At 43.7% G+C, this 230,686-nt stretch carries 210 protein-coding genes, 12 tRNA genes and 2 pseudogenes; 93 read left to right on the forward strand and 131 right to left on the reverse strand.

Annotation, left to right across the window (positions count from 1 at the left end):
- Nucleotides 1-33: 33 nt before the first annotated feature.
- Nucleotides 34-753 (reverse strand): TetR/AcrR family transcriptional regulator, encoded by a 720-nt coding sequence (locus tag ACWM1W_RS13520; RefSeq protein WP_034580311.1) that lies wholly within the window; start codon nucleotides 751-753, stop codon nucleotides 34-36.
- A 115-nt stretch (nucleotides 754-868) separates the two neighbouring features.
- On the opposite strand from ACWM1W_RS13520, the gene ACWM1W_RS13525 reads away from it, so the two are divergent.
- From ACWM1W_RS13525 to ACWM1W_RS13540, 4 genes are all read left to right on the forward strand, one after another.
- Complete coding sequence (locus ACWM1W_RS13525) at nucleotides 869-2,317, forward strand: coniferyl aldehyde dehydrogenase (RefSeq protein ID WP_005232298.1); 1,449 nt, start codon at nucleotides 869-871, stop codon at nucleotides 2,315-2,317.
- A 165-nt stretch (nucleotides 2,318-2,482) separates the two neighbouring features.
- Nucleotides 2,483-2,719, forward strand: a complete 237-nt coding sequence (rpmB, locus tag ACWM1W_RS13530; protein WP_000048256.1) for a 50S ribosomal protein L28 — start codon at nucleotides 2,483-2,485, stop codon at nucleotides 2,717-2,719.
- A gap of 16 nt (nucleotides 2,720-2,735) precedes the next feature.
- A complete protein-coding gene (gene rpmG, locus ACWM1W_RS13535) occupies nucleotides 2,736-2,891 on the forward strand; it encodes a 50S ribosomal protein L33 (protein WP_001205031.1) in 156 nt (51 codons plus the stop codon).
- Nucleotides 2,892-3,044: 153 nt separating this feature from the next.
- A complete protein-coding gene (locus tag ACWM1W_RS13540; protein WP_005232299.1) occupies nucleotides 3,045-4,772 on the forward strand; it encodes a cation:proton antiporter in 1,728 nt (575 codons plus the stop codon).
- A gap of 201 nt (nucleotides 4,773-4,973) precedes the next feature.
- Here the strand turns inward: ACWM1W_RS13540 and ACWM1W_RS13545 are convergent, their stop codons facing one another.
- The 13 genes from ACWM1W_RS13545 to ACWM1W_RS13605 all read right to left on the reverse strand — a co-directional run bounded on the left by ACWM1W_RS13545 (nucleotide 4,974) and on the right by ACWM1W_RS13605 (nucleotide 17,438).
- The gene (locus ACWM1W_RS13545) at nucleotides 4,974-5,252 is read right to left on the reverse strand and encodes a hypothetical protein (RefSeq protein WP_004781893.1); all 279 of its coding nucleotides are present in this window, start codon (nucleotides 5,250-5,252) and stop codon (nucleotides 4,974-4,976) included.
- 104 nt (nucleotides 5,253-5,356) lie between these two features.
- The gene (locus ACWM1W_RS13550) at nucleotides 5,357-5,860 is read right to left on the reverse strand and encodes a DUF6586 family protein (protein WP_005232300.1); all 504 of its coding nucleotides are present in this window, start codon (nucleotides 5,858-5,860) and stop codon (nucleotides 5,357-5,359) included.
- A 250-nt stretch (nucleotides 5,861-6,110) separates the two neighbouring features.
- Nucleotides 6,111-6,320 carry an RNA recognition motif domain-containing protein gene (locus ACWM1W_RS13555; RefSeq protein WP_448765132.1) on the reverse strand — a complete coding sequence of 70 codons (210 nt, stop codon included), beginning with the start codon at nucleotides 6,318-6,320 and terminating at the stop codon, nucleotides 6,111-6,113.
- Nucleotides 6,321-6,403: 83 nt separating this feature from the next.
- The gene (locus tag ACWM1W_RS13560) at nucleotides 6,404-8,392 is read right to left on the reverse strand and encodes an ATP-dependent helicase (protein ID WP_208461841.1); all 1,989 of its coding nucleotides are present in this window, start codon (nucleotides 8,390-8,392) and stop codon (nucleotides 6,404-6,406) included.
- Between the two features lie 289 nt (nucleotides 8,393-8,681).
- Nucleotides 8,682-9,824, reverse strand: a complete 1,143-nt coding sequence (locus tag ACWM1W_RS13565; protein ID WP_005232304.1) for a glycerate kinase — start codon at nucleotides 9,822-9,824, stop codon at nucleotides 8,682-8,684.
- A 123-nt stretch (nucleotides 9,825-9,947) separates the two neighbouring features.
- The gene (locus tag ACWM1W_RS13570; RefSeq protein WP_005232306.1) at nucleotides 9,948-10,520 is read right to left on the reverse strand and encodes an HdeD family acid-resistance protein; all 573 of its coding nucleotides are present in this window, start codon (nucleotides 10,518-10,520) and stop codon (nucleotides 9,948-9,950) included.
- A 125-nt stretch (nucleotides 10,521-10,645) separates the two neighbouring features.
- Nucleotides 10,646-11,404, reverse strand: coding sequence for a hypothetical protein (locus tag ACWM1W_RS13575; RefSeq protein ID WP_005232308.1), 759 nt, complete (start codon nucleotides 11,402-11,404; stop codon nucleotides 10,646-10,648).
- Nucleotides 11,405-11,436: 32 nt separating this feature from the next.
- Nucleotides 11,437-11,634: a hypothetical protein gene (locus ACWM1W_RS13580; RefSeq protein ID WP_005232309.1), complete on the reverse strand. Its 198-nt coding sequence runs from the start codon at nucleotides 11,632-11,634 to the stop codon at nucleotides 11,437-11,439.
- 124 nt (nucleotides 11,635-11,758) lie between these two features.
- The gene (topA, locus tag ACWM1W_RS13585) at nucleotides 11,759-14,401 is read right to left on the reverse strand and encodes a type I DNA topoisomerase (RefSeq protein ID WP_005232311.1); all 2,643 of its coding nucleotides are present in this window, start codon (nucleotides 14,399-14,401) and stop codon (nucleotides 11,759-11,761) included.
- 31 nt (nucleotides 14,402-14,432) lie between these two features.
- A complete protein-coding gene (locus ACWM1W_RS13590; RefSeq protein ID WP_005232313.1) occupies nucleotides 14,433-14,882 on the reverse strand; it encodes an ammonium transporter in 450 nt (149 codons plus the stop codon).
- 71 nt (nucleotides 14,883-14,953) lie between these two features.
- Nucleotides 14,954-15,928, reverse strand: a complete 975-nt coding sequence (locus ACWM1W_RS13595; protein ID WP_461603268.1) for a PIN domain-containing protein — start codon at nucleotides 15,926-15,928, stop codon at nucleotides 14,954-14,956.
- Between the two features lie 37 nt (nucleotides 15,929-15,965).
- Complete coding sequence (locus ACWM1W_RS13600; RefSeq protein WP_208461839.1) at nucleotides 15,966-16,967, reverse strand: hypothetical protein; 1,002 nt, start codon at nucleotides 16,965-16,967, stop codon at nucleotides 15,966-15,968.
- A gap of 225 nt (nucleotides 16,968-17,192) precedes the next feature.
- Nucleotides 17,193-17,438, reverse strand: coding sequence for a SlyX family protein (locus ACWM1W_RS13605; RefSeq protein WP_005232320.1), 246 nt, complete (start codon nucleotides 17,436-17,438; stop codon nucleotides 17,193-17,195).
- A gap of 39 nt (nucleotides 17,439-17,477) precedes the next feature.
- Between ACWM1W_RS13605 and ACWM1W_RS13610 the strand changes: the two genes are divergently transcribed.
- Both ACWM1W_RS13610 and ACWM1W_RS13615 read left to right on the forward strand, forming a co-directional pair.
- Nucleotides 17,478-19,385 (forward strand): ATP-binding cassette domain-containing protein, encoded by a 1,908-nt coding sequence (locus tag ACWM1W_RS13610; protein WP_448765133.1) that lies wholly within the window; start codon nucleotides 17,478-17,480, stop codon nucleotides 19,383-19,385.
- Nucleotides 19,386-19,508: 123 nt separating this feature from the next.
- A complete protein-coding gene (locus ACWM1W_RS13615) occupies nucleotides 19,509-20,444 on the forward strand; it encodes an LpxL/LpxP family acyltransferase (protein ID WP_208461838.1) in 936 nt (311 codons plus the stop codon).
- Nucleotides 20,445-20,484: 40 nt separating this feature from the next.
- On the opposite strand, the gene ACWM1W_RS13620 is transcribed toward ACWM1W_RS13615, so the two are convergent.
- Together ACWM1W_RS13620 and ACWM1W_RS13625 are read right to left on the reverse strand one after the other, a co-directional pair.
- Nucleotides 20,485-20,892, reverse strand: coding sequence for a GNAT family N-acetyltransferase (locus ACWM1W_RS13620; RefSeq protein WP_208461837.1), 408 nt, complete (start codon nucleotides 20,890-20,892; stop codon nucleotides 20,485-20,487).
- Nucleotides 20,893-21,228: 336 nt separating this feature from the next.
- Nucleotides 21,229-22,359, reverse strand: coding sequence for an endonuclease/exonuclease/phosphatase family protein (locus ACWM1W_RS13625; RefSeq protein ID WP_208461836.1), 1,131 nt, complete (start codon nucleotides 22,357-22,359; stop codon nucleotides 21,229-21,231).
- Between the two features lie 188 nt (nucleotides 22,360-22,547).
- Between ACWM1W_RS13625 and asd the strand changes: the two genes are divergently transcribed.
- The 5 genes from asd to truA all read left to right on the forward strand — a co-directional run bounded on the left by asd (nucleotide 22,548) and on the right by truA (nucleotide 28,637).
- Nucleotides 22,548-23,666, forward strand: coding sequence for an aspartate-semialdehyde dehydrogenase (asd, locus tag ACWM1W_RS13630; protein WP_005232332.1), 1,119 nt, complete (start codon nucleotides 22,548-22,550; stop codon nucleotides 23,664-23,666).
- A gap of 138 nt (nucleotides 23,667-23,804) precedes the next feature.
- Nucleotides 23,805-25,409, forward strand: coding sequence for a type IV pilus assembly protein FimV (locus ACWM1W_RS13635; protein ID WP_005232334.1), 1,605 nt, complete (start codon nucleotides 23,805-23,807; stop codon nucleotides 25,407-25,409).
- A 65-nt stretch (nucleotides 25,410-25,474) separates the two neighbouring features.
- The gene (locus ACWM1W_RS13640) at nucleotides 25,475-26,803 is read left to right on the forward strand and encodes a fimbrial protein FimV (RefSeq protein ID WP_312308964.1); all 1,329 of its coding nucleotides are present in this window, start codon (nucleotides 25,475-25,477) and stop codon (nucleotides 26,801-26,803) included.
- Between the two features lie 46 nt (nucleotides 26,804-26,849).
- The gene (locus tag ACWM1W_RS13645) at nucleotides 26,850-27,821 is read left to right on the forward strand and encodes an asparaginase domain-containing protein (protein ID WP_005232338.1); all 972 of its coding nucleotides are present in this window, start codon (nucleotides 26,850-26,852) and stop codon (nucleotides 27,819-27,821) included.
- Between the two features lie 18 nt (nucleotides 27,822-27,839).
- On the forward strand, nucleotides 27,840-28,637 hold the full coding sequence (gene truA / locus ACWM1W_RS13650) for a tRNA pseudouridine(38-40) synthase TruA (protein WP_005232340.1): 798 nt from the start codon (nucleotides 27,840-27,842) through the stop codon (nucleotides 28,635-28,637).
- A gap of 126 nt (nucleotides 28,638-28,763) precedes the next feature.
- On the opposite strand, the gene ACWM1W_RS13655 is transcribed toward truA, so the two are convergent.
- On the reverse strand, nucleotides 28,764-29,771 hold the full coding sequence (locus ACWM1W_RS13655) for an AraC family transcriptional regulator (protein WP_004781856.1): 1,008 nt from the start codon (nucleotides 29,769-29,771) through the stop codon (nucleotides 28,764-28,766).
- Nucleotides 29,772-30,003: 232 nt separating this feature from the next.
- Between ACWM1W_RS13655 and infA the strand changes: the two genes are divergently transcribed.
- The 4 genes from infA to ACWM1W_RS13675 all read left to right on the forward strand — a co-directional run bounded on the left by infA (nucleotide 30,004) and on the right by ACWM1W_RS13675 (nucleotide 31,363).
- Nucleotides 30,004-30,225 carry a translation initiation factor IF-1 gene (gene infA / locus ACWM1W_RS13660; protein ID WP_001284370.1) on the forward strand — a complete coding sequence of 74 codons (222 nt, stop codon included), beginning with the start codon at nucleotides 30,004-30,006 and terminating at the stop codon, nucleotides 30,223-30,225.
- Between the two features lie 140 nt (nucleotides 30,226-30,365).
- Nucleotides 30,366-30,566, forward strand: a complete 201-nt coding sequence (locus tag ACWM1W_RS13665; RefSeq protein ID WP_005232343.1) for a hypothetical protein — start codon at nucleotides 30,366-30,368, stop codon at nucleotides 30,564-30,566.
- Nucleotides 30,567-30,598: 32 nt separating this feature from the next.
- Nucleotides 30,599-30,760 carry a hypothetical protein gene (locus ACWM1W_RS13670; RefSeq protein WP_158651681.1) on the forward strand — a complete coding sequence of 54 codons (162 nt, stop codon included), beginning with the start codon at nucleotides 30,599-30,601 and terminating at the stop codon, nucleotides 30,758-30,760.
- A gap of 189 nt (nucleotides 30,761-30,949) precedes the next feature.
- Complete coding sequence (locus ACWM1W_RS13675; RefSeq protein ID WP_005232345.1) at nucleotides 30,950-31,363, forward strand: hypothetical protein; 414 nt, start codon at nucleotides 30,950-30,952, stop codon at nucleotides 31,361-31,363.
- A gap of 64 nt (nucleotides 31,364-31,427) precedes the next feature.
- Here the strand turns inward: ACWM1W_RS13675 and leuB are convergent, their stop codons facing one another.
- The 4 genes from leuB to leuC all read right to left on the reverse strand — a co-directional run bounded on the left by leuB (nucleotide 31,428) and on the right by leuC (nucleotide 35,305).
- Nucleotides 31,428-32,507, reverse strand: coding sequence for a 3-isopropylmalate dehydrogenase (gene leuB, locus ACWM1W_RS13680; RefSeq protein WP_005232348.1), 1,080 nt, complete (start codon nucleotides 32,505-32,507; stop codon nucleotides 31,428-31,430).
- A 41-nt stretch (nucleotides 32,508-32,548) separates the two neighbouring features.
- Nucleotides 32,549-33,112 carry a hypothetical protein gene (locus tag ACWM1W_RS13685; protein ID WP_005232350.1) on the reverse strand — a complete coding sequence of 188 codons (564 nt, stop codon included), beginning with the start codon at nucleotides 33,110-33,112 and terminating at the stop codon, nucleotides 32,549-32,551.
- Nucleotides 33,113-33,199: 87 nt separating this feature from the next.
- The gene (leuD, locus tag ACWM1W_RS13690; RefSeq protein ID WP_005232352.1) at nucleotides 33,200-33,850 is read right to left on the reverse strand and encodes a 3-isopropylmalate dehydratase small subunit; all 651 of its coding nucleotides are present in this window, start codon (nucleotides 33,848-33,850) and stop codon (nucleotides 33,200-33,202) included.
- Between the two features lie 21 nt (nucleotides 33,851-33,871).
- Complete coding sequence (gene leuC, locus ACWM1W_RS13695) at nucleotides 33,872-35,305, reverse strand: 3-isopropylmalate dehydratase large subunit (protein WP_005232354.1); 1,434 nt, start codon at nucleotides 35,303-35,305, stop codon at nucleotides 33,872-33,874.
- Between the two features lie 262 nt (nucleotides 35,306-35,567).
- Here leuC and ACWM1W_RS13700 point away from each other — a divergent pair, with 262 nt between their 5' ends.
- From ACWM1W_RS13700 to ovoA, 3 genes are all read left to right on the forward strand, one after another.
- On the forward strand, nucleotides 35,568-35,804 hold the full coding sequence (locus tag ACWM1W_RS13700; protein ID WP_005232356.1) for a DUF2061 domain-containing protein: 237 nt from the start codon (nucleotides 35,568-35,570) through the stop codon (nucleotides 35,802-35,804).
- 185 nt (nucleotides 35,805-35,989) lie between these two features.
- Nucleotides 35,990-36,859 carry a LysR family transcriptional regulator gene (locus tag ACWM1W_RS13705; protein WP_005232358.1) on the forward strand — a complete coding sequence of 290 codons (870 nt, stop codon included), beginning with the start codon at nucleotides 35,990-35,992 and terminating at the stop codon, nucleotides 36,857-36,859.
- 217 nt (nucleotides 36,860-37,076) lie between these two features.
- Nucleotides 37,077-39,200: a 5-histidylcysteine sulfoxide synthase gene (gene ovoA, locus ACWM1W_RS13710; RefSeq protein WP_461603318.1), complete on the forward strand. Its 2,124-nt coding sequence runs from the start codon at nucleotides 37,077-37,079 to the stop codon at nucleotides 39,198-39,200.
- 43 nt (nucleotides 39,201-39,243) lie between these two features.
- On the opposite strand, the gene ACWM1W_RS13715 is transcribed toward ovoA, so the two are convergent.
- Both ACWM1W_RS13715 and ACWM1W_RS13720 read right to left on the reverse strand, forming a co-directional pair.
- Nucleotides 39,244-39,495: a DUF2789 domain-containing protein gene (locus ACWM1W_RS13715; protein WP_005232362.1), complete on the reverse strand. Its 252-nt coding sequence runs from the start codon at nucleotides 39,493-39,495 to the stop codon at nucleotides 39,244-39,246.
- A gap of 156 nt (nucleotides 39,496-39,651) precedes the next feature.
- Nucleotides 39,652-40,302, reverse strand: a complete 651-nt coding sequence (locus ACWM1W_RS13720; RefSeq protein ID WP_005232364.1) for an HAD family hydrolase — start codon at nucleotides 40,300-40,302, stop codon at nucleotides 39,652-39,654.
- A 182-nt stretch (nucleotides 40,303-40,484) separates the two neighbouring features.
- On the opposite strand from ACWM1W_RS13720, the gene ACWM1W_RS13725 reads away from it, so the two are divergent.
- The 3 genes from ACWM1W_RS13725 to ACWM1W_RS13735 all read left to right on the forward strand — a co-directional run bounded on the left by ACWM1W_RS13725 (nucleotide 40,485) and on the right by ACWM1W_RS13735 (nucleotide 43,836).
- The gene (locus ACWM1W_RS13725; protein ID WP_004781838.1) at nucleotides 40,485-40,967 is read left to right on the forward strand and encodes an RNA pyrophosphohydrolase; all 483 of its coding nucleotides are present in this window, start codon (nucleotides 40,485-40,487) and stop codon (nucleotides 40,965-40,967) included.
- A 91-nt stretch (nucleotides 40,968-41,058) separates the two neighbouring features.
- Nucleotides 41,059-43,356, forward strand: a complete 2,298-nt coding sequence (ptsP, locus tag ACWM1W_RS13730; protein WP_005232368.1) for a phosphoenolpyruvate--protein phosphotransferase — start codon at nucleotides 41,059-41,061, stop codon at nucleotides 43,354-43,356.
- A gap of 42 nt (nucleotides 43,357-43,398) precedes the next feature.
- Nucleotides 43,399-43,836, forward strand: coding sequence for a hypothetical protein (locus ACWM1W_RS13735; protein ID WP_005232370.1), 438 nt, complete (start codon nucleotides 43,399-43,401; stop codon nucleotides 43,834-43,836).
- Nucleotides 43,837-43,892: 56 nt separating this feature from the next.
- On the opposite strand, the gene ACWM1W_RS13740 is transcribed toward ACWM1W_RS13735, so the two are convergent.
- A complete protein-coding gene (locus ACWM1W_RS13740; protein WP_005232372.1) occupies nucleotides 43,893-44,072 on the reverse strand; it encodes a DUF7230 family protein in 180 nt (59 codons plus the stop codon).
- A 619-nt stretch (nucleotides 44,073-44,691) separates the two neighbouring features.
- On the opposite strand from ACWM1W_RS13740, the gene ACWM1W_RS13745 reads away from it, so the two are divergent.
- Nucleotides 44,692-46,212 carry a catalase gene (locus ACWM1W_RS13745; RefSeq protein WP_005232374.1) on the forward strand — a complete coding sequence of 507 codons (1,521 nt, stop codon included), beginning with the start codon at nucleotides 44,692-44,694 and terminating at the stop codon, nucleotides 46,210-46,212.
- Nucleotides 46,213-46,311: 99 nt separating this feature from the next.
- Here the strand turns inward: ACWM1W_RS13745 and katG are convergent.
- Nucleotides 46,312-48,492: pseudogene (gene katG, locus ACWM1W_RS13750) on the reverse strand (catalase/peroxidase HPI).
- Between the two features lie 298 nt (nucleotides 48,493-48,790).
- Here katG and ACWM1W_RS13755 point away from each other — a divergent pair.
- Nucleotides 48,791-49,234, forward strand: a complete 444-nt coding sequence (locus ACWM1W_RS13755; RefSeq protein WP_005232381.1) for a thiol-disulfide oxidoreductase DCC family protein — start codon at nucleotides 48,791-48,793, stop codon at nucleotides 49,232-49,234.
- A gap of 10 nt (nucleotides 49,235-49,244) precedes the next feature.
- Nucleotides 49,245-49,634 (forward strand): DoxX-like family protein, encoded by a 390-nt coding sequence (locus tag ACWM1W_RS13760; RefSeq protein WP_034580433.1) that lies wholly within the window; start codon nucleotides 49,245-49,247, stop codon nucleotides 49,632-49,634.
- On the opposite strand, the gene ACWM1W_RS13765 is transcribed toward ACWM1W_RS13760, so the two are convergent.
- Nucleotides 49,624-50,679 carry an MBL fold metallo-hydrolase gene (locus ACWM1W_RS13765; RefSeq protein ID WP_005232384.1) on the reverse strand — a complete coding sequence of 352 codons (1,056 nt, stop codon included), beginning with the start codon at nucleotides 50,677-50,679 and terminating at the stop codon, nucleotides 49,624-49,626. The genes ACWM1W_RS13760 and ACWM1W_RS13765 overlap by 11 nt on opposite strands.
- 411 nt (nucleotides 50,680-51,090) lie before the next feature.
- On the reverse strand, nucleotides 51,091-52,029 hold the full coding sequence (locus tag ACWM1W_RS13770) for a cation diffusion facilitator family transporter (RefSeq protein ID WP_034169853.1): 939 nt from the start codon (nucleotides 52,027-52,029) through the stop codon (nucleotides 51,091-51,093).
- Between the two features lie 131 nt (nucleotides 52,030-52,160).
- Here ACWM1W_RS13770 and ACWM1W_RS13775 point away from each other — a divergent pair, with 131 nt between their 5' ends.
- Nucleotides 52,161-52,400 (forward strand): GNAT family protein, encoded by a 240-nt coding sequence (locus ACWM1W_RS13775; protein WP_005232386.1) that lies wholly within the window; start codon nucleotides 52,161-52,163, stop codon nucleotides 52,398-52,400.
- A 149-nt stretch (nucleotides 52,401-52,549) separates the two neighbouring features.
- On the opposite strand, the gene ACWM1W_RS13780 is transcribed toward ACWM1W_RS13775, so the two are convergent.
- The 7 genes from ACWM1W_RS13780 to hcaE all read right to left on the reverse strand — a co-directional run bounded on the left by ACWM1W_RS13780 (nucleotide 52,550) and on the right by hcaE (nucleotide 59,049).
- Entirely contained in the window at nucleotides 52,550-53,458 is a 909-nt protein-coding gene (locus ACWM1W_RS13780) for a DMT family transporter (protein WP_208461833.1), read from the reverse strand.
- A 286-nt stretch (nucleotides 53,459-53,744) separates the two neighbouring features.
- The gene (gene hcaD / locus ACWM1W_RS13785) at nucleotides 53,745-54,986 is read right to left on the reverse strand and encodes a 3-phenylpropionate/cinnamic acid dioxygenase ferredoxin--NAD(+) reductase subunit (protein ID WP_461603269.1); all 1,242 of its coding nucleotides are present in this window, start codon (nucleotides 54,984-54,986) and stop codon (nucleotides 53,745-53,747) included.
- A 4-nt stretch (nucleotides 54,987-54,990) separates the two neighbouring features.
- A complete protein-coding gene (locus tag ACWM1W_RS13790; RefSeq protein ID WP_208461831.1) occupies nucleotides 54,991-55,956 on the reverse strand; it encodes a 3-carboxyethylcatechol 2,3-dioxygenase in 966 nt (321 codons plus the stop codon).
- 66 nt (nucleotides 55,957-56,022) lie between these two features.
- Nucleotides 56,023-56,838, reverse strand: a complete 816-nt coding sequence (gene hcaB, locus ACWM1W_RS13795) for a 3-phenylpropionate-dihydrodiol/cinnamic acid-dihydrodiol dehydrogenase (RefSeq protein ID WP_312307523.1) — start codon at nucleotides 56,836-56,838, stop codon at nucleotides 56,023-56,025.
- Nucleotides 56,839-56,840: 2 nt separating this feature from the next.
- Nucleotides 56,841-57,167 carry a 3-phenylpropionate/cinnamic acid dioxygenase ferredoxin subunit gene (hcaC, locus tag ACWM1W_RS13800; RefSeq protein WP_461603270.1) on the reverse strand — a complete coding sequence of 109 codons (327 nt, stop codon included), beginning with the start codon at nucleotides 57,165-57,167 and terminating at the stop codon, nucleotides 56,841-56,843.
- Nucleotides 57,167-57,685, reverse strand: coding sequence for a 3-phenylpropionate/cinnamic acid dioxygenase subunit beta (gene hcaF / locus ACWM1W_RS13805; RefSeq protein WP_004781816.1), 519 nt, complete (start codon nucleotides 57,683-57,685; stop codon nucleotides 57,167-57,169). Before hcaF ends, hcaC begins: the two co-directional genes overlap by 1 nt.
- Nucleotides 57,682-59,049: a 3-phenylpropionate/cinnamic acid dioxygenase subunit alpha gene (gene hcaE, locus ACWM1W_RS13810; RefSeq protein WP_208461828.1), complete on the reverse strand. Its 1,368-nt coding sequence runs from the start codon at nucleotides 59,047-59,049 to the stop codon at nucleotides 57,682-57,684. The genes hcaF and hcaE overlap by 4 nt, the downstream gene beginning before the upstream one ends.
- 279 nt (nucleotides 59,050-59,328) lie before the next feature.
- Between hcaE and hcaR the strand changes: the two genes are divergently transcribed.
- Complete coding sequence (hcaR, locus tag ACWM1W_RS13815) at nucleotides 59,329-60,237, forward strand: DNA-binding transcriptional regulator HcaR (protein ID WP_208461827.1); 909 nt, start codon at nucleotides 59,329-59,331, stop codon at nucleotides 60,235-60,237.
- A gap of 376 nt (nucleotides 60,238-60,613) precedes the next feature.
- Here hcaR and ACWM1W_RS13820 read toward each other — a convergent pair whose 3' ends face one another.
- From ACWM1W_RS13820 to ACWM1W_RS13850, 7 genes are all read right to left on the reverse strand, one after another.
- Nucleotides 60,614-61,474 carry an alpha/beta fold hydrolase gene (locus ACWM1W_RS13820; protein ID WP_208461826.1) on the reverse strand — a complete coding sequence of 287 codons (861 nt, stop codon included), beginning with the start codon at nucleotides 61,472-61,474 and terminating at the stop codon, nucleotides 60,614-60,616.
- A 283-nt stretch (nucleotides 61,475-61,757) separates the two neighbouring features.
- Nucleotides 61,758-63,017, reverse strand: coding sequence for an OprD family outer membrane porin (locus ACWM1W_RS13825; RefSeq protein ID WP_208461825.1), 1,260 nt, complete (start codon nucleotides 63,015-63,017; stop codon nucleotides 61,758-61,760).
- A 520-nt stretch (nucleotides 63,018-63,537) separates the two neighbouring features.
- Nucleotides 63,538-64,557, reverse strand: a complete 1,020-nt coding sequence (dmpG, locus tag ACWM1W_RS13830) for a 4-hydroxy-2-oxovalerate aldolase (RefSeq protein ID WP_104426644.1) — start codon at nucleotides 64,555-64,557, stop codon at nucleotides 63,538-63,540.
- An 11-nt stretch (nucleotides 64,558-64,568) separates the two neighbouring features.
- Nucleotides 64,569-65,465 carry an acetaldehyde dehydrogenase (acetylating) gene (locus ACWM1W_RS13835; RefSeq protein ID WP_104426645.1) on the reverse strand — a complete coding sequence of 299 codons (897 nt, stop codon included), beginning with the start codon at nucleotides 65,463-65,465 and terminating at the stop codon, nucleotides 64,569-64,571.
- A 22-nt stretch (nucleotides 65,466-65,487) separates the two neighbouring features.
- On the reverse strand, nucleotides 65,488-66,285 hold the full coding sequence (locus tag ACWM1W_RS13840) for a 2-keto-4-pentenoate hydratase (RefSeq protein ID WP_461603271.1): 798 nt from the start codon (nucleotides 66,283-66,285) through the stop codon (nucleotides 65,488-65,490).
- Nucleotides 66,286-66,693: 408 nt separating this feature from the next.
- Nucleotides 66,694-67,362, reverse strand: coding sequence for an HAD-IA family hydrolase (locus tag ACWM1W_RS13845; protein ID WP_208461824.1), 669 nt, complete (start codon nucleotides 67,360-67,362; stop codon nucleotides 66,694-66,696).
- A 507-nt stretch (nucleotides 67,363-67,869) separates the two neighbouring features.
- Nucleotides 67,870-68,838 carry an RluA family pseudouridine synthase gene (locus ACWM1W_RS13850; RefSeq protein ID WP_104426648.1) on the reverse strand — a complete coding sequence of 323 codons (969 nt, stop codon included), beginning with the start codon at nucleotides 68,836-68,838 and terminating at the stop codon, nucleotides 67,870-67,872.
- 768 nt (nucleotides 68,839-69,606) lie between these two features.
- Between ACWM1W_RS13850 and ACWM1W_RS13855 the strand changes: the two genes are divergently transcribed.
- The 5 genes from ACWM1W_RS13855 (at nucleotide 69,607) to ACWM1W_RS13875 (ending at nucleotide 75,551) form a co-directional block, all read left to right on the forward strand.
- The gene (locus ACWM1W_RS13855) at nucleotides 69,607-73,032 is read left to right on the forward strand and encodes an Rne/Rng family ribonuclease (protein ID WP_461603272.1); all 3,426 of its coding nucleotides are present in this window, start codon (nucleotides 69,607-69,609) and stop codon (nucleotides 73,030-73,032) included.
- 173 nt (nucleotides 73,033-73,205) lie between these two features.
- On the forward strand, nucleotides 73,206-75,047 hold the full coding sequence (locus ACWM1W_RS13860) for a long-chain-acyl-CoA synthetase (protein ID WP_104426650.1): 1,842 nt from the start codon (nucleotides 73,206-73,208) through the stop codon (nucleotides 75,045-75,047).
- 198 nt (nucleotides 75,048-75,245) lie between these two features.
- Nucleotides 75,246-75,321, forward strand: a tRNA-Lys gene (locus tag ACWM1W_RS13865).
- A 21-nt stretch (nucleotides 75,322-75,342) separates the two neighbouring features.
- A tRNA-Lys gene (locus ACWM1W_RS13870) sits at nucleotides 75,343-75,418 on the forward strand.
- Nucleotides 75,419-75,475: 57 nt separating this feature from the next.
- Nucleotides 75,476-75,551: transfer RNA gene (locus ACWM1W_RS13875), tRNA-Lys, on the forward strand.
- A gap of 157 nt (nucleotides 75,552-75,708) precedes the next feature.
- Here the strand turns inward: ACWM1W_RS13875 and ACWM1W_RS13880 are convergent.
- Nucleotides 75,709-76,395 (reverse strand): hypothetical protein, encoded by a 687-nt coding sequence (locus ACWM1W_RS13880; RefSeq protein ID WP_034169836.1) that lies wholly within the window; start codon nucleotides 76,393-76,395, stop codon nucleotides 75,709-75,711.
- A 250-nt stretch (nucleotides 76,396-76,645) separates the two neighbouring features.
- Here ACWM1W_RS13880 and ACWM1W_RS13885 point away from each other — a divergent pair, with 250 nt between their 5' ends.
- The 3 genes from ACWM1W_RS13885 to ACWM1W_RS13895 all read left to right on the forward strand — a co-directional run bounded on the left by ACWM1W_RS13885 (nucleotide 76,646) and on the right by ACWM1W_RS13895 (nucleotide 79,376).
- Nucleotides 76,646-76,918, forward strand: coding sequence for a PspC domain-containing protein (locus tag ACWM1W_RS13885; protein ID WP_104426651.1), 273 nt, complete (start codon nucleotides 76,646-76,648; stop codon nucleotides 76,916-76,918).
- A 181-nt stretch (nucleotides 76,919-77,099) separates the two neighbouring features.
- Complete coding sequence (locus tag ACWM1W_RS13890; protein ID WP_104426652.1) at nucleotides 77,100-77,882, forward strand: sulfite exporter TauE/SafE family protein; 783 nt, start codon at nucleotides 77,100-77,102, stop codon at nucleotides 77,880-77,882.
- Between the two features lie 84 nt (nucleotides 77,883-77,966).
- Nucleotides 77,967-79,376: an SLC13 family permease gene (locus tag ACWM1W_RS13895; RefSeq protein WP_005232417.1), complete on the forward strand. Its 1,410-nt coding sequence runs from the start codon at nucleotides 77,967-77,969 to the stop codon at nucleotides 79,374-79,376.
- 74 nt (nucleotides 79,377-79,450) lie between these two features.
- On the opposite strand, the gene ACWM1W_RS13900 is transcribed toward ACWM1W_RS13895, so the two are convergent.
- Complete coding sequence (locus ACWM1W_RS13900; protein ID WP_104426653.1) at nucleotides 79,451-80,560, reverse strand: HPP family protein; 1,110 nt, start codon at nucleotides 80,558-80,560, stop codon at nucleotides 79,451-79,453.
- Between the two features lie 198 nt (nucleotides 80,561-80,758).
- Nucleotides 80,759-81,586, reverse strand: coding sequence for a transglutaminase-like domain-containing protein (locus tag ACWM1W_RS13905; RefSeq protein ID WP_104426654.1), 828 nt, complete (start codon nucleotides 81,584-81,586; stop codon nucleotides 80,759-80,761).
- Nucleotides 81,587-81,900: 314 nt separating this feature from the next.
- On the opposite strand from ACWM1W_RS13905, the gene glyQ reads away from it, so the two are divergent.
- The 6 genes from glyQ to ACWM1W_RS13935 all read left to right on the forward strand — a co-directional run bounded on the left by glyQ (nucleotide 81,901) and on the right by ACWM1W_RS13935 (nucleotide 87,408).
- Complete coding sequence (gene glyQ / locus ACWM1W_RS13910) at nucleotides 81,901-82,890, forward strand: glycine--tRNA ligase subunit alpha (protein WP_005232423.1); 990 nt, start codon at nucleotides 81,901-81,903, stop codon at nucleotides 82,888-82,890.
- The gene (gene glyS / locus ACWM1W_RS13915; RefSeq protein ID WP_104426655.1) at nucleotides 82,890-84,959 is read left to right on the forward strand and encodes a glycine--tRNA ligase subunit beta; all 2,070 of its coding nucleotides are present in this window, start codon (nucleotides 82,890-82,892) and stop codon (nucleotides 84,957-84,959) included. The genes glyQ and glyS overlap by 1 nt, the downstream gene beginning before the upstream one ends.
- 68 nt (nucleotides 84,960-85,027) lie before the next feature.
- Nucleotides 85,028-85,897, forward strand: coding sequence for a hypothetical protein (locus ACWM1W_RS13920; protein WP_104426656.1), 870 nt, complete (start codon nucleotides 85,028-85,030; stop codon nucleotides 85,895-85,897).
- Between the two features lie 88 nt (nucleotides 85,898-85,985).
- The gene (locus ACWM1W_RS13925) at nucleotides 85,986-86,375 is read left to right on the forward strand and encodes a hypothetical protein (protein WP_104426657.1); all 390 of its coding nucleotides are present in this window, start codon (nucleotides 85,986-85,988) and stop codon (nucleotides 86,373-86,375) included.
- Nucleotides 86,376-86,607: 232 nt separating this feature from the next.
- Nucleotides 86,608-87,087 carry a hypothetical protein gene (locus ACWM1W_RS13930; protein ID WP_104426658.1) on the forward strand — a complete coding sequence of 160 codons (480 nt, stop codon included), beginning with the start codon at nucleotides 86,608-86,610 and terminating at the stop codon, nucleotides 87,085-87,087.
- 108 nt (nucleotides 87,088-87,195) lie between these two features.
- On the forward strand, nucleotides 87,196-87,408 hold the full coding sequence (locus tag ACWM1W_RS13935) for a hypothetical protein (protein ID WP_228203548.1): 213 nt from the start codon (nucleotides 87,196-87,198) through the stop codon (nucleotides 87,406-87,408).
- A gap of 344 nt (nucleotides 87,409-87,752) precedes the next feature.
- Here ACWM1W_RS13935 and ACWM1W_RS13940 read toward each other — a convergent pair whose 3' ends face one another.
- The 3 genes from ACWM1W_RS13940 to ACWM1W_RS13950 all read right to left on the reverse strand — a co-directional run bounded on the left by ACWM1W_RS13940 (nucleotide 87,753) and on the right by ACWM1W_RS13950 (nucleotide 90,386).
- Nucleotides 87,753-88,706 carry a 2-hydroxyacid dehydrogenase gene (locus ACWM1W_RS13940; RefSeq protein ID WP_104426659.1) on the reverse strand — a complete coding sequence of 318 codons (954 nt, stop codon included), beginning with the start codon at nucleotides 88,704-88,706 and terminating at the stop codon, nucleotides 87,753-87,755.
- 92 nt (nucleotides 88,707-88,798) lie between these two features.
- A complete protein-coding gene (locus ACWM1W_RS13945) occupies nucleotides 88,799-88,993 on the reverse strand; it encodes a hypothetical protein (RefSeq protein WP_034169824.1) in 195 nt (64 codons plus the stop codon).
- A gap of 121 nt (nucleotides 88,994-89,114) precedes the next feature.
- Nucleotides 89,115-90,386 (reverse strand): hypothetical protein, encoded by a 1,272-nt coding sequence (locus tag ACWM1W_RS13950; RefSeq protein WP_104426660.1) that lies wholly within the window; start codon nucleotides 90,384-90,386, stop codon nucleotides 89,115-89,117.
- Between the two features lie 113 nt (nucleotides 90,387-90,499).
- Here ACWM1W_RS13950 and ACWM1W_RS13955 point away from each other — a divergent pair, with 113 nt between their 5' ends.
- Nucleotides 90,500-91,276, forward strand: a complete 777-nt coding sequence (locus ACWM1W_RS13955; RefSeq protein WP_104426661.1) for a class I SAM-dependent methyltransferase — start codon at nucleotides 90,500-90,502, stop codon at nucleotides 91,274-91,276.
- A gap of 15 nt (nucleotides 91,277-91,291) precedes the next feature.
- Nucleotides 91,292-91,870, forward strand: a complete 579-nt coding sequence (locus ACWM1W_RS13960; protein ID WP_104426662.1) for a hypothetical protein — start codon at nucleotides 91,292-91,294, stop codon at nucleotides 91,868-91,870.
- A gap of 83 nt (nucleotides 91,871-91,953) precedes the next feature.
- Here the strand turns inward: ACWM1W_RS13960 and ACWM1W_RS13965 are convergent, their stop codons facing one another.
- Together ACWM1W_RS13965 and ACWM1W_RS13970 are read right to left on the reverse strand one after the other, a co-directional pair.
- Entirely contained in the window at nucleotides 91,954-93,156 is a 1,203-nt protein-coding gene (locus ACWM1W_RS13965) for a TIGR03862 family flavoprotein (protein ID WP_461603273.1), read from the reverse strand.
- Between the two features lie 3 nt (nucleotides 93,157-93,159).
- Complete coding sequence (locus ACWM1W_RS13970; protein ID WP_171284756.1) at nucleotides 93,160-93,804, reverse strand: class I SAM-dependent methyltransferase; 645 nt, start codon at nucleotides 93,802-93,804, stop codon at nucleotides 93,160-93,162.
- Nucleotides 93,805-93,888: 84 nt separating this feature from the next.
- Between ACWM1W_RS13970 and ACWM1W_RS13975 the strand changes: the two genes are divergently transcribed.
- Complete coding sequence (locus ACWM1W_RS13975; protein ID WP_104426665.1) at nucleotides 93,889-94,065, forward strand: DNA gyrase inhibitor YacG; 177 nt, start codon at nucleotides 93,889-93,891, stop codon at nucleotides 94,063-94,065.
- A gap of 154 nt (nucleotides 94,066-94,219) precedes the next feature.
- Nucleotides 94,220-94,402 carry a hypothetical protein gene (locus tag ACWM1W_RS13980; protein ID WP_104426666.1) on the forward strand — a complete coding sequence of 61 codons (183 nt, stop codon included), beginning with the start codon at nucleotides 94,220-94,222 and terminating at the stop codon, nucleotides 94,400-94,402.
- Nucleotides 94,403-94,434: 32 nt separating this feature from the next.
- Here the strand turns inward: ACWM1W_RS13980 and ACWM1W_RS13985 are convergent, their stop codons facing one another.
- The 5 genes from ACWM1W_RS13985 to ACWM1W_RS14005 form a co-directional block, all read right to left on the reverse strand.
- Nucleotides 94,435-95,079 (reverse strand): MBL fold metallo-hydrolase, encoded by a 645-nt coding sequence (locus ACWM1W_RS13985; RefSeq protein WP_208462492.1) that lies wholly within the window; start codon nucleotides 95,077-95,079, stop codon nucleotides 94,435-94,437.
- A 21-nt stretch (nucleotides 95,080-95,100) separates the two neighbouring features.
- Nucleotides 95,101-96,114, reverse strand: coding sequence for a ferrochelatase (gene hemH / locus ACWM1W_RS13990; protein ID WP_004781761.1), 1,014 nt, complete (start codon nucleotides 96,112-96,114; stop codon nucleotides 95,101-95,103).
- Nucleotides 96,115-96,179: 65 nt separating this feature from the next.
- Entirely contained in the window at nucleotides 96,180-97,208 is a 1,029-nt protein-coding gene (locus tag ACWM1W_RS13995; RefSeq protein WP_004781759.1) for a DUF4062 domain-containing protein, read from the reverse strand.
- Nucleotides 97,209-97,323: 115 nt separating this feature from the next.
- Nucleotides 97,324-98,202 carry a glutamate racemase gene (gene murI, locus ACWM1W_RS14000; protein WP_034169818.1) on the reverse strand — a complete coding sequence of 293 codons (879 nt, stop codon included), beginning with the start codon at nucleotides 98,200-98,202 and terminating at the stop codon, nucleotides 97,324-97,326.
- Between the two features lie 49 nt (nucleotides 98,203-98,251).
- A complete protein-coding gene (locus ACWM1W_RS14005) occupies nucleotides 98,252-98,863 on the reverse strand; it encodes a DUF1285 domain-containing protein (protein WP_004781755.1) in 612 nt (203 codons plus the stop codon).
- Nucleotides 98,864-99,050: 187 nt separating this feature from the next.
- Between ACWM1W_RS14005 and ACWM1W_RS14010 the strand changes: the two genes are divergently transcribed.
- A complete protein-coding gene (locus ACWM1W_RS14010; RefSeq protein WP_004781753.1) occupies nucleotides 99,051-100,763 on the forward strand; it encodes an electron transfer flavoprotein-ubiquinone oxidoreductase in 1,713 nt (570 codons plus the stop codon).
- 111 nt (nucleotides 100,764-100,874) lie between these two features.
- Here the strand turns inward: ACWM1W_RS14010 and ACWM1W_RS14015 are convergent, their stop codons facing one another.
- The 3 genes from ACWM1W_RS14015 to ACWM1W_RS14025 are packed head-to-tail and all read right to left on the reverse strand — an operon-like array spanning nucleotide 100,875 to nucleotide 105,226.
- Entirely contained in the window at nucleotides 100,875-101,303 is a 429-nt protein-coding gene (locus ACWM1W_RS14015; protein WP_004781752.1) for a hypothetical protein, read from the reverse strand.
- Between the two features lie 18 nt (nucleotides 101,304-101,321).
- Nucleotides 101,322-102,440 (reverse strand): thiamine pyrophosphate-dependent enzyme, encoded by a 1,119-nt coding sequence (locus ACWM1W_RS14020; RefSeq protein WP_104426669.1) that lies wholly within the window; start codon nucleotides 102,438-102,440, stop codon nucleotides 101,322-101,324.
- Nucleotides 102,437-105,226, reverse strand: coding sequence for a type VI secretion system Vgr family protein (locus ACWM1W_RS14025; protein WP_461603274.1), 2,790 nt, complete (start codon nucleotides 105,224-105,226; stop codon nucleotides 102,437-102,439). Before ACWM1W_RS14025 ends, ACWM1W_RS14020 begins: the two co-directional genes overlap by 4 nt.
- A gap of 269 nt (nucleotides 105,227-105,495) precedes the next feature.
- Between ACWM1W_RS14025 and ACWM1W_RS14030 the strand changes: the two genes are divergently transcribed.
- Nucleotides 105,496-106,242 carry an IS5 family transposase gene (locus ACWM1W_RS14030; protein WP_261634917.1) on the forward strand — a complete coding sequence of 249 codons (747 nt, stop codon included), beginning with the start codon at nucleotides 105,496-105,498 and terminating at the stop codon, nucleotides 106,240-106,242.
- Between the two features lie 86 nt (nucleotides 106,243-106,328).
- Here the strand turns inward: ACWM1W_RS14030 and tusA are convergent, their stop codons facing one another.
- The gene (tusA, locus tag ACWM1W_RS14035; protein WP_340810466.1) at nucleotides 106,329-106,589 is read right to left on the reverse strand and encodes a sulfurtransferase TusA; all 261 of its coding nucleotides are present in this window, start codon (nucleotides 106,587-106,589) and stop codon (nucleotides 106,329-106,331) included.
- Nucleotides 106,590-106,790: 201 nt separating this feature from the next.
- Here tusA and ACWM1W_RS14040 point away from each other — a divergent pair, with 201 nt between their 5' ends.
- Together ACWM1W_RS14040 and lnt are read left to right on the forward strand one after the other, a co-directional pair.
- Nucleotides 106,791-107,630, forward strand: coding sequence for an HlyC/CorC family transporter (locus tag ACWM1W_RS14040; protein ID WP_004781742.1), 840 nt, complete (start codon nucleotides 106,791-106,793; stop codon nucleotides 107,628-107,630).
- Nucleotides 107,627-109,186: an apolipoprotein N-acyltransferase gene (gene lnt, locus ACWM1W_RS14045; protein WP_461603275.1), complete on the forward strand. Its 1,560-nt coding sequence runs from the start codon at nucleotides 107,627-107,629 to the stop codon at nucleotides 109,184-109,186. Before ACWM1W_RS14040 ends, lnt begins: the two co-directional genes overlap by 4 nt.
- 78 nt (nucleotides 109,187-109,264) lie before the next feature.
- Here the strand turns inward: lnt and ACWM1W_RS14050 are convergent, their stop codons facing one another.
- The 4 genes from ACWM1W_RS14050 to gspF form a co-directional block, all read right to left on the reverse strand.
- A complete protein-coding gene (locus ACWM1W_RS14050) occupies nucleotides 109,265-110,416 on the reverse strand; it encodes an IS4-like element ISAbe18 family transposase (RefSeq protein ID WP_004646736.1) in 1,152 nt (383 codons plus the stop codon).
- Between the two features lie 129 nt (nucleotides 110,417-110,545).
- On the reverse strand, nucleotides 110,546-110,881 hold the full coding sequence (locus ACWM1W_RS14055) for a hypothetical protein (RefSeq protein WP_448765247.1): 336 nt from the start codon (nucleotides 110,879-110,881) through the stop codon (nucleotides 110,546-110,548).
- Between the two features lie 284 nt (nucleotides 110,882-111,165).
- The gene (gspG, locus tag ACWM1W_RS14060; RefSeq protein ID WP_004781738.1) at nucleotides 111,166-111,663 is read right to left on the reverse strand and encodes a type II secretion system major pseudopilin GspG; all 498 of its coding nucleotides are present in this window, start codon (nucleotides 111,661-111,663) and stop codon (nucleotides 111,166-111,168) included.
- 70 nt (nucleotides 111,664-111,733) lie between these two features.
- Nucleotides 111,734-112,939: a type II secretion system inner membrane protein GspF gene (gene gspF / locus ACWM1W_RS14065; RefSeq protein ID WP_004781737.1), complete on the reverse strand. Its 1,206-nt coding sequence runs from the start codon at nucleotides 112,937-112,939 to the stop codon at nucleotides 111,734-111,736.
- Between the two features lie 149 nt (nucleotides 112,940-113,088).
- Here gspF and ACWM1W_RS14070 point away from each other — a divergent pair, with 149 nt between their 5' ends.
- The 8 genes from ACWM1W_RS14070 to ACWM1W_RS14105 all read left to right on the forward strand — a co-directional run bounded on the left by ACWM1W_RS14070 (nucleotide 113,089) and on the right by ACWM1W_RS14105 (nucleotide 121,422).
- Nucleotides 113,089-115,311, forward strand: coding sequence for a primosomal protein N' (locus ACWM1W_RS14070; protein ID WP_448765246.1), 2,223 nt, complete (start codon nucleotides 113,089-113,091; stop codon nucleotides 115,309-115,311).
- Between the two features lie 74 nt (nucleotides 115,312-115,385).
- Complete coding sequence (locus tag ACWM1W_RS14075; protein ID WP_448765245.1) at nucleotides 115,386-117,242, forward strand: cation:proton antiporter domain-containing protein; 1,857 nt, start codon at nucleotides 115,386-115,388, stop codon at nucleotides 117,240-117,242.
- 50 nt (nucleotides 117,243-117,292) lie between these two features.
- Nucleotides 117,293-118,168 carry an Hsp33 family molecular chaperone HslO gene (gene hslO, locus ACWM1W_RS14080; RefSeq protein ID WP_004781734.1) on the forward strand — a complete coding sequence of 292 codons (876 nt, stop codon included), beginning with the start codon at nucleotides 117,293-117,295 and terminating at the stop codon, nucleotides 118,166-118,168.
- A gap of 214 nt (nucleotides 118,169-118,382) precedes the next feature.
- On the forward strand, nucleotides 118,383-118,832 hold the full coding sequence (locus tag ACWM1W_RS14085; protein ID WP_004781733.1) for a DUF2147 domain-containing protein: 450 nt from the start codon (nucleotides 118,383-118,385) through the stop codon (nucleotides 118,830-118,832).
- Between the two features lie 277 nt (nucleotides 118,833-119,109).
- Nucleotides 119,110-119,571: a DUF2147 domain-containing protein gene (locus ACWM1W_RS14090; RefSeq protein ID WP_448765244.1), complete on the forward strand. Its 462-nt coding sequence runs from the start codon at nucleotides 119,110-119,112 to the stop codon at nucleotides 119,569-119,571.
- Between the two features lie 191 nt (nucleotides 119,572-119,762).
- Complete coding sequence (locus ACWM1W_RS14095; RefSeq protein ID WP_004781731.1) at nucleotides 119,763-120,224, forward strand: DUF2147 domain-containing protein; 462 nt, start codon at nucleotides 119,763-119,765, stop codon at nucleotides 120,222-120,224.
- 511 nt (nucleotides 120,225-120,735) lie between these two features.
- Nucleotides 120,736-121,065 carry a chaperone modulator CbpM gene (locus tag ACWM1W_RS14100; RefSeq protein ID WP_004781729.1) on the forward strand — a complete coding sequence of 110 codons (330 nt, stop codon included), beginning with the start codon at nucleotides 120,736-120,738 and terminating at the stop codon, nucleotides 121,063-121,065.
- A gap of 93 nt (nucleotides 121,066-121,158) precedes the next feature.
- Nucleotides 121,159-121,422, forward strand: a complete 264-nt coding sequence (locus tag ACWM1W_RS14105) for a YdcH family protein (protein ID WP_004781728.1) — start codon at nucleotides 121,159-121,161, stop codon at nucleotides 121,420-121,422.
- Between the two features lie 162 nt (nucleotides 121,423-121,584).
- Here ACWM1W_RS14105 and pnp read toward each other — a convergent pair whose 3' ends face one another.
- The 5 genes from pnp to ACWM1W_RS14130 form a co-directional block, all read right to left on the reverse strand.
- The gene (pnp, locus tag ACWM1W_RS14110; RefSeq protein WP_171064785.1) at nucleotides 121,585-123,672 is read right to left on the reverse strand and encodes a polyribonucleotide nucleotidyltransferase; all 2,088 of its coding nucleotides are present in this window, start codon (nucleotides 123,670-123,672) and stop codon (nucleotides 121,585-121,587) included.
- Nucleotides 123,673-123,921: 249 nt separating this feature from the next.
- Nucleotides 123,922-124,191: a 30S ribosomal protein S15 gene (gene rpsO, locus ACWM1W_RS14115; protein WP_004637724.1), complete on the reverse strand. Its 270-nt coding sequence runs from the start codon at nucleotides 124,189-124,191 to the stop codon at nucleotides 123,922-123,924.
- An 894-nt stretch (nucleotides 124,192-125,085) separates the two neighbouring features.
- Nucleotides 125,086-126,858, reverse strand: coding sequence for an exodeoxyribonuclease V subunit alpha (recD, locus tag ACWM1W_RS14120; RefSeq protein ID WP_104426678.1), 1,773 nt, complete (start codon nucleotides 126,856-126,858; stop codon nucleotides 125,086-125,088).
- 71 nt (nucleotides 126,859-126,929) lie between these two features.
- Nucleotides 126,930-131,054, reverse strand: a complete 4,125-nt coding sequence (locus ACWM1W_RS14125) for a UvrD-helicase domain-containing protein (protein WP_448765243.1) — start codon at nucleotides 131,052-131,054, stop codon at nucleotides 126,930-126,932.
- Nucleotides 131,054-134,764, reverse strand: a complete 3,711-nt coding sequence (locus ACWM1W_RS14130) for an exodeoxyribonuclease V subunit gamma (protein WP_340833991.1) — start codon at nucleotides 134,762-134,764, stop codon at nucleotides 131,054-131,056. The genes ACWM1W_RS14125 and ACWM1W_RS14130 overlap by 1 nt, the downstream gene beginning before the upstream one ends.
- 177 nt (nucleotides 134,765-134,941) lie before the next feature.
- Here ACWM1W_RS14130 and ACWM1W_RS14135 point away from each other — a divergent pair, with 177 nt between their 5' ends.
- On the forward strand, nucleotides 134,942-135,445 hold the full coding sequence (locus ACWM1W_RS14135) for a hypothetical protein (protein ID WP_004781723.1): 504 nt from the start codon (nucleotides 134,942-134,944) through the stop codon (nucleotides 135,443-135,445).
- A 48-nt stretch (nucleotides 135,446-135,493) separates the two neighbouring features.
- On the opposite strand, the gene pap is transcribed toward ACWM1W_RS14135, so the two are convergent.
- On the reverse strand, nucleotides 135,494-136,915 hold the full coding sequence (pap, locus tag ACWM1W_RS14140) for a polyphosphate:AMP phosphotransferase (protein WP_125278809.1): 1,422 nt from the start codon (nucleotides 136,913-136,915) through the stop codon (nucleotides 135,494-135,496).
- Between the two features lie 206 nt (nucleotides 136,916-137,121).
- Here pap and ACWM1W_RS14145 point away from each other — a divergent pair, with 206 nt between their 5' ends.
- From ACWM1W_RS14145 to ACWM1W_RS14170, 6 genes are all read left to right on the forward strand, one after another.
- Entirely contained in the window at nucleotides 137,122-137,826 is a 705-nt protein-coding gene (locus ACWM1W_RS14145; protein WP_104426682.1) for an FFLEELY motif protein, read from the forward strand.
- 260 nt (nucleotides 137,827-138,086) lie between these two features.
- Nucleotides 138,087-139,031, forward strand: a complete 945-nt coding sequence (ubiE, locus tag ACWM1W_RS14150) for a bifunctional demethylmenaquinone methyltransferase/2-methoxy-6-polyprenyl-1,4-benzoquinol methylase UbiE (RefSeq protein WP_004781720.1) — start codon at nucleotides 138,087-138,089, stop codon at nucleotides 139,029-139,031.
- A gap of 14 nt (nucleotides 139,032-139,045) precedes the next feature.
- Nucleotides 139,046-139,759 (forward strand): ubiquinone biosynthesis accessory factor UbiJ, encoded by a 714-nt coding sequence (locus tag ACWM1W_RS14155; RefSeq protein WP_004781719.1) that lies wholly within the window; start codon nucleotides 139,046-139,048, stop codon nucleotides 139,757-139,759.
- A 12-nt stretch (nucleotides 139,760-139,771) separates the two neighbouring features.
- Complete coding sequence (locus tag ACWM1W_RS14160; RefSeq protein ID WP_004781718.1) at nucleotides 139,772-141,391, forward strand: ABC1 kinase family protein; 1,620 nt, start codon at nucleotides 139,772-139,774, stop codon at nucleotides 141,389-141,391.
- 158 nt (nucleotides 141,392-141,549) lie between these two features.
- Nucleotides 141,550-142,626 (forward strand): patatin-like phospholipase family protein, encoded by a 1,077-nt coding sequence (locus tag ACWM1W_RS14165; protein WP_125278807.1) that lies wholly within the window; start codon nucleotides 141,550-141,552, stop codon nucleotides 142,624-142,626.
- Between the two features lie 61 nt (nucleotides 142,627-142,687).
- Nucleotides 142,688-143,005, forward strand: coding sequence for a hypothetical protein (locus tag ACWM1W_RS14170; RefSeq protein WP_004781714.1), 318 nt, complete (start codon nucleotides 142,688-142,690; stop codon nucleotides 143,003-143,005).
- Nucleotides 143,006-143,044: 39 nt separating this feature from the next.
- Here ACWM1W_RS14170 and ACWM1W_RS14175 read toward each other — a convergent pair whose 3' ends face one another.
- From ACWM1W_RS14175 to ACWM1W_RS14185, 3 genes are all read right to left on the reverse strand, one after another.
- On the reverse strand, nucleotides 143,045-144,028 hold the full coding sequence (locus tag ACWM1W_RS14175) for a DUF2971 domain-containing protein (protein WP_125278806.1): 984 nt from the start codon (nucleotides 144,026-144,028) through the stop codon (nucleotides 143,045-143,047).
- A gap of 531 nt (nucleotides 144,029-144,559) precedes the next feature.
- The gene (locus ACWM1W_RS14180) at nucleotides 144,560-144,844 is read right to left on the reverse strand and encodes a hypothetical protein (protein ID WP_004781710.1); all 285 of its coding nucleotides are present in this window, start codon (nucleotides 144,842-144,844) and stop codon (nucleotides 144,560-144,562) included.
- 74 nt (nucleotides 144,845-144,918) lie between these two features.
- Nucleotides 144,919-147,270, reverse strand: a complete 2,352-nt coding sequence (locus ACWM1W_RS14185; protein ID WP_125278805.1) for a Tex family protein — start codon at nucleotides 147,268-147,270, stop codon at nucleotides 144,919-144,921.
- A 336-nt stretch (nucleotides 147,271-147,606) separates the two neighbouring features.
- Here ACWM1W_RS14185 and ompR point away from each other — a divergent pair, with 336 nt between their 5' ends.
- The 4 genes from ompR (at nucleotide 147,607) to ACWM1W_RS14205 (ending at nucleotide 152,767) form a co-directional block, all read left to right on the forward strand.
- Nucleotides 147,607-148,371: an osmolarity response regulator transcription factor OmpR gene (ompR, locus tag ACWM1W_RS14190; protein ID WP_004781707.1), complete on the forward strand. Its 765-nt coding sequence runs from the start codon at nucleotides 147,607-147,609 to the stop codon at nucleotides 148,369-148,371.
- Between the two features lie 310 nt (nucleotides 148,372-148,681).
- Nucleotides 148,682-150,142, forward strand: coding sequence for an ATP-binding protein (locus ACWM1W_RS14195; RefSeq protein ID WP_125278804.1), 1,461 nt, complete (start codon nucleotides 148,682-148,684; stop codon nucleotides 150,140-150,142).
- 206 nt (nucleotides 150,143-150,348) lie between these two features.
- Nucleotides 150,349-151,866 (forward strand): acetyl-CoA hydrolase/transferase family protein, encoded by a 1,518-nt coding sequence (locus tag ACWM1W_RS14200; protein WP_004781704.1) that lies wholly within the window; start codon nucleotides 150,349-150,351, stop codon nucleotides 151,864-151,866.
- Between the two features lie 205 nt (nucleotides 151,867-152,071).
- The gene (locus ACWM1W_RS14205; RefSeq protein ID WP_125278803.1) at nucleotides 152,072-152,767 is read left to right on the forward strand and encodes a DsbA family oxidoreductase; all 696 of its coding nucleotides are present in this window, start codon (nucleotides 152,072-152,074) and stop codon (nucleotides 152,765-152,767) included.
- A gap of 60 nt (nucleotides 152,768-152,827) precedes the next feature.
- Here the strand turns inward: ACWM1W_RS14205 and ACWM1W_RS14210 are convergent, their stop codons facing one another.
- On the reverse strand, nucleotides 152,828-153,028 hold the full coding sequence (locus ACWM1W_RS14210; protein WP_005232506.1) for a dodecin family protein: 201 nt from the start codon (nucleotides 153,026-153,028) through the stop codon (nucleotides 152,828-152,830).
- Between the two features lie 416 nt (nucleotides 153,029-153,444).
- On the opposite strand from ACWM1W_RS14210, the gene ACWM1W_RS14215 reads away from it, so the two are divergent.
- The 4 genes from ACWM1W_RS14215 (at nucleotide 153,445) to ACWM1W_RS14230 (ending at nucleotide 156,710) form a co-directional block, all read left to right on the forward strand.
- Nucleotides 153,445-153,612, forward strand: a complete 168-nt coding sequence (locus tag ACWM1W_RS14215) for a hypothetical protein (protein WP_162835334.1) — start codon at nucleotides 153,445-153,447, stop codon at nucleotides 153,610-153,612.
- A gap of 256 nt (nucleotides 153,613-153,868) precedes the next feature.
- Nucleotides 153,869-154,048: a hypothetical protein gene (locus ACWM1W_RS14220; protein ID WP_034170986.1), complete on the forward strand. Its 180-nt coding sequence runs from the start codon at nucleotides 153,869-153,871 to the stop codon at nucleotides 154,046-154,048.
- A gap of 9 nt (nucleotides 154,049-154,057) precedes the next feature.
- A complete protein-coding gene (locus ACWM1W_RS14225) occupies nucleotides 154,058-155,476 on the forward strand; it encodes a hypothetical protein (RefSeq protein WP_125278802.1) in 1,419 nt (472 codons plus the stop codon).
- A 94-nt stretch (nucleotides 155,477-155,570) separates the two neighbouring features.
- Nucleotides 155,571-156,710: a hypothetical protein gene (locus tag ACWM1W_RS14230; RefSeq protein WP_034170985.1), complete on the forward strand. Its 1,140-nt coding sequence runs from the start codon at nucleotides 155,571-155,573 to the stop codon at nucleotides 156,708-156,710.
- 70 nt (nucleotides 156,711-156,780) lie between these two features.
- On the opposite strand, the gene ACWM1W_RS14235 is transcribed toward ACWM1W_RS14230, so the two are convergent.
- From ACWM1W_RS14235 to ACWM1W_RS14260, 6 genes are all read right to left on the reverse strand, one after another.
- Nucleotides 156,781-157,053: a hypothetical protein gene (locus ACWM1W_RS14235; RefSeq protein ID WP_004781691.1), complete on the reverse strand. Its 273-nt coding sequence runs from the start codon at nucleotides 157,051-157,053 to the stop codon at nucleotides 156,781-156,783.
- A 199-nt stretch (nucleotides 157,054-157,252) separates the two neighbouring features.
- Nucleotides 157,253-159,172 (reverse strand): molecular chaperone HtpG, encoded by a 1,920-nt coding sequence (gene htpG / locus ACWM1W_RS14240; protein ID WP_125278800.1) that lies wholly within the window; start codon nucleotides 159,170-159,172, stop codon nucleotides 157,253-157,255.
- A gap of 154 nt (nucleotides 159,173-159,326) precedes the next feature.
- Nucleotides 159,327-159,671, reverse strand: coding sequence for a lysozyme inhibitor LprI family protein (locus ACWM1W_RS14245; RefSeq protein WP_005232518.1), 345 nt, complete (start codon nucleotides 159,669-159,671; stop codon nucleotides 159,327-159,329).
- 174 nt (nucleotides 159,672-159,845) lie between these two features.
- A complete protein-coding gene (locus tag ACWM1W_RS14250; RefSeq protein WP_125279597.1) occupies nucleotides 159,846-160,481 on the reverse strand; it encodes an OmpW/AlkL family protein in 636 nt (211 codons plus the stop codon).
- 332 nt (nucleotides 160,482-160,813) lie between these two features.
- Complete coding sequence (locus ACWM1W_RS14255; protein WP_005232521.1) at nucleotides 160,814-162,181, reverse strand: Na+/H+ antiporter family protein; 1,368 nt, start codon at nucleotides 162,179-162,181, stop codon at nucleotides 160,814-160,816.
- Between the two features lie 98 nt (nucleotides 162,182-162,279).
- Nucleotides 162,280-163,161 carry an alpha/beta fold hydrolase gene (locus ACWM1W_RS14260; RefSeq protein WP_448765242.1) on the reverse strand — a complete coding sequence of 294 codons (882 nt, stop codon included), beginning with the start codon at nucleotides 163,159-163,161 and terminating at the stop codon, nucleotides 162,280-162,282.
- Nucleotides 163,162-163,278: 117 nt separating this feature from the next.
- Between ACWM1W_RS14260 and ACWM1W_RS14265 the strand changes: the two genes are divergently transcribed.
- On the forward strand, nucleotides 163,279-163,773 hold the full coding sequence (locus tag ACWM1W_RS14265; protein WP_125279595.1) for a DUF4442 domain-containing protein: 495 nt from the start codon (nucleotides 163,279-163,281) through the stop codon (nucleotides 163,771-163,773).
- Nucleotides 163,774-163,841: 68 nt separating this feature from the next.
- Here ACWM1W_RS14265 and ACWM1W_RS14270 read toward each other — a convergent pair whose 3' ends face one another.
- The 3 genes from ACWM1W_RS14270 to rpoB all read right to left on the reverse strand — a co-directional run bounded on the left by ACWM1W_RS14270 (nucleotide 163,842) and on the right by rpoB (nucleotide 172,899).
- On the reverse strand, nucleotides 163,842-164,207 hold the full coding sequence (locus ACWM1W_RS14270; RefSeq protein ID WP_125279594.1) for a DNA transfer protein p32: 366 nt from the start codon (nucleotides 164,205-164,207) through the stop codon (nucleotides 163,842-163,844).
- Nucleotides 164,208-164,466: 259 nt separating this feature from the next.
- Nucleotides 164,467-168,666: a DNA-directed RNA polymerase subunit beta' gene (gene rpoC, locus ACWM1W_RS14275; protein ID WP_448765241.1), complete on the reverse strand. Its 4,200-nt coding sequence runs from the start codon at nucleotides 168,664-168,666 to the stop codon at nucleotides 164,467-164,469.
- Between the two features lie 144 nt (nucleotides 168,667-168,810).
- On the reverse strand, nucleotides 168,811-172,899 hold the full coding sequence (rpoB, locus tag ACWM1W_RS14280) for a DNA-directed RNA polymerase subunit beta (protein WP_004781674.1): 4,089 nt from the start codon (nucleotides 172,897-172,899) through the stop codon (nucleotides 168,811-168,813).
- Here rpoB and ACWM1W_RS14285 point away from each other — a divergent pair.
- The gene (locus ACWM1W_RS14285; RefSeq protein WP_034170979.1) at nucleotides 172,893-173,144 is read left to right on the forward strand and encodes a hypothetical protein; all 252 of its coding nucleotides are present in this window, start codon (nucleotides 172,893-172,895) and stop codon (nucleotides 173,142-173,144) included. The genes rpoB and ACWM1W_RS14285 overlap by 7 nt on opposite strands.
- 62 nt (nucleotides 173,145-173,206) lie before the next feature.
- Here the strand turns inward: ACWM1W_RS14285 and rplL are convergent, their stop codons facing one another.
- The 26 genes from rplL to ACWM1W_RS14415 all read right to left on the reverse strand — a co-directional run bounded on the left by rplL (nucleotide 173,207) and on the right by ACWM1W_RS14415 (nucleotide 192,593).
- Nucleotides 173,207-173,575 (reverse strand): 50S ribosomal protein L7/L12, encoded by a 369-nt coding sequence (rplL, locus tag ACWM1W_RS14290; protein WP_004781672.1) that lies wholly within the window; start codon nucleotides 173,573-173,575, stop codon nucleotides 173,207-173,209.
- A 48-nt stretch (nucleotides 173,576-173,623) separates the two neighbouring features.
- Complete coding sequence (rplJ, locus tag ACWM1W_RS14295) at nucleotides 173,624-174,130, reverse strand: 50S ribosomal protein L10 (protein WP_004781671.1); 507 nt, start codon at nucleotides 174,128-174,130, stop codon at nucleotides 173,624-173,626.
- A gap of 298 nt (nucleotides 174,131-174,428) precedes the next feature.
- Nucleotides 174,429-175,124: a 50S ribosomal protein L1 gene (gene rplA, locus ACWM1W_RS14300; protein ID WP_004781669.1), complete on the reverse strand. Its 696-nt coding sequence runs from the start codon at nucleotides 175,122-175,124 to the stop codon at nucleotides 174,429-174,431.
- Nucleotides 175,125-175,127: 3 nt separating this feature from the next.
- Nucleotides 175,128-175,556: a 50S ribosomal protein L11 gene (rplK, locus tag ACWM1W_RS14305; RefSeq protein WP_004781668.1), complete on the reverse strand. Its 429-nt coding sequence runs from the start codon at nucleotides 175,554-175,556 to the stop codon at nucleotides 175,128-175,130.
- Between the two features lie 117 nt (nucleotides 175,557-175,673).
- Entirely contained in the window at nucleotides 175,674-176,207 is a 534-nt protein-coding gene (nusG, locus tag ACWM1W_RS14310; protein WP_005232530.1) for a transcription termination/antitermination protein NusG, read from the reverse strand.
- A 7-nt stretch (nucleotides 176,208-176,214) separates the two neighbouring features.
- Nucleotides 176,215-176,655 carry a preprotein translocase subunit SecE gene (gene secE / locus ACWM1W_RS14315; protein ID WP_125279593.1) on the reverse strand — a complete coding sequence of 147 codons (441 nt, stop codon included), beginning with the start codon at nucleotides 176,653-176,655 and terminating at the stop codon, nucleotides 176,215-176,217.
- Between the two features lie 76 nt (nucleotides 176,656-176,731).
- A tRNA-Trp gene (locus ACWM1W_RS14320) sits at nucleotides 176,732-176,807 on the reverse strand.
- 46 nt (nucleotides 176,808-176,853) lie between these two features.
- Nucleotides 176,854-178,044 carry an elongation factor Tu gene (gene tuf, locus ACWM1W_RS14325; RefSeq protein ID WP_004781663.1) on the reverse strand — a complete coding sequence of 397 codons (1,191 nt, stop codon included), beginning with the start codon at nucleotides 178,042-178,044 and terminating at the stop codon, nucleotides 176,854-176,856.
- 151 nt (nucleotides 178,045-178,195) lie between these two features.
- A tRNA-Thr gene (locus ACWM1W_RS14330) sits at nucleotides 178,196-178,270 on the reverse strand.
- A 21-nt stretch (nucleotides 178,271-178,291) separates the two neighbouring features.
- Nucleotides 178,292-178,367: transfer RNA gene (locus ACWM1W_RS14335), tRNA-Gly, on the reverse strand.
- A gap of 36 nt (nucleotides 178,368-178,403) precedes the next feature.
- A tRNA-Tyr gene (locus ACWM1W_RS14340) sits at nucleotides 178,404-178,487 on the reverse strand.
- 56 nt (nucleotides 178,488-178,543) lie between these two features.
- A tRNA-Thr gene (locus ACWM1W_RS14345) sits at nucleotides 178,544-178,619 on the reverse strand.
- 98 nt (nucleotides 178,620-178,717) lie between these two features.
- Nucleotides 178,718-180,211 carry an anthranilate synthase component I gene (trpE, locus tag ACWM1W_RS14350; protein ID WP_005232532.1) on the reverse strand — a complete coding sequence of 498 codons (1,494 nt, stop codon included), beginning with the start codon at nucleotides 180,209-180,211 and terminating at the stop codon, nucleotides 178,718-178,720.
- A 108-nt stretch (nucleotides 180,212-180,319) separates the two neighbouring features.
- Nucleotides 180,320-180,988: a phosphoglycolate phosphatase gene (gene gph / locus ACWM1W_RS14355; protein WP_005232534.1), complete on the reverse strand. Its 669-nt coding sequence runs from the start codon at nucleotides 180,986-180,988 to the stop codon at nucleotides 180,320-180,322.
- A 78-nt stretch (nucleotides 180,989-181,066) separates the two neighbouring features.
- Nucleotides 181,067-181,726 (reverse strand): FHA domain-containing protein, encoded by a 660-nt coding sequence (locus tag ACWM1W_RS14360; RefSeq protein ID WP_005232536.1) that lies wholly within the window; start codon nucleotides 181,724-181,726, stop codon nucleotides 181,067-181,069.
- Between the two features lie 62 nt (nucleotides 181,727-181,788).
- Nucleotides 181,789-184,038, reverse strand: a complete 2,250-nt coding sequence (gspD, locus tag ACWM1W_RS14365; protein ID WP_005232538.1) for a type II secretion system secretin GspD — start codon at nucleotides 184,036-184,038, stop codon at nucleotides 181,789-181,791.
- Between the two features lie 38 nt (nucleotides 184,039-184,076).
- The gene (locus ACWM1W_RS14370; RefSeq protein ID WP_005232540.1) at nucleotides 184,077-184,934 is read right to left on the reverse strand and encodes a type II secretion system protein N; all 858 of its coding nucleotides are present in this window, start codon (nucleotides 184,932-184,934) and stop codon (nucleotides 184,077-184,079) included.
- A complete protein-coding gene (gene gspN / locus ACWM1W_RS14375) occupies nucleotides 184,934-185,677 on the reverse strand; it encodes a type II secretion system protein N (protein WP_005232542.1) in 744 nt (247 codons plus the stop codon). The genes ACWM1W_RS14370 and gspN overlap by 1 nt, the downstream gene beginning before the upstream one ends.
- 186 nt (nucleotides 185,678-185,863) lie before the next feature.
- On the reverse strand, nucleotides 185,864-186,190 hold the full coding sequence (locus ACWM1W_RS14380; RefSeq protein ID WP_104426706.1) for an H-NS histone family protein: 327 nt from the start codon (nucleotides 186,188-186,190) through the stop codon (nucleotides 185,864-185,866).
- 153 nt (nucleotides 186,191-186,343) lie between these two features.
- Nucleotides 186,344-186,769, reverse strand: a complete 426-nt coding sequence (locus tag ACWM1W_RS14385; protein ID WP_005232545.1) for an acyl-CoA thioesterase — start codon at nucleotides 186,767-186,769, stop codon at nucleotides 186,344-186,346.
- A gap of 7 nt (nucleotides 186,770-186,776) precedes the next feature.
- Complete coding sequence (locus tag ACWM1W_RS14390) at nucleotides 186,777-187,970, reverse strand: hypothetical protein (protein WP_005232547.1); 1,194 nt, start codon at nucleotides 187,968-187,970, stop codon at nucleotides 186,777-186,779.
- A gap of 6 nt (nucleotides 187,971-187,976) precedes the next feature.
- Nucleotides 187,977-188,816, reverse strand: a complete 840-nt coding sequence (locus tag ACWM1W_RS14395; protein ID WP_005232548.1) for a hypothetical protein — start codon at nucleotides 188,814-188,816, stop codon at nucleotides 187,977-187,979.
- Between the two features lie 7 nt (nucleotides 188,817-188,823).
- The gene (locus tag ACWM1W_RS14400; protein WP_005232549.1) at nucleotides 188,824-189,591 is read right to left on the reverse strand and encodes a uroporphyrinogen-III synthase; all 768 of its coding nucleotides are present in this window, start codon (nucleotides 189,589-189,591) and stop codon (nucleotides 188,824-188,826) included.
- The gene (hemC, locus tag ACWM1W_RS14405; protein WP_005232550.1) at nucleotides 189,591-190,514 is read right to left on the reverse strand and encodes a hydroxymethylbilane synthase; all 924 of its coding nucleotides are present in this window, start codon (nucleotides 190,512-190,514) and stop codon (nucleotides 189,591-189,593) included. Before hemC ends, ACWM1W_RS14400 begins: the two co-directional genes overlap by 1 nt.
- A gap of 114 nt (nucleotides 190,515-190,628) precedes the next feature.
- Nucleotides 190,629-191,369 (reverse strand): LytR/AlgR family response regulator transcription factor, encoded by a 741-nt coding sequence (locus tag ACWM1W_RS14410; RefSeq protein WP_005232557.1) that lies wholly within the window; start codon nucleotides 191,367-191,369, stop codon nucleotides 190,629-190,631.
- A gap of 69 nt (nucleotides 191,370-191,438) precedes the next feature.
- Nucleotides 191,439-192,593: a sensor histidine kinase gene (locus tag ACWM1W_RS14415; protein ID WP_175966616.1), complete on the reverse strand. Its 1,155-nt coding sequence runs from the start codon at nucleotides 192,591-192,593 to the stop codon at nucleotides 191,439-191,441.
- On the opposite strand from ACWM1W_RS14415, the gene argH reads away from it, so the two are divergent.
- Both argH and ACWM1W_RS14425 read left to right on the forward strand, forming a co-directional pair.
- Complete coding sequence (gene argH / locus ACWM1W_RS14420; RefSeq protein WP_051069682.1) at nucleotides 192,584-194,014, forward strand: argininosuccinate lyase; 1,431 nt, start codon at nucleotides 192,584-192,586, stop codon at nucleotides 194,012-194,014. The two genes, ACWM1W_RS14415 and argH, sit on opposite strands and share 10 nt — an antisense overlap.
- A gap of 29 nt (nucleotides 194,015-194,043) precedes the next feature.
- A complete protein-coding gene (locus ACWM1W_RS14425) occupies nucleotides 194,044-194,313 on the forward strand; it encodes an oxidative damage protection protein (RefSeq protein WP_005232563.1) in 270 nt (89 codons plus the stop codon).
- Nucleotides 194,314-195,089: 776 nt separating this feature from the next.
- On the opposite strand, the gene pgsA is transcribed toward ACWM1W_RS14425, so the two are convergent.
- The 3 genes from pgsA to uvrC form a co-directional block, all read right to left on the reverse strand.
- The gene (gene pgsA / locus ACWM1W_RS14430; protein ID WP_034580359.1) at nucleotides 195,090-195,677 is read right to left on the reverse strand and encodes a CDP-diacylglycerol--glycerol-3-phosphate 3-phosphatidyltransferase; all 588 of its coding nucleotides are present in this window, start codon (nucleotides 195,675-195,677) and stop codon (nucleotides 195,090-195,092) included.
- Between the two features lie 107 nt (nucleotides 195,678-195,784).
- Nucleotides 195,785-196,579, reverse strand: a complete 795-nt coding sequence (locus ACWM1W_RS14435) for a thioesterase family protein (protein WP_005232567.1) — start codon at nucleotides 196,577-196,579, stop codon at nucleotides 195,785-195,787.
- 118 nt (nucleotides 196,580-196,697) lie between these two features.
- Complete coding sequence (gene uvrC, locus ACWM1W_RS14440; RefSeq protein ID WP_005232569.1) at nucleotides 196,698-198,497, reverse strand: excinuclease ABC subunit UvrC; 1,800 nt, start codon at nucleotides 198,495-198,497, stop codon at nucleotides 196,698-196,700.
- A gap of 224 nt (nucleotides 198,498-198,721) precedes the next feature.
- Here uvrC and ACWM1W_RS14445 point away from each other — a divergent pair.
- Nucleotides 198,722-199,785, forward strand: a pseudogene (locus ACWM1W_RS14445) (AAA family ATPase).
- Here ACWM1W_RS14445 and ACWM1W_RS14450 read toward each other — a convergent pair.
- Complete coding sequence (locus tag ACWM1W_RS14450) at nucleotides 199,782-200,198, reverse strand: PH domain-containing protein (protein ID WP_005232573.1); 417 nt, start codon at nucleotides 200,196-200,198, stop codon at nucleotides 199,782-199,784. The pseudogene ACWM1W_RS14445 and the gene ACWM1W_RS14450 sit on opposite strands and share 4 nt — an antisense overlap.
- Nucleotides 200,199-200,306: 108 nt before the next feature.
- The gene (lpxO, locus tag ACWM1W_RS14455) at nucleotides 200,307-201,224 is read right to left on the reverse strand and encodes a lipid A hydroxylase LpxO (RefSeq protein ID WP_034580362.1); all 918 of its coding nucleotides are present in this window, start codon (nucleotides 201,222-201,224) and stop codon (nucleotides 200,307-200,309) included.
- Between the two features lie 473 nt (nucleotides 201,225-201,697).
- On the opposite strand from lpxO, the gene fadB reads away from it, so the two are divergent.
- Nucleotides 201,698-203,848, forward strand: coding sequence for a fatty acid oxidation complex subunit alpha FadB (gene fadB / locus ACWM1W_RS14460; protein WP_005232577.1), 2,151 nt, complete (start codon nucleotides 201,698-201,700; stop codon nucleotides 203,846-203,848).
- Nucleotides 203,849-203,860: 12 nt separating this feature from the next.
- Entirely contained in the window at nucleotides 203,861-205,033 is a 1,173-nt protein-coding gene (fadA, locus tag ACWM1W_RS14465; protein ID WP_005232579.1) for an acetyl-CoA C-acyltransferase FadA, read from the forward strand.
- 61 nt (nucleotides 205,034-205,094) lie between these two features.
- Here fadA and ACWM1W_RS14470 read toward each other — a convergent pair whose 3' ends face one another.
- Both ACWM1W_RS14470 and ACWM1W_RS14475 read right to left on the reverse strand, forming a co-directional pair.
- Entirely contained in the window at nucleotides 205,095-205,475 is a 381-nt protein-coding gene (locus tag ACWM1W_RS14470) for a hypothetical protein (RefSeq protein WP_158651683.1), read from the reverse strand.
- Nucleotides 205,476-205,481: 6 nt separating this feature from the next.
- Complete coding sequence (locus ACWM1W_RS14475; protein WP_005232581.1) at nucleotides 205,482-205,997, reverse strand: Panacea domain-containing protein; 516 nt, start codon at nucleotides 205,995-205,997, stop codon at nucleotides 205,482-205,484.
- Nucleotides 205,998-206,129: 132 nt separating this feature from the next.
- Here ACWM1W_RS14475 and ACWM1W_RS14480 point away from each other — a divergent pair, with 132 nt between their 5' ends.
- The 3 genes from ACWM1W_RS14480 to ACWM1W_RS14490 all read left to right on the forward strand — a co-directional run bounded on the left by ACWM1W_RS14480 (nucleotide 206,130) and on the right by ACWM1W_RS14490 (nucleotide 207,587).
- Nucleotides 206,130-206,525, forward strand: a complete 396-nt coding sequence (locus tag ACWM1W_RS14480) for a transposase family protein (protein WP_081400878.1) — start codon at nucleotides 206,130-206,132, stop codon at nucleotides 206,523-206,525.
- Nucleotides 206,473-206,949 carry an IS5/IS1182 family transposase gene (locus tag ACWM1W_RS14485; protein ID WP_005232582.1) on the forward strand — a complete coding sequence of 159 codons (477 nt, stop codon included), beginning with the start codon at nucleotides 206,473-206,475 and terminating at the stop codon, nucleotides 206,947-206,949. Before ACWM1W_RS14480 ends, ACWM1W_RS14485 begins: the two co-directional genes overlap by 53 nt.
- A gap of 257 nt (nucleotides 206,950-207,206) precedes the next feature.
- On the forward strand, nucleotides 207,207-207,587 hold the full coding sequence (locus tag ACWM1W_RS14490) for a hypothetical protein (protein ID WP_005232583.1): 381 nt from the start codon (nucleotides 207,207-207,209) through the stop codon (nucleotides 207,585-207,587).
- A 98-nt stretch (nucleotides 207,588-207,685) separates the two neighbouring features.
- Here the strand turns inward: ACWM1W_RS14490 and tehB are convergent, their stop codons facing one another.
- The 7 genes from tehB to ACWM1W_RS14525 form a co-directional block, all read right to left on the reverse strand.
- Complete coding sequence (tehB, locus tag ACWM1W_RS14495) at nucleotides 207,686-208,552, reverse strand: SAM-dependent methyltransferase TehB (RefSeq protein WP_005232584.1); 867 nt, start codon at nucleotides 208,550-208,552, stop codon at nucleotides 207,686-207,688.
- 194 nt (nucleotides 208,553-208,746) lie between these two features.
- On the reverse strand, nucleotides 208,747-209,496 hold the full coding sequence (locus ACWM1W_RS14500; protein ID WP_005232585.1) for a hypothetical protein: 750 nt from the start codon (nucleotides 209,494-209,496) through the stop codon (nucleotides 208,747-208,749).
- 241 nt (nucleotides 209,497-209,737) lie between these two features.
- Complete coding sequence (locus ACWM1W_RS14505; RefSeq protein ID WP_005232586.1) at nucleotides 209,738-210,238, reverse strand: hypothetical protein; 501 nt, start codon at nucleotides 210,236-210,238, stop codon at nucleotides 209,738-209,740.
- A 231-nt stretch (nucleotides 210,239-210,469) separates the two neighbouring features.
- A complete protein-coding gene (locus ACWM1W_RS14510) occupies nucleotides 210,470-210,883 on the reverse strand; it encodes a hypothetical protein (RefSeq protein WP_224213982.1) in 414 nt (137 codons plus the stop codon).
- 317 nt (nucleotides 210,884-211,200) lie between these two features.
- Nucleotides 211,201-211,276 (reverse strand) — tRNA-Phe (locus ACWM1W_RS14515).
- Between the two features lie 137 nt (nucleotides 211,277-211,413).
- Nucleotides 211,414-211,489 (reverse strand) — tRNA-Phe (locus ACWM1W_RS14520).
- A gap of 203 nt (nucleotides 211,490-211,692) precedes the next feature.
- Nucleotides 211,693-212,070: a GNAT family N-acetyltransferase gene (locus ACWM1W_RS14525; RefSeq protein WP_004781604.1), complete on the reverse strand. Its 378-nt coding sequence runs from the start codon at nucleotides 212,068-212,070 to the stop codon at nucleotides 211,693-211,695.
- Nucleotides 212,071-212,166: 96 nt separating this feature from the next.
- Here ACWM1W_RS14525 and hisB point away from each other — a divergent pair, with 96 nt between their 5' ends.
- The 5 genes from hisB (at nucleotide 212,167) to ACWM1W_RS14550 (ending at nucleotide 216,144) form a co-directional block, all read left to right on the forward strand.
- Entirely contained in the window at nucleotides 212,167-212,760 is a 594-nt protein-coding gene (hisB, locus tag ACWM1W_RS14530; protein WP_005232589.1) for an imidazoleglycerol-phosphate dehydratase HisB, read from the forward strand.
- Nucleotides 212,760-213,377 carry an imidazole glycerol phosphate synthase subunit HisH gene (gene hisH / locus ACWM1W_RS14535; protein WP_005232590.1) on the forward strand — a complete coding sequence of 206 codons (618 nt, stop codon included), beginning with the start codon at nucleotides 212,760-212,762 and terminating at the stop codon, nucleotides 213,375-213,377. The genes hisB and hisH overlap by 1 nt, the downstream gene beginning before the upstream one ends.
- 151 nt (nucleotides 213,378-213,528) lie before the next feature.
- Complete coding sequence (locus ACWM1W_RS14540) at nucleotides 213,529-214,191, forward strand: 3'-5' exonuclease (protein ID WP_034580436.1); 663 nt, start codon at nucleotides 213,529-213,531, stop codon at nucleotides 214,189-214,191.
- 221 nt (nucleotides 214,192-214,412) lie between these two features.
- Nucleotides 214,413-215,147 carry a 1-(5-phosphoribosyl)-5-[(5-phosphoribosylamino)methylideneamino]imidazole-4-carboxamide isomerase gene (hisA, locus tag ACWM1W_RS14545; RefSeq protein ID WP_005232592.1) on the forward strand — a complete coding sequence of 245 codons (735 nt, stop codon included), beginning with the start codon at nucleotides 214,413-214,415 and terminating at the stop codon, nucleotides 215,145-215,147.
- A gap of 67 nt (nucleotides 215,148-215,214) precedes the next feature.
- Nucleotides 215,215-216,144: a DMT family transporter gene (locus ACWM1W_RS14550; protein WP_005232594.1), complete on the forward strand. Its 930-nt coding sequence runs from the start codon at nucleotides 215,215-215,217 to the stop codon at nucleotides 216,142-216,144.
- A gap of 61 nt (nucleotides 216,145-216,205) precedes the next feature.
- Here the strand turns inward: ACWM1W_RS14550 and ACWM1W_RS14555 are convergent, their stop codons facing one another.
- Genes ACWM1W_RS14555 through ACWM1W_RS14565 form a run of 3 tightly spaced genes read right to left on the reverse strand, consistent with a single transcriptional unit; the run spans nucleotide 216,206 to nucleotide 218,222 of the window.
- Nucleotides 216,206-216,601 (reverse strand): DUF4870 family protein, encoded by a 396-nt coding sequence (locus tag ACWM1W_RS14555; RefSeq protein WP_005232596.1) that lies wholly within the window; start codon nucleotides 216,599-216,601, stop codon nucleotides 216,206-216,208.
- Between the two features lie 20 nt (nucleotides 216,602-216,621).
- Entirely contained in the window at nucleotides 216,622-217,248 is a 627-nt protein-coding gene (locus ACWM1W_RS14560; protein WP_005232597.1) for a DUF1294 domain-containing protein, read from the reverse strand.
- Nucleotides 217,249-217,274: 26 nt separating this feature from the next.
- On the reverse strand, nucleotides 217,275-218,222 hold the full coding sequence (locus ACWM1W_RS14565) for a homoserine kinase (RefSeq protein WP_005232598.1): 948 nt from the start codon (nucleotides 218,220-218,222) through the stop codon (nucleotides 217,275-217,277).
- Between the two features lie 113 nt (nucleotides 218,223-218,335).
- Here ACWM1W_RS14565 and hisF point away from each other — a divergent pair, with 113 nt between their 5' ends.
- A complete protein-coding gene (hisF, locus tag ACWM1W_RS14570; protein WP_004781588.1) occupies nucleotides 218,336-219,094 on the forward strand; it encodes an imidazole glycerol phosphate synthase subunit HisF in 759 nt (252 codons plus the stop codon).
- Between the two features lie 338 nt (nucleotides 219,095-219,432).
- On the opposite strand, the gene ACWM1W_RS14575 is transcribed toward hisF, so the two are convergent.
- Nucleotides 219,433-220,026 (reverse strand): hypothetical protein, encoded by a 594-nt coding sequence (locus ACWM1W_RS14575; protein ID WP_005232599.1) that lies wholly within the window; start codon nucleotides 220,024-220,026, stop codon nucleotides 219,433-219,435.
- A gap of 108 nt (nucleotides 220,027-220,134) precedes the next feature.
- Here ACWM1W_RS14575 and ACWM1W_RS14580 point away from each other — a divergent pair, with 108 nt between their 5' ends.
- On the forward strand, nucleotides 220,135-221,205 hold the full coding sequence (locus tag ACWM1W_RS14580) for an AraC family transcriptional regulator (RefSeq protein ID WP_005232601.1): 1,071 nt from the start codon (nucleotides 220,135-220,137) through the stop codon (nucleotides 221,203-221,205).
- A 72-nt stretch (nucleotides 221,206-221,277) separates the two neighbouring features.
- Here the strand turns inward: ACWM1W_RS14580 and ACWM1W_RS14585 are convergent, their stop codons facing one another.
- Together ACWM1W_RS14585 and ACWM1W_RS14590 are read right to left on the reverse strand one after the other, a co-directional pair.
- Nucleotides 221,278-221,523 (reverse strand): hypothetical protein, encoded by a 246-nt coding sequence (locus tag ACWM1W_RS14585; RefSeq protein WP_005232602.1) that lies wholly within the window; start codon nucleotides 221,521-221,523, stop codon nucleotides 221,278-221,280.
- Between the two features lie 85 nt (nucleotides 221,524-221,608).
- Nucleotides 221,609-222,706 (reverse strand): DNA/RNA non-specific endonuclease, encoded by a 1,098-nt coding sequence (locus ACWM1W_RS14590; protein WP_005232604.1) that lies wholly within the window; start codon nucleotides 222,704-222,706, stop codon nucleotides 221,609-221,611.
- A 266-nt stretch (nucleotides 222,707-222,972) separates the two neighbouring features.
- Between ACWM1W_RS14590 and ACWM1W_RS14595 the strand changes: the two genes are divergently transcribed.
- The gene (locus tag ACWM1W_RS14595; protein WP_005232605.1) at nucleotides 222,973-223,542 is read left to right on the forward strand and encodes a hypothetical protein; all 570 of its coding nucleotides are present in this window, start codon (nucleotides 222,973-222,975) and stop codon (nucleotides 223,540-223,542) included.
- Between the two features lie 68 nt (nucleotides 223,543-223,610).
- On the opposite strand, the gene ACWM1W_RS14600 is transcribed toward ACWM1W_RS14595, so the two are convergent.
- Entirely contained in the window at nucleotides 223,611-225,491 is a 1,881-nt protein-coding gene (locus ACWM1W_RS14600) for a potassium transporter Kup (protein ID WP_005232606.1), read from the reverse strand.
- 121 nt (nucleotides 225,492-225,612) lie between these two features.
- Here ACWM1W_RS14600 and ACWM1W_RS14605 point away from each other — a divergent pair.
- The 4 genes from ACWM1W_RS14605 to ACWM1W_RS14620 all read left to right on the forward strand — a co-directional run bounded on the left by ACWM1W_RS14605 (nucleotide 225,613) and on the right by ACWM1W_RS14620 (nucleotide 227,053).
- A tRNA-Ser gene (locus tag ACWM1W_RS14605) sits at nucleotides 225,613-225,703 on the forward strand.
- Nucleotides 225,704-225,908: 205 nt separating this feature from the next.
- The gene (locus ACWM1W_RS14610) at nucleotides 225,909-226,109 is read left to right on the forward strand and encodes a hypothetical protein (protein WP_004781578.1); all 201 of its coding nucleotides are present in this window, start codon (nucleotides 225,909-225,911) and stop codon (nucleotides 226,107-226,109) included.
- A gap of 435 nt (nucleotides 226,110-226,544) precedes the next feature.
- Entirely contained in the window at nucleotides 226,545-226,772 is a 228-nt protein-coding gene (locus ACWM1W_RS14615) for a hypothetical protein (RefSeq protein ID WP_004781576.1), read from the forward strand.
- Between the two features lie 205 nt (nucleotides 226,773-226,977).
- Nucleotides 226,978-227,053: transfer RNA gene (locus ACWM1W_RS14620), tRNA-Thr, on the forward strand.
- Between the two features lie 75 nt (nucleotides 227,054-227,128).
- Here the strand turns inward: ACWM1W_RS14620 and ACWM1W_RS14625 are convergent.
- From ACWM1W_RS14625 to ACWM1W_RS14635, 3 genes are all read right to left on the reverse strand, one after another.
- Entirely contained in the window at nucleotides 227,129-227,968 is an 840-nt protein-coding gene (locus ACWM1W_RS14625) for an SAM-dependent methyltransferase (RefSeq protein ID WP_005232607.1), read from the reverse strand.
- 3 nt (nucleotides 227,969-227,971) lie between these two features.
- A complete protein-coding gene (locus ACWM1W_RS14630) occupies nucleotides 227,972-229,279 on the reverse strand; it encodes an FAD-dependent oxidoreductase (RefSeq protein ID WP_004781572.1) in 1,308 nt (435 codons plus the stop codon).
- Nucleotides 229,280-229,692: 413 nt separating this feature from the next.
- The gene (locus tag ACWM1W_RS14635; RefSeq protein ID WP_005232608.1) at nucleotides 229,693-230,571 is read right to left on the reverse strand and encodes a pirin family protein; all 879 of its coding nucleotides are present in this window, start codon (nucleotides 230,569-230,571) and stop codon (nucleotides 229,693-229,695) included.
- Nucleotides 230,572-230,686: the final 115 nt, after the last annotated feature.

The raw sequence follows: 230,686 nt of genomic DNA on the forward strand, positions 1-230,686 counted from the left end.
TAAAAAAATAAGCCGAGTATTCTAACGCGTTTCTTAGATATTCTGAATAGTTTGTTCAGATTCAGGCGGTTTAGGCGACGATAGACTGGCAAATAGCTCTGAAGAACCAAACGAATTGAGCAGGCTCTCATACGTTTGACGGCTTTCACCACGCAGGTAAGCACCTTCCAGAAACACCATCTGACGCAGTGCTTGCCAGACCCATTTTTCTTCCAGAGTGTTGGAATCGGTAATATGCCCCGACATATACAGGAAGTTGGTCCAGTTGGTCAGTACAATCCATAGGTTAATGATCAGCGCTTCAATTTCTGAATCGGTCATTTCCATCAAGCCGGCATTTACGAAGGCTTTATAAATTTTTTGTCCCTGCTGCATGACCTGTCCAGCAAAACGCGGATAAAGCTTGCGGAAATCTTCGTTATTTTCGACCAGATGGTATACATCACGGTGCAGAAAACGATAAGCCCAAAGCTGACTGCTCAGTACCTGAAAATAATGAATCTTATCATTGGCATCCAGAGCACGATCTTCCGGAAGTGCTAGCATTTCCAGCGTCTGATGCTGATACTGCTCCATCAGTTCCTTGATAATTTCATTTTTATTACGGAAATGGTAATACAGATTACCTGGACTCATGCCGAGTTCAGCAGCAATATGATTGGTGGTTACAGATCGTTCGCCACGTTCATTAAACAACTGCAAGCTGAGCTGTAAGATACGCTCTTTGGTTTTTAACGTTTTGGTTTGGGACATCCTAAAATAACCATTCAGTTCATGCATTAGCAAGGCTAACACACAAAGTAACTTGACTAATTAGAGTATTTGCTCTAAAAATTAATTAATCGATTTTGAATAATGGTAGTGCGGCATGAACAGTCACACAAAAACAACTTCAATGACACCACATTTTCTTGATAGCCAGCACCTCAATGAAATTCTGGCTCAACAAAAACACGCCTACTTACGCTACCCACTGCCGACTGCAAAGGAACGTATCGATCGTTTAGCTCGGCTTAAGCGTATCTTAGTTAAGTATCAAGATCAATTTGCCGATGCAATTAATCAGGACTATGGTAACCGCTCTGTCGGGGAAACCAAAATTGGTGAGTTACTGACTTGTCTTGAACATATTAAATATTACAGCAAAAACCTGACCGGCTGGATGAAACCGTCCAAGCGTCATGTCGGTATTATTCACCAGCCGGCAAAAGCCTGGGTACAGTATCAGCCTCTAGGCGTGATCGGCATCATCGCGCCGTGGAACTACCCTTTATTATTATCCATCGGCCCTCTGATCTGTGCGTTGGCTGCGGGTAACCATGCCATGATCAAAATTTCTAGTTCATCGGCTGCTTTTGGCAAGGTATTGGAAAAAGCCTTAGCTGAAGCTTTTCCTAAAGAACTGGTTGCCGTGGTGAATGGTGGCGGTACGGTATCTGATGCCTTCTGCCGACTGGTTTTTGACAAGATGATCTTTACCGGTTCAACAGCTGTCGGTAAAACCGTGATGGCAGCGGCTGCTGAAAATCTGGTACCAGTAATTTTGGAACTGGGTGGCAAGTCCCCTGTACTGGTGCATCCATCGATTGACCTGCGTGATGTGGCTCAGCGTATTGCCGTGGGCAAGCTCTGGAATGCCGGACAGACCTGTGTAGCGCCGGATTATATGTTCCTGCCACGTGGCAAAACTGCCGAGTTTATCGATCATTTTAAAGCCTGTGTCGAAAGCATGTATCCGGACATCAGCCATAATCAGGATTACACCTCGATTATCAATGACAAACAGTACAACCGCTTGCAAGGTTATCTGGATGATGCCCGTGAGCAAGGTGCGCAGATTATTGAAATCAATCCGCGTAATGAATCGCCAGCAGACCTGCGTAAAATTGCACCGACTCTTGTAACCAATGTCATGCCAAGCATGCAGATCATGCAGCATGAAATCTTTGGGCCGCTCCTGCCGATCATGGAATATGATCAAATTGACGACGTCATCGACTTTATTAATAGCCGTCCGCGTCCACTTGCATTATACTATTTCGACTTTGATCAGGCGCGTGCTGATTATGTCGCACAGCGTACCCATTCAGGGCATTTCGGGCAAAATACTGTATTAACCCATGTCGCACAGGACGATCTGCCATTTGGTGGTGTCGGTGCTTCCGGTATGGGTAAATATCATGGGCCAGAAGGCTTCTTCAGTTTGTCGCATGAACGGTCAGTAATGTCGAATCCTAAGCTGTATAGCTTGAAATACATTCTGCCTCCGTTTAATAAGCCGATCCATAAGCTGATTTCGAAGACACTTCTTCGATAAATGATCAAGGCATGAGCTATCACACGGGCTCATGCTTCGTTTTAGATAAAATCGCTTGTCTTTTAAGCGCATTTTTGATATAAAACGCCCCTTGAATGAATTCAATCCGTTTATTTTTGACTGGCCATACAGATTTGCTGTTGGCTAAATCAATGGAGTTACACCATGTCTAAGGTTTGCCAAGTTACCGGCAAGCGTCCAGTCGTTGGTAACAACGTCTCACACGCCAACAACAAAACTAAGCGCCGGTTCGAGCCGAACCTGCACCACCACCGTTTCTGGTTAGAAAGCGAAAAACGTTTTGTACGTCTTCGTTTAACCACTAAAGGTATGCGTATTATCGACAAATTGGGCATTGAAAAGGTTGTTGCTGACCTTCGTGCTCAAGGTCAAAAGATCTAAGTAAGGAGTCAGGACAATGCGTGATAAGATTCGCTTAGTTTCTTCAGCTGGTACAGGTTATTTCTATACCACTACTAAGAACAAACGTACTATGCCGGAAAAAATGGAAATCAAAAAATTTGATCCAAAAATCCGTCAACACGTAATCTTCAAAGAAGCTAAAATCAAATAATTTTAGTTTTTTGAAAAAAGCGACCTTCCCGGTCGTTTTTTTTTGCATTTTTTTTATGCGGCTTGATAAACTTTCTGTTTCTTCTGGCATTTTCTGTGCTTATTTCCCATAAAAAATTGAAATTTCATAAAATTTATTTTAAAGGAGTGTTTAGTGCCACATGACGTAGAGCTCATTATTCTGTTAGCTGTCGGTTTTGGCTTGGCCTTGGTTTTTGGCTATATCGCTGCACGTCTACGCCTTCCCCCACTGATTGGTTATCTGGTTGCCGGGATTCTAATTAGCCCGAACACCCCAGGCGTGGTCGGAGATGTGCATCTGGCGAACCAGCTGGCCGAACTTGGCGTCATGTTCCTGATGTTTGGTGTCGGGATGCACTTTTCTCTCAATGACCTGATGCAGGTCAGGCGTATTGCCTTGCCGGGTGCAGTCTTACAGATTGCAGTCGCGACACTGCTCGGGGTCGGGGTCTCCATGCTCTGGGGCTGGAATTTTGGCTCTGCCCTGATCTTTGGTTTAAGTCTGTCCTGTGCCAGTACCGTCGTGCTTCTCAAAGCCCTGGGTGATCGTGGCCTGCTCGAATCCATTAACGGGAAAATTGCAGTCGGTTGGCTTCTGGTTGAAGATCTGGTCATGGTGCTGGCACTGGTATTATTACCCGCAACTGCAGTACTTCTCGGTGGTCAGGCACTGGAAGGTAGTAGTAGCGATCAGAATGTCTGGATCACCTTAGGTATTACCTTGCTCAAAGTAGCCGGTTTCATTGCCTTCATGCTCATTATTGGTAAACGTTTAGTTCCAATGATCATGCAAGTAGTCGCACGTTTAGGCTCACGTGAGCTATTTACCTTAACTGTCGTAGCTGCAGCCGTATCGATTGCCTTTGGGGCTTATAAGGTCTTTGGCGTATCCATGGCACTCGGTGCATTCTTTGCCGGGATGGTGGTCAAAGAGTCTGACTTCAGCCACCGTGCTGAGGAAGAAACCTTACCGTTGCGTGAAATCTTCTCGATTCTGTTCTTTGTTTCGGTCGGCATGCTGTTTGATCCGCGTATTCTGATGGATCAGCCGCTTCATGTGTTGGCGGTGCTCGGTATTATCATGATTGGTAAAACCATCGCGGCTATGGCACTGGTGCTGTTCTTCCGCTACCCAATCAATACGGCGCTTACCGTCGGTGCTTCTCTGGCACAGATTGGTGAATTCTCTTTTATTCTGGCCGCACTTGGTGTATCGCTAAATCTATTATCACTCGATGGGCAAAACCTGATTCTGGCGGGTGCCCTGATTTCAATTACCCTAAACTCGTTTATTTTCTCGGCAGTGGAACCGGTACAAAAATGGATTCGCGAACGTTCGTCTTTGGCGCGCTTATTGGAGCGTAGTGGTGACCCGCTTGCCATGCTACCCGATGAAGTCTCACAGGACTATCTGCGCGATCAGGTGGTGATTGTCGGGCATGGTGAAGTCGGTCGTCGGATTACCCTGTCACTGATGGAACAAAACATCAAGGTCGTGATTGCCGAAGAAAATCGTGAGATCGTAGAAAACTTGCGTAAAAAAGGCATTGCAGCAGTTTCTGGTGTCGCAACTGAACCTGGTGTGCTGATTCAGGCTCATATTCAGCATGCACGTCTACTGGTGATCTCACCAATGGATATTATTGATATCCACAAAATCGTGGATATTGCCAAGACCCTAAACCCTGCCATTCAGATCCTGCTGTGTGCGGAAAGCAAAGAAGAAGCTGAAGTCATTCGCCGTGATAATATTGGCGAGGTGTACTATGCCAAAGAGGAGATGGCGAGAAATATGAGCAATCATATTTTGAACCAGATCGAGATTGCGCATAACCATCCACCTACGCATTATTCAGGCTGATTTTTTAAAGAAGTTGTCAGAATTGGCAACTTCTTTTTTTATTGATTGGACTGAAATTTATCAGATCGCTAAACTATAAAATTTTAAATTGCTTCTCTAATTTAACCGACTTAATTTTTCTCTTATTCTCTATTTTTTTATTTCATAAAAACAGAAAAAGCACACTTCAAGTGTGCTTTCCTGCTCGCCAGGGTAGGCAATTTAGCTCATATATTTTGGCTCTTCATCCACAACTTCAGCTTGCCATTCATTGACCTGCTGTTCCAGCAAACCATATAAAGCGGCTTGAATCATGTGTTGTGCAATCACAGGCGTTTGATCACCCAACAGGGCTTTCACCTCGTCATTAAACTGAATCATGACTAATGGCTGTTTTTTTGAGCCCGCATTTCGTAATGCCAACGCGCCACCTTCAAGTTGAACGAGTTCCAAAATCGCGTCTTGATTACCAAATAAATCTTTCAACTGTTCTATAGACATATATCCTCCATGTTCAACATGGTGGCAAAGAGCGATTGCACTTTGCATCATTAGAGTAATTGATATAGGGTTAATAATCGCAATTTCAAGTACAGCTGATCAGATTAAAATTCAACCATCTCATTACGAAAACCATCAATAAGCTGCGTCAGGTCACGATGCCATTCTCGTAATATAGCAGTATCAGGTAACCAGGCTTGTGGTGTCTGTGTGACTTTAATGATGAGATTTGAAGAAGTTTCGTCTTCAGGTTGTGGCGAACTTGGCTCGGGCGCATATTGGCAGAGACGGTAAGCACGTTTCAGCTCAGCCAGAAAACCATCTTTGGATAAATGCTGTAATACGGTCACTTCAGGTGATACCTGACCCTTAGTCGCCATGAGCTCTTCAATTGATTTCAGCGTCGGGCTCAGGTCATTCAGACGGTAATAGCGTACCAGTTCCTGTAAAAAGGCCAACAGTGCCCCATGCAGATGAAATACGGCAGCTTCACGATGAGCTTGTGCCTGCTGCACATGATCAGTCTGTTCAGCCTGCTGACAGGCCAGACGGGTGAAATAAAGTTTTTGATTGGTACGGTCCGCATGATAGCGAGCAACTCGTGTCATCGAGATTTCCTAAGCATTAAAACAAATTTTGGCTCTTATAAAGTAAAACGTACGCTCGCATTACGCAATGCAAGATTGTCTACGCTGTCGATCTATTCTGCATGATCTTGATACTTCAGACTGCTGATATTGACTCTTCAGTAAAAATCCAAACCTTTTTAAGGGCAAAAAAAAGAGCATCACACATGCTCTTTTTTATAAGGTATTATTAAGCCTGTGGCTTTTCTTCAGCTTGCTTCACACGAATCCCCTAACCATGCAGGCGCAGTGTATTTAAACCTTTAATTGCTTTAACAGCTTCACGGCCATGTGGCATTTCTACGAAAGCAAAACCTTTAGACTTGCCTGTTTCTGCATCCATGACTAGCGCACAAGATTCAACAGTACCGTATTGCTGAAACAGGGTCAGCAATTCAGCTTCTGTTACAGTGCGTGCCAAGTTACGAACTAAAATTTTCATCGGATAACCTTAAGAAGATAGGCAAAAATAATCAAAAAGCACGTGCCTACTCTACTTTTTGCGTCAAACCCAGAAAGGATAGTTTAATCGAGATCAATCCCAAAATCTAAATTAATCGACTGGCGCTCGATTAAAGCACTTTTCACAGTCTGTTGACGGGTTTTGTAATGGGTTTCTGTGACACATAAATTGCGGTTCAGATCATTAAGAAAATAGCTTTCAATTTTACGTCCCTGCTCATCTACCGTTTCACGCGCCCAGTGATTGAGGTTTTGCTTGGTCAGAATGAGCTCATTCTGTGCACGAGTCAACGCTACATACAGCACACGACGCTCTTCCTCGACATCATCGAAATCCCCTTGCGCCCGTGCATGCGGATATTGTCCCGGCGTGACATTGGCCACATAACAGACTTTCTGTTCCGTACCCTTGGCCGAGTGAATGGTAATGAGGGTCACCACATCCGTATCCGACTGGCGTTCAATTTCAGAAATAGAGACCGGATCAAGCACATACTCTTCCAGAAAATCACTCACTTGAGCATGTTTAGAAGCTAGCTGTTTAACCAATTCAAAATCACCCTGACGGCGATTCCAGTCCTTTTTATAGTTCTCGCCCAGTTGTGCTTCAATCGCCTGGACTGCCAGACCAACACAGACCTGTACTTCGGTTTTGAGTACCGCCATTTGCTTCATAATCAGAATGGTTTCTAGCGGGATCTTGCCAAATTTTTCCAGCTTGTCGGCAATGATATCCATCTCTGGCTCAGCTAAAAGTTGCTGTGACAGCTTACTCGCTCCGACATCACCCACACCATTCCACAACGTTAAAAACCGCATCCAGGCAATATCGTCCAGCGGGTTCGCCACCACACGCAACAGACTGAGCAGATCTTTTACATGTGCAGTTTCTAAGAGTTTCATCCCGCCGATGAATCGATACGGAACATTGGCCGCGATACAAGCTGCTTCAATATGTCGCGCTGCATAACTGGAACGTACCAGCACCATATGATCGGACCATTTGCTGCCTTGCAGATAATGGCGCTCTTTTATATCAATCGCGATCCATTTGGCTTCATCAAATTCATTCGGGAAAATGTGCATCTTTGGCTTGATGCCTTCACCACGATGCGCATCCAGACGTTTGTCATATTTGATTTCGGACTGATCCAGTAACCAATTGGACAGGTCCAGAATTTCCTGGGTTGATCGGTAATTCTTTTCTAGTTTAAAAATTTTTGCATCCGGCACACGCTCTTTGAAATGGTGAATATTTTCAAAATCGGCACCGCGGAAACCATAAATCGACTGCGCATCATCCCCAACACAGAATAGGCTAATATGTTCTTTGAGAGGTTCCAGCAATGCCCATTGCAGTGGATTGGTATCTTGCATTTCATCCACCAGCATATGTCGACAGATCGAAGCCACATAGTCCACCAGACCTTCAGACTGTGCCAAAGCAGTCGCCACCACAGCGAGGATATCGTCATAATCCAGAAAGCTACGCGCACGCTTACGTGCTTCATATTCCTTCATAATGTCGGCAATCTGGTCTTTGAGTCCCAGATATTCCGGCATCTGCTTTTCCAAAGACAGACTCAGTTTTTGCCGGGTATTCCGCGCAAAAGAATATAAATCACAGAGTTCTTGTGGCTTTGGCAGGTAATTCGGATTTTTCTTGTCATCACGCCCGCGAATCAGACGGAATATCATCAGCTGATCATCACGGTCAATAATTGAAAACTGTTCCAGACCAAAAGCCTTTGGAATTCGGCGCAGCAGATACATACAGAAGGTATGAAACGTCGATGCACGTAAGCCTTTGGCCTGTTCACCGAGTGCCAGCTCCACCCGTGCCACGATTTCACTCGCCGCACGACGAGTAAAGGTCAGAATCTGAATCTGATTCGCTGGTACACCCTGATCAATCAGATAAGCTGCACGCGCCACGATAGTTTTGGTCTTACCACAGCCCGCCCCAGCCAAAACCAGACTGTGCTTGGCATCAGTCGTCGCAGCTTGTTTTTGTTGGGGATTTAATTCATCAATCAGGGTGGCTAAACTCATTTTCACTCATCATTCTGCGGATAGGTGTAGTTTAACAGATCACTCTTATTATAGCTTTGAGCTGCTCTGAAACAGACCGAACTTTTATTCTTAATTCGCTATAGGGTTGACGGCATGAATGCCGTCTTCTGGATTGGGGTATAGGGATATACCCTCAACCTAGCAAAGGATTTTTGTCACCTTGCGAACTCAAAATATATTTTGAGGATTCTCATCCTTGAAAAGTAAAATCTGCTTAGGCATTTATATTTGTCTTTTTATCAAGCTTTTGCGGCAATGACCATCTTACTCAAACACCCTGTTCCTGAATATTTTGAACAGTTTGAACAACTGCTTTTTCCAGATTAATTTCTGCATTCTTTAAGGCTTCTTCCAATAAACAATCTGGTGGATTAATTCCGATAATCTGGCTAAATCCAGTCTGATACAGTGACTCAATCCCTTCACCGACCAAACCTGCAAACGCAATTACCGGTTTATTCAATTGCTGGGCGACCTGAGCCACACCAAATGGGGTTTTTCCTAAAGCGGTCTGATGATCGATCTTGCCCTCGCCAGTAAGAACATAATCTGCATCTGCAATTTTTTCCGCTAGTCTATTTTGTTCCGTAATTAACGTTACGCCGGATTGCAGCTTTGCTCCTGCAAACGCCATCAACCCAAAACCTAACCCACCGGCTGCCCCTGCGCCGGGAAAGTTTTTAAAAGAAATATCTAAGCTTGTTTCAACCAGATCAGCAAAATGTCTTAGATTTCGATCCAGCTGCTGTACCATTTCCGATGTTGCACCTTTCTGCGGCCCAAAGATCACTGAAGCACCATTCGGTCCACACAATGGATTATTCACATCTGAAGCAATCAGGATTTCTGTATTGTTTAAACGAGTATCGAGTTGGGAAAAATCAATTTGATCAATCTGATCCAGATTACCACCACAGACCTGAATTGATTCTCCCGCAGTATTTAAGAATCGGGCTCCTAAAGCCTGAGCCATTCCAGCACCACCGTCATTGGTCACACTACCACCGAGCCCGATAATGATTTTCTTTACGCCAAGCTCCAGCGCCTGTTTGATCATTTCCCCTGTGCCATAAGTCGAGGTCAACATGGGATTACGTCGAGCAGCTTCGAGCAGATGAATGCCATTGGCTTTCGCCATTTCAATCACTGCGGTCTGACCAGCATCAACCAAGCCAAAGTAAGTTTCGATCGACTGACTGGCTAATGGTCCAGTGACTTGGCACGTTACTCGTTCACCCTTTAGGCTTAAAATTAATGCATCTACAGTTCCTTCACCACCATCTGCCATTGGTAAAGTAATACAATTTGCATCAGGAAAGACCTGCAAAATACCACGCTGCATCGCCTGACAGGCCTGTTCGGCAGTCATACTTTCCTTAAATGAATCGGGAGCTAGAACAAAGATTTTCATGAATATGATCGGCCGCGTTATAGGTTTTATACTAATTTGAAATGCATACCCATCTTACAGGCAAAGCTGAACATACCAATAAAAAAAGAGCGCTCATTGCACTCTTTTTTATACTGGTCTTACTTAAATATCTGCGGAGCTTTTTGGAACACGATGCTTGATATAGGAAGCTAAAGTCAGATAGTTAATCCCTTGGAACAAAATATCGATTGCCAGAAAAGCACCTAGAACCCAGAACGGTGCATTCGGTGACAATAGAATCAGGATACCTGTAGCTAAAGTTAAAATCCCGGAAAATAAAGTCCAACCCCAGCCGCGAAATGCTTTAAAGATAAAAGCATTCAAGACGCGAATTATTCCCGCCACAATCAAAGCAATCGCAAGCAGATTGGTCAGTACAATCGCAGTTTTCGCTGGCGTGCTAAAAGCATAATATCCCGCAATAAAATAGATGATACCGAATAGCAGCCAGAGCCAGCGAAATGTCCCATCGAAGATTTTAATCCCGGCAATCAGATGAACTACCCCACCTATCATCATCAGGACCCCAAACAGGAATACTACAGATAAGGTGGCAAAAGGCAGCGACGCTAACAGTACAATTCCAAATAACACTAATAAGGCACCCAGGCCTAAATACCATTTACGGTTTTCATGCAATTGATGCCGAACCAGATCATTTCCAACAGTCTTCATATTCTTCTCAAGTAATTGGCTATGACTTTGATTATGCTCTTAAATCATGGAGAAATTTGTTAGAAATTGACTGAGTTTATCTATAAAAATAGTAACTTATGCCGGTTTATTCAGCACTTCGTTAATTATTTTTTCCAGCCAAGTTCAATCGCCGTGATTTCATTAATCAGAGTCTGATTTAAAGATTCTGGCATTTTACTGGTGCTTTGCGATACTGGAATGTGCCCTGCCATTAGCTCAGCTTTGGTTTGGGGAAATAAAGGCTGCTGATTGGGATTAGCATAACCGACGGGGTATATCGGCTGGCCTGTAGTGAGATCATATTTATCTGAAGCGCCAAAGGTATGCAGTAATTCATGCACCAGCACAATCTTATTCTGGTCAGACTGTCTGCTTGAAGCAAATAGATTGACTGAACCAATCCGGCCTTTTTGCAGAGCCGTTGAATGTTTTAATTGCTGGGTGTGTGCAGGATCATAATAATTTAAAAAGAGAGTAACGTTCGAGGAAGGATCTGAACCTTGCTGCTGTTGCCAGGCATAGAAACGGAATTTCAGACTCCATAAAATGGTGCCAAGTAAGGAGGCCTGCTCCGGCACTTTAGGTGGCAATTCTTTGAGTTCATGTCCCAGATTAAAATAAAAATAAGTGGGCTGTCCACGGTACTGCTGGGCCGCTTTTTCCAGATATTCTTGTGTCCCTTTTAGATCCTGAGCAGACAATTGCTGGATATATTGCTGTGTAGTCGCCAATCCATCTGCATTGATCGGATGCAACAGAACAAAGATTGGTTTGTTCCAGTCCTGATTCTGATCTCGATAAGCATTTACTGCCACCACAAATAAAATCATCAATAAAATCAGGATTCGGATTTTTTTCCACATATGAACATGCCAATATATAGTTTATTTAAAAGTTATTTTTGTTTCGTTTTTTGATCTTCAGAGCGCAGATATAAAACACAGCTCAAAGTAACCAGCGACATAATAATCACCAGAATAATCATCATTCCCCGATCCATAGGAATACCCATTTCATTAATCTTTCCAAGCATGAAATACAGGATAGATCCTAATCCGATACTTAAGAACAGGAATTTATCTAGCCAAATCATGGATGATTCCTATTTTAATCTTTTATTATTTAACGCCTAGAATATCCTAGAACTGTGTTGATCAAAAATACTTAGTCATAAAAAAATGCCGACTTTCGTCAGCATTTTCTTGATGTCTTATAGCTTAGGCTTCAACCCATTTGCCATCCTGATAAACCAGCGACCATTTGGTTTGCTTGCCTTCCGGGGTTTCTGATCCAATATATTGAGACTGGTTCTTACGGCTAAATTTCACTAGAGTTGGATTCCCTTCAGGATCCACATCTGGCGCCTGCAGAATAAACTGATATTTTGGATCCAGCTGATCCGCCACAGTACGCAGTTCTGCCACTTTCGGTGCGCGAGTTTCACGGACTTTCGGAAACTTGCTCGCAGCCAGGAACAGACCTGCGGCACCATCCCGCAGAACAAAGAAATCGTCATGCTTGGTTGAACGCAGGTGTTCCATCTTGATCGGATCAACGCGCGGAGGTGCAGGCTGACCATTCTTTAAGACTTTACGGGTATTTTCACAGCTGGTGCAGGCAAAATATGGACCAAAACGGCCAGTTTTCAGCTGCATTTCACCATCACATTTGTCACATGGAATGGTTGGGCCATCATAACCCTTAATCTTGAATTCGCCTTCTTCCAGCTCATAACCTGTACAGTCCGGGTTATTACCACAAATATGCAGTTTACGGCCGCCATCAATCACATAGCTGTCCATTGCAGTGCCACAGACTGGACAACGTTTCTTCGACATCAGATCAGCGGTTTCAGCGGCATCATCATCAGACAGTGCTGCCAGAGATTCAACCGGAGTCAGGTTCAATGTACCTTTACAACGTTCTTTCGGTGGCAGGTTATAACCTGAACAGCCCAGGAAGACACCTGTTGTGCCGGTACGGATCTGCATCGGACGGTCACATTCTTTACAATGGACTGCTTCAACTTCTACAGGCTGATTGCGGCGCATGCCGTTTTCACCCTGAGCATTGGTTAGACGTTTCTTGAAATCACCATAGAAGCTGTCTAACAGATCTTTCCAGTTGCGCTCACCATCTGCCACTTTATCCAGCTGACCTTCAAGGTCTGCAGTAAAGTCGTAGTTCATCAGATTATTGAAACTTTCATCTAGACGGTCAGTAACGATCTCACCCATCTTCTCGGCAAAGAGACGACGGTTCTCCAGTTTTACGTAACCACGATCCTGAATGGTCGAGATAATGGCAGCATAAGTCGAAGGGCGACCAATACCTTTTTTCTCAAGCTCTTTGACTAAAGATGCTTCAGTAAAACGTGCCGGTGGCTTGGTAAAATGTTGAGATGGATCTAGTTTTTCCAGCTTCAGCACTTCACCGACTTTCACTGCCGGTAACAATACATCATCATCAGATTTGTTCTGACCACGAACTTTGGTGAAACCATCAAATACTAAGGTACGACCTTTGGCTTTCAGCTCGACACCATTGGCATCGACTAAAATCGTAGAAGATAAATATTCAGCAGGTGTCATCTGACAGGCCACAAACTGACGCCAGATCAGGTCATACAGACGCTGTGCATCACGTTCCACTCCAGCAAGACTATCGCCTTTCAGCGCGACATTAGATGGACGAATGGCTTCGTGAGCTTCCTGCGCACCGGCTTTATTACCATAACGGTTCGGCTTGGCTGGCAGATATTTCTCGCCGTATTCAGACTCGATATGACCGCGCACCATATTGACTGCATCATCACTCAGGAAGGTGGAGTCAGTACGCATATAGGTAATGAAACCAGCTTCATACAGGCGCTGCGCCAGCATCATGGTTTTCTTCACCGAGAAGCCTAAACGTGTGCTGGCTGCCTGCTGTAGCGTTGAAGTGATATACGGCGCGCTTGGATTGACCTTGGTCGGTTTATCTTCACGGCTAATAACTTTATATTCGGCGTCTTTAATCAGATTTAGTAAAGCGTCAGTTTCAGCTTTATTATGCAGCTTTAAAGTCTTGCCATTTTGCTTGACCGCTTCCAGACGAATATCATCTTTCTTGGATTTGGTATCTGCAAAAACCTGCCAGTATTCTTCAGGAATGAACTTACGAATTTCACGTTCGCGTTCCACGACCAGCTTTACAGCGACAGACTGTACACGTCCCGCAGACAGACCACGGGCAATTTTTTCCCAGAGCAGTGGTGAAATCATGAAGCCGACGACACGGTCTAAGAAACGGCGCGCCTGCTGGGCATTGACCTTATTGGTATCTAGACGAGATGGTTGCTTAAACGCTTCCTGAATGGCATTTTTGGTAATTTCGTTAAAGACTACACGCTGGTAGCGTGAATCATCGCCGCCGATCACTTCTTTTAAGTGCCAGGCAATCGCTTCCCCTTCACGGTCCAAATCCGTTGCGAGATACACTTCATCGACTTGCGATGCCAGTTTTTTTAGTTCAGCGACTACGCCTTCCTTGCCCGGAAGGACTTCATATTTGGCTTTCCAGTCATGTTCTGGATCGACACCCATCCGGTTAATCAACGCCTGCTGTGATTTTTCTGCTTTTTCTGCTTCAGTCAGCTTGGTTCGGGTCACCGGTTTTTTCTCTGCAGTTTTCGCAGAGCCGCCCGTCGGTAAGTCACGCACATGACCCACCGAAGATTTTACGATGTAGTTTGAACCGAGATACTTGTTGATTGTTTTCGCTTTTGCAGGCGACTCCACAATCACCAAGGCACGTTTACTTCCAGCGTCGGAAGACTTCGCCGTGCTGCTTTTTGATGTGGACCGAGGAGCGTTCGCCATATTAACCGTTTAATCCTGTTTATTTCTAAAATTAAAGTTCAGCCAAAGAATGTAATAGTGCCTTGATGTCATCAAGTTGTGTGGCTCTAAGATCAGATTCTTCATCCCAATAGAGTCCTACACAGTTTGCCTGCATATCAATAGCATAAATGCCCTTTAATGCAATGGGAAAATCTTTAAATTTGTCATCCCCATGCACCAGTTCAAGTTTGTTATCAACCACGCGGGCACGCATCAGCGGTAAACGGGCATCTGGAAGCAGCACACTATAATAGGCCACCATACTGGCACGACTTTCAGTCACCTTGGGAATATTAGTCCAGTCAGGTGCAACCACCAGACGTGGATGTAAGCCCATCTTGCGGGCTTTATCACGCATGAGTCCTAATGCCTTTTCTCTAGGACTCACACGCAGACCAAAAATAGACCCCAGTACGAAAACGATGATGACAACTGCCACCCAGATTCCGGTATTTTCCATAGTTCAACCTTTATGTTCTTATATTAGATTTGCATAAGCCCGCTATAAAAGGCAAGCACCGCTGGATAAATTTAATTTCCCAGCAGCTGCGGACTATAAATAATTTCCCGTTTATTTAACTGTATTAGCTGATGTTTGATGAGTAAATTGAATGATTCTCGGACCTCTTCCTTAGGCACGCATCGCTCTAGTAACACCTCGAAACTGGCAATAAATTTAGGCCGACGTTCTGCAACAACATTGAGATAAGGCATCAGGCGCAGACGTAAATGACTTAATTTTCTTTCAGTCACTTCATCTTGAGTTTCGACGGTTTCGACGGTTTCGACGGTTTCGACGGTTTCGACGGTTTCGACGGTTTCGACGGTTTCGACGGTTTCGACGGTTTCGACGGTTTCGACGGTTTCGACGGTTTCGACGGTAGCTAAATGCTGTTTATAAAATTTTTCAATTGCTGCAGTCTGATATTGAAGTTTACTAGACTGATTTTTAATAATTTTTATTCTGATTAACTCATCCACTAAAAGCTGAGCACATTTTTCTTCCACTTTTAAATTGGCTTTAAGCGAGTTAATTAAACTTTCTACTTTTGCAGGCTTAGAAAAGTTACTTCTTACTAAATTGGAGCAGTATTGAAAAATCAGTTTTTGAATGTCTATTTCTGCTTTTATTTGCTGAGCAATATTTGGATTGACTAATGGTTTAGCTGAAATAACTTTAGCCTGAAATTTGGCAATTTTAAGTAAGTCCGCCACATATTCCATAGAAAAGTCATTCGACATAATCTCGAAGCAAACTTCAGAGCTTTTATATTGGGTAGAAAGCTGTCCAGCAATAAAACATAGGCCAAAATCAGCAGCGTCTTTACCTATTTTAGACATCTTCAGGACTTTTAGTTTTCCTGCACTGATTGCAGGTGCAAGCCTGACGACACCGTCTAGACTAAACCCCATGGGCGTTTTGGCATAGACCAGATAAACATATTGATATTGGGCAAGATATTGAAGGAGCTCTGTTTCAGTTTTGGGTAAGTTTTCAATATCCAATAACAGTATTTTTTTCATATGCCCTCATGAGATTATTCTAATTTAGAAACATCTCATGACTATATAACACTTCGTGACCATTCCAATAAATATATCCTTTTTCAATCAACTCTTTAAGTAAAAGACGGACATCTGACTGTGGAAATAACTGCTCGAGTAAATCACGTAATTCATAAATATCTTTAGGCTTATTTCCCTGTAATTCGCACAGCTTGCGTGCGACTTCGAGCTGTACCGGATCAATTTTATTAAAGTTTTTGAACAGACCTTGCTGGGCAGACTGGATTGGAGATTGAGCAGGTTCAACCACAGGCTCTTCAGGATTAAGCTTCGAGACTACCTGATCCAAAGCTCGTTTTTCAGCAGGTTGGTTGTCATTGAGATCTAGTTGCACCCACTGTTTCAAAACTTTTTTACGGAAACTGATCTGCTCGTCATAGCGTTTGACTATTTTCAGATTAATCAGCATGCCAACTACATGCTGCGCTTTGCCTGGTAAAACTTGCAGAATATTGGTGACAGAATTTTTTAAGGTTTCGAGCGTGGTCGGTTTGCCACTCATCTTGCCGAGCGCATCACAGTACTTTTTCACTAGCTGTAAAGCCGGTTTTGCTTTAATGGCTTCAATACTTGGCAACTGGATTTTAGGTTTATCTTGAGTCTCTGTGGATGCATCCTCTGGCAGCACCTGAATCAGGCTGCAATCAATATCTGAAGCCTGTAGCATTTGCATCAGCATTTCACTGCTATCCATGGCTGAAATCAGCTCGACATGAGTATCTGCTTCCAGCAAAGCCATCAGCTGACCCACAATCACGGCATATTCATATTCTTTATGCTCTGCTTCCGGGACATCCAGAACAATAATTTGTCCGCTGCTGATCCAGCTGGCCAACTCAGTCAGTTCTTCTAGAGCAAACTCGAATTTTCCGGCACAGTTAAACACATACAAGGTCGGATAATGTTCAACGATGTCACGTAACAGTTTGGCTGTAGGAAAGTTATTTTCGAGATCAAGAAGGACAACTTTTTGGTGCATAAGGCAAGATTAAAAACTGAGCTAGAAAAATACTATTAGAGTAGGAAGTGTGTGAAAGGTCAAATAGTTTCCACCTTCCATGACGATATTTAGATTTTAAAGATCATCTTGGACGAAGTAAAAGTGGTGACTTGGTTTAGGTTTATCGAGCTTCACCTGCTTAAAAGAAAACCCTCACGACTGGAGGGCTTTCTTTTTGCTTTCTTTTTAAAAATTATTTGTAAATTAATAATGCGGTGGACGGTTGGTGACCGGATCAAAAGCATCAATCCCTTCGGACAAATCTGCAGACTCAACACGTTGATATAACAACTGCATTTGTTTTTTTAAATCGGCAATTTCCAGATTCTGGCGAGTGACCTGCTGATTCAGCTCTTCAACTAAATCATCTAAAAATGCAATTCGCACTTGCAAATCTTCAATGGGTGCGGAAAATGACGCCTGATCATTTAGATTTTGTTGTTTAGTCATTTTAAGTCCTCATTTGGGATTTCAGGAAACATTAACATTATGGCCTATATTACTTTAAGGGATGTCCAACTGGCATTTGGCGGACCTGCCTTGCTCGACGGCGCCAACTTTAATTTGGAACGCGGTGAACGAGTATGTTTGATTGGCCGTAATGGTGAGGGTAAGTCTACCTTACTTAAACTGATTGAAGGAAGTTTACTCCCGGATAGTGGTGAAGTTTCGTTACAAAATGGCATCACCATTTCCATGCTGGCCCAAGACGTGCCAATGGATTCCGGCAAGGTTGCAGATATTGTTGCTGATGGCGCCGGTGAAGCTTCAGAAGTGTTGCGTGCCTATCATGAAGCCAGTGAAGCTTGCGTGCTCGGTGATATGGAAGCCTGCGACCGTATGGGACATTTGCAGCATCAGATGGATCAGCTGGATGGCTGGGCTTTGGAAACTAAGGTTAATTCAATCCTGAGTAAAATGGGATTGGATCCGGAAGCGGATCTGGCTGATTTATCCGGTGGCCGTAAACGCCGTGTTCTGTTGGCACGTGCCCTGCTCACTCAACCTGATGTGCTGTTACTCGACGAACCAACGAACCATCTGGATGTCGAAAGTATTGAATGGCTGGAAAAATTCCTGCTAGAACAAAACAACCTGACCTTACTGTTTATTTCGCATGACCGTGCCTTTGTGGACAGTATTGCGACCCGTATTGTCGAGCTGGATCGTGGCATTTTGCGTAGCTATGAAGGCAATTATTCACGTTACCTCGACCTAAAAGCTCAGCAGTTGGAAGCAGAAGAAAAACAAAATGCCCTGTTCGAGAAAAAACTGGCTGAAGAAGAAGCCTGGATTCGTCAAGGTATTAAAGCGCGCCGTACCCGTAACGAAGGTCGTGTTCGTGCTCTGAAAGAATTACGTGAAGAGTCTAAAGCACGCCGCTTCCAGCAAGGCAAAGTCAACATGTCAACTCAGGAAGCACAGCGTTCAGGTAAAGTGGTGTTCGAGATTGAACATCTCAGCGTGAAGTTTGGTGACAATGCACCGATCATTAATGATTTCTCGGCGCTGGTAATGCGTGGTGACCGTATTGGTCTGGTAGGTGATAATGGTGTCGGCAAAACCACACTAATCAAAGCCATTCTGGGAGAAATCGAGCATGGCGGTACAGTCAAAACCGGAACCCAGCTGGAAATTGCTTATTTTGACCAGCTACGTAATGTGCTGGATCTGGAAAAATCAGTTAAAGATAATGTTTCCGAAGGTTCAGATCATGTCGATGTAAATGGTCAACGTCGTCATATCTACAGCTATCTGCAAGACTTCCTGTTCTCGCCAGAACGTGCCCGTACGCCAGTTAAAGCTCTATCTGGCGGTGAACGTAACCGTATTCTGCTCGCCAAACTATTACTGAAACCATCAAATCTGATCGTGATGGATGAACCGACCAACGATCTGGATATGGTAACGCTGGAACTGCTGGAAGAAATGCTGGCGGAATACAAAGGCACCCTGCTACTGATCTCGCATGACCGTGCCTTCATGGATAATGTCGTTACATCGACTTGGGTCTTTGATGGCAAAGGTAATATTGATGAATATGTCGGTGGCTATCAGGATTATCTGGAACAACGTCCGGATCAGACTGTGGTTGACCAGAAAATGGCTGTCAAAAAAGCTCAGGCCAAAGCCGAAGCAGTGGTTGCACCTGTAGCACCTGCGCCAAAGAAAAAACTTAGCTACAAAGATCAGCGTGAACTGGAACTGTTACCGGCTGAAATTGAAGCACTGGAAAAAGAACAAGCTGAACTTTCCGACAAACTGGCGGATGGCTCGTGGTTTGTCACAGATGCCGCAGCAGCGACCAAAGCCTCTGAACGTTTAGGCGAAATTGATGAGATTTTGCTGGAAAAAATGGAACGTTGGGACGAACTGGAAAATATGACCAAAGGTTAATCTTTAAATCGCCTAGTCACTAAGCATCTGTATTCATACAGGTGCTTTTTTATTTTGCAGTTTTTTATTTCAAAAAGCTCTTCTGCTACACTGCTGACATCTTTGATTTTAAATATTGAATTTATGAGTCGAACGCCAGAATACCAACCCGGTGAATTTCAATGGTCATTCCTGTTACCGCAATACTGGGGTATCTGGGTGGGTATTGTATTTCTGATGATTCTGGCCATCTTACCTTGGGCGATTCAGCATCGTCTGGCAGATCTACTCGGCCAGATGGCATTTAAATATTTGAAATCTCGCCGTGAAACCACGCTTCGCAATCTGGAAGTCTGTTTCCCGGAATGGTCAGCTCAAGAAGTTCAGGACAATGCTCGTATGGTCTTTATTGACCAGATGCTCGGTGTATTTGAAACCTTGAATGCCTGGTATTGCCCAAAATGGTTTAAAGGCCGGGTACAGATTGAAGGGCTGGAACATATCCAGCAGGCTCAGGCAGAAGGTAAAGGGGCTTTATTGCTTGGCACCCACTCGACTTTACTGGATGCCGGCGGTTATTTATGTGCACAGTATTTTGAGCCGGATGTGGTGTATCGACCACAAAATAATCCCTTGCTCGATATGCTGATTTACCGCTGCCGTGCCACCATTTATGCCAACCAGATTGACCATGATGATATGCGTGGTCTGGTGCGTAACCTGAAAAATGGCCATGCCATCTGGTACAGTCCGGATCAGGATTTTGGTTTAAAACAAGGCGTAATGGCGCCCTTTTTTGGGGTACCTGCAGCCACAGTCACTGCACATCGTCGCTTACTCAAAATAACCAAAGCTGCTGCCATTCCACTCTATTTTTACCGGACTGGGGATATTAAAAATCCACGCTACTGTGTATTGATCGAACCTGCGGTAGAGAATTTGCCAAGTGCGGATGAAGTCAATGATGCAACCCGGGTAAATCTGATTATTGAACGCCAGTTGCGCATTGCACCGACGCAATATATGTGGTTCCATCGTCGCTTTAAGACCCGTCCTGAAGGCTACGATAAAATCTATTAAGAACTAGAATTAATATGAACGGTATTATTGGCAAGAAAAATCAATGATCGGTTCCCTGATAAATCCACATTGCTTGTGTATGCCCTGCACGCTCAAAACCTAGAGTTTTATAAAATTCAGTGGCATGCTGATCAGCTACCAGAATTTTCTGATGAAATCCTGAATAACGTTGCAGCATTTCTTGCATGATCAGACGACCAATGCCCTGTCGCTGCACCTCTGGGTGAACCAATAAATGCGGGAAATACACCACCAGATAACCGTCTGAAATCGCATTTCCCAAGCCGAACAGCCGACCGTTGATACGTGCCGTCACCAGACTATGAGAATCTTGCAAAGCCTGTAAAAGTAATTGAGGTTTTTCTGCAGCTGACCATTGATTGACTAGATAGAGCTGTAGCACTTCGGATTCATTAACTGAATCATGATCGGGAATCATAACTTCCATTCAGGTAATATCCATTTTTTAATTTAAATTTTATTTTAATAATCAAATAATTATAATAAAAAAATGAACCAAAAATAATTTAACCCGAGTTCTACATCCTGTAAAACCCGGGTTAATGAGGTTGTGCTTTCATATATTATAATTGCTTCTTCGTTGTTGTGATTTCCCTTTCAGCATCATTTCCATGATGTTTTCATTCAGCTTCGTCTTCCTTATGAGAATATCCTTTCTCGACTCCCTGTGCTGATGAGCTTAGAATACGTGGATTCCTCTGTACTGCCCATTCGCAAGAAGCGGAAACTGCTGTAAGCAATATCGTACACTTTTCAGCTAAAACTATAAGAATTTCCCCTCATTCTTATAAGCCATCGCAATCTTATCAGTGACTTTTTTCTCTTCTTTCTCTGCCTTTTCAATTCCTTCCTGAATCGCTTCTTTGGCTTCCTGATCATCCTGATCCGTTTCTTCCAGCGCTTCCTGATGATGCTCAAATACCCGCCCAGTTTGTAAAACCAGATAAACCGGAAAATGATCTGACCCGACGTGTTTTAAACGCTCCATATGCACCAGAGCGAAATCGGTGCTGTGAAACACATGATCAAGCGACCAGCGTAATAAAGGATAATCGGCATGGAAGGTATTTACATAGCGTCGACCGACACGTGGATCCAGCAAACCGCTGATACGCTGGAATAAACGTGTCGTGCGTGACCAGGCCACATCATTCAGATCTCCCATCACAATGCAGCTTTCATCCAGATCCTTAATCTGATCCCCTACAATCAGCAGTTCCGCATCACGTAAGGTTGAATCTTTAGCTTCAGTTGGACTTGGCGGTTTCGGATGCAGACAATAAAGCTGTACCGGCTGTCCGGAACGTAACATGACCTTGGTATGAATCGAGGGAATTTCATCACTCAGAATAAATTTAACCTCGGTTTCACTCAGCTCAAGTTTGCTGTACAGATGCATGCCATACAGATTATCCAGAGGTACGGGCACCCGATAGGGATAATCTGGCTCAATGACGGCCAGTGCATCCTGCCATGCCTGATCGGTTTCCAGCGTTAAGACCAAGTCTGGCTGATGGGTCTGGATCTGTTCAATCAGTAAATGATATTTGGTATTGGTGGTGAGGACATTTGAGACAATCAGGGAAATCTGACGATCCGGATCCAGCTGATCCTGCTTGACCTGCTTGACCTGTTTTTTCCAGACAAAGGTATAAGGCAAGACCATTTTCAGCTGATACGCCAAAGCAGCGATCAGGCCGACAAAAAGCAGCTGATTGAAGGCCGTCCATGGGTGATCGACGAGGAGAAAAAGAATAAAGGCTATGAAGCCCAAAACCAGAATCTGTAAACGTGGAAAATCTGCACCACGAATCCACCATTCATCTCGGGGAATCAGCGACCAGAAACTTAACCAGATGACCACGATTGCCATGATCTGGATAAACCCTACCATAAGATACACTCTTTACTAAGTTATTATTTTTTCTAAAAGAAAAATTGCTTTATCAATTTTGTATGTATCATAAAGCAGATATTTCGCTCAAGAATATTGATGTTTTGATTGTGTAGCTCTTGCAGTCACGTCCCTTTTTGATACACTCGAATCCCTTTTGATTTTTTAACGCACCGAGGCAAAGTGACATGAAAGTAGGTCTGGTCGGTTGGCGCGGGATGGTGGGTTCCGTCCTTATGCAACGTATGGTTGAAGAGAATGATTTTGCTCATTTTGAGCCATTCTATTTTTCTACCAGTAATGCGGGTGGTGAAGCTCCGGCATTTGGTGGTAAGACTGCCCCAGCACTTATGGATGCAACAGACATTAACAGTCTGAAGCAAATGGATGTCATTATTACCTGTCAAGGTGGGGATTATACCACTGAAGTTTTCCCGAAAATGAAAGCTGAAGGCTGGGATGGCTACTGGATTGATGCAGCATCTACCCTGCGTATGGATGATGAAGCAATCATCGTACTTGATCCGGTGAACATGCATGTGATCAAAGACGGTCTGGTCAAAGGTACCAAAACTTTCGTGGGCGGTAACTGTACCGTTTCTCTGATGTTGATGGGCTTAGGCGGTCTGTTCCAGAACAATCTGGTGGAATGGGCAACTTCAATGACTTATCAGGCAGCTTCGGGTGCGGGCGCGCAAAACATGCGTGAGCTGATTACTGGTATGGGTTATTTATATAACAATACCAAAGACTTGTTAGATGATCCACGTTCTCCAATTCTGGACATTGATTCTAAAATTGCTGAATTGCAACGTGGTGAAGGCTTCCCGTCTGCAAACTTCGGTGTACCTTTAGCAGGCTCTCTGATTCCATACATCGACAAGCAGCTGGAAAGTGGCCAGTCTAAAGAAGAATGGAAAGGTCAGGCTGAAACCAACAAGATCCTGAGTAACCAGCAGATCGTACCGATTGATGGCCACTGTGTACGTATCGGCGCAATGCGTTGTCACTCTCAGGCATTAACGCTGAAACTTCGCAAAGACGTTCCACTGGATGAGATCGAAGATATCATTGCAAATGCAAATGACTGGTCTAAAGTTGTGCCAAACACTCGTGAAGCATCAATGACTGATCTGACTCCTGTCGCAGTCACTGGTACATTAACTGTACCTGTTGGTCGTCTGCGTAAACTGAACATGGGTAAAGAATACCTAGGTGCATTCACAGTAGGTGACCAGTTACTTTGGGGTGCTGCAGAACCTTTACGTCGTATGCTGCGCATCTTGATTGATTATAAAAATTCTTAAGTTTCCGTCAGGAAATAAAGCACAAAGCCGATCTTTATTGATCGGCTTTTTTGTGTAACTATTGCGTAAGTATTTTACAAAAAATAAACATCCCGTTAATCTATAATTTTCGCTATGCGATAATGACTGAGCTCACAGATGACTGTATATAACAAATTAAAGCTTGCCATTTTAGCCATTGTTGCTTCACAAAATATTTATGCGATTAATGTAGATCCGGTACAAATCCAGTCTGCACCTGGGGAATTGCTTTATGCGGAAATGAATTTCCGTCAATCAGATATTAACTTGCCCATTGAGGTAAGTTTAGCCTCGCCAGAAGACCTGATTTCTATGGGCGCCTCGCATCAGCCACCGGGTCATTTGAATTTTTTCACCCGTCGCAACAGTAATGGTACTGGGGTTATTACCATTACCTCGTCGCGCCCGGTCACTGATCGTGAATTAAATATCATTGTCAAAATCAAGGAAGGCAATGCAGCACGCCTACAGCATATCCGTACTGCATTAAGACCTAAAACTGATTTGTTACAGGCCAGCCTGAAACAGAATGAACAGCCACTCGCGCCTGTCGTAGTCGTGAGTGAAAAAGATATTGCCCTGAACTTACCGGTGAGTACACGCTATACCAATGCCCAATCAAGACCAGCCACTTCGTTTGTAGCAGAAAAACCGTTAGCCTTACAAAATACAGCACCTCCAGCATTATCAGCCAGCTCTATCCCTAAAACAGCGATAGCTGCTGTGACCCATGAGCCAACATCGAGTATTGCAGCTCAAGTCACAAGCCCAACAAAACTTAATACTGAAACTGCGGTAGCAGCGACAAGTCATAGTTCACAGCAAGCTGGTACTGTAAACACTGCGCCAGTGAATACTCCATCCAAAGCAATCAATACGGCTGTAACTCAAACAGATGTAACGCCAAACTTACAGGCTGCAGCGACAAAAGTTCAGGCTGAAACAAAACCAGCTGAAGTTGCAGTAGCCCCAACAAATAAAAATGCAACCTCAGCGCAAGTTTCTGCACCGACAAATACTGAAAACCAGATGGTGTCCAGTGATCCACTTGTCAAAAAATATGCAGAACAGCAGGCACGCAAGCAGGCGGCATCTACCACTGCACAGGACAAACCAAATTTAGTAGCTAAAACTCAGGCACAGCCAACAGCCATCAAACAAAGCACCTCAACCCAGGTTAAGCCGACCTATGTAGTACAGTCAAATGAGTCACTTTGGGGCATTGCTTCGAGGATTGCCAGTGAACAGCAACGTCCAGTGAGTGAGGTCATGCAGCAGATCAAGCGTGAGAATGAACATGCTTTTATTGGGGGTGATGCCAACCGCTTGCGTAAAGGTGCAGCACTTAATTTAGCGACCATTCATACTGCGAAAACTCCGATACAGACCGCAGCGGCTAAGTCTGTTCAAGTGCCCTCCAAACCTGCTGCAAAAACCAAATATCGTCTGAATGAGGCAGAAATGAGCCTGGTTGCCGAGAATCAGCGTGATTCCGGCCAGGTTTCTGCCAACTCAAACACAAAAGAAAATCGAACTTCGAAAGAGTTGTCATTAAAAGTTATGACAGCCCGTGAAAAAACCGTTAAATTACAGAGAAACGTAACTGAACTAGAATTGGCACTCAATCAGAAGGATCACAGAATTCAATTATTAAATGCTCGTCTTGCCCAGCTGCAACAGCAGCTTAAAGCACAACAGGCAGATAAAAAGCCAATTAATTAAAAAGTTACACATGACGATTTATTGGGATAGGCGAACTTAAGGACTCTATCCCCAAGGGGTAAAACATGCTGATTTATGTGATTCCATTAGTGATATTGATCATCGTATTAATTGTCGTAAAAAAACGACAAGATGCTCAAGAATCAGATAAAGCAAAAACTAAAACTGTAAAAGCGAAAAAACCTGGCGCTGCGTCAAAATCCACTTCACAAAGAACCAAAGTGGTCGAGCCAGCCGGAGTCGTTAAAAAATCAGCAACGCCTCTATCAGCAGAAACACGCAAGAAAATTGAAGGTCTGATTCAGGAACGTAATTTCTTTGCAGCTGAAGCGCAAATCAATCAGGCACTGAATCGCGATAATTCTCAACATGAGTTATATTTACTGCTACTCGACATTCATATCCTGCAAAAAGATGAATTTGCGATTTCACAGCTGATTAACCATGTTCGCTCTCTGGAACTGGAAGATATTCTGGCTCAGGCTGAGGTCAAAAAGCGTGAGTTTGAAAACTCTTCGGTCGCTGATCAGGATACTATTGATTTCCCAAGTGCTCAGCCACAAATCCCTCCTATACAGGAAAGTAAACCTTCGACAGATGCCTTTGCAGACCTGGTTGCCACTCCTGCTTCAAACGAACAGGCATTTGATGCATTACAACAGGAACTGCAACCAAGCAAACCAGCTGCTGTAGCGGAACCAGTACCTGATATCCAACCCTTGGAGTTCAACTTTGAACCGAAGATTCCAGCGGCTGAGCCAGTAAAAACGGAAGAAGCTTCGCCTGTATCAGATAATTCAGTTGAATTTGATCTTCAGATGAGTACTGCTGAAACCCAGACTGCTCCAACAGCAGCAACTGAGTCAGCACCGGTTATGAATTTTAAGCTTGAGCTTGAACCATCTGTATCTTTAGAAACAGAATCAGCGCCTGCAACAACAGAAGAAATCCAGCCTTTAGATTTTTCTTTCTCTCTAGACACTCCAGCACCTGCTGCGGAAAAAACAGCCGAACCTGCAACTGAGTTTGACCTGTCTAGCCTCGATATTGCAACGCCTGCAACTGAAACGCCTGCTGCGACTGAAACATCTGGACTAGATTTTAAACTTGATAATATCGAAGCTGTAAAAGAAGCTCCTGTTTCTACAGGGGTGAATTTTGAGATTCCGACAGCGCCAGTAAATACAGCAACCGATCAACATGATCCATTGGTGCAGTCTTTCCCGGAGCTGATGGAAGTTAATGAAGCGGACCTTAACCTGGAGCTGGCACAGCAATATATCCAGTTAGGCGCTTATGCAGCTGCCCGTGAAGTCATTGCTGAACGTGAAACTGAATATACAGCAGCACAACGTCAGCAAGCCGATCAGTTGCTGAATCAAATCGCATCTTAATCAATTTCCCTTTACACTAAAGCAGTCACATTTGGCTGCTTTTTTTATGATGAAAGATATTGCACTGATTTATATGGGCGGCACCTTTGGCTGTGTCGGTGACCCGCTCGCCCCTATGTCTGCCGATTTATTTATTCCAAAACTGGAACAGCTGCTTGCTACGGATCAACCGTTGATTCAGTATTACTGCGCTCCTGTGATTAAGGACAGTAGTGCCTGTACTGCTACAGACTGGTTAGAACTGGTGCAATTTATCCAAAATCTGCAATCTGAACAGCAGATACAACATTTTGTGATTATTCACGGGACAGATACCCTGAGCTATGCCAGTGCAGTATTGGCACATTTTATGGGGAATTCAGCTCATATTGTGCTGACTGGCAGCCAGTATCCCCTCCTGAATGCTGAAGGCGATGCGCAACGCGAATTTAGCGATGCCATGGACAATCTGAGCTTTGCGCTCGCTTCAGTAACTCAGTGTAATGCAGGTGTTTATCTGGCTTTTCATCAGCAACTGATTCATGCCCAGACTACCTTAAAGCAGCATACCACTGAGCTGAATGCCTTTACTGGTCTGGACGCGCATATATCTATTCAGGCCAACCAGCAAAGTTATCAGGTTACGGCAAACGATATTGCCAAAGCTCCAGATTTTAACTGCATGAGCTTGATGATGCAGCCGATTGATTTAGTCCAACAGTTCAATAATCTGAAAAATATTTTGGCCCATCCGCCCCACTTCCTATTCCTGCAAGGTTTTGGAACCGGCAATCTGGCCGTCAATCCAGAGATCGTAGATTGCATCAACCAGCTCTATGCTAAAGGCTGTATCTCGGTCTTAACTACTCAAGTGCCTTTCGGTGCCACTGATCAGCGTTATGCTATTGCTGAATGGGTTCATGATTGCAAAATTCTGCTCAATGAAAGTTATGGCCATGCTGATCTTTATGCAAAAGCCCTAAAAATGTATTTACAATATGACACGGTAGAACAATGGCATACCCATTGGTACGATTAGACAGGTTTTGAGGTCATTATGCAGCGTTTTGCGGTGGGAATTGAGTTTTGTGGAACGAATTATCGAGGTTGGCAGACTCAACAGCCGGGCGTAATCAGTGTTCAGGAAACAATCGAGAAGGTACTCAGTAAAATTGCCGATAAACCGATTATTCTGCATGGTGCAGGCCGAACCGATGCCGGCGTGCATGCGACGAATATGGTTGCACATTTTGATACCCATGCCTTGCGTTCTGAACGAGGCTGGTTAATGGGCTCAAATAGCCAGTTACCTAAGGATATCTCGATCCAATGGATCAAGGAGATGGATAATGGCTTCCATGCACGCTTTAAAGCACAGGCACGCCGTTATCGCTATATTGTCTATAACCATCCGGTACGCCCTGCCTTGCTGCATAAACAGGTCACGCATATTTACTATCCACTTGATGTCAAAAAGATGATTGAGGCAGCTGCAAAGTTTGAAGGCACGCATAACTTTGAAAGTTTCCGTGCAGCAGCCTGCCAGTCCAATCAGCCGGTACGTCATGTACGTCATTGCCGCCTGATCCAGCATGGGCCTTATCTGATTCTAGATATTCAGGCGGATGGCTTCCTGCATCATATGGTACGCAATATCATGGGCTGTTTACTGGAAATCGGTCAAGGCATGTATGAGGTTGACCATATTGACCATATTTTTGCAGCAGAAGATCGTAAAGCAGCCGGAGTTACCGCACCACCGGACGGTCTGTATTTTATTCAGGCTGAATATCCAGAGCATTTTGACTTACCCAAAATACCTTTGGGTCCATATTGGTTGAATATGCCGGAATAAGCTAATTATTTTTAATTTTTAAATCCCTCCTAACCTCCCTTTAAAAAGGGAGGAACTCTCCTCCTGAGCAAAGCTTAAGCACTGCTTTAAGCTGAAGCGCAAGAAAGGAGGGACTTAGGATGGTAATTAACGCTGCTTCCGCTTCCGATATTCCACTGGTGTTTCATTGGTCCAGCGTTTAAAGGCACGGTAGAAGGTACTCGGTTCCGAGAATCCAGTCAGATAAACAATACGCTCCACACTTTCATTGGTACTCGCTAATAAACGTTTAGCCAGACGACAGCGATAATCGGACAGAATCTGCTGGAAACTAGTATTAGCCTCACTGAGCTGGGTACGTAAACGACGTGGAGTAATATTCAGTTGAGCGGCTACAGTTTCCAAAGTCGTTTCACCGCTTTCTAAAGTAGAACCGATTGCACGACGCACTTCCCCGACTAAATCGTAACGAGCCAGTTCCTGTAATTTTTCAATCGCCAGCTGTTCATGTAGCTGCAACAGTTCCGGTTCTGCCTGCCAAAGTGGAAAATCCAGAATACTTGGATCAAAATACAAACGGGTTTCTTTCTGCCCCAAACTTACCGGACATTCATAAACCCGGAAATATTCTTCATCTGCCGCGCCTTTGGAAAAATTAAAATCGATATAGATCGGTTCAAAACGGCCTTCAGTAATAAATTTAAAGAAACGCAACACACCTGACATCGCACATTCGGTAAAGTGACGATTGACCAGACTTTCAGCAAAAGGCTGTTCACCATTGGTCAGATAGCAGCGATCATCTTCGACCACCAGCTTGGCATGAAAGGCATCACTGATCAGACGCTGATAAGCCAGTGCACGTTTCAAGCCTTCACCAAAATTCTCTGATGAAATAAACAGATGCTCAATCACCTGTCCGCGATAGAGTGGCAAATGTTCACCCAGATGCAATCCGATATCCGGGTCCTTACTGACCTCTTCTGCGGCAACCCAGAAGGCATACTGAGCACTAAGCGGAGTACGGTCATTGGTCTCCACCTGATTTAAAGCGACTCCTGCTTTCGTCAGAAGTTCTTCTGTTGGCAAACCTGCACGACGAATCGCCTGATAGCCTAAACGCAATACGACTGATGCATCCGTTAGCTGACTCACTCAAAAACCTTCCTTGTATGTACTTCATTTATACTTAAAAAGATTGAAATTAGATTAACTGTGATTGACCAAACTGACAACAGATACCATACGCTTTTTAGTTAAAAAAGTTTAAACTCATACTTCGCTTATTTTACTGACAGATGATCAGTCTAACGCCCATTACACCTTGTGTTTTGCGAAAAAATTGACTATAATTTGCGCCTTTCCAATTTATTCATTCAGGTAGGCTATGGCCAATAAAGAGGAACTCATCGAGTTCGAAGGCGTTGTCACCGAGACGCTTCCTAATACTATGTTCCGTGTACGTTTAGAAAACGGTCACGAAGTAATTGCCCATATTTCTGGTAAAATGCGTAAACACTATATTCGTATTTTGACTGGCGATAGCGTGAAGGTCGAAATGACTCCTTATGATTTGACTAAGGGTCGTATCACATACCGTGCGCGCTAAGTTTTAGCGGAAGCAAAAGCCACTCATCCAGTGGCTTTTTTATTGCCTTTTCTTTTATATCAATTCCCCTGCACATTCCCTATACTGCATTCGAAGATAATCATTTCTATTTTTCCTCTAATAAAAACAGTGAATCATTCATGCAAAAAATCTTGTTTTCTCTGATCCTAGGAATCAGCCTGAGTGCCTGCGCCACTACCAATTCGACAAAATCACGACAACTAGATCAGCAACTACAGCAATATATCGGCCAATCTGCAGAGTCAATTCGCAAGGATCTGGATTTAACTGCACTCGGTTTTAAGACCTCAAAAGCACCTGTACAAACGGAAAACGTCTGAGTTATACCGTACTTCGCACCATTTAACTTCCGTTGGGAACACCCGCCATTCAGCAAAGTGTCAGTATAGGTGCCCCTGTACGACTCGCAACTGCACCCGGCCCGGGTTATCAGGTTGAAATGCCTTGTCAGATTCATTTACAGCTAGAACAAGGGACTGCCCAATCCGTGCAATATAGCGGACGTGCCTGTTAATACTCATTTTTGCTTTTTATTCATTTTGAAGTGAATATAAGAACATTCTAAGTTGTCTTGGATTTGATGGCTACAGCTAACATCTAACTGCCTGATTATTGTTGTCTTACCTAATAATAAATTACAACAGTTCCTCTCACACTTTGCTACTACACTGTTTTTAAGCGTTCCTTGAGTAGGAGTGATGTGATGTTGTTAAGCAAAGGGACTCCTCTGGTATTGGGCTTGAGCATCCTGTTGCTCGGTCTGTCAGGGTGTGCACAGACACCCACGATCAGCCAGGCCGACCGTGAAGCTTATTTACAGCAATTTATTGGCCAGAGCAGCCAGTATATTGATCGCAATTTAGATTTGAAACGTTTGGGTTATCAGCAAATCAGTGAACCTGAGCTCAGCTCCCAACAGCTCAGCTATGTCGTAGAACGTCCTGTGACCGTGCCCTTACCGATTGCCCAATTTCCGGCAGCAGGTACAGGCACAGTTCCGGTTCCAGTCACTGTGAGTCCTGCATCAGGGTATGATGTGAATTTGCAATGCAAGATTACCTTTTTGCTTAAAGACAATATTGCAACTTCTGTCAGCCTTACGGGTCGAACCTGTTAATCAAAATCAGTCATAAAAAAACGCAGCTCAAGGCTGCGTTTTTTACGTAGAAATACTGAGTAACTTAATTCAATGCAGTCACAACTGCCTGACCCATTTCCACCGTACCCACTTTAGTCATGCCTTCAGACATGATGTCAGCCGTACGCAGACCTTGGTCTAAAACATTACCTACCGCATCTTCAATAGCTTTTGCAGCCGCTTCTTCACGGAAGGTATAACGCAGCATCATGGCTACAGACAGAATGGTTGCCAATGGGTTTGCCAGGTTTTGACCTGCGATATCTGGTGCAGAACCATGGCAAGGTTCGTACATCCCTTTACCATTTTCATCCAATGAAGCTGATGGCAACATACCGATTGAACCAGTCAGCATTGCAGCTTCATCAGACAGGATGTCACCGAACAGGTTTGAAGTCACAATCACATCAAACTGCTTAGGCGCACGTACTAATTGCATCGCAGCATTGTCTACATACATATGAGACAAGTTAATGTCTGGATATTGCTCTTCTTTCAGTGCAGTCACGGTTTGTTTCCAAAGCTCAGTCACTTCAAGCACGTTGGCTTTATCGACTGAACATACTTTACCGTCACGCAGGCCAGCAAGTTCGAACGCAACTTTGGCAATACGCTTGATTTCAGATTCTGCATAAACGTCAGTGTTAAAACCTTGTTTTTCGCCATTTTCCAGTTCACGGATCCCGCGTGGCTGACCGAAGTAAATACCGCCGGTCAATTCACGTACGATCAAGATATCCAGACCAGAGACAATTTCCGGTTTCAAGCTAGAGGCATCAGCCAATTGTGGATAAAGAATCGCTGGACGTAAGTTCGCAAACAGATTCAACTCACTACGTAGTTTTAACAGGCCACGTTCTGGACGGATTGAACGCTCAATCGTATCCCATTTTGGACCGCCTACAGCGCCGAGCAGAATTGCATCTGCTTTTTTCGCCTGTTCAGAGGTTACCTCTGGATAAGGTGAACCGTGTGCATCAATCGCAGCACCACCTAAAAGACCTTGTTCCCATGTTAAACCCAGATTGAATTTTTCATTAACTCGTGTAAGCACCTGTTCTGCGGCTTTTACAATCTCAGGGCCAATACCGTCACCAGCTAAAATCAAAATTTGTTTAGACATGAGCTTTTCCATTTATAAGGTCAGGCATCCACCTGACTAGGTTAAATTTTTTTTTCTACAAACTCTGCAATGCCATTGATGACATTATAGGGTTTGCAAAAACGACGAATCACTTTCTGCTCTTGCAACAGGTCCACACACAATGGATCAGGTGCAGAGGCATTTAATAAACTGGTGCTACGTGCATTTCGGTCACGGAACATTTTCAAGGTATAGCGTTTATTCGCCTTAAACTGCTGGAACAGATGCAAGGTCTCAGCCTTATCCTTGCTAATCGGATAGAAACGCACCACCAGTTCATGCTGCCCTTCCGGCACAGATAAATAAATCGGATTATCCTGTTTCAGGTTTTTGGCCTGCAAACGAACCAGACGCTGATCTAGCGCTTCTGGGCTGATTCGCTTGGTGGACTCATCCACAATCATGGTCCGATCTAAACGTTCAAACTGACAATCCGGTGTGCCTGCACAATAAATCAAAGCATTGGATTTGCTTTCTGCATCTTCTTTGGCATGTTTAAGTTTGAAGGTATCAATGCTCTGACACGCGGTCATCAGCACTGATACTGCACTTAGAGCAAGCCACTGTTTCCAATACGTTGCCATGATGTCTGTATTAACCTATCAAAAAAATTAATAATCTTCTGATATTAGCAAGGCCTTCGCAGTCATGCCATGACAATTTTTGCTGTTTTATGAATGAATTTCAGCAAATACCCATGGGCGTGATTGTTTGGTTTTTTCTTCGTAGGCACGAATATCATCTGCCGCCTGCAAAGTTAAGCCAATATCATCCAAACCATTTAACAAACAATGCTTACGGAATGGGTCCACTTCAAACTTGAAGCTTTCGCCATTTGGTGTACGAACTTCCTGCGCTTCCAGATCAATCGTTAACTGATAACCTTCAGCTGCTGCACATTCCTTGAATAACTGATCAACCGTTTCTTCCGGCAAGATCACCGGCAACATGCCATTTTTAAAACAGTTATTAAAGAAAATATCAGCAAAGCTTGGCGCAATCACAGTACGGAAACCGTATTCATTCAAGGCCCAGGGCGCATGCTCACGGCTTGAACCGCAACCGAAGTTAGCACGTGAAATTAAGATCGATGCACCTTGATAACGTGGCTGGTTTAATACGAAGTCCGGGTTAATCGGACGAACCGAGTTGTCCTGACCTGGATAACCTTCATCCAAATAACGCAATTCATCAAACAGGTTTTCACCGAAACCGGTACGTTTGATCGATTTCAAAAACTGTTTTGGAATAATTAAATCTGTATCGACATTGGCACGGTCTAAGGGTGCAACAATACCTTGTTCAACGGTATAAGCTTTCATATTTCTGCTCCTGCGTACCAATTAAAATGAACGGACATCAACAAAGTGACCGGCAATCGCTGCAGCAGCAGCCATGGCTGGGCTCACCAAATGGGTACGACCGCCATTACCCTGACGACCTTCAAAGTTACGGTTTGAAGTTGAGGCACAATGCTCGCCTGGCTGCAATTTGTCAGCATTCATTGCCAAGCACATAGAACAACCTGGTTCACGCCATTCAAAACCAGCTTCGATAAAGACTTTGTCCAAACCTTCAGATTCTGCCTGCTGTTTCACCAAACCCGAACCCGGAACGATCATGGCCTGTTTAATGCTAGAAGCCACTTTACGACCTTTGATCACTTCAGCCGCAGCACGAATATCTTCGATACGTGAATTGGTGCAGGAACCGATGAATACACGGTCTAACTGAATATCTGCTAAAGCCTGACCTGCAGTTAAGCCCATATATTGATAAGCACGGTTCCAGTCATTGCGCTGTACATCATCTTTGGCCTGTTCCAAAGTTGGGACCGCTTGAGACACCGGAATCACCATCTCAGGAGAAGTCCCCCAAGAGACTTGTGGTTCAATCTCTTCACCTTGCAACACCACAACTGTATCGAAGTGCGCGCCTTCATCAGAATGCAAGGTATTCCAGTACGCAACCGCCTGATCCCATTGCTCGCCTTTCGGTGCATATGGACGGTCTTTGACATACTCAATGGTTTTTTCATCGACTGCGACCATACCGACACGTGCACCCGCTTCAATTGCCATGTTACATACGGTCATACGGCCTTCGATCGACATGTCACGGAATACCTGGCCACCAAATTCAATTGCGTGACCTGTACCGCCAGCAGTTCCGATTTTACCGATAATGGCTAAAACCACATCTTTCGGTGTTACGCCCTGACCTAATTTACCGTCAACGCGTACCAACATGTTTTTCATTTTCTTTTGAACCAGGCATTGGGTTGCCAATACATGTTCAACTTCTGAAGTCCCGATCCCGTGTGCCAAGCAGCCGAATGCACCATGTGTCGCGGTATGTGAGTCACCACATACAACCGTCATACCTGGCAAGGTTAAGCCCTGCTCAGGACCAACAACGTGCGCGATCCCTTGACGAATATCGTTAATATCAAATTCAACAATATCGAACGTCTTACAGTTGTCATCCAAGGTTTGTACCTGGATACGTGAAGTATCATCTTCAATCCCAGCCACGCCCTGCTCACGCTCTTTTTTAGAGGTCGGTACGTTATGGTCAGGTGTTGCGATGTTGGCACTTAAACGCCATGGCTTACGGCCAGCAAGTTGCAAGCCTTCAAAGGCTTGTGGTGAAGTCACTTCATGCAATAAATGACGGTCGATATAAAGTAGAGCTGAACCATCATCTCGTTGTTTTACTAAATGATCATCCCATAACTTATCGTATAATGTTTTTGCTGTTTGGGTCTCGCCTGCCATGTCGATGTGCTCCACTGGACTGGGTAAATTCTTTCGCTAATTTTGATTATATCGCTGCATTCACATAAATCTAATTTATCATTTTTATTAGTTAAAAAACTTTTTGGAATCTTTTAAAACTTAAATTAAATCATAGTTTAGCTCTCTTTTTATAAATCTAATTTTCCGATCGTTTTATTAAAAATATTCGTTTTTACAAATTAAATGAGAATTATTATTATTTCCTCATCGGCACAAATTATCTGTTTTGAGGAAGATCCACATGGCACATATTCAACGTTTCGTAGAAAACAATCAGCGCATGTTCAAAAAGACATTTAGCTATTACATCATGCACATCACCGTTGCGATGTTAGTGGGCTATTTTGTCACAGGCAGTTTAACCATGGCGATTGCCTTGAGTTTATTAGAACCGACTGTACAGGCGGTTGCTTTCTTCTTCCACGAGAAAATCTGGGAAGCAAAACGCCAGCAACAGGATGAGGAAATCACCGCATAATTTTTTGTCGATCTTCCTCTTTTAGCCACCTACCCTCGGTGGCTTTTTTTATGACATAAAATAAAACATTTAAAAATGTGTATTAATTCAACATTAAACCAAGAGTTCTATATTTTTACTTTGATTTATTCTTAAATTATTACAATAATAAACTTAAGCATAAAAAAACTTTATAGGTGATCAAGATGAATCTCGCAGCTTTTGAAGCCTTTGTAAAAGTCATGGAAACAGGTTCGATTTCTCTGGCTGCAGATCAGCTTTTTATTACCCAACCGGCTGTGACCAAACGTATTCACAGTCTGGAAGAATATTTCGGGGTGAAATTATTTGAATCTGCGGGCCGTGGTGTACAGGCTACTCATGCGGCACATTCCCTGCTGCCTAAGGTAAAAAACTGGCTGAACGAGCTGGGTGATATTCACTATACCCTGAGTCATGAACAGGGTCAGGTACAAGGTAAACTGAAAATTGGCACCAGTCATCATATTGGCCTGCATCACTTACCGAGCCATCTGCGTGAATATGTACAGCAATATCCAAATGTGACGCTAGATGTACATTTTGTAGATTCAGAACAGGCACATGAACAGGTGATGGCGGGTGATCTGGAACTGGCTTTCCTGACCTTGCCACCGCATGGTGATGAACGTCTGAAATATGTCACCATCTGGAATGATCCTCTGGTTTTTGTGGTAGCGCCGTTCCATCCGCTGGCTCAGCAAAAAAACCTGTCTCTTGAAGATCTTGTGAATTACCCGAGCCTTCTACCTTCTGCGCAGACCTATACCACGCAGATTACTATGGCCGAGTTTGAAAAACAGGGTATCAAGCCGAAAACGACCATGAGCAATAACCCGCTTGAATCCATCCGGATGCTGGTTTCGATTGGTTTAGGCTGGTCAGTCTTACCCAAAACCCTGGTCAATCATGACCTGCAAGAACTGGATCTGAATCTGGAAATGAACCGTCAGCTCGGTATGGTCTGGCATCCGGGTCGTACTCAATCCAAGGCAGCTGAAGCATTGGTTCAACTGATGCAAGGCCCGTCAATTTAAAACTAATTTTCACATTTCTCTGCTGCATCAATATCGGTGCAGCATTTTGTTACCTAAATACATCGCATCTGTCACTTCCTTTCAAGTACTTTTAAAAGCATCAAATTCATTTTCCTGAAGATGAAAAATTAAAACGTACTCAAGGAAGCACAGAATGCAGATCAAATCTTCTGATTCCAAAACTTTATTATCTTCTTCTCATGACCTGCTCGAAGAAATGGGTTTATGGAAACCGCTTAAACCAACGCTACAGCCTACTCCCAACCTTGATTTTGAAGATGAACCGACGACGCGTGCCGTATTACGTAATTATTTTCTAAATACCTTTGACACCTATGAGCAACTGTTTGACTGTCTGAAGAATGAAGAAGCCTTTTATGTCAAACCGATTGCCTTACGTCATCCACTGATCTTTTATTTTGGTCATACTGCCACTTTTTTTATCAATAAGCTGTTGCTGGCTCAACTGATTCCGGAACGTTTAAATCCGCATATGGAAAGCATATTTGCGATTGGTGTAGATGAAATGAGCTGGGATGATCTGGATGAACAGAACTATCACTGGCCTAGCATTCAAGCGGTACGTGATTACCGGCATCAGGTACGTGCCCTGGTCTTGAAAGTGATAGAACATGCGCCGCTACAACTTCCACTAAACTGGCACAATCCCTGGTGGACCATCATCATGGGCATTGAGCATGAACGGATTCATCTGGAAACGTCTTCGGTTTTAATCCGCCAGCATCAGTTACGTTATGTACAAAATCATCCGCAGTGGCGTGCCAATGTCATTACCGGTATTGCACCTGAAAATAGTCTGGTAAAGGTACCGGCAGGTCAGGTCAATTTACATAAAAATTTCGAACATGCTTTTTATGGCTGGGACAATGAATACGGCCACCATCATGCCGAAATTGAAGAATTCGAAGCCTCTAAATATCTGGTATCCAATCAGGAGTTTTTAGCCTTTGTGGAAGCAGAGGGTTATCAGACAGCTAACTACTGGACTGAAGAAGGCCAGCAATGGTTGGCATTTTCTCAAGCCACACATCCTACCTTCTGGATCAAAACTGAACTGGGTTGGTCCTTAAGACTGATGCTGGAAGAAGTTCCGATGCCTTGGGACTGGCCAGTCGAAGTGAATTATCATGAAGCCAAGGCTTTCTGTAACTGGAAATCAGTACAGACCGGAGAGTCCATTCGCCTGCCAACTGAAGATGAATGGTATCGACTGTATGCAGTTTCAGGACTGGATCCCAAATTACCAAGTTCTGAGCAAGCCAATATTGAATTAAAATATGGCCCTAGCTCTTGTCCGGTGGATCATTTTCAGCATGGCGATTTTTATGATGTTCAGGGCAATGTCTGGCAATGGACCGAGACCCCGATTTATCCTTTCGAAGGCTTTCAAGTCCATCCCTTCTATGATGATTTTAGTACCCCTACCTTCGATGGCCAACATCATCTGATTAAAGGCGGTTCCTGGATTTCGGCCGGTAATGAAGCCCTGCACAGTTCACGCTATGCATTCCGGCGACATTTTTTCCAGCATGCCGGTTTTCGCTATGTTGCCGCGGAAGAGACATCACTGCAGTTTCACTCGCAATATGAAAGCGATCAGCTGATTTCCCAATATCTGGAATTCCAGTATGGGGCGGAATATTTCGGTGTTCCAAACTTTGCACAAAGCCTCATCAAACTAGCCCGTCCTTATTTTCAGAACATTCCATGCCATAAAGCACTGGATATCGGGTGTGCGACTGGACGTGCCAGCTTTGAACTGGCTCAAGATTTTGATCAGGTCACCGGTCTAGATTTTTCTGCCCGTTTTATTCAGCAAGGCGTAGTACTGGCCCAAGGAGAGACCCTGCGCTATAGCATTCCTGTTGAGGGCGAACTGGTGGAATATAAATCCTGCTCACTGGCAGAACTTGGACTTGAGCAGGCTGCCAATAAGGTCGAGTTTTATCAGGCCGATGCCTGCAACCTGAAACCTCAGTTTACAGATTATGATTTTATTCTGGCAGCTAACCTGATTGATCGTCTGCATCATCCTAAAGCTTTTCTGAGTGAGATTCATAAGCGCCTGAATATGGGCGGCATTTTGATGCTGGCCTCGCCTTATACCTGGCTGGAAGAACATACAGCACGCAGTGAATGGATCGGCGGATTTAAGCAGGCAGGAGAAAACCTGAGTACCTTAGAGGGCATCAAGGCTTTACTTAGTTCACATTTTGAAATGCTAGACGAACCTGTGGATGTGCCTTTTGTGATTCGGGAAACAGCGCGTAAATATCAACATACCCTGTCCCAAGTAACTTTATGGAAACGAACACAGTAATACCCAAATGAAAAAGCCAATCAACTGATTGGCTTTTTGTTCACTACTCAATTCCGCTAGTGGCATCCTCGTGCAGAGATTCATTGAGCTGATCTACCACAATGGCCCATTCTCCATCTGAAGCAATTTTTTCAGCCAGGAACTGGCGCTGCGCATCTGACCAGTACGGCGCCTCCATCAGGTTTACATCTTTGGGTAATTGATGCTCATGAATAAATTGGGCAATCCCTTCTGCACTTGAATCCAGACCTAACTGTGCAAATAGATGAGTCATACGCGGTCTAACTTGGGTCATTTTCATTACCTCGGCGCTTGCTATCGTTATTGTCGACTTGCTTTATTTGCTCTGAGCATAGCATGTTTATGCAGCAACAGGCATGTCAAAAAGTAGCCTCTTCTGCTTATAAAAAAGCACAACCAAAGTTGTGCCTGATTAAATCGAAAGAATTACTTAAATCGACCAGTTCTGAATTTCCCAGCCCTGTTCTTTAGCCAGTGCTTCCAGACGATCATCCGGATTCACAGCAATGGCATGATCTGCATGTTCCAGCAGAAAACGGTCATTGATTGAATCTGAATAGGCCCAAGACTCGGTCACCTCACGACCAGCCAGCCATTGTTCCAGACGGGTCAGTTTACCTTGCTGATAGCAGGCGATATTGGTCACCTTACCGGTATATTTACCGTCAATGACTTCAGCATTGGTGGCAATAATTTCAGTAATCCCAAACTCACGGAAAATCGGTGCAGTAATAAAGTCCGAAGTTGCAGTAATGCCGACAATTTCATGCCCTGCATCTTTATGGCGCTGAATCGCTTTAAAACCTTCCGGACGCATCTGTGGGCGAATGACTTTTTGCATGAACAGTTGATGTAATTCGGTCAGATAATCATGGTCATGTTGAGTCAAAAACTGGAATACAAATTCATTATAGGCATAAGGATCCAGTTGACCCTTTTTATAGTCCTCATAGAACTTGTCATTCATGGCGCGGTGATGAACGGGATCCACCAGGCCTTCATTGACCAGGAATTCCCCCCAGGAATGATCCGAATCGGTGTTTAACAGGGTGTGATCGAGATCAAATAGCGCCAATTTCATGAAAATACTCGTAAAAACTGAAATTTAAGAAAAAAATTGTAAATCTATCTCCGCTAGTCGATAGAAATTCGTTAAGATCATAGCAATTTTAACATTTTTAAACTTTGCTTTTTTTCGAGTTGGATAAAGAAATAATATTCCCCGAAAGCAAAGGCATAAATTAAACAATTTTAGGTAGCCAAATGATCGACTCAGAAGGTTTCCGACCGAATGTCGGGATCATTTTGGCAAACGATGCTGGACAGGTTTTATGGGCAAAACGCATTGGTCATAATGCATGGCAATTTCCACAAGGAGGTATCCAATATGGAGAAACCCCTGAGCAGGCACTTTATCGTGAGCTGAGAGAAGAAGTTGGCTTACTGCCTGAACACGTCCAGATTATCGCGCAGACCAAAGGATGGTTGCGTTATCGTTTGCCGTATCGATACATTCGCACGGATTCAGATCCGGTATGTATCGGTCAAAAACAGAAGTGGTTTTTACTCAAACTGACGGCACCCGTACAGAACATTCAGCTTGATCTGTCCGATCCGCCCGAATTTGATCAATGGCAATGGGTCAGTTACTGGTATCCATTAGGCCAAGTGGTGAATTTTAAACGCGATGTTTATCGCAAGGCCATGATTGAACTCTGTCAGCAATTACCACAACAAAAACCTTAAAAAAATCGCGTGCATGTGCAGATTTTTTGCTCGGCTATTGTTATAAATAAACTAAATTACCGGACTTCTAAAAAAATACGGAGCAGCACCCATGTCGAATATGCAACTGGATACCCTGAGACGCATTGTCCAAGAGATTAATGCGTCTACCAGTTTGCATGAATCACTCGATATTATGGTCAATCAGGTCGCTGAGGCCATGCATGTGGATGTTTGCTCCATTTATCTGCTCGATGAACGCAACCAGCGTTATCTATTAATGGCATCTAAAGGCCTGAAGCCCGAAGCTGTCGGTCATGTTTCTCTACATACCGGTGAAGGCCTGGTTGGTCTGGTCGGTCAGCGTGAGGAAATCGTTAACCTCGACAATGCCCCTAAGCATGATCGTTTTCTGTATTTACCGGAAACGGGCGAAGAAATTTATAATTCCTTTCTGGGCGTTCCGGTCATGTACCGCCGTAAAGTCATGGGCGTACTGGTTGTCCAAAATCAAGAATCCCAGGATTTTAGTGAAGCAGCCGAATCTTTCCTGGTTACGCTATGTGCTCAGCTTTCGGGCGTAATCGCTCATGCACATGCAGTCGGCAATATTGATGTATTCCGAAAACCAAATAATTTACCGGCATATAAAACCTTCCAGGGCGTATCCGGTTCTGGCGGGATCGCACTTGGTCGCGCCATTGTGCTTTATCCCCCTGCAGATCTAGGCGCTGTTCCGGATCGTGAAGCAGATAATATTAGCGAAGAACTGGCTTTGCTAGATAATGCTTTAAATTCGGTGCGTGAAGAAATTCAGTTCCTGGATGACAAAATGCAGGATGCGCTGATGGCCGAAGAACGTGCTTTGTTCAGTGTATTCCTGCGTATGCTGGATGAAAATGCCCTGCCATCAGAAATTAAAGCACTGATTCGTGATGGTCACTGGGCACAAGGTGCGGTTCGCATCGTGATTGATAACCATGTGGCGCAGTTTGTCCAGATGGAGGATGATTACCTGCGTGAACGTGTCGCTGATCTAAAAGATCTGGGACGTCGTATTCTGGCCAAGTTGCAGGAAGCCGATGAAAGCCATCGCGAACTGACCGATGAAAGCATCCTGATTGGTGAAGAAATTTCAACGGCTGCACTGGTGGAACTGCCTGTTGATAAGATTGCCGCGATTGTCACCACTGAAGGTGCCATGAATTCGCACATGGTGATTGTGGCACGCGCACTCGGTATTCCGACTGTCGTGGGTGTGACTGAACTGCCCATCAATACTCTGGATGACGTCGAGATGATTGTCGATGCGCATCAGGGCCGTATCTTTATCAATCCACCACGTCGTCTGCGTACCCGCTATAAAGAAATTCAGAAAGAAGAAGAACAGATTGCCAAAGATCTACGTCAATACGAGACCAAAGATGCAATTACGCCAGATGGTACCGCTGTACGTCTGTTTGTAAATACCGGCCTGATGATTGATGTGGTTCGTGGTGTACAGCGTGGTGCCAAAGGTGTTGGCCTATACCGTTCGGAAATCCCGTTCATGCTACGTGACCGCTTCCCGGGAGAAGAGGAACAACGTGCCATTTACCGGCAGCAACTGAGTCACTTTGCCAATAAACCGGTAGTCATGCGAACGCTGGATATTGGTGCAGATAAAGACCTGCCATATTTCTCGATTAAGGAAGAAAATTCAGCATTGGGCTGGCGCGGAATTCGTTTTACGCTGGATCATCCTGAAATCTTCTCTTCACAAATTCGCGCCATGCTGAAAGCCAGTATCGGTCTGAACAATCTGCATATCCTGTTGCCGATGGTGACCAGTGTCAGTGAAGTTGAAGAAGCACTGTATCTGTTAGAACGTGATCATCATGCCGTTCAGGAAGAAGAACAGGTCAAAATTACCAAGCCGCAAATCGGGATTATGGTGGAAGTGCCGAGCGTACTGCATCAGATTGATGAGTTTTCTGAACTGGTTGATTTCTTCTCGGTCGGTTCTAACGATTTGACCCAATATTTACTTGCTGTCGACCGTAATAACCCACGTGTGGCCAATGTCTATTCACATTTGCATCCAGCGATTCTGCGTGCTCTGACCCGTCTGGTAGAGGATTGTCACCGTAATAACAAACCGATCAGTATCTGTGGTGAAATGGCTGGTGATCCTCTATCGGCCGTACTATTAATGGCCATGGGATTTAATACCTTGTCCATGAGTTCTAGCAATATTTTGAGAGTCCGAAAAACGATCTGTCATGTACCGATGCCGGATGCACAGGAATTACTCAAACATGTACTAAAACTGGACAATCCACTCATGGTAAAAAGCTGGATGGAGCATTATTTTAGAACACATGGTTTAGGAGATATGGTGAAATCCACCACCCGTATGGTCAGCGCTTAAGGAGGAACTTTTCCAGGTTCCTCTGCATCAGTCGAGGTACTTATGGAATTTGTACTTATCCTGCTTATGCTGGCTGCAGCATTTTATTTTATTATTGCACCGGCCTTACGTTCGCAAAAATCCAGATATACATCTTCTGGTGGTCGTAATAATACAAGTACCAGTCACCAGTATATCCGTGAAACTGAACGTCCTAAAGCCTGTCCCTTATGGGGAATTGAAATTTCTCGTAGCCAGCAACGGCGTTTAGGCAAGAATGATCCATCGGTCATTGCGGCAAAACTGTATCGGCAACAGCTAGGAAAATTTGCCAGTTTTCAGCAGACTCGGCCTATGGCTGATGCTGATCGAAATAGATCTTCGAGTTCTGCGACCCTGCCTCGTTTTTTTCAAAATATGTTTCCCGAAGAAGCTTCTTCAACCACCCGGAGGACTTCACCGCATTCTTCGAAAAGAAATTCATCTTTTAACTATACCTGACAGAATCCCTTAAAATCAGCTTCTGCCCAAAACAGATCTACGTCTTCCTGGCCGCCCTAAGCCGCCCATAAAAAAGGGCGATCATCTTGTTGATATCGCCCTTGTTTGTGCTTGGTATAACCACGTTTTGCATTTTTCTTCCGGTCTACAAAAACCTGGCTTTTGTTAACTTCATGCATGTGTTTTGCCACAAAATTGTGGATCACCACCTGCTTGGCTGTTTTTTTCTTGGCCATTTTGCTCTCTATGTGACTTGGAGGAAGGAGTGAGATAATTATAGGGCTGACTGACTAATTTTCAAGCATATTTGCCAATGCTTTTTTAAAAATAAAGCCCATTTAGCTAGGATTTTCTGTATGCAACAATGCGAGCTATAACCAGAAAATACCCTTATTCCATTCATTATTGTTATGGGTTTCTTCAGCCAAACAAAACTCAATTAAAAAACCATTTAAAATAAAACAGTTATAAAATTCATTTTAAATACCACTTTTCACTTATTATTTTTATCCTTTGATAAAAACATATTATGGACTTAGATATTGTTATTTTCGTTTAATCCCATTCATTATTCGAGTTATTCAAAATATATAGAATTTGATATTGTCAGAGAGTGGAAAACCCATTACTTTTTAAGAGTAACCATTTAATTTTCAATATTTTAAACTTTATTAACTTTAAAAATATTTTTTGAGTGAGCTCACTCAATTATATCCTGAATTCTATTTTGTGCTGTCACACCCTTTATTTAAAGATATTGTAAATATAGTGAAACCTGATCTGATTAGCATATATTTCAATATTTTATGAATACTAGATAAACGACACAAGATATTCAAAACTTGGAGAGGAAAGATGAGCCAAGATTTTAAAAAATGCCCTGTCACCCACCTGACCACTGAAGCTGGTGCGCCTGTGGTCGACAACCAGAACAGTATGACGGCAGGTGCGCGTGGACCTTTACTTGCTCAGGATTTATGGCTGAATGAAAAACTGGCTAACTTTGTTCGTGAAGTGATTCCTGAGCGCCGTATGCACGCAAAAGGTTCAGGTGCATTTGGTACTTTTACTGTGACCAGTGACATTACTGAGTACACCCGTGCAAAAATTTTCTCGGAAGTTGGCAAAAAAACCGAAATATTTGCCCGTTTTTCGACCGTCGCTGGTGAACGCGGTGCAGCTGATGCAGAACGTGACATTCGTGGTTTTGCCCTGAAGTTCTATACTGAAGAAGGTAACTGGGACCTAGTCGGTAACAATACGCCGGTATTCTTCCTGCGTGATCCACGCAAATTCCCTGACTTAAACAAAGCAGTAAAACGCGATCCGAAAACCAATAAGCGTAGCGCCACCAATAACTGGGATTTCTGGACTTTATTGCCGGAAGCTCTACATCAGGTCACCATTGTAATGTCGGATCGTGGGATTCCGGCTGGTTACCGTCATATGCACGGTTTCGGCAGTCATACCTACAGTTTTATCAATGCCCAAAATGAACGCTTCTGGGTAAAATTCCATATGCGTACCCAGCAAGGCATCAAAAATCTGACTGATGCTGAGGCAGCAGAGCTAATTGCTAAAGACCGTGAAAGCAGCCAGACTGACCTGTTTGATGCGATTGAACGTGGTGATTATCCGAAATGGAAAATGTACGTTCAGATCATGCCTGAAACCGATGCCGAGAAAGTGCCTTATCATCCGTTTGACCTGACCAAAGTCTGGCCGAAAGGTGATTATCCGCTGATTGAAGTAGGTGAATTCGAACTCAACCGTAATCCGGAAAACTATTTCCAGGACGTAGAACAAGCAGCTTTTGCGCCAAGCAATCTGGTACCAGGCATTAGTTACTCACCGGATCGTATGCTACAGGCACGCTTAGTCAACTATGCTGATGCTGCACGTTACCGCGTGGGCGTGAATCATGCCCAGATTCCGGTCAATGCTGCACGTTGTCCGGTACATTCAAATCATCGTGATGGTTTGGGCCGTATGGACGGCAACTATGGTTCATTGCCGCATTATGAGCCGAACAGTTTCAGCCAGTGGCAGGAACAGCCAGAATTCAGAGAGCCACCACTCAAAATCACGGGTGATGCAGATTTCTGGGATTATCGCAAAGATGATAATGACTACTTCAGCCAGCCACGTGCCCTGTTCAACCTGATGAATGATGAGCAGAAACAGGCTCTATTTAACAATACCGCAGCCGCAATGGGTGATGCGCTTGATTTCATCAAGTACCGTCATATCCGTAACTGTTATGCTTGTGATCCAGCCTATGGTGAAGGTGTTGCCCAAGCTCTTGGGATGAGCGTAGCTGATGCCCAGATGGCTCGAGCAACTGATCCAGCCAAAGGCCTACCAAGCTTTCTCTAAGTTTTTCAGCTTGAACTGAGCGAATAAAAAAAACCACCCGAGGGTGGTTTTTTTATTGGTGTTAAATTAAAGCATCAGGAATATGAATTGCAGTTCAATTTAAGCGGCTTCACGTTGATGTTTAACATCATAACGGTCAGCGTTCATGACTTTGGTCCAGGCTTTGACAAAGTCACTTACAAATTTTTCCTTATTGTCATCCTGAGCATAGACTTCAGAATAGGCACGTAAAATTGAGTTAGAACCGAAGACCAGATCGACACGGGTTGCAGTCCATTTCAGGTCATGCGTTTGACGGTCACGGATTTCGTGAAGGTTTTCTTCTACCGGCACCCAGACATTATTCATATCCATCAGGTTCACAAAGAAATCATTGCTCAATACACCGACCCGATCAGTCAGTACGACATGCTTGCTTCCACCATGATTAGCACCTAGGACCCGCATTCCACCAATTAATACTGTCATTTCTGGTGCTGTAAGTCCCATCAATTGAGTACGATCGACCAGCATTTCTTCTGGCTGAGCGGAGTAGTTCTGTTTTAACCAGTTACGGTAGCCATCATGCAACGGTTCCAGATCTTTAAATGAATAGACATCGGTTTGTTCCTGAGTCGCATCTCCCCGGCCTGGAATAAATGGCACCTGAATATCTACCCTAGCTTCCTGTGCTGCTTTTTCTACTGCGGCCGATCCGCCCAGTACAATCAGGTCAGCGATACTGACTTTTTTCTCCAGACCTGCCTGAATTTCTTCAAGTTTGTTCAGCACTTTATTCAAGCGCTCCGGTTCATTGCCCACCCATTCACGTTGTGGCTGTAAACGAATACGGGCACCATTGGCCCCACCACGATAAGTCCGTGCACTGTCCCAAGCGGTATTGATCAGCTCAAAGCGACTCAAGCCGCTATCCAGCAGTTTTTCTTTCAGGTCCGCAATTTCGCTCTCATTTAAGGTGTAATCTACTGATGGAATTGGATCTTGCCAGATCAGGTCTTCTTCCGGTACATCCGGCCCCAGATAACGAGATTTCGGCCCTAAATCACGATGGGTCAATTTGTACTAGGCACGGGCAAAAGTTTCGGAAAAATACTCCGGATCACGATAGAATTTTTCGGAAATTTCCCGATACCCCGGGTCGATTTTCAGCGCCATATCGGCATCGGTCATGATCGGATTACGGCGCACATTGGTCATATGCGCATCCAATGGGCGATCTTCTTCTTTAATATTAATCGGCTCCCATTGCCATGCGCTGGCCGGGCTCTTTTTTAGCTCCCAGTCATAGTTCAGCAGCAGATAAAAGAATTCATTGTCCCAGCGGTTCGGGTTAGTCGTCCAAGCACCTTCCAGACCACTTACCATGGTATAGGCGGCATTACCGGTTTCTTCCAGGTTATTCCAGCCCAAACCCTGTAATTCGAGTGGTGCAGCTTCTGGCTCCGGTCCAAGTACATCAGCCTTACCATTTCCATGTGCTTTCCCGACGGTATGTCCACCTGCCGTCAGAGCGACGGTTTCTTCATCATTCATGGCCATACGGTCGAAGGTGGTACGCATATCCTGTGCGGTTTTTAACGGATCCGGTTTGCCGTCCACCCCTTCCGGATTGACATAAACCAGTCCCATTTGTACTGCAGCAAGAGGATTTTCCAGCGTATTCCGGTCTTCTTTATTGTCATAACGTTCGCGGGTCGCATCCAGCCATTTATGCTCTGCACCCCAATAAATATCTTTTTCTGGATGCCAGATATCTTCACGCCCACCGGCATAACTAAAGGTTTTTAACCCAGCCACCTCATATGCGACCGTACCAGCCAGAATAATCAAATCTCCCCAAGAAATTTTATTGCCATATTTCTTTTTCACTGGCCATAACAGACGGCGGCCTTTGTCGGTATTGACGTTATCTGGCCAGCTATTCAATGGCGCAAAACGTTGATTACCGGTATTCGCACCCCCACGTCCATCCTGCTTACGGTAGGTTCCGGCCAGATACCAGGCGGTACGCACCATCATGCCAATATAGCTGCCCCAGTCCGCGGGCCACCAGTCCTGACTGGAGGTTATCAGTTCCCTGTTTAACTGCTTCCAGATCTAGTTCGCTAAAGGCTTTAGCGTAGTCAAAATCAGGGTCCATGGGATTCGTTTTGCGGTCATGCTGATACAAAATATCCAAATTCAGTGCATTGGGCCACCAGTCTATATTCGAGCTACCAGCGGCAGTATGCGCTGATAGAAGGGACATTTACTTGTGCCAGGTTGTGTAGGCTTATTCATGAAGGCTTCTCCAGCTTTATAGTTAACCTGCTTGTTTTTCCAAGCTATTTCCATTATGAGCTATTTCACCTTACTGGCTTTTTTACAGAGCTTAAAGATAGACTCACCAAACACTACAATCCTGATGCCAAGCCATAATATTGTAGTAGCCATCCAATTAAGAAAAGTTGATCACTCCCATTTTTATTTTCAAATGAGCCAAAGAATTTAAAGTGACGAACATCCTTGTTAAGAAGTTTTATATTAATGTGTGTAGAACTACACTATCAAAGCCATATCGCAAAAAAGAAGTATAACGATGAGCAAAAATATTGAAGATATCATTCAAAGCCATGACATCATTTTATTTGATGCGGTTTGTGTGATTTGTAATGGCTGGGCAAAGTTTCTGATTAAATACGATAAAAAAATCCAGTTTAAACTGGTCTCTGCACAATCGGAGCTGGGCACTGCCCTGCTTAAGCACTACCAGATGTCGACAGAACATTACACCACCATGGTAGTCATTAAGGATGGCAAACTTTATACCGAATCTACTGCTTTACTGAAGGTGATGCAGCATCTCGGTTTTCCATTTTCTTTGATGAATGCTGGCTATTTCATTCCACGTTTTATTCGCGATTTTCTATATCGTCTGGTGGCTTTAAACCGCTATAAGCTATTTGGCAAAACTGATTCTTGTCTGATTCCTTCTCTCGAAAATAAACGCCACTTTCTGGAAGAGGCTGTCCATGAATTCTGATTCTGTATTAATGCAACCGCTGCGTACAATCCAGTTTGCCTTAGCTGCACTCTGGCTGTATCAGGGCTTGGTTCCAAAAATTCTGTTCCAATCTACTGCTGAACTGCAAATCTGGCAAAATATGGGGGTTAGCCTACTGCTCGCTAAAAGCTTGGTAGGCTTATCTGGGTTGTGTGAAATACTGTTTGGTTTGTGCTTTTTAAAATGGAACAGATCCCTTCTATTACATGGTTTGAATATTGCTGGACTGGGCGGATTATTACTGCTGATCGTACTCACCGACCCTTTACAGCTTATAGCCGCCTTTAATCCTGTAGTAATGAATATCGCGATGCTGATGCTTTTTGTTATCGTCATTCAAATAATTCAACAAGAACAAAGAGAAGCCCTTAGACAATAATCCGTTTACCTTCACGAATACAGTAAAACGGGTTAATCAGCTTGGATGAATGCTGGATAATATGCTGCAGTTCATTTTCAGGCTGGTCACGTGCTTCATCGGTGAGCTGGAAGGTCCGATAATGGATCGCCATTGAACAACGTGCCATTAAGTCCTGATGGGCATGAAAAGCATCTTCCGGATTCATGTGAATATTGCGCATCAATTCACGTGGTTCATAGGCACCGATCGGCAACAGCGCAATTCGTGGTGGCCCAAGGCGTTTTCGAATTTCCTTGAAATGCGGCGCATAACCGCTATCCCCAGCAAAATAGCAATGATCCTTGCCATTCAATAAGGAAAAACCGCCCCATAACGCACAGTTCTGATCGCGCATTCCACGTCCTGAAGCGTGCTGTGCTGGCGAATAGACAATCTGGATATCTTCAAAAAATGCATTTTCCCACCAGTCCATTTCAATGACATTATAGTCTTTAGGCAGGTACCAGCCATTGCCAAGGCCAGTATAGATCGGCATTTGATAGGTTTGATGCAGCCAGGCCAAGGTCGCCAGATCCATATGATCATAATGGTTATGGCTGAGCAATACGGCATCAATATGCGGCAGCTCATCCAGGGCAATGCCAGCAGGAATAACGCGCTGTGGCCCTCGGGATGCAAAAGGACTGGCATATTCACACCAGACCGGATCAGTCAGAAAATTATACGGCCCGATCTGGATCAGAGCGGTGGCATGCCCAATAAACCAGATTTGCCAGTCATCTAAAGTGGCTTCCGGCCGGTTTTGTGGCAAGGCACGCGGACGTGAAAAAAACTCGGCACGTTCCTGTTCCAGATTCACTTCCCAGGTGCTGGATTTTCTGGTGAATAACCATTTATACAAGTCAAAGCGACTTTGCTCGAGCGAATGATGCTCCAGATTCTTAAACCGCTCACCATCAAAATGATCGGAATGTAGATAATCAAATACCGGCTTGGACCAGAGATGTTTCCAACTGGACTCAGTCTCAAGCTGAAATTTTTTAGTCTTGAAAAGATCTTGCATAAATATCCACTATTTATTATTTGTTATATGCAAGACAGCATCCACTTGGAATTTTCAAACGGAGCATCTCTTTAAATCGCATACAAACTTATATACTTCGGTATTCCAGCATAGTATGAAATACGTGCCTAAGATTCATTTATGTTTTTGTTATTTTTAGCAAAACATCGAGCCAATGGAAAGACCAAAACCGATGAAAATCTTCTAAAAAAATAAATACTGGTGATCAAGTTTGTGCCCATTCTGCTTTCTAAAAAGACAGGAGAATGATCAATATTCATCCGATAATTCTCACTCCATACCTGACTGTACATGATTTCATGACCTAAATTTTTATCCCGTATTCACGTAATCACGCTTGATGCCCTTCTGACTATCCGACGAAAGTTATCTGCTGAAAACTTCATTTCCTTAAATACGACCTTGGGTCCGTTCCAGCCATACCGCTTTGGTTTGAGGTTTCACAAATAGAGTAATAATTTCTGGGTGTAGCTGTTTGATCTGCGCTTCAATCCGGTTAACGCAAGCTTCAATTTCATCAGAAGTCAGATCGTCTTTGAATTCCAGACTTAAGGAGGCAATTACCTGATGTGCACCCATTTGCTCGGTTAATACACCATTGGCGCTATAGACCGCAGCATCCTGCTGGGCAATGTTAAGTACATTTTCACGTAGTCTAGGATCTGCTGTTTCACCCAGCAATAAGCCTTTGGTTTCACGTGCCAGTAACCAGGCCGATACCGCCAACACGACACCAATCAGAATAGAGGCAGCACCATCCAGTTCAGGAATATTCAGTTGATGAGCCAGGAAAATCCCGATCAGGGCAATAAAAAGACCTACTAGCGCAGCAGTATCTTCAAATAATACGGTAAAGGTGGTCGGATCTTTACTACGTCTAAAGGCTTCGAAATAGCCCATCTTGCCTTTCATTTTACGGAAGGTTCTTAAAGCCACTGTCCAGGAGAATCCTTCACACAGAATCGCAATACCCAGGACAATATAGTTGATCATCGGATCCTGCATTTCTTCAGGATGAATGATGTGCAGGATGCCTTGATAGATGGATACAATCGCACCCAGTGCAAAGACCATCAAGGCCACAATAAAGGCCCAGAAATACAGTTCACGGCCATAGCCAAAAGGATGGTGGGCATCTGGGCGCTGCTCTGCCTTTTTCATGCCGTAAAGAAGCAGAATTTCATTCAGGGTATCGACCACCGAGTGAATCGCTTCACTGAGCATCGCAGAACTATTGGTAATATAGGCTGCGACGAATTTAACCAGTGCAATAGCGAGGTTGCCAAATAACGCTGCATAGACCACAATTTTATTAGATTCAGATGACATTCAAAGTTGTCCTAGTTTTTCCTCAAACAGATGGATCTATTTGATTTTTCATTTTATCTCTTTGCATCTTAATAAACTGCTGACATAAATTGTTTATTGTTTTGTTGTTCTCATTTTTAATCGGAAACTTCATGGCTGTGATTGTCCTTACTTCTGCCGATCGGCATCCTCAGCTCCTAGAACTGTGGGAGCAATCTGTCCGGGCTTCGCATCATTTTCTGAATGACGAGCAAATCCTGAAGATTCGCCAGCAGATTATCCAGCATGGTTATTTTGATCAGGTGCAACTGTTCCATGTGGAACATCAGCAGCAGATTCTGGGTTTGATGGGTATACTGAACAAAGCTAGCAATACTGTTTATTGTGTCTGATGCGACTATCCTTGACTTAAAGCCTGGATTTGAGCTTATCTGCCGTTCTCAAAGGGATAGAAAAGACATCCCTACCCGGTTCTGCATCAAAAACCAGAAAGGAAGCCCTAGCTTCCTTTCTAAATATTTTTTAATTTGAGTAATACAGCTTAGGATTTAGAAAAATACTGCTCGCGCCATTCTTTCCAGAAGTACATCACGATCCCGAACATCACTACCGCAATACCGGCAAAGGCATGACTGCTGATGATTTCATTATTCAAGGTTGCACCGAGAATCAGGGCAATGATTGGCGTCATCACATTACTGAGGGATACGGTGGATGCGGCTAAACGGCGAATCAGCCAGAAGTAACACAGCATCGCCACAATCGAAGACAGGATCATGGTAAAACCAAAGCCGAATAGCGCCTGCATACTTGGCATTTGTGTTGGGAAAGATTGCCAGATAAATGGAATGATTAGCAATGATCCCAATGAAGAAACAATCAAAGAACCGGTGGCTTGGGACATCAGTTTTAACGGCGCATTGATCTGTTTCACCCAGAAAATCGAGCTGATATAAGACACCATACTAATCAGCATCAGGACCACGCCCCACGGATTCACTTTACTATCTGCTGACTCCGCAAAGACAAAACTTAAACCACCGACGGCAACAGCTATACCGAGCCATTGCAACCAGATTAGGTGGTTAGTTTTCAGGATGACATGCCCAATCAGGCCAGCAACCAGTGGTGAGAAACCGAAAATTAAAGCCATTAATCCAGAGGTCAAATAATTCGCCGCCAGATAGATAAATAACTGTGCACCGATCAGGTTTAGACTGCCTGCTACATAACTCATCATTGAGGTTCGATCGAATGGCAATGGATTACGCATGGCAGCCAAGATCACCAAAGCCAGCACAGAAGCACCGAAATAACGAATGATCAGCACCCACATCGGATGAACTTCTGCAACGCTCCAGACGATCGCCAATGGCGTCGCTGCCCAGATCAGCACCAGCAAGGCATAAATACTTGCCGTCACCAGCATGGGAGATGAATTTGAATTCATAAAGGACTCAATTAAATTTTAATCAGAAAGAATTGAACTAACTTCTCGCTCAAATTCACAATCAACAATACTGATGGAGGCAGGGACGCCGCCGCTAAACTGGGATATAGGGATATATCCTCAGTTTAGCAAAAGATTTTTGTTACTTTTCATCTTTGAAAAGTAAGCCAAACCTACACAAAGCCATTTCAAATCACAATGGAATGTAAGGTCATGACAGCACAATCTGACAGACATAAAAAAGCAGACCCAGGTTGCCCGAGGTCTGCCCTTTTGTAAACTCAGATTACTTCACAAGTTTACGAAGATCCTGGCTGAGATCTAAATATTTATCTGCTTCAAACGCTGCATTCTTGCTGATCAGTTTTTTCAGGTAACGCATTTCTTTTGCCGCATTTACAGTGATACCGCCAACAATAACGCCATCAGTCACACCAAACATCACGAATGATGATTCAGCGCGAAGCTCTGGATTGATTTCACCACGAACTTGCCATTCAGCAGCCGCCATGTCACCCACGAACTGGTAGTTGATGTCCAACTGATCTGTCCAGAACCAAGCTGGATTAGGCGTCGGATGCTCAATGCCCATCACATGGCGCGCAAAGATCCCTGCTTGCAGGTTGGCATTTTCCCAAGTTTCTACACGACGGTGGTTACCACAGTCACGTAATTGAGTTGCCACATCACCTGCCGCATAAATGTCTGCATTTGAAGTCTGGCAGTTTTCATTCACTTTAATCGCGAAATCAACATCCAGGCCAGCTTCTACAGCCAATTGTGCATTTGGCACGATACCGATACCATAAACTACAGCATCAGCACGAAGCTCTTCACCACCCTCAAGGGTAATCACAACTTCTTCACCGTCTTGATTTTGTTCAAGTCGGCAGTCTGCAATCTTGGTTTCCAGACGAACATCGATACCTTCCAAACGTTGTTGTTCTAACAGGAACTCGCTCAGAATACGTGGCGAACAACGGCCCATGACCATAGGCCCCATTTCGATCACAGTTACTTGGCATTCTTTGAAACGTGCAGAAAAAGCCAGTTCCAGACCGATCACGCCACCCCCAATCAAGACAATACGACGGCCTGATTGCAACACAGGTACTAAAGCTTGTGAATCTTCAAGGTTACGCAAGGTATAAACGTGTTTACCCAGCGCATCGAAGTTTGGCAGACGACGTGCTGCGCCGCCAGTGGCAAGCAACAGTTTGTCATAAGCAACAACGTCCCCATTTTGAAGTTCAACCGTTTTCACTTCAGCGTTGATTTTTTTCACGCCATTGCCACGAATGGTTTCTACACCAAGTTCCGCCAGTTTTTCTTCTGACAGAATTTCAATCTTGGTCTCTTCAGGTTTTAGAATCACGTCTTTAGACAGTGGTGGACGCTCATAAGGAAGATGCGTTTCATCACCGATCAGAATGATTTTACCTTCGTATTTGTTGCCACGAAGTTCTAAAATCGCGCTTGCACCTGCCTGGCCAGCACCTACAATTACGATGGTTTCGATGTTGCTCATGTCTTTAACCTTTTAACTCTGCAGATACGATGCCGAAGCCCGCAATCCATTCACTGATTTCTTCATAACAGTGCGTTGTCATTTCGTACTCACCCATTTCGCTTAAGGCAGCGAAGGCAGCCATCCAAGAACGGACTTCCTGACCACCACGACCACCATCACGGCGGATTTCAGCTTCAGTCATCGCTTCTAATGTTGCAAAATCAGCATTCTTGAAGGTTTCCAGCAGGGCAATATCCCATTCAGCATTCAAAGGCACGGCAACTGACGTATCCCCTGCTGCCAGCTTTTGACCCACTGCAATAATTTTGGATTGACGTGCATAACGTGCTTCAGGCGTTGGATAACGGCCTGCAATCAGGAACTCTTCCACTTCTGGTGGTACAGCACCCATTTGCGGTGTAGGTGGATCATGTGACAGACCACCGGTACCTAAAACAAGCACACGCTCGTTTTCAAGGTTTAAAGACTTGATGTATTGACCCACAGCACGGCCTAAAGCGATGGTACGCTTGGTAGTTGGCATCGGTGCTGCAGCGCCATTAATAAAAATTGTAATCGTTGGATAACGGTCAAGTTTGCCTTCACACAGGAAATGTAAGGGCTGAGTCACACCATGGTCGGCTTGCATGCGATAAGAATATGCAACGTCCACACCCTCATCGAGTACACGGCGAATCAAAGCCAGTGCTTTGTCTTCTGGCACATCAATGTGGTCATTGTCTTTACCGTAGTCCCAGTCCCCTGCAGCCCTCGCGCGGATCCCCACGCAGAAACTTGGCATCAGGTCATAGAAGAAACCATTAAAATGGTCAGGACCAAAAGTGATGATCAGGGTTGGGTCGTAAGCTTTTACTTCAGCAGACAGTTTTTCAAACGCTTCACGAACAGCCTGCTCTTTGCGTTTTTCCTGCGGTGAAGCAAATTCCATTAAAGGACTGTGCGAAGCACAAATAAGTTTAACGGCCATGAGAGACTCCTTAAAAGGAAGGCAGCCAAGAACAGGCTGCCGAAAAGTCCATTTCAGACTAGATTTTTATTCATCAAAGAAACCTGCACGTGGTTGACGTAAACCACGGATGCCCAGGCCGCATTCTGCGTTAATCAGAACACCAGTCAGCGGGCGGTTATTTTGACGAGATGCTAAGAGCACGTAGGAACCAGTCATGTCTTCAGGTTCAGGTAAGAAATTCAGTGGCATGCCACGTGCGATTTTCTCAGGATCACGTGCATCGAGCAGGCCAAGGTTTTCTTGACCTAAAGATGCAGCACCTTTGATGTTCACATTCATACCTGATGGCGCAACGGCATTGACTCGGACTTTAGGTGAAAGTTCGTAAGCCAGTTCTTTCATAATGCCTACACCCGCATGTTTTGATGCAGTGTAAACCGGACCGCCACCTGCAGAATACAATGCAGAATTTGACAGTGTGAAAATGATCGAACCTTCAGATTTAACGAGCTCATCCAGTGCAGCTTTCGCACCTAAAATCAGAGATTTGGTGTTAATCCCCATAATCTCATCAAAGGCTTTTTCCAGCTGCTCACCTGAAGTATTGACGATATCGGCATAGTGATCCCAGATACCGGCATTACCCACGAAACAGTCGAGTTTACCGTAACGCTCTACAGTCGCTTTAACAGCGCAGACGTTGTCTTCATAGCTGGCCACATCACCTGCGATTGCCAGCACACGGTCACCAAAATGTGCGTTCAGTGCATCGACTTTAGACTGTGAACGTTGAAGAACGGCCACTTGTGCGCCCTCTTCCAGGAAACGTTCTACCAGTGCCCAACCGAGACCTGAACCACCACCAGTGATCAGTGCAACTTCGCCTTGTAGCCAACCCATGATTACTCTCCTGCCATCTCTACGTATAACGCATCATCTTCAAGTACAACTGGGAATGTTTGAATTGGGTCAGTTGCTGGTAAGCAAAGTGCCTGACCTGTTTTCAAACAGAAGCGAGCTGCGTGAAGTGGACATTCCACTGTACCGTCGTCTTCAAGATAGCCTTCAGACATTGACGCATTACCATGACTGCATTTATCGTTCATAGCGAAGAATTCACCGCCATTGTTAAATACAGCCAGCGCTTCGATACCGTTTATGCCGCAATCCACTTTTAACGCTTCGCCTTCGTCTAATTCGTCAACTTGGCAAACAAAAATCTTATTCATTAGAAGAACACACTCAGGTTATGTGAGTTATAGGTAACTTGGTCAAGAGTGATCTTACGGTTGAAGATCTGGAAGCCCAGGCCGCCTTCAACTTTGCGGATCTTGTCATGACGTTTACCACAATAAATCGTAACGTCTTTCTCTTTCTGGGTACGGTACAGAAGGTATGTCACGTACACATCGTATTCGCCTTCAACTTCAGTCGGCTCAACAATCACGTTGCTCACCATGTGAGTGGTACGTGATGGAGGCTCTTCAGCCCAAGCCATACCAGTTTCAAGACGTGCAACACGACGCTCTAAAAGATCTTTCGTATCGTTGAATACCCAGGTAGTAGGTGGTTCAACTGAACGACGACGGTCACGCGTTTGAGCGTTTGGTGTAGTACGTAGCGTGTAAGAGATATCTTCAGCTAGCGTGTCTAACCATTCGCGGAATTTCCAGTCATCAAGAAGCTTGGCTTCTTGATACAGGAACTGACTAATTTGGTGATGAAGTTCTAAACTGATTTGACTCATTTCATAAGCTCCTTCTCATATTCGTCAGCCGCAGCTTCAACGTCTTCCCATTTTTCATGAATCAATAAATCTGCCCAACGGCGGTACATACTACGTGCTGCAGTTTCAGAGAAAATATAGTTCGTGATACCCGGGATACCATCTTCACGTACTTTCTCGTTGCCTTTACCCATTTCCATAATGAGTTTGTTTTGACGTGCTTTGTAACCACGTAAAACTTTTTGGATTTCGATCCAGTTTTCAGAGTCATCTTGCTCCAGGAAGCCTGCAGGACCGAAGGCACGAGTTGCAGAACGTTCAAATGCTGCTTGTACATCTTCTGGTGCGTCCGCATCACAGATACAGAATGCCCAAACTTCAGTTTTGTTTGGACCACGTGGGTGCCATACACGAAGAGTCGCAGTACCGTTCAACCAAGACAATGTTGGGAACATGGTGTTGTGACCCGCTAAACGAAGCGCACGAGTTTCACCTAGGCGTTCTTTAACTTCTTCGTAAGTTTCACGGAAGTAGTTCGCTACTTCACCGTCCACCCATACGTTTGCATCTGGTTTCTCTGTGAAGAAGAAGCCTGAACCGTGACCGCGTGAACCGTATTGGATCGCGTCTTTGGCAGTTTCCCAAACTGGACGAGCAGTTTGTGCAGCACCTAATTTCTTAGAAGATTCATCGTCTGGTTTTGCACCCAGCACCTGAATTGCAGATGCGTGAGAGAACAACGCGTGGTATTGGTCAGATGCGAACTGTTCAGCTGCAAATTTCCAGTTACAGCCGATTTCCCATTTGTGTACACCACCCACGATCACAGTACCGCCTTCACGACGATCTACAACACCGTCCAGGTACCAAGCGATATCGCCCATGTATTCTTCTAGATCTGGCGTAGTTTCATCCCAGCAACCGAAGATCAGGCCTTTGTATGATTTAACACGGTTAACTTCTATCAGACCCCATTGCTCTTTACATGCACCATGTGGGTAAGCGCGATCTTCAAGTGGGATGTTTTTTAGAGAACCGTCAATACCGTATGACCAGCCGTGGTATGGGCAAGTGAACGCACGTGTATTACCACAGTCTGCGAAGCTTACGCGCATAGAACGGTGACGGCATTGGTTTAAGAATGCTTTGATTGAGCCGTCTTTTTGGCGTGCCACGATGATTGGATCTTCACCCATGTAGGTATTGAAGAAATCGCCAGCCTTAGGAATTTGGCTTTCATGGCAAAGGAATAACCATGTACGACCGAAGACACGTTCAAGTTCTAATTCGTAAATGTCAGGATCTGTATAGATAGATGGCGTGATACGTCCATTTTGTGCATCGACTAAAGCGTCGATTTCGCGCACATCAATTTTTCCACTCATGAAAAGCTCTCCTGTGACCAGTTATGGCACAAAGTAATAGACTCAACTTTTCAACGATGATGGATTTTAGGGTGGTTTTGGGGAAATATTTTTTTGTTTCAATTAATAGTTTTAAGCAATTATTCTAGGCGTGTATTTTTATATTAAAACACTAATCAATCCCTCCAAGGCATTTACTTTCTAAATGACAAAATAATCTTCACGACATAGTTGTTTATAGATTATACTCTTCTGAAATTATAGTAAGACATTTTTTGGATTACTCGACGGGCTGATGATATGGAATTACGACACCTCCGCTACTTCATTACTGTGGCTGAAGAACTCAACTTCAGTAAGGCAGCACTCAAACTTTACACGGCTCAGCCATCACTCAGTCAGCAAATCAAAGATTTGGAAGAAGATGTCGGTGTAAAACTGCTACACCGTACCAAGCGTAAAGTCGAACTGACCGAAGAAGGTGCTGTATTCCTAGAACAGGCCCGCCTGACGTTGGCGCAGGCTGATAAGGCGATTGCCATGGCCCGTCAGGTCTCACAAGCCAAGCAGCAGATGCTGCGCATCGGTTTCGTCCCTGTCGCAGAGATGAAAATCTTCCCCTATATCTTGCCAAATCTACGTGTACAAAACCCAGATTTAAAAATTGAACTGCTCAGCCTGAACAACAATGAGCAGATGCGTTTGTTAAAAAAAGGTGATCTAGATCTGACATTTACCCGTCATAATTTCAATAGTGATGAAATTGAAAGCCAGTTCGTGATTCGTGAACCGCTGATTTTTCTCCTGCCTAAAGATCACCCCTTAGCAAAATACGAAAGAATCCCTGCTAAGGCATTGAATGGTATTGATTTTATTATTCCATCAGCAGAGCAGTCCTTGACCCTGAACCAGGCTATTCTGGACTTTGCCAAAGCCAACGGGATTGAATTTAATATTGTCCAAAAGGCGGATAATATTCTGTTCAATATCAACTCGATTGGTATGGGCTTGGGCTGTACCATCCTGCCGGGCTATATCGCGCCATTGACCATGAACAATACTGTAATCCGCCCGCTGGATGTAGAACTTCCCTTTTTAGATGTGTATGTTAGCTATCGTAAGGATAGCAATTCAGTCGCAGTGAAGAAGTTCCTAGAACTTCTGACTCGCGTATTCTACCTAGACATTAACCGCGACGAACCACATTAATTTTCTATTCTTATAGCAGCACACGTAATTTCCTCTGAGAATACGTGTGCTTTTTTGTTTTTATTTTTTCTGATCAAAATTTCATTTTATATTCATTTTTCCTATAACAGACCACACCTAGCTTGGCTTCCAACATCTCCGACCATGGCTTATTAGGTTTAATTTTTGCTCAAATTAGGCTTCTTTTACAACTTAAGTCTAATAAGAAGTCTAAGGCTCATTTTAATTTTTGAAATTCTGATTAATAGCTAAAAAGCATTAAAAATGTTTAAAAAATTCACTGAATGAAATGGTGTTCATTTGGCAGCTGTAAATCTAATATTTTAGAAAGAAAAAAAGGATGAACGAAGCCATCCTTTTTTAAACTGAGTACGACTTATTTTACGCCGTGTACAGCCAGGTAGTTTTTGATCACAGTGTTGAACTCATCTGATTTTTCAACTTGAGACCAATGACCACATTGACTGAAGATGTGTGCATCAGCATTTGGCACGATGTTCAGAATATCCCAAGTACGAGAAACCGGAATCACCACGTCTTGAGTACCGTGAATCAATAATACAGGTACAGTGATGTCTTTCATTTTTTCGAAGTCTAACGGGAATTCGAAACGGTCACGGTCACGTGCGCCCACTACATCCATCAAACGATTTGATGCATAGTCATTTGCAGCAGAAGCAAAACGTACTTTAACCAGTTCGTCAGTGATCAGGTCTTTGTTCACCACGAACATAGAAAGTGTTTTCTTGATACCTTCTTCAGTTAATACTGGGTTTGCGTGTGCTTTCAGCGCAGCAGTCTGTTTTGCACCGCCAGTACCCATAGACACGATACCTAAAACACGTTCAGGATAATCAAGTGCCATCTGGAATGCCAACCAGCCACCCAAAGAGTTACCCACTAACCAAGTTTTTTCGATACCTAACGCGTCTAGAGTACGTACAGCGTGGTCCACCCATGCACGGATACCATAAGCAGTACCTGGTGCAACTACTGTTTGACCATAACCAATGGTATCGATCGCGATACAACGTGCTTGTTCACCAATTGAAGGCAGGTTTAACCACCAGTTTGCAGCAGCAGACACACCAGTACCTGAACCGTGCAGGAACAGAATAGGCGTACCCTCACCAATTTCATGGTAGTGAGTCAACTCACCTTCTGCAGTTTCAATCCATTTGTCTTGTAAGCCGAAGAAAGGATCTGTTTTATAATCAGGGATTTGAACATTGCTCATCATGATTCCTCTTACAGTTTCTTGCTTGCGTGCCCCTCGATGACGAGAACTCGACGTCAAGTTGACTCATTAAAAATGATCTTTTTACCGTCTTATATTAACCGCTCTACTGTCTTCAACTGATATAAAATTATGATTGCATACTACAAAAAATATATAATTTAAGTATTTGTTTTAACTAATTATTTTAAATTTAAAACCCTGTTTAATTTAAGGCTTTGATTAAGTTCTTAACTCAAAAAAAAGCAGTCAGAATACTGACTGCTCTTAAAATGCGCTTAAATTAGAATTTATGAGTATAAGTTGTCGCTACGCAGTATTCCTGAAGATCTGGTTTAGTAGGATTTGCAAAATTTACATCAATATACATCGCTTGGATGCCTAAACCTTTTAACTTACCCTCTGGAACAGTATAATTCGCAATCAGATTTAGCTCATCAGTATTAAAGTTTTGATCACCTGATTGAGCATCATAACCTTTGAAATAAACTGCAGTTGCGTTTAAGCCTTTGGCACCCATTTCAGAGAAGTCATAGCCATAAGAAACATTCCATGACTTTTCTTCTGGTGCAGTAAAGGTTGCAACGCCCCAGTTCACCAGATAAGGCTGTGGCACCCAGCCGCCAAGTGTTGGAAATGCAGTATCACCAAACATTTGTTGATAACCCAGACCTACAGTATGCGCACCATGATTAACTTTTGCCCCTACTGACAGTGCCTGATTATCAATCTCACCATACAGTTTGTCACCTGACTCCGAGTTATCAAAATAATGCACATGGCTATCTAATTTGGTTTTTTCGCCTAGCGCAGTTTTGTAATTCACACCCAAGTAATGCTGTTGGTAGATATCCTGAACATCTGCATACCAGTAGCTACCACCAATTTGAGGCGTGAACTGATGATCTACACCGGCAATCCACATACCACCAGATGCTTCACCATTATCGTAATAATTTTTACCTTTCGCAGGCGCAAACAATGTTAAGTCACGAAATTGATTGTCATAACGGTTGTTAATCTTGTCGACATACGCCATAGTCAGTTTGGTATCTTTAATCTCTTTAGATTCTAACCATGCACCGCTATAAGTAGTGATGAGCTGACGGGATGGATCAAATACCAGTACTGGAGATACAGGCAATAACTCACCCACTTTCAGCTCAGTCTCAGACACTTTAGCTTTTAAGGTTGCGCCAACTTTACCAAAATGATCTTTAGATTCTTTGCCATCGTGAGGTAACACCCAATCCGGATTTTGATCACGGCCTTTAAGTTTAACTGCATGTTGAACCAGAACATCTGCACCAACCTGCATCCCACCACCGATATCGTGATAGCCTGATTTGGCATCCAAAGTCACGCCTTGAGACCAAGAACCCCAATTACGTGAAGAAAAATCATCTTGATACTGACGATCTAGATAAAAGTTTTTAAATTTAAGCTGGACATTACTATCGTCAATAAAATCTGCATTCGCTGCAGTTGTTCCTAAACTTGCTGTTGCAGCAAGCATTGCTATCCATAAGTTTTGACGACGCATGGCTTATTCCTAGTAATCAAATTAAGCTATGCCGCTATCATGCTCAACTCTAGTTTTTTTAAAAATCCGACTACAGTATTAAAATTTTTCTATTAATCTCTATAGATAGAATAAGTATGCTGAAATTTGAAAAAGACTTATATTTATCAACAATTAGCTAAAATAAAAAATTAACCAGATAATCAATATAAATCCATGTTTTCTATTATATAAACAGCTATTATTTTTTTATTAGACTTCTTGCGTTAGTCAAAATTTAAACAGCCCAAAGCTACATTTTATAAGGTTTTAGCCAATTCAAAAATTAGGTAAAACGATACTTTCGCAAGATGTCTATTATTTAAAAATAACTTTTTATTTATCGTTTTTATGTTTAAGGAAATGTGCGTGATTATTTTCTTAAAATAAATAGTAATAATTAAAATATCTTATTCCATCGTTTTAATATCTTATTCATTTTATTCCAATAAATAAAAAAGCGCCCTTTCGGACGCTTTTTTTAAAATTTAGCTTTTAACTATTAAGCTTGAAGCTCTTTCGCTTTAGACATAGTCAATGCCAAATCTTCAATCATATCTTCCTGACCACCAACGGTACCACGACGACCAAGCTCAAGCAGAATTTCACGAGCAGATACGCCATATTTTGCTTCAGCACGTTTAGCGAACAGCAGGAATGAAGAATAAACACCCGCATAACCTAAAGTTGCAGCATCACGGTCAGCACGGATCTGATGAGTCATCATTGGAATGATCAGATCTTCTGCAACGTCTTGTACTTTAAACAGGTCAACACCAGTTTCCATTTGCATACGGTTTGCAACCGCAACAAACAGTTCAAGTGGAGTATTACCCGCATCAGCACCTAGACCAGCTGATGCCAAGTCAACACGTGTTGCACCTGCTTGTACAGCAGAAACAGAGTTGGCAACACCCATACCTAGGTTATGGTGACCGTGGAAACCAATTTCGATGTCTGAACCCAGGTTAGCACGTAAGATACCTACACGGTCAGTCACGTCTTGCGGAAGCATGTAACCCGCAGAGTCAGTCACATAGATACAGTTGGCACCGTATGACACCATTTTTTGCGCTTCTTCAAGAAGTTTTTCTGGAGAAGCCATGTGCGCCATCATCAGGAAGCCCACAGTGTCCATACCAAGTTTACGAGCAACCGTAATGTGCTGTTCAGACACGTCTGCTTCAGTAGAGTGAGTTGCAACACGGATAGTTGCTACACCTACATCATGCGCCATTTTCAGGTGATCAACAGTACCAATACCAGGAAGTAACAGCGCAGATACTTTCGCCTGTTTCAGGTTTGGAATCACTGCTTTCAGGTATTCTTCATCAGTTGCAGCTGCGAAACCGTAGTTTACAGAGTTACCGCCAAGGCCGTCACCGTGTGTGACTTCGATTAAAGGTACACCTGCACCATCCAAAGCAGTTGCAATCGCAACCATTTGCTCAGGTGTAGTTTGATGGCGCATTGGATGCATACCATCACGTAAAGTCATATCATTAATAATAATCTTAGACATGAAGGTGCTCCTTAAGCTTCAACTGTATTTAAAACACGTTCTGCGAACATTTCTGCGGTACGTGCAGCTGCTGCAGTCATAATGTCGAGGTTACCTGCATATTTAGGCAGGAAGTCCCCCAGACCTTCAACTTCAAGGAAGATCGATACGCGGTTGCCATCAAATACTGGACCATTCACCAGTTTGTAACTTGGTACGTATTTCTGAACTTCTTTGATCATCGCGTGTACAGATTCAGTGATTGCCGCTTGATCTGGTTCACCTTCAACTAGACAGTGAACAGTGTCGCGCATCATCAGTGGTGGCTCAGCAGGGTTAATGATGATGATCGCTTTACCTTGTTTTGCACCACCCACTTTTTCAATCGCACCAGCAGTAGTACGCGTGAATTCGTCGATGTTTTTACGTGTACCTGGACCTACTGATTTAGTAGATACAGTCGCGATGATTTCACCATAGTTCACAGGCTGAACGCGAGAAATCGCTGCAACCATAGGAATAGTAGTCTGACCACCACAAGTTACCATGTTTACGTTTGGTACTTCACCTTGTTCAAGTAAAGCTTCAAGGTTTACTGGTGGTACACAGTAAGGGCCGATTGCAGCAGGAGTCAAGTCAATCATTAACACGCCAAGCTCGTTCAGCTTACGGCTGTTTTCAGCATGTACATAAGCAGAAGTTGCATCAAATGCAATTTTGATATCGTCTTCAACAACATGAGGAAGCAGACCGTCTACACCTTCAGCCGTAGTTTTTAAACCCATTTTCGCTGCACGTGCCAGACCTCCAGAAGTCGGGTCGTTCCCCACCATCCATACTGGTTCTAACCATTCGCTGCGTTGCAGTTTATAAAGCAAGTCAGTACCAATGTTACCTGGACCGATCAATGCACATTTAATCTTTTTCATGAATGTACTCTCTTGTATTCCCTTATTCAGCAGCAAAAGCAGCTGTTACTGAACCAAAGCCTTCAATTTCAACTTTGAATTCATCGCCCGGCTGAGCCACGACCATTGGACCTAAAGCACCAGTCAAAATAATGTCGCCTTTTAATAATGGACGGCCACGGCGTACCATTTCGTCTGCCAGCCATACCGCAGCATTTAATGGATTTGCCAGACATGCTTTACCCACGCCTTGAGAAACCACTTCGTCGCCACGTGTCATGACCATCTTGCAGTTCACAAGATCAAGGTTTTCCAGTTTGACAGGCTTAGAGCCCAGAACGAATGCAGCAGAAGATGCGTTATCAGCCACAGTATCGATCAGGCTGATTTTCCAGTTTTCGATACGGCTATCGACCACTTCTACAGCAGGAAGTGCATAGTCAGTTGCACTAATGATGTCTGTATAGGTGTGTTTTGCTTTAGTCAGATCTTCTTTGATGACCAATGCGATTTCAGCTTCAACTTTCGGTTGAATCAGCAAACCTACAGAGATTGCTTCACCATCGCCATAGGCCATGTCGGCAAACAGCATACCGAAGTCAGGCTGATCTACGCCAAGCTGTGCTTGAACCACTTTCGATGTCAAACCAATTTTACGACCTACCAGACGGCGACCTTCCGCCAGAGCACGCTCGGTATTTACTTCCTGAACGGCATAGGCAATATCTACGTCAGCACTTTCACCACCAAGTTCCGGGCGAATCGGTGCGATCGCAGTTTTTGAGAGGTTAGCAGTACGTAATGCTTGTGCAACTGATTCAACAACAGCAGAATTCGACATCAATGTTTCCTTAAACTGCAAAAATGAGGCTTATGCCGAGAACTAAGACAGGCAAAATGTTCTGGTCTGATCATTTCGATCATTCCAATAAACAATTGCGCCTAGTATGGGCATATGAATAAACAGTTTTAGGATGAGAAAAATACGACGTGAATGCCAATAGTTATTTTATTTTTTGCAATAGCTATTATCTATAAATTAAATTTATAAAAATCAATTAAAAACATAATCTTATAATTATGAATTAAGTTATATCCAACTAAATAGCTCAACAATCATGACAGAACAAAACCACTGTAATCACAACTTTAGACTAAAAGATAAGACCAGTTGTTCAAATCTACAGCATTGATCCGCATCTTCTATTTCAGAAAATGCTGGATCTTGGATAATGACTAAGATACTGAATTAAATGGCTTCTTTCCATTGGACTTTAGCCAATAAAAAGTCATGCAAACTGCTGACATCATTCACAATCGACAGTGGATTAAACTGCGCCAAGGTTTCCGGTGTATGCACGCCATAAGCCACACCCACACTTGGCATGACAATATTCATCGCCATTTCCAGATCATAAGAAGTGTCACCGACCATAATCGCTTCATACGCCTTGACACCAGTTTCAGCCAGAATTTCAGCCAGCATTAAAGGATCGGGTTTAGAGCGGGTTTCACTGGCAGCACGAGTGGCATGGAATAGTTCCAGGCTATTCGTTTGTTTGAGTACTCGGTCTAAACCTTTACGACTTTTACCGGTAGCGACTGCTAATTTAATGCCTTCATCCTTTAATGCATAGAGCATTTCAGACACGCCATCGAACCAGGCATCTTCAACAGAGTTCGCCACATAATGATCTGAATAAGCCTGCAAAATATCGGCATGTAATTCTGGTACAGTTGGGAATAGTCGCTGTGCGACTTCCGGCAAACCTAATCCGATAATGCTTTTCGCATCGGCATCGGTCAGCGGTTGCTGAAACTGTTGTGCGGCAAACTGCAGGCTCGAGACGATCTGCCCCACTGAATCAAATAAAGTGCCATCCCAATCAAAAATGACCAATTTTACAGGTGAATTCATATAAGGTTCCTATTATTTGATTCAGTGTTAATCCACCCCGACCCTCCTTTTTCAAAGGAGGGAGAGTTTCATCACAAAATAACTTTTATTGCGATATCACAACAGCTATTGGCTATCCAATGGCGACATGGATGTCGCCGTTGATCTGTGGCATAGGGAGGTGCCATCAGATCAACAGAAGGGGTTTTGTTACTTTTGCCCCCGTCAAAAGTAAAACACTGCCTACGCGATGAAATTTGATTTTATAACTACAAAACTCGGCTGTGCTTTACTTTTACCTCACCCCAGCCCTCTCCTAAAAGGAGAGGGAGAATTCATTACTGAACAACGTACAGTAACTAAATAATAAAGATAAATTCTTAGCTATTTTGACTTATCACTAACACATGCGAACTCAACGTTCCCTCTCCTGAGCGAATTTTAAAGCATTGCTTTTAAAATTCGTGCAAGAAAGGAGACTTGCGCAGCAGTGCTGCTCAGGGAGAGGGTTAACTTAAAAGCTAAAAATTACTCGTCATCTTCAGCAATTGGTACAACTTTATCCGCCTTTTGTGCACGAAGTTGTGCCACCAAGCTTTGCATATCTTCAGGCAAAGGCGCTTCAATGGTCGGATAACCTGGAATTTCCAAACGCATTGCATGCAAACATAAACGGCGTGGCTTTGGCCCACGATATTCAGTCTCATGACCATATTTCTCATCGCCTACCAGCGGATGACCAATGCTCAAGCCATGCACACGAATCTGATGGGTACGACCAGAAAGTGGAGATGCATACACCAGTGTCGCATGCATAAAACGCTCTGCTACATTCCACTGGGTTTTAGACTCTTTGCCTTCCTTAGAGACACGTACACGACGCTCACCATTAGAAAGTTCATAACGATGCAAAGGTGCATCAATAAGTTGCTTATCCAGCGTTACCTGTCCTTTCACGACAGCGGCATAAGTTTTTTTAATCTTATGTTCACGTAATAAATCTTGTAGCGTTTTTAAGGTACTACGCTTTTTCGAGATCATCACCAGACCAGAGGTATCACGGTCAATACGGTGAATCAGTTCCAGGTATTTTTTACCGGTTGCAGCACGCAAACCTTCAATCAGACCATATGCCACACCGCTACCACCATGCACGGCAATTCCTGATGGCTTGTTGACGACCATCAAGCCTTCATCTTCATATACCACACGGGACAGAAGACCTTGAGCCACCTTGTCCGAAATCGGCGCTTCTGACTCATCTTTTTGTTCATAACGAATCGGTGCTAGGCGAATCTGGTCGCCAATCGCCAGTTTGGTTTCGGCCTTAATGCGTTTTTTATTGACGCGAACCTGTCCTTCACGAATCAGACGATAAATCCGATTTTTAGGCACCCCTTTCAGACGACTGAACAGGAAATTATCGATTCGCTGTCCATCTTGATGTTCATCCACTTCAAACCAAGTGACGCTTTGCCATTGTTGTGTAGAATTCATACAGTTACTATGACCCAAAAATACTAAAATTGATTAAAAAATGATCACTTAGGTTATGCTTTACACAAGAAACATAAGCTTAGCCCATAGGCAGATGATGCAAGGTTTGATATAGTCAGCGCACGGAAACCATCGTTTGTGAGTAAAAGTTGAAGCATTTCAGATTTCTCTGAACTTGATTATTCAATTAAAGACTCACATGATACGGGAAGGTCCCAAAAGAATTATGCCGACGCCGAAGGCTTATTATATCGGCAAACAAAGCAAACTGTTGCGTTTAATTGTACCTCAGGTACATAAATCAGTTTGTCTGAAAAAATATGCCGCCAACCTAGTTGGTTTTTAAACGTAAACTGATACACATCAGATTAGTCGCACCCTGAAGACGACTTCAGGCTACAGCGTTTGATGCATTGGATCTGCACAGTTTGTAAAGATACGACGACAATTCCGTATCAAGACACTTTCTATAAAGAAGGGATGATCTTCGAGCAATGTGACAGTGAAAGTTACTCACATCTAATGCACCGCTTGTCCGCCAGTGAAACGTTCAGGTGACTTTAATCGTTTAAAGATTGAAGCCGTATTGCCATCATCAATACGTGAATCAAAATACCGAAGCTGATCTATATTCAATTAGACGCCGGGAATAAAAGACTCAGACCACAATGAAACTCATTGGAGATCTGGGCCATTGATCCGTGATGTGTGATGTTCGCTACGTGAATAGCGATTTTTTGCTGTGTATCACTATAAGGTGTTACACCCATGAAACGTATGTTGATTAATGCAACACATGCCGAAGAAATTCGCGTTGCACTTGTCACTGGTCAGCGTCTTTACGATTTCGATTTAGAGAATCGTACCCGTGAACAAAAAAAATCTAATATCTATAAAGGTCACGTAACTCGCGTTGAACCTTCTTTAGAAGCTGTATTCGTTGAATACGGCGCAGGTCGCCAAGGCTTCCTGTCTATGCGTGAAATCGCAAACTCTTACTACAAAGCCGATCCTCGTCAAACTTCAAATATCCGTGAACTGATTACTGAAGGCACTGAACTTCTGGTTCAGGTGGAAAAAGAAGAGCGCGGCAATAAAGGCGCTGCCCTTTCAACTTTCATCTCTTTAGCTGGTCGTTATCTGGTTCTGATGCCAAACAACCCGAAAGGTGGCGGTATCAGCCGTCAGATTTCCGGTTCAGTACGTGAAGAACTGAAAGAAATGCTGGCTTCTTTAAATGTGCCACGTGGTATGAGCGTCATTGTTCGTACCGCAGGCATTGGCCGTTCTCAAGAAGAACTACAGCTTGATCTGCAACATTTGCTAGACCTTTGGGCACAAATTCAAAGCACTGCAAATTCAGGCCCATCGCCTATGTTGGTCCATCAGGAAGCAGGTGTGGTAACTCGTGCGATCCGTGATTACCTGCGTGATGATGTAGCAGAAATCCTGATTGATTCTGAGCAAGCCTATAACGAAGCATATAACTTTGTTAAAGCAGTAATGCCGCTTCAGTTAGACAAACTGAAAACTTATACATTGAATGAGCCTTTGTTTGCGCATTTCGGTATCGAAAGCCAAATCCAGACTGCTTATGAACGTGAAGTGAAACTGCCTTCAGGCGGTTCGATCGTGATCGACCAAACTGAAGCTTTAGTTTCAATCGATATTAACTCAGCAAAATCAACTCGTGGTCAGGACGTTGAAGATACAGCGTTAAATACCAACCTTGAAGCTGCTGAAGAAATTGCTCGTCAATTACGTTTACGTGATATCGGTGGCTTAGTTGTTATCGACTTCATCGACATGACCAAAGACCGCAACCAGCGTATGGTAGAAGCGAAACTGCGTGAAGCAACACAAAGTGACCGTGCACGGATCCAGTTCGGCCAACTGTCTCGTTTCGGCCTGATGGAAATGAGCCGTCAACGTCTGCGCCCATCGTTAGAAGAAGCGACTGGTTATGTCTGCCCACGCTGTCATGGTACCGGTATGGTGCGTGACTTACGTTCTCTCTCACTTTCAATTATGCGTAAAGTGGAAGAAATCGCGCTACGTGAACGTCATGGTGAAGTTCAGGTTGAAGTACCAGTAGAAATTGCAGCATTCATGCTGAATGAAAAACGTCACAGCCTGGTATATCTGGAACAAACTTCAAATACACGTGTGACTGTACTTCCACATCCACACTTGGAAACACCCCACTACGAAATTTCGTATAACCCTGAAGGTTTCGCACCGACAAGTTATGAGCGTACTGAAGCAACCCGTTCAAGCGAAAAAGAACTGGGTTATGAGTCATCTGAGTGGCATTTAGAAGAAGAACATACGCATACCGCTGCACCAGCACCTGCTCAGCAGCAAAACAACGGCAAAAACAATAAACGCCGCAATAACCAGAACCAGCAAAATGTACAGCAAGCACCTGTTGCACAACAGGCACCTGCCCAAGTTGCGGCACCTGCAGCAAGCCCATGTGCATGGTTAGAAAACCTGTTCGTACAAAAACAGGCAACTACTGTTGATCAGTCTCGCACGGCGAACAATGCTGCTGCTGCCATCGAACAGATGGTGAATGGCGGTGCAGTGAGTCGTGGTCAGTTCGGCCAGGTTGCTCCTGTAACACCAGCAGTATCTGCACAGCCAGCAGCTGTTGTAGCACCGGCAACTACCGGCAATGCTTATCTGGCGCCTTCGACTGTGGCACATAAACCAGAGCGTGATCAGTCTGAAAAAACTGAACGTGAAGAGAAATCACAGCGTCATAACAAAAAAGCACGTAGCAACAAGCACAAAGAGCCACGTGAACAGGCGCAGTCTGATAATGTATCACAACATCAGATGCATGAAGAAGTGGTTCAGGTTTCTCGTCAGGAAGCGCGTGAAAACAAACGCAACTCTCGCCGTCAGCACCACAACGAGTCTGCACAGCAAAGCGATACTCACGGCAATGAGCAACAGCAAAACGTGCCACGTCGTGACCGTCGCAACCAGCAACGTCCAGAACGTCCAAATCGCCACCGCGATCCAAGTGTTCTGAATGAACAAGCTGTACCTCAAGCACCTGCTGCCGTTAAAGCTCCAGCAGTCAATGAAAAGCAAGTGCGTGTAGAACTGGTCGATGCTCCTCGTAAAGAAGTGATGCCAACAGCAATGGTGGTAAATATTGACGAGGCGAAAAGCGAAATTGTGGCATTGAATGACACTGCTCCAGTCGCAAAACCTGCTGTTGATGTGACTGCCCCTGCCGATGCTCCTGTAGAAGCGCCAGCTGCGGAAGAGTTCCTGGCTGAAGTGACTGCATCTGCTCCTGCAGAGAAAGCACCGGAAACTCAGTCATCATCAAAACAGCGTGCCAGCAATGACCCACGTCAACGTCGTCGTGACCGCCGCCGTGCTGCACACGGCCAACAGGCGAAAACTCAGCAATTGACCCCATCACAGGTGCCAACACTTGGCCAATACACCATTGGCAGTCTGATTCGCCATGTTTATGGCGAAGACTGTTCAGTCCTGATTGAACAGTTTGGTCTGTTGCCAACGTTTAACCGCGCATTGCAAAAGTTCACGCAGGAATATAATGCGACTTTAGCAACGGTTTCGACCGCGACCACAGAGAAAAAACCTGTAACTCGTGATGTAGAAGTCAGCAAAGCACAACCTGAAGCAGAACCTGCACCTGTGCTGGATTTAACTCCGCCTGCACCGGTTTCAGAGAAACGTGTGGCGAATGATCCACGTGAGCGTCGTCGTCTCGCTAAACTGGCTGCCGAGCAAGCATTACAGCAGGCTAAACAGCAAGCACAAGCTGAAGCAGAATCTACTGCAGCTGAACCTGCTGCAGAAGCAACGGCTCCAGCGGAAGAGGCGAAAGCTGAAAATACTGAAGCTGCACCTGCTGAAGCTCCGGTAGCCGCAGTAGAAAGTGCTGATACAACTGAAGCGACTCAAACTCCTGAGCCAGCTGCTGAAGCGCCTGTAGAAACTGCGAACGCTGAACAGGCTCCAGTTGAAGAAGCCACTGAAACGGCTACAGCTGAAGCAACTCCAGCAGAAAACGAAGCTGCGCCTACTGAAACTCCGGAAGCCGATAAAGCTGAAGAAACTGTAGCAAAAGCTGAAAAACCGGCTGCCCGCCCACGTCGTCCACGTGGCCGTCCACCGAAAAAAACCAATACTGCAACTGAGTCATAATTCACCCAATTGCAGTTAACTAAAAAACCTAGTCATTTCGGTGGCTAGGTTTTTTTTGCTAGATTTTGTCAGAATAGGTTGATTACTCTAGTTTCAACACGCTAAAAGATGGCTATCATCCGTTTATTGCATATAAATTAAACGCATTGGATACGAAAAATAATAGGACGCCCATGACCCAGACGAACCAACCCGATCTTATTGGCATTGCAGATGTCGCAGCCAAAATCCCTGCCTTCATCAGTAAGGTCCCTAATCTGCTGAACGGACTGCGACAGGCTTATTTACGTACTCCCAATACGCCCGCAGGCCTGGGTTTAGCTTTTGAAAAAGCAACACAGCGTAATCCTGAAGGTATTGCATTACGTTTTGAGGATCAGTCCTATACCTATGCTCACCTAAATGGCTGGGCGAACCAGATCGCACATTTCTACCTCTCTCTCGGTGCACAGAAAGGTGATGTGGTGGCCGTGATGGTCGAGAACCGTCCGGAGTTTATTGCCAGCGTGATTGGTCTAGCCAAGCTGGGCATCACGATTGCGCTGGTGAATACTTCTCAGGTCGGCAAAGTCCTGACACATAGTATTAATCTGGTGAAACCGATTGCGGTCATTGTCGGTGAAGAGTGCCGTGCTGCGGTTGATGAAATCCGTCATGATCTCAATATTGCCGCTGACCGTTTTCACTGGTTTGCCGATCAGAACACACAAGAAAATGCCGGACAGGCACCTGAAGGTTTTATTAACCTGGCAGAGCAGATTGACCAGTTCCCTAAATTCAATACACCGACCACACATTCGGTACAGGGTAAAGACGGCCTGTTCTATATCTATACTTCAGGTACTACTGGCTTACCTAAAGCGGTGGTCTTTACCAATAGCCGCTGGACACTCGCCTATGGCACCTATGGTCATGTTCTGAACCTGAATAAAGATGATGTGATGTACTGCACCCTGCCGCTTTATCATGCGACAGGCATTGTGGTGTGCTGGTGTGGGGTGATTGCCGGAAGCAGTACTTTTGCCATCCGCCGTAAATTCTCCACCTCTTCCTTCTGGAAAGATGTCAAAAAGTTCGATGCTTCTGCGATTGGTTATGTCGGTGAACTTTGCCGCTACCTGATGGATGCACCACCGTCTGAACTGGAAAAAGGCCATCGCGTTACCAAGATGATTGGTAATGGCATGCGCCCGAACATCTGGGATAAATTCAAATCCCGTTTTGGCATCAAGGAAGTACTGGAACTGTATGCCTCCAGTGAAGGTAATGTCGGTTTCAGCAATGTCTTTAACTTTGACAATACTGTCGGTTTCTCACCAACGCCTTATGCCATTATCGAATTTGACAAAGATAAAAATGAGCTTGTGCGTGATGCCAAAGGCCGCTGCAAACGAGTAAAAAAAGGTGAAACCGGTTTATTGATTGGTAAAATTACCCGCCGCTCCCCTTTCGATGGCTATACCGATCCGGAAAAGAACAAGGCGGTCACCATGCATGACGTGTTCAGCAAAGGTGATTCCTACTTCAATACGGGCGATCTGGTGCGTAATATCGGTTTCCGTCATGCTCAGTTTGTCGACCGTCTCGGTGATACCTTTCGCTGGAAAGGTGAAAATGTTTCAACGACTGAAGTCGAAAACATGCTGAACGAGTATGACAAAATTATCGAAGCTGTGGTTTATGGCGTAGAAATTCCGAATACAAATGGCCGTGCAGGCATGGCTGCAATTACCCTGCAATCGGGAAGCACCCTAAATGAGCAAGACCTGAAAAATATGGTCAGCACCTTTAAACGTTGTCTGCCTACATATGCAGTTCCGGTTTTTCTACGCATTCAAAAGCAAGTAGAAACGACCGGTACCTTCAAGTATCAGAAAAACAAACTGAAAGAACAGGCTTTTGATCCAAACAAGACCGATGAACGCCTGCTGGTTTTATTGCCAGGGAGCGATGCGTATTGTGAGCTGACTCAAGAAATTTTTGAGAACATTCAAGCCTATCAATATCGCTTCTAAGTGCCGAAGTTGCCTATTTTTTGTTTAGATAAAGCAGAATTGTTGTATTTATAATCAAACATAGGCAACTTTGTTATTTTTTACTTGCGCTGCAATGAGATCTTGCTACAATACGCTCCATCAAACAAAGTGGTGCTTTCAGAACTTTTTTAGTTTCTCTTGCACTGCACAATTAAGTCTTGCTTAATTGTTGGTTCAGGGCCGTTAGCTCAGTTGGTAGAGCAGTGGACTTTTAATCCATTGGTCCCGCGTTCGAGTCGCGGACGGCCCACCATTAAATTTGATATCCCCTGATGGGCCGTTAGCTCAGTTGGTAGAGCAGTGGACTTTTAATCCATTGGTCCCGCGTTCGAGTCGCGGACGGCCCACCATCATTTCTAAAATCTCTTTTTAGAAAATTCAATCAAAGTAGCTTTGATTACCCGAATGGGCCGTTAGCTCAGTTGGTAGAGCAGTGGACTTTTAATCCATTGGTCCCGCGTTCGAGTCGCGGACGGCCCACCATTCTCCCCTCTATATCTATCTTCTTCTTTCAATATTCTTATAATATTTCTATATTATTCAGTTCATTCTTTTTATTTAAGCGCAATTCATCCTGACAATTTTAAAATCGTCATTTTCATTTATGCTGTTTTTAAATTCTTTAGAAACCTTATCGCTTTTATTCAGTGATTTTAAATTCAGAATCTTTGACCAGTTCATACGCTTTAGAAGGCGCAGGATAACCCTGATCAAATAATTGCTGGTTTGTCCGTTCCTTTTCGTCATAAATTTTTTCCAGATTCATGACCAGATGCGTTGGGCTTTTAATCATATAGTAGAACTTTGCTCCTTCTTTACGGTCCACGATCAGTTCAGTTTGTTCCGGATTAATCGTCCAGCGGTCCTTACGATAGGTCATATTGCTTTCGGTCTGAACCCGTCTGGAATTATTCACAAAGACTTTGCCATAATGCACGATACTGCGATGCACTGTACCATCTGGCAATAAAGTCAAAATAAATACCGACTTCCCTTCCGTACAAGGCGCAAACCGCCCGTCACAATCAATCTGGGTAAGATAACGCCCGACATAGCTTTTGGCATAATCCGGTACAGGTTTAGGATCGACATTTGGTTCTACAGGCAATGCATTATAGGTTGCAGTCTGGGTGAGCGATTTAGCATTACGGGTGTCATAACTTTCATTGGCGGCGGAGATGACTACGCCATCTTGTGCCAAAGTTTTCGTAGTATCAGGTAAGGGTTTGCTTTGATGATCATCACAGGCAATCAGTCCTGCAACACTTCCCAGCACAAATCCAAGCCGGCATAAACCACTTAAATGATGCGATACATTCGATTTCATTTTAAAAATATACCTGAAGGGGTGCACATCTATATAGGCAGACGACTCACTGAAAACTTATAAGTTTTAATAATGAATTCAATGGAATTTTTATGATCTTAGTGATTTTTTAAGGATTATTTAATCTCCCGTAACATTACTTAACGAATTTATTTTCAATAGATACTTTAAAAATTTAGATAAAACTCCATTCTTATAAATATGAGTCATTTTTTAGACTCAATCTTATTTTTTCTATCAGGAGACTTGGATGGCCAATGTTGGTTTATATCGCTCTAACCGCTCAAACATGATTGCAGGTGTAATGGGTGGTATTGCTGAACGTTTTGGTTGGAACGCAAATTTATTACGCCTGATCTTTGTGATTATTTCGATCATGAGTGCCGCTTTCCCGGGTATCTTAGTTTATCTGGTTCTATGGTTAGTGATGCCAAAAAAGAATTCTATGCCTGATTATGCTGCGAGCAGAACTGATTATGAACGTCCTGTGCGTACCGTGAATCAGGATAAAGACTACCGATAAAATCGTTTCCTCTTTCACCTAAATATTCATATGGTGAAATTTTTATGCCACGGTCCTTCCCCCAAAAGATCGTGGTTTTTTTTTGCCTGATTTTTAGGTTTTGGCCTTATTACTTTTTTACGCTTTACCCTGCTCGCCTATTCAGGCTAAGGTGATACTTTCTACTTGAAATGGATTTCAGATGACGCAGGCAGAATGGGTTGTACTTTGGCTGTGTGCGATCGCAGCATTACTGCATGGGGTCAGTGGTTTTGGCTTTCCTATGCTAAGTACGGCTGCCTTATCCAGTGAATATGCCTTAAGTACAGCAGTCACTTTGGTGATTCTCCCCTGCCTGTTACTGAACCTTTGGATGCTCAATAGCGATCCAAAACATAGCCTGTTGCAGAGCATTCGCTATTATGTCTCACGCTATTGGCCACTCATGCTCAGCAGCTTGGTCGGTAGTGTGCTGGGGGTCAAATTACTCATCTGGATCAATGAAGGCTATCTTAAATTATTACTGGGTCTGGTGATTATTTTCTATATACTGGATCAGTTACGCTCTACTCCGCTTCGGGTCAGTAGCAGTCAGCTTAGTATGCTGGGATTCGGTTTACTGGCCGGCATGATTGGAGGTGCAACCAATGCCATGGCACCCTTCCTGATGATGTATCTGCTTAGCTGTCAGCTCTCCAAAACCGATATTGTGATTATCAGTAATCTTAACTTTATTGCCAGCAAACTGGTGCAGTTGACCTTACTCTTCCCGATTCTCATTTCTTTGCAAACCCATCAGCAACATATCCTGCTTGGAATCACGTTATTTGCTCTCATCGGTGTGTGGTTAGGGGGAAAAATACGGCATCGACTTTCCCAGCAACATTTCAAATATCTGGTGCTGTTTTTTCTATTTGGACTGGGGATTTACGCACTTTGGCAAAGTGTGGGATTATTACAACACTCTACTATACTGTTTAAATAATATCTTTTTTAATCAAACCACATATTTACTTTTATAAGAATTTCAAAAACGCTTTTAAATAAAAAAGTTGAGCAAGGAGGTTGTATGAACGACCCTTTACGCACCCCGACTGATGCCATGCCAAAAGGAATTCGAAAGGGCTGGATTTTAATTGTGATCGCTGCAGTGGTCTCTTATGGCTTGTATCATATTTTACCTTATGACGAAAATGCCAATAAGGGATTGGCCCTACTGACCTTTATCGCCATTTTATGGCTGACCGAAGCGATTCATATCACCATTACTGCCCTGCTGATACCTATACTGGCCGTCGTCCTCGCCATGCCCATGGCCAAAGGCGATGAACTGGAACCAATTACCACACAAGCAGCACTCACCACTTTCGCAGACCCCACCATCTTCTTGTTTTTTGGTGGTTTTGCCCTGGCCTCGGCGTTGCATATCCAGAAACTGGACAAGAAAATTGCCACGTGGATTATCTCGCTTTCCGGTGGACATCTCGGTGCGTCAGTACTGGCTATCTTTTTAGTGACTGCTGCACTGTCGATGTGGATTTCCAATACCGCCACCGCAGCCATGATGTTGCCCCTAGCGCTGGGTTTACTTTCGCATCTGGATGTTGAAAAAGATCGTAAAACCTTTGTGTTTATTCTGCTTGGGATTGCCTATTCGGCCAGTATTGGTGGCTTGGGCACTATCGTCGGTTCTCCACCGAATGCGATTGCAGCCAAAGCCCTCGGTTATGACTTCGCCGACTGGATGAAAGTTGGCCTGCCGATGATGTTCATTATCCTTCCGGCAATGTTAGTAAGCCTGTATCTGGTGCTACGTCCAAAACTGAATCATAAGGTGAATTTTGTCACTGAAAATATTCCCTGGACTACGACCCGTATTGCCACCATGATTTTATTCCTTTGTACCGCGACTGCCTGGATTTTCAGTAAAAAATTGACTGAAAATTTCGGCATTACACAGCCCGATACCTGGATCGCGATTCTGGCGGCCTGCATGGTAGTGATTCTGGGTACGGCTACATGGAAACAGGTTGCTGAAAATACCGATTGGGGTGTGCTCTACCTGTTTGGTGGCGGCTTGACCTTAAGTGCTGTCTTGAAGGATTCAGGGAGTTCTCTGGTCTTAGGTCAGACGCTGGCGAATGCTTTCGGTGACTCCTCTCCTCTCGTGATTATCTTTGTGGTGGCAACCTTCATCATCTTCCTTACTGAATTTACCAGTAATACTGCCTCGGCTGCCTTACTGGTTCCGGTCTTTGCCGCCATTGCCGACCAGATGGGTATGCCTAAAGAGATTCTGGTGATTGTGATCGGGATCGGTGCTTCTTGTGCCTTTATGCTACCTGTGGCGACACCACCGAATGCCATTGTATTTGGGACTGGTCATATTCAGCAAAGTGAAATGATGAAAGTCGGCTTTGTCCTGAATATCATGTGTATTTTCTTGGTTTCCCTGTTTATTTACTGGTTCTTTATCTAAGTTGAGATAAATCCAGATTCCAAATAAAAAAGCACCCAAGGGTGCTTTTTTCAGAATTATTTATATAAGAGTTCTTAAGTTCTCATTTTAAAATGGTTCAGTTCCTGATTCAGGGCAGCGATGATATCTGCGCGGCTAATAATTCCGACCAGACGCTGTTCACTCACCACCGGAATATAGTTAAAGGAACGCTCCACAAAATAGGGCACCAGATCCTGAATCGGCTGTAATGGCTGCACAGTAACTACCTTGCGGGTCATAATATGTTTGACCTGATGTTCCCAGCTGCTGCGCACATCTGCAGCACGTTTAAACCATTCTACCACCTGATACATGGCCAGCGTCCCCACCAGCTTGCCTTCCGCATTAACCACTGGCAGGCTCATCAGGTTCATTTGCTTAAACTTGTCCAGTGCATGCTGAATATCATCATTGGCATGCAGGGTCACCACGTCTTTGGTCATAATGTCCTGACAGGTAAACTGGTTGACCGCACGGGCATTGGCTCGGTCCTGCGCTTCCAGAATAATCTTTTGCAGGTCATATTCACTAATGTCCAGCAGCTCGGTTTGCTGATCCAGTACTTCCTGAATATCCTGTGGCTGAATGGTGACTTTCTGGGTCGGGGTCGGATCTTTGGAACGGGTATTTAATTGCGCCTGCTGCGGATAATGCTTGCCAATCATTCGGTTAAAGACGATAGCAATCACCATCAATAAAATCGAATTCAGCAGCACCGGATAGAAAACAAAAGCATAGCCGAGTTCATGCACCGCATTGCCGCCGAGTACCGCTGTAATAGCCACAGCACCACTCGGTGGATGCAGGGAATCTGTGGTCATCATTAAAATGATTGCTAATGCCACTGCCAGACTAAAAGCTTCGGTCGGACTGGCAATAAACAAGGCACAGGTCACACCCACCACAGCAGCAATAGTATTACCTACCAGAATATTCCAGGGCTGTGCCAAGGGACTGGCCGGAACCGCAAACAGCAGCACAGATGACGCCCCCATCGGCGCGATATACCAGGCTTCAAAATCCCCCAGAATCCATAAACTCAGTAATGACGATACCGTGAGACCCAGTAGTGCCCCAATACCGCAGAGTAAACGGTCTTTGAGTGGAAGAACTTTAAAATTCGGTTTTAAGGTATTGAGCCAGTCGAGATTGGAATGGAACACGGCGCGCCTGATTTTAATGTTTACAGATTTTGCGCATTATAAAACTAGTCGCTTTAAAGATGTATTCATTTTATATCTTTTAATTACACTTAAATGGATGCTGTTTAAAAATCTAAATCTCTCTCTAGGCGACAGCCATCCATCTAGTCCTCTTTTACGGTTCAATCCCTCATAGAATTTTCAATGAGATAATTCATGTCAGGTGATTTTAGCCTTAGCTTCGCTATGAGAATCAGGTTTAATCAGAGGTTCGATTTTGAGCAGTTCGACCTGACCATAATAGGTTGAGAAGGCCACATCTCCGGCATCTACCCCGGTGCCAATGCGAATCAGCTCGTCAACCGGAGCCAAACGGGTCGGATCAAACTGCACCCATCCTCCTTCCAGATAGGCTTCAAAAATGGCATGAAAATCGGGTAAAAATTTTTCAATTTCCACATAACCGACCACCATGCGTGCCGGAATTCCTAAAGCACGGCATAGTGCAATACCTAAATGGGCAAAGTCACGGCATACCCCTGCCCGGTGGACCAGTACATCTGTTGCAGTCGTAAACTGGTCAGAGCAGCCAGAGACATAAAAAATATTGTTATAAATCCACTGTTCAATGGCTTTTACACGCGTATAGCCGGGTGTCATCCAGCCAAATGAACGTTTCGCCATTTCAAGTATTAAATCTGAATTGCAATAGCGGCTGGCCAGCAAATAAGGTAGTACTTCATCCGGCAGGTCTGGAATTTTGACTTCATTCAGATTTTGCCTCAGATCAACCGGAATGCACGGCTGACGGGTAACTGTCGCGCTATAATTCAGTTCAAATGCTTCACAGGGCTCGAGTTGCAACCGGATATGGCGGTTTTGATGCTGAGCATCCCGAAATTGATGCCACTTGACCGGCATATTCATGGTGAGCTGTTCTTCGAGAATATTCTGATCGGGATGATGGGCGACCTGAACCATAAAAATAAATTCGGTAGGTTGCACAATCTTGTATTTTAAATGGCACTGAATTTGGTAAGTGGCCATGAAGTTCCTTATTATTAGGCATTATTATATTGTGTGAAGATTAAACTAATTCTAAGACCCCAATCGTATGAGATCAGTTTAACTTTATCGCGCTTCAGTGACCAGGATGTTATACATCTGATTTATTCCTGATTTTTAGATCTCACCCCATTGCTATTCCAGCATAAAATTGCAGCAAAGCCGCGCAAAATCTGGCATGAATGAAGACCATTTTAATTTTTTCCAAAATATTTTCAGCGTATTAACCCTTTGCCACTCCCCTGTAAAATCCTTATAATCAAGCACAATTTTTCTCTAATTTTAAGTGGATGACCATGAGTCGCGCCATATCGCATATTGATACCTTCCAAGGCTTAATTCTTGCCTTACAAAACTACTGGGCGGAGCAAGGCTGCGTCGTGTTACAGCCTTACGACATGGAAATGGGTGCAGGGACATTCCACACTGCAACATTCCTTCGTGCACTAGGTCCTGAAACCTGGAATGCCGCTTATGTTCAGCCATCACGCCGTCCGAAAGATGGCCGTTATGGTGAGAACCCGAACCGTCTGCAACACTACTACCAGTTCCAGGTTGTGCTTAAGCCAAACCCGGACAATATCCAGCAGTTGTACCTGGATTCCTTAAAGGCAATCGGTATTGATCCTTTAGTTCACGACATCCGTTTCGTGGAAGATAACTGGGAATCTCCAACACTGGGCGCGTGGGGTCTAGGCTGGGAAGTTTGGCTAAACGGTATGGAAGTGACTCAGTTCACTTACTTCCAGCAAGTCGGTGGTGTTGAATGCTACCCAGTTACTGGTGAAATCACTTACGGTCTGGAACGTCTGGCCATGTACCTGCAAGGTGTAGACTCGGTTTATGACTTGGTTTGGACCAAAGGTCAGTTCGGTACTGTGACTTATGGCGATGTGTTCCATCAAAATGAAGTAGAACAATCGACTTATAACTTCGAATATGCACCAGTAGAAAAAATGTTCGAACTGTTCGACTTCTACGAAGCTGAAGCAACGCGTTTAATCGAAGCTGAACTGCCATTGCCTGCTTATGAGCAAGTAATTAAAGCATCACACAGCTTTAACCTGCTGGATGCGCGTGGTGCGATCTCTGTGACTGAACGTCAGCGTTATATCCTGCGTGTTCGTACTCTGGCACGTTCAATCGCGACTAGCTATGTGGCTGCACGTGCGAAACTTGGTTTCCCAATGGCAGAACCTCACCTACGTGACGAAGTCCTGGCTCAGCTTAAAGCACAAGTTGAAGCAGAAGCGGCTCAAGCAGAAAAATCAGCGGAGAACAAATAATGTCTAAACATACAGTTTTATTTGAACTTGGCTGTGAAGAACTTCCACCAAAAAGCCTGAAAAAATTACGTGACGCTTTAAAAGCTGAAACTGAAAAAGGCTTAAAAGATGCCGGTCTTGCTTTCGACGCAATCGAAGCTTATGCAGCACCGCGTCGTCTGGCACTAAAAATCATCAACGTTGATGCTGCTCAAGCAGATACGCAAAAACGTTTTGACGGCCCTGCTGTTCAAGCTGCTTATGATGCTGAAGGTAAACCGACTAAAGCGCTTGAAGGCTTTATGCGCGGTCAAGGCATTACGGTTGATCAGGTTTCTACTTTCCAAGCCGGTAAAGTTGAAAAAGTCTGCTACCTGAAAGATGTCAAAGGCCAAAGTCTGGACGTTTTACTGCCACAAATCCTGCAACATGCTCTGGATCAATTGCCAATCGCAAAACGCATGCGTTCTGCTGCTAGCCGTACCGAATTTGTTCGTCCGGTGAAATGGGTTGTGTTGTTAAAAGACAGCAATGTGATTGATGCAAACATTCAGGATCACAAAGCAGGTAACGTGACTTATGGTCACCGTTTCCATGCGCCTGAAGCGATTATCCTGACCAATGCAGATGCGTATCTGGATGCCCTTCGCGCTGCGAAAGTGATTGCATCTTTTGAGGAGCGTCAAGCGATCATTGATCAGCAAGTAAAAGCATTAGCAGATGAAGTGAATGCGATTGCGATTGTTCCTGCTGATCTTCGCGACGAGGTCACTGCTCTGGTTGAATGGCCGGTAGCTTTACGTGCCAGCTTTGAAGAACGCTTCCTTACCGTTCCTCAAGAAGCCCTGATCACTACCATGCAGGATAACCAGAAGTATTTCTGTCTGGTGAATGCTGAAAACAAATTACAGCCTTACTTCATTACCGTTTCAAACATTGAGTCTAAAGATCCGACTCAAATTATTGAAGGTAACGAGAAAGTGGTTCGTCCGCGTCTGTCAGATGCTGAGTTCTTCTTCCTGCAAGACCAGAAACAGCCATTAGCTTCTCGTAAAGAGAAACTGGCAAACATGGTATTCCAGGCACAACTGGGTACTTTGTGGAACAAGTCTGAACGTATTGCCAAACTGGCTGTCGCACTTGCTCCGATTACGGGAGCAAAAGATGAAGATGCTAAAAAAGCGGCTCTTCTCGCTAAATGTGACTTAACTTCTGAGCTGGTGGGTGAATTCCCAGAACTTCAAGGCATCGCGGGTACTTACTACGCACGTCTTGAAGGCGAAAATGATGAAGTGGCTGAATCTTTAGGTGAGCAATACTTACCTAAATTCGCAGGTGACGTTCTGCCTAAAACCAAAACTGGTACAACGATTGCGCTTGCGGATCGTCTAGATACTTTAACTGGTATTTTCGGTATTGGTCAGGCACCTACAGGTTCTAAAGACCCGTTTGCGCTACGTCGTTCTGCGATTGGTATCCTGCGTCTGGTCACTGAAAACGAACTTGATGTATCAATTGAAGATCTAATTAAGCTTGCTCTAGCTGCGTATGGCGATGTATTGAAAGACCACGACAAGACTCTGGCAGATGCGGTTACCTTCCTTGAAGGTCGTTACCGTGCGAAATACGAAGACCAAGGCGTTGATGTTGACGTGATTCAAGCAGTTCAAGCGTTATCACCAAAATCTCCACTTGATTTTGACAAACGTGTAAATGCGGTAAATCACTTCCGTGCATTGCCTGAAGCTGCTGCACTTGCTGCTGCGAATAAGCGTGTGGCGAATATTCTTGCAAAAGAAGCTGCACCTGAAGGTGCTGTGGTTGAAGCCAATCTGGTGGAAGATGCTGAAAAAGCATTGTTCGCTGAACTGCAAAAAATCACACCGGTGGTTGAGCCGCTGTTTGCTTCTAAAGATTACACTGCTGCGCTGTCTGCATTGGCTGCCCTGCGTGCGCCAGTAGATGCATTCTTTGACGGCGTAATGGTGATGGCTGATGATGCTGAACTAAAAGTAAACCGTTTACGTCTACTTGCTCAGTTGCGTGATCTGTTCACTAAAGTTGCAGATATTTCAGTGTTACAGCACTAAGTTATAACTTCTTGTAAGTTAATGAAAACCTCGCTATAAATTAGTGGGGTTTTCTTTTTAAAAATCATATGAAAAAAATTAATAAATCTTGCCTAATATGTTTCTCAAATAACAACAATATACGACAGGCTATTACAAACTTAAGGTTTGTCCTTGAATCTATCGAAGAATTAGAACATATAGCTCTTTGGTCAAGGCTAGCCTCAGCATTAACAGATATCAAATTTGACAGTTATGAACATCAAGAACTAGAAACTTATCTATGCGATCTATATGAATTCAACAGAGAAGATGATAAATATTATGAAAAGTATATGCTGGAACTTACGCGCTTCATGTATTTATATAACATTCTAGAATACATAGCTCCTAAAAAAGAAAATCAATATCAACCTGACATACCTAAGTTCAGAAACAATATAGAAAAATACTCAATAGATAGCTATCCAATATATACGGAAAAATATTGTGAAAAATACATAGCTGTTATAAAAAGAGGATTACAGCTAAATTACTTAAACGATCAAAAGATTGAAAAATTTATTAATAATAAGGAAGCCTCAAATCATGTATCAACATCTTTTTATCTTTTGACAAATATTAGAAACTTATTAGCTCATGGTAAAATAAAAGTAGTTCCCAATCCGGATTTTACAGGAGATCATGAAGAAGCCTTATACTTTTCAACTCTCTTTAGAGCCTCCACAATTATTGTAGTCATTTATATTCAATTATATATTTTAAATAATTATAAAAAATTTAATTCAGAGCATATTAATGCTTACCGCTCTGATTATGACATTTTTCCATTAGATGAAAAATTTATAAGTCTGATTAAGACTAATCATTTACTATCAAATTCTCCCCTAATAAGTTTAGGGATTCTTGAAGAAGAAAATACTTTTGACGAAGTGAATCACTATTTAGTAACTCAGTAATGAATCTAATACTAGAATCAATTGCTATAGGCATATCCCTATATATTTCATATACTCACCCTAACAACACTCAACAAGAAAGAAGCGCATGAAATTTCAAACACTCATTATGACGACTCTTGCGGGTATCGCACTTACAGCATGTACATCTCAACCCACCATTCCACAACTGGAACTGGGTGTATTACAGGAAGTACAAAATCTCGAAGTTATTCCAGAAACAACCAACAATAAGGCGAAACTGACCAAATTCCTCGACAAATGCGTGATTGAATTTACTGGCGACATCGGCAACAACCGTTCAGTTGAACAATGGTCATTTAAAGGACTGACCCTGATTGATGCCGGTTCAGCCACTTTCCAACGCGACGGAACCAGCACAGCACAAAAATTTGACCTGCATGATGCGGCGGTACAAAAGAACTTTGTGACTCTGCGCAATCATTTTGCTAAAGATGCCCTGACACAATGTGACTAAATAGATCGCCCTGTTTTTTTGAAAATGGGGCTATTTATTTGAATGAATAGAAATTTAATCTTTCTTCTGATTTGACCTATTTCTTCTTCCCCTTAAAAATTATAAAATCCTCGCATCATACTACGCTGAACCTATACTCTCTTCACAGCTTATTCATTGTTTTTGGCTGATTATCCGTTACACTGAAAACCAAACTCAGACCGCTCTTTGACGAATTCGAGGTCGATCCATAATGAATATCAAAACCCCAATTATTTTAACGACAGCTTTAATGTTCTGCGCACCTGTATTTGCACAGACCGAAACCACTCAGACCACCAAACCGATTGCGCCTTATGGTGAGAATCCGAACCTGCTGCATGTGTTTGCCTATAAAGCACAGGAAGGTGTCATCAATACCGCTGAAAAAGTAGGTGAAGTCACTGAAAAAGGCATTGCCAAAATCAAACCGGGTGTAGACCGTGCCTGGGGCAATACCAAGTCTGTGGCATCAGATACCATCCAGAAAGTAGATGAGGGTGCGACTCAGGCAGCACAGCAAACGGGTCAGAAAATTCAGCAAACTCGGGAAGTCTGGCGCGGCAATTCACAACAGGCGCCGATCGTGCAGCAACCTTTGAGTCAGCCATCTACCGCAACTCAAAATTCATCGGTATCACAACCCCAATCAAGTTCCGATGCAGCGACCAGTTATGCAGTAGATGATCTCTAAATCATCGCATTGAAAAAAGCCCATTACGGGCTTTTTCTTTTAAGCATTGAAGATAGTTGAGCCTTTCTTTAGACTGAGCTCAAATAAAATCATGAGAAGATAATAAAAATGAGAAAAATTCTTTTCAGCTTTATCGTCGGCATTCTGTGTGGCGTAGCCATCCTGTACATCACTTTACTGGTTTCAGGTGAAACCGTGACCTCAATTGCTGCGATTGATGATGAATTATCTTCCATCCCGAGCCTGTCTAGGGCTGCCTCTTATAACCACAAAACCGAAGGCGAAAAAATCCAGCATATTCAAAACCTTGATCAAGCATAATTTAGACCCGCCTCTGGCAATAATGCCGACCTGTATCGGATCAAGGATATGTGTAAATTAAGAATCGGGGCTCAGGGAGATGATATTTATAGCTATCGAACTACCTATTTCTCGCAGAATCATCTGATTTATATGTTTGAAACCCATTATCGAACATCTTATGACAAGCGTCCCGATGAACGGGTACCCGAATTTAAGCGCGTCTATCAGGAAATTATATTTAACCCCCGGTCTGCACTGGTTCAGAGTGAATTTTTAAAACTATTAGATAAATATATTACGCCAGAAAACCGAAAAAAATGCTGATCGAATTCGATCAGCATTTAGTTTTTATTTAATAATTTTTAATTTACCTGACGGATGGGCTGACCTTGCTTAAAGGCTGCTACATTTTCCACCATCTGATCCACAATGCGTTGACGCGCATCGACACTGCCCCAGGCATTGTGCGGTGTAACAATCAGGTTAGAAATTGAGGCGTCGAGCAATACATTGCCCTCTTTCGGAGGCTCCACGGTAAGCACATCCGTCGCAGCACCGGCAATTTTGCCTTCGCGTAAGGCCTGAGCCAACGCCTGTTCATCGACAATTCCACCACGTGCACAGTTAATTAAAAATGCGCTTGGTTTCATCGCATCCAGTTCAGCATGACTGATTAAATGACGGGTATCTTCCGTTAAAGGGCAATGTAGGCTTAAAAAATCCACTTGTGGCAATAAATCGGCAAATGGAATACGTGAGTCATCTGCCGGACGGTTGGGCAAAGCGGCAACTAATACTTTCATGCCAAAGGCTTCTGCCAGTCTGGCAACAGCATGACCTAGTTCACCATAACCAACAATACCTAAGGTCTTACCTGCCAATTCTACAATTGGCGCACCTAATAGACAGAACTGGCTGGCCTTTTGCCATTCACCCTGCTGTACTGCACGCTGATAAGTCAGAAATGAAGTGGCCAGAGTGAGCATCAGCATAAGGGTATGCTGAGCGACAGCAGAGGTACCATAAGCCTGACAGTTACACACCACAATACCACGTGCCTTGGCCGCAGCCAGATCGACATTATTAGTGCCTGTGGCAGAAATCAGGATCAGTTTCAGTTGAGGACATTGCTGGATGGTTGCCGCGTCAATCATGACTTTGTTGGTAATGATGACATCGACATCGGCCACAAGGGACTGAATCTCTGTAGCCGATGTGGCCGGGTATAAGAGCAGCTGATCAAATACTGCATGAAGTGCCTGAAAGTCCAAATCCTGTTGGTCTAAAGAAGCATAATCTAAATAAGCGGCTTTCATGGCGCTACCCTCAACCTTGTTTGACAATTTATTTTGATTGCCATTTAAAACAAGTCCTGCAGGGTTTTCAAGCAACTTACTGTCAGAAGTGGTTAATCTACAGACTTATCAATATGGTTACGCAAAGAACGGCGCACCTTATAAATCACATATACACTGAGAAAGATCAGAAAAATAAGAGAAGAACTGAGCAAGATCATTGCAGGATGCACACTTTCCGCGTGTGCAAAATTAGGCAGCATCAGTCCAAGAATAAAACAAATACTCGTAACTCGTATGGATTGCATATATTTACTCCCTTGTCATATAAACAACCGGGAGCGGTGTGACTATTTATCATACCGCCTAAGACCATATTAGCCTTTAGCAAACATAAGTCAAGTATTTGTTTTTTAGAAAAATTTTTCGTTAGTTCATTTCACTTCGTGTCACAAACTGTGTATTTTTGTCACTTGCGTCAACGAAACCGGAAGCGCCGTATTCATCTGTATGCAAATTTAGATGCTTATAGCTGAACATATAAAAATCAGCATAGCGTTTCATGATAATCGGATGCATGCCTACATTTAATTCATCCTGCTCCTTGACCAGTTTCATGATATGCCGGTCATTCATCACTACTAGATAGCGCTCATCATTTAGGTTAATGGTCAGCAAGCCATTACCTTTGGCATAAATCGGAATCAGGAATTTATGGTTCAGTGCAATCGCATCACCGGTATAGCTTTCGATCTTGTTGCTGATGACATTAAAGACCAGCGCATGACCATAGGCATCCAGCAATAACTGACGCTTTTCCTGCGGCAGATTGACGTGAATCCCAAGCTTGAGCAGATCCTGCTGATCGACCTGTTTATTACTCAGCAATTCACGCAAAATCACCTGTTTTTGCGCTGCATCAAAAAACTGGGTATCCAGCAGCAGATCATTATTTTTCAGGATACGTCCTAAAGCAAAACGATGCCTCGGCAAGATATTCTCAATCACCTTGCGATAATAGAACTTGCTGTTTTTCTTGACCCGACGCATTTTCTGGTAGAAATAACTTTCATCATATTCATGCAATAAAAAGTCATACAGCAGCTCGGAGCTGGCCAGAACAGCGATGGCATCATGGCCAGTAAATGGCAGATGCAGTACATGATGCTGCGGAAGTACGGCTTCCAGTTTCAGGTAATGTGCCCGGTCTTCGGTACAATACGGGTCATAAACCAGAATATATTCCCGTTCCGGACTGACATCTTCTGCCTCAATCCGCATGCCCTCATTTAGCTCGGGCTGGTAAAACATGTTGTAGCGGGCATCTTCGACATCTTCCGGATCGATCGAATATTGCGGCACCATCGCGACCACACGCTGAACATTCAGCAGATTGGAATATTTAATCGCGGCATAGCCACCCATAGAACCACCATAGGCAATGCGCTGCTGAAACGGCGCAATCAGCTCAGCAATCGCTTGCAACATGTTCCACATGGAACTTTTGGGAAACCAGGATTTCTGTTTGGGCATGATTCCCAAAACATTAAATTCAAATTTCGCTAATGATTTTTCGGCATTGATGCTCAAGCCCTTGGCACGGGTAATCAAATCTCCAAATGAAAAAATCAATTCTGAAGATGACCCCGGCATAAAAATTGCGCGTATATGCTCATCTTCAAAAACAATCTGCTTATCCATAACTTTCCCGTGCTGGTGAATCTAACTTTTCGGCAACAATTCACTCAATGAATAGGGCCGAAAAAGTGAATATGCTATTTTATATCGATGAAAAAGATTAAAAAGCGCAAAATATGACACAATCACTGCATCCTGCAGCTCAACAGGGGTTTAGTGCAGCGGCTGAGCTTTATCAGCAGGTACGCCCTGACTATCCGGCAGATCTTAGCCCATGGCTTGCCGAGACACTGTCATTGCCTGTAGATGCAGATCTTGTCGATTTGGGAACAGGAACAGGTAAATTTATTCCCTATTTGCTTCCACTCAGCAGCCACATCACCGCCATTGATCCTGTCCCTGAAATGCTGGCCCAGTTAAAACTGGCACATCCGGATATTCATACCCTAGAAGGGATGAGCCACCAGCTTCCCCTGCCCGATCATAGCGTGAATGCCGTGTTTTGTGCACAGTCATTTCACTGGTTTTCCAATCTGGAAACCTTAAAGGAGCTAGATCGGGTACTTAAACCTCAAGGCTTTCTGGTACTGGTCTGGAACCAACGAGATATTACAGTCGACTGGGTCAAAGCCCTGGCAGATTATATTGCACCACTGGAAGGCGATACACCACGCTATCATAGTGGTGCCTGGCGTAAAGTATTTGAAGAACAGAATCTCTTTCAGCCTTATGCTGAAACGCAAATGCGCCAGCTGCAGCATGGCCCTGTCGAGCAGGTAGTTTCCAAACGCTTATTGTCAACCAGCTTTATTGCCGCACTACCAAAAGAACAGCAACAGCAGCTCAAGCAGCAATTCGAACAAATTATCAAAAACTATACGGACAAGGGTGCAGAAGATATGATTAATTTCCCTTATATTACCTATGTTTATGTATTCAAGAAAAATAATTAGGAACAGGATTCAATCATGCACACCATTCAATTGATGTCACGAACTGCACTTTTCACTGCTGCCATGTTTTTGATGGCCTGTGACCAGAAAAGTTCACAATCTGTAGAACAGCAAGCAACAGAAGACTCTGCATCAGAGGAAATCATGCAGGAATTGAAAACTGGACCCGTGAAAAACTTCCCTAAAACGGAAGATGATCCCCATGATATTGCTGTCTTGAATGACTATGAAGAACGTTTTCAGGAAATGAGCGCGGATCTGGAAGCTGAGCTCAATGGCATGCGCAATGATGACAATCTGACTCCGGAATTTGTCCAGCAACGTCAACGCGATCATGTCCAGTCTTCGCTAAATATGCTCAAAGATCTGGAGCTGAAAACTGAACAGGGCCGTTATATTCAGGGTTTAATGTATCAATACTGGGAACATCAGGAAAAACTGGTGAATAGTTCGAAATCTCAGGTCACTACTGTGAATGAAGCCAGTGAAAATGTAAAAGGTCTAGGCAAATATCTACATGCCCAGGAGCAACTGGAACGCTGGCGTTCGCAATATCCAGAGATGACTACCGCAAATAAAGCCCCAGCACAATAAATAATACAGTTCAGGAAGCAGACGCTTCCTGAAATTTTATATGCAGTTCTAAGATTTAACTTTCACTTTCTGAAGAATGCGTATTATTGAGCTTGAACCAGATAGTGCTGCACCCCTTCTGCGGCTGCACGTCCAGTGGCAAAACAGGCAGTGAGTAAATAGCCTCCTGTAGGCGCATCCCAGTCCAGCATCTCACCACATAAGAACACATGGGGATTGGATTTAAGCTGAAACTGCTCTGACAGAACCTCGCGTTTAACCCCACCTGCACAGCTAATCGCTTCCTGCATAGGACGGAAACCTGTTAATAATATTTTTAGATGCTTCACTTGCTGTGCTAGCTCAGCTGCTTCTTGCCAAAGTGGTTTTGGTACCAGTTCACGCACTAGAGCAGCTTTTGCGCCCTCTAAGCCTGCTTTGCGCCAGATATTATTCAAAGACTGTTTTTTACTTGGCTGTAATTTTTTAGCTAATTGTTCTACGGTTTGATCCGGAAAAAGATCCAGATTCAGCTGCATTGGCTGCCCCTGTTTCAGCTGTTGACGCAGCCCCCGGCCTTGTTTATAGATCAGACCACTTTCCAGACCATAGTGACTGATCACAATATCACCCATAGTCTTGTCACCGCCATCAACCCAAGCTTCGACCCGTTTCAGTGGCTGACCGAATACAGGTTGCATAAACTTGGACCATGGATATTCCACACCCGCATTACTGGCTTGGAAAGGTTCAATCTCGCTGCAATCAAGCCATGCTCGCCATTTGCCATCACTGCCGAGTTTTGACCATGACACTGCACCACAAGCCAAAACAATCGCATCAAAGTTTTCTGTGAATGTGCGATCATTTTTCAAATCATGAATCTGCAGCTGATGATTTTTTAGATCTAGAATTTGATGGCGATAATGAAACTGGATGTCATGCTCGGTCAGACGTTTTAGCCAGGCACGCAATAGTGGAGCGGCCTTCATTTCTGTAGGAAAAACTCGACCTGAAGAACCAATATAAGGTTCAATACCAAGATCTCTCATCCAGTTTTGAATCCATACGGCATCCCAACGTTTGATCCAAGGCGCTAACCAGTCCACTTGATCATAACGTTGCACAAACTGTTCGACTAGCTCGGCATGGGAAATATTTAGACCAGTTTTCCCAGCCATTAGGAATTTGCGTGCAGCCGAAGGCTTTTGTTCAAAAACATGCACCTCATAATCAGACTGACTCAGAACTTCTGCAGCCATCAAGCCTGCCGGGCCAGCACCCACAATTGCAATGCGCTTCGTCATGGCTTATTCCGCTGAACTCGTATTCTGCCCTTGTAGCGGCTGAAACTCATCAAAACGCGTTGTATAGCCTTCCGGTTTACTAATAATCAATTGCTGGCACAACTCACCACGTTCTAGATATTTAATTTCAAAATGAGTTCTTGCCGAGTCTTGGCCAATGACTTCTTTAACGAAAGGCAATTTCCACAGATTTTGAACCTGCTGCTCTGCCTCCTCAATATATTCAGGAATATTACTCGCTAAAGTGATCGTGCCACCAGTTTTTAAACGCGATAATAAAAACTCAAAAAATGGCATATTCAGCCAGCGCTGTGCCGGGTTATGCGGCTCAGGGTTCGGATATAAAATAAAGAACTGTTCGACTTGCGCTGGATAGAGAGCATGCACAATCCAAGGCAAGGCATCAGCATGAACCGTTTGTAAATTCGGCTGTCCTTCCAGCGCATGCTGTTTTTGCATGGCCAAAAATTTCTCTCGAGTTCGCTCGATCGCAATCAGCTTGCTGTTCGGATTGGTCTGAGTGAAGAGCAAAGCATGTTTACCTTTGCCCGCACCGATTTCCACACAAACCGGTTCAAAACTGATACTTTGGAAATCACGAGGCGCATGCATACGCTGTGCTTGAAATTGACGAATCGACATAATCAGATCAAACTAATAAAAACTGTATAAGTCTAACAAGTGCAGTTATATTTGCCTAATCGAAGCTTTATTTTTCTAGGGAGTGCGCTGATGTCGACCACTTTAAAATGTCCACGCTGTGGCAAACTGACCACTTGGGAAAATAATGAATTTCGCCCTTTCTGCTCGGAACGATGCAAAATGATTGACCTTGGCGCTTGGGCCAGCGAAGAATACAAACTGCCAACCCAAGATGCTCCAGCGGTTGAATCTTCTGAAGAAGACTGAACCTTTTAGAAGATCCTATCACATTAAGCATATCCTAAATAATTACATGATTTTTATAAAAGGCTTGTAGAAACCCAACACAAGTTAACAGCACATATGCCAGTTTAATACTATGTTCTTACGCAGAAATATCACATTATTTTAGAGCAAGAATATGGGCTACATTATTCTAAAGATTATTTTAATTGGGGTAGGAATACTTGCGATATTGTCATTAGGAATAGGCATTTTCCAACAGGATGGCTTATTTATTGTTGTTGGAATTCTCCTTGCCATTATGACTTGGCTGATCTACGCACAAACCCGTCAGTCTTTAAATAATCCTTTTAACAAATAAAAAGACCAGCTAGGCTGATCTTTTTATCTACTTTAACCCGCTTTTCCTGCAACGAAAGGGTTATGCTGCTTTTCAAAACCAATATTGCTGATCGGACCATGTCCTGAAATAAATTGGGTTTCATCCGGCAGGCTAAAACATTCGCGCTGGATTGAATCGATTAACTGCTGGTGATCGCCACGCGGGAAATCTGTCCGCCCAATTGAACCTTTAAACAGTACATCCCCTGTCCATAACAAAGCATGATTCTTGTTATAGAACATTACATGACCTGGAGTATGGCCTGGGGCAAAACGTACTTCAAACTCTTCATCACCCAGCTTGAGAACTTCTCCACCTTCCAGCCATTGCGTGACTTCTACTTTTTCCGGAATCGGAAAGCCATAACGGGCAGACACTTCCTGAATCATATCCAGCCAGAATGCATCGTCCTTATGCGGACCAATCACCGGCACATCCCAAACTTTTTTTAAAGCACCAACTGCTCCAGCATGATCGAGATGACCATGAGTCAGCCATAAAGCCTTGACTGTTAAGCCCAGTGCTTCTACTTCCGCTTTTAATTTCTCAGGTTCGCCCCCTGCATCAATCAAAACAGCCTCTTTACTGTCACTATCCCAAAGAATCGAGCAGTTTTGCTGAAATGCAGTCACAGGAACAATTTTGACTTGTAACATAGGATAAGAAACCTCAAAAGATTAATGGGCAAGCGTCTGATTCAATGCTTCAAGATTAGCCTGTAACAGCGTATTGAGCAATTGCACATGATCTTCACGGTTGTTCAAAGCCGGAATATAACTGTAGCTTTCCCCGCCATTGGCCTTGAAGGTCTCCCCATTTTCCATGGCCAGCTCTTCCAGTGTTTCCAGACAGTCAGCCGAAAAAGCCGGACTCATCACCTGAATTGATTTCACGCCCTGTTTGCCCCACTCTTCAATTAAGGCATCCGTATAAGGCTTAACCCACTCCTGTTTACCAAACCGGGACTGGAAACTAATTGCATATTGATCTTCAGATAGACCTAAAGCTTCTGCAACCAGTTTGCCTGTGATCCGGCAACGATCCGCATAAGGATCACCTTTATCGGCATAGGGCTGCGGGATACCATGAAATGACATCAACAGTTTTTCTGGCTGCCCATGAATCGCCTGATAATCCCGAACACTTTGTGCCAGTGACTGGATAAATAAAGGATGCTGATAATAATCGCGGATAATCGACAGACCAGGTAGATTGCGCTGTTTCAGCACCCATTTTGCGACCGCATCATACAGAGGTGCGGTAGAAGTCGCTGAATACTGGGGGAATAACGGAAACAGAATAATATGATCTTGCGGTTGAGCCGAAATCTGATCAAGAACAGCCTGAATATTGGGATTGCCATAGGTCATGGCAGGTACCACATTCAGTTCAAATTGCGGATATTGTTCAATGAGCTTAGCCTTTACTTGACTTACCTGCTGCAGCAGAATCTCACGCATCGGTGAATCCTGGCCCCAGACCTGTGCATAGGCACGGGAAACCCGCTTAGGACGGAACGGTAAAATAAATAAACGCAGGATGAGTTGCCAGATTGGCTTGGGAATTTCAATGACACGCTGATCAGATAAAAACTGCTTCAGGAAATCGCGTACTGCCGGCACAGTCGGTGCATCAGGTGTGCCTAAATTTGCCAATATAATCGTAACTTTCGGTTTAGCTGTAGAAAACATGCAGTACGCCCGTCGTAGTATCAACCTGCTTACTTTAACAGCTTTTTACTTATTCTCTATATGGATTAATACACTGACTTATATTGAAAAGTACGATCTTTATCCAGCAAGTTACTGTCTAGCAGCTTCTGTGCCTTAGGCGTAATCTGCCAAAGCAGACGTTGGCGGTCATCACGGCCCGACGGTATAATCCAGTCATTCTGGCGCATTTGCAATTTCAGGCTATGCAGGGCACGGATATTAATCTGGGCACGGGCTACAGCATGCGCGCGCGGCATTTCCGCTCGTGCATCTGCCAGACCGGTTTCATTCAAATACTCATTCATACGCTTGGAGAAAAATTCCTCCGGCGTTGGATTAATGAATGTAGAACCAAGAATAGCCAGCAATTGTGCCCAGGTCAGTCTTTTCTCAACTTTCAGCTCTTTAAAGTTACCATCCTGATAAGCATGCATACGGTATTCGAAAGAGAAAACTTCATGCATAGACACTTTCGGCAGGCTCAGGAAAGGATCCACTTCACGTGTCCCCCCATCGCGTTCCAGTTGGGCCACTTTGGCTTTGAGCTGGTCAATCTCGTCATGCAAGGCTTGAGTATTCTGCGGACGTACCCAGCCACTTACCGGATAGCGTTCCAGCATTTGCGGCATGTTCAAACGTACCGCCATTTCCAGATCACGCAAGGTGCGATAGCAAAAGACCTGATCAGCTTCCTGCTGCAATAACTGACGAAATTCTTTAAATTTTTCTTGTAATTCAGGTTTCGTATCGTGCAATGAAGGATCACGTGAAGCCGGATCTTCATGCATAAATACAATAATCGGTTTCTGCTTGGTCACAGCATAAATATATTCCAGGTGCATATAACCCACACCGGAAACCGACTGCTCACCATACTGGCTACCCAGCAGAATCACCACATAATCACAGTCATCAATCTGGCGACGCGCAAATGCAGTATTTAAAGGAGTGCGTTGTTCCAGCCCCCAGGAAAAGAAACCCATGCCGACCAAAGTTTGTGACAAGATGATCCGCTCTGGCTGCATTTCTGCACCAGAGGTGGAGATAAACACCTGATAACGTTTATCGAGCATTGATTATCCTCTTTTACTGCGCATTGATCTGGCCGGCTACACCCTGCCCTGACACAATATGACGACCCCAGTATAAAAATATATCTTTGAAAATTATAAGATGAGTGATGGTCGCCTAGCTGACTTCTGTCTCCATATTGCTGACCTGCCATTTAATATCGGCTGGAATCAGATGCCCTAAAATCGGCTGGAGCTGTTCAGCATTTTGACCACTAACCACAAGTCGGATTTTCAGACTGTCCTTGCACTCATGTTCAAATAATAACCCATTTTTAATCAAAATTCGGGCCGTTTGTCTCGCAACCGCGAATCCTGAGTCAATTAATGTCAGCTTTTGACCAAAAATATACTGAATTGACGATTTTAGGAAGGGGTAATGTGTACATCCTAGCACTAAATAATCAGCACCCTGATCAACAACCGGTTGTAAAATCTGAGTTAATGTCGCTAGACACTCAGGACTCATCTGTTGGCCGGCTTCTACAAAAGGCACCAGATCCAGACAGGTCACCGGAATCACTTTGACCTTTGCCGGCTCGGCAAAACGGGTCATGACATCCTTAATCAGCTGGCCACGAAAGGTTGCAGGTGTGGCCAGAACGGCCACCGTTTTGGATTGGGTATTGAGGACTGCAGGTTTTAGCGCTGGCACCAGACCAATGATCGGAAAGTTTTCACCGTAATGCTCACGTAAATAATCCAGGCTAAAAGCAGAAGCGGTATTACAGGCGACGACTGCAACTTTACAGCCTTCACGATACAGCCATTCAATCGCTCGCGCAGTCAGGTCACGGATTTCCTGATCTTTACGCGGTCCGTAAGGTACGTAAGCCGTGTCGGCATAATAAACAAAGCGCTCATTGGGCAAATACCGGGCAATTTCCAAAGCAACCGATAACCCTCCTACACCAGAATCAAAGATCCCGATAGGTGCATCAGCACTGGCTTTAGGCATGGGATCTACTAAGGGATAAATCGGTTGGATAGCGCTCATAACGTTGCTAGTTGCTTGTTTCAAATGACCTTGCGACAAAGCTTAAACCTCAGGTGCTTAAATGCAAGTCTAAATCACCACTTTTCAAGCTTAAAACCGTCTCTCCAGCAGCATTTTCACCGAGCTCGCCCATCTCCACCAGATGTAAAAAAGCAGCCCGCTGAATCAGCGCATTGATTCCAAAACGGACATGCACATAAGGACGCAATTCATCCTGATACTGACGCATAAAGATAGGATGTTCGCTATCGACAATAATGATGTCCTGAGTTGTGGTGGTTAATTGCAGGTAAGTCTTGCCTTCAATCTCGACCTGATCCACCTGATTCACAAACAAAGGTTCATCTTCGACCTCGATTTCAATCATTTCAACCGGCGTTTTTAGATAGAATTTTCCTTCTTCTTTCCAGAGTACCGTTGAAAACAGGTCTATCATCGGCTGACGCTTAATCAATTGACCTTCGTGCCACCATTCTCCATTGGCCAAAACCTTGAGATCCATTGCCCCACAATGCTTTGGCTGCCATTGATCCAAAGGCGGGATTGACCTTTTGTGACTGCCCTGTGCATCTTTTAAGTATTGTGCGATATCCATTAAATTTTTATCATCGCTAGAAGCTACTTTTTTCGTCGGATTTTTCTCGGGTGCTGACTTATTCATATAAAGAAGACCTTGATGACGGAAAAATAATATGTTTCAGCCAATTGGCTTAACCTGGGTTTAAAACTATACTAGCCCAGATGCTTAAAGACACTACTATTTTTGTGTCTAGGAATTCAGAACACTCATGGCAGCACCCAATCATCCGATTATGGTTGCCACCGAATAGAAATATGAGGAGTCCTACATGGAACACATCGAACGTGAATCGATGGAGTTTGACGTTGTGATCGTAGGTGCGGGTCCTGCCGGCCTGTCTGCTGCAATCAAGATCCGTCAACTTGCAATTGAAAACAATTTAAATGATCTGTCCGTTTGTGTCGTAGAAAAAGGCTCCGAAGTCGGTGCACATATTCTTTCAGGTGCTGTGCTTGAACCACGTGCCATGAACGAGCTGTTCCCGAACTGGAAAGAAGAAGGTGCGCCTTTAAATGTGCCAGTCACAGAAGATAAAACTTTCTTCCTTCTTTCAGATGAAAAATCACAAGAAGCCCCGCACTGGATGGTGCCGAAAACCATGCACAATGATGGCAACTATGTCATCTCTCTGGGCAACGTGGTGCGCTGGTTAGGCCAGAAAGCTGAAGAGCTGGAAGTATCGATCTTCCCGGGCTTTGCTGCTTCAGAAATTCTGTATCATGAAGATGGTACGGTGAAAGGTATCCAAACCGGTGACATGGGGATTGGTAAAGATGGCGAACCAACACATAACTTTGCGCCAGGTTATGAGTTGCATGCCAAATACACCATTTTTGCTGAAGGCTGTCGCGGTCACTTAGGCAAACGTCTAATCCAGAAATTCAATCTGGACAAAGATGCTGATCCACAGCACTACGGTATCGGCATTAAAGAACTCTGGGAAATTGATCCTGCCAAGCATAAACCAGGCCTGGTAATGCACGGTGCTGGCTGGCCTTTATCTGAAACTGGTTCTTCAGGTGGCTGGTGGTTATACCATGCTGAAAATAACCAGGTGACGTTAGGCATGATTGTGGATCTTTCTTATGAAAATCCACACATGTATCCATTCATGGAAATGCAGCGCTGGAAAACCCATCCTCTGATTAAACAGTACTTGGAAGGCGGTAAGCGTATTTCTTATGGTGCGCGTGCGGTAACTAAAGGTGGCTTTAACTCTCTGCCGAAATTCACCTTCCCGGGTGGTTCACTCATTGGTGATGATGCGGGCTTCCTGAACTTTGCCAAGATCAAAGGCTCACATACTGCCATGAAATCCGGCATGCTCTGCGGTGAAGCGGTATTTGAAGCGATTGCTGCCGGTGTGGAAAAAGGTGGTGACCTGGCGATTGCACGTGTGACTGAAGGTGAAGACTTCTTTGTAAAAGAGTTGACTGCTTATCCAGACAAGTTCAACAACAGCTGGCTGAAAGAAGAGTTATATAGCGCACGTAACTTTGGCCCGGCAATGCACAAGTTCGGTCAATGGATGGGTGGTGCATTCAACTTCATCGACCAGAACGTGTTTAAAGTGCCATTCACCCTGCATGATCTGGTGCCAGACTTTAAAACTCTGAAAACGGTTGATGCAGTGAACTTCAAGCCGAACTATCCAAAACCGGATGGCAAGCTGACCTTTGACCGTCTGTCTTCTGTGTTTGTATCGAATACGGTGCATGAAGAAAACCAGCCTGCGCATTTAAAACTGACCGATGCTTCGATTCCAGTAGATGTCAACTTGCCAAAATGGGATGAGCCTGCACAGCGCTACTGCCCGGCGGGTGTTTACGAAATCATGGAGAATGATGACGGTTCAAAACGTTTCCAGATCAATGCAGCGAACTGTGTGCACTGCAAGACCTGTGACATCAAAGATCCATCTCAGAATATCACCTGGGTAACACCGGAAGGTGGCGGTGGTCCGAACTACCCGAATATGTAATACTTAGTTAGCTTGCATAAGCCTCTAAAATAATTAATTACTTTAGAGGCTTTTTTTATATTTATAAGATTATGAAATAAACATCATTAAATTTTTTTGTGCAAGAAAAAATTAGTATTTAATAGATTTAAATATTTTATCTGCATCATGGCGCTGCCAAATATGAAATAGGCTGTTATGGGTACCATTCATAGCTTTTAATATTTCTGCTTGGGTTTGAACTGAGTTGTAACCTTCTATTTTTTTATTAAGAACCTCAAAAAATAATTTATCTGTATTATTTAATTCATTCGGTATATCAATAATGTCTTTTATTGTTTGCACAGTCCAGATTGGTTGAGGGAGTAAATCTTCCTCATAAACCATAATAGATATCCTTACTATGTCTATATAAGGTATTTTTATTATTACATCATCTATATTTACACCCACAATCTGATCATGCTCTAGGCTAAAATTTTTAATTTTAGTTTTATAATTATTCGCATCTAAATTTTTATTAGCTTCTTTTCTTACTAACCTTTTAAAAAACTTAAACATACAGGCTACCTACTGGAATTAAAATAAAGTCCATTCTGTAAAAGCTTCCAACTCTTCATCATAAGCTTCAACTAATTTATATGCTCCATACCCTCCCGCTAGACTGCCAATTATTACACCTACTGTTGAACATATGGGAGACCCGGGGCCACAAATTCCTCCTGCAATCGCGCCGCTCACAGCGCCAGCTGCCACTCCTGAGCCTATGGTTGCGACTTCTTTATAAAATTCCTTTTCTTTATTCTCAGCTGAATAAATCTCATACCAAGCATAGGAAATTGAAATAACTACAATTACTCTGCCTAGTGGTTTCATATACTTTGCTGCTTTATCAAAGGTTCCATGGGATGACCCTGATCCTTTAACTACACTATAAAAAACTTTATTTTTATCTGCTGTTGAAAGCGCCTGAAAATATGAATTTCTTGTACCTATTGATGCTTTTACATAATTATCCAAGGTTTGTCTTGACTGATCTTTCAGTTTTTTCCATTTATCAGGATCTTTTAATTTCAATGCATAATATTCTAAGAATTGATCTAAACTTTTAGCCGCTATTTTTTCTTTTTGTGATACTGCTAACGCGATTGGAGAATTCTTTTTCCTAGTCTGTTCTAAAATATCATTTCTTAATGTATGAGCCTCTTTCGAAGCGTCTTTTACAGTCATTCTTCTATTTTCGACATCCTTTAAGTAATCATGACTCATTTTTTTAATTGCTTTCATATAAGCAATTCTTAAGGAGCTATCATGATCTAAAAAGTTATTACTAAAGTAAAGTGCTGTACCATGTAAAGCTTCAAGTGCTATTTCTAATTCATTTTTAACTTTAACAGGTACTTTATTTGATTCTGCTTGTTTTGTTGTACCTGTAGTTGATTTTAATTTATATATCGATTTATTAAATTCGCCATTTTCTAGTGCGGGAACACGCACTCTGGCGATTTTTGAATTATTTAAAATTAACTCTATAAAGATTAAATCTAATTTATTGCAATTATAGATTTTGGTACAACCATTCGGATCAATTTTTCCTCCATAACTTTTTTGAGTTGTCGTATTTAGTAAGGTATAGCTTAATTTTGATAAAAGGTCTTTATTATCACAGAATACTTTTAAACGAGCCGTATAAGTCATTCTTCTAACTCCGATATCTCTGCATCATATTTATGCACCATAACCGTATATTTTTCTTCCTTATTTTCTGAAGTAACTCTAATAATTCCATCTTTGGGAATCTCTCCTGTTCGTACATTCTCCTTAGAATCGATAAGACTAAAAATTGGAGAGCTTTCTAATAATTTATTGTTTATTTTATGTCGCACATCGAACTCTAAAACATAGGAACTATTATGTGAGGCAGGGAGATAGGGAATATCATTTATTACCTTTTCCCCTGATAAAAATTGATGTTGTCCTGCCTTCATCTCAAACTGACCATCTGTCGTCGGCAAAATTCCGGCACTACTGATTTCAATTTGAGAACCGCCCGCAGTTAAAACAATTTCCTTCGCTGCTGTAATTTCGATCTGATCTTCAGTAGAAACAACTTTGATACCTTTACGCGCATTAATATCCATCCCATCATTTTGCGCCTGTAGTTCAACTTTGCCTTTTGCGGCATAAGCTCTTAAGCCTTGTTGGGCTGCAAACAGACTCACTTTAGAAGAGGCATGACCAATAATCTTTTTCTGCGAACTTAGGTTAATACTGTCCGCTGCCTGGTGGCTAATTTGACCTTCCGCAAACAAATGAATATCCTGCTGAGTACTCAGCGCAATGGATTTTGGTGCTGTCAGAATCATGATTGCCTGTTTAAAGGCAGCTGCTTTGTCTTGATCTTGCTGTTCAATTTGCTCAATAAAGCTTTTTAGGGTCTCAAAGATTTCAAGCGGATCAGTTTGCTGGTTTTTAGCAACATCACTCAGTGCTTGGCTCATCTGCAAGCCTGATTCAAGCTGGCTTTTCGCTGGTTCAGCATCCATATGTGAACCATCTGCAGCTTGCTGTTTATGAGCCGAAATCAATAACCCTTCACCTGCACGGACTGCACCTGATTGATCAGTTCTAAGTTCAAAACCTTCACCCCGCCCTTCACTTTCCGCCTGTTCTTTCGGATGACTCAAGTTACCCAGATTGAGCTGACTGGCAGCTTGATTACTATATAACTGTATACTGATCTGGCCAGTCGTATCATCAAAACGTAGCTGGTTAAAGCCTTGCCCCTGTACTTCTTGCGAGCGAATACCACTGAGTTTTTTGGTGTCTGGTAGTTGTCCTTTTTGATCAAACTTCGTCGGAGAACGCTGGCCTTCATGAATCCGACCTACCACAAAAGGCCGATCAATATTGCCATCGAAAAAGTCGACGGCCACAATTTCACCAATGCGTGGCAAGAAACGGACCCCATAACCTATACTTGCCCACGGGGTCAGAACATCTACCCAGGCTGAATCTGTATCACTGTCATTGCTGCCTGCGCCACCATCGTGAGCATGGTCATTCGGACGAGTGAACAGAAAACGGATTTTGATCCGCCCCCATTCATCCACATAAATTTCTTCATCTTCTGGCCCGACTACCTTGGCGCGTTGCGGATAGGCCTGTGGCCGCTGCAATAAAGGCTGGTATTCAGGGACCAAGTGGATATGGCGACGTTGTAAGACTAGCTGGTTGGCCTGACGCTCACCTGCGTCCTTGAATTCTGTCATCTTCCAGCAGCTTTGCTGAATTAAAGCATGGACCTGCTCATTTAAGTCTTTAGGCAAATTATTCTGGTTATAAAATTTCTTGGAGATGATTAAAAATTCTTTATCTACTGCTGGATGCTGGTCAATTTCAGGATGCTGATCCAGCCGAAACCAGTAACCCACTTGGGCATCACGTACTGTGGATGTTGCTAAAAATTGTTTGGCCTGTGCAGCATAGAAATGCTGCAAATTTTGGTTTATTTTTTCGATTTGTGCATCTGAGGCTGGGGTTGCCTGATCTGCATGCCTGAGATCAGTGACCCATGCCGGACTGATGTTCCAGGCCTGTTCCAATGCCAGGCTGGCATTATCCTGAACCTGACTCTGCTGGTGCTTGCTTTGTACTGAACCAACGCCTTCTTCCTGATTCAAGTGATCGGCATGCCAGCGCTGGATATGTACAGCGGTCGGCTGCAACTGTCGTTTTGCAATAATACTGGTAATGCTATCTTCTTGTTCAGTAGCACTGGAACGATGGAAACGGATCGCCCTGCGGCTTAAAGCTTGGTAGTGGCTATTATCATCAACTAATCTAAGCTTTTGCGCTGCAATCTGTGCAGATGAATGCACGACTATAAACTCAGACTCATCAATCAACCAGTTAATCCCTTCACTACGCCATAAACGGGTTAAAAAGTCATAGTCGCTTTCATTCAATTGCATAGTAAAAGGACGCACATCATAAGTTTGCTGCAAACCGGATAAATCCAGCTTGAGTGCAGCCGCAAACAATGGACTCTTACGCTGCCATTCTTTGAATAAGATTTCAGTAATCTCTCGGACACTTTTGTCCATGAACACACGACTATTACGGCGTTTATGCCATAGCGACGTTGCATCTTCTAGGATGAGTTTATAAAGCGTTAATGCGCCATCACTCTGTCCCTGAGTTGCTGCAGTAATAATTCCGGAACTGCGAAATAACTGTCTTTGATCCGTAACCTGATCTATCGCTACTTGAGTTCCAATAAATTCTTTAAGGGGAATCAAGGCATTAGTCGACACACAAATCAGCTCAATCTTTAGTCCCTGATTCAGGGCATGTTGGCCATCAATACGTTGCAGAAAAACTTCGGAATTAAGTTTTTGATGGGAAAACTGAACAAGCAAAGCACGCTTCTGTGCACTAAAACCCAATTGCTCTAATACTTGAGCGATATGATTTTTTATCATTTTTAATTGTTATAAATATTTTTACGGCATTATAGTGAATTATTTATATCCAGCCTAGGTTCATTGGTCTGGCCATGGTTCCGATTCATCACTGTAATTCTGGAAGAGGCTTGAATATCAAATTTTTTATTTTCTGAAAGTCAGGAATTTCAAGCCGATCAAGTATTCAAAAAAATAGTTTTTTTAATTTTAGGGTGTGTTGACACTTTTAGCTTAAAAAATAGCGAAGTAGTAAAATCAAATCGCCAAACCCAATTTTACTATTCGCTATGCCTCGTACCATGCTGACAGATCAACACTGGCAAAAGTTGAAAACTATTTTGCGTAATTTATCTATTCATCACAACTCAAACTTACGTAATTTTATTGAAGCTATTCTCTATAGAATTAGAACAGGCTGTCCGTGGCGAGATATTCCTTCCTATTTCGGTCAATCAAACTCTATTTTCAAACGTTTTAATCGTTGGTCAAGCAGTGGTAAGTTGCTTAGATTATTCAAATTATTAGCATCATGCCCCGATATGGAGTGGATTTTTATTGATGGCTCTCACGTACGTGCTCATCAACATTCTGCCGGTATAGCGAATCAATCCATTTCTAAAAGTGTAGGAGGAAACTCCTCAAAAATACATTTGATTGTTGATGCAAATGGCAATCCTGTTGATTTCATGATTACCGATGGAACCACACATGACGTCAAAGTTGCACCTGATTTAATATCAACATTAGACTTAAAAGAGACAAAAGTGGTCTGCGCAGATAAAGGCTATGATTCAGAACCACTGCGTGAACAGATCAGAAAAACAGGGACAAAAGCGAATATACCAAAGAAAATAAATAGCCAATCGAACAATGATCATATGGACTGGTATTTATATAAAATCAGGCATTTAGTTGAAAATATGTTTTGTAGATTAAAGCAATTTAGAGGAATAGCTACTCGATATGACAAGCTCAAAAGAAATTATCAAAGTTCTGTTGCCTTAGCCTGTATATTTTTATGGCTACCTTTATAGGTTTAATTATGAACAGTAAATGTCAACAGACCCTAATCTTTCAAAAATATGGGCAAATGAATCACTCATCTACCCAAAAAAATCTTTTAATCGCCTTTTTTCACCAGATAATGGAACTCTTTATTGCCATTTTCATCCAGACGCTCTTCTTGGAGCAGTAGTTCATGGCCGAGATGCATACAGAATTTTGGAATATCCCAAGAGGTCGAATTATCCGTAGCAAAAACTTCAACTACATCACCAGCTTTAGACTTACGGATGGCTTGATGCAACATCATGACTGGCTCAGGGCAGCGTAATCCACGGGTATTCAATTGCAGGCTTGGCGTAATTTCGGCTTCAGACATCGACAGACTCAGGAATTCAAGATCAGCCTTATTTTAGCATAAAGCGGCTATGGCATTGCAGCCCACGCTTTGAGCCAGTTCACAAAACCAGACTGACCCGTAAGATCAAGTCTGCGCAGCATAATTACAATAGACAAGCGTATTTTCTGCGGTATGATAAAATCACGTTTTTTTAGATATTAAGAGTCTTTAGGAAAGATCATGCACGAGGAATCAGGCCCGTCGTGGGGTATGCGCGGCTTACGTAAATGGCTGGGAACTGCACCCGAAACTCGCGACGAACTGCTAAAATTAGTACAAGATTCACGTCGATTTTTAGAACCCGATACTGTTGCAATGCTGGAAGGCGTACTGGATCTGCCGGCCACCAAAATTCGTGAAGTCATGACGCCAAGAACGTCCATGATTAGCTTGCAGGAAGATGACCAACTTCTCGAAATTTTGCATGTTTTAGTTGAATCTGCGCATTCGCGATTCCCTGTGTTCTCATCGGATCAACCGGATAATGTAGTTGGTATTTTGCTGGCCAAAGATCTGCTTCCTTTCCTGACCGAGCCTTCTTCCAAAGTCGATATTCGTGCCTTGATGCGTCAGCCATTGTTTGTACCGGAAAGTGCGCGTTCCGACCAGGTTCTGCGTATGCTGAAAAATACCCAGACTCATATTGCGGTAGTAATTGACGAGTACGGTACAACTTCAGGCCTGGTAACCCTAGAAGATATTCTCGAAGAAATTGTGGGTGAAATTGAAGACGAACATGATATTGCTGATGAAGAAGCACAATATATTGTTCCAGACCAAGACCCGAAAACAGCCAATACATGGGTAGTACAAGCGCTGACACCAATCGAGCATTTTAACAATATGCTGGATGCCAATTTCTCCGATGATGAAGTTGAAACCATGGGCGGTTTGTTATTGCAGGAAATCGGTCTGGTAAATGATCTGGAAGGTCAGACGATTGAACTGGAAAACTGGCAATTTACCATTCTTGAGGCAGATTCACGTTCTATTCGTTTAATTCGAGCTGTGCGCCAATGAGAGCATATTTCGATAAGCTATTAAATCCAGCCCAGCAGCAAAAGCAGTTAGCCTTAATTTATCCTGTATTGATTGCCTTATTTGCCGGCGCTATTTTTAGCCTGGCTTTGGCACCTTATCATTACTGGTGGCTGGCGATTCTCTCTCCTGCCTTACTGTATGCTTGCGTCCGTGGTCGTAGTGCGAAACAGGCCTTTGGTATTGGCTGGGCTTATGGAATTGGATTGTGGTTTGTGGGTGCATTCTGGCTCTATACCTCTATTCATGTGTATGGCGATACCAGTGCTTTCCTGAGCGTAATCATGATCCTGATCATGGCGATTGTCATGGGACTGTTTACTGCGCTTCAGACTTGCATTTATCGTCGATTTTTCCCGGAAACACCTCTTACCTTCGCACCACTTTGGGTGATCTTTGAATGGGCCAAAACCTGGGTATTTACCGGTTTCCCATGGCTCTTTGCAGGTTATGCTTTTACTGAGCTCTATCTGGATGCCTACGCGCCTTTATTCGGTGTATTTGGGGTGTCCTTTGTAGTGATTGTTCTGGCCTGTGCACTGGTTGAAATCTTAAGTAAACAGGTCTTCTGGATCGTTCCTTCTGCATTCCTGTTATTGGGGGCTTGGGGTGCTGCACAACTGACTTTTGTGCAAGAAAAAAATGAAAAGCCGCTCACCGTTTCTCTGATTCAGGGCAATATCCCTCAGGACCTGAAATGGTTAACTGAATATCAGGTAAAAACCTTACTGATCTATGCAAATCTGAGCAAGACAGAATGGGGACGTGACCTGATTGTCTGGCCAGAATCTTCGATTCCGATGTTCCAGACTGATATCGAACCTTTCTTGGATGCCATGAAAGTTCAGGCAGAAAAATCTGGAACAGCTTGGGTCACAGGTATTCCGTTCTGGGATCTGGCTGAGTCACAGGAAGCAGGCACGCCAAAATATTACAATAGCATCATGGCCACTGGTGATGAGTCGAGTGGTCTTTATAAGAAGCAGCGTCTGGTGCCTTTTGGAGAATATATTCCACTCTCTGGCGCACTCAGTTGGGTACTTCCAGCTCTGCAAAACGACCCTTCGATGAGTGGTTTCTCGCGTGGTGCGGATATCCAGAAACCATTAAATGTGAAAAACCATCCTTTAGGTGCAGCGATTTGCTATGAAGTGGCTTATCCAAACCTGACTCGTCGTAATGCCAGCCAAAGCGATTTTCTGGTGACCGTATCTAATGATGCCTGGTTTACTGGCACTGCCGGTCCACAACAACATTTACAGATGGTACAAATGCGGGCCAAGGAAAATGGTCGCTGGTTTATTCGTGCTACCAATACTGGGGTAACTGCGTTCATCGACCACAATGGCCATATTGTGAAACGTGCACCTATGGATAAAGAAGCTATACTCCGCGGTGAGTTACCCGCCATGCAGGGTGAAACGCTTTACATGAAACTTAGCGACTGGCCAGTATTGATTTTCTCCGTATTGTTATTATTACTGGGTTGGCGCTTCCGCCCACGTAAGGTGGATATCAGCTTTAAGTCGAGAAGATAATTCTCTCAAAAGTCCCTCTTTTAAAAAGGAGGAGCTATAAAAAACCGAGGTTCATGCCCATTGCTGTCCCACAATTTTTCACAAGAGGAAGCTCATTTGAGCTTCCTCTTGTTTTATGGGTATTTTATCGGGTGAAAATAAAGCTTTTAAAGTTCTTCTTTCAAACAAATTCACTTGAATTATTCTGAGTAAACGTTGAACTGTCCAACCTGTTTTTCCTAAATGTTGAGCGAAACTCACCAATAAATAGGCGATCATCGCAATCCAGATTTGTGTCTGAATTGCGTTCCTGCTGCGGCCTAGAAACGCTTTTAATTTGAGATTCTGCTTAATCGCCTTAAAGAACAGCTCAACTTTCCAACGATCTTTATAAATCGCCGCAATGGTAGAGGCGGCTAAATGAAAGTTATTGCTGAGAAAGCTAAAGTGCTTGCCACTTTGCTGATCTCTATATTCAATTCTTCTTAACACTGGGGCTTTTCTTTTTAGGGCATGTGCGCTATTCAGCTGAATGGTTTCATCTTTTAGAATACCTTTGGATTCAAGCACTGGATGTTGCTGGATCACCTGATACACAGATTTAGGCCTAAAACGTGTGACAAATCCAATGTTTTGAGCAGTCAGATTTGCATACCATTGGTAATCGACATAGCCTTTATCAAAAACTACAATGCTGCCAGCAGGAAACTGGAATTTGCGGCCTTGTACCATGTCATTTTCTTTGCCATTTTCAACTGCAACAAACTCAGGAATATCATTGCTGTGATTCAATCCTATACTGAGTTTCATGCTGGCTTTTGAGTCGTGAACTTTGGCCCATTCACATAAGGAAAGCGACAGGTCAATATGACTGGCATCCAAGGAATACAAGGGATTCTTAAAGCGAAATTTATGAGCTACTTTTGAGTGTTCATAGTATTTAAGCAACTTGTAAAATAGCTGTTGATACAAGGCAGCAGGCTGCTGCTCATTGATTCGTGCCAGCGTGCTTCGGGGAATAGACTTTGCTCCGAGATGACTTAGCTTTTCCTGTTGGCACTCCAAATTGGATTGAATATCTCTCAGACTTTGCCTACAAGAGAATTGAGACATCAATATGGCAATAAACTGATCCCACCGGGAAGCCGCTCTAAATTTCTGTCCAACATGGTGTACTTTAGCAAGTTGTTCAAAATCCTGTCGCACAACAGGTTTAATTAGCTCATGAAATACGGTATTCTGATGTGACAAAACCTGAGTCCTGGTCGTTAAAGTGTTTGTATGCACTCATATTTTAACTGTTAGGACTCAGGTTTTTTTATTTAAAGCAAACTATGGGACAGCAGTGGGTTCATGCCTCGGTTTTTTATCTATATGTTATTAAAACTGGATCACCAGATAAGATAACATGCTCGCCAGTGACAGCATTGGAATATAGCGATAGACCTGTACAATTCCGTTTTTAAATGCAGAAGCCTGTTCCTGTTCAAACTGTACGACAGACGCTTTTAATGCTGACCAGAAGCATAGTACGAATAAGGTACTCATCATGCTAATGGCAAAAAAACCCACCATAATCTGGCTGCTGCCTTCAGTGGTCTGCCATAAATGCAAAATTCCCTGACTGGCTGGAAGAATGCTTAAAACCAAAAGAACAGATTTCAGCATCGACCAATGAAACTGGTTTATTTCATCCGATAATATTAATGCTTTCATACCATTCTCCTTTGGCTAAAAAAGGGCCATTAAGAATATTATGAGCTATTTTTTGTAAATAGAAAGTCTATATTTATTCACATTTTACGATAATTGTAATAGATAAATATGGGAATAATTCTTATTATAACTATCAAATCATCAATATTATAATAATATTATTAAATTCATCTACTTATATTATATTTTATGATTGAGAGTTATTATCACTTCACCCAATATTGAAACAACCAATCAAGTGAAGTGATATATTCAATAACCTACTAATTTATAATAATTATCAGTTAAGGTTGGTAATAAATATCAGCATCAGTTCCTTCCCCACCTGCCTGTCCATCGGCACCAAAAGAGTACAAATCAAAAGCACGACCATTGGTTCCTGGAATCACGTATTGCAGGTCATTATCCCAGCTGTCTTTTGGGTAACCTCCTTTCACATAGCCACCTGGCAACCAATTCTTCGCTGTTGCTGGCTGATTTACCAGTGCATCCAGACCACCTTCTTGCATGCTTGGATATTTGCCATTGTCCAGCTTATATTGATCCAGTGAACCCGCAATACTCTGCAATTTGATGACGGTAGTATCCACTTTAGCTTTTTCACCGCGTCCCATTACATTTGGAACAATCAGCGCTGCAAGTACGCCAAGAATAACAATAACCACCATTACTTCAATCAGGGTAAAACCTGAGGCACGATGGGCACGTAACTGGCTCACACGTACGGTAGGTTCAACCGCTATAGTTGAAGGGTCTTTGGCTTGATTTGGATTCCTTTTCATTCAATATCTCTCATTCATCTTTAGAAAGTTTCAGGCACTTTCAATTCTTTGTAGACGTTACACATGTTATTTAAATCATATTATTCATATTCACGATTGGCAGCATCACTGCGATCACAATTACCAGCACAATACTGGCCATGAATACCAGCATCAGCGGCTCTAGAAGTGCGAGTAATGTCGAGATCAGCGTGGTCACTTCCCGATCCTGCATGGTCGATGCCCGTTCCAGCATACGATCCAGCTCCCCCGAGGCTTCACCACTTTTGATCATTTGTACCATCATCGGGGGGAAATAACCACTACGTTCCAGCTGGGTAGCCAGGTTCCCGCCTTCAGTGACTTTTTCAGCAGCCAGATTAACCGAATCCCGAATCACCCAGTTATTACTTACCGCTGCCCCGATACGTAAGGCATCCACCAATGGCACACCGGACTGGGTCAGAATCGATAGAGTACTGGCAAAACGGGCAGCATTAATGCCACGTGATAATTTTCCGAATAAAGGTAGTTTCAGCGTCAGGCGATCAAAAGCATAATGCCCAGCCGTTGTTCTTAAAAACCGTACCAGAAGAAAAATACCTACCGCACTCCCTATCAATAAAAATGGCCACGCGATCCGGATAAAATCGCTGGCTTTCATTAAAGTCACTGTAATCCAAGGCAAGGCATCTTTACTTTGATCAAAGGTCTTGACGATATCCGGTACTACATAGGTCATCAGACCCATCACAATTGCAAAAGACATCAAGAGCAAAATAATCGGATAGATCATCGCCCCTTGAATCTTTTTCTGCATAGCAAAACGGTTTTCGGTATAGTCAGCTAACTGATCCAAGATCAGGTCCAAGTGACCAGAACGTTCACCAGCCGCAATAGTGGCAATATACAGCTCTGGAAAACGTCCAGACTGTTGTAGCGCCTGAGCCAAGCTATGTCCTTCCAGCACTTTAGAACGTACTGACATCAGCAGATTTTGCACATGAACTTTTTCGCTCTGCTTGCCGACGGCGCGAATAGCTTCTTCCAGCGGAATTGCGGCAGCGACCAGTACCGAGAGTTGTCGGGTCATAAGAGCCAAATCATAAGCAGTAATGCTTTTTTCAAACCATTTGCGACGGTAGTGCTGGTCTTTTTTCTCAACTGGATCTACAGAGACCGGAATCAGCGCCTGATCCCGAAGCTGTTGCCGGATTTGTCGTGCTGAATCCCCCTCAAGCACGCCTTTTTGCTGCTTCCCTGAAGCGTCAAGCGCAGTAAACTGATATGCAGGCATTGTAATGCTCTAATTTTCCAAAATTTTGCTTAACGCTGTTGCGTCAGACCATCAAAATCATTCATATTCTTCAATATAAATTATCTGCTCACTCTAACATAACTGAACTTTGAGCACGACGAAATTTCATCAGGACCCACTCTGTTACTATGCCAAATTCTGTTCCCGTTACTGCCCCTGTTTATCGTGTTCGTGTTGCAGTGCCGGTGCATCTGTTTGACTGTTTTGACTATAGCTTGAGTCAGGAACAATATCAGCAGGCAGAAGTGGGTGCCCGAGTCGCGGTTTCTTTTGGCCGGCAAAATCTGGTCGGCGTAATTACTGAAAAATTACCGCTAGATGCTCCGATTGATCCCAGTTTCAAACTGAAAGCCATTACCGAGCTTTTAGATGACCGTGCCATTATCAATTCCCAAGTTTTAAGTGTATTGACCTGGTCAGCACAGTATTACCAGTTTCCCATTGGGGAAGTGATCCAGACTGCCTTGCCGACCTTATTGCGTCAGGGCAAACCTTATAACCTGCTGGCCCGAAACTGGAAATTGCTGGATCATGAGGCTGAAGCCAAAGTTCGCCGTTCCGAGAGGCAACAGGAAGCTTATCGGATTCTAAAACTGCATCCGGTGGGAACAACTGAGAATCTCTTAAATCTGGCCGGAATAGAAACAGCGACTTTAAAAGCACTCGAAAAAAAAGGGATTTGCGAATGTGTACTGGAAGCACAGGATTTTAGCCCGCAACCTGTACAACTGGCCCAGATGCCATTAACGGCCAATGCGGAACAAAAGCATGCGATTCAGCAAGTGCTGAAATACCGCAAGCAATATCAGGCCTTTTTACTCGATGGCCTGACTGGCAGTGGCAAAACTGAAGTCTATCTTCAGATCATGGAACAGGTACTCAAACAGGGCAAGCAGGTGCTGGTACTGGTGCCTGAAATCGGACTGACGCCACAAACCATTAGCCGCTTTCAATCCCGCTTCCATTGTCATATCGCCCTGCTTCACTCTGGCCTGAATGACAGTAAACGCTTACAAGCCTGGCAAGCCGCTGAAACCGGTAAAGCGTCCATTGTACTTGGCACCCGTTCTGCGATTTATACACCGATGCCGAATCTAGGCCTGATCATTCTGGATGAAGAGCATGACCTGTCTTTTAAACAGCAGGAAGGTTTTCGCTATCATGCCCGTGATGTGGCATTGTACCGGGGACATTTACAGCAATGTCCAGTACTCTTGGGTTCGGCAACACCCAGCATTGACAGTTATGCACTGGTGCAGCAAGGTAAAATGCAGGTACTGGAACTGAATCAACGCGCGGGTACAGCGCTAATGCCGAAAATCCATATTCTGGATTTAAAAGTAGCGCCAAAGCAGCATGGCATCAGCCTACATCTGATTGAAGAAATCAAAAAGCGCCTGGCTAAAAAGGAACAGGTACTCATTTTCCTGAATCGTCGTGGTTATGCGCCCGTACTGATTTGTGGCAGTTGTGGCTGGCAGGCGCAGTGTCCGAACTGTGATGCCAATTTCACTGTGCACCGGCAACCTTATCAACATCTGCATTGTCATCATTGCGGCACCATTCATCGTATGCCTGAACAGTGTCCGCAATGCCAGCATCAGGAGCTGGCCACTTTAGGCATGGGGACTGGAAAAGTTGAAGAACATCTAAATGAGCTTTTTCCAGATTTTGAAGTGATCCGGGTCGATCGCGACTCAACCAGCCGGGTCGGTAGTTGGCAAAAAATCTATGACAAGATTCAGAAAAGTGAGCCTGCGATTCTGCTCGGCACGCAGATGCTGGCCAAAGGCCATCATTTTCCCTATGTCACGCTGGTTGCGATTTTAGATATTGATTCCGGTCTTCTCAGTGTCGATTTCCGGGCCACAGAACGTACAGCACAATTGATCGTACAGGTCGCAGGTCGTGCAGGACGTGGGGAACATAAAGGGGATGTATATTTACAGACCCTAAGACCTGATCATGCGCTGCTGAATACCTTAATCACTGAAAATTACCGCGCCTTTGCCAAGCAGACTTTGACCGAACGGCAAATCGCCCAGATGCCTCCTTTTCGTTATGCCGTGCTGATTCGCTGTGAATCCAAAGATCAGGCACAAAATACCGAATTCTTACAGAAACATGCTGCTCTGCTCAGGCAATATCCCGATCTGGTGCTGGACATCTGGGGTCCTATTCCTGCCCCGATGGAACGCAAGGCCGGACGCTATCAATCCCATATGGTGCTATTGTCCGCAGACCGTGCCCGTTTGCATTATTATGTCCGTAGCTGGTGGCAAAACCTGTTACAAGATAAGCCATCCAATATGAAGCTGACATTGGATATCGATCCACAAGAACTCAGCTAAAAATATTGAGCCCATCTTCATTTGAGAAAGGCTCAACTTTAAGATTGGATGAAAATAAAATTTAAGGCGGAAAAATGTCGATACTGTTACAAATAGCGCTGGTTCTGGTGATTGCACTATTAATGGTGCCACTGAGCCATAAACTCAGACTGCCAACAGTGCTGGGCTATTTACTGACAGGTTTAATCATTGGGCCGAGTGCCTTAGCGCTGATCTCTGCTCCTGAGGTGATGCAGACTTTTATTCAAATCAGCCTGTTGGCCCTAATGTTCTGGATTGGTCTACAACTCAGACCACAACGAATTCTTCAGCTTAGACAATCCCTGTGGTTTATGGCCATTTTACAGGTACTGAGCACGACCCTGATTTTTGGCCTGCTGGCCTGGTTCTTTCTCGATCATAATCTGGTTTCCAGTATTGTTATCGGACTGGCAGGCAGCCTCTCTGCCATGACGTTGGTCACGCAGTTTTTAAACAATCAGCAACAACTGGCGACCAGTTATGGTCAATCCGCTTATGCCAACACCCTGATTCATGCACTGATTGCAATTCCTGTCATTGCAGCAATTCCGCTCTTTGCAGGCGTCAGTTCAACAGAACATGGCATAGCTTATTTTGCTGCCATGATGGCTACCTTTACTGGCTTATTTCTATGTAACCGCTATTTCATGCAGCCGCTTTATCGCTGGATTGCCAAAAGTGGTCGTCATGAATTGCACAGCATTGTTGCTATTGTCATTTTCCTGGGCTTACTAGTCCTGATGGATACGCTGGGACTGAATCTGTACCTGGCGGCATTATTTTCCGGTATGTTACTAGCAGATTCTGATTTCCGGATTTCGATTGAAAAGAGTCTGCAGCCTTTTAGTGGATTATTGATTGGGCTAGCCTTCATCAGTCTGGGCATGTCATTGCAGTTTGCCGATGTACTAACGCAACCTGGATTGATTATTGCTGGAACACTTTCGCTGATCCTGATTAAATTTGCGATTACCTTAGGATTGGCACGTTATTATCAGCATAGCTGGCGCAACAGTACGCTACTGGCTGCCAGTGTGGCACAAAGTGGTGAATTCGCTTTTCTGGCACTCATCATTGCACTTTCGCAGCAGATCATCACTCCAACCCGGCTCTCCCCATTGATGTGGATGGCAAGTATATCCATGCTACTCACACCGGCATTTTACTGGTTATTGCATAACCAAATTCTGCCACGACTGGATCGGCAAAATCATTTGGCAGCGACCTTTGATATTGAAAGCCTTCCACCAAATACTGCACCAATTTTATTAATCGGTTTTGGCCGTTTTGGCCAGATCATTGCCCGTATTTTTCTGCAACAGCAGCAAAAATTCAGTGTAATGGACAGCAATATCGAAGCAACTGAATTGCTAACCTCTTACGGTATTACCTTCTATCAGGCTAATGCAACTGAGCCAGAGGCTTTAGCTCAGGCACATCTGGATACGGTTCAGCATGTGATTGTCGCCATTGATGATATTGAAGATTCGCTGCTGACCGTCCGACATCTGAGATTAAATTATCCTGATATGTCTTTATGGGTACGGGCACGTGACCGGCATCATGTCCATTTACTTCAGGAGCTGGGCGTGGAACGAATCTGGCGAGAAACCTATGCTTCTGCACTAGAACTAAGTCAGGGTCTGCTAGGTCAGCTGAGTGGGTTGTCTGAAGAACAGGTGCAACAAAAGATCCATGAGTTTCATACTCACGATGAAAACCTGCTCAATAGTCAATTTCATCCGGATACGGAGAGCCCGTTTAATTCCGCAGGCTCAAGGAATACACTGGCAGAACTGGAGCATCTTTTTGCTCAGGATCAGCTAAAAAAAGTATCGGAACAGGATACGGACACGCAACAGGACAACAACGCTTCAGGAATTGATGTCATAAGAGATGATCTGGCATAACTTGTGTTTTACAATAATGCCACCATTAAAGCAGGGTTATGGAGAATTTTATGTCTGATTTACGCCAACGCTTTTTTATTGAAGATAGCCCTGTTCGTGGTGAAGTGGTGCATCTTGAAGAAGCTTTACAAACAATTTTGGCCCAGCGTGATTATGCGCCTGCAGTAAAAATCCTGTTAGGTGAAATGCTGAGTGCCACTGCACTATTAGCCAGTACCTTGAAGATTAAAGGGCGTATCAGCCTGCAAATTCAGGCTTCAGGCACATTTAAATGGGCAATGGCTGAATGTAACCATCGCGGTGAAGTACGTGCACTGGCGGATTATGAAGAAGATCCACATTTTCAGGCAGCAGAAGATAGCAGCACAGTTTTAAAATCACTGACTAATCCAGTGCTGTTTATCAATATCGAGCCTGAATTTGGTGAACGTTATCAAGGTATTGTTCCGCTTGATCAGGAAAATTTGGCTGGCTGTCTGATGCAATATTATGACCTGTCTGCCCAGATTCCGACACGTATCGTGCTGGCCAGTGACAACAACCGTGCAGGTGGTTTGCTGATTCAATTGCTACCGCGTAACAGTGAAGAAGAACAACGCCGTGTCGATGAAGACTTATGGCCACGTCTGACTATGCTGACTGAAACATTAAAAACAGAAGAACTGGTCACTCTGGAGGCCAATGAAATTCTCTATCGTTTATATAACGAAGAAGAAGTGCGCTTACCAGAAGTAGAACATTTACAGTTTGGCTGTACCTGTTCTAAAGAACGTTGTGCGATTGCCTTACAGCAGATTGGTGTAGAATCGGTTCGTGAAACTTTAGAATTCCAGAATCCAATTGAGATGGACTGTCAGTTCTGTAATAGCCGTTATATTTTTACGGCTGAAGAAGCTTTGAGCCTGTTTGGCGAACACCTCAGTTAATAACCGCCCCTGTTCGACTCAAAAAAGCACTCAATATTGAGTGCTTTTTTCATTTTATATTTTCATAAAATATTGACCAAAATTTCTCATAAAAAAGACAAATGTACTTAATTCCAAGCTTGCCCCATGATTAAAATTTGCACACCGATAGAATCAGAAGATCAACGGTATTTTCAAAGTAAAAAAAATCAAAAAAATAAGTGGAATATTTTAAATGAAATTTCGATATTTAATGGGTGTGATGTTATGTGCTGTGCAGAGCTTCAGCTATGCAGCCGAAATCACGGGCACATGGAAAGCCATTGATGACAAAACGGGCTATGCGCGTGCTGATGTTGAAATCAGTAAACTCAATGATGGTACCTACCAAGGTAAAGTCATTCGTATTCATGCCATTCCAAATCGTCCTGCACATACCCATTGCTCTAAATGTAAGGAGGCACTGAAAGATGTACCTATTCTGGGTCTCTCTGTCTTATCAGGTCTAAAGCCAAATCCAGAAAAGAAAAATGAATTCGTTAATGGTTCAATTCTCGATCCACTAACCGGCAATGTCTATAAAAGCAAGGCAACGCTGAATTCCCGAGGCAATGTGCTGACGCTTCGTGGCTATGTAGGTACACCCATGCTCGGACGTACAGTGTCCTGGGTGAAAGTCGAATAAACCTCATTTTTTTATAAATTCTCATCTGTAAGCTGTCTGACCAGATCAAAGGCTTGGACAGCTTAAAATCATTATCTTTATTCTATTCCTTATCACGAAAATATTCCCCCCTCTCATTAGGATGAATGAACGTAATTTTTAACTCATATTCATTTTTCTTAATTTAATGTGATGATTGACTGGTATTTAGTGTATTTTTCACGTTATATTAATCCCATAATTTTTTTATGACTTTAAGAAATTAAATATATTTTCAATAACATGGGGTAATGTGGCAATGAGATTCAAACTGCTTTGTTCTATCATTCTTACAGCAGCAAGCACCATCAGTCTATCTGCTTTCGCCAACAGTGACCCATTACTTGGCCACTGGAAAACCATTGATGACCGTACCGGTTATTCCTTGGCAGATGTGGTAATTAGTAAGGATGCCCAGAACCGCTATATTGCCAAAATTGTGTATGTTCGTGAGATTCCTGGGGCAGCTCGACAGCAGACTTGCACTCTATGCAAAGGCGCATTGAAAGATCAGCCTCTCATTGGACTGACGATGCTCAAGGGATTGAGTAGTCATCCCGACCATAACAATGAATTTATCAACGGCACTCTGCTCGACCCGGCTTCTGGTCAGCTTTATCAGGCCCGTGCCCGCCTGAAAAATAATGGCAGGCATCTCGCCATTCATAGCCGCGCTGAAGGTGCAACGGTCGGACGCAATATGACCTGGATTAAAAACTAGTTTCGAATTCAGACTATTAAGAAAAAAAGCTCCTAAGGAGCTTTTTTATTTTTATCTCATGTGATAATTCACATGTATTCATTAATTTTATGCCAATCTCATCACAATTTATACTATTGATTTTGTTACAATTTATAAATAAATTAGAGTAATAAGTCTAATATGAATAATCATTGATCAACAGGCATGTTATGAAGAAAATTTTAAGTCGCTTAATGATGGGGATCACATTGGCAACAGTAGCAGGTTTAAGCCTTGCTTCTGAAGATCCACTACTGGGGAAATGGAAGACTATCGATGATCAATCCGGTTATTCTCGTGCTGATGTCGAAATCCGCAAAAAACCAGATGGTAGCTATGAGGGAATTATCGTAGAAACCCGCAGCCTGCCAGGTGCAGAAAAACTGGGAATCTGTAGCAAATGTCCAGGACAGCTTAAGAATAAACCATTTATTGGCTTGCCATTTATCTGGGATTTTAAGGCAGACCCAAAAAAACCTCGCGAATTCCATGATGGCAAGGTACTTGATCCAATCAGCGGTAAAGTTTACAAAGGTAAAGCACGTTTAAGCGCCAATGGCAAACGCCTGACCCTGCGTGGTTATGTAGGCGTTTCGGTTATCGGACGCAGTGTTACCTGGATAAAATACTAATTTTTTTCAGTTTTCCATGCTCCTGTTTCAGGGGCTTTTTTAATGGTTATGATTTGAAACAATTAAGTACAAATAAAAACTGTTTCCCTTAGCCCAAACTCATAATAATGAATCGAAGACGGTTATTTTTTATTCACACAATGATCTATCTTCAGCTGCAATTCAATCTGCTACGGACTCTGGAACAGAGTATCCATGCAACATGTATTCCTCAATTGATAGGCATGGGTAAATGTGTGTTGCAAACAACGGATGGTTTGCAAATGACAGATAAAACTATAAAAACAGATGCCCGCCTAGATCTTTGTTTCCCTGCTCAGACTGAGCTGTTCAGGTTCAAGCAGGATTTCCATAGGATAAGAGTTCCTCTTCTAGGTAGGATGCTGGTTCAAATAGCATCCCATACCGTTAGGGCACAGCGCAGCGGCCATAAAATATTATGGCATTCCCCTACTTCAGGACGACCTTCCTTTCTGAATGTCTCAAGCCTGGCTGTTTAAGGAGTAGAGCTATGACTACAATTCAATATAGAGAAAACTTTTCCAACGGTTATATCCCCTCTGAAATCATGGATGATCGTACCTTTGATTTGTTCCACTTTTCTGAAGCATGTGGCCAAAGTCCGGAATGGGTGATGCAACTCATTGAACATGGAATTTTGCCGAACCGTTCTAAAACGCATCCTGGTACCTTCCTCGGGGAAGATATTACTCGAGCACAACGGGCTTACCGTTTGCAGCGTGATTTTGATGCTTCCTTTAGTGCCGTTGCCATGATGCTGGATCTCATTGATGAAGTGCAGGAATTACGTCGCGAGGTGAAACATCTGCATTTCAAGTAATGTCTTTTGATGTCCGGTCTGCTTGAGTTAAATCAATGCGGACTAGGGCATATTTTGCTTTTTTCTTTTATTTTTTGAGTGATAAATATCCCTATGAAAACCAAAGACTGCAATAAAAAGATCAAATATATGTTCCCAGAATACCGTGATTTAATTGTGCAATTACGTGAGGAAAATCCGTACTTTGCCCGACTGTTTGAGGAACATAGTGAATTGGACAAACAGATTAGCCAGCTTGAACTCGATCCAGTCAATCATATCAATGATGATATCGATGCGATTAAACGCAAAAAACTGAAATTAAAAGACGAGATTTATCGCATGTTAAAAAATTCTGAAGCCGATCCGCTTACCTGAATGAGAACAGCTTTCTCAACCAAGAGTGTTTCAATACAAGGCTTAATCATCCGTTTTACTTAAAATGTGATTATTAAATGATCTTGGCTCTTAAATAAAGAATCTGTCCAAATAAAAAAGCCCGCATGATGCGGGCTTTTTCAGACTTAAAAAGTCATCGAATTATGCTTGTTCGATGTCTTTCATTGTCAATTTAATACGACCACGGTTATCAACGTCAGCAACTTGTACTTTCACTTCCTGACCTTCTTTCAATACGTCAGCCACGTTGGCAATACGTTCGTTAGAGATTTGAGAAATGTGAAGCAGACCGTCAGTACCCGGCAGAATGTTCACGAACGCACCGAATTCAACGATACGAATCACTTTACCTGTGTAGATGGTACCTGGCTCAACTTCAGCAGTCAGCGCTTGGATTTTTGCAATCGCAGCTTGTGCAGCAGCTTTAGTTTCACCAAATACGCGTACTGTACCGTTATCTTCGATGTCAATCGCAGCTTTAGTTTCTTCAGTGATTTGACGAATCGTTGCACCACCTTTACCAATCACGTCACGGATCTTGTCAGGGTTGATGTTGATCACTTGGAAAGTTGGTGCGTGCATAGAAATTTCTGGACGAGCACGTGAAATCACTTGGTTCATTGCATTCAGGATGTGCATACGACCTGCATAAGCCTGGTTCAATGCAACTTCCATGATCTCTTCGGTAATACCTTCAATCTTGATGTCCATTTGTAGCGCAGTAATACCGTTAGCAGAACCCGCTACTTTAAAGTCCATATCACCAAGATGGTCTTCGTCACCCAGGATGTCAGAAAGAACTGCGAAACGTTCGCCTTCTTTCACCAGACCCATTGCAATACCCGCAACTGGTGCTTTAAGTGGAACACCGGCATCCATCAATGATAGAGAAGCACCACATACAGACGCCATTGAAGATGAACCATTAGATTCAGTGATGTCAGATACGATACGGATCACGTACGGGAAGCGGTCAGCTGCTGGAAGCACGGCTTGAACACCACGACGAGCTAGACGGCCGTGACCGATTTCACGACGTTTAGGACCAGATTCACGACCTGTTTCACCTACAGAGTATGCAGGGAAGTTGTAGTGAAGCATGAAGTTATCAGTTTTGGTACCAGCCAGGGTATCTACCATCAACGCATCACGAGTATTACCCAGAGTAGTAGTGACCAATGCCTGAGTTTCACCACGTGTGAATAATGCAGAACCATGAGCACGCTCTAATACGCCAACCTGTACATCAAGGGCACGAACAGTTTTAGTATCACGACCGTCAATACGTGGTTTACCAGACAGGATGTTGTCACGTACGGTACGGTATTTAAGATCTTCAAATAATTCGTTTACGTCATCAGCAAGACCAGTTTCGTCGCCTTCTGGAACGAACTGAGCTAGCGCTTCTGCTTGAAGTGCATCAAGTGCTGCATAACGGTCTTGTTTCACCGCAACGGTATATGCTTCAGAGATTTTCGCTTCGAATGCTTCTTTCAGTTTTGCACGAAGGTCTTCGTTTTTCTCAGGTGCAACCCAAGTTGATTCTTTCGCACCAGCTGCAGTCGCGAATTCTTTGATTGCTTGGATCGCGATTTGCATTTCATCATGACCGAACAATACTGCACCCAGCATTTGGTCTTCTGAAAGTTCTTTCGCTTCCGATTCAACCATCAGTACTGCAGATTCCGTACCTGCAACGACAAGATCAAGATCACTTTCTTTCAATTGTTCAAAGCTTGGGTTTAGAACGTATTCACCGTTGATCAGACCCACACGTGCCGCACCGATTGGACCACGGAATGGTGTACCTGCAATCGCAAGTGCTGCAGAAGTACCCAGCATTGCTGCAATGTCAGCTTCCATAGTCTTGTCAGAAGACACAACAGTCGCAGTCACCTGGATTTCGTTATAGTAACCTTCTGGGAACAATGGACGAATTGGACGGTCGATCAGACGTGAAATCAGCGTTTCAGCTTCAGATGCACGGCCTTCACGTTTACCGTAACCACCAGGAATACGGCCAGCTGCGTATTGTTTTTCTTGATAATTAACAGTCAGCGGGAAAAAGTCTTGACCTGCTTTAGCAGTGGGTTGAGCAACAACAGCAACTAATACAGTTACGCCGCCCATGGTAATCAATACGGTATTGGCTTGACGCGCAACACGACCTGTTTCTAGGACAACCTGATGTTGGCCAAATTGGAATTCTTTACGAACAATATTAAACATCGACATGTTTTATTTTTTCCTGATTTTATTCTAGTGGAGACCCCTAAGGTTTGGCATTCACATCCAAATGGACGGGTAAATGACAAAGCTTAGAAGCCGACCTCACCAGAAATAAACACTATTTTTAAACACAAAGAAGGAGCGAACATTCGCCCCTTCCCCTGATCTAGCCAAAGGCTAAACCGACTTTAGTTTTCAGTAATAAAGCACAAGGCATGCAATAAACCCGAAAATAAAGTTTAAATCGAATTAACGACGTAAACCTAAAGCACCGATCAATGCAACATAACGACCGTGGTCTTTACCATTTAGGTAGTCAAGAAGCTTACGACGTTGGTTAACCATACGGATCAGACCGCGACGGCTATGATGGTCGTGTTTGTGCTCTTTGAAGTGACCTTGTAAGTCATTGATTTGAGCAGTTAAAAGAGCTACTTGAACTTCTGGTGAACCAGTGTCGTTTTCAGCGCGAGCAAATTTAGCAATGATCTCTGCGCGATCTGCGTTTGTTAAAGCCATTCGATTTCTCCGAGATGCTTATATATCTTGATAAAAATCAAAGTAATGAGAATTCAATACATTGACTGCCGTGCATCACTACAGCAAGTTGCATATTTTAAGGGAAATTGCGTCAGATTGCAAAAATAGATCATGAATTTTGATGGTATTGGCTGCCAAGCTGCCTTGGCTTATTTACTGATATGAATAAATTCCATATGGTTCAATTTACACATAATTTCAGGAATTGGACTTGATCTGGCTTATGAGTAGCTGTTTAGATAACTGCAGAAATTAACTGATCTTTTTATATTTAAAATATTTCTGATCGCGTTTAGAAATAAATGATAAAAAAAAGCCCGAGTAAACTCGGGCTTTTTCGCGCTGTAGTTTCTTCTATTATCATTTTTTATTTATTGTTTTTTTAGTGCGTTTTACGCTTTATTATTTTCAAATCTTCCTGACTAAAAATAACTTCCTTGTGTGGTAGATTTTGCCATATTGTCGAAATGCTCATAGAGGCATTTATCCTCACTCGCTGTAAGCCATTGCGTACAAAATTATCATCGAAATTTGCAAAATGTTACACTTATATATCTTTTAATTACGCTATTTACTTAAATTTACTTATTCTGCCAATTTTATCGTTCTATAAGATTACGGCAAAATTCCATTAACGGCAGATATAAAAAAGCCTTGTAGTCTCTCCCAAAACTACAAGGCTTAGCGGCTGTAAGTTTCCTCTTTCACTTACTTCACTGTAAGTTCGCTGTCTGGTGACATTCTTGTTCTTATTATGCGATTTATACCCAACTTTCCGTGTTGAGTTCTTTTGTGTGACCAATCTTCTCAAAAACCGATTAAAAGCTCCATGCGCCAATTTCCTGAATCCATGTAAGCATTTACCTACAAAAGTTATTTATTTTTTGCCAATACATTGTTACATTGTTCAAGTATTTTTTCGCTTAAACCACTTATTCGTGTGGTTCTTACACATAGCGCTTGTGTAAACGCATCACGATCTACCAACAAGCTCACGACTTTTTTAGCTCGAGTAATCGCTGTATAAATCAGTTCCTTACTCAGTAAATTTTTGGCTTGTTGATCAAGTACTACAGCCGTATGAGTAAATTCTGAACCTTGCGATTTATGAATCGTCAAAGCAAAAGCTGTTTCTATACTTTTTGGCAGGCGTGTCGCCAGCACCCATTTTTCCAGACTCGGGAAATATACTTCAAATTGTGATTGTCCTTCTTGTTCTCTCCAGAAACAGATTCCAATATCACCATTGGACAGACCCAGCTGATAATCGTTATAAGTCATCATCACTGGTCGGCCGGTATACCAGTCGCCCTGTTTTAACTTGCCTACACTGGCCAGAAAACGCTGTTCAATCTGCTGATTGATTTTATTCAAACCCAGATCACCATGCCGGATTGCGGTGAGAATCCGGTAATGATCAAAGTGCTGAATTGCCTGCTGCACATATTGCTCGAAATCAGTCTGATCCTGAGCCTGTTTGATCGCGTCCGCATAAGCCTGATAGCCATACATCAGTTGATCATAATATGGGTCTAATTGGAGACCTGTAGTTGGGTTTATTTCTGGCAGATATTGCAGTTGCAGCTGGTCAATCTCTACCTGGTCCAGTGCAATTACTTGCAGCTCACTCGCAGCAACCACTTGCTGTTCAAACTGGTTTAAAACTGATGCTGGAACATGCTCCTGCTGGATAAAGTGTGCCATCGCACCAATTCGGGCGCCTGAGGCAAAACGGCGCGTCGTGATTAAATTGACCCAGTTATCTGCCAGAACAGAAGTCTGCTGCAAGTCTGCCAGTACAGTGCCGACATCCACCGAGGCCAGTTGGTCTGCATCGCCTAACAGAATTAAGCGGGCTGAATCTGGCACTGCAGCAAGGAGCATCTGTGACAGGCTTAAGTCCAGCATGGATGCTTCATCGACCACGATCACATCATAAGGCAAAGGCTGCTTGGCATGAAACCGGGGGCGTCCCAACCGCCCCAAGCCCAGTAAGCGGTGCAAAGTAACAGGTTGAACCTGCTTTAAAGTCTCCAGCTCAAAAGCTTGTAATTTTTCACTATGTAAAGCTTTCTGCAAGGCTTCCTGCATCCGCTGCGCCGCTTTACCCGTCGGAGCGGCCATCGCAATCCGGATATTGGGTAAGGCTTCATGCAGTACCGCAATCATATGTGCCAAGGTATAGGTTTTACCTGTTCCTGGCCCACCAGTAATAATATTCAGTCCCTGCTTAGCGACCATTTCCAGCGCTTGCTTTTGCTGTGGATCTGTCAGGAGGTTATGATCACGCTCACTTAAATTTACTGGCGTGATGGCTTGTGACTTGATCCGGGCGATCTGGGTGGCGACCGCCTGCTCCAGCTGCCAGTAGCGGTATAAATACAATTGCTGGTTTTCAAAAATAAAGGGTGCAATACCCTGAGCCTGCTGACTCCGATCCAGCACCAGATGATGCAATAGAGCTGTTTGCTCGGCACTGGCCGGAATACAACTATTGCCCTCCTGCATCGCCTCAAGGAGCTGCTGAATCAGCAATTTTGCGGCAGCATCAAAAGTCGCCGAACTGAATGGTGGCTGACATAGATAGTCAATCCAGGCCATTAAATGGGCTGATTGCTGAGACACGTGAATTTGCTCATTTTCCACACAGTTATCCTCAAAGTTATCCACAGGATAATCTTCTGTTTAAACTCTTAAAATTTTATAAATCATCAAAATTATGCTGATTTTTTCTGCTCAAAATAGCCCAGAATTTCATCCAGTTTTAGAATAAATTCCAGACTAGACTGCCAGTGATAAGCGCCTTGTTCAGCCTGACCATTCATACCGCGCAGATACAGATAAGTCGCTCCACCTAGATGCTGCTGCATGTCATATCCCTGCATGTTCACGCTTAGATAACGATGCAGTGCCACCAGATATAATGCCGCTTGCAGCCAGTAACTGGAGTGAGTCATATTCTGCTGGATGGCTTCGGCCGTGTAATGCTGCTGATCCGGCCCGAGAAAATTGCTTTTATAATCGGCAATATGATAGCGCTGGCCATCAAAATAAACCAAATCGATAGAACCGGTCAGATAGCGTGCTGATTTTGCCTCATTAAAATCAGGCATGAGAATATCATGCTCGGCAAACAGTTGCTGGATCTGACGAATCTGTAACGGCACATCGGTTAAAGACAGGTAAAACGGGAATTCAGACAAATAAGTACCTTGCTGCAACTGCTCCAGGCTGAACTCTGCCTGTAGGGGTGCAGCCAGAATTTCTTTGAGCCAGTCATGAACCCGATTGAGCAGAAGATCTTCAATCATCTCATCAATGAAATGATCGAATGCCTGCTGAAAAACGGTTTCTACATCCAGTTGTGCTGCTGTCTCAGCAGGCGTCATCTGCGCCATTTCCTGTTCGAAAAACTGGATAAAAGGCTCATCATCCAGTTCTGTAACATAGCGTTGAAACTGCCCTAAGAAGTTCAACCATTCAGAGTGATCGAATGTTTGAGCGGAACGGAAAAACTGCTGCCATTCCTGACGATAAGCTTCACTCTGATCATGCAGGCGAATTCCGGTCAGGATTTTATAATTCAGGCTGGAGAGTACTTTTTGCATACTCTGCTGCAATTTCTCCGGCTGCATTTGACCTTGACGGGCCACCTGACTGAACAGGGTCTGTAAATTCACACAGGCCGTCTGATAGCCCGGGGTAAATGCCTGCTGTAACAATGGACGAATATGAAAGGCCTGATGAAATTTCTCTTTCAGTTCCTGCCAGATTTGTGGCGCCGTATTTTTAAAACGACGACGGATTTCCAGATTCCAGTAGCTGCGATCCTGAAAATCGATATGCTCAAAAATACTGTGCAGGAAGGTTCCGGCTACCGTGCCTTTTGGGAAATTCAGCTTGATCCAGTCCAGTGGCTGACCGGCTGATTGCTGTTCCAGTTCCAGCAGATTCATTTCATCTGCGGCACTGTCCGGACGTTCAGAAGCGATGACCAGATCATCCTGCAATATCGCCTGATGCGGGAGATGCTGTGACAGCGCGGTAAAGCTGGTTTTAGTCCGTGGATAGAACTGTCGCTCCGGTAAAGGATGAGCCTGCATCTGTAACGGTGCTTCTGTCTGTTTTGCCACAATTCTAGGCGGCTCAGAAGCCAGAGGTTGTTCCAGCAGACTTAGGGCATGCTGAAAGGCCGCCTCACCTTGTCCACGCCAGAACGCCAGACCTGAATCCGCTTGTCCGCTCTGATCTTGCAGCATGGCATAAACCCGGTGACTGGCCCGGGTCAGTGCCACATACCAAAGCCGGTGATTTTCTGCGGCATTCCGGGCCGCATTTTGCAAAATCGCCTGCTCATGCAAGTCCTTATGATTAACTGCAATTACCCGGGATTGTTCCAGTACATTTTCCGCAGCTGACAGGGAAAAGTTCAGATTCCCCTTATTTACATCAAAAGGCGCATCGGCACCCAACAGGAACACGACTTTGAATTCCAGTCCCTTGGAAGCATGGATGGTCAGCAGTTGCACCCCATGATCGCCGGAGAGTTTGCGCTCTTTTTCATTGTCCTTGCCGGAAGGTGATTGCAATTGACGCAGATACCAGTGATACAGCTTTTGAGCACCCTGATAATATTCACTTTGCTGGCACAGAATCTCGGTCAGGTGACGTAAATTCACCACCACCCGTTCATTGTCCAGACTCTGGCTTGCAACCAGATTGGTCCAGACCTGAAACAGATTTAAAGCATAATTCCAGGCCGTCAGAAACCCTTTTTCAAACCACATTTCCCGGATAGCATCAAAGTCTGCAATATAACGGCTCAGACCTTCGCTCTGCTCTTGCAGTTCGATTAACTTTTTCAGGTTAAAGCCCAATAAACGGGTCAATAAGGCACGTTTGACTTTGGCTTCATTAAAAGGCTCCATGATCGCGGTCAGAACAGCTGCAACATCCTGAGCCACCGGGCTGGCAAAGATGCTCTGCTTGGATTCCTTATAACAGGGAATACCCATACGTTGCAGACGCTGCTTGACCTGTTCCAGCGCATAATGGCCAAAACTCAGGACTGCAATATCATCCGCTTTTAAGTGCCGAACATTGTCACCCTGCTGGAAATACAGTTGCTGCTGTTCAGACTGATTCAATAACTGGCGGATTTTCCAGACCACCTGATCGGCTTCAACGTCCTGTTCACCGAGCTGAATCCAGCGTAGTGGATGCGGATTACTCAGCGTTTTATCGATTAAATCCGGATGTGGCCGGCTCCCCGCCTGAATCAGGGTGTAATGCACCTGTTCACCAAAATCCATCTGGCGTTGAAACAACGCGTCCACCACCTCGACTAAAGGCTTTACCGAGCGATGGTTCTGGATCAGAGTATATTCACGGCCCTGCTTTTGCAGCACATCGGCACGCGCCTTGTTATAGGTCAGCATGTCACCGCCACGGAAACCGTAAATCGCCTGTTTCGGATCACCCACCATGATCATACAACCGGCTTTGACTCGATTCGGATCACGCCAGATTTTAGCCAGCAGATCATCCTGATCCTGGTTGGTATCCTGAAATTCATCCACCAGAATGAGTGGATAGCGTGCCTGTACAAACTGGGCAAAGCGTTGACCTTGCTGTCCCTGTAAAGCTTCAGCCAAGGTTCGAATCTGTTGGGAAAATGTGGTTTCACCCTGTTTTTGCAAGGTTTGCGGCAGACGGTTCTGCACACTGCGAATAATATGATATTCAAGATAGGTGGTCAGCTGCTTCAACTGTGCATCCATCTTCTCTTTGACTTCGCACAATCCATCAATGGCCTGAATCAGGCTATGTTGCAGAATCTGCTGCTGCTCTGCTTCCGGACAGCTTTTGTTAAATACTTGCTTCATTGAGACCGGTTGAAAATCGGTTTTCTTGCGGCGCAAATAACACAGATTTAATAAGATCGCATGCAGTTCTGGATCAAAAAAGCTCATCGCGCCTTTGGTTTTCAGTGCCGCTATCCAGGTCATAAAGTTTTCACACACATCGCTTAATCTGGTGAAAAAACTCTTATGAAAATACTTGGGAGAATTCTGGCAATACTCCCGAATGATCTTAATTTCATGTTCATGTACATCGAACAGACGCTGAATGCAGTGCTCTAGTTCAGTCAGATCCCATTCGACTTTTTCTACCTTCTGAAAGTATTGCACACGGAAATTTAGAGCATCACGAACTAGTCCAGTATAATGTTCTACTGGTTTCAACAGGTTTTGCAGATATAGATGATTGATCATATATTGCGGCTGCTGCTGGATCCATTCCCGCAACACATCATGAATCAGCTGCTGGATATACAGATCCTGATCTTCAGTCAGTTCAGCCCGTTCAATCTTGCCGCTTTCAAAAGCAAATTCACGTAATAATTTCTGGCTAAAGCTGTCCAGTGTCCCGACAAACAGCTCATCTAGCTGGTTCAGTACCAGACGTAAACGGCGCCGGGCATAATCCATGCGTGAGCCATAATCTTTTAATACCTGCTGAAATAGTGGATCCGATTCAGTCTGGATTTTGGCGGTGATTTTGACCGAATTCAGCTCCTGATGACGCTGAATGAAGGCCAGCGTTTCCTCGACTCTGAGACGTACCCGGTTTTTCAGTTCAGCTGTAGCCTTACGGGTAAAGGTTGTGGCAATCACCTGATGCGGATAATACTGATCCAGAAAAATCCGTACCATCAAACTGGATAAGGTATAGGTTTTACCGGTCCCCGCGGAAGCTTCAATCCAGTGCAGGCCGCTAAAGCGCATGTCCTGAATCGGATTGGTTGAAATCTTTTTGTTCTGGTTGGGTAACATGGTCATTATTCTTTTATCCATTCCAGATGTTCATGAATCGGTGCATATAACGCATGGGCAAAATCATGGCAACAGCGTTGCAAGGCCAGATCCGGGTCCTGATCCTGCAAAATAAACTGCCAGTCCTGATGTAACTGGCTGGATTCATCGCTGGCCAAAGGCTTGGCACTTTCATAGCTGTTGTTCCAGGCCTTTAGCAGTTCCTGCATCTCGGCAATGGTGATCTGTCCCTGTTCATTTTCGGTCCATTCCCAGGCCTTTTTCATCAGCAATTCGGCAGGCAATACCAGCGGCTGGGTCTGTCCGATTTCCCAGGCTTTCAACCAAGCCTGTAAATGATGACGTGCCTGACTAGAACGCAGCCCGGAGAATTTCAGGGTTTTATTACTGAAAATGACAATCCGTTCCAGCTGCGGCGACAGTTCATCATTATTCAGATAGGCCAGCCAGAGCAGATATTCCAGCCAGACCTGTGCCCGACGTTTTTCCGAAGCGGAGGAAGACTGCATGCTGAGCCAATAACTGCTGTACGACACTTGCGGCAAGGTAATATGGATTAGCAACTCAGGATTATATTGCCAGGTTTGCTGCGTTACAGGTGTCAGCTCTTTATTCAGCTGCAATAAACGTTCTTTTAGCGATTGCTGTTCCTGCTGACTGCTGAGCCAGGTCGCTTCCTGAGTTTTTCCGACCGGTAAGCAGTCCAACATCAGCTGTGGCTCAATCTCTTGATCCTGTTGTAATAGGAAATCACGGACCTGATACTGTTCCAGTTTATTCAGCAATAAGGGTTCTCGTGAACTTGGCAGATCGGCATATCTCACACTGTAAACACCGATACTTTTCAGGAATAGACGTGCCGGGAAAATCATGTCACGAATCCACTCATCCCCTTTCAGCACCCGGATTTCTTTCTGCATCAAGGCCGGATAATGGGCATTGATCCAGCTGCTGCGCTTGCCCTCTGCACTGCGAATATATTCTGCTACAGCAAACCACTGGGTCTGATAACGTGGAGTATGAGATTCCACATAACCGATCGGATCGAACGGCTGTAGTGGATGCACATGATAGAGCTGACGGATATGCTTGGCCACGCTCAAACCATTCATCTCAACCGTTTCATCGACTTCAGCATCGGGCTGGTCTGACTGGCAAATCAAGGCAATATGCTGGATCAGTTCCTGCAATGAAGTGGATGGATCACGCGCTTCACCATCATCAACATCAAAGCCATTATAGAACAGCCATAAATTGTCCTGTGCCAGTAGCAATGCATCCAGAAAAGCGCCTTGGTCATCATCCAGACGGGAACGATCCCCTAACTGCGGCTTCAGACTGTTCATCAGGTCAAATGGCACCTGCTGATTCCGGCTCGGAAATTTACCGGTATCCAGATTCAGCATCACCACCAGCTTATACGGCAACGGACGGATCTGGCCGATTTGACTAAAGGTAATTTGTCCGGTCGGCTCGGCCTGATCCAGCTGCATCTCCAACGTATTCTGAATTTCTTCCAGTACATAAGGCAATGGCAGACTTAAGGCGACCAGCTCCTGGCTGGCCTGCGGATCATCCTGATCATGGTAATCGGCCAACGTCAGCATCCGCATCTGCTTGTCAATGATTTCTGCGACCGTCTTTAAGGACTCAACCCCGGCTTCACGGAACTCATTCAAGTCTTCACGCAGATATTCCAGCCAGGTTTTTACCGGGGTACGTTGTCCCTGTTCATGCAAAATCAGCCAGTCACGGCGCTGTACCAGATCCTGATAAATCTGGATCAGAGTCGAAATGAGAGGAAAATCACTACTCAAGACCCGAGCATAGCTTAAGGTATCCTGAAACAGGGCATGTTCCGGAACTGCAAGCCCGAGTGCCAGCCGATCCAGCGCAAACTTAAAACTGAAGCGGTAGTCTTCATCACCGGCAGTCAGGCTTTGCTGTAAATGCTGCTGATCCAGACCGCGTTTAAAGCCCGCTTCGCCCAGTAACTGCAACATGCGCTCAACTTGCGCGTAGTCCAGCGCATATAGTTGCTGGGTCGCATTCAGGCTGAGCCAGTCGGCAAAATCTTCGATACTGAAACGTCGATGCACCAGCTGAATCCGGCCCAGTACCGCGCGCCAGGCATTGCTGACATCGAGTCGGGACACCCCGGCAATCTGGATTGGCAGATATAGGTTGTCTTTTTGCAGACGCTGGCTATGGCCTTCCCGTTCTCGCGGTGGTGGTGCAAAGACACTCCGGATCGCCGGCTCCAGCTCTTTCAGGTTCGGGGCCAGCACCAGAATATCGCTCGGCTGACGTGGGGCATCTTCCGTGCCTTGGGCCAGCCAGTGAATCATCTGTTCTTTTAAGACTTCCAGCTGGCGCAGTGAGGAATGACAGACATGAATCTGTACCGAATCATCGTCGGGTTTGAGCGGATACTGGTGTTTTTCCAGTTCCAGCAGGTACAAAATATCCGACTGGATTTTGGCCAGTAACTTATCCTGATATTCATCCACGAAAGCATCGGCCCAGAGACCTTCTTCACCTGAAGACAGTTTGGACAATAACGAGAAATGATCACGTGCCTGCTTGCCAAAGCGGGTCAGCAAGGGATGACGCGATTCTCGGTCTTCGGCATTAAAGTTCAACTGAAAGGCTGCAAAGAAATGCTGGATTTCGGTATCAGTCGGCAAACGTCCCTGAGATTTTTCAAATTTCCTGATGAAACGTTCCTGCACGCCAAGGTCATAACGTGCTTTCCAGTCTGGATCGACACTATCGGCCCAGTATTCCTGTGACGGGTTAAAGTGGAAAATATAAATATCGATGTATTGACCGAGACGGCGCAAGAAATCCAGCTGACTCGGTGGCAATTCTAGCAAGGTAAAGACCACGACCTGTTCTGGCAAACGTTTTAAAGCCTGTACCTGAGTATCTTCATTTTCCAGACGTTCCCAGTACATCTGTTCGATGTCCAGAATCTTGGCATAACCATCCTGAAAGACATGCTGCCACAACCAGCGCTGCCAGGCTTCCAGTTCGCGTGCCTGAATCTTGACGAAGTCTGCCACCGGAATTTCATGGCCATTTTCATCTTTAGGAATATAGATCATATGCTCAACATCGAGCGCAATATCCTGCCCCCAGGACGCCAGCCAGTTAGTGGGACAACGACATTCCTGTGGTGGGCAATTCCGCGCGCAATAACCACGGTAATCCATATAATGGCTAAACAGGCGCGAGACCTGTTCGGATACCCAGTACAGCATGCTTTGTTTTTTCAGCTGCTTCTCTATGCCCTGTTCTAGACGATCTGCGCTGTCATAAATCCGTTTGATAATCGAATACAGTGGATGATCGATCTCTAATGGAATCTGCTCAGGCAAAATGCATTTACGTAATGCCTGAAATACCCGCCATTTAATAATAATTCGGGGAATATTGGCTTCACGAACCTGTTCGACTTCTTTGGGATTATTCAGCACCCACTGATAGGAAGTCCACTGAAAGGCACGGATCCGATGATGAAACTGGGTATTGGCACTGATGCCCTTTTTCTCGGCAATTTTTTGGGTCAGCCAGGCCTCGACTGCAGGAGATGGCACAATAAAATGCCGCGGCTGTAACACAGCCAAGGGATTTTTTGCGCTCTGGTTGACGATACGCAGCATACTATCCAAAAGCACATCAATGCGTTGACTCTGAATAACATGAATTGCCATCGTTTCCCCTGAAAAATGAGATGGAGCAGTACTACAAAATGATAAAGATTATTTACTATACTTACCGAACTGTCTATGTCACTTTAAAACTCATACTTCAGTCAAAAAAGTTCTTTGAAAAAAGCATCTTATTGATGTTTGAGCAGAAAAAACAACATCTAGCTTTAGGTAATGCCCATGAAATTAGACAAAATTCCAGATCGTATCGATCCAAGTTTAGATTTAGACAGAATTCGCAACGAGTGCTTAGAGCTAACCAAAAAACGTGCCTATTATTCTGCCGGAGCAGCTGTGATTCCGGTACCATTTCTGGACGTGGTCATTGATGTCGGCATTCTGTCGCAACTGATCCCGGAGATCAATGCCCGCTTTGGTCTGGCCCCTGAACAGATCAGTGTATTTGATCCTGCAACCAAGCAGGTGCACTGGAATGAACTGCGTAAACGCGGAATCGAGTTTTCCGGTCTGGTAGTAGCACGTACAGCAGTCAAAAAATCTTTGAACAATGTTGCAGCGAAAGTGATCACAAAGCAAGTCACAAAATTCATTCCGCTGGGTGGTCAACTGGTAGCCGCGAGCCTCGGTTATTTTGTCATGAAGAAAATTGCTGAAGCGCATGTGGAAGATTGCTATCGTACTGCAAAAAATATTCAGCAAAAACAGATTGCTCAAAGCAAATAAATTTCCCGTCCCATTTTTTATCCCCAAACTTTTCAAAATTCAGGCAGATTAATCTGCCTGAAGCTGCTTTAAAATTGTTTTTAAAATTTCAACCCGAGCGGTGTTTTTATCATCAGTGGCGATAATGTGCCATGGCGCCTGTTCTGTCGATGTACGTTCAAACATGTCAGCTGCCGCTTTTAAATAATCATCCCAACGTTCCCGGTTACGCCAGTCTTCATCGGTGATTTTAAAGCGCTTATGCGGAGTATCTTCACGCGCCTTGAAACGGGCGGCCTGTTCTTCCTGGGAAATCGCCAGCCAGAATTTGATAATCACGGTTTGATGGTTAATCAGGCTCTGTTCAAATCGGTTAATTTCATCATAGGCCCGCTGCCATTCTGCCGGGCTGGCAAAGCCTTCTACCCGTTCTACCAGCACCCGACCATACCAGGAGCGGTCAAAAATACAGATATCATCATCGGTCTGCAGCTTGTTCCAGAAACGCCATAAATAAGGACGATTCAGTTCATATTTTTCCGGCGCCCCGATGGTCTGGATTTCATATTCACGGGGGTCCAGCTTTTTCACAATCCGCTTGATCGCTCCACCCTTGCCTGCTGCATCCATCCCTTCAAACAGTAAAATCACATTGCGTGGGTCTGAGCGCAGCGCCTTGGCCACCTGAGGAGACAGTTTTTTCAGTTCCGCCTTATAGTCCTCTGTCTTGGCAAGCTCTTGCGAAGGATGCTGCAATAATTCCGGAATTTTGGCTTGCTTCCATTGTCCCTTGGCTCGAACCGGATGATTCGGACAATGTTTTAAAGATTGCAAAATATGTTGTGCAAACTGCTGGTCACGCTGTTTTTCATCTTCCCCATCAATGATCAGCCAGTCTTCGTCTTTAGTAAACCGCTCTCGCAAACGCTGCACGGTGTCGTACTTTTTTTTGTCGCGCCAGTCCAGGCCATGCAGTTTGTGCCATTGCATTTCACTCGGATCAATCTGATCCAGGCGTTTTTGTAGCACTTTCCAGGGCAAGTCGAACCAGACCTTGACCACATCAACATAGTTATTTTTTAGATCCTGCTCAAAGACACGCATATCTTCCAGATAGGCATCAAACTGGGCATCATCAATGGCGCCGGTTTGCATCGTGGTTCTCAGCAGATCGCTGTACCAGTTACCAAACAAGACCATGATCTGGCCCTGGGCAGGAATAAACCGTGTATAAGGTTGCCAGAAGGTCTGTTTTTCTCCTAATACTTGCGGCTGATCGGCCTTCACCTGCAAATAACGAGGATCTACCCATTCACGTAACTGTTTGACTGCTTCGCCCTTACCTGCCAGCTCAATTCCATTGACCAGAACAATCAGGCTTTTGCCATTTTTCTGACCTTGTGTTTTTCTCAGATCATACTGGGCATTGATCAGCGCAAGGGATAGTTCGTCTTCATCCATTAACTGGAAAATTTGTTCTTCTGTACGCATGGAGATCCCTCATCTTTTATTCTTGTGGACAGTATAGCGAGGAGTCTGAAGGCAAAAATAGCGTTAGCAACGTTTTTCACACGATTAGATTGTCTGTTTAAACAGCAAATTGACATTCAAATAAGGAATCATTGATCAATTTGTCATAGCGAGATTGCTCCACACCCTCTAAGATTCTGAGATCGAAAAATCATATTTGAAAATACATGTCCAAACTTGCCCGATTAGATGAACTCTTAGAACAGTATTATCAGCTGAAGTATCACACTCAGCCTGAAATTTTAAGCCGTTTACAGGATGTGCAGGCATGGCAAAAGGCACGGATGCAGCGTAGCCATCATCAGCATTTTTCTGAAAAAAATAACCAGCTGATGGCCGAATATTTCCTGAACCGGCTCTACGGTGGCCCGGACTTTGACGCACTGGCCGAGCAGATTGCCCGACTGATGAAATATGCGCATAAAGCAGAAAAAATGATTCCGGAAAATGCCCTGAAAACCGGAACCTCAGGCGTCGAGCTGGCGATTCTGGCGGTACAACTGGATGAACAGGTCGCAATCCAGCTTTTAGAGGATTATCCTGCCAACGCACCACTGACCGATGAAATGATGCGTGTGACCTATCTAAAACTGGATCAGGGTGAAGCACGCTTGAAACAGCTGGCATTGCTGGATCAGCTGGGTGTCAGCCTGGATAAATATATGCGTTCCTTTGTGGTTTATACGGCATTCAAGATGTGTAAAGGTGCAGCCAATAAATATCATTTTCAGGTGATGTATGAGTTTATGCAGGACGGTTTCCAGGCCATGAAACCCTTAAAATCGGCAGAAAAATTCGTGCATGACTTTACTGCGATTGAACGTGGCATTATTGATAAGGTGCATTCAGGCGATCCAACACCATTCCAATAATACACTCCTTTCCCATCCATGATGAGGAAGGCTTGCGGTCCTGCCTGATCCTGATATTTTCGGGTTTGTATGGCAGGACATTGCCAGTGATAAATCATATGAATTATTCGATCACTGGCGGTGAAGATTTCCGCCCATATTCCTATTTTTCTGTATATTATTCATAACAATTGCATCATGATTGCTGAATAACATCCAAGAATCTGTCATTATGCAGGCAATGCAAGATTAACCCGATTGATATGTTAGGAGTGACTCCAATGTCGAATGAAAATCAAACGCCTACCCCTACACCCGAGTCGGCACAACAGACAGACAAAATGAGCCCATTCTTAACCACTCCGCTTCCGCAAGGCGCTCCACAAGGTCAGCAACAATCTCTAGAACAACGCCTGACCGATACGCCTGTGACTGGAACTGTCCCTAAATATAACCTGCCACGCGGTGCCAATACCGGTAACGTCGGTCCAACTACACACTTCGGCTACAAGACCGTGAGCAGTGATGAAAAAGCCCAGAAAGTGGCTGAAGTATTCCATTCGGTAGCCAGCAAATACGACATCATGAATGACCTGATGTCATTCGGTATTCACCGTCTATGGAAACGTTTTGCGATTAATATGTCAGGCGTGCGCCGTGGCCAGCATGTGCTGGATATTGCGGGCGGTACAGGTGACCTGGCCAAAGTATTTAGCCGTGAAGTGGGCCCTACCGGTCATGTAGTACTGTCTGATATTAACGAATCCATGCTGAATGTTGGCCGTGACCGTCTGATTGATGCCGGCTGTACCAATGTTGATTTCGTTCTGGCGAATGCAGAAACTCTAGAACCATTTGCCGACAACAGCTTTGACCTGGTAACGATTTCTTTTGGTCTGCGTAACGTGACCGATAAAGATGCAGCACTGGCAGCCATGTATCGCGTGCTTAAACCAGGCGGTCGTTTACTGATTCTGGAATTCTCTAAACCAGTTTTTGAGCCATTCTCAAAACTGTATGATCTGTATTCATTCACCGCTTTGCCAATCATGGGTAAAATCGTGGCGAATGACTCGGAAAGCTATAAATACCTGGCTGAATCAATCCGTATGCATCCAGACCAGCGTACTTTAAAAGGTATGATGGAAAATGCTGGCTTCCAGAACTGTGATTATCACAATCTGACCGGCGGTATCGTTGCCGTTCACCGTGGCTTCAAACTTTAAGGGTCGTACCCGATATGTGGTCACTTCTCGCACTCGGTGCTGTTGAACGCCTGATTCATCATATGATTGATCTGGATGCGATTACCCGCATTCAGCTCAATGCTTTGGCTGGAAAAATGCTGCGAGTGGTCATTACTTCACCGCAGCTGTCCGTCGATGTCTTCTTTGATGAAGGCAAGGTTCGTCTGGAGCCAACGCCAAGCGGTCATACTGAAGACTCTTCGATATTTGAACAGCGCCCTTATGAAGCCAATAATGTTCAAACTCCTGAAGCAACGGCGACACTACAGGTGAATAATGTCGTAGAGCTGCTCAAGCTGCTGCTTGCTGATGAAGTCGGCAATATTCCATTGCAAGGTGACTATAAACTTCTGCAAGAAATCCAGCGCATCATGCAGCAAGCGGAACCTGATCTGGCGGCGCATTTAAGTCCCTGGATTGGCCCTGCTCTGGCACATGAAATTGGCAAGTTGCAGCTGGCTCCGAAGCATTTAAAACGCACTTTACAAAGCCAGTTATTTTTTGCTGAAGATGCTCTGAAAGAAGATAGTGGTCTCTTTGCCCCGCGCTGGCAAATGGATGACCTGAATCAGGATACTCGTATCCTGAACCAGAATTTGGATCGCGTTGAAGCCAAAATCCGTCAGCTTCAGGCACAGATTGAATCTGACGATTCTACTGATCAGCCATTTACTCCTGCTACACCTCATATTCCTTCTCAATACTAGGTACACCGCTTTATGATTCCGCATGTTTCACGTTTACTCGAACTTTGGCGCATCGCCGCGCACTATAGACTCGACACGTTGTTTCCTGCGGAAGAACTTCCTGAAAAAGCCCGGCACATTTTATCTTTAATCCGTATGCATCCGGCAGCCTGGTCCAGCCGTGAGCGTAAAAATCCGCTCAAGCTGAAACTGGCACTGGAAGAAATGGGACCGCTGGCGATCAAGCTGGGACAGTTACTTTCGACCCGTCGTGATCTGATTCCACCTGAAGTGCTGCAACAGCTGGTATTACTGCAAGATCGCGTTAAGCCCTTTGACAACGATGTCGCCAAGATGCGCATTCAGGAATCGCTGAAAGCCGATGTAAATACCCTGTTCGCCCGTTTTGATGCCCAGCCACTGGCTGCTGCATCTATTGCGCAGGTGCATACCGCTGCCCTGCATGATGGTCGTGAAGTCGTCGTCAAAGTCACGCGTCCGAATATCCGCAATCAGATTTTGCAGGATTTTGAGATTCTCACCTGGTTAGGTGATTTTCTGGAAAAGCGTCTGGAAGCAGCACGTGCCCTACATTTGTCGGAAATCATTCAGGATTATCGTCAGATCATTCTGAATGAGCTAGACCTGACTCTGGAAGCGGATAATACCCGCCGGATGCGTCATTACTTCACTGGCTCCAGCATGATGTATGTGCCTGAAGTCTATATGGACAGCAAGGATGTCTTGGTCGCAGAACGGATTACCGGTGTACCGATTTCAGATATTGCTACCTTTGATAAGCTGGGCATGGATCGTGCTGATCTGGCGCGTAAGGGTCTGACCATTTTCTTTACCCAGGTGTTCCGTGACAACTTCTTCCATGCAGACATGCATCCGGGCAATGTCTTTGTAGAAACCATCAATCCGGCCAATCCGCGCTTTATTGCGCTGGACTGCGCGATTATGGGTGAGCTATCCAAGCACGATCAGATGACCGTGGCGCGTATGCTGCTGGCAGTCATGAACAGCGATTTTATGCAGCTGATTCAGATTGTGCATCAGGCAGGCTGGATTCCACCAGGTACCGACCAGGACGCGCTAGCACGCGAAATGCGTCGTACCGTGGGTCCAATGGTTTCCAAACCGATGCATGAACTGGATTTTGCCGGTATTCTGATTCAGGTCATGGATATTGCCCGTCGTTTCCACCTAGAAATTCCGCCACAACTGATGTTATTACTGAAAACGCTGGTTCATGTAGAAGGTCTGGGAACAGACTTGTATCCTGAGCTGGATATCTGGAGTCTTGCCAAACCGATTCTGACGGACTGGATCAAGGCTCAGGTAAATCCGCAAAAGAATATTAAAGAACTGGGGCAAAAAATCCCGGATCTACTTTTGGGTGCGCAGGACTTACCGACTCTGATGATCGACAGCCTGAACGGTTTGAAAAACCAGTCCGCTTGGCATGCCAAGCAGCTCAATGAATTACAAAGCATGCGCCTGCAAATGGAACATCAGCAAAAACGTAGCTGGATTTTTGGCAGTATCATGGCCATTCTGCTTTCAATTGCGATTATTTCACCATGGTTTGTGTCAGTGATTCTGATTGTGCTAGCAAGCATACTCGCGGTCTGGCGGATTGCAAAATAACTGAAATAACCTGCTTAAAAGACCTGACATTGTTCAGGTTTTTTTATTTTTCTCCTCTCCTATGACTGCAAAGTCACCTTAGGATACATCTTGCCATTGGGCTCTGTGACTAGATGCTTAAAATATGTCCTCACTGGTCGAATATGGGTTGAACCTCTATGCATATTTTACAAAAACATGCGCCTGCTCTGAAAATCCGCGCTGGGCATCAGGCTCGTGAGCTGATTTTGAAAGAAGGTTTGCAACCCGAACAGATTGATATCGTGCCAGGTGCCGCAGGTGGACCCAAAGGTATTGGTATTCAGGGACTGGATCAGGCCATTTTTGGCGAGTTTTTCCCACGCGCTCCTCAGCGTAGAACCTTAGTCGGTTCATCCATTGGTAGCTGGCGTTTTGCCAGTGTCGCGGCCTGGGGAGCCAAAGCAGGCACTGAACGTCTTGCCGACTTGTATACCCATTTATACTTTCACAAGAAAATGACTCGCCAAGAAGTCAGTGACGTTTGTCGTGGCATGCTGCTGGATCTGGTACAAGGCAAAGAAACCGATCTGGTGAATCATCCAGATTATCATTTGACGGTATTGTCGATTAAAGCCCAACACATTTTTCAGAGTGATAAGGCGCTCCCCCTGCTCGCCTCTGTAGCCGGAATTGTCGGAACTACCGCTGTGGCACGTAAACACAGTCGCCATTTTATGCAACGTGTGATTAGCCAGCCAAATACGGGTGAACAGTTTAAAATTGCCGATGATGGATTTACCACACACTATCATGCTTTAACTGAGCAAAGTGTTTTGTCCTGGCTGATGGCCTCTGCCTCTATTCCGGGCGTCATGGCAGCGGTCAATAATATTCCGGATGCACCGCAAGGTTATTATCGCGATGGCGGCTTGATTGACTATCATATTGACCTGCCATTTCAGAGCAAAGGCATCGTGCTGTATCCGCATTTTACTGACAGCATTACTCCTGGCTGGTTCGATAAACTGTTTAAACGCACGGCAAGCCCAGAAAATCAGGCACGAACTTTGCTAATTTCACCTTCTCAGGAATATCTGCAAAGTTTGCCTTTGGGTCGTTTACCGGATCGTAAGGACTTCACTTTGAAAGGTTTGGATCAAGCCCAGCGGATTCAGCTCTGGAAGCAATGTATTGCTGAAAGTCAGCGCCTGGGAGATGAATTTCTGGAGCTGGTCGAGAAGCAGAATTTTGCCGATGTGATGCAAAGCTTGTAATGGGCGCAGACTGTCCGAATTGTTTGTATAATTGCCTTAATTTTTTGAACTGTTGAAATTTATGCAGAAATTTTTAGTGATCCTGCAATATGCATGTATAGCCTTTGGACTTTATCTGATTTATAGCGTTAGCATGTCGCTCTATACCCAGCAATTTGAGCTGATGGAACTGGTGGCAGATATTGGCACCATTCTGATCTGTCTGGATTTGGGTGTGTTTTTATATACCAGTAAAGGTAAACAAGGCATCACCATGGAAGAGTATGCCAAACAGCTGGAACAGCCACCGTCTAAACTGGTTTATGTGACACGTAAACTGGGACATCTGGGTATTTTATTGATTATTACCAGCTGGATTGTTCCGATAATTAACTCATAAATATCCAATAAAAAACCTCCCCATCGGGAGGTTTTTTATTTAAATACGATATGGATTTTCAGAGATAATTGTTTTGGGTAGTTTTTTTACTCCTGAATCTTTCATTTTTTTCAATAAATCAGACATTTTATATGAAGACGCAAGTCCAATATAAATATTTCTTATATCTCTATTAGTGGGCTGACTATATTCGATATACGACTTAGTTTTATCATTTTCATCTAAAATTACATGATCGCTTTCAATTTTATCTATTACAACCATTCTACATTCTTGTTCTTCTTGAAATGCAAAATGTTTAAAAAGAAAACTTATAGGTGAAATAATTTTATTAGCTGATTTTAGATCATCTACTTTTAGATTATGATTTTCACCTTTTATAGCACTTAATGTAACCAATATAAAACCCATTGAATTATTTACTTTTTCTTCGATACCCGACATTTTTCTCGTATAGTCTTCCCAGCTTTTGACACTTAAAGATTTATCTTGAATCTCTTGAAAAAAAGTAAATTTATTTCTCTTAGCAACCTCAAAATATCCAGTAAAAGAATCTAAATATACACAGCGAAATAAAGGAATTTTAAGACCATTTTTAAAATCTTCTTTATTTACAGAATCTAAGTTATTTTCGTTAATAGAATCAATAATTATAGTATCGGTATTAAAGAAAAAATTTGAGTTATAAACTAAACTTACACCTGTACACGGTTTATTATCCTGCAGACCATATAACCTGAATTGATTTAAACTATTATGATTAAAAGTAAAACAACTTAAAAAAGTTTTATTATGTGAATCATATTCAATTTTATTAAGATGCAAGTATTCAAATAAAATATTCCCTTCAGATGGATCATTCATAAAGTCAGTTGAGTTTAGTCTAAATTTAGTTTTATTTGTTCCTAGCAATTGAGCAACACTAAAATTAGTATAATGTGCAACTTTTCTTTCATGTTCACTATCAAAATCAACTAAAAGATTAGTTAGCATTTCAATAACATGATTTTGAAGATCTAGCATTTTTATATTAGCAACATTTTTTAAAAAAAGAACAAAATCTAAGTCTTTTCTAACTCTCACCCTATTGTTTAAATTTTCATTATAATTTAACAGTATAGAGGTGAAGTTCTGATCATAAAATCTATCCGGGAAGTAATATACTTTAAAATAATCATCACTAAAGTGTGTAGATATATTTAAAACTTTATAATAGATCTCTTGCGAAAGTATCGTTTTACCTAATTTTTGAATTGGCTAAAACCTTATAAAATGTAGCTTTGGGCTGTTTAAATTTTGACTAACGCAAGAAGTCTAATTTAGAAAATCGGAAAAAATCTTTTCAATAAAATCTAAATCATTAAATCTTATTGAGTAGAAATTTATTAAATATAGATAATAAGTTAAATTATAAAAATAAACTCCACTTCTAAAATCTATTTTATTAATTATATTAAAAAACTCATCTTCATTGATTTCATTCTTTATTTTGAGTTCCAACACCCTATATATTAAAACAATACTTCTAATATTTTTAAAGTATTTTTCTTGTAACTAACAAAACTTTAAATGATTTTCCTTTTTTATAGTATTATTATCAATATCTTCTTCATTATATAAAAAATCTATATTTTTATAAAAATCATCATTTTTTTGATCATAAAGACCTTTTTTAAGAGACTGCTTTTCATTTCTTATATCAATTAACAATTTATCAATATCTAATAAAAAAATATTAAAATCTACTTTTTCAGCACTCTCAAGGTTTTGTTGTAATAAATTTTTTATTTCTGCTCTATAACGATGAAAATTTACTATAACATTAAGCTTTTTATTCACAAACCACCCCAAAATATAAAAAGAGCCTTTCGGCTCTTTTTATATTAAATTACTTCTCAAACAAACTCATCAGTTTATTTCGAACCTTTAATTCCTGCTTGCAATAACAATGCCCCTAAACCACCAATTTTATTTTCTTGTGGTTTAGCCGCTTGAGGTTTCTTGCCATGCGGACGATCACCTTGCGGACGCGCATGCTGTGGACGTTTACCTTGTGGCTTGCGCTCACCGCGTTGCTCATTGTCACGGCGTGGTTGACGTGGTGCTTTCACTGGCGCTTCGGAACCTTCAGGACGCATCGACAGATTGACACGGTTACGTTCAACATCGACGTTCAGTACACGAACTTGTACGATTTGACCTGGTTTCACCACTTTATGCGGATCAGCCACAAATTCATTGGCTAATTCAGAAATATGTACCAAGCCATCCTGATGTACACCGACATCCACGAAAGCACCGAAGTTAGTCACATTGGTGACTACACCTTCCAGCTGCATGCCTTCAGTCAATTGAGCCACTTCAGTAATATCATCACGGAATTTTGCGGTACGGAATTCTGGACGCGGGTCACGGCCTGGTTTTTCCAGTTCAGCCAAAACGTCCTGAACGGTTGGCAAACCAAATTTATCATCCACAAATTCTTCTGCATTGACCTGGCGAATGATTTCAGTATTGCCAATGATGTCTTTAACAGTCGTTGCTTTTGCTTCAACAATTTTAGATACCAGTGGATAAGACTCAGGGTGAACTGCAGAAGCATCTAATGGTTCTGAACCTTGCTGGATACGCAAGAAACCAGCCGCCTGTTCAAAAGTACGTTCGCCTAGACGTGGCACTTTTTTCAGATCCTGACGATTGTCAAAACGGCCATTTTCTTTACGGAAGTCCACGATTTGCTGCGCGATTGATTTGTTCAGACCTGCGATATAACCCAAAATCGCAGCAGATGCAGTATTTACATCCACACCGACCGAGTTCACACAGTCTTCAACCACTGCTTCAAGAGTTTTTGCCAGACCGGTCTGGTTTACATCATGCTGGTACTGACCTACACCAATGGATTTAGGATCGATTTTCACCAGTTCAGCTAATGGATCTTGCAGACGGCGTGCAATTGATACTGCACCACGGATCGATACATCCAGTTCAGGCAATTCCTGAGAAGCCAGTTCAGATGCTGAGTAAACAGAAGCACCCGCTTCTGAAACAGAAACACGAGTCAATTTCAGATCGCTATTTGCAGCCATCATTTCAGCAACCAATGCTTCAGTTTCACGGCTTGCCGTACCATTACCGATTGCAATCAGGTCAACATTGAATTCGCGGCAAAGACGTGCTAATTCAGTCAGTGAAACTTCTTTATCATCTTTCGGTGCAAACGGGTAAATGGTGCTATGTGCCAGTACATCACCAGACTCATTCACCACCGCCAGTTTCACGCCGGTACGGATGCCAGGGTCTACACCCAGAGTTGTACGGGCACCTGCAGGCGCAGAAAGCAGTAAATGACGCAGGTTTTCAGCAAAGACCTGCATTGCTTCAGCTTCAGCAGCCAGACGTTTTTCAGTCAATAATGAATGTTCGATCGTTGGACGAACTTTACCAAGCCAGAACAGTTTCGCAGTTTGCTTTAAGAAATCCTGACGGGATTGCGGCTGAATGGTATCCAGGTTGTATTCAGTTTCAATACGTGCCAATGGTGCATCATCTTCACCATCTACTTTAAGGCCCAGTACATTTTCCTGGCGGCCACGTAGCATTGCCAATAAGCGGTGTGAAGGTACCTTGTTCAGATTTTCAGAGAAATCGAAGTAATCACGGAATTTTTTACCAACTTCTTTTTTCTCTTCGCTAGCGACCAGACTTTTCAGCACAGCAGTTTTAGCAAACATTGCTTTAAGTTCAGTGGTCAACGCAATATTCTGTGCCCAGTCATCAATCAGGATGTGCTGGATCGCATCGAGCTGGCTTTCCTGATCTGGATAATCTTCATGGCTAAAGCCCGCCAAAGCTTCTGCTGGCTCCATGGCTTCAGTAAAGATTTTTTCTGCAATCGGACCTAAACCGGCTTCTTTCGCTTTAAACGATTTGCTGGTACGTTTTGGACGGTATGGTGCGTAAATTTCTTCTAGGGCATTTTTAGTTTCTGCCGCATTCACCCGTGCCAATAAATCATCAGATAATTTATTTTGTTCTTTTAGTGATTCGATCACCTTTTCACGGCGTTCATACAAATCACGCAAATACGATAAACGTGTATCGAGCTGGCGTAGTTGCGTATCGTCTAAGCCCTGCGTTACTTCTTTACGGTAACGTGCAATGAAAGGAACGCTGGCACCCTCATCAATCAGTTTGATGGCAGCTTCTACTTGATTTGGACGTACGGCAAGTTCTTTTGCCAACTGCTGAACTAAGTCAGTCATCGTGTTTGATCCCACAAGGATAAGTACTAAATGGCATGATTATAAAGACCAGGTCTATAAAATCCACCATTGTTTTTATTAATTTATATAAGCTTCAGATAACCGTATACGATCGTTTTCCAGTTTTTCCACTAAAGTTTGCATGAACTTTGCATTTTATTCTTGTTCCGGGACGATTTTTTTCGCATATAGATGTATATATTTGGTATCTATGTCTTGATTTTAACTGCAATATTTGATGCTTTAGAGCATAGTCAATTAATAGTAATGAATCGTATACTCAAAGCATATTTCATTTTTTGTTTATGACGACAATAAAGAATAAAGGAGCACCTCATGAGTTTAGTGGTACCTGCTGAAAAACCCGATGCTGTACATACCGAAACCGACCGGGTCGAGCGCATCCTGGTTGTCGATGATGATGTGCGTCTGCGTACCCTGTTACAACGTTTCCTTGAAGATAAAGGCTTCGTCGTTAAAACTGCGCACGATGCCACCCAGATGGATCGATTATTACAGCGGGAACTGTTTTCTCTGATTGTGCTCGATTTTATGTTGCCTGTAGAAGATGGCCTCAGCATCTGTCGTCGCCTACGCCAATCGAATATTGATATTCCAATCATTATGCTCACCGCACGTGGTAGCGATTCAGATCGTATTGCAGGTCTGGAAGCTGGTGCAGATGATTACCTGCCTAAACCATTTAATCCAAATGAATTGCTAGCACGTATTCGTGCAGTTTTGCGTCGTCAAGTCCGTGAAGTTCCAGGCGCTCCTAGCCAGCAAATGGAAGTGGTATCCTTTGGCCCATGGTCACTGGATCTGTCCACTCGTACTCTGACTCGTGAAGGACAGGTCGTCACCTTAACTACCGGTGAATTTGCCGTATTGAAAGCCTTAGTCCAACATCCACGTGAACCTTTAACTCGTGACAAGCTGATGAATCTGGCACGTGGCCGTGAATGGGGTGCGATGGAACGTTCAATTGACGTTCAGGTATCACGCTTACGTCGACTGATTGAAGAAAACCCTGCCCGTGCGCGTTATATTCAAACCGTTTGGGGTGTCGGTTATGTGTTTGTTCCAGATGGTGCTGAATAATTTTCTTATTAGAAGAAAGTAAAATATTCGTCCGTCTATAAATCTAGTTTTGAATTACGTGACAAATTCATTCGCAATTGTCTGAGGCAGGAGGTATTCATCTCTAATGTTTCTGCGATAAATTGATTACTTGCCGCAATTTGACGAGTTTTACAAATGAAAATGGTTTTGCCTACTTTTGCCGAAACAAAAGTAGGTCGAACCAAAGGTTTTAACCTATATCTAAATTACAGATGGTTTGACTCCGGTGTGATAAGGCCTTTTAATCAACTTATAATAATTTGCTGAAGTCATAGCACAGGATTGCTCAGTGAAACTCGACCCCATCGACCCACAAAAATTTACCGATTTTGTCAGCTACTCAGAAAAAAAACGTACCCCCTGGGAACGCTTTCTGGACAAAATCAAACCGCGCTCTGCAGCAATGCGAACCACTGTACTGGTGGTCTTTGTGGTCTGTTTCAGCCTGTTCATGTCAATCTGGTTTTTCTGGCGTACGCTTTATCTACCCGAAATTCAGCAACACGCGCGTTATCTGGCCATGGAGCTGGAGATTCTCAACAATCCGGACCTGCGTCTTTATCACAAGGAACAGGAAGTCGATATTGATAGCTGGCTCAAAAACCGGATCGGAATCGAATATGTCACCAATCCGGCTGAATATCCCAATGTAAAAGACAAGGTTATTGCCGAATTCTTTACCAACCAGATTGAAACCAAACTGGCCAAAGAATTAAGAATCGAACAGGCAACCGTTTATTTCCAGTTCAAGCCAAGTCCACGCATCTGGATCCAAACCCCTGAAATGAATGGCAACTGGGTACGTGAACCTCTTAAGACCTATGCCAACTATAGCCCTGAACTGATTCTAGGCTGGCTGCTTGGTACACCACTCATTGCCGGTATTATTATTCTGACCCTGGTGCGTCAGCTGAACCGTCCTTTACGCCGCTTGCAGAATGCAGCGAACAGCTATAGTAAAAATGGTTCCGCTCCTTATCTGGATACCAATCATGGTCCGCTGGAAATCCGTCAGGTGAATCATGCCTTTAACCAGATGATTTATACCTTGGATCAAACCGAGCGTGATCGTCGAATCATGCTCGCGGGGATTTCACATGACCTGCGTACACCGTTGACCCGTATCCGTCTGAGCGCAGAAATGATGCCGGATGAAGACTTTCTCAAAGAAGGGCTGATTTATGACGTCGAGGATATGGATGCCATTCTGAACCAGTTCATTTCCTATATGCGGGATGGCTCCGATGAAGAGCTGCAAGAAACCAATGTCAATGTACTGTTGCAGGAACTGGTCAAGCAGTTTAAGCCACTCGATATTCGCTTTACACCTCAAGAGATACCACTGGTTGAAGTACGCAGTATGTCGCTGAAACGCCTGATTGGTAACCTGATCAACAACTCTAAACGCTATGGTGCGGAACCGATTGAGCTTGCTGCCTATGTGCAGGACCATAAACTGATGATCAGTGTGGCCGATCATGGTGAAGGGATTCCAGAAGACCAGATTGAAGCGCTGATGCAACCCTTTGTTCGTGGAAATTCTGCGCGTACCGTACAAGGCAGTGGTCTGGGTCTGGCCATTGTCAAACGTATTGTAGATATTCACTCAGGTGAGCTGCATATCCAGAATCGGCCTGAAGGCGGTCTAGAAGCCATTATTGCCTTACCCCTGAAAACAGCAGATTCAGAGGCATCTACTGCCCCAACCACCTTGGATAAAATTCGTCAAACGCTCACTGATCACTTCTAAGTAAGTGATCACAAAAGAATCAAACGACTTTTTAGTATTTCTATACAATTCATTTTAATTTTCAATAATTCAATTATTTAAAAAACATCATTTTTCATTATACCTACATTTAGCTAAAAAATTAGACCTTAGCCTAACACCTATGCAAAATACATTTTTTGATCGGTACAATCCGTATCATTATTTAAGAATTTATGAGAGTTGAAATGTCTTTAGATCGTATCCGTTTAGCCTCCCTACACAACAAAGTCATCAGCCCTGAACAAGCTGCTGAATTCATCGAAGATGGTATGACTGTGGGTATGAGTGGCTTTACTCGCGCTGGTGAAGCGAAGGCGGTTCCTTTAGCTTTAGTACAACGCGCAAAAGCAAATCCATTGAAAATCACGTTGATCACAGGTGCATCACTCGGTAACGATTTGGACAAGCAACTCACTGAAGCAGGCGTATTGGCACGCCGTTTACCGTTCCAGGTCGATAACACTTTACGTAAAGCGATCAATAAAGGCGAAGTGATGTTCATCGATCAGCATTTGTCTGAAACAGTTGAACAGATGCGTAACCAGCAGTTGAAAAAACCTGATGTAGCGGTAATTGAAGCAGTTGCGATCACTGAAGATGGCGGCATCATTCCAACAACTTCTGTAGGTAACTCTGCAAGTTTTGCAATTTTTGCAGAGAAAGTGATTGTTGAAATCAACACGAATTTAAGCCCGGCATTTGAAGGCTTGCACGATATCTACATCCCGACATATCGTCCAACGCGTCAAGCGATTCCATTGACTCAAGTGGATGAGCGTATCGGTACGCATGCGATCAATATCGATCCATCTAAAATTGTCGGTATCGTATTTAACAGCGAATTGCATGACTCTCCATCTACTGTAACCGCACCAGATGATGAGACGCAAAGCATTGCTAATCATTTGATCGCTTTCTTTGAAAAAGAAGTGGCTGAAGACCGTCTACCGAAAAACTTGGGACCTCTTCAAGCAGGGATCGGTTCAATTGCAAACGCCGTATTGACCGGTCTGAAAGATTCAAACTTCGAAGACCTGATCATGTACTCAGAAGTACTACAAGACTGTACGTTTGAATTGATCGACGCCGGTAAAATGAAGTTTGCTTCAGGTTCTTCAATTACCCTTTCTGCTAAATATGGCGAAAAAGTATTTAACAACCTTGAACAATACAAAGACAAACTAGTATTACGTCCACAGGAAATTTCAAACCATCCTGAACTGGTACGCCGTTTAGGTATTATCGGCATCAACACTGCACTTGAGTTTGATATTTACGGTAACGTGAACTCAACTCACGTTTGTGGTACTAAAATGATGAACGGTATCGGTGGTTCAGGTGACTTCGCACGTAATGCGCACTTGGCAATCTTCGTGACCAAATCAATTGCGAAAGGTGGCGACATCTCTTCAGTAGTACCATTCGCGTCTCACGTAGACCATGCTGAACATGATGTAGATATTCTGGTAACTGAACAAGGTCTGGCAGATCTTCGTGGTCTGGCGCCACGTGAACGTGCTCGTGCGATCATCGATAACTGTGCACACCCAATGTACCGTGATGCATTGAATGACTACTTCGACCGTGCATGTGCGAAAGGTGGCCATACACCTCACCTGCTTCGTGAAGCATTATCTTGGCACTCTAACTTTGAAGAAAATGGTCATATGCTTGCAGTAGAAGCTGCAGTCAAAACTGCTTAATTGACCGATTCAGAAAACGCCCTACGGGGCGTTTTTTTATGGGAAAAATAATAAATTAGCGAGGACAAATCCATCTATAAAAATCTGATCTGCTTAACTTCTTAAATATTTTGAATGATTAAACTGCACTTAGTCTGGATGCAGGGCTTTAAATTCCAGTTCTTCACCCTCATACTTCTACCAAGACAAAGATTAGAGACATGACATGCGCGTAGATATTTGGTCAGATGTGGTCTGCCCTTTTTGCTATATTGGTAAAAAACGTTTAGAAGCTGCTGCAAAGGAAAGTGAGATTGAGCTTGAAGTCCATTGGCATAGTTTTCAGCTAGATCCTGAAGCACCGGTCCGTCAGGAAGTTTCCAACTCTGAACGTTTGGCACAAAAATATGGCCGTTCAGTGGCAGAAGTTGAAGACATGCAGCGCAATATTGCAGCCATGGCTAAACAGGAAGGCATTGAATTTAACTGGGAAGGTGCCAACTCTGGTAATACCTTGAATGCGCATCGTATCATTCACCTGGCACAAAGCAAAGGTCTAGGCAATGAAGCTCAGGAAGCCTTTTTCTACAGCTATATGACGCAAGGCCTGCCAATTGGTGAACGTGAAACGCTGGAAGATGTCGCAGCGCGTATTGGCCTGAACCCGGTTGAAGTAGATGATTTACTCGACTCGGATGAATTTGCGGACTTTGTTAAATTTGACCAGGAAGTAGCGCGTGACCAGCTCAAAGTTACCGGTGTTCCGTTCTTTGTATTTGATCAACGCATTGCTTTGGCAGGTGCTCAGCCGAAGGAAGTTTTCTTGCAAGTTCTTGAAAAAGCTTTAGAGGAGCCACAGGAACAGCCAACAGCTGATCAGTGTTCTACAGATGCTTGTGATGTTCCGGCAAAGCCTGAATAAAAATTAAATCAAATCAAAAAATCCCCATTCAAGATGGGGATTTTTTATGAATGATATGAACTATTCAACCAGAAAACTAATCTTTAGATTGACACGATATTCGGTAATTTTATTGTCATTAATGACGACCTTCTGTTCATTGATCCAAGCACCTTGAACATTTTTAATCGTCTCTGTGACTTTCGCGATGCCAGTCTGAATTGCATCCTCAAAGCTTTTACTACTGCTTGAATTGACTTCTACCACTTTTGCAATTGCCATGATTTAACACTCACTCTGTGAAGATAGAAACATTCATCTTAGTTGATTTAAATTTCTCTACAGCTCTTAGCAAACAAGCGATAGCAAAAACTTACAGGGAATGAACAAATACTAATCTACCCTTACTGCTTTAAAAAAATTTAAATCTAGATCTCTAGTTTTAAATAATCAACAAATAAATGTTTACTTAAAAACTTCTAAAACATCTAAAAAATGTATAAAAAACAACCTAAAACCGTCTAGAGCAAATACTCTAAGATATTGTTTTATAGAGTATTTTATCTAAATTTAGTTGCTTTTCTTGCCGATTTGATCATTTTTTATTAATTGCCATTTGATATTATTTTTCACGTGATTTAGGACTAACTTTTTTCTTGTTCAAACTCTTGAACACCCAGATATCAAAAGGTCATGTTATGAAAACTGTTAAATTTTTATGCGCAGCAACTGTGATGGCTTTTTCTCTACAAGCTTCAGCACAAATGGCTCAAGTGGTTTATCTTCCAGATTTCCCTGTAAGCAAAGCACCAGTTGAAACTGTAGCAACAGATACTGCAACTGCAGAAACTGCAAAAGCGGCTTAAGTCTTTAAGCAAAATCTCCCAGCAGGCTGAATTATTCAGCCTGTTTTTATTTCAGGGCTTCGAAAATTTAACTTATTCTTCTATTTAAAGAGCATTAAAAACCTCATTATTTTTTACTTTATTTTGATTTCATTAACTTTTTATTGAAAAACAACTACCAAATTCGCTTAAAAAATACTCAAAATAATCAAGCATTTTGTCAATCAGATGCTTATAATCAGAACCTGATCTTTTATGGATTTCAGACTTTTTTGTTATGAACCAGCTTCAAGCATTAATACAGGGAAAAATTTCTCCGCAGGCAATTTCTGTAGATTTTTTGATTGAAATGGCTGAGCGTTATCCAGATCCCAACTCTACCGAATACAAACTGGTAGAACTTGCAGTAAATATAATCATGGCCAAGTCACTGGATAAAGCACTCAAATATATCTAGAGAGCTAAAATGAATGCTTTAGAAAAAGCAAAATTAATTAAAGAATTAAATGAATTAGGGCAGCAACTAGAACATAAATCCCTCAGTTTATATGAAGCCGCTCGATCCAAAAAACGACTCCAGGATATTTTTCATCTCTGTGATGAACCTGTTTTTAAAAATCAGATTTTAAGTTTTAAATCCCGTGTCCAGCCTGAGCTGGCAGCACATCAGTTTGCGGCGAGCACCGAGTTTCATCACTGTTATCGCGGTTATTTTAAGAATCCTGTCCAGCTGCAACAGGCACTGACTATGCATAGAGAAACAGGCTGGGCCTTTTTGCATCAGCCACAACAAGGCTGGCAAATCTGGCTGGGTCCTGTAAAGCAATCTGATTTTTTACATAGTGAATGGGATGAATTAGTAAATTCCCACAACTGGCTTTTGCAGCAACAGCAACAAGGCGCATATTTTCCTCTCGATCCCCAACTGGATATTCCGGCTTTATCTGTTCAGGATGCCGAATTCGATACGCTTACCCTGGAAATCGCGCGCTATCATCAGGGCAGTTTGCAGATTCAGACCAAGATCACTGTACCTCAACTATCTGAAACAATTAAACCTGATTTAGACAGAGCAACTAGCGAAACAGAAGAAGCCAAAACAGCTGAACTGCCTATAGAAATAGACAATACGAATAGTTCATCCTCTATTTTGATAATAGATGAAAATATTACTTTCCCTGAATCTATAGAGCTAGGTGAATTCTCTGCCCTGCTGCATCCATTAGAACATGCTGGAGCGACTATACGGCGTCTCTGTGCCCTAGAATTGCAACCGGCTACCTCCCAACCGGCTGATCTGGAAATGGCGCTATATTATGCTGAGGAAGACTACTGGCAGGCACGCCCTGTTTATCTTGCCATGCAGACCGATCAGCAAGGGCAAGGTTTGAAATATCTGATGCTCTTGGGTGCACCGAGTCTCTTGCAGGCCAATTCATGTATCCAGCACTGGGGCATACAGCGTGGATGGCGTTGTATAGAGATAAAATCCATATCATGGGCAGCTTTAGGTGCCTGCCTTGATCAGATAGACCTTTTCAGTGAAATGTATCTGCAACACGCCGAAACGGTCTGGATGCCTGAGGAAAGCTATGCCTATATTCCGGCTCGGCGTATTCATCAAAGGAAATTTATCAATTTTGAGGAAGCACCCGCTGATTTTTCCACTCCAATTCTATTACTACAGGAACATCAGAAAATTCGGGTGATTCATGGGGAACGCCGCCTGGCATTGTCCAATCAGGAAATCGCTTATCCTTATTTAATATTCAAGCGTGATAAGGATTTGAATTGGCAAAAAATTCATCAAATTGTTTTAGGATTGTCACAGCCGGTACAGGTTTTAGATCTTTATATGGCAATTCAGGCACAAATCATTAAATAATTGATGTAGTTATGTAGTTTATCCTTGCTTTTTTCCCTTATTTTTTAGAAAACTAGCGCAGTAAATAAAATACGATAAGAGCAAGAATCAACTCATGCGAATAAACCAAATTACTCGAATCTTATTGCTATCATTTGGCGTGGGATTAAGTAGTAGCCCAATTTGGGCAGAAGTATCTCCTACAGAACCTATAGAAACAGAACAGCCTACAGGTACAGGTACAGGTACAGGTACAGGTACAGGTACAGGTACAGGTATTTTAGATCAGATTCCACGCTTGATCGATGCCACGCCCACGATTTTACCTGAACAGTCAGACGAAGCGATGGTGCCCACTACTGAGGAAACAGAAGATAAATCTTGGGCTGACAAAAAGCAGAAAAGAATCCGTGAATGGGCAGACCGCACCGCACATAAGATTGATAACTGGTTTGGCCAGACCAACCCGGATGAGCCAGCAACAGCGACTTTGCGAATCATCTTGGATAATAGCTGGGACAAATATGAAAACTATGAAATCAAGCCGAGGATTCGAGGAAAAATCAAGCTTCCAACCTTGGAACAAAAGTTAAGTCTGGTCTTTGGTGATGACAGTCTGGATAACGAACTGGACACCAATGTCGCGATTACCAATGAAAATCCTGGCAATGCCCGGGATAAAAATCTGGATATTCGCCGTACCCGCGAGAACAACAGCTCGTTTGCACTCCGCTGGTCAGAATTTTCGAAAGGTCTACCTTTCGATAGCGATCTGGATCTGGGGGTACGTTCTGGGGATGATATCTATGTACGGGCCAAAATCAGTAAAGACTGGGCGATGCAGAATGACTTCTCTTTTCATGCCGAACAGATTTATCGCTATGGCTTGCAGAGTGAAAATTATTTGCGGACCAACCTAGAACTGATCCATGCCCGTCCCAATGAGGCCTTTTTTTCCAATCAGTTAAGTTTGACCTATGCAGATGAGCAGGAAGACGATCTGACTTGGGATAACTATACCTTCAGACAGCATCAATTTTTCCAGGGCAACCGCTTTAACTATGGTATCTATACGGGCGGCTATCTGGATGATAAAGATTTACGCTTAAATCGCTGGGGACCTTATGTGTCCTGGAGACAGCCTTTCTTACGTGAATGGTTCTTTGTGCAAGGCGACCTGAACTATCTGAATGATGACCGACTGGACCGCAGCCATTATCTCGGTGCGATGGTACGTCTTGAGGCCATTTTCTAAATTTGAACAAATCCGAAACTATAAAAGCCCATAAAATATGGGCTTTTTAATGTCTGAATCCAATGAGTTTTTATTGGCGGTGCTCAACCGTTGTAAAAGCAATACGATCACTACGAATCACACGTTTTTGCTGCAAAGAAGGTTGTTCCATCTGTGGCATATTCCATACTGCGCGGTCTGTACGCTGAATTCGTTTTACTTTTGGTGCTTCTTTTTTCATTGGTGCCTGAAAACTAATACGATCACTGCGAGTCACTTTTTTGGACTCAGTATCAGCCATTGTGGCTGCGCTCATTGACATCAGAATGATTGTACTCAGACTCATCATCAGTGATTTTTTCATGGGAGAATTCTCTTAACTTAATAATCGTTATTATAAATTAATATTTTAATTATTATCTATTTTATAGATTTAAAACTTAAAGGTATTTTTTTATTCTAGCTATCGCTTTTTTAAATCATTAAGGAAAAATTGAAGTTTTAAACACTAGATTCAGAACATAAAAAATCCCTCCGTAGAGGGATTTTTGAAGTATAAAAAATTAACCCAATAATAGACTGTTAATACGTTTTACATACTCAGCCGGATTTTCTGGTAGACCACCTTCTGCAATCATTGCCTGATCAAAGATTACATTGGCCAGATCATCAAACTGAGCAGAACCTTCGAGTTTTTTCACCAATGGATGTTCCGGGTTAATCTCCAGAATCGGCTTCACATCCGGTACAGGCTGACCTGCATCTTTCAACATACGGATCAGTTGTGGAGAAAGCTCTCCTTCCCCTGTGACCAGACAGGCTGGTGAATCAACCAGACGAGTCGTTACACGTACTTCTTTAGTTTTATCTTTCAAAGAATCTGTCAGCTTTTCAACCACAGGTTTGAACTGTTCAGCAGCAGCTTCAAGTGCTTTCTTCTCTTCCGCATCTTGCAGATCACCTAGATCGACTGCACCCTTAGAAACATTTTGCAATGGCGTACCATCAAACTCATGCACAAAGTTCATTGCCCATTCATCAACACGCTCTGACATCAGCAATACTTCAATGCCTTTTTTCTTGAACACTTCCAGTTGCGGTGAGTTTTTCGCAGCATTCAGGCTTTCAGCAGTAATGTAGTAAATCGCTTTCTGGCCTTCTTTCATGCGTGCTTTATAGTCCGCCAATGAAGTGCTTACTTCATCATTCGTTGAAGTTGCATAGCGCAGCAGTTTCAAGATACGTTCGCGATTACCGAAATCTTCACCCAGACCTTCTTTCAGCACTGCACCAAATTCGCGGTAGAAAGTTTTGAAGTTTTCCTGATCTTTTTCATCTTCAGATTTTGCCAGATTATCCAAAGTGGTCAGAATACGGCGGGTATTGCCTTCACGGATGGTTTTCACATCACGGCTTTCCTGTAGCAATTCACGGCTCACGTTTAATGGCAGATCGGCACTGTCCACCACGCCCTGTACAAAGCGCAGATAGTTTGGAATCAGGTTATCCGCATCATCCATAATGAAGACACGTTTCACATAGAGCTTGATGCCGGCTTTGGCTTCACGGGTGAAAATATCCTGTGGCGCCTTGCTTGGGATATAAAGCAGTTGGGTATATTCAGTACTACCTTCAACACGGTTATGCGCCCAAGCCAATGGTGCAGCAAAATCATGAGTCAAGTTCTTATAGAATTCGGTATATTGCTCTTCAGTAATCTCAGATTTATTCCGAGTCCACAGTGCGCTGGCTGAGTTAATCGCTTCCCACTCATCGGTCTTCACATATTGACCGCCTTTTGGTGTTTCACCTTCAGCAGCTTCTTCTTCCTGCCAGACTTCTTTTTGCATCTGGATAGGCAGGCTGATGTGATCTGAATATTTATTGATGATCTGTTTGACTTTATAGCTTTGCAGATAATCTAACGCATCTTCACGCAGATGCAGAATAATATCGGTACCACGGCCTTCTTTGGTGATCTGTTCAACTTCGAATTCACCGGTACCGCCACTGATCCAGCGTACCCCTTCTGAGGCATCCGTACCGGCACGGCGTGATTCTACGGTAATTTTGTCAGCCACAATAAAGCCTGAGTAGAAACCGACACCAAACTGACCAATCAGCTGCGCATCAGCTTTCTGATCACCCGTCAGTTTTGACATAAAGTCTTTGGTCCCTGATTTGGCAATCGTCCCCAGATTTTCAATGGCTTCTTGCTGGCTTAAACCGATCCCGTTATCTGAGATGGTAATAGTTTTATTTTCTGGATCGAGGCTGACACGAACGCGGAGGTCAGGATCATTTTCATAATATTCAGGATGATTAATGCCTTCAAAACGTAATTTGTCACAAGCATCTGAAGCATTAGAAATTAATTCACGCAGGAAAATTTCAGGATTTGAATAAAGCGAATGGGTCACGAGGTGCAGTAACTGTGCTACCTCAGCCTGGAAACTGTGTTTTTGTACGCTCAAATCGTTCATGAATCACTCCTATTATTTTAGATACAGATGTTAACTGCTGCCTATATGAATGGAGTGAGTTCAATAATTTTCAATAGCCTCAAAATAATTTTTTCGCAAAAAATATTTTTATGGCTTTCATTTTTATCAGTTTAATTGATGGGATGGACAAGACTTAATAAGGCCCCAGTTTATAGATACGATCGAAATGCAGATCCAGCTGCTGCTGACGCATGTTATAAACCTGACTCAAGCAGGATACGGATTCCTGGCAGCGGTCACGAAATTGCAGCCATTTCACCTGATCGCGTTGAATCACCGAACGTGTTCCCATCGGCACCATACGGCGCAAGATGTTATAGCTGGTACTCATTTTGACATCAGCATCATTCAGCAAACGATGTTCACAAATTGTTTTCTCAGTCGCAGTTGTCGCTTTCTGACAATTAAAACTGGCAGCATAACTCTGTGAAATAAACAGCGTGCTGAAGATCAAAAGACTCTTCGACAAAAAACTCATGCTTTGATCTTCCTTATTATTAAGTCGTATTCAATTAATATTTACTTTATTCGTTTTAATATATTTGAGTATTGCCAATCTGCTCAATTTCAATACGTTATAAATCGTTGTTATTTTGAAAAAAGCCCCATTCTTGATGAAGCTTTTGGAAAAAGTAAACCCAAAAATTGGAGCTTAGAATTTATAGCTATAACCGATCGTATAAACCCAAGGATCGATTCCAAATTCACCTAAATTAATTTTTGTCCCATCAGCAGCCTTTGCTTCCAGATCTGTATCTAAGTCTGCATAACGTGCATCAACAAAGACACCCCAGTTTTTTGCATCCGCTGGCTGGAAGTTAAAACCGACTTGGCCAGCTACCCCATAAGCAACATCTGCATCAAGCTTTGCTACACCTAATGCGTCTTTTGCAGTTTGGCTAAATTCTTCATCCCATGGAATGAATACTGTAGCACCTACACCGATATATGGAGTAAAGCGGCTTGAATTTTTAAAATTATATTTGGCTGTGATTGTTGGTGGTAGATGTTTTAATGATGCAATTTTCACATCACCCGCCATCTCAACATCATGTTTAAATGGGGTAGCCAATAATAATTCGGCTGAAATGTTGTCATTGAAGAAATATTCGACTGAAGGAGTAAAATTGAGTTCGCTACTTGCTTTAGCATCTTCAACTACACCAGGAATCAGGTCAGTTTCCTGAGTAGGTGCTAATACAGAAGCCCCCACTTTCACTTGCCATTGACCTGCCATCGCAGATGCTGAAAGACCCATTAATGCAATTAGAGCTACTTGCTTTAACATTTTAAAATACCCCAAGGGAAGAATAATTATTAAGAAAATATTTCTTAATTAATAATAAACATGGCTTAAATTAATATGCAATAGAGATTATAAAACTAAATTTTATTTATTATTTAAGTATATGTAATTATTAAAAATTTATTTTAAATTGACTATATTGGTTGGTTTTAAATACCCAGCAAATTAATCGGGTTAATATAACAATATTCAGAGTAAAATAATCAGGTTTATATTAATTTTATATTTAAATATATATTTTAAATACATCTTATAATTTATTTTAAATCTAGGCAAATCTGCTCCGGTTTATATCAGAGCAGATTAAAATTGACTTACAGAACCATGGCTGCAATCCAGCCAAAAATCATAAGTGGAATATTAAAATGAATGAAGGTTGGAACCACACTATCCTTCATATGGTCATGCTGACCATCCATATTCAGACCGGATGTTGGGCCTAGGGTTGAATCTGATGCTGGAGAACCGGCATCGCCCAAAGCAGCCGCAGTCCCGATGATCGCAATAGTTGCCGCAGGACTAAAACCAAATTGAATACAGAGCGGTACATAAATAATCGCCAGAATTGGAACAGTCGAGAATGATGAACCGATCCCTAATGTAATTAACAGACCAATCAACAACATCAGGAAAGCAGCCAGTGCCTGGCTATCGCCAATCCAGTTCACCGAAGCTTCGACTAAGGCTGGTACCTGATTAGTCGCTTCAATTACGGCAGCAAAACCTTGCGCGGCAATCATAATAAAACCAACCAGGGCCATCATACGCATACCGGTAATGATCACATCGTCTGCTTCTTTCCATTTAAAGATTCCGGCACAGCTTAAGATCGCTACACCGACCAGACCGGCAAGAATCATCGAATCTGAATAGAGCTGTACTGCAAGGGTTGCAAAGACAGCAACCGCTGCCATCCAGATAGTAAATTTAGCAATTTGTGGCTTTGCTGATTTTTGTTCCACACCCAGTTCCGCAGAGATACTTTGCTGCTGTTCCACATGGATATCTTTATACAGACGCGGCTTACGATAACTGATAAACATAGCTACCAGCAAACCCACGAACATACCTGAGACCGGAATCGCCATCGCAGCGGGAATCTGGTCATAAGTAATCTCAAAGCCATAGGGCTTACCAAAGGTATTGATGTTATGGCCCAAAATATCGTTCAGGAAGATGGCACCAAAACCGACTGGAACCAGCATATATGTTCCCACCAAACCAAAGGTCAGCAGACAGGCCACCAAACGGCGATCCAGCTTCAGATGGTTAAATACTAGCAATAACGGTGGAATCAGAACCGGAATAAAGGCGATGTGTACCGGAATCACGTTTTGCGAGAAAACGGCAGCCAATGCCACGGTACAGAAGATCAGATATTTAACCTTGTTCTGTGCCTTTTCTGATGCCTCACCTTTTAAGGTAGTAATCATTTTATAGGCCAGCAAGTCAGGCAGACCGGAACGTGCCAAGGCCAAAGCAAAGGCACCCAGGATGCCATAAGCCAAGGCAATTTTAGCGCCACCACCCAGACCATTGTTAAATGCGTCTAAAGTTCCCTGGAGGCCAAGACCTGCCAGCAAACCACCCGTAACAGCACCAATGACCAGGGCAAAAACCACAGGTACACGTGCCAATGAGAGTCCAAACATGACTCCAATAGCAGCAAGAATTGCGAACATAATGAATTGGGAATGAGAGAAAACGGCTATTTTATCAGAAAATCCGGATAAAAATTCTTCCACTTATCCCTTGCCGAGTCACATTCCCAATCTCCGTATCAAGTGGCCGCTGTTAATTTTTGCTGAATAAAATTATGAATCAGATGAGCCACCTGTTCCGGTTGGCTCAAAATTGCCCAGTGATTGGCATTCAATTCTACCCGGGAAAAATCTTCTACCCATTTTGGCATTTCATCAATCAGATCCGGGCCAACAAACTGGTCCTTCTTGAGCACAATTGCCTGTACCGGACAGACCGCAAAACGCTGTCTAAGCCGAGATAAACGCGGCAAAAAGTTCGCCCTATACAGATTGACGCCATATTTGCCGTCTTTCACAATATTCTGGTTTAGCGGCAGATTTTCCTGCTGTTCCAGCTGACTGATCATTTTGCCCCAACGTTCTGCATTAAAGAAATTCCATGCTGTAGGCGCTATAAAAGGCAACTGGAATACCGCGATATACCAGGATTGGGTCATCTGTTTAAAAAACTTGGCCTTATGCTGTTTAAACTGTTCACGCATCCAGAAAGCAGCATGATCCAGACATGGACCTGACATGGTGCTAAAAGACAAAATCCGACCTTTAAATTTAGGTTCGGTGGCTGCTTCCCAAGCCTGGATTGAACCCCAGTCATGAGCCGCGAGGTGGAAAGCTCGTCCCGGCAGGACCTGATCAACCACTTGCTCTAAATCTGCACACAGACGTTCCAAACGATAGTCCTTAATTTTTTTGGGAACGCTGGAGTCTCCTGCTCCGCGCACATCATAGGTCACCACAAAATAATCCTGAACGAGGTGAGAAATCACCGCTTGCCAGACATCCTGATGGTCAGGATAACCATGAACCGGCACCAAAGCCGGTCGCTCAGGCTCGCCCCAGGTTTTCACATAGAGACGTTGATGATCGCTGGTATCTACCCACAAGCTATGTTTTTGCATAGATGTATCCTTATTCGCTGATTGACTCTTTTATTGTTGAAATAGGCACGATTTATCAATGCCAGCTTATTTTTGTTGTTCTAGTATGCATACAAGACCAGAAAAAAGAATATCCGCATGAGCCTATTACGAAAAATTCAGCAACTGCCTTTATTATCCAAATTTATCCTGAATCGCTATGCCCCTTATCGTGGAGCAGGCATTGTCATTGATGAAATGGACTTTACCAATTATCACGTTCGCGTGAAAATGCCACTGACTCGCAAGAATCAGAATATTGTCGGAGTACATTTTGGTGGCAGCCTGTATTCCATGGTCGATCCGTTTTATATGTTATTACTGATGCACCATCTGGGTCCGAAATACATTGTCTGGGATAAAAGCTCTACCATTCAGTTTCTAGCGCCAGGACGTGGAACGGTCTATGCGGACATCCGGATTTCTAGGCAGGAAGTGCAAACAGTGAAAAAACTGGCAGCTGACCATAGTCCGGTTTATCGCCAATATCAGCTCAATATTTATGATGATTCCGGTGTGCGTATCGCTGAGGTACAAAAGACCGTTTATATCCGCCTTAAACAGAGCAAAGGCAAGCCTCGAGAGGCTGAATAACAAAATATGAATAAACTAAAAGCGCCATGGAGGCGCTTTTAAATCGATCTGGAAGATAGCTCTGTCGATTAACGACGACGGTTGTTCTGTTCGATCGCTGCACCAGCACCACCACCGATGGCACCACCAATTGCAGCACCACCTGTACCGCCAAAGATGCTTTTACCCACAGCAGAACCTACAGCACCGCCGACACCGCTATAGGTCGCATTACGGTTTGAACCGCCTTGAGCTTTACTGCCGACTGCTGCACCGGCACCACCGCCAACTGCTGCACCAACACCACCACCCACTCTGTTACCTACACCACCACCCACTGCACCACCAAGCGCAGCTGCGCCAATACGCTGATCTTTAGCAGACATATTTTCACAGCCTGCCAACATAAAAATGGAGATAGTTGCAACAGCCATTACGCTCATTAACTTTTTCATGATCTTGGCCTTCCTTCGTGCTTTGACTTAAGATTAACCTGATTTTAAGGAGCGATTCATAACAAGATGTTAAATCTTGAAACCCTCATGATTTATTTTGTAAAGAGCGCATGAAAGATCATGTTTTATTGATGATTTCTCTATATTTAGGATAAGTAACTTCCAGATCATTTGACCTTTTCTAGCGATATAAATATGAATAATTTGGGAAATAAAAAAGCCACCCGAAGGTGGCTTTTTAAAATGATTTAGCGGCTAATTACAGACCGTTAAATTCATCGCTGAATGCTTGGCTCAACGCTTGGTCTACATCAGAGAAGTCATTGTGCAGTTCAAATTCTGCAGCTTCTGCTTCTTGACGACGACGCTCTAAGTGGTAAGCCAGACCTGTACCCGCTGGGATCAGACGACCTACAACTACGTTTTCTTTCAGACCGCGTAGATCATCTTCTTTACCTGTTACAGCCGCTTCAGTTAACACACGAGTGGTTTCCTGGAACGATGCAGCAGAGATGAACGAGTCAGTAGAAAGCGAGGCTTTGGTAATACCCATCAATTGACGTTCAAACTTCGCAGGGAACTTGTTCTGCGCAAGAACAGCTTGGTTCTCTTGCATTACACGGATGTAATCCACTTGTTCACCTTTGATGAAGCTTGTATCGCCACCGTCAGTGATGTCCACTTTACGCAGCATCTGACGTACGATCACTTCAATATGCTTGTCGTTGATTTTTACACCTTGCAGACGGTAAACGTCCTGAACTTCGTTCACGATGTAGTTGGTCAACGCCACTTCACCTTTCAGACGTAAGATGTCATGCGGGTTCTGTGGACCATCAGAAATGGTTTCACCACGGTTCACATGTTCACCTTCGAACACGTTAATGGTACGCCATTTCGGAATCAGTTCTTCGTAGATCTCAGAACCATCATCCGGAGTAATCACCAGACGGTTTTTACCTTTGGTCTCTTTACCGAAGCTTACAACACCTGACACTTCTGCAAGGATTGCGTGTTCTTTCGGTTTACGCGCTTCGAACAAGTCAGCAACACGTGGCAGACCACCGGTAATATCACGAGTACGTGAAGATTCTTGTGGTACACGACCAATTACGTCACCCACACCAATAGTTTCGCCATCACGGACAGAAAGAATGGTGTTTTGTGGCAAGAAGTAGAACTGTTCGCCGCCATCTACTGTGTCAAGCACAACAGCTGGACGTAAATCTTTACCAGAAGCAGGACGTGCTGTTACAGGCAAGATTTCAACAGTGGTCATACCAGTTGCATCATCAGTTTTCGATGTTGCAGTTACACCATCAGCGATTTGGCTGAAGCGAACTTTACCAGCTACTTCTGTTACAAGTGGATGTGTATGCGGATCCCAAGTCGCTACGATACCGCCTGCTTCTACAGCTTCGCTATCTTTCAGCAAGATAGACGCACCGTATGGCAGTTTGTAACGTTCACGTTCACGACCTAAGTCATCTGCAATACCGATTTCACCTGAACGTGAAGTTGATACCAAGTGACCTTTGGCATGTTGTACAGTTTTCACGTTGTGGAAACGTACAGTACCTTTATTACGAACTTGTACGCTGTTTGCAGCAGAAGTTCGGCTCGCAGCACCACCTACGTGGAACGTACGCATGGTTAACTGTGTACCCGGCTCACCAATTGACTGAGCAGCCATAACACCCACAGATTCACCTGGGTTTACCAAGTGACCGCGTGCAAGGTCACGACCATAACATTTCGCACAAACACCGAAAGTAGATTCACAAGATACCACTGAACGTACTTTAACTTCGTCGACACCTTGCTCTTCCAGGTAGTTTGCAAGTTTTTCGTCGATCAATGTGTTACGCGGCAGAATAACTTCTTCAGTACCCGCACGTTTCACATCTTCAGCTACTACACGACCTAGTACTCGAGTACCCAGGTTCTCGATCACGTCACCGCCTTGAATGAACGGAGTCATGACAAGACCAGACAACGTACCACAATCCGGCTCAGTGATGACCAAGTCTTGCGCAACGTCTACTAGACGACGAGTCAGGTAACCAGAGTTCGCTGTTTTCAGTGCTGTATCGGCCAAACCTTTACGCGCACCGTGTGTTGAAATGAAGTACTGAAGTACTGTCAAACCTTCACGGAAGTTCGCTTTAATTGGAGTCTCAATGATCGAACCATCCGGTTTCGCCATCAGACCACGCATACCAGCCAACTGACGAATCTGAGCTGCGGAACCACGGGCACCAGAGTCAGACATCATGTAAATGCTGTTGAATGATTTCTGTTTCTCGTCTTCACCCTGTTTGTTCTTAACAGTCGTGAATGACAAGTTGTCCATCATCGCTTTCGCTACCTGGTCGTTAGTACGCGCCCAGATATCGACCACTTTGTTATAACGTTCGCCGGCAGTTACGAAACCTTGTTCGAACTGTTGTTCGATTTCACGAACTTCAGCTTCTGCTTTCCCGATAATCGCTTGTTTTTGTGGTGGAATGACCATGTCTTCCATACCAACAGAAACACCAGAACGAGTCGCTTGACGGAAGCCAAGGTACATCAATTGGTCAGCGAAGATAACAGTGTCTTTCAGACCCAGTTTACGGTAGCAAGAGTTGATTAACTTAGAGATGTTCTTTTTGGTCATCTCAACGTTAATCTGCTGGAAGTCCATACCTTCAGGCACAACTTCCCAAAGCAGACAGCGACCAGGAGTCGTATCTACGATAATCGTTTGCTGTTCACGTTCGCCGTTTTCGTTGATCACGGTTTGGTGTACACGTGCTTTCACGCGAGCGTGCATATCCACCTGACCAGTCGCAAGCGCACGGTTTACTTCGTCAGTATCTGCGAACACCATGCCTTCACCTTTGGCATTTACCGCATCACGAGTGATGTAGTAAAGACCCAAGACAACGTCCTGAGACGGTACGATGATTGGCTCACCGTTCGCTGGAGACAGAATGTTGTTGGTCGACATCATTAACGCACGAGCTTCTAACTGAGCTTCAAGTGTTAATGGTACGTGTACCGCCATTTGGTCACCATCGAAGTCGGCGTTGAACGCAGCACATACGAGTGGGTGAAGACGGATCGCTTTACCTTCAATCAGGATAGGTTCAAATGCTTGAAGACCTAGACGGTGAAGCGTCGGCGCACGGTTCAACATCACTGGATGCTGACGAATGACTGATGCTAGAACGTCCCAAACTTCTGGAGTTTCACGCTCAACCATTTTCTTCGCAGCTTTAATGGTTGTAGCCTGACCAGATGCTTGCAGTTTCGCAAAGATGAATGGCTTGAACAGTTCAAGCGCCATTTTCTTAGGAAGACCACATTGGTGTAAACGCAGGCTTGGACCTACGGTAATTACCGAACGACCAGAGTAATCGACACGTTTACCCAATAAGTTTTGACGGAAACGACCTTGTTTACCTTTGATCATATCTGCCAAAGATTTAAGCGGACGTTTGTTAGAACCAGTAATCGCACGACCACGACGACCGTTATCCAGCAATGCATCTACAGATTCCTGCAACATACGTTTTTCGTTACGTACGATGATGTCTGGAGCCGCAAGATCAAGAAGACGTTTTAAACGGTTGTTACGGTTGATCACACGACGGTAAAGGTCGTTCAGGTCAGAAGTCGCGAAACGACCACCTTCAAGTGGTACAAGCGGACGAAGATCTGGTGGAAGTACTGGAAGTACGTTCATCACCATCCATTCTGGCTTGTTGTTCGAATCGTTAAATGCTTCCATCAATTTCAGACGCTTAGAGGCTTTTTTAAGCTTAGTTTCTGAAGTTGTATTTGGAATTTCTTCACGTAGACGCGCAATTTCAGCTTCAAGATCGATATCTTTAAGCAAGTCTTGAACTGCTTCTGCACCCATTTTCGCGGTGAATTCGTCACCGTGTTCTTCTAACGCATTGAAATATTCTTCATCGTTAAGAAGTTGGTATTTCTCAAATGGAGTCATACCTGGGTCAGTGACAACATAAGATTCGAAATACAATACGCGTTCGATATCACGTAGCGTCATGTCTAATAAAAGACCGATACGGCTAGGCAGTGATTTCAGGAACCAGATGTGCGCAACTGGAGACGCAAGCTCGATGTGACCCATACGCTCACGACGAACTTTCGCAGTTGTTACTTCAACGCCACATTTTTCACAAATGACGCCTTTGTATTTCATACGCTTGTATTTACCACACAAGCATTCGTAATCTTTTACTGGACCAAAGATTTTGGCACAGAATAAACCGTCACGTTCTGGTTTGAACGTACGGTAGTTAATGGTTTCTGGCTTTTTAACTTCACCATGAGACCACGACTTAATCATTTCTGGTGACGCAAGACCAATACGGATGCGATCAAACTCTACTGGAGCATGACCGTCGGAATCCGTCTTTTTGCGCATGATATCGAGCAAGTCTTTCAATTTTTTTCTCCGTGTGTCGGGGAGATTTTCACTTCCCGACTGGGTCACAAATATTGTTTTTTAACTGAAATTTGGAATCTCCCCTAACCCCTCTTTACTAAAGAAAGGAACTCCCCCTTTGAAAAAGGGGGCCGGGGGGATTAATTAGTCACCATTTTTCAGTTCAATGTTGATACCTAAAGAACGGATCTCTTTGGTCAATACGTTGAACGATTCAGGCATACCTGGGTCCATATAATGGTTACCATCTACAATGTTCTTATAGATACGGGTACGGCCTTCAACGTCATCCGACTTCACAGTAAGCATTTCTTGAAGCGTATATGCTGCACCGTATGCTTCCAGTGCCCAGACTTCCATCTCACCGAAACGCTGACCACCGAATTGTGCTTTACCACCCAGCGGCTGTTGCGTTACTAGAGAGTAAGAACCAGTAGAACGCGCATGCATCTTGTCGTCAACCAAGTGGTTCAGCTTCAGCATGTACATGTAACCTACAGTTACAGGACGGTCGAAACGTTCACCAGTACGGCCATCATACAATACGGTTTGACCCGTACGTGACAAGCCAGCAAGCTCAAGTAATTCTTTGATCTGACCTTCTTCAGCACCGTCAAATACTGGAGTTGCCAGAGGAACACCTTTACGCAGGTTACCAGACAGTTTCAAGATTTCTTCATCAGTCAGGCTGTCAAGATCTTCTTGCTGACCGCCAACCTTATTATAAATCTTGTCTAGGAAATCACGCAGTTCAAGAACTGTACGCTGTTCTTTCAGCATCTTGTCGATTTGATCGCCAAGACCTTTAGCAGCCATACCCAAGTGAGTTTCCAGAATCTGACCCACGTTCATACGTGATGGTACACCGAGCGGGTTCAGTACGATATCTACTGGTACACCATTGGCATCGTGCGGCATGTCCTCAACAGGCAGGATGTTAGAAACTACACCCTTGTTCCCGTGACGACCCGCCATCTTATCACCAGGCTGGATACGACGTTTAACTGCCAGGTAAACCTTAACAACTTTCAATACGCCAGTTGTCAGTTCGTCACCTGTAGAAAGTTTGCGTTTTTTCTCAGCAAATTTCTCATCAATTTCAAGACTCTTCTCTTTCAGGAACACTTGAATTTGAGTTAAACGTTCAGCAATTGCTTCATCACTTGGTTGGATATCAAGCAGATCAACAAGCTCTAAACCAGATAACAGTTCTTCAGACAGTTTGTCACCGCGTTTAGTAGTACCGCCACCGTTAGATTCTTGACCTTTCAACAGACGTACAATACGTTCACGTGCTGCTTCTTCGAAGATTTTGTACTCTTCTTTCAAGTCTTTACGGTAAGCATCAAGCTGAGCTTTTTCAATTGCTTGAGCACGTTCGTCTTTTTCAAGACCGTCACGTGTAAACACTTGAACGTCGATCACAGTACCTTTAGTACCCGATGGAACACGTAAAGAAGAATCTTTTACGTCAGCCGCTTTTTCACCGAAGATTGCACGAAGCAGTTTTTCTTCAGGAGTTAACTGAGTTTCACCTTTAGGCGTTACCTTACCTACCAGGATGTCACCCGCAGTCACTTCAGCACCGATGTAAACGATACCTGATTCGTCCAGTTTAGAAAGCGCTGCTTCACCCACGTTCGGAATATCGGCAGTAATTTCTTCAGCACCCAATTTGGTATCACGTGCAACACATGAAAGTTCCTGGATGTGAATAGACGTTAAACGGTCTTCTTGAAGAACACGCTCAGATAATAAGATCGAGTCTTCGTAGTTGTAACCATTCCAGGTCATGAACGCTACACGCATGTTTTGACCAAGCGCAAGCTCACCGCCATCAGTTGATGGACCGTCAGCCAGAACGTCACCACGACCTACTTTATCGCCCAGGTTCACAAGAACTTTCTGGTTGATACAAGTGTTCTGGTTAGAACGTGTGTATTTGATCAGGTTATAGATATCTACACCTGCTTCGCCTGCAACCATTTCGTCTTCGTTGACACGAATTACAACACGCGAAGCGTCAACAAATTCAATACGACCACCACGTTTCGCGATTACACATACACCAGAGTCATGTGCTACGTTCGCTTCCATACCGGTACCAACCAGTGGTTTATCAGCAATTAACGTAGGAACAGCCTGACGTTGCATGTTCGAACCCATCAATGCACGGTTGGCGTCATCGTGCTCAAGGAACGGAATTAGTGATGCTGCTACAGATACAACCTGCTGAGCAGATACGTCCATATGCGTCACTTTTTCAGGAGGCATACGTACGAATTCACCTTGGTGACGTACAGAAACGAATTCTTCAGACAGGTTGCCATCTTTATCTACTGCAGAGTCGGCCTGTGCAATCACAGTACCTACTTCTTCAATCGCAGACAGGTATTCAACGTCATCAGTTACGCGACCATCAACCACTTTACGGTATGGAGTTTCTAGGAAACCGAAGTTGTTACATTTCGCATAAACAGACAGCGAGTTGATCAAACCAATGTTTGGACCCTCAGGAGTCTCAATTGGACATACACGACCGTAATGAGTTTGATGTACGTCACGTACTTCGAAGCCCGCACGTTCACGAGTCAAACCACCAGGCCCCAGTGCTGATACACGACGTTTGTGTGTAATTTCAGACAACGGGTTGTTTTGGTCCATGAACTGAGACAACTGGCTTGAACCAAAGAATTCTTTGATTGCAGCAGCTACTGGCTTCGCATTGATCAGGTCTTGCGGAGACAGGTTATCCGTTTCAGCTTGAGACAGACGTTCTTTAACCGCACGCTCTACGCGAACCAGACCTACACGGAATTGGTTCTCGGTCATTTCACCCACAGAACGAACACGACGGTTACCCAAGTGGTCGATATCGTCGACTTCACCTTTACCGTTACGGATTTCTACTAATGTTTTTAATACATCAGTGATATCTTCGTTCGAGAGAATGCCTTCAACTTCGCGTGACTTCTGGTCAGTACCCACTTCGTAAGGACGACCCAAACGACGGTTGAACTTCATACGACCCACTGGAGACAGGTCATAACGCTCAGAAGAGAAGAACAGGTTGTTGAACAGATTTTCAGCAGCTTCTTTTGTTGGTGGCTCACCTGGACGCATGACTTTGTAGATTTCTACAAGCGCTTCATCACGGCTTACTGTGGTATCAGCACGTAATGTATCCGCAATGAACGGACCACGGTCAATATCGTTAGTGAACAGGATATTGAACTGTTTCACACCGCCTTCTGCAATTTTCACCATGATTTCATGGCTTAGAACAGTATTGGCTGCAATCACATCACCATCTTTCAGTGGGATGTCTTCAGCAGTGATACGTTCGTACAGGTACTCATCAGGAACAGAAAGCTTCTCAAGACCAGATGCTTCCATTTGACGTACATGACGTGCGTTAATACGTTTACCTTGTTCAACAATGACTTTGCCGTCTTTGTCAGCAATATCGAATTGCGCCATTTCGCCGCGCAGGCGCTCTGGAACAAGGTCAATCTGGTAGCTACCCATGTCCAGATACACAGGTACTTTCTCGTAGAACATGTCGAGAATTTGTTCGTTGGCATAACCCAACGCACGAAGCACTACAGTCGCAAGCAATTTACGACGACGGTCAATACGTACGTAGACCAGGTCTTTGGCATCGAATTCAAAGTCTAACCATGAACCACGGTAAGGAATGATACGAGCTGAATAAAGGACTTTACCGCTTGAGTGAGTCTTGCCTTTATCGTGGTCAAAGAATACGCCCGGTGAACGGTGCAATTGCGATACGATTACACGCTCGGTACCGTTAATCACGAAAGTACCGTTGTCTGTCATAAGCGGCATTTCGCCCATGTAGACTTCTTGTTCACGTACGTCTTTGATTGATTTAGTTTCGCGATCTTTCAGGATCAAACGAATTTTTACGCGCATTGGTGCTGCATAAGTTGAGCCACGAAGGATACATTCGCGTACATCAAACTCAGGCTTACCAAGACTATACTCAACGAATTCTAAAGCAGCATTGCCAGAATAACTTTCAATAGGAAAAACTGAACGAAATGCGGCTTGGAGACCGATATCTTCGCGGTTTTTTGGTGATTTGCCATCTTGTAAGAATGTTCTGTACGAGTCGACTTGAATCGCGAGCAGGTACGGAGCATCCATGACGCTAGGCAATTTACCAAAATTCTTACGGATCCGTTTCTTTTCGGTATATGAGTATGCCATCTGGAGTCCTCGGAAAGTGTAAACCAAGCCCGCCTGCAGAACGGGCTCAGAAGGAATTACGCTGGCCGATATGGCCACCACTCTTTACAAATGCTGCAATTTTTAGTGGTATTAAAACGCTTAACAATATTTTTTTAATGAAAAATATTGGTAAGCGTTTGTTCATTATGTTTATTTTTAATTTGTATGAATTTTATATCATGCAAACAAAAATCGAGCCGATTATTGTAACGCAAAAAGGCTGATGACCCAAGAGCCATCAGCCAATTTTTGGAGCCGATTATAAAAAACCGGCTCCTTTAAGAAATTACTTAAGAGTAACTGTAGCACCAGCTTCTTCAAGTTTTTTCTTAAGCTCTTCGCCTTCTTCTTTAGAAACGCCTTCTTTAAGAACTGTAGGTGCGCCTTCAACCATGTCTTTAGCTTCTTTCAAGCCAAGACCAGTAGCTTCACGAACTGCTTTAATTACAGCAACTTTGTTAGCACCGAAAGAAGTCAACTCAACGTTGAATTCTGATTGTTCTTCAGCAGCAGCAGCAGCGCCAGGAGCAGCAGCAACAGCAACAGCAGCAGCAGATACGTTGAATTTCTCTTCGAAAGCAGAGATTAGTTCAACAAGTTCAAGAACAGTTTTTTCTGCAACTGCGTTTAGGATTTCTTCGTTAGTTAAAGCCATGAGAATAACTCCAAATGGAAATTGAATGGTGTGGAAATAAATTTAAGCTTAAGCTGCTTCTGACTCGTTTTTCTCTTTGAGCGCAGTAATAAGGCGACCCAATTTCGAAATAGGAGCTTGAAGAACGTTTGCAAGCATAGTAAGCGCTTTTTCTTGGTTCGGAAGGTTCGCAATTACGCTAACTTCAGCACCTTCGTAAACTTTGCCATCAAATGCAGCAGCTTTAAGTTCGAATGCTTTGTTAGTTTTTGCGAATTCTTCGAACAAGCGTGCAGCTGCACCCATGTCGTCTTCAGAAGTCGAGAAAGCTAAGATTGTTGGGCCAACAAGGCTGTCGTTCAAGATATTGAATTGAGTATCTTGAAGAGCGCGTTTAGCCAGAGTGTTACGCACGATACGTGTTTTAACACCTAGTTTACGAGCTTCAACACGAAGAGCAGTTAATTGCTCAACTGTTAAACCTTGGTAGTCAGCAACAACAGCGGCAAATGCAGTAGAAGCAATTTCACTTACTTCAGCTACGATCTGTTTTTTGCCTTCAATAAGAAGAGCCATTGTAAAACCTCCTAACGGTGATTTATGTGCCTGATACAAGCACACTCCCAATTCGTGAATTCATCTCTGAAATCACACGCGGAGGATGAACAAATCACACCACCGCGTCTACGCAGGCTGGAATATTAAGAAAGAAGCATAAAACTCCCCTCGCCTGAGGTCTTTGACGCTGATAAATTTACATTTATCAATTCAAAGTCTGCCTAAGTTCGCAAGAGACGGAGCGTTTCTTGCGTAAAAATCAAAGCAGCGCTTTGATTTTTACTCAGGGCTTTAAAATTCTGTATAAGTTTAAAACTTATTTAGAAACGTTTGCTACATCAACGATCAGACCAGGACCCATAGTAGAGCTTAGAGTGATCTTTTGGATGTAAACACCTTTAGAAGTAGCAGGTTTTGCTTTCTTAAGGTCAGCTACAAGAGCTTCAACGTTTTGACGAACAGCTTCAGCAGAGAAACCTACTTGACCGATCGCAGCGTGGATAATACCCGCTTTGTCTACACGGTAACGTGCTTGACCAGCTTTTGCATTTTTAACTGCAGTCGCAACGTCAGGAGTTACAGTACCCACTTTAGGGTTTGGCATTAAGCCACGTGGACCAAGAATCGTACCCAGTTTACCAACAACGCGCATTGCATCAGGAGCAGCAATCACTACGTCGAAGTCAAGGTTTCCGCCTTGGATGCTTTCAGCAAGATCGTCGAAACCAACAACGTCTGCACCAGCTTCTTTCGCAGCTTCAGCAGCAGCGCCTTGAGCAAATACAGCTACGCGTACAGTTTTACCAGTACCTGCAGGAAGAGTAGTCGCGCCACGAACAACCTGATCAGATTTACGAGGGTCAACACCCAGGTTTACAGCGATGTCCAAAGATTCTTTGAATTTCGCAGCTGGAAGGCTAGTAAGAACTTCTACAGCTTCTTCTAAAGTGTAAACTTTCTGTGCTTCTACAGCAGCAGCAATGGCTTTTTGACGTTTAGTTAACTTTGCCATGTCTTATAGCTCCACTTCCAAGCCCATAGAACGTGCAGAACCAGCGATGGTACGTACACGCGCGTCTAAATCAGCACCAGTTAAATCTGGTTCTTTAGTAGTCGCGATTTCTTCCAATTGAGCACGAGTCAACTTACCAACTTTAGTTTTGTTAGGTACAGAAGAACCCTTTTGGATACCAGCAGCTTTCTTAAGAAGAACAGCAGCAGGTGGAGTTTTCATGATAAATGTGAACGACTTGTCGTTGTACACAGTGATCACGACTGGAATTGGCAGACCAGCTTCAACTTTTTGTGTAGCAGCATTGAATTCTTTACAGAATGCCATGATGTTAACACCACGTTGACCTAGTGCAGGACCAATCGGTGGAGATGGATTCGCTTTACCAGCTGGAACTTGCAGCTTGATATAGCCGTCAATCTTCTTAGCCATTTCAAATTACCTCTGGGTGCAAACGCCGCTAGGCTCCCCAATGATTTCAAGTAACGATACCGTTACAACAACAATGCCTGATTTGCACGCAAATCAGGCGTTTTCAACCCGAACAAATTAAACTGTTTTTTCGACTTGGCGAAATTCCAGTTCAACCTGAGTTGGTCGGTTAAATACATTAATCGTCAGCGTTAAGCGCGACTTGTCGTAAAGCACTTCTTCCACCACACCTTTAAAGTCAGTGAATGGACCGTCAATTACGAGTAATTCTTCGCCTGGTTCAAACATGGTCTTAGGACGCGGTGCTTCACCAGTATTGCGTACACGTGCAAGGATTGCATCAGCTTCTTTTTGCGTAATTGGAGCCGGTTTTTCAGCCGTACCACCAATAAAGCCAAGCACTTTTGGACATTCTTTAACAATATGCCAAGTGTCATCGTTCATTTCCATTTCAACTAATACATAGCCAGGAAAGAACTTACGCTCTGATTTACGCTTCTTGCCATCCTTCATTTCTACCACTTCTTCGGTAGGAACAAGGACTTCACCAAAGCTATCGGCAACAGCGCTACGCTGGATTCGATCATTAAGCGAACGCATCACTTGTTTTTCATAACCTGAATAGGCATGAATAATGTACCAACGTTTCATAGCTCTCTTACCCGATAATAAACTTCATTAACCAGCCTAAAACATAGTCAAAGCACCATAGAACAATGGCTGCTATCACTACAACAGCAAGGACTTGCCAAGATGTGGTCATAGTCTCTTGTTTGGTAGGCCAGGTCACTCGACGTAACTCGATTCGTGCATCCTTAAGAAGACGAACAAAGCCTTTGCCTTGATGGGTGGCGTATAATAAACCGAATGCCACAACGATACAAGCCAAAATTACCCCAACGCGCACCCAAATATCATTCGCAGGCGCCCAGTATGCAGGTAAGTATTGGTTTACCATCATAGCACCGACCAATAAAATCAAGGCGATAACCCATAGAACAATGTCTAATGGAGAACTAGAACTTACATCTACAGCAGGATTATTTCTTTGAGGAATTGCCGCTTCGCTTAATGCGTCGCGTGATTTATCATTCGACATTTTTGTACTCGTCGTAGGTTTCGCGACTTATTATATGACCAGTTTTGCCGACATCAAGCGTCTTTTGAAAAAAACTTGGCAGGCCAGGAGGGACTCGAACCCCCAACATTCGGTTTTGGAGACCGACGCTCTACCAATTGAACTACTGGCCTGTAGATAAACTGGAGCCGAAACTCCAGCTTATTTTCTATTCTATGATTATGCAGTTACTTTAGCAACTACACCAGCACCAACTGTACGACCACCTTCACGGATCGCAAAACGTAGACCTGGGTCCATTGCGATTGGGTGGATTAGTTCTACTGACATTTCTACGTTGTCACCAGGCATAACCATTTCAACGCCTTCTTTCAAAGAAATCGCGCCAGTTACGTCAGTTGTACGGAAGTAGAACTGTGGACGGTAACCGTTAAGGAATGGAGTGTGACGACCACCTTCGTCTTTAGAAAGTACGTATACTTCTGCATCGAATTTAGTGTGCGGTTTGATAGAACCTGGTTTAGCAAGTACTTGACCACGTTGTACGTCTTCACGTTTAGTACCACGAAGCAAGATACCACAGTTCTCACCAGCACGACCTTCATCAAGAAGTTTACGGAACATTTCAACGCCAGTTACAGTAGTCTTAACTGTGTCTTTGATACCCACGATTTCAACTTCTTCACCAACTTTGATGATACCAGTTTCAACACGGCCAGTTACAACTGTACCACGACCAGAAATTGAGAATACGTCTTCGATTGGCATCAAGAATGCTTGGTCGATTGCACGTTCTGGTTCTGGGATGTAAGAGTCAAGCGCTTCAACAAGAGCTACAACTGCGTCTTCACCGTATTGACCAGCTTCACCGTTAAGTGCAGCAAGTGCTGAACCACGGATTACAGGAGTGTCATCACCTGGGAAGTCGTAAGTAGAAAGAAGTTCACGAACTTCCATTTCAACCAGCTCAAGAAGCTCTTCGTCGTCTACAAGGTCGCATTTATTCAAGAATACAACGATGTAAGGTACACCTACCTGACGAGAAAGCAGGATGTGTTCACGAGTTTGTGGCATTGGACCGTCAGTCGCAGCACATACAAGGATCGCGCCGTCCATCTGAGCAGCACCAGTAATCATGTTTTTAACATAATCGGCGTGGCCCGGGCAGTCTACGTGAGCGTAGTGACGAGTTGGAGAATCGTATTCTACGTGTGAAGTATTAATTGTAATACCACGTGCTTTTTCTTCTGGTGCAGAGTCGATTGCAGCGTAGTCTTTCGCTTCACCACCGAATTTTTTAGCACATACAGTTGCAATCGCAGCTGTTAAAGTTGTTTTACCATGGTCAACGTGACCGATTGTGCCCACGTTAACGTGTGGCTTATTACGTTCAAACTTAGCCTTAGCCATGTTAATCTTCCTCGTTTACGTCGAACACAATTCTGAGTAAAACCCAGCTCCGACATATCGTTTAAAAAAAACCAAACACCAAATACTTGAAAAGCAGACTAAATAGCCTGCTTTTGAAATATTTTTGCAACCACGTTGCCAAACTGTAATCTGGAGCTCTTATCGAGATTTGAACTCGAGACCTCTCCCTTACCAAGGGAGTGCTCTACCACTGAGCTATAAGAGCAAATATTAGTACTTCAAACAATGGAGCGGGAGACGAGGATCGAACTCGCGACATGCAGCTTGGAAGGCTGCCGCTCTACCAACTGAGCTACTCCCGCACGATGTTGGTACTTACCACTTTGAAGTCTTAAAATTGGTGGTGAGGGAAGGATTCGAACCTTCGAAACTTTCGTAGCGGAGTTACAGTCCGCCCCCTTTGACCGCTCGGGAACCTCACCATTTTTTACACTTACATCAGTGTCGTTCTTTACTTCGCATTCCAAACTCTCTAAGATGGTGCCGGCACACGGATTCGAACTGTGGACCTACTGATTACAAGTCAGTTGCTCTACCAACTGAGCTATGCCGGCGTTTCCTAGTGTTTCGTACGTTTCGTATCGGAACGGTGTGCAGTTTAGCAAAACTTAGAATCCGTGCAAGTGTTTTTTTCAAAAAAAACGCCAAAAACTCACAAAATCAATCCGTTTGATGATAATTCAACCGCTTTGATCACTGCGCGAGCTTTTATTTGGGTTTCATTCCATTCTGACTCAGGATTTGAGTCCGCAACCAGCCCTGCTCCCGCCTGAACATAGACCTTATTTTCACGAATCACGCAGGTACGAATGGCAATCGACATATCCATTTCACCATGCCAGCCTAAATAACCGACAGCGCCGCCAAAAATTCCGCGTTTTACTGGCTCAACTTCGTCAATAATTTCCATGGCACGAATTTTTGGCGCACCAGAAAGTGTTCCCGCAGGGAAAGTTGCCTTAAAAACATCCAGTGCATCGACATCATCACGTACTTCACCTTGTACATTCGACACAATGTGCATCACATGCGAGTAACGTTCGATCACCATTTGATCAGTGACTTGTACTTTACCGATTTTGGATACACGACCGACATCATTTCGGCCCAAGTCAATCAGCATTAAGTGCTCGGCAATTTCTTTTTCATCAGACAGCAAATCTTTTTCCAGTGCCAGATCTTCTTCTTTGGTCTTGCCACGTGGACGCGTACCCGCCAGTGGACGAACAGTCGCAATGCCATTTTCCAGACGAGAAAGAATTTCAGGCGAAGAACCCACAATATGGAACGGCGTATTGTTTTCTAGGGTCTGCCCTTGTACCAGGAACAAATAAGGCGATGGATTAAGGTGACGTAATGCGCGATAGACCTGTAAAGGCTCACCATCGAAATCAGAAACCATACGATGACCTGGCACGACCTGCATCACATCTCCGGCACGAATGTACTCTTTTACCTTTTCAATGGAGGCAATAAAGTTGTCATGTCCAGTTAAAGACTCAAAATGCGGTGCTGTATGTTTTTCTGCTTTCAGGCTTACCGGTGTGGCCAGAATATTTTCCAGCTCATCCAGCTGCTGCTGTGCTTTGTCATAAGCTGCCGGATCCGTTGCATCGGCATGTACAATCAGGAACAGAGTATCTTTCAGGTTATCAAATACGATGACGGTTTTGGACAGCATCATCCAGATATCTGGCAAGCCTACAGGATCGGCTTCAGGCACATTTTTTAGCTTAGGTTCGATATAACGTACTGAGTCATAACCAAAATAACCGACAAGACCACCGGTGAAGCTTGGCAGACTTGGCAGCTCTGCCTGGGTTGGCACCTTAAACTGCTTCTGGAAATCACGAATATATTGGAAAGGATCGCTGCAATGCTGCTTTTCAATCGAGCCATCTGGATGCTGAACTGTGAGTTCACCTGCATTGCAGGAAAACACAGTAGATTCACCCAAACCGATAATTGAATAGCGCGCCCAGTTCTCTCCCCCTTCCACAGATTCGAACAGATAAGCCTGTTGGTGTTGTTTCAGACGGGCAAAGATAGATAAAGGAGTATCTGTATCGGCTAGACGCTGACGGTATACAGGAATCAGGTTGTAGCCTTGAGATGCAAGTTGCTGGAATTGAGCTGACGTTGTCATTCGGTTTTTCTCTTTAAATTGGAGTTACTCAGTATGAAAATGGAATTGGACTGAGCGACGCCATCGAAAAACCTTACAACTATTCATCTTATTTCCTTCGTACCTTATTTAAGCAAGCAACTCACGTAGATCATCGACAATTTCTTGAGGATCACAGTCTGCTATATTTTCACCATGATTATAGCCATAGCTGACTACAATACAATCTATACCCGCACGGCGCGCAGCTTCAATGTCATTGACCGAATCACCAATCATCAGCACCTGATCTTTGGTCACACCATAATGTTCCACACAATGCAACAACTGACGCGGATCTGGCTTACGCTCGGCAAAGCGATCACCAGCAATGGTGTCATCAAAGTATTTCGCCATTTCGAGGATATCCAGAATACTGCGTGCCGGTTCTTCTGGTTTATTGGTCACACAGATCAGTTTTTTGTCATTAGCCTTACCCCATTCCAGAAACTCGATAATTCCATCAAATGGCTTGGTATCTACACAAGGATCGGCATTATAAATTTCCAGGAACGTCGTAAGTAATTCCTGATGCTGGGCAGGTAATACTTCTCCCACCAGATGTTGGAGTACACTTTCACAGAACTTGGACGTTCCTTTACCGATCCAGACCCGTACCTGTTCCTCAGTCACCAGTGGTAGCTGCAAGACATTCAGGCTCATATTCATGGCCCGATACAGATCATGGGCTGAATCCACCAAGGTGCCATCCAGATCGAATAAAATCAGCTTACGTTGTTCTAGTTGTGCAATTGACATCCTGACCCTCATTTTGTTTATTTGCAGCCATAAAAAAGGCATGCGTGATGCATGCCTCGATTGTAACCAATCATGGGCTTATTTAAACAACACCCAAGCGATAATCGCCAAAATAATCAGAACGATCAGTGAAATCAGTCCAATAGATGCATTTTTCTGTGCTTCTTTTTCCTGCTCTACACGAGAAACAGGCTGTTCCACCGGAATTGGGGCTGGTTCTGGCTTAACTGAGCTCAGGTCTACACCCTCAGCAATAGGCGCAGGTTTTGGGATACCTACATTGGTCGGCATACCATCACGGGTCAAGTTGACTGAAGCACCACGCTCTCTCAATTCTGGAATACCCTGATCATTCATCTGCTGGGCAGGGGTTTTCTCAACCGTTTCGATTTCTTCAACCACTTGCTCTGCTGTTTCTTCAACTTCTGGCGCCACTTCAACAGGCGCTACAGGTTCAAAAACCAGAAATTTCAAGCTGGCAAACTGGACTACATCGTCTTGTTTTAATCGCGTTTCCTGCTCAATACGCAAGTCATTCACGAAAGTGCCATTAGATGAGCCTAGATCCTGTACCCACAGTGCATCGTCTTTCAGTAGAAAAGCAGCATGCTTACGCGAGATTTCCGCAGCCTGCAGCACAATATCAGCCGCCTGATGACGCCCCACCAGCATGTCACGGTCAATCGCTATTTCCTGTCCGGTCAAATCGTCGGTAATTGCCTGTATTTTCCAAATCATGAAATCTACTTCTCTATTCTCTTTGACATTATCATAACATGCTGTATGCAAATGCGAATGGTCTAGCTTTTGGGTCTAAGTGTGGTTGTTGTAACGGTATTTCTACTTTTTTCAACCTGCTGGACTGGCTGCTCTACCACTTGTCGCTGAATCCCCGGCTCAATTGCTACCGGTGTAGCCACTACTGAGGCTGACGGCGTTGGCGCACTCGGAACATTCTGGTAGGACGAATTCGTCAGTGGTGTCTTGGAAACTGGAATACGCTGTTGATACACATCTTCAACACTTTCCGGTAGCTTGGCAAAATTACCGTCTGAATCGAGTGCCAATTGCAGGCTATAGAGTTGACCATAACGTTGCTGCGTCAGTTTACGCACTTCATTTCTATCTCCCACAATCGTTGGATGGATAAAGATCAATAAGTTACGTTTCTGATTAGACTTACCTTCTGAGCGAAACAAACGTCCCACCCCTGGAATTGCTCCCAGACCTGGTACTGCCTGGCGTCCATAACTGGTATTGTCCGAAATCAAGCCACCTAATACGATCGTTTGTCCATGTTCTGCCAGAATCGAGGTTTTGATCGCACGTTTGCTAGTGACCAGATCTTGCGCTTGACCCTTATTGGCTTTTACATCTGAAACTTCCTGTTCAACTTCCAGACGTACCGTACCATCTTCACCAATGTGCGGCACGACTTTTAAGGTTACGCCGACATCTTTACGCTCAATGGTGGTATAAGGATTAGCAACACCTGCGGCTCCTGTAGAAACTGAACCTGTCACAAAGGGTACATTTTCACCGACAACGATGTAAGCCTCTTCATTGTCCATGGTCACAATCGACGGTGTAGACAGCAGATTAGACTTGGTGGTTTCTTTTAAGGCCTGAATCATCGCGCCGTATAAACGGCGTGAACCATCACTGCCTTCACGATAATCACCAATCACTAGCGAACTGCCTGCGCCTACGGTACTCGCTGCACCCGTACCACCGCCAGTAAGATAACCCGCTGCAATATTTTTCAGGCTGGTGCCAAAATTATCAAAATTGATCAGACCAATTCCGCTGCTGATATCACCCAGGGCCCATTGCACACCCAACTGATCCGCATCTGTCCCTTCTACTTCAATAATTGCAGCTTCAATCAGAACCTGTTGACGGCGTACATCTAACTGATCAATGGCAGATTCGATTTCACGCATCAGTTGCGGGTCTGCTTTAACCACCAGAGAATTCTGCGTGGCATCCGCAATAATACTGACGCCATTGGCATTAAAGCTGCTAATCCCGCCTTGCTCGGTTTTCATGCCAGTATTGAGCTGAATATTGGATGCGGTTGAGCTGTTTGAGTTAGTAGTACTGTTGTTATTCAGGTTATTAGTCGGATTATATGAAGACGAACTAGAAGAAGAATTATCTAAACCAGTATTGACTGCTTGCCCTGTCACTAATCCCTGCAAAATTTCCGAAAGATTCTTGGCACTGGCATATTTCAAACGGAAGACTTTTAAGCCACCCAGACGGTCTGCTGCAGGCACATCCAGCGTTTCAATAATCTGACGAATGCGCTTGCGTGTCGCCGGATCACCCTTAATCAGAATCCGGTTAGTACGCACATCTGCCATGACCCGCACCCGCGAACCACGCAAATCTTTAGCTGCACCAGTTGCTGCCATAGAGTCAATCAGCTCGATCATTTCTTCGGCCTGGCTGGATTGCAGACTAATGGCTTCAATATCATTCTGACCCGTGCCATCCAGATTACGGATGATGGTTTCCAGCTGATAGATATTGGTCGCCCTGTCCGACACAATCAGTGCATTGGTACCTGGAACAGCAGCCAAATGAGCAAACTGTGGCATCAATGGACGCAGGGCCGGAATCAGGTCATTCGGATTGGTATTTTCCAGCCAGATCACACGTGTGACAATCTGGTCACCAGTCGCACGATGACGTGCATCATAAGGAATCCCGGAGCTTTTGACATTACTATCTGGAACCAATTTGATGGTATTTCCTGAAGGGATGGCCACTACACCATTGACATTCAAGACCCCTAAAAACAGGTCATAAACTTCATTTTTATTCAGTGGCTTGTTGGAAATGACCGTGACATTGCCTCGAACCCGGGGATCTACCGCAAAATTTTTACCGGTAATATCCGCCACTTCATTAATGAATGCGGTTAAGTCTGCATCCCGAAGATTGATTTTCCAGGTTTGCGCATAACTTGCCGTACTGACCATAGCAACCAATGGTGCGGCCACACAGAATGCCCATGCTGATCGATTATTATTAAATAAAGCCATAAACTTTTGTGTTTCCTAACCCTATGCGTGATGACACATCACTTCAAATCCTGTTGTATGGTCATCACCTGATCACCACGTTTTATTTCGAGTTTGACCTGACCTTCACGTCGAGCCTGTTCCAGTAACTGTGCTTCGGTTTGTCCTTGTGACAGGGTCTGACCATTCAAAGACAAAATCCGGTCTCCCGGTCTTAATCCCAAGCGATTACGCAGTGCAGCCGGTGTCCGTGAAGTGACTTCATAACCACCCTCTGCTGCACTTACCCCCATATTCTGTAAATACTGGTCCTTATTTTCCTGCATCTGCTGGATGGCTCGATTGATTTCACTCTGTGGCGAAGGTTGTTCGGGCATATCACTTTCCGTATGTGTCGGAGGCATCGAATTTGAAGATGCTGCTGAGGTATCCGGCACGATTGGCTGGTTTAAACCATTTTCCAACCCTTTAAACAGGATTTCTTGGGTAGCACCGCTTGATTTACGCAAAATCACCCGGTCCCAATACACTTCAGCCAGCGTAAAACCGCTATTCCCTAATACTTCTCCGACCCGATAACGGTCAGACTGGTCATTAATTTTCAAGACTGCTGAAGAGTTATAGCTTGGGCTCGCTACCACAACCCCCTGCAAGACAATATTGGCAGTTTCAGCAGTATTCGTTGCGTAAGTATTTTCCTGAAATAGTGAAAAGGCACTAATGTTCGGCACTTGAGCCTGTTGTGACCCCAGTTCTACCTGATCAATCTGCATCGCTTGTGGTGGAGCCACCAGAAGCCAGAATAAAGCAGCCAATTTCCAGCATAAATACAGAATCAGCAGAAACAGTAAAATTGGAGCGATACGCTCTGTCTGTTTCAAATCAATATTTTTAAAATAATCAAGTGGGCTTGCCATCAGTTGAAGCCCCCCATTAAAGGCTGACGGGTACTAATCACATAAGTATCCAGTCCAGCTTTACCGGTATAAGAAGGGGTATTGAGTAAAAAGCGCTGTGTCAGTTGAATATCCAGCATCAGGCTTGGATCCAGTTTAATACTCAACATACGTTGATCGCGATTGTCGCGCACGTCCAGCAGCAACTGACCATTCTCATCGGATAGCTGACCACTCAGAACTGGCACATTCATACGCTCCTGACGCTGGGCAAACGTGTAAATGAGCTCACCACCGCTCCACTGCATCTGGCCATCTACATGGCTAAAGCCTTGCTCTTTTTTATATTTAAAATCAAGTTCTTTAAACTGAATCGGGTTGGTTGGCCATTGCCAGTCAGCTATCTTCTTTAAAGTTTCAGGTGCAAGTTGTCCCTCAAGATTTTTGACGGTTAAAGTTTTATTCAGACCATAGCCCATCACACCCGAAAACTGGGTATTACCGCTATGCAGATCAATATTCGCCCCTAATCTCAGCAACAACAGGTCCAAAGGACGAACCTGCCAGTTCAGACTTCCCTGAAGATTACCTTTTTTCCAGTCCGCACTTCCCTGCCAGATATTCCCGCTAACATTATGTAAGACCTGATTATTCTTATAAAATTTTGAAATTAACCAAGCTGCAGGAACTTGCAGAATTACAAAGACAAAAAAGGCTAGAATTGCAAATATCAACCATTTTAATGTTTTCGGCTTATTGCTCATCCCGCCACGACCAACCTATCCAATCGAAACCCCTAAATTTATAGTTTTGTCATTTTATAATCACATTATGCACACTTTTTCTCTGACGCCAATTCATAGGCATAAAAAAACCAAGCAGGATGTGCTTGGCTGATCAATCACAGGCCGTTTGTAAATAACCTGATGATGAATAATAAGGCAGAAGGATTAGATTACAAAATCTTCCAGTTTTGCGCCCTTCTCTAATTCAGCAACTAACCAGCGTGGCTGTTTACCGCGACCAGTCCAGGTGTCTTCCGGATTGCTTTTACTGCGATAACGTGGCTCTACAGACTTACGTGCAGTTTTTTTACGTTTAGAAGCACCAAATTCAAGAAGCTGTTCAATCGTTAAGCCTACCTTATCGGCAATCTCCAATACCTGATGATAAGCATCTTCAATTTCCTGATCTTTTTTCAAAGCAATTAAAGACTCAGCTTCTGCTTGTAAACGTTTTAACTCTTCAACTGATAAATTTGTAATGTCTGGCATCATGTTCTCCAATAAATAGCATTATTTCTTTTAATAAATAACGGACCCATCATATTTATATTAAGTGTAATATTCAATATAAAATTTTAAATGTATAACAATAAACTTAAAGGTCATTACAAAATTAATCATTAAATTAGAGATGAAACACTAATATTAAATGGCATGTTGTACAGTTAATTCCAGCGATTTTATTTTTTCTCGAATATTTTCAGGTATTTCAGTTTTCTGCATATTTTTATTTAAACATACAATTACTGCTTCTGAAGTAGCCACGATACTTTGCTGCTGTTCACTCCATAATAAATAATGCATTCTGACTGCACTATTCCGAATTTCATCAATTCGTGCCGCCACTTTTAATTGATCTGGGTAAACTACAGGTTTTAAATAACGGCATTGATTCGAAGCCACCACTGTTAAAATATCTTCATCAAAAATATTTAATTTACCCAAATAAGCCAAACGGGCACTTTCTATATAACGGTAATACGTGGCATTATTAACATGCCCAAACGCATCCATGTCTCCCCATGCAACAGTTTGCGAATAAATCACCGGATATTGTTGTAATTCTGACATTATTTCCTCAAATTCTGATTTCGATAAAATTAACATTCGATTCAAATACGGCATTTAACTGCTGTATTAAATCCTCTCTTCCCTGCAATACAGATTTAATTCTCAAATAGCTCATGCGGATGTCATCTGGATAGAGATCCAGCAATTGCTGAGCTTCTTCTACCCGGCCAGTTGCCTGCAGAATATGCCATTTGGCAAAACTTAATATAGGCAGTGCAGTATATTTTGCACCCCAAACTGAGATCTGCTGCTCAATATCTGCATAATCTGGAAACTGCTTTAATAACTGCTGCTGGAACCATAAATAAAATACATCCTGATTAAATTGGAGTTCCAGTAAATGTTTAGCAAGGCTTTCATGCTCAACACTCATTTCCGGTATTCTAAATAACAGTTTCAACCATAATAGCTTGACTTCATAGTCACGGTTAAATATGTCCTGTTTTAAATCCAGATAACGTTGTTTTAAATATTCTAAATCATCTTCAGTGGCCTGGTCATAAGCTATTAATAATTGCTGCAGCCATATTTTTTTTACTTCTTGGTCTAAATGTCCATATTTGGTTGAACGTAAATATAACCAGGGAAACTGTAAGGCAAATTGCCCCCATAAAGCATTTAAACGCTGCTCATAAGCGGTTTTGACTCGTCTTAACCAAGGGGATAACTCATGCTGATTTAAAAATTCTAAATGCGTTAATGCCTGCTGACCATCCTGCTGCGATAAATAGATTTCAATTCGCTGTAATTCTGCCAGTTCAAATGCCATAGGATTGGACTGATTTAAACTACTCAATGCTTCGCTATATTGTTGCTGTCCCCAAGATAATCGGGCATCAATAATATGCTTGAGCAATCCCGACTGATTAAAAGACTGCTGGATAAAATCCCGTTGATCCTGTGCAGCATTTAATAACCAAACCACAGCTAACTGCTCATAAGGATGCAGGCGTGCAAAGCTGAATACCGTTTCATGTTTACGCCGTTTAAAGCTGAGATAACGTTTGGTCGCATACCACAGCATATGCATCAGGAAGCTGATTGCGATGAGTAGGCCCACCAGAAACCAGAAAGTGGTCTGGATCTGTAGTTCGCGCCAGTACAAATACACATAGCCCGCACCATAACCATAGCTCAGTACACTCAAGATCGCTAAGCCCAACAAACCAACCAGTAAATAAGCAAGTAAAATCTGTTTCATAAGCAATTAACCGATCAGGGTACGCGTATTGAGCTGAGGAGTAGGCGTCTGAGGTGCTGCCTTAATTTGCTCCAGTCGTTGAATCCATTGTTTGCTTTGCACATCTGGAAGTTGAGCCAATACCTCGATCACACTTTTCAGGGCTTGCTGGAAAGCTACCTGTTGTCCTTGTTGCACACTATTTTCTGCAATCAGTAAACGCAGCTGAGCTTCTTTTAAGACCAGATTACGCTGCATTAAGACTGCACTCGGCTTCTCGACTGATTCAATCTGAATCCAGCGCTGCCAGAATGAGCTTTGGGATGTAGCGCGGTGCTGATGCTGCACCTGGATTTCCTTTTCCATCTCAACATCAATCTGTTGCAGTAATTCTTTTAATTTATTCTGTTGTACTAAACGATTGTTGATGAACTGCTTAAGGACTTCTCGATCCTTGTCAATCGCCTGATTCAGGCTACCCAGAAGAGCAGGTGCCAGTTCTAGATGTTCAAGCTGATTGGATAATTGATTCAACTTTTCCATAGCCATTGCATATTGTTGCTGCTGCAAGGCAAACTCAACCAGATCCAGATATTGCTCGACCAAAGGCAGATCATCCTGCAAATCAGCTACAGGAGTATCCTGAACTGTCCCCTTGTTCGGTGTTTCAGGGTTTGCTGCTTGGCTCGTAGCAACCTGACGTTTTAAAGCCACTAGCTGATCATTCAGATTGGTATTCTGCTGTTGCAGCTGCTTAAAATTCTGGGTCAATTCAGTCTGTGCTGAATTCAAACCAAACAGGTCATAGCTCAGCTTGGCAATCCACGCCAAGCTCAAGATGAAAAAAACAATGAATAATTTTTTCATGCGTTTCCTAGTACATCAGTAGCTGCTGCAAAATCGTCGATCCGCTTAAGTCCTCTAACTGAGCGAATTGAAAACCAGCCTGATGTTGCTGTTGATATTCCCCAAGCATGGCAGCCAAACGTGGCCCTAAAACCAAATACAATGCCCGATTGATGAGATGCGGATAAGGCTGCATCAAGGCTAGCCAGTTAAGCCAGCTCGCTTCACTGCTGACCAAGACTGCATAACAAGGATTAGCTTCAAGACTCGTCAAATGTTTAGCTAATATCTTAGAAGCAACTGGCGGACACTGACGATCATATAAAATGAAATTCAATATATGAATTTGCTGATCCTTTAAATGCTGCATCATAAACTGACGCCCACCCTCACCTCGCCAAAAAGCGACGGTTGATCCGGTAGCTAACTGCTGCAGTACAGGCAATTGCAGCATCCCTTCCGAAGTCTCCACATCAGGCACATAACTCTGGATACCGTAGCTTGCTAAAGCCTGCTCGGTAGCTTTACCTACAGCGACCCACTGGATACTTCCAAGATCATGCAATGATAGACCTGCCTGCTGCAAATATTGCATGCCAATCTGGGCAGCGTTCGGACTCACGACGACAATCAGTTTTGCTTGGGGTAGCCGCCTAAACAAACTGGCCAGCTCATCCTTATAAGGCTGCTGTACCAGTTCTAGCAAGGGCAACTCTATCACCGGAATCTGCGCTGTCTGTAGGGCTTGCGTTAAATTTGCAGCACGATCACTCGGACGGGTATTAATGAACAACATTATTTTGAATAAAGGGCTTTCAATAACTCGCCTGCGCCCTGATCTAGCAAAGCTTTGGCCAGCTGCACGCCCAATTGCTCTGCATCTGCCATGTTTCCGCTTTGCTGTGCACGTAGCAAAGTTGCGCCATCTACACTACCGACCCGGCCTTCAATCGAAATGACACCTTCGTTTAAAGTGGCATAGCCTGCGATTGGCACCTGACAGCCACCTTCCAGATAGGCATTAAAGGCACGTTCGGCACGGACACACGCATCAGTTTCTGCATGTAATAGAGGCTGGATTAAATCTAATACCGCTTGATCTCCACTCCGGCATTCCAGGCCCAATGCACCCTGTCCTACTGCGGGTAAACTTACTTCAGGCACAATACTATGACGAATACGATCTGCAAGGCCCAAGCGTTTTAAACCGGCACTGGCTAAAATAATTGCATCATACTGACCTGCATCCAGTTTGGATAAGCGTGTACCGACATTACCGCGTAAATCGATAATCTCAAGGTCCGGACGCTGTTTTAAAATCTGCGTTTTACGGCGCAAGCTCGAAGTTCCGACTTTGGCACCTTGAGGCAATTCGTCGAAACTGGCATAAGTATTTGAGACAAAAGCATCCAGTGGATCTTCACGTTCACAGATAACTGCCAAAGATAAGCCTTCAGGCAAGGCCATCGGGACATCTTTCATTGAATGGACTGCCAGATCGGCACGGCCATCTAGTAAGGCTGCTTCTAATTCTTTTACAAATAAGCCCTTACCGCCAATTTTAGCCAATGGCGTATCAAGAATTTTATCGCCCTGTGTAACAAAAGTGACTAACTCGACCTGAAGTCCAGCATGCAGGTCCTGTAAGCGTGCACGGATATGTTCCGCCTGCCAGAGCGCAAGTGGACTTTGTCGAGTAGCAATTTTTAGGGTCTTCATAAATTTCAATAAACAGTCAATGAGAATAATAGTCTAAACTTAACCTGCTCACTTGAAAATGCAAGCGAATTTATGCATGTTTCAATGCTGTTCCAGACGAACTCATTGATCCGTTTAGAGTTTCTGAATCCGTTCCCGCAAGAATGGCAAATGACGCCGACTGACCGCCAGACGCTCTTCCAGTTCACGACAACGCACCTGATACTGGCCGGAACTTACCACTTCCAAGCCTTCCAGATAGTGAACCGAAACCAGTGCATTACGGTGAATCCTGATGAACTGATGTCCAAACTCCTGTTCCAACTCCTTCAGGGTTTCATCAATCAGGACACTGCCGTTTTTATGGCGTACAGTCACATATTTTTGATCCGCCAGAAAATAATAGATATTTTCAACTGGCACCAATTCGACCCCGCGATAGGTCTTTGCCGCAATTTGATGGCGGCTGATATTGATTTCTTCCATATTTTCTTTTTGTTTTAGTTGGCTCATTTGAGCTTGGGTAAGTTTAATTAAATGCTCTAAAACCTGTGCCAATTCCTGTTGCATCACCGGTTTAAGCAGGTAGCCGTCTGCATTAGACTTGAATGCATCCAGCGCGTGTTGGTCATAGGCCGTACAAAAGACAATAGCCGGCATTGGGTCGAGCTGACGCAAATGCTGCGCACAGGTCAAACCATCCATTTCAGGCATTTGAATATCTAATAAGATGACATCAGGTTCATGCTGATGAGCCAGATCAATTGCTTGACGACCATGTGTAGCTGTTGCAACCACATCATGCCCCAGTTGAGAGACTAAACGTGATAGTCGCTCGACAGCCAAAGGCTCATCGTCACAAATCAGGACGTCCATTTCTCCTCCTTAATCCAGTCAACATTATTCATTTGATTATAAGTTAACTGTGATTTCCTTGATTTATTTTTATTTATAGCGATATTGCACAACCGTGGTAAACACCCCTCCACCGGCGAAAGTCTGAAACGTCATCGTAGGTCCGTAATAAGCTTCCAGACGCTGTCTGACATTTTCAATTGCAATACCATGTCCCTTTTTTAATGTTTTATTATCCTGCGTATAAGGGTTTGTTATGATGATATTAATTTGATTTTGCAAGATTTCAATCAATATGCTTATGGTACTCTTTGTCAAAATTTTTTCAACTCCATGGAAAATACTATTTTCCACTAGGGGTTGTAAAGTCAATAATGGAATTTGGACTTGTGAGTATAAGTCTTTGTTTTCTAATTTCCATTCGACCTGTAAACGCTCTCCCAGACGAATCTGTTCAATCTCCAGATAGCGCTGGCAGAGTTCAATTTCTTCCTGCAATTTGACCAGTTTCAATTCCTGAAAACTGGCCCGAAATAAACGGGACAAATTCAGCAACATTTGTTCGGCTTTGTCCGGGTCGATACTGATCAGGCTGATTACACTATTGAGACTATTAAACAGAAAATGCGGATGAATCCTAGCCTGCATGGCCTGAATCCGTGCATTTAATTCACTGTGCTGCTGCTGCGCCCATTGTTCACGCAAATACAAATAGCGAAAACAGAACATACCTAACAGGATACCAAAACTCAGATGTAGGCCGACCTGTTCCAGTGCGATTGCCAGACTCAGTCCCTGAAAATTCAAATTACTGCCAAAATAAGTCAGTACATTCAGACTGGTCGTAGTTACCAAAACAATCGCCTGCAACAGCAGAAATCCGCAGATTAATGCCAGCTTAATCCCCATGCGCTGAAAATGCTGATGAAAAAGCTCGACCAGCGCTGCAAAACATAACAGTATCCAGTTGATATACAGCATATATTGAAGCAGATCTGCCAGATTGAGCGCTTGCCAGGATTGTGCTTTTGCCAAGGCCAAGACCATGGCCAGCACATTGCCGCCAATAAACATTTCCAGTAAATAGTGCAGCTTGCCAATCTGGCTAAAAAAATAGGAGCTTTGCGCTGATCCAGTCGGAGATGTAAAAGATTGATCGACTTGGACTTCGGCAACGGGCTTTGAATTTGTTATACTCTTTTTCGTTCTACTGCTTTTAATCTGATTGAGCCGACATGACCACATCTTCTAATTCCTCAAATCCATCACAAGCCCAGACTTCGGGTATGTGGGGCGGTCGTTTCTCTGAAGCGACTGATGCTTTTGTTGCTGAATTTACAGCATCTGTTCAATTTGACCAACGTTTTTATAAACAAGACATTGCAGGCTCGATTGCACATGCAACTATGCTGGCAAAAGTTGGCGTACTGACCGAACAGGAACGTGATGACATTATCGAAGGTCTGACTGCCATTAAAGCAGATATTGAAGCAGGTAACTTCGAATGGCGCATTGACCTTGAAGATGTGCATATGAACATTGAGTCGCGCCTGACTCAGCGTATCGGCATTACCGGTAAAAAATTGCATACGGGCCGTAGCCGTAATGACCAGGTTGCCACAGATATCCGCCTGTATGTACGTGATGAAATCGATGCGATCCTGGAATTACTGAAAAAATTGCAAAAAGGCATCCTGGGTCTGGCAGCGAAAAATACCAATACCATCATGCCAGGTTTTACCCATCTGCAAACTGCACAGCCAGTGACTTTTGGTCATCACTTAATGGCTTGGTTTGAAATGCTGGTACGTGACTCTGAGCGTCTGATTGATTGCCGTAAACGTGTTAACCGTATGCCACTCGGTTCTGCTGCTCTGGCAGGTACGACTTACCCAATTGACCGTGCTTATACCGCTGAGCTTCTAGGTTTTGAAGCTGTAGCTGAAAACTCTTTAGATGCCGTTTCTGACCGTGATTTTGGTATCGAATTCAATGCTGCGGCATCTTTAATTATGATGCACCTATCACGTATGTCTGAAGAAATGATCCTGTGGACATCGGCTCAGTTCAAGTTCGTAAATATTCCAGACCGTTTCTGCACTGGTTCTTCGATCATGCCACAGAAGAAAAACCCGGATGTACCTGAACTGATCCGTGGTAAAACCGGCCGTGTATATGGTGATCTGATGAGCCTATTGACCTTAATGAAAGGTCAACCACTTGCTTATAACAAAGATAACCAGGAAGATAAAGAGCCATTATTTGACGCGATTGATACCGTTCGTGGTTCATTGGTGGCATTCGCTGACATGATTCCTGCATTGGTTCCAAATATTGAAATCATGCGTGAAGCTGCACTTCGCGGTTTCTCAACGGCGACTGACCTGGCAGATTATCTGGTAAAAAATGGCGTGGCTTTCCGTGATGCTCATGAAATTGTGGGTAAAGCGGTAGCTCTAGGCGTACAGGAAGGTAAAGATCTGTCTGAACTAACACTTGAGCAACTGCAACAGTTCTCTGATCTGATTCAGGCAGATGTATTTGAAAAAGCCCTGACTTTAGAAGCATCTGTGAATGCACGTAATCACATTGGTGGTACTGCACCTGCACAGGTTGAAGCTGCGATCGAACGTGCGCATGCTCGCCTAGAGAAACTTTACGCTTAATTGCTTTCGCTTTAAATTGGAGTATTGATATGTCTCGACAAGTTTTTTGCCGTAAGTATCAACAAGAAATGGAAGGTTTAGACTTTGCACCATTCCCGGGTGCAAAGGGTCAGGAACTGTTTGATACGATATCTAAACAGGCTTGGCAAGAATGGCTGAAACACCAGACCACGCTGATCAATGAAAAGCGTTTAAACGTGTTTGAACCGGATGCGAAAAAGTTCCTTGAAGAGCAACGCGAGAAGTTCTTTAACAATGATGAATCATTGGAAAAAGCTGAAGGGCTAAAGCCTGAGTAAAAAACAAAGCACTGCTTTTCTTTTTTACGCAAGACAAGGACAAAGTCCGCGTAGGCAAGCATTTAAAAAGAGTCTCTTTTAAGGCTCTTTTTTTATTGGAAAGAGTACTGCTCTAAAAATTACGCAAGACAAGCAGCTATGAGTTCATAGAATAAAAAACTCCTTACATGGAAATTTTTTTATCTAAGCTCAAGCTTTTCTTTTACGTAAATTAAGCGAAAGGTATCACTTCGAATGCCATAAAAAAAGTAACCTATAAAAAGAATTCCCTTTTTAATTTGAAAATTATTTCTTCACCAGAACATGAGTTAAATACCTGGCAAGAGACTCCTCGAGTATTCTTTTTCTATAGATATTCTATTTCTCTTAAAAGCACTCTAAAAACTATTCTAACTTTCATGAAATCGAAAATTATTGAGCTAAAAAACAGGCTTAAAACCTGTCATTTTCCTACCGTGTTTTTTAAATTTAAGCAGCTATTATCTTACTGAAAAGCAATCAGATTTGTATCAAAATAATCAATTGTAAATTCTGTATACATTGCTCTCACAAAACACAACATTCAGCTACAAGAAACCACATGATTTTGTGTAAGGCGCTCCCTATAATGACTAGCAAGAAGATGAGATATCTTTGAATAACTATAATAATAACTGAGAAATACCCCCGATTTCATCCCAGTTCTTCCCCCAAAGGCTGGGTATTTTTTTGCCTGTTATTTTTATATTCTCTATTTTTAGCTATAAAAAAAGCCCCTTTTAAGGAGCTTTTATTGATTAAGGCTGTTTCAGATATGGCCAAGCTGCTTTTAGGTAAATAAACATCGACCATAAGGTCAGTACCACAGCTGTATATAGCAACGCATAAGCCAGCATTTCTAGCGGTGGCCAGTTCAGCAGAAATACTGTAATCGCAATCATCTGAAACGCGGTTTTGTATTTACCCACTGTAGACACCGCCACACTGGTACGCGCACCAAGTTCAGCCATCCATTCACGTAAAGCTGAAACTGTAATTTCCCGTGAAATAATCACAATGGCTGCAAAAGCCATAGAAACTGAAGGTTGCCATTGTACCAATACAATGAGTGCAGCAGCGACCATCAACTTGTCTGCAACCGGATCTAAAAAGCGACCAAAAGCAGACGTCTGATTCAGAGTACGCGCTAGATAACCATCAAACCAGTCAGTGACTGCAGCCACTACAAAAATTGTCGTTAAGATAATATGCCGAGTCACATCAGGACTGGTTTCATTAAATCCCATTGCCGGTGGCCAATATGCGACCAATAAAAAAACCGGAATCAGGATAATACGAGCCAAGGTCAAGATATTTGGAATATTCAGGATACGACCTGTAGTCATAGACACCGCCAATTGTTCCCCTCATGTACGATGAAAATGCACACTTTTTTCGAGGTTTAATCCATCATTAATACGCTTCACTTTATACGAATTGACTTGAAGTGTCACTAGGCAAACACCGTCACTGTCTGTCTGGCCATCGCAATCAGCCGATTTTCTGCATCCCACAGATAGGCATGTTCTGTTGAATAACCATCAGCCGCATGGTCGGTAATCACTTTATATTTAAACCAATCATGTAGCTGATGCTGCACTGGATGCACATAGGTTACAGTCCAGGTCAGGCTGCTCGCCGGGGCCAGTGTCTGAAACATCGGTAACACCCCAGGTGGCCAGATATCAAAAATGGCCATCAGGTCAGCTAACTGAAATTCACGGTCAGAATGTTGATCTGGATGGAAGCGGCACCAGCCTTCAAAATCAGGACGTACACTTGAACTGCACGGCAGATTCAAATCCGCCCATCTGAGTTCAAAATGATCAAAACACTTTGGAAGCTTGAACTGTGCAGGAATCTGGAACAGGATTTCAGGAGGAGCATAATCCGGAGCCTGGATTTCCTGATGTACCTGAATGCTAGAATCGCGCGCTACGCCGAAACTGGCAATCAGAATGCTTTGAACAGCGTCATCCTGCCATAGACGCACTTCGATGGTAGTGACCGATTTGCCTTCACGCAGAATTTCCTCAGTCAGGCGTGCTTTGCCTTCCTGTACCGGGCCAACAAAAGTCACACTGGTACTCAGCAGACGTTTAGCAGGATCATTGATTGTTACCACGGCTTTTTGCATCATGACTGCAGCCGCAAGTCCGCCGTAGATGGTTCTCCCTTGCTCCCAGCCTGTCGGCATTTCAATCCATTCTTGCTGCGCAATTTGTGCGTACAGTGCTTGCAACGACATATCGATCCTTCAACTTTGTCTGATGAACCGATATATTGCTGGAAAAATCTATGAATAGAAATGACCTTTGACTCGAAGGTCAATGTGCATTTTTGCACTTGTAATTGATATAAAACGATTACTCATGCAGAACTTTATAAATCATCCGGGCCATCACAGAACCCAGACCTGGTACGAGTTGCAGGTCTTTTTCTGAAGCTTTAAGCACGCCCTGAATCCCGCCAAAATGGGTCAATAAATCACGACGGCGCTTCGGCCCCAGTCCCGGAATCACCTCCAATACCGATGAGCCACGTTTTTTATCGCGTTTGGCCCGATGCCGGGTAATAGCAAAACGGTGGGCTTCATCACGTACCTGCTGGATTAGATGCAGGGCCTTATGATCTTCTGGAAGCTGAATCTTGCTGCCATCGGTAAAATGCAGAGTTTCCAAACCTGGCTTACGCCCTTCACCTTTAGACACACCAACCATAAAGGCATCCAGTCCAAGTTCCTGCATGACTTCCATCGCCATATGCAACTGCCCTTTACCACCATCAATCAGCAGCAAATCTGGCAGCATGGCTTTTTTATAACGACGGGTTAAGGCCTGACGCATCGCGGCATAGTCATCACCTGCCTGAATATCATTGATAGAAAACTGACGATAATCGCGTTTGCGCGCGCCTCCACTATCAAAGACTACGCAAGAAGCAACCGTATCTTCACCCATGGTATGCGAGATATCGAAACACTCAATCCGATCTACCGGCCGTCCCACCACCTCTTCTAACTGATGGAAACGTTCATTCAATTCAAAGTGATTAGCCAGCTTGCCCTGAATGGCATGCTGCACATTCATCTGTGCCAGTTCCAGCCATTCGGCACGGGTTTCCCGGACTTTGGACTTGATCTGAATCTTCTTATTAAAATGTTGAGAAAGTGCGGCTTCAAGTTCCTTCCGATCTGGCATTTCAATATTCACGATCAGTTCAGATGGAATTTCATCAGCAACCTGAAAATAGAAATTGGCAATAAAATCCGAGAGCATTTGCCCCAGATCATCACTCAGCATATCCGGAAAATAGCCTTTACCGCCGAGCATCTTGCCATTACGCACATGCATGATCTGCACACAAGTCACCCCTGCCTGATAGGCAATCGCCAGAATATCTGCCTCACCTTTGACTTTATAAATCGCTTGCTGGGCCTGTACATCACGCAGTAACGCCATCCGGTCACGATAAAATACCGCTTTTTCAAATTCCAGATTTTCTGCGGCTGCTTCCATCTTGGCAATCAGTTCCTGATTCAGCTCTTTAGTATCGCCTTGCAGGAAGCGAATCGAGTTATTAACATCTTCCTGATAATCCTCAGGTGAAATCAGGCCGACACAAGGGCCGGAACAGCGCTTGATCTGATATTGCAAACAAGGTCGAGTACGATTGGCAAAGAAACCATTCTCACAGGAACGTACATTGAATAATTTTTGCAGAATAACCAAAGTATCGCGAGCATTGTAAGCACTCGGATAAGGTCCAAAAAACTTGCCGACCTGATGTTTGCCCTTGCCGCGACCGCTGGCAATCCGCGGATAAGGCTTGTCTGCAGAAACAAAAATATAGACATAGGATTTGTCATCACGCAGCATGATGTTATACGGCGGACGATGCAGCTTGATCAGGTTTTGCTCTAAGAGTAAAGCTTCAGTTTCTGAACGCACCACCAAAGTTTGAATGTCATAAATCCGTGCCACCAAAGCTTGAGTCTTGGGATGATCAAGGGTTTTGACAAAATAACTGGACACCCGATTTTTCAGGTTTTTGGCTTTTCCCACATATAAGAGTTCGCCATCTTTGCCATACATCCGGTAGACCCCGGGTAAGGTGGTCATATTGGCCAAGATTTTTTCAATATGAGGGCGTGCGTTCTCGTTCACCTAAAACCTATTTTTCACCTGCAATATGCAGATATATGTGATGTTTAATGTGTCATTTTCAAGCGATGACACAAAATTCATCCGAACTGTCATCCAAAGTGAAACAGGTTATGCCCAGACCGCCGTATTTATAAGCAACCCAATATGGTGTGATTGCTAAAAGCTATAAGTCGCCTGAACTAACTATGCTATGCTCGACAGGTTCAATCTCGAGATGATCCAAGATGACAAGTTCCCAATCCGGTATTCATGTTGTGCAACCTGCCACCTCTAGCCATAGCCAGTCTGAGCGTGACCGTTTGATTGGGAAACCGCGTTTTCATTTTGAACCTCAGACTGTGATGCAGTTGCTAGGGAACGGATCATCGGTCAGGATGCCGCCTTAAATGAAATTGAAAAAATGCTGCATGTGGTCAAGGCTGACTTTTCCAGTCCAGAACGTCCGCTTTCGGTTACCTTAATGCTTGGCCCGACCGGTGTCGGCAAGACTGAGACGGTACGCCTGATTGCCGAAGCGATTTATGGCCGTCCAGATGCTTTCTGCCGGATTGATATGAATACTTTAGCGCAGGAACATTATGCAGCTGCCCTGACCGGCGCGCCTCCGGGTTATGTGGGCTCTAAAGAAGGCCATAGCCTGTTTGATGAAACCGCTATTGCCGGAAGCCATACCCGCCCCGGCATCATGCTATTTGATGAACTGGAAAAAGCCAGTACTGAAGTAATTCGTGGCCTGATGAATGTACTGGATACCGGCCGACTGACGTTGACTGCTGGTACCAAAACCATCGATTTTCGTAACTGCATGATTTTTATGACCAGTAATGTCGGTGCACAGGCCGCGCAACAATATCTGGAAAAACTCAGCTATCTGCCGCAGAAAATGCAGCAATTGTGTCTAAAAAAAGTACCGACCCAGCAGATCATTGAAAAAGTCATGCAGCGCAAGTTTGATCCAGAGTTCCTGAACCGGATTGACCGTACCTTGCACTATCAGGCCATCCAAAATGATGTCCTGCCACGACTGGTTGAGATTGAGCTGGATAAATTAAATCAACGTCTACAACACCAGAAACGACAGATTCACCTCACTGATGCAGCCAAGGCTCATTTTTATCAAGGCCATGACATCCGTTATGGAGCCCGTCATCTGGGCCGAAAAATACGGACTGAACTGGAACCAATCTTAGCGATTTATTTCCTGAACCATCCAGAACAACTGCAACTCCATCTGGACTGCATTAATGGTCAATTGCTAGTTCAGCCTCAATCATCCAATTCCAATTAAACTGTTTGATGCGCTCGAATCGCCTGAATCAATGCATCCGGGTCTTTAGGTGAAATCAGGACATATTTTTGCCGATCTGCCAATGTATAGCTGACTTTTAAACGCTTGAAAGACAAAGCAGGTGCAATTTCTGAGTGATCTGTAGGCTGGATATTTTGAATCGAACCAAGTGGAATTTGCCAGCTCAGCCATAGGCTTTTAATGGTCAATTGCCCATCTTGGACGATATAACGGGTACTCCAAACCGGCCACCAGACCAAGATGATTGTGAGTATATAAACTGCGGTATGTACCGGATATTGAGCCATCGTCCCTTTGGCCTGCATGGTCAGTAGTAATTGCAATAACAAACCGCTCATACAAATCAAGAATGCCAGCAGCCACCAGTCTTTTTTGGAACGAAATACACGCATCATCTTCCCCCTATTTTGTTTTATCTTACACAAAATCAGAATGATGTGGTGAATCTCTATAAGTAATAAAAAACGCCCTGAGGGGCGTTCTATATTTTGTTTTGCAGCTTAGGCAAACAGATAAGGACGAACAAAGATCAGGAAGAAAATACCTAGCATCAGGAACCATTTCAGGAAATAGTACAGCTGGCGGTTTTGTGCTTTTAAAGCCTTAGCCTTGACACGAAGTTGATAAACATAACCAAAGACCTTGTTTAAGCCACCGGTCTGATCTCCGACTTCATTCGGTGAACTGGCTGCCGTCATTACCTTTTTGCCAAACCAGTGATTAAAGCGTTCCATCCAGCGGGTTTTTAAAGGTCGCTCGACATCTGCAAAGAAAATGATCCGGTTCTGGTCAGTCTTGTTTTCGGCATAGTGGATATAAGTTTCATCAAATACCACGCTCTCGCCGTCGCGCCAGGAATAACGCTGACCATCGACATCGATAAAGCAGCGGTCATCATTCGGGGTCATTAAGCCCAAGTGATAACGCAATGAACCGGCATACGGGTCACGATGACGGACCAGACGGCTGTCAGGTGCCAGCTCGGTAAACATGGCCGCCTTAATCGTTGGCAAGGTTTTGAGCAAGGCGGTAGTTTTTGGGCAGAGTTCTGCTGCAGAGGGATGCGCCGAGTCATACCATTTTAAATAGAAGCGTTTCCAGCCCGTCTTAAAAAATGAGTTAAACCCTAGGTCATCATATTTACTCGAAGCCTTGATCCCACCTTTCTGATAGAGCGCCTGTGCTTCGTCACGAATCATTTCCCAGTTTTCATCCAGCACTTTTAGGTCTTTAAAATGCTGCGTATCGATATAAGGCTGATTCGGTACGCGTGAAAAGGCGTACATCAGAAAATTGATCGGTGCAAACAGGGTCGAATGGTCAAAAAACTGGCGATAAAAAGAATGCCGAACTGTGCCACGTCGCTGAATATATAACGCTGAGATGACAAAGATGGCCAAAATAATCCACTTAAACATATCAATACCCAAAAAGAACGGGGAAAAAATAAAAAAGTCACATCTGAGCCGCATTATAACAAAGCTGCTTTTGCTCTCCCTACCCGCTTGTAGAACACAGCGTTGCATACATTTTCTTACATCCATAGCGGCTGATTTGAATCTCAATTGACTATTTTGACCAAAACACCACACAACAAACATTCCCTATCTGGTCAATTTGCGTTATAAAAACACCGCGACAGCAATAAAAAAGTGAAATTGAAACAATAACTTCATTACACTGCGATAACGGTTCACTGTATTCCTGATATGACAACACCTTGATTGAGCGATAAAAATTGATGACCCTTGCGTCACGGCTTGATACAACTTGTGTTGTTCTTTTTGGATATAGTTATCGTAAGATTAGCGAAGTAAAAAAGTGCGCGGGAAATGCGCGCTTGCTTCACAACATCAACTTAGAAGTCCTCCAAAATAAAGGAGATCAGGGCATGATCCACGCTGGCAATGCCATTACCGTCCAAATGCTTGAGGACGGAATTGCAGAATTCCGCTTTGACTTACAAGGTGAGTCGGTTAACAAATTCAACCGTGCAACGATTGAAGATTTCAAGGCTGCGATTGACGCAGTTTCCGCTGCTGACATTCAGGGTTTAATCGTGACTTCAGGTAAGTCTACATTTATTGTAGGTGCTGACATTACTGAATTCGGCGATAACTTTGCTCAAGGCGAACAGGCAATTGTTGACTGGGCACTACCAGTTCATGAAATTTTTAACAGCTTCGAAGACCTGGACATTCCTAAAGTTGCCGCGATTAACGGTATGGCACTAGGTGGCGGTTTCGAGATGTGCTTAGTCTGTGACTACCGTGTGATGTCAGAACAGGCGCAAGTCGGCCTGCCTGAAATCAAACTTGGTATCTTCCCTGGTTTCGGTGGTACGGTTCGTTTAAGCCGTCTGATCGGTATCGACAATGCAGTTGAATGGATGGCCATGGCTACTCCGAAAAAACCGGCTGCTGCACTGAAAGATGGTGCGGTTGATGCGGTTGTTGCTGCAGACAAACTGAAAGATGCTGCGATTGACCTGGTGAAACAGGCGATTCACGGCCGTTTAGACTGGCAGGCAAAACGCCAGGAAAAACTGGATCCAATCAAGCTGAACATGCTTGAGCAAATGATGGCGTTCAATACGGCGAAAGGTGCGGTTCTTGCAAAAGCAAACCCTGCTCAATACCCAGCGCCTAAACTATTGCTTGATTCTCTTCAGGCAGGTGCAAGCTTACACCGCGATGAAGCGCTTAAAGTTGAAGCTCAAGGCTTTGCGAAAGCTGCGGTAACTCCACAAGCGGGTGCGTTAATCGGTCTGTTCCTGAACGACCAGGTGGTGAAGAAAACTTCTAAGAAATATGAACAAGGTGCACATCCAGTGAACCAGGCTGCCGTTCTAGGCGCAGGAATCATGGGTGGTGGTATTGCTTACCAGGCGGCAAGCAAAGGCACTCCAATCATCATGAAAGACATCGGTAACCAGCAACTTGCACTGGGTATGTCTGAAGCAAACAAACTGCTGACCAAGCAGGTTGAACGCAAGAAGATGAAGCCGGCGCAAATGGGTGAAACCCTTGCCCGCATCCGTCCTACTTTAAGCTATGACGAGTTTAAAGAAGTCGACATCGTGATCGAAGCAGTAACTGAAAACCCGAAAGTGAAAGGCATCGTACTGAAAGAAACTGAATCCAAAGTACGTGAAAACACGATTATTGCGTCTAACACATCTACGATTTCAATCACGCGTCTGGCTGAAAATCTGGAACGTCCTGAAAACTTCGTCGGTATGCACTTCTTTAACCCGGTACACATGATGCCACTGGTAGAAGTGATTCGTGGTGAGAAGACTTCTGCTGAAGCGATTGCAACGACTGTTGTTCTTGCTCAGAAAATGGGTAAAACACCAATCGTGGTCAATGACTGTCCGGGCTTCCTGGTAAACCGCGTACTGTTCCCTTACTTCGGTGCATTTGACCTGTTACTGAAAGATGGTGCTGACTTCCAGCAAATTGACAAAGTGATGGAAAAATTCGGCTGGCCTATGGGTCCTGCTTACCTGATGGACGTGGTTGGTATCGATACTGGCGTTCACGGTGCAGAAGTCATGGCTGAAGGCTTCCCGGATCGTATGAAACCTGATTTCAAAGGTTCAATCCAAGTAATGTACGAAAACAACCGTCTGGGTCAAAAGAATGACGTTGGTTTCTACAAATACGAACTTGACCGTAAAGGCAAAAAAGCCAAAGTGGTTGATCCAACTGCATACGAGCTTGTGGCATCTGTTGCAACTGCTGAAAAACGCGAATTTGATCCTCAAGAGATCATTGACCGTATGATGCTGGCTTTCTGTAACGAAACTGTTCGTTGCCTGGAAGACAACATTGTTGCAACTCCAGCTGAAGCAGATATGGCGATGATCATGGGTGTAGGTTTCCCTCCATTCCGTGGCGGTCCATGCCGTTATATCGACCAGACTGGTGTAGCTGAGTATGTTGCACTTTGCGACAAATACGCGCACTTAGGTAAGGCTTATGAAGCGCCGCAATCATTGCGCGACATGGCTGCTAACAACAAAAAATTCTACGGTTAAGGAGTGACGTGAATGGCTACTTTAAATCCACGTGACGTTGTGATTGTTGATGGCGTACGTACTGCCATGGGCAAATCGAAAAACGGTATGTTCCGCAATGTACGTGCCGACAGCATGTCAGCTGAACTTATCCGTGCGTTGATGGTTCGTAACGAATTTGACCCGAATGAAGTTGAAGATGTGATCTGGGGCTGTGTGAACCAGACTCTGGAACAAGGGATGAACATTGCGCGTAATATCGCATTGTTAGCTGATCTTCCTAAGACTGTTGCAGGTCAAACGGTTAACCGTCTGTGTGGTTCTTCTATGCAGGCAATCCACACTGCGGCTGCACAGATCGCGACTAACCAGGGTGATATCTTCATCATCGGTGGTGTAGAGCATATGGGCCACGTAGGCATGATGCACGGCATCGACCTGAACCCTGCTGCATCTAAGCACTATGCAAAAGCATCAAATATGATGGGCCTGACTGCTGAAATGCTGGGTCGCATGAACGGCATTACTCGTGAAGAACAGGATGCGTTTGGTGTAGAATCTCACCGCCGTGCCTGGGCTGCGACTGAAAATGGTATGTTCCAGAATGAAATCGTAGGCATTGAAGGTCATAATGCTGACGGTTACAAAGTTCTGTGCGATATCGATGAAGTGATCCGTCCGGATGCGAACCTTGAATCGTTCAAATCTTTGCGTCCAGTCTTCGATCCGAAAGGCGGTACAGTAACTGCAGCAACTTCTTCAGCCTTGTCTGATGGTGCATCTGCAATGTTGCTAATGTCTGCTGAACGTGCTCAAGCTTTAGGTCTTAAGCCACGTGCTGTAATTCGCTCTATGGCGGTTGCAGGCTGTGATGCTGCGATCATGGGTTATGGTCCGGTTCCGGCAACACAAAAAGCGTTGAAACGCGCTGGCCTGTCAATTGCTGATATTCAAACCTTTGAATTGAACGAAGCATTTGCAGCACAAGGTCTGTCTGTTCTTAAAGGCTTAGGCATTTATGATAAGCAAGACATCGTGAACCATAACGGTGGCGCGATTGCATTGGGTCACCCATTGGGTTGTTCTGGTGCGCGTATCACAACAACATTGTTAAACGTGATGGAACAGCAAGATACACAAATCGGTCTTGCGACGATGTGTATCGGCCTAGGTCAAGGTATTGCAACAGTGATCGAACGTGTTTAATTCTTAAATACTTCGAGATAAAAAACCCCGCTTATTGCGGGGTTTTCTTTAGGTTTTTTGATCAGTAGTTATTGTGCGATACAAATCTTTTATATGCATTTAATATGTGTACAGATTTTCTATTTAATTCTGTTTTTGCTTCTTCTATTGGAAGCCCATCTAATTTTAACAATTTTTTTAAAGGTTCTATTAATCCCTCTATAACACTGTTCAATTCAGCTGAGAACTCAAATTCAAGTTCATAAATACATTCTGTAATCTCTTGATATGGCATAGGGTAAAAAGTTTCCCCAGTACTATTATCAATCATATTTATTTCATTACATAAAAAAAGAAACGACTGCAGAATTTGCTGTTGCAGTTCTGCAGTCATTTCAAGTGGTATTAAATGTGATTCTATTAATTCATTAAGAGTAAGAAGCTTTATGGATGTATTATTCACAAAAATTTAACCAATTAGTTCTTCGATATCAGTACTTTCAAGACGTAGTTCTTCTTCTGAATATACAATATTTTTTTCGCCTTTTTTAATATTAGGCTCAGCTCTGATCCAAGATTTTTCCTTATGAGTAAGATTAACTAACTCAAAAGCTTCTTTTTCCACTAAGTTTTGAATTATAAAATCTAGTCTATCTCTTTGCTCAGTACTCAAATTTAAAATATTGGGGTTAAAATCATCGCGCTCAAAGCGGAAACCATTTTCATCATTAATTAGTCGGACAGAAGTTTCTGGTGTACTAATTCGGTTGAATCCATACGAACGAAAACTATTATAAACACTAGGAACTACCGGCCCATATTGCCACTTTTCGATTTTATCCTCAAAAAGTGGAATACCTTTCTTCAAAAAATCACAATAAATATAATAAAGAATTTTTTGAAGTTTAACGTGAGTAAAACTAGTATTTGGAAATTTCTGATTCACATACCAAATAATATAGTTAGCAAAGTTTAGAGCATTCATGTCATACCTCCACTAAATTACCCATAATTAATTTACGCCGTATTATAGATCTCTTTCATAAATCAAAAAACGATCTTCTTTTTGGTTAATATTTGCACTCCGGATTTCTTGGCATTCGTGCATAATCTGCGGATGAAATACATCGATTCAAACAAGCTTTCTGATCTTCAGTTCAAGCGATACACAGGCATCTCATGGTCAACTTTCTATTTGATGGTTGAGCAATTGCAAAAGCATGTCTCTGCCAAAGGCAGACCGCCCAAGTTAAGCCTGGAGGATCAGGTTCTGCTCTGTCTGAGCTATTGGCGGGAATACCGAACCTTATTTCACGTTGCGACGAGTTACGGGGTTTCAGAGCCTACAGCCTCAAGAATTGTCCGTCATATTGAAGACTGCCTGATTCGGTCCAATCTGTTTAATTTACCCAAAGATTTACCCGAGGGCGAAGGCATCGACTGGAATGTTGTGATCGTGGATGCCACGGAAATTCCAATCCAAAGGCCTAAAAAAACAGAAGAAAAGCTATAGCGGCAAGAAAAAGACGCATACCTTTAAAGTACAGGCCATGATTCACTACAAAACTCAGCAAATTCTGAGTTTATGTACCAGTCGCGGTGCAGTGCATGATTTCGAGTTGTTCAAACGCAATTTAAACCAGATTCCTTCAGGAGCCTTTGTTCTTGCGGATAAAGGCTATCAGGGGATTTATGTGTTGTATCCGAATAGCCTGTTGCCCTTAAAAGCCAAAAGACACTGTAAATTGGATCCTGAATTGAAAATCTATAATCAAGAAATCAATAAAAGAAGAATCGGAATTGAGCATGTATTTGGCAGCCTGAAAACCTTCAAAATCCTTGCTGAGCGTTATCGAAATAGAGGTAAAAGGCTTGGTTTGAGATTCAATTTAATCGCTGGAATCTACAACTTGGAACTGAGCAAAAATGATTTATGAAAGAGGTCTTATCTATGTTTTTATATTTTTATAAAGAGAAAATAACTTTTTCCTTAGTTTCTTTTTAACATGTGCGACCCAGCTTGTCACTCTCATTTTACATCTCCACTATTAATCAAAATTATAAGTAGAAATATATGTTATCCCTTTGTAATTTTAGTTGAATATTCAACCAATAAAATAATATTTATTAATCACTTAAATTTCATACGTGTATGATCAAGCCTCTTTTTTCCTATTTCCTTAAAAGGGTTTATATGAACATGCTTAAAACAATGATCGCAACTGCAATCGTAGCGACTTCTGCATCTGCAATGGCAACTGAAGCTCAAGTTGCGCCAGCAACTGTTGTAACCAAAACAACCCAAACTATTGCTAAAGAAACTGCTGCACCTGTACAAGCGAAAGTTGAAGCTGCTCAAGCGACTGTTGCTGCAACTCAACAAGCGGCTGAAACTAAAGCTGAAGCAGTAAAAACAGAAGCAACGACTCAAGTAGAAATGGCTCAAGCTACAGCAGAACAACACGTTGAAGCTGCGCAAACTGAAGCAGTAGAAACCAAAGATACGGCTGCTGAAAAAGCAGAAGTAAAAGCCGAGAAAAAAGGCTGGTTCTCTTGGTTTAAAAAAGCAGCTTAAGATTTTTTAAGCATAAAAAAAGATGTCCGGGTGACATCTTTTTTTATTTTTGGCTCTCTCTGATTTAAAGCCAAAAATCTAAAAACTGTATAAATCTCTTATTCGACTTTTTGGGCTAGCATAGTCGCAAAATGCTGCTTGATCCGGTTGCCCTGTTCATCTACACGATGTAATTCACCTACATTTTCATTGTATTTCACCAGATTCCAGCCTTTATAATAGGCACTAAGCTGTCCCGGCTTAAAACTAAACGGAAAGTCTGGCTGTACCGGAATATCATCGGTATCCATCGCACAGACAATCAGGTTATAACCGCCCGGCACTGTCGCCTGCTGCATCTGTGCAATAAGAGGTGGAATGGTATCGGCCTGTAGGAACATCATCACTACCGTACAGCAGATAAAGTCATATTGGCCCTGAATACTTGGGTCAAGATTTAAATCTCGTTGCTGAACCTGAATATTCCCGATTTCTTCGGCCTGAATGATCTGTCTTAAGGTCTGCAGACTATTTTCATTCACATCCCAGGCATCAACTTCAAAACCGTTCTGGCTCAAATACAGCGAATTGCGGCCTGAACCACAACCGACATCCAGCGCACGGCCACCCTTTAAATACGGCATAGCCGCCAGAATTTCCGAATGAGTCGGGCTTAGCTGATATTTTTTGCTGAAGTAATTCTCAGGTTTGCAGTAAAAACGCAGCTGACATTCTGCATCTTCACTGGCAGAAATAATCTTATGCCATACCTGTGGTTCAATAAACGGTGGTTGCTGCTCTGGCGTAAATACATGTTCAGACTGTATATGACCTGACTGATCCAGCATGGCAAAATGCAGCTCACCTTTAAGAACGGTCAGCTTTGCCCAAGTCCCCGCTTTGGTATTATGTGGCTGCTTGAACCCTTGTGGAATAGCTTGCTGTGACCAGACCGGAAATTCTTTATAACATCTCAGTTGTTGCATAAAAGCTTGTGCTCCCTATCTTCTCTTTCCGTCTGCAAGTATGCTTCTGGATATTCATTTTTCTCAAGCATAGTTGGTTCTATTACAGATGAGAACTGGTACATCTTTGATGTAAGCAATGCAGTAAGACTGATCGATCTAGCAAGAAAACCTCAATACAATTTAGCGCATAAAAATCCATAAGACCCTTATATTTAGAGTTTGTTCTCTGCTTCTTTAAGAGCCTGCTGATCCACTTGAGTCATTTGCTGGTTAAGCTGCACTATTTCCTGATAGAGCTTATTGAATTGCTTTAAGGGTGCATCTTCATAGAACATAAAGGTCTGGTTTTTCTTTTCCCATTTATTGTTTTTCAGCACCAGAAATAACTGGTCTGCTTTGGCCAGACTCTGTTTCTCAATTTCAAAAATTGCATGGGCATTATCCTGCTGCTGATTGGCTTTCAGATTATCTGCCAGCTGCTGACGATAACGGCTTTTAATGTCCAGCTGTTTCACCTGCTCTAACTGCTGGGTTGCCCGCTGTTGAATTATCTGTTCATAGCCATCGACAATTTCATGCACACGCTTCAGCATGGCTTCGGTTTCTTTATAGTCTTGAGCCTGATCTTTGGCTAAGCGGTCAATATCCAGAAAACGATCCCAGTCCGCTGCTTTGAGGTCACGTAAATACTGATTGCGAGCCTCGGCACGATCACGCATCTGACCCAAAATAAACTGAGCCATCACAGCATAATCCCCGTCCAGGCGATTATCTTCCAGATCAATCTGAATCGGTTTAGACCAATCCTGTGCCTGCTGCAAAATAGATCCGGTTTTTTCTTCCAGTACCGTTTCATATTCCTGCAAATCGGCCTGCTGTTTTTGCTCTACAGAATTTTGATAAAATAACCAGATCAAAATTACCAGTACCACTCCAGCGATAATCATAAAAACACGGGGCATCTACACGCTCCAGGTCTGTCATCCAGATCTTATTGATTTTTTACACTATGCTTATTTTTCCAGCATAATTCAAGACATAGAACTTTTCACATTTGTGAATGTGCTTTCTCAATACTGAAAAATGAATCCAGTAAAAAGCCTGAAGAAAGGAAATAAGTTTTTAACCCACCCTTTCTCCATGACGTGATCTGGCTATACCGAAACTGACTGACCTGATCAGCCTGGCCCACCGGATTGTGTGCTAGCGCGAACCAAAAGGCAGACTGAGCTCAAGCCGATTCGGATCAAACTGTTCCCGGACGATCTGGACATTGGTGGCATTCCGGTCAATACCGAAAGGTTGCAGAATTACATAGATTCCGTTTCTTGGATCTGAAGACTGCAAGCCTTGCGCTACTGCCAGTACATATTCTCGGAACACAGTAGGCAAACTGTCCAGATCAGGATTAGGCGCTGCTGCCCCTATGTCAATATTTGCAACAACATCACCATCGACACTATAAGCTTGGATATCGCGTTCAATTTTCATCAGGCGCATCTGCAAAGCCTTACGCTGGCTGGCACCTTCCTGATAAGGCGTGATTTCCGTCACAGCACGCATTTCAGGCTCTGCCATGACAGTTAAGGTGGGAAGTACCGTTGTTTCAGAATGAGCAGGAGTTGCGTGACTCAATATAGGGAGAGTAAAAGCAGTACAGGTCAGCATCAGGCCCAAGCTTTGAATGGATTTTAGGAGATTCATCTTATTACCCCTCGGTTGGAAAAGGGAAAGCGTCAGATTAAATCTTACAAGTAATACAGCTTCTTATTGTTAAGTTTGATAAACGGTCAATCGAACCCATTACACCCTGATAAAACCAACCATCAAATCAGGAACAAAGCTCCTAAAAAACATAAATTAATCAAAGGTTAAATTTAAAAAAAGCAAAAATCCCCGGTTTGCGGGGATCGATCTGCATTACTGGCTCGTCCTTTAAGGAGATCTTGGAAATTGTGCTACAGGGGATGGATTGTTGTAGTTTTCTAATAAGCCCAGATTCACCTTGTCCAGATTGATCTGTAATTGAAGGCCACGCCCTGGCTGCATGCTGCTGCTACGATCGATCCCGACATTCTCCAGCAGTGTATACAGCCCTTGGGTTGGATCACTAGATTGTAAGCCTTGGGCGATGGTCATCACATACTGTTGCAGTGCAGGTGACAGTAGACTCAAATCTGGAGCTTGGGTCGGCTTGATATCGAGGTTTGCCAGCACATTTGGATTGACCATGAAATTCTCTGCATCCTTGGTTCCTCGGATTACCTGATGCTGCAAGGCAAGACGATTGGCTTCATTCTCAATAAATGGAACATAGCCAGTTTCATTACTCATTTCAGGTTCAGCCATAATGGTCATCGTCGGCAAGGATAAGCACCGGTTTCTGTTCTTCCGCGTGTACTCCTATGCTCAATGTACCTAACAGAATCCCAAATAAAGATGTTTTTATACTATTCATGGGCTTTCCCCTACTTCAAATTTCACAACCTGAATGCCTTCATCGGTTGCTAAAGTCTGTATTTAATCTAGTTATCTATTAGATTACCTTGATTATTTAGAGAACTCATTCCTGTTCAGATGGATGGCAAAACAAGTTAATTCTTGGGCTGAATCAAAAATTACAGGCAAAAAAAAACCTCAAACAATGTTTGAGGTTTTTTCGAATATGGTGGCGAGACCCAGGATCGAACTGGGGACACACGGATTTTCAATCCGTTGCTCTACCAACTGAGCTATCACGCCGATGCGGTGTATTAAGCCGTATCTGGACACATTAGTCAATCAAAATTATGAAAAAAAAGATTGAGTGTCTGAATTTTGGCCTAAAAAAAAATCCCTGATGGGATCAGGGATTGAAAACTTTAAAATCGTTTTGAATATGGTGGCGAGACCCAGGATCGAACTGGGGACACACGGATTTTCAATCCGTTGCTCTACCAACTGAGCTATCACGCCGATGTCGCGTATTAAACAGTTTCAGCTCTTAATCGTCAAGTACATAACGTATAAAAATCACCAAATGTTTACTTTTCCATCGATTTGCATGTTTATACAGCAATATTTTTCAATATTCTCAGCAAATACCTGACTAATAAAACAAATTGAATCTGTTATTTACAAAAAAAGCAGCCCGAAGGCTGCTTGAAATTTATCTGTATTTAAATTTTTTCAAGATTTGCCAGACAGCGGTGAATGGCCCCACATCCCGGTACGAATGCTTTTACTCCTTTTTCCTCTTCCATTCGGCATGCCTCACTCACCAGCCTTTCTGCAACCCCGCGTCCACGGTTGGCCGGATGCACCACAATATTTTCCAGGGTTCGGCTTTCGCCTTGTCCCGTGCACCAGATGGCGCCGATGATTTTGGTGTTAAATTCTGCGGTATAAAGTAAGGTATACTGTGCAAGGTTTTGCTCTAGATGTTCAATGGCATCTGCCCCATCACTAAATTCAGGGCTAGTGTCATACAGTCGCTCAAGCTGGCTGCGCACTTCGTCGTTTTCTAGAGAAGTATAAGCATGTACGGTAATAGGCATTGATAAACCCTCCTGAGCAATCTAATATGCGGTGACGTCGTCACGGCGAAAATATTTTCTACATCAATCATTTTGACGTATTTGAGGAACGTGTCTATGACAGATCGTATCAGTGAAGTGGTAAGAAATACCAACGAAACCAAAATTCGAGTTCGTTTGAACCTCGATGGTACTGGTCAAGGCACTTTAAACACTGGTATTCCATTTTTAGATCATATGATTGATCAAATCAAGCGACATGGGCTGTTTGATATTGATATTCATTGTGATGGAGATCTGGAAATTGATGACCATCATACCGTAGAAGACTGTGGTATTACCTTAGGTCAAGCGTTCGCTCAGGCTTTGGGTGATAAAAAAGGCTTACGTCGTTATGGACACTTCTATGCGCCGCTTGATGAATCTTTAAGCCGTGTGGTGGTGGATCTGTCTGGTCGTCCGGGTCTGTTTATGGACATTCCATTTACCCGCGCCATGATTGGCCGTTTTGATGTAGACCTGTTCTCTGAGTTTTTCCAGGGCTTTGTCAACCACTCGCTGATGACTGTACACATTGACAACTTAAAAGGTAAAAACAGTCACCACCAGATCGAAAGTGTATTTAAGGCATTTGCCCGTGCACTGCGTATGGCATGTGAAGTTGATCCACGTGCTGCGAATACTGTTGCTTCAACCAAAGGTACCTTGTAATGACCCGTATTGCCCTTCTTGACTATGGCATGGGAAACCTACACTCAGCAGCCAAAGCACTTGAACACGTCGGTGCAACGGTAGATGTAACCAATGATCCAAAACTGATCGCCCAAGCCGACAAAATCGTTTTTCCGGGTGTGGGTGCGATGCGTGACTGTATGCAAGGCATGCATGAAGCCGGAATTGATGAAGTCGTGCGTAATGCCGTGTTCAACAAACCGGTGTTGGCCATCTGTGTCGGCATGCAGGCCCTGATGCGACGTTCCGAAGAAAATGGCGGTGCGGATGCGCTGGGTATTTTTGCAGGTGAAGTCAAACATTTCCCTGAAATGGCAGGTTTGAAAGTACCGCATATGGGCTGGAACCAGGTACATCAGGCCGATCCAAGCCATCCAATGTGGAAAGACATTGCTCAGGATGCACGTTTCTATTTCGTGCACAGTTACTATGTAGAACCGCAAGATCCAAGCATCGTGGCAGCGACCTGTAACTACGGTATTGATTTCTGTACTGCCCTGCATAAAGACAACCTGTTTGCGACTCAGTTCCATCCGGAGAAGAGCCATACTGCAGGCCTTCAATTGCTAAAAAACTTTGTGGATTGGAATATCTAATCCAATATATTCAAAAAGCTCGCATCATGCGGGCTTTTTTATGGGCTACAGTTTAAAATTTTATTTTTGAAAAATAATTCACATCCAAGCTTCCTTCTCTAAGGTATGCTCTATTCAACCTGAATATTCATCAATGGAAGATTCTTTAATCATGGATACACAGCCAAATGATGTCATACCGAGTAAAGAGACAATAGCGACTTTTCCACCTTTTCAAAATATCGCACCTGAAAATATTGTGGTGATTAACAGCATTCAGCAATGTGAAGCTCTACGTGAAGAACTTGAGCAGATTTCGGTCTTTGGTCTGGACACTGAGTCCAAACCGACTTTCAAGGTCGGTGAAGTTTCCACTGGTCCGCATTTGGTTCAGCTGGCCACTCTAGAAAAAGCTTACCTGTTTCAGATGAATGCTGCCATTTGGGATTTTCTGAAACCGATTTTTGCCAATCGAGACCAGATCAAAGTCGGTTTTGGCCTGAAAAATGATGCGCATCTCTTCCGTAAAAGAGGCATTGAGCTGAACAGTGTCATTGAACTGTCAAAGTGCTTTGGTGCGTTCGGCATTAAAAATCCTCTTGGATTAAAAAATGCGATGGCTTTGCTATTTCAGGTGAATTTTCCTAAATCGAAACGGGTTACGACATCGAACTGGGCGAAAAAACATCTCAGTCAGGCACAGATTGAATATGCGGCTGCAGATGCCTATGCACCTTTACTGGTCTTTGAAGAATTGCTGCACCGTGGCCTGAGTCCCAAGGAAGTTCCCAATACTTCACTAAAATTGAAAATTCGCCCGCATTCAAAAATTTGAATGAACAGAAGATCAGTTTTCTAGCGAAATATCATTTTGATATCAGACTCCCTCAGGAGTATTGCAAAGAATAAAAAATTGAAGAATAAAATCTTGTCACTCCAGCATATCTTCAGACAGGTTTTCTTTTTTCATACCGTTTAAGAGTTAGAAATTTCGACTTTATTTGCTAAGATGAACTCACTGAAATTCATTCTAAAGATTGAGCAAGGAGCGAAAGCATGCTGATCATCCCTGCAATTGACCTGAAAGATGGCAAATGTGTCCGTTTAAAACAAGGTCGTATGGAAGACGATACCGTATTTTCTGACGATCCAGTGGCAACAGCACAGCATTGGGTAAATGAAGGCGCTCGCCGCTTGCATTTAGTAGATTTAAATGGTGCTTTCGCAGGTACACCGATTCATAAGCCAGTGGTAGAAGCGATTGCTAAATCACAGCCAGAATTGCCTATCCAGATTGGTGGCGGGATCCGCTCACTGGAAACTATTGAGCACTATCTGGAAGCAGGCGTGTCTTTTGTGATTATTGGTACAAAAGCAGTACAAAATCCTGAATTTGTAGAAGAAGCATGCAAGAAATTTGCAGGCCATATTATTGTGGGTATTGATGCCATGAACGGCATGGTAGCCACTGATGGCTGGGCGAATGTCACTGATGTAAAAGCGACTGATCTGGCAAAACGTTTTGCGGATGCAGGCGTGTCTAGTATTGTTTATACCGATATTGCTCGTGACGGCATGATGCAGGGTGTCAACATCGAGCAAACCGTACATCTGGCACAATATTCAGGTCTGCCTGTGATTGCTTCAGGTGGTGTAACAAATATGGATGACGTGCGTAACCTGAAAGACCAGCCTGGTATTTTAGGTGCGATTACTGGTCGTGCGATCTATGAAGGCACTTTGAATCTGCGTGAAGCACAATTATTGCTGGATGAACAAGAAGCGCTATAATAGCGTCTGCTGAAAAAGAGGTCTGTGGACCTCTTTTTTATTGTTCAATTTTTTGATCCTCTCTCCCATGTCGACACCTGTTTCCCAAACTCCCTCTACTTGGAGAACGAAAGTTCCTCAACTTGCTCTGATCCTGATTACCATCATCTGGGGCGGCAGTTTTATCACCGTACAATATGGCCTGCATTTTAGCAGTCCCGTGATCTTCGTCGGGCTACGCTTTGCAGCGGCGGCAATTGCCGTTACCTTGCTTTCGCTGAAGCATCTGAAAGGCATAACACTCAAAGAAGTGGCAGCGGGTGCCCTCATCGGGGCGGTGATTGCAATCGGTTATGGAACACAAACGGTGGGTCTGCAAACGATTAGCAGTAGTGAATCGGCCTTTCTGACTGCACTATATGTTCCATTGGTGCCCCTACTACTCTGGCTGCTGTTCCGTAAGAAACCGCATTTTATGACCTGGATCGGGGCTCTATTTGCCTTTCTTGGTCTGGTGTTTTTGACGGGCAATGGCTTTGGTGCCATTCAGCTGAATTTTGGTCAGGCGCTGACTTTACTTGGTTCAATTGCCATTGCGCTTGAGATTATTTTTATCAGTCATTTTGCTCCAAAGGTGAATACCCGGCGTGTCACCGTGCTACAACTCATTTTTGCCTCGCTATTTTGTTTTCTGATGGCACCGATGCTGGGTGAAACTCAGTTACCTGACTTTCACTGGCATCTGGCAGGTATTTTGGTCGGCCTCGGTATTGTCAGTGCCTGTATTCAGCTGGTGATGAACTGGGCACAAGAAATGGTAGATCCTTCTCAAGCTGCGATCATTTATGCGGGTGAACCGATCTGGGCAAGTTTATTTGGACGTATGGCGGGAGAACGTTTGCCTGCGCTGGCACTTCTAGGCGGATTGATGGTGGTACTTGGGGTGATTGCCAGCGAATGGAAACCAAAATTTTTCAGAAAAGAAAAAATAGAAGAGTTGAAGGAAGATCTTTCCTAAGCTTATGAACTCCCCCTCTTAAAAAAGGGGGAGTTATTTATCTAAAGAAATATAGCTAACTTTATTTGGTATACATCGGTCGATTGTCATTCAGACGCATAATGCCGCGAATCGCGCGATAGACAATCCAGATCCAGGAAACAAAGACTATAACCAGACAGAAAGTGGATGCGCCAAAAGCGACGCCTGCAAACAGGTCCGGATCTTCATGGGTAAAGAACAGGAATAGGAATGGCACAAAGGCTACAATATTCCAGAATAGATACCACCAGAAACTGCGGATTTGCCAGGTAAAGTGACTTTCAAAAATCGAACCTCGTACATCCGAGCGCTTCACATAGTTAATAATCAGTGCAATCACTGCCAGCAAGCCACCACTAAAAATGGCCACGATATATAAGATATAAAGAATCAGGGTTAGCGTGCGATTTGAGTCTTTATCAATTGAATAGTTCATCTACGCTCCTGTGGTTGTTTCTAGATATTCAGGCTGTTGAAGGGAGAAATCAGCCATATAATCAAAATGATGTTAAAAGCTATAGTACAAAAATAAATTTGCCGGAAGGGTTGTTTTTGTGTTTTATGCCGTAATTTTTGCTGTGCCAGCCAAGCTGCCGGCCACCCTCCTAGAAATGCCACCAGATGCAGGGTATTTTCTGGAATACGGCGATTGCCCAATTGTGCCGCTTCCTTATCCTGGGCATATAGCCAGTAACTGAGAACATTCATCAGGCTCACCAGCAACAGGATCATTCCACTCAACAAGCCGGCTAAACTTAGTCCCACTAATACCAGAATATAAGCCACAGAAGCAACCTGCATCGGCTGTAGTTTTTCTTGCTGGCTTCGGCCTGATGTTTTAGTTTTTGTTTTTGCCGTTTTGGTTTGTGATGCTTTCAGGTACATAACCTGCTGGGCACGATAACGGCCCTGCTCGTCCAGAATCACCAGATAATCCAGCGCACAGCCGACAATTGGCCGTGGACCGGGACGGGCAAAATCCTTGATATGCAAAAACACGCGATCTTTGGCCGGATCATTGGGCTGAATAAAGCCATAGCCTTTGTCATCAAACCATTCCACTAAACGTCCCTGATCGCGCATTTTGCCTGTTCCTGTTTATTTTAAAGTTAAGCTGTCACGAATTTTAAACGTTCAATCAGCATGTTACGCATCTCTTCCGGATTTTTTTGCAGAATATCTTCACCGGTACGACCTTCAGCCGCATTTTTCTGTGCCACTTGTAAACGCATCATCCAGAAACGACCCGCAGCCATTGCCAGGTAAAGCTCCAGACATGATTTTTCATCTGCAGTTAAAGGGCGAATAGTTTCATAGGCTTTTAAAAAGGCATTGGCCTTTTCTTCATTTAAAGTAACCTCCGGATAATTGGTACAGAAGTCATTTAAAGTAATCGCGATATCAAACAGGAATTCATCTTTATTCAGTTCATAAAAGTCCAGAATTCCTTTCAGCTGATCACCCTCAAACAGGGTATTGTCACGAAACAGATCCGAATGGATAAAGCCACGTGGACGATCTGGATATACTGCGGTTAAAGCTTCATACAGGCCCAGAAGTTTGCCTAGTAAGACTTTATCTGCTGCGTTCAGGCTTGGTTTAATTTCCTGTGCTACGTTATACCAGTAGGCATGGTCACGGACAAAGGCACGCTCAAGTTTAAAATCTTTCAATGCCACATGCATTTTGGCCTGAGCAATGGCAATCGCTTCCACATGCGCAACGGTAGATGGCATCGGATGCTCACCCATCATACGTGGCGCAATTTGTGCGGGCTTATTTTTTAGCGTGTGAATGGCTTTACCTGAGTGGGATAAAGGCACCGGTACGGCCAGACCTGCCTGCCCCAAATGCTGCAAGACCGGCACCAGTTCTCCGGCGGCCTGTTCATCCATATCTTCAAAAACGGTCAGCACATATTGCTGGTTTTCGCAGACCAGAAAATAGTTCGTATTCTGGATACCTCCTTGAATGGGAATCAGATCAATCACCTCAAGTCCATAAGGTGCTGCGAAATCCTGAACTTCCTTTAAAGTCAAAGTGGTATAAACCGACATAGAAAACCTGCGAAAAAACTTACATATTTTTGCTAGAATACCGTTTCCATCTACCAAGGTGTAGCGCTTGCGTGGGTGAGTTTCATAATCGGCTGTAATAATTGGAAAAATTTATGCTAGCTAAACGTATTATTCCTTGTCTGGACGTCGACAACGGTCGCGTAGTCAAGGGTGTTCAGTTCCTTGATATTCGTGATGCGGGTGACCCGGTAGAAGTGGCACGCCGTTATAATGAACAAGGTGCCGATGAAATCACTTTCCTTGATATTACCGCTACACATCATGGACGCGACACCACTTACCGTACCGTTGAGCGTATGGCTGAATCTGTATTCGTACCGCTTACCGTAGGCGGTGGCGTGCGTAAAGTCGAAGATATTCGTTTACTGTTAAATGCAGGTGCGGATAAAGTCAGTATTAACTCGGCAGCAGTCTTTAACCCTGAGTTTGTACAGGAAGCCTCACAGCGTTTTGGTGCGCAATGTATCGTGGTGGCGATTGATGCCAAAAAAACTGGCGAGAATAAATGGGAAATCTTTACCCACGGCGGACGCAAACCGACCGGTATTGATGCCCTGGAATGGGCAGAGAAAATGGCCAGCTACGGCGCAGGCGAACTGTTAATTACCTCTATGGATGCCGATGGCACCAAAGCAGGTTATGACATTCCACTCATGCGTGCTATCAATGACCGCGTCACTGTACCGACGATTGCCTCTGGTGGCGTAGGCAACTTGCAGCATCTGGCTGACGGGATTATCCATGGTGGTGCCGATGCAGTACTTGCCGCCTCTATTTTCCACTTTGGCCAGCATACCATTCCTGAAGCCAAGGCTTATCTAGCTGCTCAAGGCATTGAAATGCGTCTCTAAACAACAGCCTTCAAATGAAAAAGAGCGTGAATATCACGCTCTTTTTTTTATGGATTATTCTTAGGAATCATTTAAATTCTGGACAAAAAAAGGAGTCTTGCGACTCCCTATAAAAACCAAGAAGAACTACAGCACTTGGTATTTTTGACATTTACAATATAACTCAATCTGTATGCAGGTTGATAAGACTTTCAATCATCAACAGACGCAAATATAGGTGAAATCCTGAGCACAATATTGACAATATATACAGAATTTATTGACAAATCACGACAGGGCTAACCAAAGTGAGAAATGGTTAACATTTTATGTGGCAGATTACTCGAATTTTAAGTTATTTAATCACGATCTTTAGCCCATTTAGCCGGGAAATAACGCTGGGTTAAGTGGGTTAAGCGCGTAGAGATCTGCTCCGGCAAGGCAATACCAAGGGGATTTTTTTCCTGTAAATCTGCTGAAGAAATCACCCGGGTTCCCATCAAATAATCAAACCAGGGCTTGGTTACACACCAGTTGGCATCTTGGTTACTGTTCATATGATGATCATAATGCCAGGGAATTTTTTTTCTGGCCCATTCTGGTTGCAGATGTGCCCGCCGATGCATATAAAAATAATTGCCTGCACTATATAGCGTGGCCAAAAACATGCCTTTGGACAAGGGATAAAAAGCCAGCCCGAATACGCTCGCTGCGACGGCCAGTGAACCGATTTCATTACGGATTCGCCAGTTTTTCAAACCTTCAACATAGGCATAATCAGAAAATCTGGTCTTGCGAACTTCACGATGATGTTCCCAATGTGAGCGCATGCTGTCCGGCACTGGGCTATAACGCGTCTGCCCTGCCCGATGGGTACCATGCAGCACATATTTATGCGCGAACCATTCAAAGCCATTGGCTACGACCAGTCCTGCTAGAAAGCCTTTCCACATGATCTTTTCCTCCCTGTTTGTTTACACTATAGGTCAAACAAAGGGCTAGATATTGACCGATAATTTCAATATCATTGACAAAAAACGACAGAACAAAAGAATTAAAAAATGCACGTTCCCCAAGATTATGTCGGTTCGGTATATGGTGGTTTAGGACATTTGCTTTTGGACTATTACCAGCTCAAACAACTGGACATTCCCAAGAAATTGTTTGCGATCCAGAACCTGGAGCGTTTTGATTATATTCTCTGGCGTGATCTGCTCAGCCAGCTGGACCAGGAGTTGCAGCGGCCAGCACTCGGCCTGGAAATCGCGCAACTGGTGCAAGCCAAGCATCTGGGTATTATTGGCTATCTGGCATTATCCAGTGAAACGCTGGGCGAAGCCTTTATGCGTTATCATGACTATCATCGCCTGATCTATGATGGCAGTCCCTTACAGGTCAGTCTGGATCGAGATTACCTGTCTATTTCCTGGAGTGAAATTCCGTTTAAAGTGAGTACGCAACTCACAGATGAGATTGCCATCGCGCTCATGACTGAATTTATTCGCTCAAGCATTCTGGACCAGCATCAACTGCATCTGCATGAAGTCCATTTTCAGCATCCGGTCAATAAAAATATTGCGGTCTATGAACAGTATTTCCGCTGCAAGGTCCGTTTCGGTCAGGCCAGAAATCAGGTACTGATTCCTGTGAGTGAAATGTCGACTCCTTTAAAGAAAGGTGATCAGACCTTACAGAAATTACTGATGCAACAGGCAGAAGCGGTGCTGGAAAAACTTCCGAACTCCACCCAGATTGATCAACGCTTGCAACAGGCGATTCTGGTGGGTCTGCAGAAAAATATGTTCCAGATTGAACATATCGCCAAACAGATGAATTTTTCTGTACGTCAGCTACAACGTTACCTGCAAAAACAGGGCCAGACCTATCAGCAGCGTATACAGGAAATCCGCTGCATGATGGCCATGCAATATCTAAAAGATCCTCATCTGAGTTTGCAGGAAATCAGCATGCTGCTTGGCTATTCTGAACAAAGTGCATTTCAGCGTGCCTTCAAGCAATGGACCGCTCAGACACCACAACAATGGCGCTCAGAATATCTGGAAACCCAGGTGCAGGAAAAATTTCTGGACTATCCTGCTACCGCAGAGATTAATGTCCCATATCAGATTTAAAAGTTTGAATAAAATAAAAAAGCTCCTCATCAAAGGAGCTTTTTTCTAGCCGGAATAGTGATTAAGAAATTTCTATAAAAATGGATTTTCAATTTCATCTGCATCATTGCGTTCAATTTTTTCTGGCAGATCCGGTGTTTCTTCGAGCTGCTGCACAATATCATTTAACAGTGCTTGTAAGACTTTGGCTGCCTTGAGACCGGCCTGGTCTTTGGTAATTTGCAGATTGCCATACACACTGACACAGTCCAGATCATTCTCAACTGTCAGGTCATGAATCGCATGCGATTCGGTTCCATTTTCAAATGCTTTAAACATTAATTTCCACTCTGTTTTATTATTGTTACTCACCTGTCTTCAGCATGCTACCTGAAGCCTGCTTTTTACAGCAAGCTCCTTTTCACTATTTCAGCAGCTGCAGTATGTATTGTAGTAAGGCCTCAATCAGCTGTTTAACAATCGTATCCTGGGTATCATGATCGATCCCGTTCTTATTGACTGATGAGCTCGTATTACTTGTACTGGCCGAACTTGAAGCCGACGGTTTGAACTCACGCTGCAATTTTTCCAGATCTTCTTTCGGCACGTCTTCAGCACACTGGCTTTCTGCATCCCAATTCGAATAGGCAATTTTCTGGTTAGCCTTCACAGCATTCGCAGTCAACGGCAGATGATAGGTATTACGTTTCTGTTCTTCAGTTAACTGAGGAAACAGGTTAATGCCAAGCTGCTCTTCCAGATAACAGACACTGACAATGCGAACCTTGAGCGAATTATCATTAGGAGCATAGTAGGCACCAATGGCTCCAGTTTTCGGCATATAGATTGCTTTGTACACGGCAGTTGGTACAATCACACCCTTGCCAATAGTTTTCAGTTTTTTGGCTGCAAAGACAGGCCCAGTCACTACATATACGTCCTGCTTCTGCTTGGTCACAATGGCCCGGGTCGCTTCTTCTAGCTCGCGCCAAACCTGCTGATTGTTCTTTGGTGCCTGCGGAACCATATTGGCCAGCGAGAAACTGTCAGACTGTGAAGCTTTATTTGGCATATCTGCATTTGGCGCCATATGGCCACGGTCATAGCCTGAGCCACGATAGTCAGCCAAAGTCGCACGATGAGCAGCATTTAGTCGTGTTTCTTCATGGAAGTTGTCTTCACGTGGAATTTTCTGGCTCAGACGCTTCGGTGTTAAAGCCTCCGCCACCCACAGTGGCGTTTTGGATACACCCGAATAACCCACATTAAAGCCATTAAAACACAGTGAATAACTGTCTTTTTTCAGGCTGTCTTTCATCAGGTAAGGCGGGATGTCCCGGTAAAACTGTTCCAGACAGCTCGAATTCGATGTAGAAGGCAGAGAAATCCACTGACTGATTTTTTCCTGGCCAAACGCAATCGCAAAACTCCCGGAAGCGACCATTGCCAGGATCACTTTCACGCTATTTTCATTAAAAAACTGAAAAACTGAATTCTTCGACTTACGCTGCTTCTTTGCCATGCTACACGTGCTTTTAAGATCAAAATCGGGGGTTTTGCGAGCTTAACAAGCCATGTATATGAAGTATATCTTACCCCCTTTATTTGCCTAATAATTACACAATCTATCCCTATATTCTTAAATCTTGTAACAAAGTGTCGTTTTTTTAGTGAGCTTTCAACGCGGTTTTTTTACCTTTAAGTAGCTTTGATTGTGACCTCGTCTTGAGTGTGCAAAGCTAATTGACTACTCAAATTACGTACAATTATTAGCAATGGAGTTAATTTATGAATTCCAAACTATCTAACAAACTATCTAAGTTATTAGGTCTCGGAATATTTACAAGTGTGATCAGTGCCGGCGCATTCGCTGAGCCTCCTGTACAAGCGGGTGAAACACTTGAAAGCTTGTCTAAAGCTAAAATTAGTACCACTGTAAATGGTCAGCAAGCCTCACTGGAAAGCCTGGTGAATTCTGGACAGATTCGTCTGGTAAACCAGCCAATGTCTGCACCTGCTCAGCCAGGCCAGCAGCCACAACAATCAATGCCAAATCAGCCAATGCAAACACCAGGTATGCCTAATGCACCTGTTGCACAACCAGAAATGCCGGATACCAATCCGGCTCCAGCCAATCTTGAGTCTGAACCAGCAGCCCCTGCTACAGAACAGGAAATGACTATGGGTGAAGCTGTAGAGCAACCAGCTCTTGAAGAACAGCAAGCTGCTGCACCTGAAGCGGCTGTGATGACTGAGCAAACTGAAATTGCGGTAGAAGCTGAAGCTGATCCTGCGGTAGATGCACCTTTAAACGCAGCCCCTGAAATGCCGGCTGAGACAGAAGCAACAGAACAATAATTTGTTATAAAGCTTTCTAAATTCTCTCCCCTAAAGAAAACCAGAGCCTTGCTCTGGTTTTTTTATTTTTACATCTCGATCTGGCTACCCAGCTCCACTACCCGGTTGGTCGGAATCTGGTAGAAGTCGCTGACTGGACTGGTATTACGCTGCATGGAAACAAACAGTTTTTCCCGCCAGGGTGCCATTCCCTCTCCCACTGTATGCATAATCCGTTCCCGGGAGATAAAGAAACTGATCTGCATCAGGTCATATTCAAAGCCCCATTCTGCATACGCATGCTGCAATGCTTCCGGGATATTAGGCTGATCCTTAAACCCGTAATACATCGTGACTCGATAAAAATGCTCACTGAGTTTTTCTAGTTTGATGCGTTCTTCATCGCCTACAAAAGGAATATCCCGGGTAATAACCGTCACCAGAATATTGCGCTCATGTAGTACCTTGTTGTGCTTGATATTATGCAACATCGCATGCGGTACAATGGTCGGGGTTCCGGTCAGGAAAATCGCTTCACCCGGCACAAACTTGGTGCCTCCACCGATTGAAATACTCTTAATAAACAGGTCAATTGGTAGCGCATCTTTTTCTAGACGGTTCAGGACCAGTGCACGACCATCTTTCCAGGTCATCAGAATCGTAAATAATGCCGCCCCGAGCAGAATCGGTACCCAGCCACCTGATGCAATTTTTAAAGACGTTGAGGCTACAAAAACTAGATCCAGCATCAGGAATGGTGTGGCAAATAACACTACTTTCCAGATTGGCCAGCGCCAGAAACCATAAGCCAGAATACTGATTAAAATGGTACCACACAGCATAGTCATGGTGACTGCGACCCCATAAGCACTCGCTAAGCGGGCACTATTTTCAAAGAGTAAAATCAAAATCACCACAGAAATAAACAGCATCCAGTTAATGAAGGGCAGATAAATCTGGCCACGTTCTTCGGCTGAGGTATGTTTTACGCTCAGACGCGGTAAATAGCGCAGTTGAATGGCCTGATTCACCATGGAGAACACCCCGGTAATCACCGCCTGTGAGGCAATCACAGCAGCTGCCGTCGCCAGACCAATCATTGGATATAAGCCCCATTCCGGAAGTAGCATATAGAAAGGATTTTCCAGTGCTTCAGGACGGCGCAGCAACAGTGCCCCCTGTCCGGCATAATTCAGTAACAGACAGGGCAACACAATAATAAACCAGGCCAGACGAATCGGCAGACGACCAAAATGCCCCATATCGGCATAAATGGCTTCACCGCCAGTCATGGTCAAAATCACGGCCCCCATGGTCAAGAAGGCTACAAAAGGCTGATCGACTACAAAATGATAGGCCCAGTATGGATTCACCATGGCCAGTACTGTCGGGGTTTGGATAATGCTCCACAAACCGAAACCACCAATTGACAGGAACCAGAGTAAGGTCAACGGACCAAAAAATTTGCCCATGGTTCCGGTACCATGACGTTGTACCAGAAAGAGTCCCGCAATAATCCCGATCGATAAAGGCTCTAACCATTGATTAAACACAGGTGTGGCAATACTCAACCCTTCAATCGCAGATAACACAGAAATTGCCGGGGTAATGATCCCGTCACCAAAGAACAGTGATGCCCCAATAAAGCCGAGCGCAATCAGGTAAATTTTCTTGTCATCAGAAATGCGTGTGGTTCGCAAGTTAAGAGCCAGCAAGGACATGATTCCTCCCTCACCGTTGTTATCGGCACGCATGATAATGGTGACGTATTTAAAGCTCACCGTCAGCATGATACACCAGAAAATCAAGGACAAAATGCCCAACACCGAAGCTTCACTAATGGCAAGGTGCGACGTCAGAAAACATTGGCGTAATGCATACAATGGACTGGTCCCAATATCTCCAAAAACAACCCCAAGCGCAGCCAGCGTAATTACCGGGAGAGCTGCTTTCTGTGCAGTGCTTTGCATATATCATCTTCGTTTTTAACAAGCATTTTTGCGAATCATAGCACTGCGCTCAAAGTTTTTCCGCAAATCAATTGTTTCAAGCTTGGCAGACTGGCTTTTTTTCTATATCATCCACGGCCATGGTGAGGTGTCCGAGTGGCTGAAGGAGCACGCCTGGAAAGTGTGTATACGTTTATAGCGTATCGAGGGTTCGAATCCCTCTCTCACCGCCAAGATTCATAAACATGTAATCACATGTTGTAAACGAAGGCTTAAATCTAAAGGATTTGAGCCTTTTTTGTTGCCTAAATTATGAGGTGATGCGTTAAAAATAAAAGAATAACAATACAAGTTACATAAATGATGCCGGATGGCTGTTGAATGACACTGAGGAATATTCGAGCATGATCTTATCTTGGTAAAAAATGATGGATCGCTATGAAAGATGATGAAAAGCCCCTAAATTTTGATGATGATAATGAGCCTCTAGATTTCGAAGATGAAGAGTTCACTGACGATAAAAAAGAGGACGAAATGTACAATCCGATCACTAAGGATGGATCAAGTGTAGATCCTGCAGATGATGGCACACGTCATCTTCGTCCTGAAGATGGTGATCCGCTAGAAGTTGAGCCTTAAGCCCTAGCCCAATTTTATATTGGGCTTTTTTTATAGTCTAAAACCCTAAAAGTAAGCATCTTGGACAGATGAATTAAAAAAGGATAATTCATTTTACTGGTTATTTTTGAGATGAGTATTGCTTGTTTTTTTTTACAGATTTAAAGATGTGAAGATATAGGCTGGGATATATTTAAATAAATTCTTTGGATAAAACCATGATATATCCATTTTTATTACTTTCTTAACTTTATGTTCTTCTTTTAGTTTATTTATATGATGGAGACAAAAACTGGCATAAAAATAGCTTAATTTAATTGTCATCATCGCTATGTTATGGTGGAATCAAAACAGGATAAAAGGAGAATAAAAACCAAAAGATAGAAAACGTTATTGCTTGAGCCTTCCTTATTTGGGTTAGAAAAAAGTGGAAACACTGCTATTCGGAGAGTGGACATGAATAACAGCGCAAACTACATGAAACAGATAAAAAATGCCAAACGCGGTGGTTATACCCCGACAATTGCCAAAGACGTCAACAAACATAAGATTCAAAAAGCCCTAAAACTAATTGAACAGTGGAGAAGTCTCGCTCAAGAACTCAAACCTCAAATGCAGTTTGATATGGCCTTTACTTTAGAGGAATGCGCACAAGACCTGGATCGGATACTCAAAAGCAGATAATTCCCTTTTAACTTATTCATAATAGATTTTAAATATCAGTCCTTTACCCTTGCCCATATCACCGATGTGGGCAATTTCATGATTTAAATGTAGATGCCTGAGTGAAGATGATTCAATGATCAGCATTAAAAAAATGGTTATAAGATTGAACGGTTATTTTTTGGCTTGCGCCCTTAAGAAAAATCTGTAAAATGCACTCCACAACGCCGGCATAGCTCAGTTGGTAGAGCAACTGACTTGTAATCAGTAGGTCCACAGTTCGAATCCGTGTGCCGGCACCATTTTCTTAGCCTCGCTTTTTAGTGAGGCTTTGATGTTTCTGGGCTTGGTATTTTTATCTAGCTTGTCTCTAGTCTTTAGATCGCCTGTGCTGTCACCTGCACATATTTTACAATCCCCTCCTGATATAACTTCTGGCAAAGCTTTGCCGTCATCCGGATTTTAAACTGATCCAGTCCTTTGCCTTTTTGTTTCAAGTTCTTTGAATTTAAATGCTGATTTACATAATTAGCAAAACCTGAAAATACCGCTTCGGACAGATCTTCAACCTGAATATTCTTGAATTCAGAATTTTCCAGACAATGATAAAGCTCATTTTTCGACATCAGGTTTTTTAAATCGACATCGGCGGATTTCAGCAAAAACTGATATTTACGCTTTTGCAGCGCATTCAAGCTGTTCCATTTTTCAGACAAGATCAGATGATGAAAGCCAATCCGTGCATTGGCGTTCAATACACTGCATACCTGTTCGAGAAGTTCGGGAACGGGACTATGATAGGCAGCATCCAGACACAGCACCACATCAAAGCGCTGGGAAAAATGCATGTCGTTTAAACGCAGGAAAGAAGCCGGATAGATGGCATTGAGATCAGGTAAATGCTGTTGAATATTCGCCACACAAGCTGGCTGAAGTTCCACACCGGCCAGATATTGCACCTGATAGTGTTGTTGCCAGTGCAACAGGCTGGCACCTTGGCCACAGCCCAGATCCAGCAATTTGTCTTTTGAATTTAAACCAACCGTTTCTGCCAGATGGTCAGCCAAAGTTCGACAGGCAGCTACATAATCCTGCTGCCCTGCCTGCCAATAACCCAGATTGCTCCAGGGCAACTGCGACTGGTCTCCCAGCAACGATGCATCAATTGCATATTTGTGTTGAGGAAGACGCTGACGAAGTGCCTGAAACCATTGCATCAATCAATAACCGAGTTGGGGTGCTACCTCGATCTTAGGTTTAAGCCCTTCAAATGGCAACGGTGCCCCCATAATTGCGGCAATTTTCATAGCAGATGTCACTGCAGATTCCAGGATTGGCAAACCGTCCGACGACCACGAACCGCAGTAGAAGACTTTACGGTTCATTTCCAGATGACGATGCTGTAATTCTTTATTGAGAGCGATAGTATTGGCATCCACTACCGCACGGGTCAAGGTCACTGAGGAAATCACTTTTTTCGGATCAATCTCAGTCACAGGACGCCAGGTCTGGAATACCGGAGATTTACCCACCAGACTCGGTTCAACCGCATTCAGCCAAACCGTAAATTGCTGACGGGTAAACTTGCGATCCATCATATAGCTGAGTACAGCCCAGTCCTTACGCTTTGGAGGCATCACGCTGCTATCACGGTGAATGACCAATTCGCCCTGTTCGAATTTGAATTTCTTTAACAGCTCTATATCACGGCCAAACTGCTCATGATCCAGGAATTCATCAATATGATTGGTTGGTGTCGCAACCACGACACGATCAAAAGTTTTCGACAAGCCGGCTGCATTTTCTACCAGTACTTTGTCACCCTGCTCTTTCACCGATACGATCGGCACACCACTTTCAATGTGAATGCCTTCAATCAGTTTGTCTACCAAAGCTGGAGTTCCACCCTGCATACGTAACAAGGCATCACCATCCGTTAGCTGACGCAGGAAAATCAATAAAGGTTTGGCTGGCCATTCACCAATGGTTTTCGGGTTACAGGTACAAATGGTATACAGCACCGGCATCACTGCACCATGCCAGAACACTTCTTCAATCTCGTTACGATTGATAAATTCTGCTAGGCTAATGTCCTGATTTTTAGATTTAAAGAATTTTGCCAAGGCTGTTTTGAGCTGTAACAAACCTTTGACCAGACGCCAGCCATATTGCTGGATGCCTTTGCGGTTATTGATAATCGGAATATTGCCAATCCGGCTACGTGACGTGGTTAGCCAGGTTTCTACCCGGTCTTCAAACAGCCAGCTACAGGCCATATAAGTACGTACCGGGTAAGTTTTAATGCCCAGATGAGTCGCCAGACTTAAGGTATTTTTCCACAGATAAGGATTCATCACACGTAAAGGTGCGTCAATGAGGCCTCCTTCAAATTCGAGACTATGACTGTCCATGCCACGACCTTGAAGCGCTTCAAAAATAGTAATGCGATGTCCTGCGTCCTGAAGAATTCTGGCAGTAGCCAGTCCAGCCATGCCACTACCAATTACTGCGATATCCAATCTGATCATCCGTCATTGAAAAACTAAAAGAAATTATGAACCATGCTTTCGGCAAATAGGTTATTAAAATCTTCCAGAATACTTTTTTTTCGTAAGTCTGAGTTAACGTAACTTTACAAATAAATTACATTTTTTGAATAGCAAAGAACGCCTTTATATAGAGTGACTTAAACCTTCATCATATTTAAATATTTCAAAATAAATCTTTAAAAAACAAATGATTTAATTAACCAATTTTTTAATAATCGGTTTACAAAGACCGCAAAACACTCTATAATATGCAGTACAAGAAAGAGATAAATTCATAGAGATAAACAAAATGAATTTATCCCAGAAACTCGTAAAAACGACAAGAAATTCCAGCGCATTAGAAAAAAAGCCTCTGCTTGTGCAGAGGCTTCTTTGTTTTCAGACTGACTGTATTATTCGGCCTGTACCGCGATTTCACCAAATTTACCCTGATTAAAATCTTGAAATGCCTGAATAATTTCTTCCTTTGTATTCATCACAAATGGGCCATAACCTTGAATCGGTTCATTCAGCGGCTCACCGGTCAAGAGCAGAAATTTAGCGTCCTGATCGGCCTGTAGCTGAATTTCAGGATCATCATCGCGCGCAAACATGACAATAGAGCTATCCAGTACTTTTTGACTGCCATTTACCATCAGCTCACCCGCCAGTACAACCAGCAAAGCATTATGTCCGAGAGGTACATGCAACGTAGTTTCATACTCCGCTTTTAGCTCGCCGTCCCAGACATTTACCGGACTAAAGGTATGCGCAGGGCCATGATGACCTCCGAATTCTCCGGCAATCACCCGGATATATCCTGCACCTTCATCCATTTCAATCCGTGGAATCTCAGCTGCAGTAATGGCCTGATAACGTGGCGCGGTCATTTTGTCTTTAGCTGGCAAATTGACCCAGAGTTGAACCATTTCAAACAGGCCGCCCTTTTGAGAAAAATCTGGAGAATGAAATTCTTCATGCACCACTCCGGCACCTGCTGTCATCCACTGTACATCACCGGTCTGTATCGTACCGCCACCACCACTGGAGTCCTGGTGGGTCACTGCACCCTGATAAGCCAAGGTTACAGTTTCAAAGCCACGATGCGGATGTGAACCTACGCCATGCTGCTCAGTAGTTGATGCAAAGTGATACGGCGCTGCATAATCCAGCAACAAAAATGGACTAATAGCCTGCCCCAGACGATCATAAGAAAACAGGTTTTTCACCGGGAAGCCGTCACCGACCCAGTGCATGTTTTGATTACGGTAAACACCAATGACTTTTTTCATCTTTTACTCCTATACGCAATAGGATGAACATGTAGCCATTTTAAGCTTTATCAGCAGTCATCAATACCGTACTTCTAGAATGCAGTATTTCAATTATAAGACGATTCGACTCTTA

It is taken from the genome of Acinetobacter sp. TW_SC_4 (assembly GCF_054861205.1).

Excerpts from the sequence above, each read along its gene's own strand:
- ACWM1W_RS14170 (WP_004781714.1), top strand. The coding sequence starts at position 142,688 with ATGCAGAAATTTTTAGTGATCCTGCAATATGCATGTATAGCCTTTGGA.
- ACWM1W_RS14540 (WP_034580436.1), top strand. The coding sequence starts at position 213,529 with ATGGATACACAGCCAAATGATGTCATACCGAGTAAAGAGACAATAGCG.
- fadA (WP_005232579.1), top strand. The coding sequence starts at position 203,861 with ATGGCTACTTTAAATCCACGTGACGTTGTGATTGTTGATGGCGTACGT.
- ACWM1W_RS13965 (WP_461603273.1), bottom strand. The coding sequence starts at position 93,156 with ATGACGAAGCGCATTGCAATTGTGGGTGCTGGCCCGGCAGGCTTGATG.
- murI (WP_034169818.1), bottom strand. The coding sequence starts at position 98,202 with ATGAGCGCTATCCAACCGATTTATCCCTTAGTAGATCCCATGCCTAAA.
- ACWM1W_RS14485 (WP_005232582.1), top strand. The coding sequence starts at position 206,473 with ATGCCACGGAAATTCCAATCCAAAGGCCTAAAAAAACAGAAGAAAAGC.
- ACWM1W_RS14580 (WP_005232601.1), top strand. The coding sequence starts at position 220,135 with ATGCACGTTCCCCAAGATTATGTCGGTTCGGTATATGGTGGTTTAGGA.
- ACWM1W_RS13615 (WP_208461838.1), top strand. The coding sequence starts at position 19,509 with ATGAGTCGAACGCCAGAATACCAACCCGGTGAATTTCAATGGTCATTC.
- nusG (WP_005232530.1), bottom strand. The coding sequence starts at position 176,207 with ATGAAACGTTGGTACATTATTCATGCCTATTCAGGTTATGAAAAACAA.
- gspD (WP_005232538.1), bottom strand. The coding sequence starts at position 184,038 with ATGGCTTTATTTAATAATAATCGATCAGCATGGGCATTCTGTGTGGCC.
- ACWM1W_RS13575 (WP_005232308.1), bottom strand. The coding sequence starts at position 11,404 with ATGTGGAAAAAAATCCGAATCCTGATTTTATTGATGATTTTATTTGTG.
- ACWM1W_RS13590 (WP_005232313.1), bottom strand. The coding sequence starts at position 14,882 with ATGGAAAATACCGGAATCTGGGTGGCAGTTGTCATCATCGTTTTCGTA.
- ACWM1W_RS14505 (WP_005232586.1), bottom strand. The coding sequence starts at position 210,238 with ATGAATCTCCTAAAATCCATTCAAAGCTTGGGCCTGATGCTGACCTGT.
- ACWM1W_RS13820 (WP_208461826.1), bottom strand. The coding sequence starts at position 61,474 with ATGAGCAATGTTCAAATCCCTGATTATAAAACAGATCCTTTCTTCGGC.
- ACWM1W_RS14500 (WP_005232585.1), bottom strand. The coding sequence starts at position 209,496 with ATGCCCCGTGTTTTTATGATTATCGCTGGAGTGGTACTGGTAATTTTG.
- ACWM1W_RS14370 (WP_005232540.1), bottom strand. The coding sequence starts at position 184,934 with ATGGCAAGCCCACTTGATTATTTTAAAAATATTGATTTGAAACAGACA.
- rplJ (WP_004781671.1), bottom strand. The coding sequence starts at position 174,130 with ATGGCTCTTCTTATTGAAGGCAAAAAACAGATCGTAGCTGAAGTAAGT.
- gspF (WP_004781737.1), bottom strand. The coding sequence starts at position 112,939 with ATGCCTGCATATCAGTTTACTGCGCTTGACGCTTCAGGGAAGCAGCAA.
- ACWM1W_RS14270 (WP_125279594.1), bottom strand. The coding sequence starts at position 164,207 with ATGAAAAAGTTAATGAGCGTAATGGCTGTTGCAACTATCTCCATTTTT.
- ACWM1W_RS13720 (WP_005232364.1), bottom strand. The coding sequence starts at position 40,302 with ATGAAATTGGCGCTATTTGATCTCGATCACACCCTGTTAAACACCGAT.
- ACWM1W_RS14285 (WP_034170979.1), top strand. The coding sequence starts at position 172,893 with ATGCCATCTGGAGTCCTCGGAAAGTGTAAACCAAGCCCGCCTGCAGAA.
- ACWM1W_RS13945 (WP_034169824.1), bottom strand. The coding sequence starts at position 88,993 with ATGCAATCCATACGAGTTACGAGTATTTGTTTTATTCTTGGACTGATG.
- ACWM1W_RS14095 (WP_004781731.1), top strand. The coding sequence starts at position 119,763 with ATGAAGAAAATTTTAAGTCGCTTAATGATGGGGATCACATTGGCAACA.
- ACWM1W_RS13665 (WP_005232343.1), top strand. The coding sequence starts at position 30,366 with ATGCAAAAAATCTTGTTTTCTCTGATCCTAGGAATCAGCCTGAGTGCC.
- ACWM1W_RS13895 (WP_005232417.1), top strand. The coding sequence starts at position 77,967 with ATGAACGACCCTTTACGCACCCCGACTGATGCCATGCCAAAAGGAATT.
- ACWM1W_RS14525 (WP_004781604.1), bottom strand. The coding sequence starts at position 212,070 with ATGCCTATTACCGTACATGCTTATACTTCTCTAGAAAACGACGAAGTG.
- argH (WP_051069682.1), top strand. The coding sequence starts at position 192,584 with ATGACCACATCTTCTAATTCCTCAAATCCATCACAAGCCCAGACTTCG.
- ACWM1W_RS13955 (WP_104426661.1), top strand. The coding sequence starts at position 90,500 with ATGACACAATCACTGCATCCTGCAGCTCAACAGGGGTTTAGTGCAGCG.
- ACWM1W_RS14630 (WP_004781572.1), bottom strand. The coding sequence starts at position 229,279 with ATGATCAGATTGGATATCGCAGTAATTGGTAGTGGCATGGCTGGACTG.
- ACWM1W_RS13705 (WP_005232358.1), top strand. The coding sequence starts at position 35,990 with ATGAATCTCGCAGCTTTTGAAGCCTTTGTAAAAGTCATGGAAACAGGT.
- ACWM1W_RS14450 (WP_005232573.1), bottom strand. The coding sequence starts at position 200,198 with ATGCGTGTATTTCGTTCCAAAAAAGACTGGTGGCTGCTGGCATTCTTG.
- ACWM1W_RS14615 (WP_004781576.1), top strand. The coding sequence starts at position 226,545 with ATGAATAACAGCGCAAACTACATGAAACAGATAAAAAATGCCAAACGC.
- ptsP (WP_005232368.1), top strand. The coding sequence starts at position 41,059 with ATGTCGAATATGCAACTGGATACCCTGAGACGCATTGTCCAAGAGATT.
- glyS (WP_104426655.1), top strand. The coding sequence starts at position 82,890 with ATGTCTAAACATACAGTTTTATTTGAACTTGGCTGTGAAGAACTTCCA.
- leuB (WP_005232348.1), bottom strand. The coding sequence starts at position 32,507 with ATGTCTAAACAAATTTTGATTTTAGCTGGTGACGGTATTGGCCCTGAG.
- ACWM1W_RS13835 (WP_104426645.1), bottom strand. The coding sequence starts at position 65,465 with ATGAAAAAGATTAAATGTGCATTGATCGGTCCAGGTAACATTGGTACT.
- ACWM1W_RS14475 (WP_005232581.1), bottom strand. The coding sequence starts at position 205,997 with ATGAATGCTCTAAACTTTGCTAACTATATTATTTGGTATGTGAATCAG.
- ACWM1W_RS14020 (WP_104426669.1), bottom strand. The coding sequence starts at position 102,440 with ATGACTTATACGGCTCGTTTAAAAGTATTCTGTGATAATAAAGACCTT.
- ACWM1W_RS14360 (WP_005232536.1), bottom strand. The coding sequence starts at position 181,726 with ATGATTTGGAAAATACAGGCAATTACCGACGATTTGACCGGACAGGAA.
- ACWM1W_RS14425 (WP_005232563.1), top strand. The coding sequence starts at position 194,044 with ATGTCTCGACAAGTTTTTTGCCGTAAGTATCAACAAGAAATGGAAGGT.
- ACWM1W_RS13890 (WP_104426652.1), top strand. The coding sequence starts at position 77,100 with ATGACGCAGGCAGAATGGGTTGTACTTTGGCTGTGTGCGATCGCAGCA.
- ACWM1W_RS13925 (WP_104426657.1), top strand. The coding sequence starts at position 85,986 with ATGAAATTTCAAACACTCATTATGACGACTCTTGCGGGTATCGCACTT.
- ACWM1W_RS13625 (WP_208461836.1), bottom strand. The coding sequence starts at position 22,359 with ATGGTAGGGTTTATCCAGATCATGGCAATCGTGGTCATCTGGTTAAGT.
- ACWM1W_RS14085 (WP_004781733.1), top strand. The coding sequence starts at position 118,383 with ATGAAATTTCGATATTTAATGGGTGTGATGTTATGTGCTGTGCAGAGC.
- ACWM1W_RS14635 (WP_005232608.1), bottom strand. The coding sequence starts at position 230,571 with ATGAAAAAAGTCATTGGTGTTTACCGTAATCAAAACATGCACTGGGTC.
- rplA (WP_004781669.1), bottom strand. The coding sequence starts at position 175,124 with ATGGCAAAGTTAACTAAACGTCAAAAAGCCATTGCTGCTGCTGTAGAA.
- ACWM1W_RS14155 (WP_004781719.1), top strand. The coding sequence starts at position 139,046 with ATGTGGTCACTTCTCGCACTCGGTGCTGTTGAACGCCTGATTCATCAT.
- gph (WP_005232534.1), bottom strand. The coding sequence starts at position 180,988 with ATGTCAATTGCACAACTAGAACAACGTAAGCTGATTTTATTCGATCTG.
- ACWM1W_RS13605 (WP_005232320.1), bottom strand. The coding sequence starts at position 17,438 with ATGACTAAACAACAAAATCTAAATGATCAGGCGTCATTTTCCGCACCC.
- ACWM1W_RS13765 (WP_005232384.1), bottom strand. The coding sequence starts at position 50,679 with ATGCAAGATCTTTTCAAGACTAAAAAATTTCAGCTTGAGACTGAGTCC.
- hcaB (WP_312307523.1), bottom strand. The coding sequence starts at position 56,838 with ATGGGTTGGCTACAAGGCGAAGTTGCACTGATCACTGGTGGTGGTTCA.
- ACWM1W_RS13790 (WP_208461831.1), bottom strand. The coding sequence starts at position 55,956 with ATGGCCGTTAAACTTATTTGTGCTTCGCACAGTCCTTTAATGGAATTT.
- ACWM1W_RS13950 (WP_104426660.1), bottom strand. The coding sequence starts at position 90,386 with ATGGATAAGCAGATTGTTTTTGAAGATGAGCATATACGCGCAATTTTT.
- ACWM1W_RS13980 (WP_104426666.1), top strand. The coding sequence starts at position 94,220 with ATGGGCTACATTATTCTAAAGATTATTTTAATTGGGGTAGGAATACTT.
- ACWM1W_RS13825 (WP_208461825.1), bottom strand. The coding sequence starts at position 63,017 with ATGCGTCGTCAAAACTTATGGATAGCAATGCTTGCTGCAACAGCAAGT.
- ACWM1W_RS13550 (WP_005232300.1), bottom strand. The coding sequence starts at position 5,860 with ATGACACGAGTTGCTCGCTATCATGCGGACCGTACCAATCAAAAACTT.
- hisH (WP_005232590.1), top strand. The coding sequence starts at position 212,760 with ATGACCCGTATTGCCCTTCTTGACTATGGCATGGGAAACCTACACTCA.
- ACWM1W_RS13775 (WP_005232386.1), top strand. The coding sequence starts at position 52,161 with ATGGCTGTGATTGTCCTTACTTCTGCCGATCGGCATCCTCAGCTCCTA.
- lpxO (WP_034580362.1), bottom strand. The coding sequence starts at position 201,224 with ATGTTTAAGTGGATTATTTTGGCCATCTTTGTCATCTCAGCGTTATAT.
- ubiE (WP_004781720.1), top strand. The coding sequence starts at position 138,087 with ATGTCGAATGAAAATCAAACGCCTACCCCTACACCCGAGTCGGCACAA.
- ACWM1W_RS14145 (WP_104426682.1), top strand. The coding sequence starts at position 137,122 with ATGTCCAAACTTGCCCGATTAGATGAACTCTTAGAACAGTATTATCAG.
- ACWM1W_RS13760 (WP_034580433.1), top strand. The coding sequence starts at position 49,245 with ATGCAACCGCTGCGTACAATCCAGTTTGCCTTAGCTGCACTCTGGCTG.
- ACWM1W_RS13640 (WP_312308964.1), top strand. The coding sequence starts at position 25,475 with ATGCTGATTTATGTGATTCCATTAGTGATATTGATCATCGTATTAATT.
- ACWM1W_RS13960 (WP_104426662.1), top strand. The coding sequence starts at position 91,292 with ATGCACACCATTCAATTGATGTCACGAACTGCACTTTTCACTGCTGCC.
- ACWM1W_RS14130 (WP_340833991.1), bottom strand. The coding sequence starts at position 134,764 with ATGGCAATTCATGTTATTCAGAGTCAACGCATTGATGTGCTTTTGGAT.
- ACWM1W_RS14040 (WP_004781742.1), top strand. The coding sequence starts at position 106,791 with ATGCACGAGGAATCAGGCCCGTCGTGGGGTATGCGCGGCTTACGTAAA.
- ACWM1W_RS13555 (WP_448765132.1), bottom strand. The coding sequence starts at position 6,320 with ATGAAAATTTTAGTTCGTAACTTGGCACGCACTGTAACAGAAGCTGAA.
- rpsO (WP_004637724.1), bottom strand. The coding sequence starts at position 124,191 with ATGGCTTTAACAAACGCAGATCGCGCAGAGATCATTGCTAAATTTGCT.
- rplK (WP_004781668.1), bottom strand. The coding sequence starts at position 175,556 with ATGGCTAAGAAGATTGACGGCTATATCAAGCTGCAAGTTCCAGCTGGT.
- ACWM1W_RS14255 (WP_005232521.1), bottom strand. The coding sequence starts at position 162,181 with ATGTTCGCAATTCTTGCTGCTATTGGAGTCATGTTTGGACTCTCATTG.
- ACWM1W_RS14135 (WP_004781723.1), top strand. The coding sequence starts at position 134,942 with ATGAAATTAGACAAAATTCCAGATCGTATCGATCCAAGTTTAGATTTA.
- ACWM1W_RS13940 (WP_104426659.1), bottom strand. The coding sequence starts at position 88,706 with ATGAAAGCCGCTTATTTAGATTATGCTTCTTTAGACCAACAGGATTTG.
- ACWM1W_RS13715 (WP_005232362.1), bottom strand. The coding sequence starts at position 39,495 with ATGACCCAAGTTAGACCGCGTATGACTCATCTATTTGCACAGTTAGGT.
- gspN (WP_005232542.1), bottom strand. The coding sequence starts at position 185,677 with ATGAGCAATAAGCCGAAAACATTAAAATGGTTGATATTTGCAATTCTA.
- ACWM1W_RS14220 (WP_034170986.1), top strand. The coding sequence starts at position 153,869 with ATGAACCAGCTTCAAGCATTAATACAGGGAAAAATTTCTCCGCAGGCA.
- ACWM1W_RS13645 (WP_005232338.1), top strand. The coding sequence starts at position 26,850 with ATGATGAAAGATATTGCACTGATTTATATGGGCGGCACCTTTGGCTGT.
- hisF (WP_004781588.1), top strand. The coding sequence starts at position 218,336 with ATGCTAGCTAAACGTATTATTCCTTGTCTGGACGTCGACAACGGTCGC.
- ACWM1W_RS14225 (WP_125278802.1), top strand. The coding sequence starts at position 154,058 with ATGAATGCTTTAGAAAAAGCAAAATTAATTAAAGAATTAAATGAATTA.
- ACWM1W_RS13920 (WP_104426656.1), top strand. The coding sequence starts at position 85,028 with ATGAAAAAAATTAATAAATCTTGCCTAATATGTTTCTCAAATAACAAC.
- ACWM1W_RS13580 (WP_005232309.1), bottom strand. The coding sequence starts at position 11,634 with ATGATTTGGCTAGATAAATTCCTGTTCTTAAGTATCGGATTAGGATCT.
- ACWM1W_RS13770 (WP_034169853.1), bottom strand. The coding sequence starts at position 52,029 with ATGTCATCTGAATCTAATAAAATTGTGGTCTATGCAGCGTTATTTGGC.
- ACWM1W_RS14010 (WP_004781753.1), top strand. The coding sequence starts at position 99,051 with ATGGAACACATCGAACGTGAATCGATGGAGTTTGACGTTGTGATCGTA.
- ACWM1W_RS13600 (WP_208461839.1), bottom strand. The coding sequence starts at position 16,967 with ATGCACCAAAAAGTTGTCCTTCTTGATCTCGAAAATAACTTTCCTACA.
- ACWM1W_RS14560 (WP_005232597.1), bottom strand. The coding sequence starts at position 217,248 with ATGCGCGATCAGGGACGTTTAGTGGAATGGTTTGATGACAAAGGCTAT.
- leuD (WP_005232352.1), bottom strand. The coding sequence starts at position 33,850 with ATGAAAGCTTATACCGTTGAACAAGGTATTGTTGCACCCTTAGACCGT.
- ACWM1W_RS14245 (WP_005232518.1), bottom strand. The coding sequence starts at position 159,671 with ATGAGTTTTTTGTCGAAGAGTCTTTTGATCTTCAGCACGCTGTTTATT.
- hcaE (WP_208461828.1), bottom strand. The coding sequence starts at position 59,049 with ATGAGTGGAAAAATTGATGTGCGCGAAATCGACGCTTTAGTCGATGCA.
- ompR (WP_004781707.1), top strand. The coding sequence starts at position 147,607 with ATGAGTTTAGTGGTACCTGCTGAAAAACCCGATGCTGTACATACCGAA.
- ACWM1W_RS14380 (WP_104426706.1), bottom strand. The coding sequence starts at position 186,190 with ATGATGCCAGACATTACAAATTTATCAGTTGAAGAGTTAAAACGTTTA.
- ACWM1W_RS13565 (WP_005232304.1), bottom strand. The coding sequence starts at position 9,824 with ATGAAAATCTTTGTTCTAGCTCCCGATTCATTTAAGGAAAGTATGACT.
- leuC (WP_005232354.1), bottom strand. The coding sequence starts at position 35,305 with ATGGCAGGCGAGACCCAAACAGCAAAAACATTATACGATAAGTTATGG.
- asd (WP_005232332.1), top strand. The coding sequence starts at position 22,548 with ATGAAAGTAGGTCTGGTCGGTTGGCGCGGGATGGTGGGTTCCGTCCTT.
- ACWM1W_RS14125 (WP_448765243.1), bottom strand. The coding sequence starts at position 131,054 with ATGACCATGTTACCCAACCAGAACAAAAAGATTTCAACCAATCCGATT.
- ACWM1W_RS13725 (WP_004781838.1), top strand. The coding sequence starts at position 40,485 with ATGATCGACTCAGAAGGTTTCCGACCGAATGTCGGGATCATTTTGGCA.
- ACWM1W_RS13935 (WP_228203548.1), top strand. The coding sequence starts at position 87,196 with ATGAGAAAAATTCTTTTCAGCTTTATCGTCGGCATTCTGTGTGGCGTA.
- secE (WP_125279593.1), bottom strand. The coding sequence starts at position 176,655 with ATGTCGAATGATAAATCACGCGACGCATTAAGCGAAGCGGCAATTCCT.
- ACWM1W_RS14030 (WP_261634917.1), top strand. The coding sequence starts at position 105,496 with ATGCCTCGTACCATGCTGACAGATCAACACTGGCAAAAGTTGAAAACT.
- ACWM1W_RS13560 (WP_208461841.1), bottom strand. The coding sequence starts at position 8,392 with ATGAGTTTAGCCACCCTGATTGATGAATTAAATCCCCAACAAAAACAA.
- ACWM1W_RS14385 (WP_005232545.1), bottom strand. The coding sequence starts at position 186,769 with ATGTCAGAATTACAACAATATCCGGTGATTTATTCGCAAACTGTTGCA.
- tusA (WP_340810466.1), bottom strand. The coding sequence starts at position 106,589 with ATGTCTGAAGCCGAAATTACGCCAAGCCTGCAATTGAATACCCGTGGA.
- ACWM1W_RS14230 (WP_034170985.1), top strand. The coding sequence starts at position 155,571 with ATGCGAATAAACCAAATTACTCGAATCTTATTGCTATCATTTGGCGTG.
- ACWM1W_RS14555 (WP_005232596.1), bottom strand. The coding sequence starts at position 216,601 with ATGAACTATTCAATTGATAAAGACTCAAATCGCACGCTAACCCTGATT.
- rpmG (WP_001205031.1), top strand. The coding sequence starts at position 2,736 with ATGCGTGATAAGATTCGCTTAGTTTCTTCAGCTGGTACAGGTTATTTC.
- ACWM1W_RS13620 (WP_208461837.1), bottom strand. The coding sequence starts at position 20,892 with ATGGAAGTTATGATTCCCGATCATGATTCAGTTAATGAATCCGAAGTG.
- ACWM1W_RS14565 (WP_005232598.1), bottom strand. The coding sequence starts at position 218,222 with ATGTCGGTTTATACCACTTTGACTTTAAAGGAAGTTCAGGATTTCGCA.
- ACWM1W_RS13930 (WP_104426658.1), top strand. The coding sequence starts at position 86,608 with ATGAATATCAAAACCCCAATTATTTTAACGACAGCTTTAATGTTCTGC.
- ACWM1W_RS13735 (WP_005232370.1), top strand. The coding sequence starts at position 43,399 with ATGGAATTTGTACTTATCCTGCTTATGCTGGCTGCAGCATTTTATTTT.
- dmpG (WP_104426644.1), bottom strand. The coding sequence starts at position 64,557 with ATGTCTAAGATTATTATTAATGATATGACTTTACGTGATGGTATGCAT.
- ACWM1W_RS14410 (WP_005232557.1), bottom strand. The coding sequence starts at position 191,369 with ATGGACGTCCTGATTTGTGACGATGAGCCTTTGGCTGTCGAGCGACTA.
- ACWM1W_RS13610 (WP_448765133.1), top strand. The coding sequence starts at position 17,478 with ATGGCCTATATTACTTTAAGGGATGTCCAACTGGCATTTGGCGGACCT.
- glyQ (WP_005232423.1), top strand. The coding sequence starts at position 81,901 with ATGAGTCGCGCCATATCGCATATTGATACCTTCCAAGGCTTAATTCTT.
- ACWM1W_RS14185 (WP_125278805.1), bottom strand. The coding sequence starts at position 147,270 with ATGACTGACTTAGTTCAGCAGTTGGCAAAAGAACTTGCCGTACGTCCA.
- ACWM1W_RS14075 (WP_448765245.1), top strand. The coding sequence starts at position 115,386 with ATGTCGATACTGTTACAAATAGCGCTGGTTCTGGTGATTGCACTATTA.
- ACWM1W_RS14025 (WP_461603274.1), bottom strand. The coding sequence starts at position 105,226 with ATGATAAAAAATCATATCGCTCAAGTATTAGAGCAATTGGGTTTTAGT.
- ACWM1W_RS13995 (WP_004781759.1), bottom strand. The coding sequence starts at position 97,208 with ATGCTCGATAAACGTTATCAGGTGTTTATCTCCACCTCTGGTGCAGAA.
- rplL (WP_004781672.1), bottom strand. The coding sequence starts at position 173,575 with ATGGCTTTAACTAACGAAGAAATCCTAAACGCAGTTGCAGAAAAAACT.
- ACWM1W_RS13885 (WP_104426651.1), top strand. The coding sequence starts at position 76,646 with ATGGCCAATGTTGGTTTATATCGCTCTAACCGCTCAAACATGATTGCA.
- ACWM1W_RS14550 (WP_005232594.1), top strand. The coding sequence starts at position 215,215 with ATGTCGACACCTGTTTCCCAAACTCCCTCTACTTGGAGAACGAAAGTT.
- ACWM1W_RS13975 (WP_104426665.1), top strand. The coding sequence starts at position 93,889 with ATGTCGACCACTTTAAAATGTCCACGCTGTGGCAAACTGACCACTTGG.
- truA (WP_005232340.1), top strand. The coding sequence starts at position 27,840 with ATGCAGCGTTTTGCGGTGGGAATTGAGTTTTGTGGAACGAATTATCGA.
- ACWM1W_RS14055 (WP_448765247.1), bottom strand. The coding sequence starts at position 110,881 with ATGAAAGCATTAATATTATCGGATGAAATAAACCAGTTTCATTGGTCG.
- ACWM1W_RS13780 (WP_208461833.1), bottom strand. The coding sequence starts at position 53,458 with ATGAATTCAAATTCATCTCCCATGCTGGTGACGGCAAGTATTTATGCC.
- ACWM1W_RS14100 (WP_004781729.1), top strand. The coding sequence starts at position 120,736 with ATGACTACAATTCAATATAGAGAAAACTTTTCCAACGGTTATATCCCC.
- ACWM1W_RS14165 (WP_125278807.1), top strand. The coding sequence starts at position 141,550 with ATGCATATTTTACAAAAACATGCGCCTGCTCTGAAAATCCGCGCTGGG.
- ACWM1W_RS13685 (WP_005232350.1), bottom strand. The coding sequence starts at position 33,112 with ATGGCAACGTATTGGAAACAGTGGCTTGCTCTAAGTGCAGTATCAGTG.
- rpoB (WP_004781674.1), bottom strand. The coding sequence starts at position 172,899 with ATGGCATACTCATATACCGAAAAGAAACGGATCCGTAAGAATTTTGGT.
- ACWM1W_RS14090 (WP_448765244.1), top strand. The coding sequence starts at position 119,110 with ATGAGATTCAAACTGCTTTGTTCTATCATTCTTACAGCAGCAAGCACC.
- ACWM1W_RS14480 (WP_081400878.1), top strand. The coding sequence starts at position 206,130 with ATGAAATACATCGATTCAAACAAGCTTTCTGATCTTCAGTTCAAGCGA.
- tehB (WP_005232584.1), bottom strand. The coding sequence starts at position 208,552 with ATGCAACAACTGAGATGTTATAAAGAATTTCCGGTCTGGTCACAGCAA.
- ACWM1W_RS13545 (WP_004781893.1), bottom strand. The coding sequence starts at position 5,252 with ATGTCTATAGAACAGTTGAAAGATTTATTTGGTAATCAAGACGCGATT.
- ACWM1W_RS14600 (WP_005232606.1), bottom strand. The coding sequence starts at position 225,491 with ATGCAAAGCACTGCACAGAAAGCAGCTCTCCCGGTAATTACGCTGGCT.
- hisA (WP_005232592.1), top strand. The coding sequence starts at position 214,413 with ATGCTGATCATCCCTGCAATTGACCTGAAAGATGGCAAATGTGTCCGT.
- tuf (WP_004781663.1), bottom strand. The coding sequence starts at position 178,044 with ATGGCTAAGGCTAAGTTTGAACGTAATAAGCCACACGTTAACGTGGGC.
- ACWM1W_RS13745 (WP_005232374.1), top strand. The coding sequence starts at position 44,692 with ATGAGCCAAGATTTTAAAAAATGCCCTGTCACCCACCTGACCACTGAA.
- ACWM1W_RS14210 (WP_005232506.1), bottom strand. The coding sequence starts at position 153,028 with ATGGCAATTGCAAAAGTGGTAGAAGTCAATTCAAGCAGTAGTAAAAGC.
- topA (WP_005232311.1), bottom strand. The coding sequence starts at position 14,401 with ATGGCGAACGCTCCTCGGTCCACATCAAAAAGCAGCACGGCGAAGTCT.
- ACWM1W_RS14200 (WP_004781704.1), top strand. The coding sequence starts at position 150,349 with ATGTCTTTAGATCGTATCCGTTTAGCCTCCCTACACAACAAAGTCATC.
- ACWM1W_RS13635 (WP_005232334.1), top strand. The coding sequence starts at position 23,805 with ATGACTGTATATAACAAATTAAAGCTTGCCATTTTAGCCATTGTTGCT.
- ACWM1W_RS13525 (WP_005232298.1), top strand. The coding sequence starts at position 869 with ATGAACAGTCACACAAAAACAACTTCAATGACACCACATTTTCTTGAT.
- ACWM1W_RS13755 (WP_005232381.1), top strand. The coding sequence starts at position 48,791 with ATGAGCAAAAATATTGAAGATATCATTCAAAGCCATGACATCATTTTA.
- ACWM1W_RS14265 (WP_125279595.1), top strand. The coding sequence starts at position 163,279 with ATGAGCCTATTACGAAAAATTCAGCAACTGCCTTTATTATCCAAATTT.
- ACWM1W_RS14625 (WP_005232607.1), bottom strand. The coding sequence starts at position 227,968 with ATGCAATGGTTTCAGGCACTTCGTCAGCGTCTTCCTCAACACAAATAT.
- ACWM1W_RS13840 (WP_461603271.1), bottom strand. The coding sequence starts at position 66,285 with ATGTCGAATTCTGCTGTTGTTGAATCAGTTGCACAAGCATTACGTACT.
- fadB (WP_005232577.1), top strand. The coding sequence starts at position 201,698 with ATGATCCACGCTGGCAATGCCATTACCGTCCAAATGCTTGAGGACGGA.
- hslO (WP_004781734.1), top strand. The coding sequence starts at position 117,293 with ATGTCTGATTTACGCCAACGCTTTTTTATTGAAGATAGCCCTGTTCGT.
- infA (WP_001284370.1), top strand. The coding sequence starts at position 30,004 with ATGGCCAATAAAGAGGAACTCATCGAGTTCGAAGGCGTTGTCACCGAG.
- ACWM1W_RS14395 (WP_005232548.1), bottom strand. The coding sequence starts at position 188,816 with ATGAAAAAATTATTCATTGTTTTTTTCATCTTGAGCTTGGCGTGGATT.
- ovoA (WP_461603318.1), top strand. The coding sequence starts at position 37,077 with ATGGGTTTATGGAAACCGCTTAAACCAACGCTACAGCCTACTCCCAAC.
- rpmB (WP_000048256.1), top strand. The coding sequence starts at position 2,483 with ATGTCTAAGGTTTGCCAAGTTACCGGCAAGCGTCCAGTCGTTGGTAAC.
- hcaR (WP_208461827.1), top strand. The coding sequence starts at position 59,329 with ATGGAATTACGACACCTCCGCTACTTCATTACTGTGGCTGAAGAACTC.
- ACWM1W_RS14260 (WP_448765242.1), bottom strand. The coding sequence starts at position 163,161 with ATGCAAAAACATAGCTTGTGGGTAGATACCAGCGATCATCAACGTCTC.
- htpG (WP_125278800.1), bottom strand. The coding sequence starts at position 159,172 with ATGAACGATTTGAGCGTACAAAAACACAGTTTCCAGGCTGAGGTAGCA.
- ACWM1W_RS13675 (WP_005232345.1), top strand. The coding sequence starts at position 30,950 with ATGTTGTTAAGCAAAGGGACTCCTCTGGTATTGGGCTTGAGCATCCTG.
- ACWM1W_RS14160 (WP_004781718.1), top strand. The coding sequence starts at position 139,772 with ATGATTCCGCATGTTTCACGTTTACTCGAACTTTGGCGCATCGCCGCG.
- trpE (WP_005232532.1), bottom strand. The coding sequence starts at position 180,211 with ATGACAACGTCAGCTCAATTCCAGCAACTTGCATCTCAAGGCTACAAC.
- ACWM1W_RS14595 (WP_005232605.1), top strand. The coding sequence starts at position 222,973 with ATGAATTCCAAACTATCTAACAAACTATCTAAGTTATTAGGTCTCGGA.
- ACWM1W_RS14070 (WP_448765246.1), top strand. The coding sequence starts at position 113,089 with ATGCCAAATTCTGTTCCCGTTACTGCCCCTGTTTATCGTGTTCGTGTT.
- ACWM1W_RS13700 (WP_005232356.1), top strand. The coding sequence starts at position 35,568 with ATGGCACATATTCAACGTTTCGTAGAAAACAATCAGCGCATGTTCAAA.
- ACWM1W_RS14215 (WP_162835334.1), top strand. The coding sequence starts at position 153,445 with ATGAAAACTGTTAAATTTTTATGCGCAGCAACTGTGATGGCTTTTTCT.
- pgsA (WP_034580359.1), bottom strand. The coding sequence starts at position 195,677 with ATGACTACAGGTCGTATCCTGAATATTCCAAATATCTTGACCTTGGCT.
- ACWM1W_RS13905 (WP_104426654.1), bottom strand. The coding sequence starts at position 81,586 with ATGGCCACTTACCAAATTCAGTGCCATTTAAAATACAAGATTGTGCAA.
- hcaC (WP_461603270.1), bottom strand. The coding sequence starts at position 57,167 with ATGAATAAGATTTTTGTTTGCCAAGTTGACGAATTAGACGAAGGCGAA.
- gspG (WP_004781738.1), bottom strand. The coding sequence starts at position 111,663 with ATGAAAAGGAATCCAAATCAAGCCAAAGACCCTTCAACTATAGCGGTT.
- ACWM1W_RS14490 (WP_005232583.1), top strand. The coding sequence starts at position 207,207 with ATGAACATGCTTAAAACAATGATCGCAACTGCAATCGTAGCGACTTCT.
- ACWM1W_RS14400 (WP_005232549.1), bottom strand. The coding sequence starts at position 189,591 with ATGTTGTTCATTAATACCCGTCCGAGTGATCGTGCTGCAAATTTAACG.
- pap (WP_125278809.1), bottom strand. The coding sequence starts at position 136,915 with ATGCGTACAGAAGAACAAATTTTCCAGTTAATGGATGAAGACGAACTA.
- ACWM1W_RS13520 (WP_034580311.1), bottom strand. The coding sequence starts at position 753 with ATGTCCCAAACCAAAACGTTAAAAACCAAAGAGCGTATCTTACAGCTC.
- ACWM1W_RS14235 (WP_004781691.1), bottom strand. The coding sequence starts at position 157,053 with ATGAAAAAATCACTGATGATGAGTCTGAGTACAATCATTCTGATGTCA.
- ACWM1W_RS13855 (WP_461603272.1), top strand. The coding sequence starts at position 69,607 with ATGAAACGTATGTTGATTAATGCAACACATGCCGAAGAAATTCGCGTT.
- hemH (WP_004781761.1), bottom strand. The coding sequence starts at position 96,114 with ATGTTTTCTACAGCTAAACCGAAAGTTACGATTATATTGGCAAATTTA.
- ACWM1W_RS14390 (WP_005232547.1), bottom strand. The coding sequence starts at position 187,970 with ATGAAACAGATTTTACTTGCTTATTTACTGGTTGGTTTGTTGGGCTTA.
- ACWM1W_RS14415 (WP_175966616.1), bottom strand. The coding sequence starts at position 192,593 with ATGTGGTCATGTCGGCTCAATCAGATTAAAAGCAGTAGAACGAAAAAG.
- ACWM1W_RS14585 (WP_005232602.1), bottom strand. The coding sequence starts at position 221,523 with ATGTTTAAAGCATTTGAAAATGGAACCGAATCGCATGCGATTCATGAC.
- ACWM1W_RS14250 (WP_125279597.1), bottom strand. The coding sequence starts at position 160,481 with ATGTTAAAGCAAGTAGCTCTAATTGCATTAATGGGTCTTTCAGCATCT.
- ACWM1W_RS14435 (WP_005232567.1), bottom strand. The coding sequence starts at position 196,579 with ATGTCGTTGCAAGCACTGTACGCACAAATTGCGCAGCAAGAATGGATT.
- lnt (WP_461603275.1), top strand. The coding sequence starts at position 107,627 with ATGAGAGCATATTTCGATAAGCTATTAAATCCAGCCCAGCAGCAAAAG.
- ACWM1W_RS13860 (WP_104426650.1), top strand. The coding sequence starts at position 73,206 with ATGACCCAGACGAACCAACCCGATCTTATTGGCATTGCAGATGTCGCA.
- ACWM1W_RS13985 (WP_208462492.1), bottom strand. The coding sequence starts at position 95,079 with ATGTTACAAGTCAAAATTGTTCCTGTGACTGCATTTCAGCAAAACTGC.
- ACWM1W_RS14015 (WP_004781752.1), bottom strand. The coding sequence starts at position 101,303 with ATGTTTAAGTTTTTTAAAAGGTTAGTAAGAAAAGAAGCTAATAAAAAT.
- hcaD (WP_461603269.1), bottom strand. The coding sequence starts at position 54,986 with ATGAGCAACATCGAAACCATCGTAATTGTAGGTGCTGGCCAGGCAGGT.
- ACWM1W_RS14105 (WP_004781728.1), top strand. The coding sequence starts at position 121,159 with ATGAAAACCAAAGACTGCAATAAAAAGATCAAATATATGTTCCCAGAA.
- ACWM1W_RS13570 (WP_005232306.1), bottom strand. The coding sequence starts at position 10,520 with ATGAAGACTGTTGGAAATGATCTGGTTCGGCATCAATTGCATGAAAAC.
- ACWM1W_RS14575 (WP_005232599.1), bottom strand. The coding sequence starts at position 220,026 with ATGTGGAAAGGCTTTCTAGCAGGACTGGTCGTAGCCAATGGCTTTGAA.
- hemC (WP_005232550.1), bottom strand. The coding sequence starts at position 190,514 with ATGAAGACCCTAAAAATTGCTACTCGACAAAGTCCACTTGCGCTCTGG.
- ACWM1W_RS14610 (WP_004781578.1), top strand. The coding sequence starts at position 225,909 with ATGAAAGATGATGAAAAGCCCCTAAATTTTGATGATGATAATGAGCCT.
- ACWM1W_RS13880 (WP_034169836.1), bottom strand. The coding sequence starts at position 76,395 with ATGAAATCGAATGTATCGCATCATTTAAGTGGTTTATGCCGGCTTGGA.
- ACWM1W_RS14175 (WP_125278806.1), bottom strand. The coding sequence starts at position 144,028 with ATGCTAGATCTTCAAAATCATGTTATTGAAATGCTAACTAATCTTTTA.
- ACWM1W_RS13850 (WP_104426648.1), bottom strand. The coding sequence starts at position 68,838 with ATGAATTCTACACAACAATGGCAAAGCGTCACTTGGTTTGAAGTGGAT.
- ACWM1W_RS14005 (WP_004781755.1), bottom strand. The coding sequence starts at position 98,863 with ATGAATAAGTCAGCACCCGAGAAAAATCCGACGAAAAAAGTAGCTTCT.
- pnp (WP_171064785.1), bottom strand. The coding sequence starts at position 123,672 with ATGTTTAATATTGTTCGTAAAGAATTCCAATTTGGCCAACATCAGGTT.
- ACWM1W_RS14510 (WP_224213982.1), bottom strand. The coding sequence starts at position 210,883 with ATGGCTGAACCTGAAATGAGTAATGAAACTGGCTATGTTCCATTTATT.
- hisB (WP_005232589.1), top strand. The coding sequence starts at position 212,167 with ATGACAGATCGTATCAGTGAAGTGGTAAGAAATACCAACGAAACCAAA.
- hcaF (WP_004781816.1), bottom strand. The coding sequence starts at position 57,685 with ATGAGTCAAATCAGTTTAGAACTTCATCACCAAATTAGTCAGTTCCTG.
- ACWM1W_RS14590 (WP_005232604.1), bottom strand. The coding sequence starts at position 222,706 with ATGGCAAAGAAGCAGCGTAAGTCGAAGAATTCAGTTTTTCAGTTTTTT.
- ACWM1W_RS13845 (WP_208461824.1), bottom strand. The coding sequence starts at position 67,362 with ATGAATTCACCTGTAAAATTGGTCATTTTTGATTGGGATGGCACTTTA.
- ACWM1W_RS13740 (WP_005232372.1), bottom strand. The coding sequence starts at position 44,072 with ATGGCCAAGAAAAAAACAGCCAAGCAGGTGGTGATCCACAATTTTGTG.
- ACWM1W_RS14205 (WP_125278803.1), top strand. The coding sequence starts at position 152,072 with ATGCGCGTAGATATTTGGTCAGATGTGGTCTGCCCTTTTTGCTATATT.